Here is a 219,858-nt window from a genome sequence, read left to right on the forward strand (position 1 = left end):
AGTGTCCCTTCTGAACCGATCATCAGTCGTGTTAGATCATAGCCTGCGGCAGATTTTTTGGCTCGCGTGCCTGTTCGTACGATATCGCCACTTGCGGTCACTACTTCTAGTGCGAGTACCACATCTTTCATAGTGCCATAGCGCACCGCATTAGTACCTGAGGCGCGAGTGGCGACCATGCCACCGATACTGGCATTAGCGCCGGGGTCTATCGGAAAAAACAGCCCTGTATCGCGCAGATAATGGTTCAGTTGCTCACGCGTCACGCCAGGCTGCACGGTAACGGTCAAATCTTCATTATGAACCTGCAAAATGGCATCCATTGCGTGCATGTCTATGCATAACCCGCCATAAGGTGCATTGAGTTGGCCTTCCAAAGACGAACCAATGCCAAATGCGATTACTGGCATCTCATACTGATTGCAAATTTTGACCGCCGCTGCTACTTCCTGTTTATCCTGTACCGTTAATACTGCATCTGGTGGCTGATTGGTGAGCCACGTCATCGTATGGCCATGTTGCTCACGCACTGTTGAATTCACACTTAATTGTTTGCCAAAACGTTCCTGCAAAGCTGTAATGGCCAAGCTATGGTCTGGCTTGATAGTGTTATCAGTCTGTGACAATGGTAGTGATGACATGATGAATCCTATAGATAATGCGACTATTTGGCATTAAGTTAGCATATTCAATATCCATTTGATATACTTTAATGACAGGCATTTGTTCTATATTAATTAAGCTAGAATACGCCACACAACGGCTAAAACAGCTAACAAATAAAACAATGGCGCAAACCAGCCCACTTGAGTAGCGATAGCAATAAAAATAGCAAATCCTGCTAATGCCAACCAGTCGCGGCGACGGTCGTTGAGCATATCGGCGCGTATTTGTTGTATTTCACGCAGTTGGCTGTCCTGCCGTGATCCTTGTGAGGCAAGGCTTTGTAGCCCTTGATCCAGCAACTTTGGGATATCAGTGGTAGACAGTAGCATTTCAGGCAATTGTTGACGTAGTTGCTGCAGATTACGCATCGGGTCTAACTGTTCTTTAATCCAGCTACTCAAGATTGGTTTGGCAAGTGACCAGATATCAAGATCAGGATATAGGTCACGACCGAGACCTTCTACATGTACCAAGGTTTTGAGCAATAGCATCAGCTGCGGCGGGATACTCATATGATGGCGACGAGCAATGTCTAAAATCTGCATCAGCACACCAGCAAAATCGATATCGTTGATTGATTTTTGTAGCATGGGGCCTACGGTACGCTTCATATCACGCATCAGCGCATGTTTATCAGCATTTGGTGGTATCCAACCTGCACGGCTAACGATATCAACGACCGCGGTAAAGTTGTTATTCATGACTGCTAGTAGCATACGTGCCACGATAAGCTGATCGTCTTTTGACAGGGTACCCATGATGGCGCAATCAAGCCCGATATAGCGTGGCTGATGACCCAAATCAACCGCTGCCATATCTGCATGCAATGTTTTGACAGGCGGTGTTTCTACGAAGACATTACCTGGATGCATATCGGCATGAAAAAAGTTATCACGGAAGACTTGGGTAAAAAATATTGTTAAGCCTTTCTCTGCAAGCGCGGCACGGTCATAACCCAGCTGATCAAATACCTCAATTTGTGAGATTGGAACCCCTTGGATACGCTCCATAACTATCACATTTTTGGTAGCATCATACACTTCGGGTACATACATCAGTGCTGAACCCAAAAAGTTGTTGCGCATCTGGATAGTGTTGTCCGCCTCAAGGGTCAAATCCAGCTCATTGAGCATTACTTGTCGATAGTCTTCAACAATATCGATGATATGCACAGCACGCGCCGCTTCGATACGAGCTGATGCCCAACTTGCCAGTTCTCGCAATAATTCAAAATCAGAGACAATCACAGTACGAATATCAGGACGCACGACTTTAACCACCACTTCACGCCCATCATGCAGAGCTGCAGTATGGACTTGGGCGATAGAGGCTGCTGCCAATGGTTTGATATCGAAACGAGCAAACAATGTATCGATGGACTGACCGAGGCCATGTTTTGGATGCTCAATTTGAGCGACAGCAATATCAGCATCGAAAGGTTTAACTTTATCCTGTAGCTGTACTAATTGAGCGATGATCTCAGGCGGTACCAAGTCGCGACGCGTTGAGAGTAGCTGGCCTAATTTGAGAAACAACGTACCCATATCTTCAAGAGCGTACTTGATCCCATTTGGCTGATGCTTTTTACCCCATGCTGCTGGATGCGTACGAATTAATCGTGCTAAAGGTTGCAGCTGTGGCGCTTCTTCGACAGATAAATGGGTATCAAGGCGATAAGTTGCGGCGATACGCCAAAGCTCAAGTAGACGGGCGCGGTGAGATAGTAGCATGGGATTGGGTACTCTGGACAAAAACGAAAATAGGGTAGGCGCTATGCGTCATTATAGACAATGCTATAAATAATAGCGTGTGCTCATCATTGATAAGATGAGCTATTAATAAAACAAACTACTGATGAAAAGAATTGTTGAGAAAACGTGCTTGCTCTTCTTTGATAGCCGCAAGCTTGGCCTCTTCACGTTCGACATCAGCACGCAACTTTAGAATCTGCTGTTTGAGATCGTTGACTTCAGCGACCTCGACAGGGTCAGGCGCGCTATTGCCTGCCACATCATTGGCCCAATCGCTGACATCGTCAAATGCGCGTTTGGCACTATGACGCCAGCTGCCTTTGAGCTGAGAGATAAGAAGATGTAATTGGCTGGCCATTGGTTTGCCGATTAATGGCTCAAGCTGCCCAGCCAAATCAGGATCAAAGCCAGCCACCAACTGTTTGAGCTGCATCAGTACTTTGTAATCGCCAGCGATTGGTAAGTTACCCTCCGCGCCGCGCATCAGGTTGAGTAGCTGCGCTGGATTATCGACCGTGATGGTACAGTCCGGACGGCTATGACCCAAACGGGCACGCTCCATACTGGCTTTTTGGCGCTCATTCATCTGACCACTTGGCTCAAATACACTGTCTGTCGTGACTGGCTCAAAACGTAAACGTTCATGAGTGAACAATACGTCCAAATGAATGTCAGGCATGCCCATATTGAGACGCAATACTTTACCAGCAAGCGGCGCTAACCCTGCCTTGGTAATCTCGTCACTCGCAATAGCAATGTTAATCAGCTTCTCGGCACCAGCCAATAGTAAAACAGTCAGCATAAGGCTCTCGCATCATTAATTGAGCGCCTTTGAGTCAGCGCGTCGTATGTTGAGTTCAATATAGTATTGTTAATTGTATTTTATACTTTAAAACCACGATGTACAGCGACAATGCCAGCAGTCAGGTTATGATAATCACAATTCTCAAATCCTGCTTGTTGCATCATCTGTTTCAGCGTTTGCTGATCAGGATGCATACGGATTGATTCCGCCAAGTATTGATAGCTTTCAGAATCATTAGCAATCAGTTTGCCCATCATTGGCAGCGCTGTGAATGAATACAAGTCATATGCTTTAGATAATGGCTCAAATACGGGCTTTGAGAATTCTAAAATCAATAAGCGACCACCTGGCTTTAGGACACGGTACATCGCACGCAGTGCTGCATCTTTGTCGGTGACATTACGTAAACCAAAGCTGATGGTGACTAGATCAAAGCTGTTGTCATCAAATGGTGCCAAGGTTTCAGCATTTGCCAATACAAAATCAACGTTATTGCAGCCGGCATTGATTAATCGCTCGCGGCCCACTTCTAGCATGGCGGCATTGATATCAGATAATACAACATGGCCATTTCTACCGACTTCACGGCTGAATACTTTGGCTAAATCACCTGTACCGCCCGCGATATCGAGTACATGCTGACCAGCACGAACGCCTGATAGGCTAATGGCGTAACGCTTCCATAGACGATGAATACCAAATGACATGAGATCATTCATGATGTCGTATTTTTTGGCGACAGAGGTGAATACATCAGCCACACGTGCTTGTTTTTCGGCCTTATTGACTGTCTTATAACCAAAGTGGGTTTGCTCGTTACCATCAGTTTCAGGCGTATGTGGGTTATTGATATCATCACGCTGATTGAAAAGCGCTTGCCTTTCTGTGCGTACTGAAGTATCTGTGCTGGTTAGTTTTTCGGTATTTGGCATAGTCGTTTGTTGGCCTTGTGGCGTTCCAGTTGGTAGGTCTTGGACTTTAGTAAAGTCATTATTGCTGTTATCTCTAGTAGATGCAGCTGTCTGCGCGCGTAATATTTGCGCGCTGATCTTTTGGTTATGATCGATACTGTCTTTTACCAATTTGTCTTGCAAATGAGCGTTGTTATTACTTGATGTGTCGGTCATTACATTATCCTAAGGTTTGTTTTTATTAGGCTATGTACAGCCTGAGATATGCCAAGAATTAATTAGCTATTTAGCGTATTTATTCTATGATACACCAAACCCTACTGGCTTACTGCCATTATGTACTTCATCAACAATTAGCAGTTCACGTTCACAAAACGGTTCAATAAAACTGCTTACACTACTTAAAGGTTTCATAGCTTTGAAGCCTGCGTCGATGAAATCATAAAGTGGCTGGTAATTGCTGCGATAAGCAGCACCCTTTGCCAAAGCAAAAGCCTTTTTGAGCATAAAGGTATTTAAGTGTTTGTCAGTTCGGTAACAAACGTCTTTTAGGTTGGCAATCTGTACTCGGCGTTCAGCTTCTTCATCAACTGCACGGTAGGCAGCTAGCATATTGTCTGCGTTCACTGGTAAGTTTCGATCGAGTAGCCACTCAGCCAAATGTAGATCGAGCTCAATGGCCAAAATTGCTGCTTGAATACCCATACTACCAGCTTCTAATGCAGACTCTTTGGCAAGACGTTCTAGTTTTTTGGCTTTTGGCAGGATACGGGCCAGTTGTTTTGCTAGTATCTCGAACTCATCACCACCATATAACTTCGTTAAAAAATAATCTGCCATTAGCTGGTTTTTGGGTTGTTCAAACAGTGCACGATGGGTGTGACGGATACGTACTTGTTGCCATGTTTGTACTTCGTTGAGCTTGGCTCTCAATACGTCATTTTCATGGTGAGGCAGAGCCCAAAAATGTGTCAAATGCTGTTGCAAGTCGGCTAAAGCGGTCATGGCAGTAAATCCTATAATAAAAATAGATAATATTGAAAATTTGAGGCAGCGTTATTGTGGTTATTTAACCGCACAAGCTTTTGAATGGCTATTTTAGCAAGTATTAAAAATTGTGTTCACCATAAAAGAAAATAAATGAGAATACAAATGCCAAACTGTTACATAGCAATATTATTTACTCGATTGGCGCAATGCTATGATGAAATAGCGTCAAGACTTCTGATGAAATCACTCTAGTATAAAATGCGATGTCAAAAAGAGTCTGCCAAGCCAGAGTATCTAATATCGTTCAATGGCAAAGCAGTGTAATAACAATATCATTCAATAACAATAAAAGTGAGTCCAATCATGTCCCAGAAAAATGATACTACTGAACCAGAGGCACCACAAGCGGTCAGTTCGCAGTTTAGTGAGCAAGTCGTCGAGGAGCGCCTAACGCCCAATCCTTTGAGTCAGTTTTCTATGGACAAGGATGCACTTAGGCTCGCCTTGGTTACGGCGCAGTACGCACTGAGAGCTACTCGGCAACAGACACCGCCAACGCTTAATAAACCAACAGGGCTGCTGGTACTCGTCAATGGGATGGAGCAGGCAGGCAAGGGTACTGCCGTTAAGCAATTGAGGCAATGGGTCGATCCAAGATTACTTAAAGTTGAGGCGACCGTTGGTCATGCGCCGCTAAGCTATCAGCCTATTTGGCAAGTTCATACTGGCGCGATGCCGCGCCATGGCGATGTGATGGTTTATTTTGGTAATTGGTATGCTGACTTGTTATACAACGTCATGCGCATAGCAACATCGAATACTGAAAATAAAAAGAAGCAATCGAAACATCGAAAGCATATCGATACAAATACGCTGCCTATTGCGAAATGGCAAGCTTATTTACAGCAGCAGTTAGCTGAGCTCAAAGCATTTGAGCAGGATCTTATAGCCAATCACACTAGGCTACTGAAATGCTGGTTCCATGTGGATATAGAAACGCTGCATAGCCGCCTACAAGATAGTGAGGCTGATCCACAGTTTTTATATCAAATTAACTGGAACAGCAAAAAAGTGATCGAAAAATTTAATGAGGTTGCAGCCACTCTTTTACGGCAACAAGATGACTGGATCATCATCGATGGTGATGATAAATCGGCAGCGGCAGATAATTTTTGTCATGAAGTCCTACATGCGATGCAAATGGCGCTCGTTAGTAGTCGTACCAGTACAACCGAATCTACAGAAAAAAAACCACCGTCCAAGACAAAAAAATCCAAACTAAAAGTTGAACAGGCGCCGTTCGAACCGGTAAAGATACCGAAAAGCTTGACCAATATTGATGATTCAAAGATCAGTAAGTCTGAATATAATGATGCTTTGACAAAGAAACAAACACATCTCGCTGAATTACTACGGGCGCGTCAAGGTCGTCATGTTGTCTTTGCCTTTGAAGGCATGGATGCGGCTGGGAAAGGAGGCGCAATTAAAAGGCTAGTTGCCGCACTCGATCCACGTGAATATCAAATTTACAATATCGGCGCACCGATGTTATACGAGAATCAGCACCCTTATTTGTGGCGCTTTTGGACGAAATTACCTAATGAGCAAACAAACCATGTTAGCCGTATCGCTATCTTCGATCGCACTTGGTATGGGCGCGTGCTGGTTGAACGTATTGAAGGGTTTACTACCGATGAGGAGTGGCAGCGTGCCTATGATGAAATCAATCGTTTTGAATCGGACTTAGTGGAGGCTGGGACACTGGTCATCAAATACTGGTTAGCTATTGATAAAAAAGAGCAGCTAAAACGCTTCGAAGCCCGACAAGATACACCGCACAAGCAATTCAAACTCACTGATGATGACTGGCGCAATCGTGATAAATGGTCAGATTACGTGCAATCTGCAGCAGATATGCTGGCACGCACCAATACAAAAACAGCGCCATGGTGTATTATCGCGACCAATGAGAAGCGACAAGCGCGTTTAGACGTTTTAGATCATGCTATACAGCAGCTATCGGAAGCCTCTGACAGCAAATAGCTATCAAAAAATAACTAAGATTTACAGGTTGTTTATACTTTTAAAAACCATTTTTTCCCAATTTTGCTTAGGGAAACATACGAAATTTAATCTGTCATTGATAAAGGATGAATTCTGTGGACACGCTCACAGTTACAAATCTTGCAATATCATTATGCATTATGTGATTATATTTAATATAATAGGGCCGCAATTGTCTTTACCCTGTCGTAAAATGTGCTGACAGATGCATATCTTATGATGGGTACAAATGTTTAAAAGACATTATCGCCGTATCTAAGTATTGATAAACACTTTATTGATAAAAAATGTACTGATAAAAACCGTAACATCACCAGAAAGATAAGCCGCAAGATGCTGTAATCAAATGATTGGGCAATATACTTTGCGGCTTTTTGATATGTAATGCGTTTTTACAGAGAAGCGTATCAGCACTCTGAATCAAGCATAGATAAATGATTTTAAGGTACGGCAGCAGAATCCGTTAAACATTATTGTTTAGCGTTCATTGTTTAAAAAGCACGTTGCGCATTTATCATCATGCTACTTTAGTGCGTGGTTTTAAAACTCACATGTATGGCTGCGCAATGTTACTAATCGCATATAATTTCAATCAGCTTACGCAGGACGTATCAACGTATGGGTATTAGCAACAGTTCTACAGGGCCAACCCAATCAGTCGGCTCTATGAAAGTAAATCTATTTTTTGCCATTTTATTGATTGCGATGACCATCTACTTTTTGTGGTGGGGTTTAGATTACACCATGCGTCAGCAAACGACGCTATTTATTGTAGCGACCGCGTTTGGTGTCTTTATGGCATTCAATATCGGTGGTAACGATGTCGCCAACTCCTTTGGTACTTCAGTGGGTGCAGGGACGCTGACTATCCCGCAAGCATTGGGTATCGCAGCGATATTTGAGGTGTCGGGCGCCGTACTGGCAGGTGGTGAAGTAACCGATACCATCCGAAGCGGTATTGTCGATTTAGATGGCCTCTCAGTCGATCCCAACCAGTTTATTTATGTCATGCTCTCAGCGCTGTTTGCTGCTGCGTTTTGGTTGTTATTTGCTACCAAAAAAGGTCTGCCAGTGTCGACCACTCACGCAATTATTGGCGGCGTGGTGGGTAGCTCCATCGTATTGGGTATCACGTTAGGTGGTACTGAAATGGCGTTATCAACGGTAAATTGGAGCAAGATTGGCACTATCGCTATCTCTTGGGTTCTATCACCGTTACTAGGCGGCGTTTTGTCTTATCTACTATACGGCCAAATCAAGAAAAATATCATTGAGTATAATGATAGAACAGAAGCGCATATTGGTGAGCTAAAAGCTAATAAAAAAGTATTAAAGCAAAACCATAAAGAGTTTTTGGATGGTCTAACCGAGTCAGAGCAGTTGGCTTATACGTCAGCGATGCTACGTGATCAAGAAATCTATAAAGATGATGATTGCTTGGTTGAAGATTTAGAGACGGATTATTACAAAGAACTTTATAAGCTTGAAAACGAGCGCAGCAACCTCGATACCTTAAAAGCATTGAAGCAATGGGTGCCTATTATTGCGGCTGCGGGCGGTGCAGTTATGGCCTCCTTGGTTATCTTTAAAGGTTTGAAAAACGTCAATAACGGTATGACGACGTTGCAAGGCTTTTTAATCATGGGGATGATAGCAGCGTTAGTATGGCTTGCGACTTATATTTATACTAAGAGTATCCGAGGTAAGCACAAAGAAGATCTGACCAAAGCCACCTTTATTATGTTTAGCTGGATGCAGGTCTTTACCGCGTCAGCATTTGCTTTTAGTCACGGCTCAAACGATATTGCCAATGCAGTTGGTCCTTTTGCTGCGATTATGGATGTCATTCGTACCAATAGCATTGCGACCGAAGCGGCCGTACCCCCTGCTGTTATGCTAACTTTTGGTGTGGCGCTAATCGTTGGTCTTTGGTTTATTGGTAAAGAAGTTATTCAAACTGTCGGTACCAATCTAGCTAAGATGCATCCAGCTTCTGGATTTTCAGCTGAGCTGGCTGCTGCTGCGGTCGTTATGGGCGCATCAACGATGGGTCTACCTGTATCGAGCACGCATACCTTAGTTGGGGCGGTACTGGGTATTGGTATGGTTAATAAAGACACTAATTGGGCGCTCATGAAGCCAATCGGTTTGGCATGGGTCATCACTTTGCCAGTTGCTGCTGGTCTATCGGCAATCAGCTATATTGTATTGAGCAATATTTTTTAATCTTAGGGCGATAGAGTTCTGCACTAAAGCTTATTTTAGAGCCATAAAAAACGCTTATCAGCATAATGCCGATAAGCGTTTTTTAATGCAATATGAGGATTTACTCAGTGCCAAACTGCTGGCGTTTTTTTGCAAAAAATCGGTCCAATCTATCCATCGCATTTTCTAAGTCAAGCAAGTTGGGTAAAAAGACCAAGCGGAAATGATCGGGTTTGTCCCAATTAAAGCCTGTGCCTTGTACCATCAATACGTTTTCTTCAACGAGCAAGTCCATCATAAAGTCCATATCATCGGTGATAGGGTAAACCTCTGGATCCATCTTTGGAAAACAGTAAAACGCGCCTTGAGGCATGGTACAAGAAATACCTTTAATAGCATTAAGACGCGAGACTGCCATTTCGCGCTGTTTATATAGACGACCCTTTTCAGAGGTTAGGTCTTGCATGCTCTGATGCCCACCCATCGCGGTTTGAATAGCATATTGTCCTTGCACGTTAGAGCATAGACGCATAGACGCTAGCATATCCAAGCCTTCAATAAAGTCAGCTGCGTGCTGTTTGCGGCCTGATACCATCATCCAACCTGAGCGAAATCCTGCAATACGGTGCGATTTTGACAAACCATTATACGAGAGTACCAATACTTCATCGGTCAAGGTGCTCATCGGTGTATGTACATTGTCATCATAGAGGATACGATCGTAAATCTCGTCCGCCATGATGATTAGGTTGTGCTCTTTCGCGACTTCGATAATTTGTTTTAATAACTCATCGCTATAAAGGGAGCCTGTCGGGTTATTGGGGTTAATAACCACGATACCCTTTGTTTTGCTAGTGATTTTAGATTTGATGTCCTCAATATCAGGATGCCAGTTGTCTTCTTCATTACAGCGATAGTGCACAGCGGTGCCGCCAGCGAGGTTAGCCGCTGCTGTCCAAAGCGGGTAGTCTGGCATCGGAATCAGGACTTCATCACCATCGTTCATCAATGCCTGCATGGTCATGACGATAAGCTCAGAAACCCCATTGCCCAAATACACATCACGTACGTCAACTGCCGATAACAAGCCTTTTGACTGGTAATATTGCAAAATGGCTTTGCGCGCTGAAAAAATCCCTTGCGAGTCTGAATAACCCGTTGCCTCAGATAAATTCATCGCCACGTCACGTAAGATCTCATGAGGTGCTTCTAAACCAAACGGGGCTGGATTGCCCACGTTTAGTTTTAATATACGCTTGCCCTCTGCTTCCATTTTATTGGCAGTTTGTAGTAGGGGGCCGCGAATGTCATAGCAGACGTTTTGTAATTTATCGGATTTTTTTATGGTGTTCATAGCGTGACCATTTATCGAGTGGTTGTGTGAAGTTTTATCATGATTAAAAGATATCGTACTAGGAGATAAAATCGGTTGAGCCGTAGTTGCTTTAGGGCTCGTCGAACTGAACTCGCTTTGCTTTGTAGATGATGCTGGATCATCGGTATCAGCAGCTTCATCCTTAAGATCACCACGCAATAGGTAGCCTTCGCTACAACCCAAAATACGTGCGAGTGTGGGCAGCTTTGATGATACGATACCGTTAGTGCCGCGCTCCCAGTTGGAGATAGCACCGCGACTCACTTTTGCACCAGCTGTTGTCATTGCCTGTGCTAGCTGCTCAGCAGTAAATCCTTTGTCACGGCGCAACTGTACCAGTCGCTGCGCTTGTGTGCTTTTACTATCGTCATCAGACATTGTTATTTGAGCCTTTGTTAATCAGTAACTATTCAGTGTAGAGATATATTAAACGTTTTAGTTAAATACTAATGCAAGATATTATTGCATTGATAGTTAATTTGCAAATGATTTTACAATCAGCTTTATGAGTAATTGCAAGTATATCTTGCAATTGACATTTATCTTATATTTGTATTCTCTAAATACCTTCTATAAAGCAGAAAATGCATAGGTATCAAAATTACATCTTTACCCATTATTATCTAAAATTAGTTTGGTATATTTAACTCAGTTAATCTCGTCAATCATGCTTTCTATCTCACGATATAGAGAGTGCTTTTATTATATATGCCTTGAATAGTGTACCGATAACCAACAGATAGAGCACGTCGTTCTCATAATCATATGGCGATAAAATAGTTATTATTAATAATAAATAATCGAATAAGGGTAAATTATGCAAGACAATCAATTAAGCAAAGAAGAAATCAGCCAATTGACCGAAGCTGACTGGAAAGAGCGTTTGAGCGCTGATGAGTATCATGTGATGCGTGAAAAGGGCACAGAGCGTCCATTTACAGGCGTTTATAACGATGCAACTGATGATGGAGTCTATCGCTGCAAAGGCTGTGGTGCCAGTTTGTTTGATTCAAGCAATAAGTTTGACGCGGGCTGTGGTTGGCCAAGTTTCGATCAAGGGGTTGATAACAGCGCGATAGACGAGCATGTTGACAACTCATTGGGTATGATTCGTACCGAAGTGACCTGTAGCAACTGCGGTGCACATTTAGGGCACGTGTTCCCTGATGGTCCACGTGAGACGACAGGTATGCGCTATTGTATCAACTCAGTATCTATTGATTTAGATAAATCTGAGAAGTAAGTCCTTTATCTGATTTTAGAAGTGTGAGAGGGGAAGTACAGAGTGCTTCCTTTTCAAGGGTTTCTAATATTCATGTGATAAAGAAAACAGCGTTATTGAAACAAATAATCAAAATAATAAAATTCTCAATTTAAGGATAGATGATGAGTACTATTTATGACTTCACCGCTGAGCGTATGGACGGCAGCTCGCAAGCGTTTTCTGAGTATAAAGATAAAGTATTGCTAATCGTTAATACGGCAAGCAAATGTGGATTCACTCCGCAGTTCGAAGGGTTAGAATCGTTATATCAACAATACAAAGATCAAGGGCTAGTCGTTATCGGCTTTCCTTGTAATCAATTTGGCAGCCAAGATCCCGGTAGCAATGATGAGATCGGCGCGTTTTGTCAAAAAAACTATGGTGTCAGCTTTCCTATGATGGCGAAAATTGATGTCAATGGCGCAGACGCTCATCCTATCTATGACTGGCTTAAAGACCAAAAAGGCGGCCTACTGACAGATGGCATCAAATGGAATTTCACCAAGTTTTTAATCGATAGCAAAGGGCAGGTCATCGATCGTTATGCGCCAACGACCAAGCCAGATGCCATCAAAAAAGACATTGAGCAAGCATTAACCAATAAGTAAGTATCGAGTCTGAAAAAAATTGATTTTTTATGAAAATATAAAATCAATAAAAACATATGCTTGCTAAAAATTTCGATATAAAAGCGAAAAATATTTAAAAAAGTGAAAAATAGCGTTTGACAGCCAAGTGTAAATCTATATAATACACACCCACAGCAAGGGGACTTAAACAAACCCAGCTGGTTAAGTTAACATTGAGTGTGACAGCTGATGTTAATGAAGCAATATAGAAATTCTATTTAAAGAATTTCTCTTGTAGTAGAAGTTATACCTTATATTGGGTACTGAGCTTTTAGAATTTACGAAAATGTAAATTGTAAAATTCGGTTCCTATGCATAGTTTTTAGAATTTTCCCTTTAAGGAAAATTCTCTTGCAGAGCTAAAAAAGCAGTGCTTTTTTTATACGCTCTTCAGGGTGATTAGCTCAGTTGGTAGAGCGTCTGCCTTACACGCAGAATGTCGGCGGTTCGAATCCGTCATCACCCACCACTTCTTAGCAGGTGGGCTCTTTAAATAAGAGCAAGAAGCTAAGACGACCTAAGCAGCGGTAGTTCAGTTGGTTAGAATACCGGCCTGTCACGCCGGGGGTCGCGGGTTCGAGTCCCGTCCGCTGCGCCATATTTAAAACGAATTTAAACGGTTAAGTTTAAGCAAGTTTCGCCTCAAACATTAGATTGTTTGAGGTTTTTTTGTGTTTGGGTGTTTTTGCTTAGTGTCATCATATTTTGGTATATTGCAGATGAGCCCGCCACGTTAGCACGATCATCAATCGAAAATCGTTTTTGCCACTATTTTCAGTAATATGAAATATAAGTAAAAATTAGCCTTAAAATTATTGGATAAATAAGCCATAGCAGGTATTAATCTCTTTATTTTCGTACGCCTTACAGCGCCTTCTGTTGACAGCGGCATTTGCAGCCTGATATATCTGTTTGCCTAATAAATATAGATATATAAGGGATGCATTTTGAGTGATAGTAAAAAGCTAGATTTAGGGGTTGGACAAGACCATATTGTGATACAGCGACGTTACGATGCGTTGGACGCAGTCAATGATTTACTTATCGCTATTTAGTTTTTGATTGGTAGCTCTTTCTTTTTAAAAGAGTCGCTCACCACAGATGGGACGTGGCTGTTTATTCTTGGTAGTGCACAGCTACTTATAAAGCTACTGATCAAGCTGATCAGCTTGATTCATGTAGGTCGAGTATACAACCGATCAAATCAGCGGTAAGTTATAGCGTTAGGTAATACCGCGCTTGTTATAACCCATAAGCTCTAACTATAAATACAATCAATTTATCCAGTGTTACTCCCAAGAACAATAACTATTAGTGCTAGAAGTAGTTTGGCTCATTGAACTATGGTGAGTGATTCCTGATACTCTCCAAAGAGCAAAGTTTCATCAAAAAACCATTGAATTATTTTAATATGTCTATATTATTGGACATATGGAAATAATTACTGCTACTGCAAGCTTTGCTGCACTCTCTCAAGACACTCGTTTAAAGGCTTTCAGGTTGCTGGTCAGCCACGAGCCTGACGGTCTTCCTGCGGGTGAAATAGCCCGTCAGCTTGGTGTACCGCACAATACGATGTCAGCGCATCTAGCGGTGCTGGCACGAGCAGGGTGGGTAGTCTCACAACGACAAAGCCGGCAAATTATCTATCGGGCGTCGCTCTCACATATGGATAGCGTCATTCAGTTTTTACTACAAGACTGCTGCGCAGGACATCCAGAACTGTGTGCCTCACTCATCGACAGCTTAAGTGGATGCAGGGTAAATGAATCTGCTGAGCAAGAGAGTCATTAACCAATGATTGATTCAATAAACATACTTATAAAATAGGTAAGATCACGATGAAACCTTTAATTTTTCATAACCCTAATTGTGGAACCTCTCGCAACACCCTTGCCATTATTAAAGCATCAGGAGAAGCGCCAGAAGTGGTGGAATATCTAAAAACTCCACCAACGCGAGCGCGCTTAGTTGAATTGTTAGCCCAAATGCAAATCTCTCCAAGAGAGTTGCTAAGAAGTAAAGAGACGATTAATGATGAGCTTGGCCTAGACAATCCTGAGCTCTCTGATGATCACATCATCGATGCCATGATCGCGCATCCTATTTTGATCAATCGTCCGATCGTGGTGACTGATAAAGGTGCGGCCTTATGTCGTCCTTCAGAGCGCGTGTTTGAACTGCTAGCAAACCCAGTCAGTAGCTTCACCAAAGAAGATGGAGAGGTCATTTATCATGGCAAACACTAAGGCCGAACCAGCATCAATAATAGAGTCTACTGCTTCAGCAAATTCTAGCTTTGACGATTTACCCAATATCGATGTCGACAATATTCAACCAATCGATATTGAGTCGTTAATCGCGCCCAATGACCCACGTCATGCGCCCAAAATACTGGTGCTATACGGCTCTGTCCGCGCGCGCTCATTCTCCAGATTGGCCGCGGAAGAATCGAGCCGACTGTTACGTTGGTATGGTTGTGAGGTGCGGATGTTTGACCCTTCAGGCTTGCCATTGCCTGACGATGTAGACTCAGACCATCCCAAAGTACAAGAGCTACGAGAGTTGGCGCAGTGGTCAGAAGGGATGCTTTGGGTGAGTCCAGAGCGTCATGGTAGTATCACCAGTATTATGAAAGCGCAAATCGATTGGATTCCGCTGTCTCTAGGTGGCGTGCGTCCGACACAGGGTAAAACCTTGGCACTAATGCAAGTCAGTGGCGGCAGTCAGAGCTTTAATACGGTCAATCAGATGCGTATTCTTGGACGTTGGATGCGGATGATCACTATCCCCAATCAGTCCTCTATACCCAAAGCCTTTTTAGAGTTCAACGAGAACAATCGCATGGATATGTCGCCGTTATATCTGCGCCTGGTCGATGTCTGCGAAGAGTTGGTGAAATTTACTTGGCTTACCCGCGGACGCTCAGCGTATCTTACCGATCGCTATTCAGAACGCGTCGAGAGCGCTGAAGAACTATCAAAACGCGTTAATCAAAAGTCGCTTTGATACGGATATGCTAAGACTGTCTCCCTAATATAATTACATGAACATAACTATCTAGGTAAGGCTGTGCCATGCTTGCGTTTGCTATTTTTGTTGTCACTCTGGTGCTGGTCATATGGCAACCGAAAGGATTGGGTATCGGCTGGAGTGCGATGGGCGGCGCATTGGTCGCGTTGGTGCTTGGTGTGGTGCAGCTATCAGATGTCGGTATCGTTTGGGATATTGTTTGGGATGCGACCTTTACTTTTGTGGCACTGATCATCATCTCACTTATCTTAGATAGAGCAGGATTTTTTGGTTGGGCAGCGCTGCATGTGGCAAGGCTTGGCAATGGGCAAGGGCGACTACTGTTTCCGATGGTTGTTATATTGGGTGCGTTTATTTCTGCGTTTTTTGCCAATGATGGGGCGGCGCTATTACTGACGCCGATTGTGATTGCTATCTTGTTGCGCCTCAATTTCGCACCGCCATCCGCTTTAGCTTTTATCATCGCGACGGGTTTTATCGCTGATACGGCAAGTCTACCCTTGGTCACCTCAAACTTAGTCAACATCGTTAGTGCCAATTATTTTGATATTGGTTTTGGGCGTTATGCGGCGGTCATGGTGCCTGTGAATATCGTGTCCGTATTGGCGACGCTACTGGTATTGTGGATGGTCTATGCCCGTCATATTCCCAAGCATTACCCAGTCGATAATCTAAGCGCCCCTGCATCTGCTATTACCGACCCATTGGTGTTTCGTGCCGCTTTTCCATTGCTGGGTTTGCTACTGGTTGCTTATTTTGCGACGGAGCCGTTAGGGTTACCTATTTCCCTTGTCACTGGTGCTGCAGCTCTCGTACTGATGGTCATCGCTGGACGCGGTGCGGTAATATCTGTCAGTGAGGTCGTACGCAAAGCCCCTTGGCAAATCGTGCTATTTTCGATCGGTATGTATCTGGTGGTATATGGTTTGGGAAATGCAGGTCTTACTGCATATGGCGCGCAAGTTCTCAATTGGTTAGGAGGGCAGGGCGCAGTCATTGCTACAGTGGGGACTGGGTTTTTATCTGCCATTGTCGCGTCTATTATGAACAATATGCCAGCCACCTTAGTCGGCGCGCTCGCGATTGATCAGGCGCACGTGCCCGCCGCGACGCGAGAGCTGATGATTTATGCCAATGTGATCGGTAATGATTTGGGCCCCAAGTTTACACCGATTGGCAGTCTTGCCACTTTATTATGGTTGCATGTACTGGCAGAAAAAGACTATAAAATCAGCTGGGGACAATATATAAAAATAGGTCTGCTGATTACGCCTCCTGTGCTATTAGTGACGCTTTTGGCCTTGGTGGTTTGGCTGCCTATGCTGCCAAGCTGATTAAAGCATTAGCAAGCTTTCTTTGCGAGTACAGCAATTTGATAATAGTATGGATGTTCAGCTTTATTCTGACATGATAAGGTCTAAATGTAATCAGTGTTTTACCAAAAATGAGGCCATAAAATGACAATGCTTATTGTAAAACCTACCGGTAGACCTCGTCATCATTTACTCATGCCAACACGAGAGGCAGCCGTATTGGTGGCTGTGCTTTTATTGTCAGCATGCGCACAGTCTGATAATACTGATGACTTAAGTGTCAACACTAACGCTAAAGATGCAAACGTTGAAGCGGTGTCAGGATCTATAGCCCAAACGCAATCGAGCCAGACTGGTATTTTGAAAAATGTATCCGCAACCGTCTACAAAGTTGCCAATTGTGGTTGCTGCGAAGAATGGATAGGTCATGCACAGACACATGGCCTAAGCGTGACAGTACAGCACCCAGCTGATTTGTCATTGATTAAAGACCGTCATAGTCTGCCTGATGAGCTACGCTCTTGTCACACGGCAGTCACGACCGATGGCTACGTGTTTGAAGGTCATGTCCCTGCTAAGTATGTGGCAGAGTTTTTGCAGAATCCACCAGAGCAAGCCATTGGCCTCGCTGTACCGGGCATGCCAGTTGGTAGTCCAGGCATGGAGTATCAAGACCAGTTCATGCCGTATCAAATTATGCAAATAAACAAAGACAGGACAAACCAAGTATATGCGGAGATTGAGTCTATGGCTCAGCAGCTATAATTTGCCGATGATATTATTGAAGCACAAAAACGCGAGATAAAAGAAATGCAGACGCTTATCAAAGAATTAGAGTAAATGTAGAATTGCCTTCAAATCTAAGCCATAAAAAAACCCCCATCAAACTGATGAGGGTTTTGGCAAATGCCATAATTGAATCTATAGTGACTCAAAAGGTTTACTACTAAAATGTGGCTCTCCAACCTGGGCTCGAACCAGGGACACACGGATTAACAGTCCGTTGCTCTACCAACTGAGCTATTGGAGAATAAGCTGTAAGTAACTAATCGCTTACAACGAGCCTTAGAAGTCTCTAACGAGTTCTTGCTAAGTGGGGCGTATTCTAGCAAAGATAAAAAATACGTCAAGCGTTTTTTTTCATAATTCGTAAAAAATATCACTTTAATGATGAGAGAGAGGGCTTTTACGGATAAATAGCAAAAAAAAGACGCCGCATAGAAACTATGCGGCGTCTTTTTTGTTAAAGCAATTATAAAACTAACGATGCTTTGTGACTTATTCAGCAACGTCCAAGTCAGCAACGGCTTTTTCGATACGTGACAAGGCATCTTTCAATGTGGCTTCATCAGTCGCATAAGAAATACGCATATAACCCCCAAGGCCGAAAGCATCACCAGGTACTACCGCGACACCGACTTTTTCTAGCAGCCATGCTGAAAACTCAGTACATGATGATAGGCCAGCGGCTTTGATGAGTGGCACGATATTCGGATACACATAAAACGCACCGTCAGGGCGCAAGCAAGTGATACCTTTGATGGCGTTTAGACCATCAACAACTAGGTCGCAACGCTTCTCAAATGCCGCTACCATTGGCTCAAGTACGCTCTGATCGCCACTGATGGCTGCTTCTGCAGCCACTTGGCTGATAGAGGTTGGGCATGAAGTAGATTGTGACTGTACTTTTTTCATCGCGCCGATGAGTTTGGCAGGGCCACCAGCATAGCCAATACGCCAGCCTGTCATCGCATAGGCTTTAGACACACCGTTTAGGATAATGGCACGGTCTTTTAGCTCAGGCGCTGCATTTAGAATATTGTAGAACTTATCACCCGTCCAGCGGATATGCTCGTACATGTCGTCTGATGCCACATAAACGTGTGGATGCTTTTTCAATACTTCAGCGATGGCTTTTAGCTCGTCCAACGTATAAATCATACCAGTCGGGTTGGACGGGCTATTCAATACCAACATTTTGGTTTTTTCAGTGATGGCGTCTTCTAGCTGCTCAGCGGTGATTTTGAAGTCTTGTTCAGCTGGGCATTTTACGATGACTGGTACGCCTTCTGCGATGATAACCATGTCAGGATAGCTGACCCAGTATGGTGCTGGTATGATGACTTCGTCGCCAGGGTTAATGAATGCTTGGGCAAGGTTAAAGAATGATTGCTTACCACCGACCGATACTAGGATTTCGTTTGGCTCGTAGCTGATGTCATTGTCACGTTTGAATTTCTCTATGATAGCCTTTTTGAGTTCTGGCGTACCATCAACAGCGGTATATTTGGTGAAACCGTCATTAATGGCATCGATTGCAGCTTTTTTGATGTGGTCAGGGGTATCAAAATCAGGTTCGCCTGCGCCCAAACCGATAATATCTTTGCCAGCTGCTTTTAGTTCTTTTGCTTTATTGGTAATCGCTAGCGTAGGAGAGGGTTTGATGCTATTGACGCGGTCAGACAGTTGCAACTCGCTCATGAGAGATCCTTTTTTATATGGGAGTGGGATTGGTGAAAATCTGATATCAATTGTATAAGGTTGTGATTGCGGTCACGACAAAACATCAAGCCACTTGAAAAACAGCCTGAGTTTCTCGCAACGATAGCCAGGATCTGGTCATAAATAACACAGTCATCTACATCTGCATGGCTACACAGATATTGTAGCATGCTCATATGGAGCTGTCTTATCACACTGATAACAAAACATTGCAGACTGTCTTTTAGCATGACTCACTGTATAAATATGAAGGCCACAGCAAAGATAAGATGCTTTTGTTGTAGCAATTGCGAAGACACAACAATAAACCTATAGCCGACCACTATAATTATTTAGGTTTGTTAAATAAGATGGCTTATAGGTTAATAAAAACAGGCAATATATCAGAGCACAAATACGCTCAGCTAAAAGCTTGCATCCAAATTTAAAGACAGAGCTATTCAACTCTTTGTTGAGCGATACGCTTTTTATATTATAAGAACATTTAAAAAGGATATTTACGATGACAGACTCTACTAAAAAACTACATATTCTTATTACTGGTGCGACCTCTGGTATTGGCAATCAATTGACCAAGGATTATCTGCTAGAGGGTCACACAGTTTATGCTGTTGGACGTGATGATGACGCGCTGGCTGAGCTCAAGTCGCTCGGCGCAGAAACGATTGATTTGGACCTGATGGATCGTGACAAAGTCATTGAAGCGTTTGAAGAAGTCGAACATGTTGATTTGGCGATTTGCGGTGCTGGTATGTGTGAATACCTAGATATGCCAAACTTTGATAGCGAAGTATTTATGAAAGTGATGTCAGTCAATATGGGAACATTATCTCATGCCATCGAAGGCGTATTGCCAAAGCTCATTGCATCTAAAGGTCGCCTAGTCGGTATCGGCTCAGCGTCTGCTTATGTGCCGTTTGCCCGTGCTGAAGCTTATGGTAGTTCAAAAGCTGCTATCCATTACCTCATGAAAACACTACAGATTAGCTTAGCGCCACACGATGTGTCGGTCAGTTTGGTCGTACCGGGTTTTGTCGAGACGCCGATGACTGAGCAAAATGATTTTCCTATGCCGTTTATCCAGACGCCAAAGCAGGCCAGTCAAGCCATCCGTGATGGCATAGAAAGCGGTCATGAGGTTATTGAGTTTCCCAAAAAATTAACGATGCCACTAAAAGCATTGGGCACACTACCTGATTTGGTCTGGCAGCAAGTGAGTGACAAGCTCAACAAAAAATAACTTATTCATACTCTGCTCATAAAAATACCAGTGGCCATCAACATATAAAAGGGAATGCCTTTATGCCGTTTATTCGTTTCAAGCGTGCAACCAAGAAAAAAGCTGATACCAGTAATAATACAAATAACTTTGACTCTCAATCAGCGCAAAAACGGATCGCTATTATCGGCTCGGGTGTGTCAGGACTGACTTGTGCGCATTACTTAGGCGCGCAACATGAGGTGACGGTATTTGAAGCCAATGATTATATCGGCGGGCATGTAAATACCATTGATGTGGCACTACAGGACGGCAAAAAAGCAAAGAGTAGTAACGTAGAGAGCAGCGCCATAGACACCGGTTTTATTGTTTTTAATGAGCGTACTTACCCCAATTTTTTCCGTTTGCTCTATGATCTAAAAGTGCCATTTCAGGCGACGGATATGAGTTTTTCTGTCAAAAATATGGCACGTCATTTTGAATATAATGGGCATACTCTCAACACCTTATTATCGCAGCGCAAAAACGTACTTAATCCGAAGTTCTGGCAATTTATCAAAGATGTCTTGCAGTTTAATAAGCACATCAAGCAGCTCCGTCAAGAGTATGATAGTGCGCGTGCTGCAGAACAAGACATTAGCGGATTTACTGAGCAGACACTCGGTGGTTATCTAGCACAAAAAAGCTATGGTCAGCTGTTTACCGATAACTATCTACTGCCGATGGTCTCAGCCATTTGGTCAACCAGTCTGGATGAAGTGCAAGATTTCCCATTGGTATTTTTTGCGCAATTCTTTGACAATCATGGCTTACTTGATGTGGTCAATCGTCCGCAATGGTTTACGATCAAAGGTGGTTCAAAGCAATACGTTAATAAGTTGATTCCACGCTTTATCAAAGCAGGCGGCAAAGTGCGAGTCAACAGCCCGGTACAGTCTGTGACGCGTGATGGTGAGCAAGTGACTTTGACAGTACAGAATGCTTTGACGGTGCAGAGCAAAGGTGATGCTAACAGTAGCGAAAACCTTGTATTCGATGAAGTCATTTTTGCCTGCCATGCAGATACCGCATTGAAGATTCTAAAAGATGCCAGTACCGATGAGTCCGAGGTGCTGAGTCACTTCCGCTTTACCAAAAACACGGCAGTATTGCACACCGATACGAGCGTCTTACCTAAGAAGCCACTGGCATGGGCAAGCTGGAATTATCTTATTGATGAAAAAACTTCAGACAATGTGCCAGATAAGAATCAAGCTGGCGTAAATACACAACCACCTGAAAAACCAGTGCTAACGTATCATATGAACATCTTGCAGCGTCTGACCAAGAAGCATAATTATTTGGTTACACTTAACCATGAAGTCGATGATAAGCAAATCGTCAAAAGCATTGATTATAGCCATCCAGTGTTTGATCTAAAGATGATTGAGGCGCAAACCAAATGGTCAAGCATCTCTGGCGCTGGGTTGCACACGCATTTTTGCGGAGCATATTGGTTTAATGGCTTTCATGAAGATGGCGTACGCAGCGGTCTACGTGTGTGTCAGGCGCTCGGCCATGATATCGATATAAAAGACGAAGTTGATCCAGCGCATTTGCCTAATGCGGATAGTGCACATACGCCATTTCGTTATAGAGACTTGCCGATAAAGGCTGACACAAAGGTACGCAAACTTGATAAGCGTCAGATTATCACTGCGACTACTAATCAGGAGTTGGTTGAGTATGCTGAGCGCTTACAGGGTGCGGCTGATAATAGTCACCAAAATAAAAAACGTGGCTTATTTGCTCGCCGTAAAGTCAAATAACTATGCGATTAATATCGCAATCAATATATCAAACCGTTCTATATCAATAAGCCGCTACAAAAGAGACTGTCTATGACCATGTCCACGCAATCCGCTAATGCTATGCCAACTGATGAGGCGACTGCATTACCGCATCAGTTGTTTGAAGGCATAACATGGCATAGTCGGCTGCTTCCTAGTGTGAATAAATTTGTCTATCCGTATCGCTATTGGGGTATCAATATTAGTGCATTGGCCGCCGGACAAGATCTTCCAGAAATAGATACGGCAGCTTTTGGGGAGCACAAGGTTTTAGTCGTATCACACCTGAGCAAGATATTACCAAAGAAGTTATTAGCAAAAGGGTTGCCTTTATTTTCAGCCAAGACAAAGGCGCTGCAACGATTTTGCTCTGATGATTATTTAGAAAGCTTCAATAGCCTAAGTAGTAATGAAAGACTAAGTATCAATGAAGATATTGATAGCAACTTACAATCTAATCAATCACTAAAGCAGCGTCTGAGCCAAGCATTTATTAAACATGTAGGTAGCGCACCTGAAGGCAATATGTTGGGATTACTTGTCTGCCGTAATGCGGGCATGTATTTTAGCCCAGTTAATTTTTACTTAGGGTTTGATGAGCAGCAGACGCCTACGCACTTATTGGCTGAAGTGTCCAATACACCTTGGGATAAGCGTCATTACTATGGGTTTTTGCTAGAAGGGGAAGAGACTGAGTTTTGTCATGATAAAGATTTTCATGTGTCACCTTTTAACCCGATTGATCAGCTGTATCGCTGGCAGGTGACGGTGAAACGTACACAACAGCATAAGATAGATAATCAATCAAATACGGGCTTACAAGTCCGTATTGCGATCGATATCAGTGATGAGCGTGGGGAGGTCCTAAAAACGGGTATAAAGATATCAGGAGTGCCGCTGACAGAAACGACCGTTCGCAATAGCTTACGAAAAAACCCGCTCATGAACATAACATCGTTAGCGCGTATTTATGGGCAAGCTTTTAAACTCTATGCGATCAAAAAGGTGCCTTATATCAATTATGATGAAAAGCTAGCCGACAGCAATCAGAAAACATCTGCCTCTTTAAAAAGTGAAGCTTTAAACGATTGATAATCTAGAAATGCAAAAACCAGCAAAACATTTTATATAGTCAATTTCAAAATAAAAGAACTTAAACAAGGACAACCATACGATGTCAGTACGACCGACCGACCGAGCACCAGTGACAAAATTAGAGAAGTTAACCGCTCGCATGAGTAAAGTGGTTAACGAAAGTGCCGTACTACAACCAGTAAGTGACGGCGTGAATCATTTAGCCAGAAAGCTTATATTTCGCGCATTACAGCATATCCAGTTTGGCAGTCTTACTTTGATTGAGACATTTGGTAAACAAGAACCTAAGACAACTAGCTTTGGTATTGTCGCCCCTAGCGTGGCAAGTAGTTCGGCGGTTGGTCGTCATCCTCTGCATGTCACGCTGCGTATTCATGATAATGCTGTCTATCGTCAACTGCTGCTGGGTGGCTCTATCGCTTTAGCAGACAGTTATATCGATGGCGAATGGGAGACGGATGATTTGACAGGCCTGATTCGCTTGGCGGCGCGTAACTTAGAAGTGCTTAATAAATTAGAAAACCGTTTTGCGGGCGTTAGTAAAGCATTTGAGAAAGCAAAGCATCAGCTGCGTGGTAATGATAAATCTGGTTCTAAATCCAATATCCTAGCGCATTATGACTTGGGCAATGATATGTATCAGCGATTTTTGGATGATACGATGATGTACTCGTCAGCCGTATATTCGACGCCTGATGTGACGCTTAGCGATGCTCAGCAGCACAAGCTATCGCTCATATGTCAGCGATTACAGCTGAGTGCTGATGATAATGTTATTGAGATTGGTACAGGGTGGGGCGGTTTTGCTATCTATGCTGCCACCCATTATGGTTGCCATGTGACTACCACGACGATATCTGATGCGCAATATGACGAGGCGCAGAGACGAGTCGAAGCGGCAGGATTGTCTGATAAGGTTACGCTTCTTAAGCAAGACTATCGTGAGCTGACGGGAAAGTACGACAAGCTAGTCAGTATCGAGATGATTGAAGCGGTGGGGCATGAATATTTACCGACTTTCTTTGCCAAGTGTAATAGCTTGCTCAAACCGACAGGTCTCATGGTGCTGCAAGCGATTACCTTTAATGATCAAAACTATCAAGACTACATAGATTCAGTCGATTTTATCCAAACGCACATTTTCCCAGGGGGTTGTCTGCTTTCCAACCAGGAGCTGACGACACAGTTTACTGAGCAGACGGATATGGTCGTCAAGCAATTACATGATTATGGCTTTGATTATGCGTACACGTTGCGTGATTGGCGTGCTGCGTTTATGGCACAGCGTGCAGAGATTCAAGCGCTTGGCTATGACGATGCCTTTATCCGCCTATGGGAGTTTTATTTCTGTTACTGCGAAGGGGGATTCTTGGAGCGTACCATCGGTGTGGTCCAAGTCACTGCGGTGAAGCCTAACAATATCGACACGCTGCATTTTTCTGATTTGCCAAGTGCGGTCTTGAAGAACGAAACCGTTTCGAACGATGAGACGGCCTTTCATGACGCAGATATGGCAGACACAGCATCGGTATAAGTCTGATGATATAGATATGGTTTGTTCATAACACTTATAGGGTCTCATACTGCATAAACAGTTTGAGACCCTATGTATTGAAAAATTCTATATTGAAAAGTTCTATGATACTTGCAGGGCACGCTTATCACGCAGACCGGAGTAGCGTGTTACCGCTAATGCCATTAGAGAGATGACAGCACCGATCCAAGCCGTGTCTTGCAGTGACATGTTTTCGACCACGCTACCACCGATGATGGAGCCCAGTGCAATACCGATATTGAATGCAGCAATGTTCAATCCAGAAGCGACATCGACGGCGTTTGGCGTATACTTTTCAGCTTGCTTGACCACGTAGATTTGTAGGCCTGGTACATTACCAAAGGCGAAAGCACCCCATACTAAAATAGTTAGAACCGCAGTAATCTTGGATTGCATAGTAAAGGTGAACAGTAAAAGAATGACACTTAAGGCGCTAAATATAATGCTAAGCGCACTAATAGGACCGCGTTTATCTGCAAGTTTTCCGCCCCAGATATTACCGATCGCAACGGACACGCCATATACGAGCATGATGAGACCAATGGCTGATGGCGCAAATTTGGTCTGCTGCTCTAAGATAGGGGCTAGATAAGTAAATGCCGTAAACGTACCGCCATAGCCAAGGATAGTCATGAGATAAACCAGTAGTAATTGTGGTTTTACAATGACTTGTAATTGCTCTTTGAAGGTTGCAGGAACAGATTTTTTTAGGTTTTTTGGTACTAATATTGCGCTACCAATTAGAGCGATTAAGCCCAGTGCTGAGACGACCAAAAACGTAGCACGCCAACCGAAATGCTGTCCAATCCATGTACCAAGGGGTACACCAGTGACCAGCGCTACAGTGAGTCCGGTAAACATAATGGCAATTGCGCTGGCTTCTTTTTCTTTACTGACAAGGCTAGTAGCAATCATGGAACCAATAGAGAAAAACACACCATGCGCCAGACCGGTCAAGATACGGGCAAGTATTAAGGTTTCATAACTGGGTGCCTGCCAAGCCAGCAAGTTGCCGATGACAAATAGACCCATTAGGCTCATCAGTACGATTTTACGATTCCAGCGACCAGTGAGTGCGGTAAGTATAGGAGCACCGATGGCAACACCGACAGCATATAGGCTGACGAGCAACCCTGCTGAAGGTAAGCTCACGCCTAGATCTGCGGCAATAGTTGGTACTAGTCCAACAATGACAAATTCGGTTGTCCCAATTGCAAATGCGCTTAGAGTAAGCGCCCATAAAGCGAGTGGCATAACGACATCCTAATAATTAAACGATGTGCGTAGTTTGACGGATTTATAGTTTGCAAAAAACAGCATAAATGACAAAATACCTTTGTCAATTTTGTAAAGGTCATCATGATGATGGGACATGCTAAAACAGAAGATATAGAGATATTTCTGACGGTAGTGGATACGGCCAGTTTTACTGGCGCTGCCAATGTGCTGAATCAGCAAGTCGCTAAAGTATCTCGTGCGGTGTCCAGACTCGAAGATACGCTGCAATGTACGCTGTTAAATAGAACGACACGGCGCTTGGAGCTGACGGAGGAAGGGCATGTCTTTATTAAATATGCGCGTGAAAGTTTAAATACGTTATATACCGGTGAAGAGGCGATTAAGCTGTTAAAACAAGCGCCAAGTGGGCATCTACGAATCGACGCTGCAAGTCCGTTTGTATTGCATCAGCTGACGCCTTTGGTTGGTGAGTTTGTGCAGCAGTATCCGCATATCACGCTTGATTTGACATCACATGACAATATCATCGACTTGCTTGAGCATAAGACGGATTTGGCTATCAGAATTGGCGATTTAAAAGACTCAAACTTGCATGCGCGTCTATTGGGTAAAAGTCAGCTGCGGCTAGTAGTCAGTCCTGAATATTTATACCAGCATAATGAAGTAGCTCATATTGATGACTTGAGCACTCATAAATTAATTGGCTTTAACGATGCATCAAAACTAAATAACTGGCCACTAAAAACACCAGTGAAACTGAACTTTCATATGACTGGCAGTAGCGGTGAGACTTTGCGTCAGCTGTGTTTAAATCATCAAGGTATCGCTTTACTGTCACATTTTATGATTGGTGACGATTTGAAATCTGGAAGATTGGTTGAGGTGTTGCCTGAAGCGATAGTTAGGCCAAACAATCGCGAAGCCATACAGGCGGTCTATTACAAAAACAGCGCGGTATCATCGCGTATTTTAGCATTTTTAGATTTTATTCAGCCACGACTGACATTATAAGTTTTATTCGTCTTTATTCATTTTATAAGGGGTATTATCATGGGTTATGTTTTTATTTATCTTGCCGCTGTGGTCATTTTTTTGGGCGTAGACGCTGTTTGGCTAACGACCATGAAAGGGGCTTTTTATGAGTCGCGTATCGGTCATCTATTGGCGGATGAGCCAAATATGATGGCTGCTGGCGTGTTTTATATGTTTTATGTCTTGGCACTCTGCATATTGATTCTATATCCACAAATCAAAGCAGGTGCATCGGTTGGTCATATTTTCTTACTTGGTGGTTTGATTGGCTTGATGGCTTACGGTACATATGACTTTACTAACTTGGCTCTATACAAGGGCTTTACGCTAGATACAGCGCTCGTTGACTTTGTATGGGGCGGTGTTTTAACAGGTTCGGTTAGCGCGATTGTCGCGTGGTTGGCTTATCGTTTTCATTGGTTGAGCTAATCAAGATCGCCCTTGTTCATAAAAGCTGGCCTTATATAGCTTTGATTTACATAACCTAGACCGATTAGAGACACAGGGCTGTTTGCGCTATTTGGTGTCCTGCTGTATAAATGGTAGGCACAACAAATAAGTGTCAAACCATGTAAGGAACGTTATGCCGCAATACAATACCAGCTCGACTGCCAAAAAAGCCCCATTAAACCATGAGCTGTACATGTCGATTCTGATGACGCCTGATATGGCAAACTTCATTGGTAACGTACATGGTGGCGATTTGCTCAAGATGCTCGATCAGGTCGCTTACGCTTGTGCCAGTCGCTATAGTGGTAATTATGTGGTGACATTATCGGTGGATCAGGTCATGTTCCGTGAGCCAATATATGTGGGTGAGCTGGTTACCTTTGCGGCTAGTGTCAACTATGTCGGCACCACGTCAATGGAGATAGGTATTCGCGTCGAAGCAGAGGACGTACGTGCTCGAAAGGTTCGCCATACCAATAGCTGTTACTTTACGATGGTTGCTATTGACGATAATGGTAAACCAACCGCTGCGCCGCCGCTTGATATAAAAAGTAACCTACAGCAGTGCCGCGCTGATGCTGCAAAAGAGCGAAAAAAACTGCGAATGGACAGCTCACATCGTCCCAGTTGTGATCTTGAAACAATGAATAGTAAATTTAATGAAGCTGAAGATAATGCTAAATAAGCTATCAATTTTTAGCTGGTTAATAACCAGCACCTTATACAACGACTCACTAAAAAGACACTGATATTGTAAAGCGCTTACTTTAAGCTGATGGGTATTTCAAGCCATTCGTCTATGGTGAATATATCCACTATCAACGTATTATTCCAGTGAGTTTAGTATGAGTCTAAAGCCATCCGTTGGTAATCCCCAACATCATTCGTCAGCTGCTTCTAAAGTGCCAAGTCATCGTGCGCGCGGAGCTGGCAATTTGACAGCCCTCAATGATTCTGAATTAAAGCATACCCTTAACCAAAGTCCTGAAACCAACGATGAGCATTCAGGCTCGCTCATTACGGTGTTGATTGCCGTTGGTGCCAATCTCATTATCGCCATTGCAAAAACAGTTGCCGCCTTTATGACAGGATCTGCCTCCATGATTGCTGAAGCAGCTCACTCATGGGCAGATGCGGGCAATGGTACGTTGCTGATTGTCGCAGAAAAAAAATCCGTCAAACCTGCTGATAAGAGCCATCCATTAGGCTATGGCAAAGAATCCTATGTCTGGTCAATGATTGCTGCTTTTGGTGTATTTACGGCAGGCTCGATTGTGTCTATTTATACGGGTATTAAAGAGTGGAATGCTACTGAATCTGAGACCAACTATACAATTGCTTTTATCGTTTTAGCAGTAGCGTTTGTACTTGAAGGGTTTTCGCTAGTTCAGGCCTATAGACAAAGTAAGAAGCATGGTGAGGCGCTCGATATTAGTGCGCTTGGCTATGTAGTAGATACCTCTAATCCTACCTTGCGCGGTGTGTTCTTTGAGGATTTAGCTGCCGTTATTGGCTTGGTGGTTGCTGCCGCCGCTATGGGCATGCATGCCTATACTGGAGAGCCTTATTGGGATGCGCTTGGTTCTATCATTGTAGGCTTACTACTGGGTGTGGTCGCGATATTTTTGATTAGCCGTAATCGTGATTTTTTGGTCGGGCATAGAGTTACCGATCGCATGCATGAGTATGTCTTAGGGGAGCTACTTAATCATCCAGATATCGATAGTGTGTCTTATCTACATTTAGAGTGGGTTGGTCCTAAGAAGATCTTTATGGTCGCCGCAGTGGATATCGCAGGCAATCAAAAAGAAGAGCATATCGCTCAAAAGTTTGAAGAGATTGAAAATCTGTTCCGAGATAACCCTGTATTCCAAGAGGCAATTTTGACACTATCGGCACCCAATGCTGATATTCTGAAATTAGAAGATATTTGATCTATACAGCAAGTCAATAAAAGAAAATATAGTAGGCGGATTCATTGACAGCAAGTAAATTGTTAAATATTCGATACGTCATTCATTGTGTAAGACACAAAAAAGCCGTCAATAATGACGGCTTTTTCTATCGATAATTATGAATCTAAAAATCCATTAATTCACGGATACTTATTTCTTTGGTGCATTCGCACCGATGAACCAAGCATCTTTATCAATGATACGGCTAGCTTCAGTGAATAGGTCAGCGGTATCTTCATCGCCAGCATCACCAGCAGTAGCAATAGCTTCTCTTAATGCCTCTGCTACTTTTTTGTAGCGGCTAGTTAGTTCGCGTACATGCTGATCTACTTCAGTGATGTCGGTTGGGTAGTCATCTAGAATAGACTCTTTGACTACTCGACTTGCCAAACCGTTTGGTTGACCGCCCAAAATCACAATACGCTCAGCGATAGTATCTGATACTTCAAGGATACGATCTGACGTTTCGTCTAATAGCTGATGTACACCGATGAAACCAGTACCTTGTAGGTTCCAATGGCACTGTTTGCCATCTAAGGTTAGATCAATAACGTTTGCTAGGTTAGCATTTAGCAAATCAATCATTTTTTTGGCGGTATCGTCTGAAATTCCACTTGCGTAACGTTCTCTCATATTTTACTCCGTTATTTATTTAAAATTATTATATTGAATGAAAAGTTCAATGTATTGTTATTAGTCTTTTACTCTTACTCAGTGACAATCAATCCAAAATAAATGATATAAGAAATATCTCTATCAGTCGGCTGAAGGTCACCTGCTTGTTAATTCATGATCGATAATAGCAGCTTAAATCGATGTTGGAACCCCTGAGTGTTAGGCTTTATTAGGTGGTCGTGTAACGGGTTTGTTAACCGTGAAAATCTTTGTAAATTTATCAAAGTCTGTGTGCGTTTTTTATAACAACGGCAGGTTTATTTATCGATAAATAGTATCTTTACAGACTTATATTTTGCGTAGCGCGATATGGCAATATGTATAAGATAAGACTCGTCATTATCCGTTAAAAAGCCTTTAAAAACCGCTGCTCAGACCCCATATTGTTATAAACTTTAATAAGAAGAAAATTACTATGAGAATGCCTGAACCGCGCTCATCGCGTCAGTTAAACCAATTGGCCACTCAGCTCCAAGGCGAAGCTGAAATCAGTGGTGTTAATGCATCGGGGACGCAAATCTCGAGCCGTGCCTTTGAGATGGTCACAGATTTTGAGCCAGCAGGCGATCAGCCGCAAGCCATCGAAAAGCTGGTCAAAGGTATTGACTCTGGTATGGATGAACAGCTATTGCTAGGTGTGACTGGCTCTGGTAAGACTTATACCATGGCTAAGGTCATCTCTGAATGTCAGCGCCCAACTATCATTATGGCACACAACAAAACACTGGCGGCTCAGCTATATGGTGAGTTCAAGTCGTTTTTTCCGAACAATGCGGTTGAGTATTTCGTTAGCTATTACGATTATTATCAGCCAGAAGCGTATGTCGCTGCCAGTGATACCTTTATCGAAAAAGACAGCGCCATTAATGATCACATTGATCAGATGCGTCTGTCCGCCACACGTGCTTTGTTAGAGCGTCGTGATGCCATTATCGTCGCATCGGTATCGTGTATTTATGGTTTGGGTGATCCAGAAAGCTATCTAAAAATGCTGCTGCACGTCGTCGTTGGTGATCAGATAGACCGTACCGCAACCATTAAGCGTTTGGTTGAGATGCAATACACCCGTAATGAGTTAGATTTTGGCCGTGGTACCTATCGTTTGCGTGGTGAGCTGCTAGATATCTATCCTGCTGAATCTGAGCAGCTGGCGGTACGCGTGCATTTGTTTGACAATGAAGTGGAGAAAATCACGTGGTTTGATCCTTTGACAGGCAAAACTGTACGCAGCGTGCCACGTATTACCATTTATCCAAAATCACATTATGTGACACCGCGCAATAAGTTAGAAGCAGCCAGTGAAACCATACGCGCTGAGCTGGAGCCGCGTTTGGAGTATTTTCGTGAAAACAATAAACTGATTGAAGCACAGCGCCTCAAAGAGCGTACCCAGTATGATCTTGAGATGATTCAACAGCTTGGCTACTGTAACGGTATCGAAAACTACTCACAGCATCTCTCTGGTCGTCCATCAGGGGAAGCGCCGCCGACGTTGTTTGATTATATTCCAGAAGATGCATTATTGTTCCTCGATGAATCGCATGTTACGGTCTCTCAGATTGGCGCGATGTATAAAGGGGATAGATCACGCAAAGAAAACTTGGTCAACTATGGCTTTCGTCTGCCAAGTGCGATGAACAATCGGCCCATGAAGTTTGAAGAGTGGGAGCGCATCAAGCCTAAGACGATTTACGTCAGTGCCACGCCAGCGCTGTATGAGCTTGAACATAGTGAGCAGGTGGTTGAGCAGGTCGTACGTCCAACGGGTTTGATTGACCCTGAGATCGAGATACGCCCTGTCTTAACGCAGGTCGATGATGTGCTGTCTGAGATTACCAAACGCCGTGAAAAAGACGAGCGTGTATTGATTACCACATTGACTAAGCGTATGTCAGAAGATTTGACCAGCTATTTGAAAGAATATGGTGTCAAGGTCGCCTATCTGCATTCGGATATCGACACGGTAGAGCGCATGGAAATCATTCATGAGCTACGTACTGGTGTGCATGATGTGCTAGTCGGTATCAACCTGCTGCGTGAAGGTTTGGATATGCCTGAGGTCTCATTAGTGGCGATATTTGACGCTGATAAAGAGGGTTTCTTGCGCTCTGAGCGTTCACTTATTCAGACCATTGGTCGTGCAGCACGTCATTTGAACGGTAAAGCCATTCTCTATGCCGATCGTATTACACCAAGTATGCAAAAGGCGATAGACGAGACAGATCGACGCCGTGATAAGCAAATTGCCTTTAACCTTGAGCATAATATTACGCCAAAAGGCGCACGCCGTAGTATCACTGATAAAATTGATACAGGTGATGACCATGATGCCAATGACAATCAAGTGATTCCAATCAAGAGCAATTTGCCTGATGTGGATATCAATATCTTGCGTAGTCCTGATTTATTGGCCAAAGAAATCAAACGCCTTGAGAAACAAATGCAGCAAATGTCTCGTGATCTGAAGTTTGAGGAGGCAGCAAAAACACGTGATAAGGTGCTGGAGTTAAAAGCGCATTTAATTTAGTCTCTGAGTTTCTATGTCGTTTATAAGTGAAAAGGTGAGTTCCCTAGTTTGTGACTCACCTTTTTTATTAAGAAGCAAGTATTTATACAGGTAGTATAAATACATATTTCAATTTTATTTGAAAGATTTTTTTCAAACATGATAGATTGATGAGTATTCTTAACATTAACTGCAATAGTTGAGGTAGTATTTGAAACCTTTTTTAAATTGGGCTGCAGCTTTAGCATCCATTATAGGACTGTTCTTTACACTTAAACCAAATTTCAGTGAGTTTTCAGCTTGGCAAATTGTGGGCTTGACTATAGCTATTCTTATGTTTATTGGTGCTGCGCTATCAGATTTGAAAGATACTTATCGGTTATCTAAAAAAAAGTACCCAAATAAGAAAAAGATAAATAATTATATGCATAGTATGTTGAAAACAGCTGGTGCCTGTGAAATATGCTCAAGAGATGCAAGTTGGATCTTAGAAGATCGGATTATGAAATTATTAGAGGACAAAGCTAGAAAAGGCGAACTAACTTTTTTAGTGCATCAAAAAACCGAAGAGTTAAAAAAATTAGAAAAACTAGGTGCTAAAGTTATTGATTATGGAAAGCTTGGATTTGATCCTTTGACTCGTTTTACAATAGTGAACGCAAATAATAAAAACTCCTCCTATGTAGCAATAGGACAGCAGAGACCTAACGAATCGCACATTATAGAAGAGTTAGATTCTTCAAATCCCACTTTTTCTATTGCTGTCGATCTTATAAATTCAATCAAGGCTGCATATGACAAACATAATTAGCGGTAAAGAAGAGTCTAAGATAGTTGAAGAGTGGGATAGTATTGCAGCTATCAGAGAATATCAAATAAGTTCTGGATTAGATCACAGTGCAATTGAGGTTTTAGCACCTGCCATTCTTAAAGAGATTTCTAAGACTAGTGGTTTGATAGATATTGGATGTGGTACGGGTTGGTTAACTGCGCAAGCACATCTTTTGCATCAGAATTGTTTAGGGATAGACCCAAGTAAAAAATCGATTGAAATTGCGAATGAAAAGTATGGTAGTGCAAGTCTAAAATTTTTTGTCTCAAGCATCGAGAAACTCTCACTCAACGGTATGAAATTTGATACAGCGATATCAAATATGGTTGCAAGCAATGTACTTGACCTCAATAGCTTTATTAAGTCGTCAAGACAGATATTAGAGCCGAATGGCACCCTTATTATGACTGTTCCTCATCCATGTTTTTGGCCACAATATTGGGGATATGTGAATGATAAAGAATTCTTATATTCAGAAACATGCATGGTAGAAGGTAATTTTAAAATACAGAATGGTATAACAAGTCACATCACTACCCATTTTCACCATTCTCTTGAAAATTACTTTAATATATTGACCTCTCAAAGTTTTATAGTGGAAAAGCTAGTTGAATTGAAAGGTAGAGGATTCAAACTACCTAGATTTCTTCTTATTAGAGCTAAAGCTATATAGTCAACAGAGCATATATAACTCACGGCTGATATCGCTAGGTATGGGTCACGTTCTTACCAACATCAAACGCAGTTTTACATATCGCACCTTAAAAAATCGCTCTCTATCTTATAAGATAACGGTGTAAAGCATGACCCACTAAGCATCTATGTAAATGCTGTGCAATAACTATAAAGTTAGGCATGCTCACGTATCTGATAATTATAAAGTTAGGGATGTACTTATGTTTGATATCAAGTCGTTTTTTAAAAGAGAAGTAGAAAAAAAGCTCATCAACGTAGATGATTATATTTTTATGCCTGAGCGGGTAGAGATGGAGCTCGAAGGTGGTCAACTGAACTGTGTATTGAATAGTGATGGCCGCGTAGATATTTTTTATAGTAAAGAAGGCGTGACTGAGGTCGGTTCAGCATCGCGTAAGCATCCGTTTACTGCATTCGAAAAAGAGCTATATCACGGTATCTATGACGACGTTATCAGTGATTTGGTTAAGGAAGTGGATAAAATCATCGATGGTTCTTCTAAGTACTTCCGCCGTGGCCAGTTACTGCCTTTTACCGCCGCTCTATCACAGAACCCAACGGACTCCAATAAGTTCTAGGCTGCTGTATTGAATTGCGTATATGATAAAAAAGCAAGCTAATAAAAAAGGTGCGTTGTTTATAACGCACCTTTTTTATTAGCTTGCTTTGATGTGTAACGATAGAGTGATGCACATCGTTATATAGGTTACGGCTTATTTGACAAAACTGGCATAGCAGCTTTGTAGAGATTTCGCGACAACTCTAGTGACCAGTTGAGTGCGATACTGTGAGTCGATGGCGGCATTGCCCAATTCAACGATGGTCACTTGCTGCGGTGCTTGCTCACTCACGCAACCACAAACGTTACTTTTGACAGACTCTTGCTGCGCTTCTGTCATGGCGACGCTTGCAACACGCCAAGCGGTTTGTTTTTCAATTTGGCTACGGCATTGGTTGTCGATCGCAGTTCTAAAGACATTCATGCCAATTTCATTTGCGGTACCGATTGCTGTGCCTGTGCCGTTATTTGCAGCACCTGTCGTGGTGCAGCCTGCTAGGGCGACAGTAGCCAGCATAACTGTCGAAGCCAAAAGTTTTTTCATAAGTGAATCCTTTAAGGTATTTGATAATCTTTAAAGCTGTATATTATCAGTAAAACATAGTAATGGCATCATTAACCAGTCGCTTGAGGCAGTCTGCAATGCTGTCACTCACAAAAAAGCCAGCTAAAAAATTTCATAGCTGGCTCTATAGATATGGCGTAGCCTAATTTTTATTAGACATTTTTGCCATGTTCTTTTTGCTGAATATCTTTTGCTAGCTTATAGCATTCGTTGATATGATCAGTGGCGATTTTCTTAAAAATCGTATAACCCATCGTTGCTGCAACCAATTGACCGCCTAATGGGATAAATTTGGTGACTTGTTTTGCCGCGATACGACCACCAAAGCCTTGAATGGTTTTCTTAACGATACCACGTGTCGCCATCAGCCCTGCAAAATCGACGGTGCGATCTTTGACAGCGCTCCAATGGACTTCGCGTGATTCTAGGTTAATGGCTGATTGACGGTCTTCGATCAAACCAAAACGTTCGCTAATCTCAGGAATCAATTGCGTCAGCATACCAGCATCAACCGCCACATCAAAGAACGGTACAGGAACGATGGCGACACCAGCAGATACTCTGGCGCGTTTTTTTACCATGCCAAGGCATTCTTTTTTAACTTGATCAAGATCTAGGCTAGGATCAATTGTATTTGGTAGTTTTTCAGCAGCTGGTGTGGTTTTCATAAAGTATCCTTATAAATAATTAAAATATTAATGATGTAAAATTCAATAATTAGCAAGTCTCTCAGTTGTTTACTATTCTATGGATTTATAGGCGCCATACAATCATTGCTTTGTAGCAAAATGCAGAAAAGTACGGTCACTATGCATCCTTTTTGTAAATAAAGAGCCACATACGATACGTGTTCACTGAATAAACCCTTTCTCCAAACTACCATTTAAGCCAACATCTTTGGTAAATAAATGCAATATTAGCTAGTGTACAGAGACGCTATAAATTGTCGTTGTGACCCTGCCTTAAAGACAGTAAAATATGCTCATGCTAAATTTAACCCCCCGTAATACCAGCACTCGCATTGACGAGTTGCCCGCCGCGTTGCAACCACTGGCCGCCCAATCATTGACGCTCGCTCGCTTATATGCAGGTCGAGGTATCACTGCGCCTGATGAGCTGGAGACTGGCTTGTCTGGCCTGTTGCCTGCTGACATGCTGCATGGTATCACTGAAGCCGTGCGTCTATTGGATATCGCTATCGATGACGGTCAGCGTATCCTGATCGTTGGTGACTTTGACTGTGATGGCGCAACCAGTACCGCGCTGATGATGCGCGCACTCACGAAGATGGGGGCAGTCGTCGATTTTTTGGTGCCCGATCGTTTTAAATATGGTTATGGGCTAACGCCAGAGATTGTCGAATTGGGCATCGCAACCTTTCAGCCGGACATGATCGTGACAGTTGATAACGGTATCTCCAGTCATGAAGGTGTGGCGCGCGCCCAAGCAGATGGTATTACGGTGATTATCACTGACCATCATCTCACGACCAAAGAGACACCACCCGCTGAAGCCGTCGTAAATCCCAATCAGCTTGCTTGCAATTTCATGAGCAAAGCACTGGTCGGGGTAGGGGTCGCGTTTTATGTGCTCGGACGATTGGCAAAGCTGCGCCGCGACGCTGGCAAGTCTACGGTACAGGTTAGTCAGTATTTAGATTTGGTAGCGCTTGGAACGATTGCAGATGTCGGCGTACTCGATAAAAACAATCGTATATTAGTGCATCATGGGCTATCTGCTATTCGTCAAGGTCGCTGCTGTATGGGTATTTTGGCGTTACTTGAGCAAGCAGGCCGTGATCCCAAGCAATTACACGCGCAGGATTTTGGCTTTGTCTTAGGGCCACGTATCAATGCGGCTGGACGTATGGATAATATGCGTATCGGGATTGAGTGCTTATTGACTGAAGATTGGAGCACCGCCCAGCGTCTGGCGCAAGAGCTTGAGCAGCTAAACCGTACACGCCGTCATGTAGAAGGCGAGATGCGTGCGCAAGCAGATAAGATTGTACAGGCATTGGCTGCTGAAACTGATATTGAGATCGATGAAAGTACAAGTGACAGTGGCGATGACCTCATTACTCAGGAAGTTAATACTCAATTCGTCACTACTCATAAGACAAGCCATACAGACACTCGTAGTATCGTTCTGTATCAGGATGATTGGCATCAAGGCGTGATTGGTATTGTTGCTGGACGTTTAAAGGAAAGCCACTATCTGCCTAGCATTGTCTTTGCGCCGGCAGATACGGAGCAGACTGGTGAAGACGATGCGATCAAAGGATCAGCCCGGTCGATCGCTGGCGTGCATATTCGTGATGCGATTGAGCAAGTCGCCGAGCGTCAGCCTGATTTAATCAGTCATTTTGGTGGTCATGCGATGGCGGCAGGTCTCACCCTAAAGCGTCGTAATTTTGAGCCATTTGTCGCCGCGTTTAACGAAGTTATGGCACAAATGGATGATGACGTGTTTGCAGAGCAGAAATTCACTGATGGACCTTTGCATGCGGGAGATTTCAGCTTGTGGTTTGCTGAACATTTAGCAGATGCTAGCATTTGGGGTCATGGATTTGCACCGCCGATATTTGACGGTGTGTTTGAGGTATTGAGTTTTAAGATATTGAAAGACAAGCACCTTAAACTATCATTGCGTTATCCAGACGTTCAATATCCGATTGAGGCAATCTGTTTTAACTTTGATAATGACGCTTGGGATTATCGTGCCAAAAAAGTGCATTTACTATTTCAGCTAGATATCAATGAATGGAATGGTAAACAAAGCTTGCAGCTGATGGTAAAAGACTTGGCTGTGGTAGAGCAGGGTTAAGGCTAGAGTGTTAAGTGCGGTCAGATTGGAGCGCACTTATACCATTTATTCCCAGTAGCTTTTTTATTTAGGCTCAGTACTTCCACTCAAGAGTGGGGAACTGCCAATCATAACGAATAGCCAGCATACGCAAGGTAAAAATCGTACTCATTGCAGAAACATCAGCAACCCAATCGGCAACGCCTAAGTTTTTTAGAGCAAAATATAGAATACCCCCAGTTAGCGCCGCAGTGATATAAATCTCTTGCTGCAATACCAGTGGAATCTCATTACAAATCATATCGCGAATAATGCCACCAACGATGATGGTGATCACGCCCAATAACAGTGCCACTGACACATTGGTACCCATGCTATCAGCGACCTTAATACCTATAAGCGTAAAGGCGGATAGACCGATGGTATCGGACAGTTTTAGGAACTTATCGACTCGTCTTGAGTTCGGATGAAAAAATATTTGCATGGCTAGGGAAGAGATCGTAATGAGCGTCAGATAGCTCATATCTACCATCCAAAACAGCGGATGACGATCCAAAATGACATCGCGTACGGTGCCGCCGCCGATGGCTGTGACGATAGAGACTAGTAGACAACCAAAGACATCAAAGTTCTTATGCTTCGCCAGTATCGTCCCTGAAACGCTACAGGCGATAATCCCAATCATGTCAAAGAAATAGATCAAAGAGCGCGGATCAAAAGTAGTGATTAGAGCTGCAGGATCCAACGCGATAGCCAACATAAGCCATTCTCACTATTTTTAATTATCGTTTGTCATGTCTAGAGCCATCAATCTACTAAGTAGCTGATTAAGCAACCAGACGAATAGAGGGCAGATGCCAGTCGAATCTAAGCGCCAGCATGCGTACCGCAAAGATAACAAACAGCATAATAAACTCATTGATGCCAGCGCTGACACCGACGTACTGTAGGCATAAATACGTCACAGATCCTGCGATACTAGCCGTGATATAAATCTCACGCTGTAATACGAGCGGTATCTCATTACAGATAATATCACGTAGCATCCCACCAATAATGGCTGTCCAGACGCCCATCATAATAGCGACAAGAGGTGACATACCTTGGGTCAATGCGACCTTAAAACCAATCACGCTAAATGCCGAGAGACCAATGGCATCAAAAAGCTTAAGTGCATTATCAATCTTGTGATAGAGATGAAAGAATATTTGTAAGATAAGGGATGTCACGGTAATGACGATCACATAGTTGAGATCCGTCATCCAAAATAGTGGATGACGATCTAGTGCCATGTCACGTAGCGTACCGCCGCCGATGGCATTGACCATCGAAACCAAGATGCAGCCAGCAATATCAAAGCCTTTGTGCTGAGCGAGCAACGTCCCTGCAATTGCGCAAGCGATGATACCCACCATGTCCAATAAATATAATAGAATATCAGGAAAAATTAAATCATTAACCATGGTTATATTGCCAAATCTTGAACATCAAAATGATGGGTATTCTCGTTTTAAATGGGTGTTTTGTAGATAATTAAGACAAATCAGACCATTGTTAAATTGCCGTCTAGCCGTCTTTTGCAAACAGTATCAAGCCGATGATAATCAGTACAATACCGACCAGACCTAAGGCTGACGGTAGTGGATTTCCCAGCAGGATCATACCACCAATCAAGGCAAAAATGATTTCACTGGCTTGGGTCGAGTCAACGCCAGCGACCTCGCTTGAGGTCACCGCTTGCTCACGCGCATATAAAAACAGACTGGTCGCGGCCACCCCTGATAACAAGGCGACCAGCAGCGTGTTAAACACCTGCGCGCTGCCCGGTAACTCAGGGCGCACCATGATGCCTAAAACGAGCCAAAATGGCAAACTCCCTACGGTCATCAACCACACTTTGTTAAAGGCGTTTTGTAACAGATCCGTCTCGATAACGGGAATACGTCCGATCAAAGTTTGCAGTGTGGAGCGGTTCGCAGTGTCACGGTCAGCGCTATGCGTATCAGCAGCATCGTGGGCACTGGCTAATAGTGCTGTCTCGGCACGCATCGGCTGCGAATGGTGCTCACTATCTTGATGCCTATCTTGATGCTTGGCTTTATGCTGTTTCGCATTGTAAGATGCCTGCCAAACCAATTGATTACCAATAGGGTAACTAAATGCGGCGATCAATGCTGGTAGTGCGCCATACAGCAGCATCTGTGTCAGCGGTATCGTATTAGCGTCGCTAGGCGCATGCAAACCTTCACTGACGTTGACCAGTACGACGCCTACAAAGACAATCAGGGCATAAACGATGAATTTTTTATCAAAGCGCTGTCCGAATGCCAGTAAGACAAGTAAACTGGTCACGACAGTAAACATAAAGGTCGCTGCTACGACCCAACCACTGGCGTGATCACCTGCGTAACAGATGCCAGTATAAAACACGCCGAAGCCAATGCTACCAGTAATGCACCAGAACCCTATATGCTGCCGAAAAATCGCCCATAGCTCACCGATCCGACCCACGCCATGCTGAACACCAATCATCGCTGTCAATAGCAATAGCATAAAGACATAGCGCAGACTTGCTGACCAAAACCAATGCCCACCAGCAGCGCTCATCAACTCATTCAATACAAAGGTTGAGCTAAAAAACGCACCTGACAGTAGCCCCAGTAAGATCAGCCGAATCATGTTTCCTCCTTGAGAATATGTGCCTGTATATGGATTTGTATTTATTGTTCTAAATGGATGCTCTATCAGTGATTAGAGTGTGATCTGTCAGAGATTAGCATATGGTTTGTCTTTTTATTTGCCCTTGGCATCTGCCCAAATGATTTTATGCAATTGCAATTGGAAGCGAACGGGCAAGGCATCTGCCAGCATCCATTCAGCAAGCTCTCTTGCCAATACAGGCACCTCAGGGCTAAGCGCTTCATCAACATCGTCTGCCACGTTAAACATCGGAGAAAACCAAACGGTGCCGACCAGTTTATCTAGCTGATGCTGGTTCAACTTTTCTTTTGCCCAGTCATAATCTGTACGGTTCATAATGACAAACTTGATTTGATCGTGCTCGGTGAGATGATCGAGATTTGACCATAAGTTTTTATCGACTTCGCCCGAGCTTGGTGTTTTGAGATCCATCACTTTGCTGACGGCTGATGGTACATTTGCTACCGAGAGCGCGCCTGCGGTTTCAAGGGATATCTCATAGCCATCGCTGAGCAAGCGTTTCATCAACTCAATCGCGTTGGGCTGTGCTAATGGCTCACCGCCAGTCAGGCAAATGCGCTTACATGGGTAGCTTTTGATCATGTCTATGATGGTTTCTAATGACTGACGCTCGCCGCCTGTAAAGGCATATTCGGTATCACAGTAGACGCAGCGCAGCGGACAGCCGGTTAGACGTACAAATATCGTCGGCAAGCCAGACGTCAGTGCCTCACCCTGTAGGGAATAAAAAATCTCAGTCAAACGCAACCCTGCTTCAGGGTCGGTGACGGGGATAGCGGCGGTGCGCAATAGTGATTCACTCATAATATGTCAAATACAGTTAAAGGTTGATAAGGCGATGAAGCGGTTATCAATCGTAATAAAGAAGAAGGCAGGTTGTGGTATTTGTCGTTTTATGTTTGGATAAAACAAAACCAAAAAACGGATTATAACGCAACGCTCTGCATTAAGGTGCAAAAAAGACGCTGAAGTTTTCTTCAGCGTCTTTGGTAAAGATAGTTTATCGCCATCCGTACCATTCGGGTACGAGGCCATAAGTATTAAAAATACTAGGCTAAACGTAATAGCTCATTTACTGATGTTTTAGCACGAGTTTGCGCGTCTACTTTTTTCACGATGATTGCAGCGTACAAGCTGTGAGTGCCGTCTTCTGATGGCAAGCTACCTGGTACGACAACAGAGCCTGCTGGTACACGGCCGCGATGAATCTCGCCAGTCTCACGGTCATAGATGCGTGTAGATTGACCGATATAGACGCCCATAGAAATAACAGCGCCTTCTTCGACGATCACGCCTTCAACGATTTCAGAGCGCGCGCCGATAAAGCAATTGTCTTCGATGATGGTTGGGTTGGCTTGTAATGGCTCTAAAACACCGCCGATGCCAACGCCACCTGATAGATGCACGTTTTTACCGATTTGCGCACATGAGCCAACGGTTGCCCACGTATCAACCATCGCGCCTTGATCGACATACGCACCAATGTTGACATAAGAAGGCATCAATACCGCACCCGCTGCGATGTATGAACCTTTGCGAGCAACGGCTGGCGGTACCACACGGACGCCTGCTTCTTTGAACTGTGCTTCAGTCCAGTTAGCAAATTTCGTTGGCACTTTGTCATAAAACTGTACGTGCTCGCCCGCTGCTTGAACGTAGTTGTCGTTCAAACGGAACGATAGCAGTACCGCTTTTTTGGCCCACTGGTTGACGACCCATTCGCCATCCTTCTTTTCGGCCACGCGTAGGCTGCCATTATCTAGCTGCTCGAGTACTTGCTCAATCGCGTCGCGCACGTCTTGTGGCATGTTGCTTGGGCTGTATTCGTTGCGGTTTTCAAAAGCTTGTTCGATGGTTTGTTGTAATGACATAAAGGTTCCTAAAATGAATGAAAGGGAGGGTGATCTTAATGTTATGGTTAAAGACTTATATGACCCGGCCTAAAGAAAATTCAAGGTATGGCTTGGTTCAAAAACTTGCTTGCCATATTGTCGCTAATTTGACCACTTTTAGCAAACAAGTTCAGTATTTCATTATGGCAATGCTCGAGAAAAAGCGCTCAAAAGACTGCTCAAGATGAATTGTTTATCGTGCTTTAAGCGTCTGGTGCAGTGTTTTTTATCCACGCCAAAATATCTTGATAAACCGTTTGATGATCTGTTTCGTGCAATACCTCATGGCGCATATTGGGATAAAGCTGAATATCAACATGGCTAAATTTTTGTTTATGTAGGCGTTTGACCACGCGGCGAATACCGCGTCCCATGTTACCAATAGGATCATCTTCACCACTGATAAACAGCATTGGGAAGTTTTTGGCAATGGTAGTGGCCCAGCCTTTATTTAATCCAGTATCCATCAAAGTAAACAATGTTATAAAGCCATTATTGGTAAAGTCAAAACCAGTCTTTGGATCAGCTTCATAGGCTTCGATATTTGCAGTATTTTCACTCAACCAAGCAAACTGTGATGATGCAGTGCGATCTTTTAGTTGACTGTTCAATACCTTATTCATGGTATTGGCAAGGACGGTGTTTGGCTGTTTTGGCGCCACTTTTGCCAGCACTTTATTGATAGGCAGCAAAACTTTGGTCAATGGATTGACGTCTGCTGAACCCATCAATATCGCTCCAGTAAAATTATGCGCATGATGCTTAAGTACGTTACGCACGATAAATGAGCCCATGGAGTGGCCCATCACAAAATGCGGTACATCAGGGTGACGTGCCTTTAGGCTATCTGCCATGACAATCACATCTTTTAGCAGCGATTGTACTGGATGCTCTTCACCAAAAAACCCTAAATCCGCTTCGGTTTTGATGGTCTGGCCATGCCCAAGATGATCATAGGTTGCGACAGCGATGCCATTGTTCGCCAAGAACTGTGCAAAATCTGCATAGCGACCACTGTGCTCTGCCATCCCATGCACAATCAATAGCGTCGCACTGATGGCAACATTGTTGTCACTTGGCTCAAAAAAGTCATGGTGTAAGTAGTGAGTGTTGTCGGAAGAGAGAATGTTATCATTACTGGTATCGAGAGTGTTACTCATATAAGCTTCCTTGACAGGTTTTAATGGTCTATATTTTTCATGGATCGTTATTTCATAAATACCGATCAGTTAGGTGGCGTCGTTATGATTTTATTTTACTAGGCGCTGATTGGTCGACCATTTTACCTTATTTTTTTGTGTTACGTGACAGGGTAATGAAATCTATACTTGGTAGCACCATTTAATGACAAAAATGAGTATGGTCAATATTATCTAAATTATCTAAGCCACTTATACCATCCACCCGATCATCAGGGTCGTCTATCAGACATATCTTATTTATAAACTGCTTTTGTGCTACTTATATGACAAGCACTACAATTCGCTTATCAACACCTATCCATCACTTTGATTAGAATGCCAATGAAACAGCTGTCGCCAAAGAAACTATTGTTAGCAGGGGCAGGTCATGCTCATATTGGACTGTTACGTCGGCTTGTTGCTGGGCAGCTAGAGAGTACGGGTTTCAAGGGAACGGCTATAGACATCGCTCTAATTAGCGAGCAACCGCAGACTATATATTCAGGAATGCTACCTGGTTGGATGGCAGGACATTACTCGCTTGACGATATCAGTATCGATATAAAAACACTTTGTATGCGAGCAAGTGTGCGCTTTATTGAGCAGTCGATCGTGCAGGTTGATGCGGCATCCAACATGGTCGCGACAACGGGCGATGAGCGATTGGTACTTGATTATGATTTGCTGTCTTTAAATACGGGTGCAGAGACAGATATGCGTTGGTTAGATAAACGAGACAGCTATGCTAAGACGGATACTCACGCTAGTACAGACGTAATCGCTATTCGTCCCTTGTCAGAGTTTATCACGCATTGGCAGCAGATTTTGGCTGAGGCGCGGCAAGCCAGTCAATATCAATTGGCAATCGTTGGTGCTGGGGCCGCCGCGACCGAATTGGTCATGGCAGCTCAAGTCGCGCTACAGCATATCAATCTAAATCATCAAGTGACACTGGTGTGCGGTGAGCATCTGTTGTCAGGGTTTAATCCGCGTTTTCAGCAACGCGTTATTAGGCAGCTGCATCGCCATGATATTAAGATAGTCCATGAGCGAGCGACTGGTTATCATGATGGTCATTTATTGACCGCACATGACACGCTGCCAATGGATGCTGTGATCGCCGCGACGGGAGTGGTAGGATCAGCATGGACCGCTGCCACTGATTTACAGACAGTAAATAATGGTTTTATCGCCGTTAATGCCAAGCAGCAGAGTGTCTCTCATTCTAATGTATTCGCCGTTGGTGATGTTGCCACGCGAGTGGACAAAGACGTCGCGCATTCAGGCGTTCATGCGGTACATGGCGGCGCGATAGAGGCAGATAACCTATTGGCCTATCTCAAAGACGAACCCATGCAAGACTATAAACCCAAAAAAAACACGCTATATTTATTGTCTTGCGGGGACAAGTACGCCATTGCCAGTTGGGGAGCGCTCAGTCTACAAGGTCGCGGGATTTGGTATCTAAAACGGTATATCGATCAGCGCTTTGTGAAGGCTAAGTAGAGCAGCACTGGTTGGCATAAATAACAAAATCGATCTTACAAAACTGATGCTACCAGTGATTCACAATCAGGTATGATTGATTAAACAAAATGTAAAATGAAAGGTCAATAAATAAGGTATGATGTTTATAAAATAGCAAATAAAAGCAATTACTTATATGTAAACATATCTTTTTTGAGTTGTGTTATTAACGGGGTCTATACGATTATGAAATCGACTATCGAACTACTTGAGCACACCGACTTTCCGGCGATCAAACGTCGCGAACTAACGATACTGCAAGTCAACATGGGCTACTTATGCAATATGTCTTGCGTCCATTGCCATGTGGCGGCCAGTCCTTATCGCACGGAGATGATGTCACGCGAGTTGGTTGAGCTGATTCCCAAAGTATTGCAAGCGCAAAATATTGATACGCTCGATTTGACGGGCGGTGCCCCTGAGATGCATGAGGACTTTAAGTATTTGGTCAAAGCGGCGCGTGCGCTGGGCGTCAAAGTAATAGACCGCTGTAACCTGACCATTCTTATGGAAGATGGCTATGAGGACATGGCGCAGTTTCTAGCAGATAACCAAGTCGAAGTCGTGGCTTCCCTGCCGTGTTACTCCTTAGAAAACGTGGATAAGCAGCGCGGCAAAGGTGCGTTTGACGATAGTATATTAGGACTGCAGAAACTGAACCAGTTAGGCTATGGTAGGGCTGATTCAGGTTTGACCTTGAACTTGGTCTATAATCCGCAAGGCGCGAGCTTACCGCCCAATCAGCAGCAGCTTGAAGCGGACTATAAGCGCGAGCTAAAGGAACATTTTGATATAGAGTTCAATCATCTGTTTGCCCTTACCAATATGCCGATTCAGCGTTTTGGTGCAGTACTATTGGCCAAAAATGAATTCCATCCGTACATGGGCTTACTCAAGGAAAACTACGTGGCGGACAACTTGAGTGAAGTGATGTGTCGCTCGACTATCAGTGTTAATTGGCTGGGCGAATTGTTCGACTGTGATTTTAATCAGCAATTAGAGATGCCTGTGCCCAATAAATCGCGACGTCATCTCAGCGATCTGCTTACCCAAAATCCCTCTGGTGATGCCATTGCTATTGCGGACCACTGCTACGGCTGTACGGCAGGACAGGGAAGCAGCTGCGGTGGTGCGTTAGAAGAAGAGACCGTAGAGCAGACGATAGTAGACACGACTGTTTAGACGCCCATATTTACCATTAAGGGTCGTTGATCATAAATAGTTGTTAGGCTATCGAGCTGGACAGCTGCGACAGACAAACATCACCAATTCAAGTGGAGTGAATCTTATGTCAAGATTGAATGTTTCAACAAAGACCTTGGTCGTGCAACCAATTATTGCGCTCGCGATTTTATCATCAAGCGCGGCTGTCTATGCAGGTTTCAACCATCAAAGTTGGGATAACTTATTAAATAAGCATGTGACCATGACCAATGGCGGTAAGGCTTCCGTGGTGAATTATGCGGGCATGCAAGCGGATAAGAGCAAGCTGGCAAGTTATCTTGAAGCGACGAGTAAAGTCTCTCAAGCAGAATTTAATCGCTGGAGCAAAAACGAGCAGTTGGCATTTTTGATTAATGTCTACAATGCTGGCACGGTCGATTTGGTACTCACGAAATATCCTAATATTAAATCCATTAAAGACATTGGCGGTCTGTTTGGCTCGCCGTGGAAGCAGGAGTTTATTCCACTATTGGGTAAAACACGCTCGCTTGATGATATCGAGCACAACCTCATTCGTGGCTCCAAGCGCTACAACGATCCGCGTATTCACTTCGCGGTTAATTGTGCGAGTATTGGTTGTCCTGCACTGCAAGATGACGCCTTTACTGGCAGGGGTTTGGACAGTCAATTAGAGCAGGCAACTGCTAAATTTTTGTCAGATGGTAGTCGCAACAATTTCAAGGGCAATACACTAAGGGTGTCGCCGATTTTTAAATGGTATAAGTCAGACTTTGAGAGCAATTGGCGTGGTACAAAAAACTTAGAAGGGTTTTTAGGTCGCTATAGCTCATCACTAGGAATGAACAAAGCCCAGACAGCAGATCTAAATCAAGGAAAAATAAAAATCAGCTACACCGACTACAATTGGAATTTGAACAAAAAATAAGTCAATGCTCGCGAGTTTATTCTTATTAAAACGGGACGTACCTTGAACCTCTCTATCATTATTCCATTGTTAAATGAAGTGGATAATCTGCCAAACCTTATTGCTCATATCAATGCGCTCAGCCCAGCGCCGCAGCAAGTGATATTGGTCGATGGTGGGTCAACGGATGGCTCGATTACCGCCGTCCATGATTTGCTAAAAGCGTTGCCAAAGATGACCCTGTCGTCAATTGACTGGCATATTATTGAGTCTGTTGCTGGACGCGCTTGTCAGATGAATGCTGGCGCTAAGCGAGCAACTGGTGACGTATTTCTGTTTCTACATGCTGATACTCGGTTGCCGACTGATGCGATAGATGACATTCAACGTGCAATGACCACGTATGACTGGGGACGCTTTAATGTGCGCTTAGATAGTCATCATCCGCTTCTTAAAGTCGTTGGGATAATGATTAATAAGCGCTCACGTCTAGTCAGTATCGCAACGGGCGATCAAGCTATTTTTATTAAAAATTCTCTATTTGAACGACTGGGTGGCTATACCGATCAGCCATTGATGGAAGATGTCGAGCTATGTAAGCGCCTAAAACCGATTAGCAGGCCCGCTTGCTTAAAAAGCACAGTGACGACGTCAGCACGGCGTTGGCAGCAACATGGATATTTCCGTACCATATTTTTGATGTGGCATTTGCGCTTTGACTATTGGCGCGGGGTATCGCCAGATACTTTACAACAGCGTTATTACAAGTAGAAATGATCCAGCCATATTGCACTAATAACAATAATAAAAAGGGCTTCGTATTGATGCATGCGACCAGCAACCGAACCACTACTATAGATGTCAACTCACAGATAAAAGAGCAACCTACCTGCGTCATTTTATTTGCCAAATATCCAGCCCGTGATAAGGCAAAGACTCGTCTACAGCCTGCATTGGGTGTGGATGGTGCTGCGCTTATGGCAAGGCAGCTGCTATTACACAGTGTCGAGCAAGCTGTGGCGAGCGATTTTGCGGTAGAGCTATGCGTGAGTCCAGCGCCAACGGATCCCTGCTGGCAAGCGCTTGATTTACCCAAGTCACTGCAATGGTCTGCTCAGGCAGAGGGGGACTTGGGTAGGCGCATGTTGATAGCCAGTCAGAGCGCATTAGAAAAATATGAAAAAGTTGTCCTAATTGGAACAGATTGTCCTAGCCTTACGGTAGAGCGTATACAGACCGCCGTACAGCAGCTAGATAAAGATGACGCGGTGACGATTCCTGCAACCGATGGGGGATATGTGTTGCTCGGATTCAAACAAGTTGATAGCAGCCTTTTTTCAAACATCAGCTGGAGTACGTCGAGCGTCGCTGAAGTGACTAAGCGACGTATCGCGGCATTAGGTTGGACACTAGCGCTATTGCCAGCGTTGCATGATATTGATGAGCCTGATGATTTGGAGCATCTACCGTCGGATTGGCGTAATACACTCAACAAAATCTAAAAATTAAACATCATTTTTTACCGTTATTCATTTATGTTTTAAATAGATATTACTATTAATAAGGATATTGTTATGCATGACGTTGTGCAAAATTACTATGGCAAAGAGCTGCAAGGGACTGACGATCTAAAAACCTCAGCGTGTTGTGATATTAGCAATATGCCTGAGTGGCTCAAGCCGTTATTGGCAAATATTCATGATGAGGTATTGAGCCGTTATTATGGCTGCGGATTGGTGTGTCCGGCATTGCTTGAGGGTTGCCGAATTCTAGACTTGGGCAGTGGTTCAGGTCGCGATGTTTATGCACTCGCGCAACTGGTTGGTGAGAGCGGTCATGTGGTCGGTGTCGATATGACTGACGAGCAACTAGCCGTTGCAAAGGCACATCAAGCCTATCATATCGAGAAGTTTGGCTACGACAATGTGACGTTTTTGCATGGTTATATCGAAAAGCTCGATGAGCTAGATCTTGCTGATGGTAGCTTTGATATTATTGTCTCAAACTGTGTTATTAATTTATCACCAGATAAAGCCGCCGTGATGGCGAGCGTGCAGAGACTGCTGAAACCGGGCGGCGAGTTTTATTTTTCTGATGTCTACGCTGATCGCCGTATCCCGCAACACTTGATCGATGATCCTGTCTTATATGGCGAGTGTTTGAGTGGCGCGTTGTACTGGAAAGATTTTATCCGTTTATCAAGAGGAGCAGGGTTTTTAGACCCACGTTTAGTTGAGGATCGTCCGCTTGAGATTACAGATCCTGTATTGGCTGCCAAAATTGGTGATATACGGTTTTTTTCGGCCACTTATCGCTTGTTCAAAATTGCAACGCTAGAAGATGCCTGCGAAGATCATGGACAAGCGGTGATATACAAAGGGTCTATCGAGCAATCCCCGCATCGGTTTGATCTAGACAAGCATCACGCGATTGAAGCGGGCCGAGTATTTCCTGTCTGCGGCAATACCTTTCGGATGCTACAAGAATCTCGCTTTGCGCCGCATTTTGAATTTATCGGTGATGACAGTCGCCACTATGGTATTTTTGCAGGGTGCGGTGAGCTGATGCCATTTGATCAGACGATGACGTCATTATCTGGTGTGGGCGGTTGCTGTTAAGAGTAAAGGCATCTGGTTAGCTCACATCCTAAACGTACTGATTGAAATTATAAAAAGGCCATTAAGTATGTTAATGGCCTTTTTGCATGTGCGTAGGATTTGGGTTGTTGCCTTTGTCTCAAACAAGCATTTATTCAAATATGTTTAAACATTTAGTATAACAATGCAGCCAGTCTGATTTTGGTATGTTCGTCCATCATGTCTATAGGCGTGACCAAGGCCTGTGCAAGAGCATTATGGGCGATGGATTCAGGTAATTCAGCGGCAATCAAAGCAACGGCTTCTTGAATCACTTTTTGAGCGTTTTCAGCATTTTTCATCAGGTTCTTTATTGCATAGTCTGCACTGACGGCTTCTTCGCTAGGATGCCAACAATCAAAATCGGTTACTAAAGCTAATGTCGCATAAGCCATGCTGGCTTCACGTGCCAATTTGGCTTCTGGCATATTGGTCATGCCAATGATATCTGCCTGCATTTGACGATACCACTCTGACTCTGCACGAGTTGAGAACTGCGGCCCTTCGATACAGACATAGGTCGCCTTCTTATGACAGCTGCCCTCAGCTATATCTGCCTGATTGTAGGCACGCGTTAAGATATCTGATAGGGCAGGACAGAGTGGGTCTGCCATTGATACATGAGCGACGGCCCCCTCACCAAAAAACGTACTTACCCGCTGCTTGGTCATATCAATCATTTGATTTGGCACGACCATATCTAGCGGTTTGAGGTGTGCTTGCAACGAGCCGACCGCCGATACTGAGACGATATAGCGTACGCCTAGGGTTTTTAGCGCATAGATATTGGCGCGATAAGGTACTTCAGATGGAGTCAGTTTATGACCTTGACCATGCCGCGTCAGAAAAGCAACCGTTACTCCTTCTAGTTCACCAAGAACGATGTCATCAGATGGACTGCCATAAGGGGTCTGTATCGTCACGCTGCGTACATTAGTCAGTGCTTGAATCTGATACAAGCCACTACCACCAATGATGGCAATGTCAGCAGACAACGATTCCAGCGCTTCTGTTGTAGATATTGTCATAAAAATTATCCAAGTTGAGTCATAAAAAATAATGGTTTCGGTTCATATAATGAAGCATTTGTCAGCTTACGTAAAACGTGCTCTAGACAAAGCCAGTGAATAAATGTTTAGTTAAAATATAACAGAATCAGAATGGCAATGAAAATGAATCGTAATATGCAGCGCAACACATGCACACAAGTTACGATAAAGGTTTACAACATCATTAAAATTTGTTTAAATAAAGATGAAACATTGTTTCACATAGCGGAACAATGTAGGTTTTGGCTATTACATACAATGAAAATGTTTTCTCAAAGAGCCCTTAATATAAGGCATTAAAAGCAAAAGAGAAAACAGTCTTTAGTTTATTTATAGCAAAAATTGCTATATCATTACTCAAGTGTAACGGATTAATACTCATGTATTAATGTCGTTTGTTGCATTAACTCGATTATTTCAAGGACGAACTCAATGCTCAATTCTCTAAAATCTCCCTTACTTTTGTCAGCGATATTAAGCGCCATGCTAGGCCTAACGGCATGTTCATCTCCAAGCTCAGAAGGCAATGAGACGGCTGCTGCAGATAGCTCGGCGACAGATGCGGCTGCCGACACACTCGATACTAAGTTCCTAACCATTGCCACAGGCGGTGCGTCTGGCCCTTATAACATCATCGGCACTGCATTGTCCGAAGTCTATGTAAAAAACTTTGGGGTCAACTCAAAGACACAAACCACGGGCGCATCGGTCGAAAACGTCAATCTACTGACGCAAGGCAAAGTCGATATGGTGTTGGCGCTCAGTGATGTGGTCACGGACGCGGTTGAAGGCAAAAACAACTTTGACAAGCCCATTACCAATATTCAGCAGATTGCAGTCTTGTACCCGAACGTGGTGCAAATCGTGACGACAAAAGACTCTGGTATCAAAAATATTGAAGATTTGAGAGGCAAGCGTATTGCCGTTGGCGATCAAGGTTCTGGTACGGAAGTCAATGCTCGAACGCTACTAGAAGGCTTCGGTATCACCTATGATGATATCACTGTTGATTACTTGGGCTTTGCTGAAGCAGCTGATGGTATGAAAGCAGGTAAGATTGAAGCGGCATTCTTTAGTAGTGGTCTACCAAACTCATCGCTCATGGAGCTAGAGCAAGGTTTAGATTTGCAGTTGGTTACTATCGACCAAGATAAGCTAAAAGAAATCATTGCGACCAAGCCTTACTTTAAAACCTTTGAAATCCCTGCTGGCACGTATGGCAATGACGCTGCAATTCCAACTGCCGCAATCATGAATGCGCTATTGGTGAGCTCTGATCTGTCTGAATCTGATGGCTATAAACTGACCAAGGCGTTATTTGATAATCTGGACGGTCTAAAAACAGCACACCAAGCAGCCAACGATATCAGTCTAGAGACGGCTAGTGAAGGTATGGTCGCTCCAATTCACCCCGGCGCTAAAAAGTACTATGACGAACAAGCAGCCAAATAATTTATTATGGTTATCGACTGGCGCAGCATGTATTGCCGCGCTGGTTTTTTTGACCCTATGGATAGGCTTCGCTCGTCAGTTTGTGGTTGAGGTTCGCGTTGCGATAGAGGGTAGTGACGACAAGGTGTGTTATTTCACTGACCCTGACTTTCAGCTGCGCTGGATACATTCTGTAGAAAGGCAGTGGTGGGAAGAGCAGTATCAGCGTCTAGAAAAAAGTAGTATAGAAGATGCTATGTTACTCCTCACCACCACATACTTTGAAGCATTTGGTGCTGGTACGCCTTCGACCGAACCCCTTGCACCCATACAAAAACCTGGCTATCTGGGTTATCAAATCAATGAAAAGCTGCCTAGCCTCAATTGGGTAGTCTCTAGACTGACCAAAGGCGAGATCGATTACGCTGGTCATCGTTTTTTGATTCATCAGTGGGTGCCAGATTATTCTGAAGTGGTGATCATGCCTAAGACGTATGGTTTAATTGATAGATTTAAAAAGGACTTGTGTCATGAACTCCCAAGTGACGGATCACGGTAGCGTGAATACCACACCAGATGATAGCGTTGACAAAGACGCTGAGGCTGTCAACAGAGCGGTATTGGAAAAATATGACCGAGAGTCAATCACACGTCATATCACCCAAGGGCCAGTCAAGTATTTTATCGCTGGTATATGTATCCTCTATTCATTGTTTCACTTATATATCACCTTCAACCCCATGCCAGCGTTGCTACAGCGTGCGGTACACGTAGGTGTTGGTTTTTCCCTGATTTTTTTAATTTTTCCTGCAAGCAAAAAGAGCAGCCGCAAAAAAGTTGCTTGGTATGACTGGATTTGGTTTTTGTTGTCGTTGTCTGGTATGGGCTATCTCATCTACGAATACCAAGATATCGTGACCTCGCGTGGCGGTATGGCCAACTCGGCGGACGTGATATTTTCACTGATTACGGTCATCTGCGTGTTAGAGGGCAGTCGCCGTATCACAGGCTGGATTTTGCCGATATTGGCAGGGATATTTTTGGCCTATCCGTTTGTCAGTCATATGGATTTTATGCCTGATAGATTGCTGACTCGTCCTTATGATATGGGGGATATTTTTGGTCAATTATTTCTAAAAACCGAAGGTTTATATTCTGTTGCGATTGGCGCGTCAGTGACTTTTATCTTTTTGTTCATTCTCTTTGGTGCGTTCTTAGCACGTTCTGGAATGGGACAGCTGTTTAATGATTTGGCATTAGCCATCGCCGGTCACAAAAAAGGAGGACCTGCAAAAGTAGCGGTTATCTCTAGCGGCTTTATGGGTAGTATCAATGGCTCTGCATTATCAAATGTGGTGAGTACCGGTGCCTTTACCATTCCGCTGATGAAAAAGGTCGGTTATCACAAAGATTTTGCAGGTGCGGTTGAGGCGAGTGCCTCGGTTGGCGGACAGATTTTGCCACCGATCATGGGAGCCAGTGCGTTTATCATGGCGGAGACCACTGGTCTGCCGTATAGCACGATCGCGCTTGCCGCTTTGTTGCCTGCGATATTGTACTATTTAGGCGTGATTGCGCAGGTACATTTCCGCGCTGGACGTCGTGACCTAAAAGGTATCGCCAAAGAGAGCTTACCCGCAGTAAAAGAAGTGTTAAAAGCTCGCGGTCACATGCTATTACCGATTGTCTTTTTGATTTTCTTATTAATCAGAAATGTACCTGTGGGATATGCCGCGGCTTATACGATTGGTTTTACCGTGGTAATCAGCATGCTACGCGCTGAGACGCGTATGAGCTTTTCTGATATTTTGGGTGCTTTAGAAGATGGCGCGCGCCAGTCGCTTGCGGTTATGGCGGCTTGTGCGGTCGTGGGTATTATCATCGGCGTGGTCAGTCTGACCAGCTTTGGTACAGTAATGACCTCATCTATCGTCACGCTAGGCGCAGGGTCGTTATTTTTCACACTCATCTTAACCATGCTAGCGTCTATGGTCTTGGGTATGGGGTTACCGTCTATTCCTGCCTATATTATTACTGCGACCATGGCTGCTCCAGCATTGGCAGGGTTTGATATTCCAATCTTGTCAGCGCATATGTTTGTATTCTACTTTGGTATCTTTGCTAATATTACCCCGCCTGTGTGTCTAGCAGCCTTTGCTGGCGCTGGTATATCCGGTGGGGATCCGATGAAAACAGGGTTCTTGTCGCTTAAACTGGCACTTGCCGGATTCATAGTACCGTTTATGTTTATCTACAATCCCACGATGCTGATGATAGATCCAACCGGTCTGGCAGTTACAGCAAAAGACTTCCCGCTACCGCCTATTTTGGACATTATCACAGTCGTTGTGACCTCAGTGACAGGTGTGATTGCATTAAGTTCAGCACTTGAAGGGTACTTCAAAGGCGATATGAACACCGTGACGCGTGTCTTCTTAGCTATTGGTGCTTTATTGCTTATTTATCCTGAAATTACGACTGGTATCGCAGGTGGCGTTATTGTACTTGGTATTGCTGTATTTAATATAAAAACAGCTGGAAAGCCAACGCCAACTTTGACTGTATAAAGCGTTAGGTTTAATTATTCGTAAATCTAATAAAGCTCAAAAAAAGGGTGAATAACAAAATATGTTATTCACCCTTTTATATTTTTAGCTACTATCTTTAGTACTTTGATATCGGTTTAACAATAATCAAATCAGCAATTAGCAGCCAAGTTTGCCTTCAGCTTCTAATGCTTTTTTGCTACGGATAGGTGCTGGGCAATCTTCACCGTAGTATTGACGATCGGCAAAGTAGCTTGAGCGTACCATTGGGCCTGCCCAAATGCTAAAGAAGCCAATCTTTTTGCCGTAGTCCATATAGCGTTGGAACTCATCTGGATGGACATAACGATCAACAGGAGCATGGTTCTTACTAGGCTGTAGATACTGACCAATCGTGATCATATCCACGTCATGCGCTTTTAGATCATCGAGTAGGGCATAAATCTCTTCTTCTGTTTCGCCAAGACCAACCATAAAGCCGCATTTGGTTGCGATATCAGGACGACGCTTTTTATAGAGCTTGAGCAAGTCGAGCGAATGCTGATAGTCAGAACCTGGACGGAAGGCTTTGTATAGACGAGGTACGGTTTCGATGTTGTGGTTAAACACATCTGGCGCGGTCTCTGTCAATAAATCCAACGCAATATCCATACGGCCACGGAAATCTGGTACAAGGATTTCAATCAAGCAATTTGGGCTAAGTGCTCTTGACTCGTTGAGCACTTCTACAAAGTGTCCAGCTCCGCCATCTTTTAGATCATCGCGATCGACAGAGGTAATGACCGCATATTTAAGCTGTAGACCTTGAATCGTTTCAGCGGTATGACGTGGCTCATCCTTGTCTAACTCATTAGGACGACCATGACCAACATCACAGAACGGGCAGCGGCGAGTACAGATATCACCCATGATCATAAAGGTGGCCGTCCCATCGGCGAAGCACTGTGGGAGGTTGGGGCAGGCTGCTTCTTCACAGACGGTATAAAGTTTCTGCTCGCGCAAAGTCGCTTTGATACGCGCCACTTCAGCCGGCGATGACATTTTCACCCGAATCCAGTCAGGCTTTTTCTTGGCCTCAACGGTTGGGATTACTTTAATTGGGATACGGGCAACTTTATCGTAACCACGTAGTTTTTCGCCTTGTATGGCTTTTTTGGGTTTGACCTTAGCAGCAGGTACATGGGTTTGTACGGCAGTTGTCATAATAGAATTATCTCTTAACCCTTTATAGTATAAGGGTTTATGGAATGATCAGAATGTTTTATGAGTGGTGATATTATAGCAGAAATTTATTAGGCAGTTTTTGTACAATATCATTAAGATTACTATGATTAACCTAGCGACCATGGTTTTAAATATCTATATCGACTTCCATCTCATTTAGGGTATCTATGGCGGCGCGAAACGCTTCTTGCGTGGCAGGCGCACCGCAGTATGGCAAGCTATGCATCAGCACTTCGCGAATCTCAGCGACACTAGCGCCATTATTGATGGCACCGCGGATATGTCCTTTTAACTCGTTTGGGCTTTTTTGCGCAACCAAAAAGGCAATGGTAATCAGTGAGCGATATTTGCGCGGTAATACTGAGTCGTCTTGCCAAGTACTGCCCCAAGCGTGTTCGATAATCCAGTCTTGCAGCGGTTGGGTAAATCCTGTGGCTGCATCAAGCGAGCGTTTGACATGCGCTTCACCCATCACTTCTGTACGTACCTTGAGGCCATTATCATAGTTGGTGTTGCTATCCATATTGGCTCGTCCTTTGATGTCTTATAGAAATGTCTTATAAAAGCGTATAACAGTCATATGGTGTCTATTGCTTCATAAAGCAAGTTTTTATCGATCAGTATAGGTACGTAAATACGAGCGATTAGATTATAAGGCGTGCAATCATATTATTGATGGGACTATTTTTATAATAAATGTTGGATATGGCCTTACTATGAGCCTTTTCAGGGCTGAGCCATTAACATTTAGAGCGTTTTAAGCTATGATTGCACGGATAATTATTCCCTATAGTATATAGACGCAGGCGGTCATGCTGACTACCCACGTAATGTGCTAAACCCCAACTGACGAGGACGACTATTGTGTTAGAAGCTTATCGTAAACATGTCGAAGAACGTGCTGAGCTAGGAACGGTTCCGCTACCATTGAACGAAAAACAAGTAGCAGAGTTGGTTGAATTACTAAAGAACCCGCCAGCAGGCGAAGATGCATTTTTGATGAACTTGTTAGAAAACCGTATCCCTGCTGGTGTTGACCAAGCAGCCTACGTAAAAGCGGCATTTTTGGCAGCGATCTTAAAAGGTGAGACGTCATCACCATTGATCAGCAAGCAAAAAGCGGTTCAAATTTTAGGTACCATGCAAGGTGGTTACAACGTTCAGCCATTGGTTGCGGCACTAGATGACAGCGAAGTGGCTCAAGACGCTGCTGAAGCATTAAAGAAAACTTTGCTAGTATTTGACGCATTCAACGACGTGACTGAAAAAGCTGAAGCGGGCAATACCATTGCCAAAGAAGTCGTTCAATCTTGGGCTGACGCAGAATGGTTCTTGAGCCGCCCTGAAGTACCAAAGAAAACCACTTACACGACGTTTAAAGTCACTGGTGAAACCAACACGGATGACTTGTCACCTGCGCAAGACGCATGGAGCCGTCCTGATATTCCACTGCATTCACTAGCCATGCATAAAAACTCTCGCGACGGCATCAATGCTGACGAAGAGGGCGTTGTTGGCCCAATGAAGCAAATCGAAGCGTTAAAAGAAAAAGGCCATCCGCTAGCCTATGTTGGTGATGTGGTTGGTACGGGTTCTAGCCGTAAGTCGGCCACCAACTCAGTATTGTGGCTCATGGGTGAAGACATTCCTAACGTGCCAAACAAACGTGGTGGCGGTCTAGTACTAGGTAACAACATCGCTCCGATTTTCTTCAACACGATGGAAGATTCTGGCGCATTGCCAATCGAAAAAGTCGCCGTTGATAACCTAAATATGGGTGATGTGTTTGACATCTATCCACATGACGGCAAAATCACCAAGCATGACTCTGATGAAGTGCTCTCAACGTTTACGTTAAGCTCACCTACTTTGCTTGACGAAGTGCGTGCTGGCGGCCGTATCCCATTAATCGTTGGTCGTGGTTTGACCAACCGTGCGCGTGAGTACATGGGTCTTGGTCACTCAGACGTGTTTGCTAAGCCAGAAGAGCCAGCCGATACTGGTAAAGGCTTTACGCTAGCGCAAAAAATGGTTGGTAAAGCGTGTGGCCTAGAAGGCGTACGTCCAGGTATGTACTGTGAGCCTAAAATGACGACTGTCGGCTCTCAAGATACCACTGGCCCAATGACGCGTGACGAGCTAAAAGACTTGGCATGTTTGGGTTTCCAAGCGGATCTCGTCATGCAGTCATTCTGTCATACGGCGGCTTATCCAAAGCCAGTTGACGTTGAGACTCAGCACACACTACCTGACTTTATCATGAACCGTGGCGGCGTCAGCTTACGTCCAGGTGATGGTATCATTCACTCATGGTTGAACCGTATGCTACTTCCAGATACCGTTGGTACTGGTGGCGACTCGCATACTCGTTTCCCAATGGGTATCTCGTTCCCAGCGGGTTCTGGTCTAGTTGCTTTCGCAGCGGCAACTGGTGTGATGCCACTTGATATGCCTGAATCTGTCCGTGTTCGTTTTGTTGGTGAGCGTCAGCCTGGTATCACCCTACGTGATCTAGTACATGCGATCCCTTATCAAGCGATCAAAGAAGGCTACTTGACCGTTGATAAGAAAGGTAAAATCAACGAGTTCAACGGCCGTATTCTTGAAATCGAAGGCCTAGAAGATTTGACCGCTGAGCAGGCGTTTGAATTGTCTGATGCCTCAGCTGAGCGTAGTGCTGCTGGTTGTACCATTACCTTATCTGAAGCGTCAGTGACTGAGTACCTAAACTCAAACATCACACTGCTTAAGTGGATGATCTCAGAAGGCTATGGCGATGCACGTACGATCAGTCGCCGTGTTGAGCAAATGCAAGAGTGGTTGGCTAACCCAAGCCTCATGCGTGCTGACGACGATGCTGAATATGCGATCGACATTACTATCGATATGAGCGAAATTAAAGAGCCCATCCTTTGCTGCCCGAACGATCCAGATGATGCCAAGACTTTGGCAGACGTGGCTGGCGATACCATTGATGAAGTATTCATTGGTTCATGTATGACTAACATCGGTCATTTCCGTGCCGCTGGCAAATTGCTACAAGACGTACCAGCAGGTAGCCTCAAGACTCGTCTATGGATTGCACCACCGACTAAGATGGATGCACGCCAGTTGATGGAAGAAGGTTACTACAACATCTATGCACAAGCCGGCGCTCGTACTGAAATGCCAGGTTGTTCACTATGTATGGGTAACCAAGCACGTATCGCACCGAAATCGACTGCGGTATCGACCTCAACTCGTAACTTCCCGAACCGTCTAGGTCAGGGCGCTAACGTATACCTAGCGTCTGCAGAGCTTGCAGCAGTCGCAGCGGTACTTGGTAAACTGCCAACTAACGACGAATATCAGCAGTATGCTGGCATGCTAAACAGCATGGGTGATGAAGTCTATCAGTACATGAACTTCGATCGTATGGAAGACTATACTGAAGAAGCAGACAAGATCAACGTTGCTCAGTTGAGCTAGTCTTGGTTGACGCTTAAGTTAAACGTTTTTAAGTTTTAATAATAGAATAACCCCGTATCATGATGATGCGGGGTTTTTTGCATGGTCATTACATGGGCTGATTTTTTGTGCCATCTTATGTATAATATAGGTGCAGGCGGAAACCGTGGCTCTGCACTCAATCTATCTTTTCTATCTCGGGACGGACCGATACTTTGATACGCACTTTTTTCTTAAGAATAGGTGCTTTGGAGTCTTGGTTAATGATCACCTTATCCCCGCTCAAACGTCGTATTATCTATGTGATTATTTTTGAGATTGTCGCAATTATTTCTTCTACCTTTGTATTAATGAAACTCAGCAACAGCGATGCGTCAGAATCGTTGCCTGTCGCGATGATGGTATCGCTGGCCGCCATCATTTGGAACTTTGTATACAACACCGCTTTTGAGACTTGGGAGGATCGCAGGCAAATAGCAGAGCGTACGCTGCTTATTCGTAGTGTTCATGCCTTGATATTTGAAGTCGGTTTGGTTTTGATTTGCTTACCGCTATATATGATTTGGTATCAAGTTGGCTTGCTCCAAGCGTTTATGATGGAAGCTGCCTTACTGGTGTTTTTCTTGATTTATAATTTCGTATTTACCTTTATTTTTGACAAAATATTTACCTTACCGTATCAGTATAAGTCAGCGTCTGCTTCTTAACCGCAGACATAAACGAAAAAAGGGCTACCATATTGGCAGCCCTTTTTTTGATACTATAAATAGCGAATTATCTGGTTAGAAATACATTTAGCTATCAAATTAACCAGCCTACTACCCAATTATTTACCTTGATAAACAGGCTTACGCTTTTCGATAAAGGCGCTAACACCTTCGATAAAGTCATCGGTTTTTGCCATAACCGTTTGCTGTTCTACTTCCGTATCTAGCGCATCGCTTAACCCAGAAAACGCATGTACATTGAAGCTCTCTTTCATAGCGGCTAGGGCTTTACCTGGTAATTGGCTCAATCGTAGCGCCAATGCTTGTACGGTGGCATCTAGCTCGTCAGCACTGACTACGTTGTTTACCAGATTTAAGCGAGCCATATCTTCTGCTTTTAGCTTATCACCCAGCATCACAAGCTCAGTAGCTTTTGCTGTACCAACCAATTGATTCAATAAATAAATACCGCCTGCATCTGGCACTAAACCGATATTAACAAATGCTTGGACAAATTTTGCATTGTCTGCTGCGATACGAAAATCACAAGTAAGCGCTAAGTTCATACCAGCCCCTGCCACGGCACCTTCTAGTTTGGCAATGATTGGTTTATGGACATCACGTAGCTTTAGGCTGACTTCGCCAGCGCCTTCTACCATACCTCTCAACTTGGTTGAGATAACGTCTTTGTCCAGTCCTTCAGATAGCATCTCTTTAATATCGCCGCCACTTGAAAAATTACCACCAGCGCCTTGCAAGATAATGACTCGTACTTGATCGTCTTCTGCCGCTTTATCTAGCGCTATTAATACGTTGTTTTTTAGTGGCGTGCCAAACGCATTTAGGCTCTTTGGATCATTAAACGTAATGGTGGCAATGTGATTGTTCACTTGATAATCAACGATAGGCTGTGACATCTGAGATTTCCTTATTTTCAATGACTGTTTTAAATGGCGATTTTGGGTGCCCGTATAAGAGACAGCAGGACAAATTAATGGTAAAAAATAACGCAATGTTGATTACTATAGCAGTTTGCGTACATTATAAAAGTGGGTTTTGTGGGCGCTTAAGACACATCTACATGGTGGTTAGCTCTTTGAGTTACTCGTATAAAATGTCATGTCTGTATGAGCAAAAAGAGTGTATGAATAAGATGTAGATAAGACGCATGGTTCATAAAAAGGTGACTTCCTGACTTATTAATAGATTATGCTACTATGCAGGTAGCGTGTGAGCGCACCAGGTCATACGCAGCTTAAATGATTAATCAAAGTTTTCACTAAACAAGGAAGTGATTATGCCAACAATAAAAGTCAACGATGTCGATATCTATTATGAAGACAGTGCGCCAAATGACATGCAAAAACCCGTTATCGTGTTTGCCCATGGTCTGCTGTGGAGCTCGCAGATGTATGACAAGCAGGTAGAATATTTTCAAACGGATTATCGATGCATTGCGTTTGATTTTCGTGGGCAGGGTCAGTCACAGATTACTAAATCTGGCTATGATATGGAGACGTTAACCGAAGATACGCTAGGCTTACTTGACGCACTCGCTATCGTTAAATGTCATTTTGTAGGGTTATCAATGGGAGGATTTGTCGCTCAACGTATTGCGCTTAAGCGACCAGATTTACTGCTATCATTAACACTGCTTGAGACGTCAGCCGACCCTGAAGATCCAAAAAACGTCCCGCAGTATCGTAAGTTAGTCAAAGCCATTCGCTGGCTTGGTATGAAGCGCGTGAGTAATAAAGTCATGCCGATTATGTTTGGCAGTACTTTTCTGGCCGACAAGCTGCGCAAATCTGATCGCAAACAGTGGCTGACGATGCTACAAAGCAATCGCAAGGACGGTGTCGTTAAGGCAACAACGGGTGTCATCGATCGCACTGGCACTTATGAGCAATTGGGTAATATCACGACACCGACACTTATCGTCGTGGGTGATGAGGATGCGGCAACGCCTTACGCAAAGTCTGAGCGCATGCATTTTGCTATCGCTGGGTCGAAGCTTGCTATTATCAAAGGCGCTGGCCATACGTCGACAGTGGAAGAGCCTGATCAAGTGAACCGAGTGCTCAGTCAGTTTTTGGAAAAATGCGTGTAACGCTCAGCTGTTGATGAGAGGTTTTGTATTGTTAGGTTGTTTAAGCAGTAGTCTATAAAGATGCATAAAAAAAGCCGCTATTAATAAAAGGTAGCGGCTTTTTGTATTGCATTGAAGTATCACATAGTTAACGATTACATTCGTGAGCTGTATTGGCTGTGACCATCATCAATGGTGCCAAAAGCTTCTGCACGATTGACGATTTCGGTTGCCCATGCACGATGGGTGGCAGGTTCTAGCATGGTGTTGTTGTACTTAAACACAGCCTTAGCCTCAGAGTGCAGGATCGCTTGCGCTTCATCCAATTTGCTTAACGGTACACAATAGGCTTGCTGCACTAATGCAATTTGGCTTGGGTGAATGACGGTTTTGCCCACCAGTCCCAAACTGACATCGCGGTTTAGCTCCTGCATAAAGAGAGTTGGCTGGTCCAAGTACTCAAATACTGGCGCTGTTAGATAAAAACCATGCGGTACAAAGCAGCCAAGCATTTGATAGGCAAGGGTGCCGATAGGCGTATCATAGACAATGCTATTCTTTGGACGACGCAAGCGCAGCGCGGCAAATAAGTCATTACCACCGATACGTAGCGCAAACACCGGCTGACTAAAGGCTTCTTTAAAAGCGATGGCTAGCTCTTGATTATGATGCGGATTAAATAATGCGGCCGTTTCAAGCGTCGGCATCAGCAGATGGTCAACGCTAAGATTCTGACAAGCCATGCGCCAATTGGACAAGCTATACATATCGACCTTTGGCATGACAAAACCATCAATGAGATCAATATGCGCATAGTCAGCCAGTTGCTGTAGCATCATCGGGCTACGCGGACGTATAAAGACCAGTGGGCGCGTTGGGTGCTGTGCATGAATCGCAGCAGCTCGAGATGGATCATTGATGCTATTGACGTGCTCAGCCCAAGTACCCAGCAGCGTGCGCAAACGCTCAAGCGCCAACTCCACATCCTCATGACTGACGGCATCTTCTAAACAAATAATAATACTATTGATTGTTGGTAGCTTGTCGCGCTTAATCACTTGCCAGATGTCTTGGCGAGTGGCAGGCATATATAGGCTAGCACCCAGCTGGTATGGGTGATGTGTGTGCGGTCTGACCATCGCATGACGCTCAGTAATCAGATGCGCATAAGACTGAGTATCGTGATAAATCTCTGATTCGTTGTGTTGTATATCTGACATAATTGGCATCATAAATAGAGTGTAAAGGGCAAGCGTTCAATCGCGCTAGTGGTACTCAAGCCAAAAGCATTAACTGTCTTTGGCTCGTTGCTTGATAAGGGTGATGGCTTGATAAGGCAGTATTTTATCACCTAATACATCAATAGTGATGCCTCGTTGCGCACATAAATGACGCAGTAGTACGGTATCGGGATGCGCCGCGGTCGCGAGCAATATACGCTCGGGATCACGGCGCAATATAGCGCGCGTCGCCTCGGCGATAGTTGGCTTTATACGGTTGCGATTGGTGATGCCATAGTCTGCTGCGAGCGTATCTATTAATGCTGCCGTCTGGTAGCGCGGCTGTTGATGGGTTGGCAAACACTCTAATGGCGTGGTCAGTGAGCGTCTTGCTGCATCAATATGATCGATAAATGCCACGCTATGATCTGCTTCAATCAAATCCTCATAAAATACACTGCGATGAAGACCTGATTGCGGCTCGGTATATAAGCTGCGTGAAATCAGTCCTGACACCGTGCTATTTAACAAACCCGATGGAATTAACCAATCTTCCTCACTGGCGGCGAGCCAAGCAACGCCAGCCGGATCAGCAAGAGTCAGTAGCGGAATGACATTCGCGCCTTGATGAAAAATATTGGCAAAGTTGGCGTGAGTGGGATCGCTAAATGTCTCTAAGCTACGAGCCAGCTCCTTATAAATCGCGCCTTTACCTGTCCAACCATCGACGAATACGACTGGACTGTTTGGATAAGCCTCCAGCAGCATTTGCAGCGCCACAGTATCCAGCCCGCGATCACGAATGATGCTGATGCCATAATGCTTGCTTGGTAAGTGATAGCTACTATCTGCGTCTGACAGTGCGCGCTGCAATAGCACGCCAATTGGTAGCCCTGCCCGTACCAAACTGACCAAGACTAGCGGATGCTCGTCACTGACATCATGCTGAAATACATTATGTAGGGTATGCGCTAAGCGTGCGATATCAGTTGCGGCTCTCTCACCACCTTGCTCTAGCGCTTGACGGTATAGTTGCTCATGCATGGCAGTGGGTGCTTTCTCCAAGGTCAACATATCAGAGTAGTGACGTTGCCCACTTTGAATAAGTGCTTCTTTTTGACTGACAGGCACATCGGCAACAGCGTCTTTATCGACAATATCGAGTAGGACCGTCACATCACTGGCAAGGTAGCTACCTGAGCCGTAATTGTTTAGATTGGCTCTATGGGCCTGTATGTTAGGTAAAGTCATAATATGAATAGTGGTACTCGTAATGATAATGAGGTTATGTGTCTATTTTTGGGCTGATTTTCTGGACTAACTTTTTAGGCTGATGGTTTAAACGGATAGTTTGGCCTGACGCTTTAGTCCGAATAATTAGACGAATGGCTAAGACTGATACTGCTCATGCATCTGACCGCGGCTTGGCATACCGTACCAGTCAAGCAGTTGCAGAAAAGGCAAATCTGCCAAACTATCACCAAAGCCAAAACTGGGACGCTGGCGATCTAAATGATGGTTTAATAAAAACTGTACCGCATGGCGCTTATGTACCGCGTGCGGTAATATCGCTAGGTTATTGGCATTCACATGCACATAAAAATCTTGCTCAAAATCACGTATTAACGTTGGCAGTTTTTCTGCCAGATCTACTAACGCTTGATGGTCTTTTTGCGCATGTTTGATGGCCAGATAAATCGTTAATTCTTCATCCACAGACCCATTGTCAAAGCTATCGACATGCGGCGTAAATACCAACTGGCTTTGCTCACTTTTGCTATGATTGGCAAACAAACGACTTAACTTATTAAGCTTATCTTGCAACGGTGCAAGCTTGCTAGTCATATGCTGCTGCCATGCACTTAGTAGCTGCCCATCAGATGTCAAAATAATGGCGCCATGGGTCAATACTTGCCAACTGTCGAATGGCAGTTTTACACGCTTAATTTCACTACGGTCACGTGCTGTTACTACTATTAGTTCAGTACTATTAAGTAGCCAATTAAAGAAGGTCGCTTGGCGCTGACTCATAAAGCTGAGCGGTTCATCTTGTTTGTTGACCGTCGCACAAACTAAGTGTTCTGGCTCTGCAGTCGGCACTTGCCAAGCATCAATCTTGCGCTGAGTTTGAAAAAGGGTATCGTCCAAATCCATTAAGGCGTATGGTTTGATAATATCGGAGCTGGGCTTAAAAAATGAGGTAGTCATAACGTCTTTCATCAGTGAATCCATAAATAAGAAGTGTGAGAGTGACAGTAACGTTTAAATCGTCGGACCTACCACCAACACATTATTCAAACCTCGCCACATCGCATCCACGCTATCAGCTGACGTTTCCACACATAACACAATCAAGTCCCACTCAGTCGGATCAACATTATAAGCAAAATTAGTCATGCCCAGCCCATAATTATCATGAAAGCTCAGCATGGTAGTGATGGCGCCGCCAAGCGCAATTGGTGAGCGGGTTAACGCACTAAATTTAACGATAGCATTTGTATCAGCGTTGAGGTTTTGAGACGTTGTCTGAAGCCACTCTGCCAATAAAAATGGCAACCAAACAAACTCATTACTGCCCAACACCAAGATTTTTTTGGGTAATTGAGTGATATCAAAGCTTTCTTGGCTATTAAAGGATGCAAATGTGGCCTGAAAGTTTGATAGGTAATTGTCAAACCCATCTGTGCTATTTAATGTGGGAAAACGTCCCCAGTTGCCCGTAAACCCAAGCGCCTGACTGCCCGCTGCAGTAGTATCAACCGATGGCATGGTGATAGGCTCTGGGTTGGGGGCGTCTGTCCATTGCCAAGCGCCTGACAATAGATGATGACGGTGAAATTCAATACCAGTCAAGCGATCTGCCATACGCGCAGGCTGCGCGCCATCTGTATACTGGTTTGTATTTTCTTGATCCAATGACCAATCAACCAGAGTCGTTAGATGTACTTGCTCTAACTGAGTGAGCCCTGCATCACGTAAGGCAGTGACGACATTGACACAAGTATTGCCGGTTGATGCTTCATCATCGACCATAATCAGCGTTTTGCTGGCAAGCAGCTGCTCTTGCGTGATGGTATCTGTGCTTTGATAAATCAAATGCTGACTGGCATGACTGTGATCTTCGTTAAACGTTGTTAGTAACGCTTCGGCGTTATTGTCACTATGCTGCGCGTGACGCGTAGAGTTTAGCAATAACGCGTTTGGATAACGTGTTTGTAGCGCTTGATGCACGCCTGCCGATAGACCAACCGCGGTCTCTGCCATACCAATGACCAGAACGGGTGCAGGCAAATCGCTAGGAACTAAATTGGCCAAGTCAGTAAACGCATCTCGCATGGTGCTGGGTGCTACGGGAATATGACGACCTAATACTTTTGAGACAAACAAAAACGCCCGTTTTGGGTTAATGCGCTGAGCAAAACCAAGCAGATCTTCTAATTGGTAACTTTCGTTTTGTCCCAAGTTATTTTTTTTGTTAGTTGCTGAATTGGTCTGATAGGTCAGATCAAGGGTGCCGCGAGGTAGGGTGATGCTCGTACGGTGTTGCTTATTTAACATTCATATTCCTTTGCGCTTTTCATTTTATATAGGTATAGATTTCTTAACCCTGACAGCCAACCAGCCATAATGCACTGCGACTTTGTTTGCTCAGTTGCGGTGTCGTCAACGGCATGTCGCTTGATGAATCAGCCTTACTCTCCAGACTGATGCCAGCGCTCGCAACAAGAGCAGATAATAACTGAAATTTCACCGCATAGTTCATGTTTTGTGCGTGTTCATGAACGAGACTGGCGGTCACCATACCAACAACCTCGCCAGTTGGTAGTAGTAAAGGACTACCACTAGAGCCAGGCTGAATGGGCGCGGTAAACTGAAGATAACGAATATCATCGTTTAAGCCCGTTAGCCCTGAGATACAACCTTGTGTGACTTGTAGTTGACTGCTAAGCCCCGATAGCGGAAATCCCAGCGTGGTAATGGTCTCACCCAATATATCACTGCATTGCTGTGCCAATGGGATATGGCTGGGCAGTGGGTCGCTGACTCTGATAATAGCGGAGTCGCTACCGATATCACTGAGCACAACTTGTGCTTCGCGATCAGGCTGACCTTGCTGACGTATGCCAATCATTTGAGCGGACTCAATCACATGATAGCAGGTGAGCAAGTGGTACGGATCAATGGCAAAGGCTGTTCCTGTCCATGTCTCACCTGCCTGCACTTGACGAGGGGGACGCACTTCATTGTGAGGGCAGGCTTGCTGTTGCTGTGCTGCTTGGATACGTGCATGTGTGTTGGGTGGACGAACATCAAGACTGACTTGTACTCGCTGCTCAAGACTCGCCAAACCTTGGGTTGAGGCTTCGCCAAGCGCCCGACATTTAAACTGTCCATTCCGCTGATATATCTCTAATATAATGGCGGCTTTGACGTGGCGTTCGCGCGCTGTAAAGTCGTAGCGAAGTGCACCATCATTCAGTGTTAAGCAAACATTGCTTAGCTCAACCACAGGCAAGTTCAGGCTAGGCTCATAGTAAGCATAAGCAATCAGCTGCAAAAAATGCACACCTTGTTGCTCAAACAATTTGAGTAGATCAAGCTGCCATTTGCTTGGGTTATTGGCATCATCTATCGTTGCCCAGTTTTTGGGCTCATGTAGATAAGCAGGGCTACAAACGGCCTGACGATTGGCATCTAATGGCAACCAAAGTAGCCCAAGCTGCTGTCCAAATCTAAGTGGGGAAGCGCTAGAAAATGCGACCGAGCAGCGCACGTCTGCGATAACAGCATTGGCGCCTAACACGAGTGTGGTCTGTACTGTCATCGTCTACCTCTTATTAGATATATACTCGGTTGTCAGTCGTTCTTTATGTTCCTTGCTTATTTTTACTTATTCAGCAGTATCTTCAATTTTTACACCCACCATAATAGAGCGTACTTGACAGGGTGTTATTTGTTGCGTGATATCGGTCAGTGTTGGCTTATCAGTTAGACCAAGCCAATAGCCAAATCCAACCTGTGTCAAATCCACACCGCTATGCGTCGTGTAACCAATACCACCAGACGGGCGGCTATTGATCTCAAGCACACGGTGCTGACCGTCATCATCAGCTTTGGTTTGCACACTGACGATACCGTCACAGCCAAAAGCTCTAATCAATGGAATCACCACATCCATGACGGATTGCTCATAGCCAATATGCTGGATTTTACCTGTTTTATAGCGAGTAACGGCCGCCAAGACCTCACCGTATTCACAGACCACATCGATAGAGTATTCTTGTCCTGATAAATACGGCATGAGCAGCATGGGAATAGGACGTTCACGCACCATCAGGCTGTTGGTATAGGCATTGATAAACTGCGCGGTATTGATTTTTTTCTCTTCGGTAAAGTATAAGTGCTCAAAGCTATCGTAGTGCTCATCAGGTTCTTTGCCTAAATCTAATCGCCAAAATCCTTGGGCAAAAATACCAACAACTGGTTTGACACATAAGGGCTGATGACCGTGCTCGGCGAGTAAAGCCTCAAGCTCGGCTACATTGTCAAAACGCCAAGCATCAGCGACAGGTATATTATGCTGGTAACACTGTTGCATAAAGGCAAATTTATCTTCGATCGACTCTAGTGCTGGTACGCTAGTTGCGCCTGTAAGCAAACGAATACCAGCGGCATCAAACGCCGCACGATGCGCTTCATAATCAACTCCATTGCGCCCCGTCAATAATACTTTAACGTTGTTCTCTTTGGCGTGTTCTAAGACAAATTGCCAGCGAGGTATAACAGGCTCAGTTGTCTCTTGTGCCTCATCCTCTATAGCTGCTTTTTCTGGATATGGTTCGCGATAGACCATATCAGCAAATTCAAAAATTTCAGGTCGGTTATGACGATGTGAGGCAATAATATTGAAAGGGGCGCTAGATTTGCTTTTTAAGTTCTGCAAACTCTCTAACATATCGCGCTGGCTGGATTGACCCTCAGCTAACCAAGCAGCTATTGATGTGGAGTGGAAGCTATCGTTAGCAAGGTTAGTCATAATTTTCTCAGCGTTATTATCATATGTAGGAGGTTAAATGAGTGGATACGGTTATTGAAAACTGGTGGCAGTATAGTCAAAATTTGATCATTCAGCAGCATATATTATATACAAATGGCACAGGTTATAAATGCCCCTGATGAAATAGGTAAAAGGATTTGTAATAGTGATTTTGTAGCTAGTAGCGCGATTGCTCGGTTTAAAATGTTCATAATATTCATGCTACTATATGACGATAGTGAGCATACCAATTACAACGACGACAACATAATAAAGAATCTAAAGGACGTATGATGAATCAACCTCAACAACTGATCGCAGGTGCCAATGCGCTATTACCAACTGATAATATTAGTGTCCGCATCTTAAGCCAAAACGCCATTGATTGCGCCGCTTATCGTCTGACGACTGATGGCAAAGTGCGCGGCGATGGCGACATGATATTTTATGGTCAGAAACGTAGCAATGACGGCAATGTTAGTTTTCGTGGTCACGACAGCGACGGGTTCTTTGATATTAATCTGCCTGCGCAGCCTGCGAGTATTGAAAAAATTGCCTTGGCATTCTCTAGCGCGCAGACGCTGGCACAAGTTGGCGATGTGGATATTCAAGTACTACAAGGCAGTCAGGTATTGATGACTTGTCAGCTGAGCAGTGCTGGACGTAACGAAAAAGCCATTATCTTGGCGGAGTGCTATCGTCGGCAGGGCAGCTGGAAGTTTCGTTTTATTGCGCAGGGATTTGAGGGAGGTTTAAAACCGTTATCTGAACACTTCGGTGTTGAAATCGCAGATGAAGCGCCAGCGCAACATCAGAACGCATCGCAGAATCAGGCTCAGCCTATTAATACACAGCGACCCATCAATACGCAAAAAGCAGGCAGTACCTCTCAAGCGAGCACCCCGCCACCGATTCCTGCTACTCCTTCGATTAATCTTAGCAAAATCACCTTAACCAAGAACCAATCGAGCATCAATCTGAAAAAGCGTGACAACTTTGGCAAAATCTCAGTGAACTTAGATTGGAACCAACGTCCAGAGAGTAATAAGTCAGCACCCAAAAAAGGCCTATTAGGCGATCTATTTAAGCAGCATCAATCAAGCGGTATTGATTTGGATGTTGGCGCGATGATTCATCTTAAAAATGGCGAAAAGACCCTCATTCAAGCATTGGGTGACCGTTTTGGTAGTATGCAATCAGCGCCGTATGTGTGCTTGCGAGCGGATGATAGAACGGGGCAGGTGAGTGGCGGTGAGTGGCTCGATATCAATGGTCAGCAGTGGTCACAGATTGAAGAAGTATTTATCTTTGCTTTTATTTATGAGGGCGCGCCAAACTGGGAAAAAACCGATGGTGTCGTGACCATTCATGTACCCGAGCAGTCACCGATTGAGACTCGCCTAACAGAAGGGGCGGGTAACTTGCCGATGTGTGCTATCGCACGCTTGGTCAATCAGCAAGGCAGTATCAATGTTGAACGTATCAATCAGTATTTTAAAGGACATCAAGAAATGGATAAGGCCTTTAATTGGGGATTTAGTTGGAAGCGTGGACGTAAATAATATGTTTGGTCTATAAATGATAAACAAAAAAGAGCGGCCCATCTATCAATAGATGGGCCGCTCTTTTTCGAAATAAACTATTTAACTAGATGATTAATACTCCAGTTAAAGGCTCAACTCGATTAAGCATGTGGCGTAATTGCAGGCATCAAATCATGGAAGGTGCGACCAGATGCAGTCTCGCCAATAGCGTGCATTTTCCATTCGTTGTTATGGCGATAGACTTTTGCCATTACCATGGCAGTGTGTCCACCTTGTGCCGATAAGTTGTAGCGAGCTACTTCACTGTTGTTATTGGCATTAACGATACGGCAAAATGCGTTTTCTACCGTCTCGAACGTCTGACCCGTAAAGCTATTGACCGTAAATACTAGTGAAGTCACGTTGGCTGGGACTTTTGAGAGATCAACGTTGATGACTTCATCGTCGCCATCGCCGTCGCCAGTACGGTTGTCGCCAGTATGAACGATACTGCCATCCTTTGACTTGAGCTGACTGAACCAGATAGCATCGACCGCTTGTTTGTTTGCGTCAAACATGATGCATGAAGCATCTAAATCGATAGAATCGCCGCCGCTACCACCGCCGAATAATTTACCTAAAAAGCCACCTTTTTTATCTTGTGGACCTTGAGCGACATCCCAACCTAGACCCAATTTAACTTGAGTCAGCTCGCCGCCTGCTTCTTTGCTTAGGGAGATTTTCTGCCCTTTTTGTAGACTAACTACCATGTGAGTATCCTTATAATAATTGTGAGTAAAACTGTTTAAACATAGTTCTAAAAGACGCTATAAGATATTATCTAAAAAACTACCATTACCGCCGCGTCCACCTGAGCTCGTTCCCAAGACACTTTGCAGCCATCCTTGATAACTGTCACGATTGCGCGAGCAAATAATGACTTTGCCACTGCCCGAAAAGTTCAGAACCATACCCTCGCCACTGGTGACGGAATTAATGATATTGCTCATGATGCCTTTTTTCTTGCTGGTCGAGACGGACAGTTTATAATCGAGGTTCGAATCCCAGCAAACCACATGACCATTATCAATAATGACATCTTTGTCTGGTGTGACCTCAATCTCAAACAATGAGCCAAAACCAGATACCACAACCTGACCTTTTCCTTGCGTCTGCATGACCATAAAGCCACCAGTATCACCAAATACCGCGCCTCCTAAATTACGTTGGATATTGGCTCTGATATCAACGCCTGTTTGCGCCGCGACAAAAGCACCATCACTCAAAGTATATTGCTGTGACCCCACCTCGATGATTTGCATATCGCCATCTAGTGTGGGGGCAAGTAAGCAATCACCTTCACCATTAACTGCTTCAATTTGCTGTTGAAACAACGATTCATCATTGGCAAAACGGCGCATAAGCGATTGCATCAGTCCACCTTGTAGCTTACCTTTTAGCTCAAGGTTAGACTCCATCATTACCATTGCATTGGCTTCGCAATAAATTGAATCACCTTTTTTGAGATTACAATGCAAAAAAGGCTCAATAGTACCGATTAAACTGAATGTTGCGGCCATGGGGTGCAAATCCTTATTCTAATATCTTTGATAGGTGCTGTTAATGTGCGGGTATAGACCTATGTGTTTTAGCGTTTTTATATTGATGAGCCTATTAAATTTAAAGCCATCAAATGCGTTAAAAGGGCACACTTGATGGCTTATAGGCGTTGCTATCAGAAAACTGATAGCAACGCTTGGCTCGCTAGATATTTACGTCAATTTAACGTTATACATTCACGCCGTAAGACGCTGCTAATGGTCCAAGACCACCGCTGAAACCTTGACCGACGGCACGGAATTTCCAGTCGCCGTTATGACGATATAGCTCACCAAAGATCATAGCCGTTTCAGTGCTGCCATCTTCTGATAGGTCGTAACGGGCAATTTCGGCTGCGCCATTATCGTTTACAACACGAATATAAGCATCGCCAACTTGACCGAAGTTTTGGTTACGTGCTTGGCCTTCATAGATAATCGCACAAATGGCAACTTTGTTCACGTCAGCTGGGATGCTCGCAAGATTGATTTTGATTTTTTCGTCATCGCCATCGCCTTCGCCAGTACGGTTGTCACCAGTGTGCTCAACGGCGCCATTGTCTGACTTTAGGTTATTAAAAAAGATAAAATCTTGGTCGTTACGGACTTTGCCTGCTTCGTTGATCAAGAAGCCAATAGCATCCAAGTCAAACTCTTGACCGTCAGTTGCGCGTGGATCCCAGCCTAGACCAACTGTGATGTTGGTTAAACCTGGTGCTTCTTTTGATAAGTTTACGTTGCCGCCTTTTGTTAAGCTAATAGCCATACAAATATCCTTTGGATTAATAATTAAGTGGATTGGGTTTAAAAAATAAACTAAAAGTTGTGCAGTGACTGATATGAAAGGACAACTGATAAAGAACCTACCTGTAAACCACGTCCTGCATATCATTACGTTTTACTATACTAAGCGTTTGCTCACTAAGCAAGGCGTATTTTGTGCGCTTACTATATGCTTACTAAGCGACATAATAACCCTGCATTTTTGATACTTTTTAATCATCTTAGCAATAGTGGTTAACGCATTGTTATGCAAAGGTAAATTATTCTATGGCTGTTTCCTTCGGATCAAGCCATAGAATGAAGAGAAACATACGTTAGGTTGCAAAGACATAACCAAAAAAAGCGGGTCGTACCAGATATGTTGGTACGACCCGCTGTGAGCTTGACAACCTAATACAATTTAGACGTAATATTGTGCTGAATAATCCATTAATAAAAGTATTTAGATAAAGCTTTTATTCGGCAAAAACCGACCAGCCCGTTTCTTGTACAAACAGCTCTAATGCTTTTAACCCAAGCTTGGAGTTTCCTATATGGTCCAGCCCTGGCGACCAGACAGCGATAGAACCCTTGCCGGGAGCTATGGTCAAAATACCGCCACCAACCCCACTTTTACCGGGCAAACCGACGCGATAGGCAAACTCACCAGACCCATCATAATGACCGCACATCATCATTAGCGAGTTAATCCTTCTGGCGCGGTGCTCGTTGATTACACGTACCCCTGAGTGCTTATCAACCCCGTTAGAGACCAAGTACAGACCGGCGCTGGCTAATTGCTGGCAATTCATCTCAATCGAGCATTGATGAAAGTAAGTACCCAACACCTTGTCCACATCGTGCTTGAGCCGACCAAAGGATTTCATAAAGTGCGCAAGCGAGGCGTTGCGGTCTTTGTGCTCCATCTCAGACGCTGCCACTTTGTGGTCAAAACGGATGGACTCATCGTCCGTAATAAAATGCACAAACTGTAGAATCTCAGCCAATATTTCTCTAGGTTCGTGACCCATCATGATCGCGTCTACCACCGCAATGGCACCAGCATTGATAAATGGATTGCGTGGTCGACCAGTTTCATGTTCTAGCATGACGATTGAGTTGAAAGGGTCACCTGAGGGTTCACGACCAACGTGTGTCCAAAGTCCATCGCCCAACTTGCCAAGTGCAATGGTTAGAGTGAAGATCTTAGAGATACTTTGGATCGAAAAAAGAGTGCTCGCATTGCCTGCTGTATACATCTTTCCGTCAGGTGTCGCGACTGCAATACCAAACTGGTTTGGGTCTATATGGGCCAGTTGCGGGATATAGTCCGCTACTTTTCCACGATCGGTTTCAAGTGCCATCTGTGCGGCAATATCATCAAGAATCTGTTGCATAGTGGTTGAAGGGTCTCATTTTTGGTGAGTGATTAAAGGACGAGGATTCTAACCGAATAACGTATAGTAGTGATGAGAAAATTGTATGTGAAGCAAAATATACACATATTTTGGCGATAGGTAAGGATTTGCCGTGTGACTAACGCCTGCCATTATAACGCAAAAAAGCAGGCCATATCTGATGATACGACCTGCTTAAGCTACACAGCATCATGCGGACAACAGGTACTAATTGAGCCTTGCTGCTTCCGCTTTACGATGTTTCAGCGATGCCCATAATGCAAAACCAATAAAGGCGATACCGATAAGACCAGTAATGATTTCTGGTACATGGAACTTCACTGACAACAGCATAATGATGGCCAAGGCACCGATGGCGTAATGTGCGCCATGCTCAAGATAAATAAACTCATCAAGCGTGCCTTTGTCTACCAAGAAGATAGTCATCGAACGTACGAACATCGCACCAATGGCAAGACCAAGCATGATAACGATGACATCATTGGTAATGGCAAATGCGCCAATCACACCATCGAAACTGAATGACGCATCGAGGATTTCTAAGTATAAGAAACCGATGATACCGCCTTTCATGATAGCGCTGGTCGCGGCTGCGCCACTTCCTTCGTTCTCTAAGTCTTCTTCAAGATCACCTTCTAGCATACCAGATACGACCTGTACACCAAGGTATACTAGAATACCCCAAACGCCAGCAATGAGCACAGCACTTGATTGCTCTGCGCTGGCCCATGATACGGCAATCATTAAGACGATAAGAGCAACAAATACGCTCATTGCATCGACTTTGCCTAGCTTGACCAAACGGCTCTCAAGCCATTCAAACCAATGGACATCTTTGTCATCAAAAATAAAGTTCAAGAAAACCAATAGTAAGAAAATACCACCAAATGCTGAAATTTCAGCGTGATGTGCCATCAATCTGGCTGAGTATTCTTGAGGATTGTTCAATGCCAAATCGATCACTTGCATCATACCAAGGTCAGCGGTAACCGCAACGATGACAATAGGGAAGACCAAGCGCATACCGAATACCGCGATTAAAATACCCACGGTTAAAAATATCTTTTTCCAAAATTCGTCCCAGCCTTTGAGGACTGAAGCGTTGACCACCGCGTTATCAAAAGATAACGAAATCTCCATGACGGCCAAAATAGCGGTAATCGATAGCGTGGTTATCATTCCACCCATACCGCCATGTGAATATCCCCACCATGCCGCTATTGCTAAGGCAATGATTGTGAAGATAATGTCTAAATAAAAATGTCTCATGACACATCCTGTCTGGTTGCGTAAAGCTGGTCTAGTATAGACACAAGCCGCAAAAAAGTGGTTATTGCTAACCACTTTTTATGCATAATTTTAAACGAAACGTAAAGCATTACTAGTCATTGGGGCATTAAAAATTGTGACTATTTGCAACGATGGTCGCTTGATATTTTGGACGTGCTAATCGGAATGGCTGATAGCCCAAATGCCAATAAAAATAAGGCTTTAGATATCAACGCCGTACTGATGACACATCGCCTGTAAGCCACCTGAATAACCTTGACCTACCGCGCGGAATTTCCATTCGCCATTGTGACGATATACTTCACCGAATACCATGGCGGTCTCAACAGAGTAATCTTCTGCTAGATCAAAACGTACCACTTCAGTGCCGGTCTCTTCATTGACAACGCGGATAAAGGCATTGGCTACCTGACCGAAGTTTTGGTTGCGAGTAGCAGCGTCATGGATAGTCACCGTCACGACTACTTTATCAACGTCAGCAGGTACTTGGGTTAAGTTTACTTTGATCACTTCATCATCACCATCGCCTTCGCCAGTACGGTTGTCACCTGTGTGCTCGACCGCGCCATTATCAGATTTGAGCTGATTATAGAAGATAAAGTCATGGTCGCCGCGCACTTTACCTGCACCATTTAGCAAAAATACACTGGCATCAAGATCGAACTCAGCACCAGAGGTGGCGCGCTCATCCCAGCCTAGACCGATTAGTAGCTTGGTCAAATTTGGATCAGTTTTCGTTAGCGATAAATTACCGCCTTTATTAAGTGATAAAGCCATGGTGTTATCCTTTTTATTAGATGTTAGTGGTTTTATGAGGTCATCGAAAAAAGGCGATGCTTACGCAATAACTGCGCAAATCCATCGCCTAGTAACGCTCTATCATAGCAACAAAAAATGACCCAATCAAAGCTGATTGGGCCATTGTTATATTTCATATACATTCGGCAAAAAACAGAAGTTTCAGGTACTTATATTGCCCTTATAAATCTATAGTCTTATTTATCAAAATTCCGTTTACGGACTTTAGATTCTAAACTATAAATCTAAAACTTCGAATTATAGACTTTGACGATGGCGAATCTCAAAGCTTTGATGAATAGGCTTTTTGATATTGAAATCAAAACCAATCGTCTTTTGCGTGATATTAACGATATCGTAGCGCTCAACTAACTGCTCATCTAGCTCAAAGCGCGTGAAGTTATTAGAAAAATACAAAACACCATCGGATGTTAAGCGGTTCATCGCACGATTGATGAGGGCAGCATGGTCACGCTGCACATCAAAGGTTCCTTGGAACTTTTTCGAGTTTGAGAAAGTCGGTGGATCAATAAAGATAATATCAAACTGCTCGGTATTGTCTTTGATCCACTCAAAGATATCGGCGGCAACGAATTGATATTTACTGCGGCTGACGTCTAGACCATTGAGCACAAAGTTCTGTTTGCCCCAATCTAAATAGTTCTGTGACAAGTCAACGCTCGTGACTTTTTTGGCACCAGCAAGCGCTGCATGCACACTGGCGGTACAAGTATAAGCAAACAGGTTTAAGACAGATTTGCCGCGACTGTTGTCCTTAATACGAGCACGCATATTACGGTGATCGATGAACAGACCCGTGTCTAGATAGTCGGTAAAGTTAACATAAAAATAAGCACCATCTTCGCGGGCGACATGAAACTTGCCGCGTTTTTCTGTGGTGTTCTGTTTACTGTACTGATCGTTACCAGACTGACGGGCACGTGTTTTGATAAAGATTTGCTCACGATTAATATCAAACACTTCACGGATACCCATTAGTGCTAGATTAAAGCGTTTTTTAGCCGTTTCAGGTGGAATGGTCTTAGGCGGTGCATACTCTTGCACATGTGCATAATCGCCGTATAAATCGATAGCAACTTTAAAGTCAGGCAAGTCGGCGTCATAGACACGAATGTTGCTAACATTGTCTTTTTTAGCCAGTTTCTTAAGCTTGGTCAGGTTTTTTTGTAGACGATTAATAAAGTCCTGTCCGTCTTCTACTTCGATCTCACGCTTTTCAAAACGGCTGACAAGATTGCCTGTCTGTCCAGCGATAAGCGTTCCGTAGCGGAAGTACACAGTGATAGCGCCATTATGACAGCGTAACGTTTTTGGTTCTTTAATCGGTAGGATATCTACTTGTTCGACACGAGCAGCTAGTATGCCAAGCATTGGATCGATACCGCTACCCGCAAAGCTGTCTTGTACAATCAGGCCAATGGCTTGATACAGTGGCTTAATCATTTCTTCATCACCCAAACGCTCACCATAAGGCGGGTTGGTAATGATTAAAGGATTACTCAATCGACCATCATCCACGAGCGGTTTTAGGGCGCTACCAAGTTGATCAAGCGCACGCTGTTCGATGTCGAGTAGCGGGAGTAAATCTTGAAGTCCTGCCGCGATGAGGTTTTTTTCGGTTGCGATAATCGCGCCATTATCAGCATCAAAACCCAACATCAGCGGCAGCGTATCTGGTTGCTCATTGGCAATCTCTAATGCTTCGCGAAAACGTGTCTGTGCATCCTCAATCATCTCCTGCCATAGCGTCTCATCATGATGCTGCCACTCATAGAAACCAAATTGATTGGCAGCTTTGTCGATACCTACGGCATAATCACAGTGCATGAGTAGCGCTTCGATAAGGAAGGTACCAGAGCCACACATTGGGTCTATTAACGCATTGTAGTAAGGCGCATCGCCTGCGTCGTTTTTCTTGTGCCAACCAGCGCTATAGAGTAAGGCAGCTGCCAAGTTTTCTTTTAATGGGGCTTCTGTCATAGCCACACGATAACCACGGCGATGCAAACTGGTCCCTGATAAATCTAAATACAGCTCGGCTTGTTTGTCATTGACGGTCGCAAAGATAGAAAAATCTGGGTTTTTGCTATCGACATTCGGACGGCTGTCGTACACTTCGTTGAATGTATCCGCAATGGCGTCTTTGACACGTAGCATGGCAAACTGCTGACTGACGGCAACGCGTTTATCAACAGATAGACGAATGGCAAAAGTTTGCTCTAAGCTAAACTGCTCAGTCCAGTTGACGGATTTTGCCAAACCATATAGCTGCTCTGCAACATCGTATTCTGCATTGATGTTTTTGCGTTTGATGAGCATTAATACCCGCGAAGCCACACGTGACCAAAGGCAGATGGTATACAAGTCGCGTAAATCACCCGTGACGGCAAGACGACCAGTACTTTTGATTTCGCTATCAATACCGAAACTTGTCAGCTCAGTCTGCAGCGGTGCCTCAAGCCCATCGGCACAAGTAATGATAAGATCAAGCGACAATGTAGAAGAGCGTGCAGCTGCGGTTTGTTCGGTCATACGGGTACCTGTGGGCTAAATTGACAAAAGAGGCAAATAATAAAATAGATGTTTTAACCAGTAATTTTACCATAATTCACGGTAGGATGGTTCAAAGTGGCAATGTTTAAGGTGCAATAGGTGCGACAAGTTTGAGGTGCGATAGCTAAATACATGAAAATAAGTCAGCTACTCACCTTTCGCCAATGATGACTTTCCTGATACAACTTGAGTGGTGGTTGCAAAAGGCTTAGTAGCGATAGGATAGTCGACGTCTTTTGGCATGAGCAGGCGCATATGCGGATAGGGCGTCGAGATATTGGCCGCATCAAAAGCAATTTTTATCTCTTCTTGTAGCACTTCTTTGATTTTGGGTATACGTGCCACGGCTGCTGGCTTGACCCAAAAACGCACGATAAAAAATACGCCATATTCCCCAATTTCGGCCACGGTCGCTGAAGTCTCAGGACGATTGAGTACTGCATCGGTATTGCTGAGTACTTGCAAAATCTCTTTGCGTGCCAGCTCAATGTCATCTTCGAAGGCAATACGCACGCGAATATCAAAACGTATAAAATTTTTGGAGGTTAAGTTAATCACTTCTGAGGAGGCGACATTAGAGTTTGGAATAATAACAGTAATATTGTCTCGAGTTAGGATATGGGTAGTGCGCAAGGCAATAAGCACCACGCGCCCCTCATTATCATTGATATGAATCCAGTCCCCAACTTGAAAGGACTGCTCCAGCAAAATAGTGATACCGGCGATAAAGTTGGCAAGCGTCGATTGAGCAGCGAAACCGACAGCTAAGCCGACAATACCCAAACCTGCAACTAACGATACGATATCAAAACCAAATTGTGCCATCACGCTGGCAAGCCCAAGTACCAATAGGAGTACTGACAAGATATTTTTGAGTAGCTGCTCTATTGAGGCATTGAGTCCATAATGCTGTAGGACTTTATGAATAATCTGACCAGACGACGCCCATAGTACGTAGTAGATACCAGCCCACGTACTTGCTTTTGCTGTCGCCTTGATGGTTTCTGGTTCAAAATTTATCTGACTCATGATCGCTATCAGACTGGCGACAATCCAAACGTAACGTAGCGTTGAGCGGGCAATCTTGGTGCGGCGATCATTTAAACGGATTTTGGCTCTGCTTTGCTTGAGAATATAATTGGCCAACCAATAAAAAAATCCCAACACCGCAAGCAGTATCAGGATCTTTATGCCAGTGCTGGCAAGCTCTACTGCTTGAGAAGACCAATTGAGCGACTCTTCGTCTATAGATCCGCCAAGCGCAAGGTAGAGGCTAGTATGCAGGTCACGAATGATTTCTTTAAAAAAGTCGGTAACACTAGCGATTGGCATTTTCTCGTCCATGCAGGGTGTGTGTATACAAGGTTTGATAAATGAGGTGTCTGGTTATATGTCACCTCAAGTTGTCTAGTCAATCAAATATAGCATGAGTGATGCCTAAGCCTAACTCTATTTTTTAGAGCAAGGCTTGGCTGTAAATTAAAAATTGTCTTCTTGCGCGTCCTGAGATTGATAGGGTATCTCCATTTTGTCCTGCACATCACGTAATGCCGTACGCAGTCCTTCTAATATCGTAGGGTGATAAAAAGGCGTATCGAGCATGTCTTTAATGCTCAAGTCATTGGTAATCGCTGTGGCCAATATATGACCGATGTATTCAGCATCAGGGCCCACCATGCTCGCGCCTAATATTCTGTCGGTTTTTTTGCAGCCATAGATATGTAGCAGACCACAATTCACGCCCATCACACGGCTACGCCCTTGGTTGTCAAAACTTACGCTACCAATCACAAACTCTAACTCAGGATCTTCTTGGATCTCAGGCAGAGACATACCGACATTGACGATTTGCGGCGAGCAAAATACGATAGAAAAAGGAGTAGACGGTGGACGGATATAGGCATCTTCTGTATTTTCACAGACCATATTGCCAGCACTATAGCCCTCATCACTGGCTACGTGCAGTAGAGGAATGTGAGCATTGGCATCACCAACGATATAGATGTCTAAATCACCAATTTGCCCCGTCTTTTTACTTAAGTTTTTCGGACGGTTCTTGTCATCGAGTTCAACGCCTAGATTTTCGATGCCAAGCTGTTTGATATTGTTGCGGCGGCCAGTAGCGACTAACACACACTCACCTTGCCACTGCTGCGATGCACCAGCACTATCTTCGTATTCAATAAACGCACTATCGCTACCTGCATCAGCCTTTGTGCCGACATCAGTAATTTTACTGCCCAAATGCATGGTCAGCTCACTACTTAAGCAGTCGATTGCTTTGTCGTTGATGTCATCATCTTTTAGACCAGCCACTCGTTTGACTCGGTTAAATAGCGTCACCTCTACGCCCAAACGCGTAAATGCTTGCGCAAGTTCTAGACCAATGGCGCCAGCGCCTACCACTGCCATAGAGTTGGGTAAATCTGTAAGCTCAAACACACTATCAGAGGTGAGTAGGGTGTCACCAAGCTTATCCGCCCAACCATCCGGTATAGACGGTGAGCTACCTGTCGCTACAATGATTTGCTCAGCTGCAATGCGCTCATCATTGACCTCGATTAGCCCTTGCTCGTTAATATGAGCACGCCCATCGATTTTTTTGTGATCGGGCCAGCTATCTACTTGTTTTTTGATGTAGCTAGCAAAATGACTGCGCTCATCACGTACACGCTGCATCACCTGTTTGCCATCTATTTGCGCAGTTGCATGAATACCAAACTCAGCCGAATGATTGGCATCATGTGCACGATCTGCCGCTGCAATCAGTAGTTTGCTAGGCATACAGCCGACAGCGATACAAGTTGTTGTCCAAAACCCTTCGTTGATAATGACGACATCGTCTTTGATTTTACTTGCTTGGCGAAAGGCATTTTGACCTGCAGTACCTGCGCCAATAATGGCAACAGATACTTTGCGTGTGACTTCATGCGGTGTATTATCAGCAGTAGTACCAGACTGTTTATTCATATTATTCTCTAGTAAGGAAGGGTGTTAGTGGTATTTCCAGTTATCAGCTCAGACTTGTGTATGCGCTCTTTTAGCATTTTTATGGCGAATACTCGACCTAGTCTATTGTGTAGATTATGGTGCCAATATGGTGAGTAAGCGACTGGTGTAATCTTTGGCACGTAGGTTACGCTGTGCGTGAGTCAGCTCGCCCTCTTTATCAAACACAAATGCCGAGCGTACTAGCCCCAAAGTAATGTTGCCGTACATGTTTTTCTCTTTAATGACTTCAAAATACTGGCATAGCTTTTCATCGGCATCACTGACAAGTGGAATTTGTAGGTCATATTTATCGATGAATTTTTCGTGGGATTCAACGCCATCACGAGAGACGCCAACGATGTCATAGCCTAAGTCATCAAAGTCGTGGATATGCGCCGTGAACTCCGTCGCTTGCGTGGTGCAGCCTGGTGTGTTGTCTTTGGGATAAAAATAGAGAATAAGACCTTTATCGGTATTGGCAACCATCTCTTTGAGACTGATCTCATCATGGATAAAGTTTCCGGCAAGTTTGCGTACGATGGTAACTGGAAAGTCGGGTAGGTTGATGGTTTCTGTTGTTGGCTTTGCCATGGTAAAATCCTTATTAATTTTGGTTATGTATATTGGTTTTTTTGATGGTTGAGATAGGGTTCTATTTATCGTCTTCTTATTATAGGCAGATTGGTAGCAATAAATAATCAGTTTTACACTTTGCTCATTCATTGGCAACAAAAAAGACTGGCAATGGCCAGTCTTTTGTATATCAAACGAATAGTAATTAAGCAGGTTTTTGCGGCTGCTTCAAGTCTAAACCGACTGTGCACTGCTGCAAGTCTTTTTGCATGGTCTTGACGTATGGCAAGCTTGAAGGGTCTTTTTTGTCTTTTGCGTAGCTTTCGATTTCCCACATTTGGCCAATCGTCATATTGCTACGGACACCGATGGTACAATTACATAATTTGGTAGCGTCGCCCTTGTCAGCAACTTTATATTTGACTGCGCCATTGACACATGAGTTGATATTACTTTGCTTAATATCAGTAGCATTCGCTTGGGGCATTGCAAATACGGCCGCTAAGGCTAGGGGTAATAATGGCAATAACTTCATAAATTTCCTCTTACAGGTAGTGTCAATTTTGTAGATCTTGTAACCAATGCACAGTCAGCTTATTAATATATAGGTGACTGTTACGATTATTGATATCTAATGAAAAATATATCTGGTGGCAGAGATAATTGTCCATACCATAGCAAGTATATTGATTAAAATACAATGTCGACGTGCTGTGTTAATGCAAGCGAATGTTTCGCTAATGTTGATTGATGCCGCTGTTTTATAAAAAGTTAGTATGTCTATCCAGCTTGGTAATGAGTAGGGTCAGTGACGCCAGCTTGAGCAAAGCCCTGACGACGTAATGCACAGCTATCACAAACGCCGCAAGCTAGACCGTTTGCATCGGCACGATAACAAGAAATCGTCTGTCCATAGTCAACGCCTAATGACAGGCCAAGCTCAATAGTCTGTGCTTTAGACAGCTGTTGCAATGGTGTTTGGATTGATAAGCGGTGGCCGGTAACGCCCGCTTTTGTGGCAAGGTTGGCCATGTGCTCAAATGCTGTTATGTACTCTGGACGGCAATCAGGATAGCCAGAGTAGTCAACTGAGCTGACCCCGATGACGATATGATTGGCATCGGCCACTTCTGCAACGGCTAGTGCATAAGACAAAAAGATCGTATTGCGTGCAGGCACATAAGTATTCGGAATGGCATCGTTATCGATCTCATCACGCTTCTTGCTAGGGAATTTGTCCGAATCACCGTCTGGTACAATCATGCTGTGGTCTGTCAATGAAGAGCCACCAAGTTGAGCGATATCAATATCAATGATTCTATGATTGACGCCTGCTGTCTCAGCGATAGTCTTTGCTGCGACAAGCTCACTGTTGTGACGCTGACCATAGTTGAAGCTAACCGCTGTCACAGAGGCATAGCGCGCTTTTGCCCAATACAAACACGTCACCGAATCGAGGCCACCTGATAAAAGTACAACGGCGTTTTGATTTTTATTGAGAGTATCTAATTCAGTATCGGACGCTTGGTTGGCCGAGTTATTCTGCAAAGTAACGTTAGTCATAGTGGTATCTATTATTGGTTTACGAAAACGGCTATTTTAGCAAAAATACGGCTATTACAGAACCACGAAGCGACCAATCGTGCGTCACTAAGGTGACAAAGCCATGCTAAGTAGCATTGCAATAAAAATAAAGTGCGTATTACTGTCATCTTTTCAATCTGTTAGCAATATTTGTTATAATTGCCGCTTTTAAAGCATCGATAACCCTACCTCATTGATCGTGCTTTATCGCAAACCGCTTTATAGTAAAATCATCCTTATAAAGATATTGAGTAACTTATGACCGCAGCAACCTTATTTACGCCAAACATCCCTTTTCACTCTGACGATATATCTAATGAAGCGGACTTTAATCGTTATGTTTTAGAGGCCGATGCTGAAGAGGGCAGCAATGAGGATATCGTTGCTGAGCAATCTACTGACTCACAGTCACCTACTGAATCTGCGGCTTTTCGTAAGCTACAAAAGAAGCTTCGTCGCCAAGTCTCTTGGGCCATTCGTGATTTTAATATGATCGAAGACGGCGATGTGGTGATGGTCTGTGTCTCAGGCGGTAAAGACAGCTATACCTTGCTGGATATTTTGCTCCTACTAAAACGTATCGCTCCCATTCATTTCGATATCGTCGCAGTCAATCTTGACCAAAAGCAGCCCGGTTACCCTGAAGATATTTTGCCTGCTTATCTTAATGAGCAAGGCATTGCGCATTATATCTTGGAAAAAGATACGTATAGTATTGTCAAAAGTGTGGTGCCAGAAGGTAAGACCTATTGCTCAGCGTGCTCACGTCTGCGCCGCGGCTCATTATATGGTTTTGCTAAGCAGATTGGTGCGACCAAAATCGCCTTGGGTCATCATCGCGATGACATGCTTGCGACCTTCTTTTTGAATTTATTTCATGGGGGCGCACTCAAATCAATGCCGCCTAAACTGCTGAGTGATGACAAGCAAAACCTGCTGATTCGTCCATTGGCGTATGTCGAAGAAAAAGACATCATCGAATACGCCAAGTTAAAAGAATTTCCGATTATTCCTTGCAACTTATGTGGCAGTCAGACCAATCTACAGCGTGCTATCATCAATGACATGTTACGTGAATGGGATGACGCTCATCCGCAGCGTTTGGCGTCTATCTTTAAGGCAATGCAAAACGTTGCACCATCACAGTTAGCGGATCGTGAGTTGTTTGACTTTGAGACACTCAGTCTTGATCGTGATAATGACGAGCGTTTATTTGAAGGGGACAATATTCAATCAGGGCAGACCGATAGTCTGGCTGAGATTGGTTTGCCGGTATCACCAAAGACGCAAACGTTCAATCCTAAGTTTGCTAGCGATAAGCCGTATGCAACAGAATCAGACAATGATGTAACAAGTAGAACTACACCACAGAAAATTCCAACAATTAACCCAATTATTTAGCGTCTCATGAGCGAATACTGATCGAGTAACCCATAAAAAACCAGCCATTCATAAAGAAGAGGCTGGTTTTTTTGAATTTAGGTGTTAATGAAACTAACTTTTAGAAAAAACAGGTAAAGGTTTAAAGGTAACCTCTGAGCGCGGAAGCTTGGCAACATCTTGCATACGCCAATCGTCTTTACCGTCGTTATTCACTTGCAGGTAATATTTGGCTTTTACCGAATCAAGATCTACTTGGGCGCTGTATTTATTGCCCTCAACATGTTTTAGCACAACGTCACGGTCTTTTTTGATGTCGGTGGCATGCGAGATTGAAAGATCAAGCGTATCAGGATAAGTAAGTGGCTGACCGTTTAATAGCTTGCCTGACTGCACACTTTGCTTAGGATAATTGAGATAAAACACAACATCGCCATTATCCGCAAATTGCATTTTGCCATGCAAGTCCAAATCATAAGCAAGCTTGTCACGTGATACGTCGTGATAGAGCGTTTTGCCATCCATATACCAGTCGTCACGTACCACGCTGTCGCGGATCTGGTAAGAGTAGTAGACAAACCAGATACAAGCGATCACGACCGCAGCTGGCATGCCAATCACAAAAATCATAACCATGTAATTCTTGTACCATGGCTGAGTATCTTGATGTTTAAAGTTCGGTGCTGGATTAGACATAAAATACCTATTCATCAGATACTTATTTATCAAAGATCTGCTTATCAGATATCGACAAATGGTATCAACGGACAATTTGACGGCTAAGTGCTGCCAGTTTAATCATAAATCATTCACCCGATAGCCTTTGACTTTCAAATTTTCTGGCTACCGAATGACATAAAGGAAACTAAATAATCAGTTCAGTGATGAATTACTGTCCTTGAGTCGTAAAGACGTTTTGCTTACTGACCTTATATTTACCGTCTTCACTGGTCACATTTAACGTCACTGGCGTTTGACCAAATTCAATCACATCAGGATCACCATAAATACTGACAGGCATATCGAAGCTTTCGCCTGCTTCTAAGGGTACATCGTTGAAGCGTAACTCTAAACTCAAACCCTCTTGCGGTGCGAGCGTTATTTTATAATTGTGAGGCTCTTGGGTTTTGTTGGTCAGCTTGACGATATAGCTGTTCTCAATCATGCCTTGGGTATTGATAGATGATAATTGGTTACGGTCACGACGTATATCAATCTCTAGCGGCACGCGGTCTGTCAACGCATAGATAACCCCGCCACATAGCACAGCTAACAAAGCCAAATAAGCAAATAGTCGCGGTCGCAGCACACGGCTTGGTTCTTTTTCGACCAGCTGACGTTCGGTTGTATAACGAATCAGCCCGCGTGGATAACCAACTTTATCCATGATTTCGTTGCAAGCATCAATACAGGCCGCACACTGAATACAGGCTACTTGCAAGCCATCACGAATATCGATACCAGTAGGGCAGACCTGCACGCACATCGTACATTCAATACAATCACCCAGATCTTCAGGATGTGTGCCTTTTTTACGGGCACCGCGCGGCTCACCACGCTCATAGTCGTACGATACGATTAGCGTATCTTTATCAAACATCACGCTCTGAAAACGGCCATAAGGGCAAATTTGTACACACATTTGCTCACGCATGTAACCTGCATTGGCATAAGTGGCAAAAGTAAAGATAAACATCGATACCCATACCCACGTTGGCCAATCAGGAATAGGAATCAATCCTATGGTCTGCCAGCTATGATATAGCGAGTCCGTACCTGCCACGTAGCTGACAAAAGTCGCTGCTGTAACCACTGAAAGCAAAAACCAAATCGCATAGACGACCGTGCGTTTGAAGACTTTGCTCGCACTCATCGGCGATTTATCAAACTTCATACGCTTATTGCGATCACCGATGACCCATTTTTCAACGTATTGGTATAAATGCGTCCAAATCGTCTGTGGGCATGCATACCCGCACCAAACACGACCAGCATACACGGTCACCATAAATAAGGTAAACGCTGCAATAATGGCAAATGCCGCAATAAAATAAAAATCTTGGGTCAAAAAAGTCATGCCAAAAATATAGTAATGCTGTGAAGGCACATCAAACCATATTGCTTGTCTATCATTATAGCGCAGCCATGGCAAAATTAAAAAAGCAGCCAAAAGGGCATACATCGTGATAACACGAATATTTTGATAAAAACCCGTGACAAACCTTGGATGGACGCGTTGCTTGGTCGCGTCAAGATCGACCTGCTGTACAGGGATTTTATTAGATTGTTGTTGTGCTGACATAAACGTGCCTCTTTAAAAAAAGAATCAGTCTGCTGGCATGATGAACAAACACCTCTCGTGTTGAGGTATATGAGTGTACGATGTTATCAATGTCAGTAAATAGTGGATAGAGAATTGAACAAAAAAAACTCTAATCCACCTACTAAATAATCGATTGCAAGTAGCTTATTAGATCAAGCTAGGACGTTATAACGTCATGACTCGTCAGCTATTTTGAAAACAGCTATTCTAACATTCTCCCTACTAATAATGGGGTAATAATCATGAAAAGCAATCGATATGTCTCAATGATTTCTAGCGCTTATATGCGCTTTTGATAGCAGCCGTTGAGTACAAATCTGTAAAAACATATTAAAAAGGGAGAACTGCAATGACAGTTCTCCCTTTATTAAATCTCGTCCATATAAAATACAGTAACAGCGTTTTAGTTAGCAGTTTCTTCTTCAGTCGCAGCAGGCTGAGTAGCTGTAGCAGCCATTGCTACTTCAGGCGATTTACCGGTCTTATCTGACAGTGAGTAGATATAAGCAGCAAGCAGCATAATACGCTCATTACCTAGCTTCGTTTCCCACTGAGGCATTACGCCTGCACGGCCATAACGTAGCGTATTACGTACAGTTTCACGCTCACCGCCATATAACCAGATATTATCAGTCAAATTTGGTGCACCCGCTGAAATCATACCTTTAGCATCTGGTCCATGACACAACACGCATTGCTGCTTGAAGATAGCTTCACCTTGGTTAACCAACGTCTGATCAAGCTTGCCATTGCTCTTGCTACCATGATCGCTAGATAGTGAAAGCACATATTCTGATGCTGCACGTACGCCATCTTCACCGATCTGATCACGCCATGCTGGCATACCGCCAACACGACCGTTGTGCAAGGTAGTTAAAATATTACTGGCTTCACCACCATACAACCAATCATTATCAGTTAGGTTAGGGTAGCCTGTCGCACCTTTAGCGTTAGAGCCATGACATACCGCACAGTTCTGTAAGAACAAACGGCTACCAACTTTCAAAGCATTTGGATTTTCAGACAGTTTTTCAACGTAAGGGGCAAGTTCTGCAACTTTTTCGTCGATTTGAGTCTGCAAATCTGCTGGTGGGTTTTCGCTACGGCGCATGGTTGCTTGTAATTCGTTTAGCGTACCAAGTGTCGAGGTCGCGCCCGCTGCATTCGCTTTGACCAAGATACTTTTTTCAAAGTTATCTGTAAATACTTTATTATTGCTTTCAAGCTCACTGAACAGCTCGTTTTTAGAGGTCCATGGCACATCTTCACCATCGACTTTTACGGTTGCAAGACCATTCCAGTTTCCCGGAAGCATCGCTGGGAAAAATACCCAGTAAACCACACCCCAGACGATTGAGCCAAAAAATATCACCAACCACCATTTAGGGAGTGGTTTGTCGTATTCTCGGATGCCATCGTATTCATGACCAGTGGTACCGTCTTCTTCAACCTCTGGCTTGTATTTTAATACAAACAGCAGAACGCCAAGAATGAACGCCCAACAACCAAAACTGATTAGCGTAATCCAAGAACTCCAAAAAAATGTCATCGTTTATCCTTATTGCGCTGCTCTTCAGACAGAGATCTAATATCCTCGTCATCAAGCGCAAGTTGTGCATCTTCTTCGAAGCGTTTTTTGTTTTTTGGCGAATACGCCCACCATGCAACGCCTACAAAGGCAATAAAGGCAGAAACGGTCGCAATTGTTTGTAATTCACCAATACCCATTAGCGCTGTCCTTCCATTGCGGTACCTAACTGCTGTAGATAGGCAACCAAAGCATCAAGCTCAGTGGCGCCAAGTACAGCATCTGGTGCACCTTCGATATCTTCTTCAGTATAAGGCACACCGAAGCGATCACGGAATAGACGCATTTTAGCTTGAATATTCTCACCATCGACTTCGTTCTCGGCCAACCAAGGGAAGCCAGGCATAACTGACTCAGGCACTAGCGAACGTGGGTTGATTAGATGCTGCTTTTGCCAATCTTCAGAATAACGGCCACCAACACGTGCTAAATCTGGTCCAGTACGTTTCGATCCCCATAAGAATGGGTGATCCCACGTCGACTCAGCGGCACGTGAGTATGGTCCATAACGTTCAACTTCTGCACGCAGTGGGCGAACCATTTGCGTATGACAAACGTGACATCCTTCACGGATATAAATATCACGACCTTCAAATTCAAGCGCAGTCCAAGGCTCCATAGCAGGAAGGGGTTTGTTCAAACCACCCTCTTCAGGACTATCGTTGTTATAAATCAAAGGCACGATTTCAACTAGCGTTGCAAAACTAATGGCAATAACGATACCAATGACTAACAAGCCTGTATTTTTTTCAATAATTTCATGCGGTGTACCAGCCATGATCGCTCCTTATACGTTAGCTGTCGAAGGTTTTTCGACACTAGGTTCATGATCCGTTGGATCAGCGACATCTACAGGCTTACCTTCTGGCATCTTGAGTGTTTTATAGCAGTTATAAGCCATAACAAACATACCCGATACATATAAGAAGCCACCAAACGCACGACCGATATATGGGAAATGCGAGAATTCAACAGTATCAACGAAGCTATATACCAAAGTACCGTCTGGGTTAGTAGCAAGCCACATCATGCCTTGGCCAATACCTGAGATCCACATAGACACGATATAGAAAATCGTCCCTGCAGTCGCCAGCCAGAAATGCGTGGTGATTAAGCTGATAGAGTACATCTTTGGTTTGTTATAAACACGTGGTAACAGCACATATAGCGAACCAATCGTAATCATACCAACCCAGCCAAGTGCGCCTGAGTGTACGTGACCAACTGTCCAGTCAGTATTATGCGATAGCGCATTCACTGTTTTGATCGACATCATTGGGCCTTCGAACGTCGACATCGCGTAGAACGACAACGCCACAATCATAAAGCGAATGATCGGATCGGTACGTAGCTTATCCCAGCTGCCTGATAGCGTGAGTACACCATTAATCATACCACCCCAAGATGGAGCAAAGAGGATGATTGAGAATACCATTGCTAGTGACTGCGTCCAATCTGGAAGCGCTGAATAATGCAAATGGTGACCACCAGCCCACATATATGAAGCAATCAATGCCCAAAAGTGAACGATAGACAAACGATAAGAATAGATAGGACGACCAATCTGTACCGGAACGAAGTAATACATCATTCCAAGGAAAGCTGCCGTTAAGTAAAAACCTACCGCGTTATGCCCGTACCACCACTGCACCATGGCATCAGTTGCACCGCCAAATAGCGAGTAAGATTTGAACGCACTAACAGGGATAGCCATGCTGTTTACGATGTGTAGTAGTGCAATCGTAATAATGAAGGCGGCAAAGAACCAGTTAGCCACATAAATATGTGAGGTTTTACGTTTGATGAGTGTGCCAAAAAATACAATGGCATAAGAGATCCATACCAAAGCAATTAAGATATCGATAGGCCACTCAAGCTCAGCGTATTCTTTACTTGACGTCAAACCTAGCGGTAAGGTGATAATGGCAGAAACAATCACTGCCTGCCAACCCCAAAAGGTGAACCAAGCCAAGTATGGCGCAAATAAGCGCGTTTTACAGGTACGCTGAACGATATAATAAGACGTTGCGAACAAGGCACAGCCACCGAACGCAAAAATCACCGCATTAGTATGCAGTGGTCTTAAATGACTAAAGGTCAGCCATGGAATGTCAAAGTTGAGTGCTGGCCATGCTAACTGTGAAGCAATGAACACACCAAGACTCATGCCGACGATGCCCCAAACGACAGCCATGATCGTAAAAAATCTTACGATAGTAATTTCGTACTCACGGTCAACTGGGGCGACTGCTGTGTTTTGTAAACTCATTGGATGATTCCTTTACAGCCCGAATTATCAACAGAATTAACCAACAATCCGCACTATAGATATTATAAAAACTTATAAACCTGCAATAGCTACGGTACATACTGTTTTTTGACTCTTTTATCACCATAATCTTATTAACTATCAATTTAGGCTTTGACTTTATATCAGTTGATACTGATGGATAAAATGAGGCGCTTCGTGCACCTTGCTTATAGCCAATCGATAGTAGGATTGTTAATAGATCATCAAGATAAATAAAAAGACGCGCCGTTTTTGAACATCAAACATCTTATGAGGCTAAATATGTATCTTAATTATTACGAAAAACTCTGTACTAATGAAGATAGATACCCATATCTATAGGGCTATAAAAATGCACTGACCATAGATGTATGCTAGCGGCGGCTGACAAAAAACATGTTTATGTAATGTTTGGTTAAAACTCCCGACTCTGTTTAAGGGTATTGTAACGCAATCCTAATTAAATATCATCAGAACTATGCGGCAAAATACAAACTCTTTGGTATAAATGTTAGCGAGCAACTTATTATTATTGCGCTACTTGCTTATTTTATACACAATTTTGTCACTATTCTAGATGCATGTTTGCATCAAACTAAGACGAACGTTGCCAAATACAAGCGTGAGTTTCGAAAGGAATTTTGTAACAATTGCATCACTAGCGGCACAAATAGGTTTTACTTCTTATCAAGTCGCCCCTTATAATGAGCCTGAACATATCTAATGGTCGCATATTTGTGGTCTATTAATAACAAGCATTTTAATAATTTGCTAGTCAGGCTAATGCGTCAAATAGTAGCGTTAACCCAACAAAACACCCATTAAGGATAATAATATGGCAGTTTTTTTGACAGATGAATGGTTTGAGCAAGTGGAGAAAATGGGTAGTGAAGCAGGTGAGTTAAACCTACCACCAGCGCTTGCTAACATGATTGTTAACCTAAAAGTATCTGATACTGAGAAAGACATCGAAGCCAACTTTGCCGATGGCTTATTACATCGTGGCCTAAATAGTAACGGCACGACGACTTTGTTATTAGATCGTAGCATTCTACAGTCTATCATCACTGATTTTGACACCAACCAAATTATGGGTGCTTTCATGAGCGGTAAAATTCGCGTTGAAGGGGATATGTCACAATTGATGGCAGTACAGACTGCTCGTCCAAGCGCCGAGCAAAAAGAGTTGTACAAGCGTATCAAATCAATGACGACGATGGCTTAATCGTTTTTATCGAAGATTTGTAGATCATAAGCAAGAGTAAGTTGTAAAAAGCCCCTAATTCATATTAGGGGCTTTTTATTGTGTAAAAAACTAGGCATAACAGGTAATACAATAGGCTGTTGTATTCAATAATTAGCTGGCTTTTGACTGCTGTGCTGCACCTGTCTGATTTTCTTTATATATCGCTGCCTGCAACCAGACATTGGCTTGTACATAGTCATGCACTTTAATGCTGGTGGTCTCTGGCGTATTAAGCGCACCAATACGTACGACAAATGGATCTGCGTCCTGCTCACGCAATGTCACTACGTCAAACAAAATGATAGACTTGCCATTAAATACCGTTTCTTGTTTGCCAAGGACTTGACCTTGACACCAAGCCTCATCTTCTTGCCCCAAAGTATCCCCAAACAAATAAGCACACATGTGACCTAAGTTGATTTCGACCGGCGCCATTTGTTCTTTGGTTTCAGGTTTCCATTCACTGATTTGCTCTTGCAGATCGTCTGGAATTTTTCCGTCATTAGCCGCGACGATATCATTAAACGCACGATGATAGCGGATAGATTCTTGGTCTTCTACCATGATGACTTCGTTTTGCTCACTGAGCTTAATCTCGTGCGCCCATGCGCTAAAGTTGACGAAGTAAGACGTGTCACGCTGATATAAATGACGATTGGTTGTATAGAGCTGATCAAAAGCATAAATAATGCTGCCATCAGCGGTACGCAAGCGTAGCACTGCATCATGTGAGTTGTCATTGGCGATGACGCGCTCGATTTTACAGTCAAGCCCATAAGGACTATCAACACAAGGATAAGCGTTGATGAATCGCTCAGGCTTGCCATCTTTCATCGCCAGCACTTGATTGATATGGCATGGCTTGTCTTCTGATAACAACAAACAGCTGTCTTTTGCACTGACGTTGTTGTTCAGTCCTTTAGGCATTGCCGCCACTTCGATCATTTTTTGTAGCCACTCTGGCACATCATTGCTCATATCATCGGTCAAAATACGCCAATGATCGCCATGACCTGCAGACTGTTCATCGGTCAGTGTGATCTTGGTAGGAGTTTGAATGTTTTTATATTGATAATTTATGGTCATGAAAATACTCAAAATTAAGTCAGCGTGGGGTTTGTGTCTTACTGTGGTACGACGGTTACTTACCTACCATTCAGTATTTCAAATAACTGGTTTATGATGTCAGCGACATTGCCAGCAAAGAGTGAACAAACCACAATGAGGGTTAATGACAATTGTCTTTAGCATATAATATATAGGTATTGATACATCTAATAGCAAGGCCTCTATAAAAAATAATAACAAAACCCAGTTTTTTGGTAAAAAATACTCTCAGTATCGGCTAATGACTGGCATATATTGGCTAAATTGTGTCAAACTAGCTCCCTTTTGACGGCTGTCCTCGGCTCGTCTGAACCCCTGTTTTTGTGTTCGATTTATATGTGAGTATGGCAAATGTCAGTTTATGATGCATTTGCCACTGCTCGTTTTGTAGCCTATATAAAGTCGCACGTAGATAAGATAAAGAGTTTGAATATGTTTCGTCCTTTAGCGTTATTTATCGGCTTACGATACACCCGAGCAGAGCGCAGTAATGGCTTTATTTCCTTTATATCACTCATCTCAATGATTGGTCTGACGCTTGGGGTTGCCGTATTGATTACGGTGCTATCGGTCATGAATGGTTTTGATCGAGAGCTAAAAACCCGTATTTTGGGCATGGTGCCGCAAGCCACCGTGGTCTCCACGGAGATTATTGGTGATTGGGAGCAGCTGGCTGATAAGATTAAAGAAGATCCAGAAGTATCAGCTGTCGCACCCTTTATTCAATTGCAAGGGATGCTGACATCAAACGGTCAGGTCGCAGGGATTATGGTGACTGGCGTTGAGCCTGAATACGAAAAAAACGTCTCTATCATTAATGATCATATGGTCGAGGGCAGTATTGATACCTTGCAAAGTGGTGACTTTAGCATTGTATTGGGTGAGGAGATGGTTCAGTCTCTGGGCTTGCAGATAGGGGACAAAGTGACGCTAGTGCTACCAGAAGCATCGCCATCGCCAGCCGGTGTGATACCACGATTTAAGCGCTTTACCTTGACAGGTATTTTTACCATCAGCCCAGAGGTAGACAGTCTGATGGCGTTCATCCCGATGGGTGATGCAGCAAAACTGCTGCGTCTGCCAGAAGGGGCGCAAGGCGTGCGTATGAAGCTCAATGATATCTTTACTGCGCCGATCGCGTCGCAAAAAGCGGCAGCCATCGCACCTGAACAGTTATATCCTAATGATTGGACTCAAACTCATGGCAATCTGTTTGGTGCGATTCAAATGGAAAAAGCCATGGTTGGTTTGCTACTATTTTTGATCATCTTAGTTGCCGCTTTCAATATTGTCTCAAGTCTCGTGATGCTCGTCACTGACAAAAAAGCAGATATTGCCATTCTAAAAACCTTTGGTGCGTCTCCTCGTTTGATTACCCAAGTCTTTATGGTGCAAGGCGTGGTCATCGGTGTGATCGGTACCGTTGCTGGTACGATACTGGGTGTGATATTCGCACTCACCGTCAGTGATATTTTAGGCTTTATCAATCAAGTCTTTAATTTGAATCTGTTTGATGCTTATTTTGTGAATTATTTGCCGTCAGAGCTGCGTTTGCTCGACGTGGTACTCATAACAGGTGCCTCATTTATATTGAGCTTTTTGGCAACCATTTATCCAGCACGCCGAGCGGCTAAAATTCAGCCTGCCCAGACACTACGTTATGAGTAATCCAATCGCATAAATATCGACATAAATAAAATAAAGGAAGCGCTATGTCTGCCATTTTAAAGGCGACCAATATCAATAAAATATATGATGAGGGAGCCGTTAGTACGCAAGTATTGACTGGCCTTGATCTGACGGTTCATGCTGGTGAGCGCATTGCTATTGTTGGGACCAGTGGTTCAGGAAAAAGTACCTTGCTACATTTGCTTGGCGGTCTAGACACGCCCACAAGTGGTGAAGTCTGGTTACATGGTCAGTTACTAAACAGCATGAATGAGACCGAACGCGGCGCGATGCGCAATAAGCATTTGGGTTTTATTTATCAGTTTCACCATTTGCTAGCAGAGTTTACCGCAGTCGAGAACGTTGCGATGCCTTTACTGATGCGTCCAGAAGTATCAACGACTGACGCTCGCAAGCAAGCGATTGAGATTCTCGAAAACGTCGGTCTGGATCATCGATTGATGCACAGACCAGGTGAGCTATCAGGTGGTGAACGTCAGCGTGTGGCGATTGCGCGTGCGTTAGTTACCAAGCCTTCGCTTATCTTGGCGGATGAGCCGACTGGTAACTTGGATTATGACAATGCGCAAAGTGTCTTTGGATTGCTATCAGAGCTACAAAGTACCATGCAAACAGCACTTTTGATGGTGACGCATGACCGCAACTTGGCGGCGCTTGCTGATCGTCAATTATTGCTACGTAATGGTCATTGGGAACAGTATTAACGTCTATATGTGTTGAGATTTTCAGATAAATATAGGTGTCATGAATTGGCACTTATAAGGGTTGTTCTGACGAAATATATTGTTGTATTATCAAGTAAATATTTCATAGCAAAAGATATAAAAGCTTGATTAACTAGCTGCTATATCTATTTTATAGGACTCCGTACAATGAACGCAGATGACAATCCAATCGCCGCTTTTGGCAGTGCTGAAGAAGGTGATGAGCCCTTGAAGCCCTATATCGATCCAACCTTGTTTGACACCATCGATAGACAAGAACAAAAGGATCTTATCACCCCCGTGTTTGATGCGATCACTTTGGCTGGAGTTGACTATGATTTAAAGGTTCAAGACAGCGCGACAGGTAAGCGTTATACGCTCTGTAAAAACGACGAGGTTATTGAGATCGTCTCTATGGATAAAGATTTTACGGACAAGCTTATAGATGCCATAGAAAGAACCAAAGAAGAGTAATAGCTATTGCTTAAAACGTTGACGTTGATACCGTTTAATATTAATACCGTTTAATGATGTTAAACGGTATTAATATTTAGGCGATTTATCATCAGGATTTTGCTGACGCTTTTGCCAACTCACCACCGTCTTGTAACGCCAAATCGCTTTAAAGGCAAGTCCACAAACGATGCTGGTTATAACCGCTAAAATCGTTAACCCTATACAAAATGCTGTAAGCGATACAGTGCCCTTATAAGTAATAAAAGGATTGGCGCCATCTGATAATGCCCATAAGCTAAAATCAGCAATCATTCTGCCGATGAAGCGCAAACTGATCACTGGTGCATCAATGATTTTTGCACCGATATAATACCCAGCATAAAAGATAGGCAAGCTGGTGACTGGATTGGTAATCCACGTGAGACCAAGAGCCATAGGTACATTGGCTCGAAAAATAAGCGAACCAATCAAAGCCAGCAACATCTGTCCTGGCAGTGGAAAAAATGCGCTAAGCACGCCAATATAGACCGCTTTATTTAAGCTATGGCGGTTGAAGTGCCATAACCGAGGATCTGCCAAATGCGGGGCGAACAGTTTTAGGGTGCGACTTTCTAGGATTTTTTCCGGTGTAGGAAGCAGGTCTTTTAGACGTTTGTGGGGCACAGTATCGCCTTTAATCGTTAACGACAGTCCGCTCAATTGTATTGATGGGCTGGTATAAAGTAATATTATGGATAAAAAAATACCGATGAGAATACATAGAGTGGTGATGGTAGAAAGCCATCATTTTAATATGCCTCATCAGTATAGGGTAATATAAATATAAATGCTATTGCCTCACAGATATGATGCTTCAGTCGCTTCTAAAATGTCGATAAAAATGGCTGCTCTGGTGCTTTATTATCATCAATAACTGGCGTTAGTTGCATTATAATATTTTGCTCATCAAGCAAGGAGTGCTGGTGTATTGGTTAGTTAGTAGCCTAGTAATTATTGCGATGATGGGTGTGTTGGCAGTTGCAGATAATGTAGCGATGCCAATCGACATGCCCTTATTGGATATGGTCAGCGCCTCCGGTTTGCTTTGGTTGCTTGTCGTATTTGCTATTATGCTGCTTAGTGCTACTCAACTTAACATCCCTTCAGTAAATACTCAAAGCACCCATAAAACGCGCTCTGTCAGCTCACCTAATGATGTTGAGTTGTCACTTTTTAGCAGATACTTCTTATTTGGTCTATTAGCCATTGCGTTGGTCATGGGTAGTGCACTACAAGCGCTAGTTGCACATCGGCAAGCCGAAACGACCAAAATCACTAACTCTATACGTGTACAAGCGCTCGTTCGTATCGAAGGGATAAGTGACAGCGTATATGATGCCAGTACAGATAGCGGCTATCGACAAGTAGCAGTGGTCACACAGTTAATGCCATTAGTCGCTGAGTTGACTCCCCAAGATCTGGCAAATAGTACAAGTGATTATTCAGAGCAAGAGAAAAATAGCCTAAGTAAAATATATAGTAACAATTTTGAAAAAAATCTCGATAATAATATCGAATACCGAGTATTGCTCAATGCTTATCCAAAAAACACATCAAATGATGATTCGTTCTCAAATTTAAATGATTTGCAGCCAGGCGATGAGCTATTTATGAGCTTGGCACTGGCACCATTGTCTGCCTCCAAGCAAGCAATAAGCAACATGTCTGGTTTCGATAGTTATCGCTGGTTGCGCGGTCGACATATTGATGGTGTGGCAAATATACTGGCGGTGAGTCCGTTGACTGTCAGCAAGAGCAGTAACGATGAAGCTTTACAACAAGCATCGATGTTTGACTCTTATTTCCAGCGACTCCGTACTCGTATTGATATAGGACGTTGGCAGTTAAGGGATCATTTTTATAGAGATTGGCCAGCACAAACCACAGCAGAGCAGCAGGCAAAAGCGGTTACTTTGAGCTTGCTCACGGGTGATCGTAGCTTGATTGATCGCGACACCAAGGACTTGTATCAACTGGCGGGTATCTCGCATTTGCTTGCAATATCAGGGACACATGTACTGTTTTTAGCCATTGTATTGGGCGGCGCCGTTATGCTGCTCTTCAATCGATTGTGCCCAGTGGTTTATCGCTATATGCCACGCTGGCAAGTGCGCTGGTGGGTAATGATTGGTGCTGCTTTTATCTATGCACTATTTACAGGTTTTGATGTGCCCGCTGCACGTACGGCCTGGATGCTACTGGCTATCGGCTTGGTAAGATTGACATTGCTGCCTATCAGTACCATGCGCGTGTTATTAGCATTAGCTGTCTTGATGGCATGGCAAGATCCGTATGTGTTGTGGCAGGCAGGGTATTGGCTATCTTTCATCGCAGTAGCGCTACTACTCAAGTATGAAGACACATCATATCAGCGCAATACAGCCGCTGCGCCGCTACCATACAATGATAATGATAATAATGGGCGTGCTTATATAAGTAATGTATTATTCCATCGTGTATTGCAAATGGCTCGGCGTATATTCAAGCTGCAATTCTGGTTATTTTTTACTTTATTGCCTATTACGCTGCTCTTATTCGGTAAGGCGTCGCTATGGGGGCTTTTTGTCAATTTGTTTGCCATTGGGCTGTTTGGGTGGGTGATTGTACCGCTCAATCTGTTAGCAGGGCTTTTTTACCTGTTATCACCCACGATAGCCGACAGCATTTGGTCTTTGGTCAGTGCCATCGTCGGCAATCTACATGAGTTGATTGGTTGGCTGATATCATTACCAGCATTAACAGACGCATGGCTTTATACACCAGTGAATATGGCGATATTGCTCATGGTGTTGTTAAGTATAATACCTTGGCTTTTACCAAGAGGTCTGCTCAGTCGCTGGTTAGTACTGCCTCCACTGACGCTGTTAATGATGACGGTGTATGCCAATCAGCAGTCAATTATAACAATGCCGACGTTATATATTTTGCCAACGGGTGATCCATATATCAGTGCAGCCTTGCTACAATTCCCTTTAAATGATCAAAGCATTAGTAAAAATAAGGATTGGTCGCCATTTTCGAAAGACAGTACTAGCTGGCTGTTTTTGGCTGACCATAGACCAACCGCAACACGAACCATGCCAAGTAGTCTTACAGCGGATAAACTATCTGCGTCTTTAGAGCAGCAATTAGGCAGTTTGTCAGTCGATAAGTTAGAAGGCATCATAGTGCAGAGCAGTAGCACCGTACTGACTGAGACGTTGAGTGCTAGTGAGCAAAATATGGTCGTTAGCGCCAAAAATTCTGAGTTATTACCGCTGGCAGTTGCGCAGTTAAATCAGCAGCTGCCTGTCAGTCAATATTGGCAAGCTGGGCGCTCCGAGCGTTGGCCTGCATTTCAGCAAGCGCATAACACAGTAGCCCAATCTAAAGGTAAGACGAATATCAGTGCCCAAGGTTGCGAGCAAGGCAAAACATGGCAGGTGGCTAGTGATGATTTATCCATCCAAGCAATGACAGGCTGGAGCAAGATAGGTGATGCCAGCGTGTGGGACTGTACAATTGCGATTGACAGCAGCGTACCTATACAAGTTCTAAGATACAACGCAGCCGATCCGCTAAAGTCATTATCTGTAAACTCTCAAACGAAAATAGCAGATAACCAGTTAGATACGGATCACAAAAACTTGTCTCAATCACGGCTTGTTTTAGATACTGACACCCATCCACGCGTTTGGCAGATGTGGTCATTATTATGTTCAGCTGATTCGAATAACGACATTATGAGGTTTAAAAATATCACATGGCTGGGTCATAGTGCATCACAGATGACGACTGACGTCATAAGTCGTCAAAGCATCAATCATATTATCACCTACGATGACAAACCTTTAGAAGCGTCTTTATCGTTGAATATAATAAACAACAGTGTTGACGCAGAAGTGACGAGTCCTTAAAAATATCGCTTATACTCGCAGTGTTACAATATGGTGATATTTCACAGTTATACTATTGAACCATTATCGAAATACCACCATACTTAGCAGCCTATTAATACTGATGATTGACACGGCGAAGAGATATTTATTTTTAGCCGTATCTACTAATATCATCTTTTTATTGTTTTAGATTGTTTCTGACTTAGGAAGTTATATGCCCAACTGGCCACCAGACCCAAACAAACGTCCTGATAATTCGGCAAATCAGCCAACGCCCATGCAGCAACCAAACGCGCCGAGTGGACAAGAGTGGAAAGTACTGGAAAACACCTTATTAGCTAGTGTGGTTGAGCAGCGCCGTGCTCGTCGCTGGAGTATTTTCTTTAAATTGTTGACCTTTGGTTATATCTTATTGATATTTTTGACCATAGGTCGCGGATGTAGTGGTTCGCCAACAGGTATGGATGCTGTTGATACTAGCTCGCCGCATTTGGCAGTGGTTGAGCTGCAAGGTGTGATCAGTAACGATGACGTGGCCAACGCTTACGATGTCAATGAGGCATTGAGAGACGCTTTTGCCAACAGTAACTCTAAAGCGGTGGCGTTAGACATTAACTCACCTGGTGGCTCACCGGTACAGTCTGATGAAATTTGGCAGACCATGATGGAGCTGCGTAAGGAATATCCAGACAAAAAACTTTATGCCGTTATCGGTGATATTGGTGCTTCGGGTGCTTATTATATCGCCTCTGCCGCAGATGAGATCTACGTCAACCCATCGAGCTTGGTTGGTTCTATTGGTGTCATTATGCCAAGCTACAATGTCAAAGGTCTAATGGACAAAGTCGGCGTAGAAGATCGTACTATCACGGCGGGTGAGTACAAAGACATCTTGAGCTTGTCGCGTCCATTGACTGACTATGAAGAAAAACATGTTGAAGGTGTGCTTGCCAATACGCACAAGCACTTCATCAATGCTGTTAAAGAAGGCCGCGGTGATCGCCTGAAAAACCCTGAGCAAAACAAACTGTTTTCAGGATTGTTTTGGACCGGTGAGCAGTCTATCGAGCTAGGTTTGGCAGACAAAACAGGCAGTATCACAAGCCTTAGCAAACAATTGGATCTTGATACGATCATCAGCTATAGCCCAACCGATCCGTTCCAAATGTTTATGGATCGTTTTGCGGTACAATTGGGTGCAGGCATTGGTTCTAGCATGAGTCTTGATGGGTTTTTACCCCAAGAAGAAGGCAATGCAAAAATGCGTTAAGCGTTTAATGTTTTAGATATACTGTGTATGATTGTTGAGGCTGAGCATATAATTATGTTCAGCCTTAATTGTATATAGTGCTAAAAATTATCTTAATATGAAATACAGTTGCATTATTAAAAATAATATATAAACCATCCCACGAGAGCCTGTTATGAGTGATGAAATCAATTTGCAGACCTTTGCTGCGCTACCTGTCTCCAAGATAACAAAAAAGCCTGTGCTTCATTTTGCCCATGCCAATGGGATGCCAAGTGCTGTCTATGAGCCATTTTTTGCAGGATTGTCAGCATTTTTTACGATTGAATATATTGCCATGTTGGGTGATACGCCCGATTATCCAGTGGATAATCATTGGCACAGTCTGACACAGCAGGTGATCGATAGTGTAAAAACTGCCTGCGAGAAGCACGGCGTCACTCAGGTGGTCGGCGTGGGTCATTCACTTGGCGCCATGTGTACCTTACAGGCAGCGTACCGTGAGCCAAAGCTGTTTGCTCAAGCAGTGCTCATGGATCCGCCTTGGATTTATGGCAAAGTTAGCTTGTTGTGGCATTTGGCAAAGACAGTAGATAAATTGCCTCTCACGAATAAGCGTTTGATGGATAAATTGTCGCCAGCGGGTATCTCTAAGCATCGCCGTGATGTGTGGGATAGCCGAGCAGAAGCGTATGAAAAAATGCGGCATAAAGGATTTTTCAAAAACTTTAATGAGCGCAGCTTCCAAGGCTATATCGATCATGGTTTGCATGAGCGCGCGGATGGTAAGGTCACATTGGCCATTCCTAAAGCTAATGAAGTGGAAGTATTCCGTACCAATCCTTCTTGGTATTGGTTGGCACCGAATCGCGGCCCCAAAGTGCCTGTTACCTTGATTATCGGTCAAGACAGTATTTTTTTAAAACGTCGGTTTCCCCAACAGATAAAGTCGCGCTTAGGTATCCCTTATGAGACTCATGAGGGTGGCCATATGTTCCCACTTGAGTACCCAGAGTCTGTAGCGCAGCAGGTACTCGAACTGATTAAGCAGCAGCTATCAAAATAAAAGCAACGTATCGTTATGCAGACTTGTGTCTAACACAAGCTGACCGTGTATTTTTTAAGTGACATATATATGCCAAAAAACGTGACAGCTTTACCGGACATCGCAACATCGCCTGAGCGTCCGCCATTATTTTCACGCGTTGGTGCATTTATGCTGACGGTAGGGATGGTGTTTGCGTTTTTTATCAGTCAATTGGTAGGCGTCTATATCGCTGGCAAGCTGGTATTACCTGCGACCAAAAATGCTTCGATGGGCGATATCTTCTTCTTTGGCAGTAACGATGGAACAGTCGTGAGCTTATCAATACTTATAGGCTGCGTGCTGCTGATGACAACCAGTGTTCTCATTATTCGTATAAGAGGCGGTGAATGGCGGCAGTATTTAGCATTAAAGCCGTTTTCATTTGCCGTAGGTATGGGCATGCTAGGATTGCTGTTGATATTTATGATAGTCAGTCAGGCGCTGACCTATATGCTGGATATGACGCCGCTGGTATTTGTAGATCCGTTGTACCAGTCTGTTAGTTCAGTATGGCTGCTGGTATTTGCAATGGTCGTGGTTGCACCTATTTACGAAGAAGTGGTCTTTCGTGGCATATTATGGTCAGCCATCGCAGAGCAGTTCAAGGCGCCGTTGTATCCAGCGCAGCGAGGTGCAATAGTGGCGAGTATCGTGACCAGTTTGATATTCGCCATTATCCATGTGCAGTATGGCATTTATGAAATCAGTACTATTGTGGTGTTGGCATTCATATTTTGTTATGCACGTATCAAGTCAGGGTCGCTATTACTGCCAATCGTACTGCATATCGTTAATAATGGCGCAGCGATGTGGCAGTATCTTGCGCATTATATCAGCATTTAGCTATGCGTCAGGATTTAACGATAACACTTCATCGGCTGCTCGTTTAATGTCATCGAGCGTTAGCTGAGGTTTACCGCTCAATGCTTGCCGCCATTTGCGTGCCCCCATCAACCCTTGAAATAATCCTAGATAATGTCGTGTCATCGTGGGTAGCGCTTCGCCTTTGGCGATTTGTGCTTGTAGATAAGGGTAGAGCTGCTCTAGGATCTCTGAGCGCTTAGGTATCGCTTCGGGTGCTGCCTCGTTCCATAAGCTATTCGCTTCTGCTAGTAAATACGGGTTATGATAAAACGCCCGACCAATCATCACGCCATCGATATGTTGCAGGTGCATTTTGATGTCTTCAATGGTATCGATACCACCATTGATCTCAATGTCGAGTTCAGGAAAGTCTTGTTTTAGACGATAAACATCCTCGTAGCGTAGCGGTGGTATCTCGCGGTTTTGCTTGGGACTCAGCCCTTGTAGCCATGCGGTACGTGCATGAACGATAAAACGCGTACAGCCGGCTGCTGCAACTGTCTGCACAAAATCCACCATAAACTCGTAACTGTCAAAATCATCGATGCCGATACGGTGTTTGACCGTCACAGGAATATCGACTGCAGCTTGCATGTGCTTGACCAAGTCAGCAACAGTCTGAGGCTCTGCCATCAAACAGGCACCTATCTTATTATGCTGTACGCGATCAGAAGGACAACCAACATTGATATTGACTTCATCATAGCCGTATTGCTGAGCAAATTCGGCGCATTGTGTCATCTCACTGATATCTGCCCCGCCAAGCTGCAACACCAGTGGATGCTCAAGTGTGTCAAAGCGTAGGTGCCGTGCGCGGTTACCGTGTATCAACGCACCAGTGCTAATCATTTCGGTATACAGGTACGTGTGCGGGTTAAATAGTCGCGCAAAGTAACGATAGTCTGTCGTTGTCCAATCGATCATTGGCGCAACTGAGAGGCGTTTGTTGGTCATATCAACCATGATTGTTAAGCCTTAATATTTGTGTCTGAAATAAATGGATAAGGTGCAATGGACGAGACGACCCATTGCACCTTAATTGTTAATCTTTATGAGAATATTGATCAGTTGATTACAAGATTACGTGGTCAATTTTTTTGATTTCAGGCAGATTGTAAAAATATAGCCCCATAATGATACCGATAAAGCCAATAAATGCAATGTATAACGCTGGCGAGAAACTGATGAGTGTCGTCGCATAACCAAGTCCAAAAGGTATTAGCACACCAGTCATGACTTGCGTGACATTATTGCAAATAGCAACGCCTGTGAGACGAACGTTGGTCGGAAACAACTCTATGAGGATGCCAGGTATTATACCGACGACGCCTGCACAGAAGCCCAAAAGTGCATACATGATTAAGATATAGTCACCACCTGCTTGCAAATGGTAAAAGAAGGCCAACATTTGAGCGATAAGTAAAATAGAACCAGTCACTAGAATTTTGCCAAAGTTGTCATGATTAGAAATAAGGCCGTAGAATATACAACCAAAAATCATAAAGATAATGCCCAGACTATGAGAAAAATTAAACAAGTCAGTATCTATAGCAAAGTTTATTTCTATTAAATCAGGCAACATCAGAATAACGACAGAGGTGATACTAGAGATGATTAATGTCAGTACCATACCGACAAATATAGAATGCTTGCAGTGTTTGAATAGTATAGTGAGCGGTTTGCGTACATCAGTGCCAATTTGGGGCTTGTCCAACGCCAGAAAAAAGGGTGTCTCTCCAACGAGTCGCCACACCAATAACGGTAAAAAGCTTAATACAGCGGCAACCAAAAATGGCAAACGCCAGCCGTAGTCGGTCAATTGATCCGTCGTCATAATACTAGAAAGCCACATAAAAAACGCGTTAGAAAACAGCACCCCTACTAAAAAGCTGGCAGTCACATAGCTACAGGCGACTGACAGATACTGCCGAGGGACATGCTCTGCTACAAATACCCAGGATAAAGGAACATAGAGACCGTATGCCATACCCTGTATTATTCTTAACACAATAAACAAAGCAGGAGCAAGCGCACCCCACTGTGCATAAGTGGGCAAAAAGGCCATTGCCAGCAGACTGAGTGCAGTGACAACTATCGCAATCAATAGGACTGGTTTTCGACCGTTTATATCGCCGTAACGCCCAAAGAGAATACCTCCGATTGGCCGTGCCAAATAACCGATAACAAACAATCCCATTCCTTGCAGCTTAGCAACCGTAGGATCGGTGTTAGCAGGGAAGATGGCAGCTGAGACAATATCTGCAATGTACAAATAAATCAAAAAATCAAAAAAGATTACAGCGCTGATAAAGCTGATAAACATCACGACGTTTTTGTCTTTAGCAGACATCAAGTCATATTTAGAACGAGTCGGCATAATAGATCACGCATCCACGGAGTAAAGTGGTCATTAAGACGATCATCGTTTAGACAACCGCACACAATAAAAACAGGCAAATCAATGCATAGAGATAATGATTTGCCGAAAAAATAAACTTAGAGATTTATACTAAAGACTTCGATGACAAGATGCTGATCTAACAGTGATTAGACGGTGTATCCTGAATGTTTAAGCATTGATAAGTAACAGGTTTCACACGTTATAGCAGCCAATCAATGGGTAACCATGACATGATGGTCAGCCAAACATGGTCACTCATGTCAACGCGTGGCTCTGAGTCATAGACAACTTCTTTACCGTCTTCCATGGTATGCCACTCCAAGCTACCGTTGTCTAGCAGCTTAACTTCATAGGCTTGGTTTAACAGATCATCACTCAGTGCCCCGTGCAGCTGTCTTGCCAACTCATCATCATTGATGATGACACCCATTTCAGTATTGATATTGGCAGAGCGAGGGTCAACATTATAGGAGCCGATAAACACTTGGTAATCGTCTACCGCAAACGTTTTTGCATGTAAGCTGGTTGATGACTGACTACGCGCTCGCCAGAGCTTATTATCACGTTTTTCTTCAGCTGCTGTTGATTTTAGCTCATATATTTTTACGCCTGACCGCAGCAGACTAGGACGCCATTGGCTATAACCAGAATGAACAGCGGTCACGTCGGTCGCATCAAATGAGTTGGTCAATATTTTGATATCAACGCCAGATTCGGCTAGCTTGACCAAAGTATCGACCCCATCTTTGGTCGGGACAAAATAAGACGAGATGATGGTCAGTTTTTTGGTTGGGCTACCGAGTAACGTACGCAGTTGATGCACCAAGTTGGTCTCAGATGAGACGCTTTTGGACAGCTTGCCAACATCGTCACTCAAAAATTGCATGTCTGTCCAACGAAAAGGCACGCGTTTGTTGATCAGATCAGTGTCTATCGTCGAGTCTTTGATGGCGGCTTTATAGACCGTCAAGCTACTGCCTTCGTTGTTTTCCTCATCTATACCCAGCTTGTCTAATGCCTTTAAGAAATCAGGCGTGACATCGTCATCAAATTTGGCTAAAGTTTCGATGTCAAACGACAGCGGCGATGACCAATAACTGGCAAAGCTATTATCAATGTCTGCGACGACTTTACCAATCAGCAAAACATCCAAATCCGCAAACTGGCTGCTTTGATCGTTACTTAGGTACTCATTACCGATATTACGTCCACCGATAATGGTAATCTGTTTATCAAACGTCATGCTTTTATTGTGCATACGGCGATTGATACGCGGTAAACCAGTGACGTAATTCAATGTTGAAAACTTACGATGCATCAACGGATTGATGATACGCACCGCGATATTAGGGTGGCTCGCAAAACGTAATAGGTGCTGATCAAACTTTGCACTGTTATTGAAATCATCCAACAACAAACGCACGATCACACCGCGCTCAGCGGCTTCCCACAAGTCTTTTAGTAGCAGTTGGCCAGCCTGATCATTGTGCCAAATATAATATTGCGCATCGATATTGCGCGTGGCCATACCCGTTAAAATACTACGGGCGGCAAACGCATTTGCCCCAGTGACGATCGGATGATAGCCTGACAAATCAGGGTGAATTTCATTTTGTGCACTAACAGCGGCCACTAGGTCGGTGTTGCTGACTCCAGCCGCTGTTTCTTGTTCAATCTTTGGTATGTCTTCTTGTTGGTATAAAGCATTGACTCGCGCTGATAGCGCTTGGCTCTCAGGTAGATGCGGCTGTTTGGGTAGGCTCTGGCAAGCGCTCAGACCTAAAGTCAGCCCAAGTGTCAGACTGAGCGATAAGCTGCTTGGTTCTATACTGAACATCGACATAACGAATTTACCTTAATGAGCCTAAATATACTGATAAATAAAATGCATGGATAAGTAATTTGCTGAAATCGTTCATCTATTTTTAAGGATGATAGCATTGATTGGACGGTCTATAAAAATATCACCAATGGCAAAATCTAAATCGTCGCTAAGCTTAGCAGCTGTTGCGATATCTGCCTATTATAAATACGTTATTTTTGTTAGATTTAGCGCATGAAATCATTGTTTTTTAAGTAGTGTTTAATTATATATGTGGCATATTTTAAGCAGTAGAATTGCCACATCTTTGGTATTCGAAAATAATATTTAGTGGCCATTTGAAACCAGATGTGCGGAATAAGTCGACATGATATGATAACGCTGATGAATTCGATCGATAATCAGAAGAATAAGCAGTCATTTTATTTCAATTAAAAGATCAACCAATAACATATTAACCAAAGTAACGGAACGTTTATGAGTCAGTCGCAAAACCATGATGAGAGCAGTTTGAACAAGTTAGATCCAAACTGGCGCAACGATGCCTTAGATTTAGGGCTTGATTATGGCATGCAGACCATCGCAGTGCGGGCAGGTCAACACCGTACAGACGAAGGCGAGCATTCAGAGCCTATTTTTACCACCAGCTCTTACGTTTATCGTTCAGCCGCTGATGCTGCTGCTCATTTTGACGGTACAAAAACAGGAAACGTTTACTCTCGTCATACCAACCCAAGTGTACGTACTTTTGAGCGTCGTCTCGCCGCGCTAGAAAACGGTGAACGCGCGGTTGCAACGGCCTCTGGTATGGGCGCTATTTTGACCATGTGCTTGGCATATCTAAAAGCGGGCGACCATTTGCTCGCGGCCAACCAGTTATTCGGCTCATCTATTGGTCTGTTTAACAACTATATGGCCAAATTTGGCGTTGAAGTCAGCTACGTTGATTGCTTCGACAATGAGGCATGGGCCAATGCAGTTCAACCAAATACCAAGGTGATCTATTGCGAAAGCCCAAGTAATCCACTTGCGCAGATTTGCGATATCGGTTATTTGAGCGAGCTGTGCAAAGCCAATGATATATTACTTGTCGTCGATAATTGCTTTGCCACGCCAGCATTGCAGCGCCCTCTAGATTTGGGTGCCGATGTCGTTATTCATTCTGCGACCAAATATTTGGATGGTCAGGGTCGTGTACTCGGTGGGGCGTTGGTTGGTAGTGACAAACTCATGCAAGAAGCGTTTACGGTAGTACGTTCAGGCGGTATCAGCATGAGTCCGTTTAATGCTTGGGTATTTACCAAGGGGCTTGAAACGCTCAAATTACGTATGCAAGCGCATTGCCAAAATGCCAATCAAGTCGCAGAATTTTTGGCCAATCACCCTAACGTTAGTACGGTGCATTTCTCCGGCCTAAGTGATCATCCTGCGCACGAACTTGCCACCCGCCAACATCATATGAAAGACGGTTACGGTGCGATCATGGGCTTTGAAGTCAAAGCATCTGATAGCCTTAATACCAAAGAAGCGGCTTGGCATGTGATTGACTCGACTCAAATGGTCTCTATCACCAATAATTTGGGCGATGCTAAAACCACGATTACGCATCCTGCGACGACCACACATTTCCGTCTCACCCCTGAGGCTCGTGCTGAAGCTGGCGTTAAAGACGGTCTGATTCGTCTATCAGTTGGTTTGGAAGATGTCGAAGATATTATCAAAGATTTGGCGCGTGGTTTAGACAGTTTGTAAAGATAGCGGTATAATGCCGTCAGTATTTTATTTTAAACTTTAAATTATCCCATCTATTATTATAAGACAAAGAGGTAACTATGAATATTCAAGCATTGATGCAACAAGCACAAACCATGCAAAAGAAAGTAGAAGCAAACGTTGAAAATGCTAAGAAAGAGCTTGCGAACAAAGAAGTGCAAGCAGAAGCGGGCAGTGGTCTGGTTAAAGTCACCATGACTGGTCGCCATGTGGTCAAGCGTTTGACCATTGATCCAAGCTTGCTAGAAGATGAGCCAGATATGATCGAAGATCTTATCGCTGCGGCTATCAATGATGCGGTGCGTCAAGCGGATGAGCTATACGAAGAAACCATGGCTGGCGCGACCTCAGGCATGGGTCTGCCACCAGGCATGCAAGGCATGTTCTAAGCATTAAATACTTTAGACTGAAGACAAAAATGGGGTTGTTATCGACACGATACGACCCCATTTTTATAGCTACGATTTATAAATTCAGTTAATTAAAGGAAGCTACTTTGCTTACAGCCAAATTTGATCAGCTGGTCAAACAGCTGCGTATATTGCCAGGCGTCGGTCAAAAAAGTGCCCAACGAATGGCGCTACATTTGCTTAGTAAAAAACGTCCGCAGGGCATGGCGCTTGCCCAAGCACTAGATGAAGCCATGCGCGATATTGTTGAATGTCAGCGCTGTCATAGCTATAGTGATGAAGCGGTGTGTCCTCTATGCCAAGACCCTAGGCGTGATGATGGGTTGTTGTGTGTGGTCGAGACAGCGGCAGATGTGATGGCTATCGAGCAAACCGCAGGATATCGTGGTCGCTATTTTGTGCTTGGCGGACATTTATCCCCGATTGATGGAATCAGTGCAGATGACTTAAATATTGATCAGCTGGTATGGCGAGTCAAGCAAGAGCCTGTTGAAGAGATTATACTGGCAACAGGTACGACGGTTGAAGGACAGACCACCGCACATTTTATTAGCGAGGCCGTCAGTCGTCATGTCAATAAAGTCACACGTTTGGCACAAGGGGTACCGATGGGCGGCGAGCTTGAGTATCTAGATAGTATGACGCTGGGTCAAGCCATGCAAAATCGCTCTTTTTTATAAGGTTTTGATTGCATCAAAGTCTTGCTCCTTTCATTCTATGAAATTGTTATAATTGCTTTATTATTGTTCTCCTTTTTAATTTTATTAAGACGCAGTATCGCGTTTTATTTTCTCCTATTTATGCAGGTATCTGCCCGTGTCCAACAACGTTTCGAACGCTTCAGTCAAATCAAACCCTTCCGAGATTACTGATAACTCATCACAAAAAGCAGCTAATACTGAGATGACATCAGTGGCGACACCTTCGGAACCAAATGACGATGCACTGGATGTTGATGCAATTGATATCGATGCACTGTTGGATATCGCTGATGCCGTCGATGTCACATGGGTGCGCGAGCAGCACCAACTGACTGAGGTCATCAGTGCCTTGGCAACTTGTGGCCGCGTCGCACTGGATACTGAGTTTATCAAGCGCGACACTTACTACCCTCGTCTGGCACTCGTACAGTTAAACACGGGTAATCACGTATATTTACTGGATGCGCCTGAGTTGCAATTATCTGAGTTGTGGGAAGTATTACGTAAAGTCGATGTGGCTATCTGGCATGCTTGCGGCGAAGATTTAGGCATTTTTTATCTGCTATCTGGTTGTCCGCCATTGACCAATATCTTTGATACGCAAATTGCGTTGTCTTATTTAACCGGGCAATTACAAATGGGCTATCAGCAGGCATTGGCAGATCAGCTAGATATGCATATCGATAAAGAGCACAGTCAGTCTGATTGGCTCCAGCGCCCGTTGACAGACGAACAGGAGCAGTATGCCATCGATGATGTGCGTTATTTGCCAGCGCTGTATCTCAGTATCGAACATGCGCTTAAGGCACAAGGGTTATATGATTACGTCTGGGCTGACTGTCAGCTTTATGCCAGTGATTTGTATGACTTGCAACACGTCGAAGATGAAGCGATGTATTTAACGATGGCTGATTATCGCTATAACTCACAGCAAATGGCGATACTCAAAGGAATTGCGACGTGGCGAGAAGAGCTGGCACGTGCGACCAACCAGCCGCGTACGTTTATCATCAAAAAGCAAGCGGTACGCGAGATCGTCACTGAAAAACCAAACAGCATGCGTGAGCTGGCGCACAAAACGACGATGCATCGTAGCATGCTGCGCTTATATGGTGAAGAGCTGCTTAAGATAATAAGAGAAGCCAAAAGCCTATCACCTGCTGAGCATCCAGCTTGTCTAGTGCCGCCATATCGCTCAAAAAACAAAATCTTGTCAAAAGCAGTGCAGCAAGCGATTGATGATCACGCTAAGGCTATTGGCGTGCCTAGCAGCGTTTTAATGCGCAAAAAATGGCTAGGACAGCTATATGAAGTCATTGCCCTTGATAAAGATCTCAGCGAATTACCACAAGGGTTAAAAGGCTGGCGCAATGATTGGGTCATCCAGACGTTGATTCCTGTGATCAGCAAGCATAAAACTGAATTGCAGCAAGGGATGGGTATTAGATAGCAAATACAGCCAACTCAACAAATTGATGTCTAATTTCACATTGCTTGTTTTTAAATCAATCAATGGCAGCATCAATTTTTTATCTATCGATAAATGGTCGTTTTGACAATCTTACTTATACTTTTGCTCAGTCATATCTATTCAATTATTCGCTGTCATCTAGGGTATTTTACGTATTAAAAAATATGCCCTAGTGTTCAAACTCACCGTTTTCCAAGAACAAAATGACTTGCCGAGCTACTTCTTTATTGACCAGCATGCCTGTATGGGTAACGGGAAGGATGATATGGTCGTTGGCGCATTCCAGTCGTGTTTCGCTGACATAGACAGTGCCATCATGAGCACAGTTTTCTGTAGCCGCTGATACGCCTTTTTTATTCAGTTTGCGATTATGATATTGCAAAAAAGGTTGTCCTAAGCCGCGCGGTTTATCGCCTGCAATCACGCCTAGATGGATATGTTCAGGACAGGACGTCGCTGTACCATCGAGCGCATCAACATAAGATCGTCCTACAATCAAAGGACTCAGACGCCATACGTAATCGGCGCAAACACTACCCACGTGCGGCGTACCCAGCGTGACGCAGCGTCCAATTTGCCATTTGGGATAATTGGCCAAAAAATCACGAATAATCAATCCACCCAAGCTATGACCGACCAAATCTATTGGCTGATCAGGGTTGTGGTTGGCGCTCAGCCAATCATGTAGTCGCTGGCTGTTGGTTTTGATGCTGTCGCGCATGCTGCGATAGCGGTATTGATGGGTGGCAAAGCCTTGCGCTTGTAGACGCTTTGCTAAGGGACGCATCATCCAAGTCGTTTGATGCAAACCATGTATCAAAATCACAAGGTTTTTTCGTGTAGGCGCTTTTTTTGCCAAGTCTTTTTGTTGCATAACAATATCCAAATGAGTAGCATTATAAGACTTTTATCGACGCTTGTTTATAAAAATGAGCAGATAGACATCTTATATTAGCGCTTTAGGGGTAAGGGTTGTCAAATTATCTGAGTTTTTTAATTTCAATGTTAGCCATTGTTGCGCTGTCAGGTTGTACTACTTATAGAGCGAAGAGACCACCAGTTATTCAGGTAGAGATGCCAAAAATGATAGTGGTAAGCGAACCTGTGCCAGCTAAGACACCTCTGCAAATTGCTACTTGGTCCCCAACTAAATATAACGGTCGATTTACAGCGATGACAGCGGGTTATTTGACAGTTATTAATAACTGCCTTGCTTTGACTAGGGATAGTTACGAGGTGTCGACAAAAGATAATAGTCTTCTGCTAGTATTAGCGGATACGTCTTTTTCATGGGATACCGCTCAGGAAGTATTACTATTTGAAGGAAAGCCTTATAAGATTGGCGATACGCTTTATCTTGTTGGTGCGGCGTTTACTTATTCCAATGCTAATATTACAGATCAGATAAAAGTGAACTGGATAGAATGTGGCTTGAATAAAGGTTGGTTGGGCGGTTAAGTCTCATTGACAGTGTAAAAATTTAACAATGCACGCATAAAACAAAACCGCCAAATCAGTCGCTGATTTGGCGGTTTTTTATAAAATAAACGGCTAGTTATCGAAAGTGATAATTACATATAGTTTTCGATACTTGGGCAAGAGCACATAAGGTTCTTGTCACCGTACGCATCATCGACGCGTGCCACACTTGGCCAGAACTTGTTTGCACGGATGTAAGGCAGTGGGAACGCAGCAGTCTCACGGCTGTATGGATGCGTCCATTCTTCACCAGTAATCATAGCAGCCGTATGCGGTGCATTGACCAATGGGTTGTCTTCTAGCGTCCAGTTGTCTTCACCCGCTTTGGCTTTCATCGCTTCAGCTTTGATAGATTTCAGCGCACTGATAAAACGATCCAACTCTTCTTTTGACTCAGACTCTGTCGGCTCAATCATCAGCGTACCTGCGACTGGGAAGCTCATCGTTGGTGAATGGAAACCATAATCCATCAAGCGCTTAGCAATATCACTTTCCGTGATGCCAGTCTCTTCTTTTAACGGACGAATATCGATGATACATTCGTGAGCCACGCGGCCGTTTTTACCTGTATATAATACAGGGTAGTGGTCTTTTAGCTGGGCGGCTACGTAGTTGGCATTTAGCAGGGCAAGCTCGGTCGCTTTTAGCAAACCATCACGGCCCATCATGGCAATGTACATCCATGAGATAGGCAAGATGCTCGCTGAACCATAAGGCGCAGCCGATACCGCTGAGCAGTCTTTTTGCGCGTTATGAACAGGGCTTAGCGTATGGTTGGCCATGAAGGGTGCCAAATGCGCCTGCATACCGATAGGACCCATACCTGGACCGCCGCCGCCATGTGGGATACAGAAGGTTTTGTGCAAGTTCATATGTAATACATCAGCGCCCACGTCTGCAGGTTGCATCATGCCTACCTGAGCATTCATGTTGGCGCCATCCATATAGACCTGACCACCATGCTTGTGAGTCAAATCACAGATATGACGGATGCCTTCTTCAAACACGCCATGAGTTGATGGGTAGGTGATCATTAAAGCGCCCAAACGCTCGCTGTGCTCTTCACACTTGGCGGTTAAATCATCAATATCAACATTGCCGTTTTCATCGGTTTTGACCACAACCACTTTCATACCCATCATCATGGCAGTAGCAGGGTTGGTACCGTGCGCTGACATTGGAATGAGGCAAACATCGCGATTGGTTTCGCCCAATGACTCATGATAACGGCGAATCGCGAGCAGACCAGCATATTCACCAGAAGCACCAGAGTTTGGCTGCATAGAAACGTCATCAAAACCAGTGATGGCTTTTAATTGATCTTGCAAGCTATCAATCATCGCAATATAGCCTGTGACTTGGTCACGCGGTGCAAAAGGATGCACATTAGCAAACTCAGGCCAAGTAATCGGTAGCATTTCACTGGTAGCGTTTAGCTTCATAGTACAGCTGCCTAGTGAAATCATGCTGCGATTCATCGCTAAATCTTTGTCTTCAAGCGACTTTAGATAGCGTAGCATTTCGTGCTCGGTATGATGCGAGTTGAATACTGGATGAGTCAAGATGTCATCCGTACGTAGATGCGCGCTGTCAAGTGAGATGCGAGCCGTTTCAGGTAGATCATGTGACTTGTTGACAAACAACTGAGTCAAGATGTTGAAGTCTTGCTGATCGCTGGTTTCACTAAATGCAACGCTTAATTTGGTGTCGCTTAAGCGCCATAAGTTGTAGCCAACGTTGTCTGCATTTTTGAAGATTTGCGTAGCCAATTTCTCTGAACCACAATCAACCACGACTGTATCGAAGAATTGATCGTGTACTACATTTAGGCTACTGTCATTGGCTTCTTTGATAGCATCAGCGAAAGCAGTCGCAAAGGCATGAATACGAGTGGCGATGCGTTTGACGCCGCCTGGTCCATGATATACCGCATACATACCAGCGAGATTGGCGAGCAATACTTGTGAGGTACAGATGTTTGAGTTGGCTTTTTCGCGGCGGATATGCTGCTCACGCGTTTGTAGAGCCATACGTAGTGCTGTATTGCCTTGTGCGTCTTTTGATACGCCAATGATACGACCAGGCGCTGAACGCTTGGCTTTATCAGAGAATGCAAAATAAGCGGCATGTGGGCCACCAAAGCCCATTGGAATACCAAAACGCTGCGTGCTACCTAGCGCTACGTCAGCACCCATATCGGCTGGTGATTTCAATAGTACCAAGCTCATGATGTCACTGACGACACTGACGTAAGTCTTATTTTCTTTTACGGCACTGATGACGTCTGTTAAGTCTTTAACGTCGCCTTCAGCACCGACATACTGGAATAGCGCACCAAAATAATCGCCTGATTTAGCCGTTTCAAAATCACCAACGACCACATCCCAACCGAAGTATTTGGCACGGGTATTGATAACATCTAGCGTTTGTGGATAGACACGCTCATCGACGAAATACTGTGTTGATTTACTTTTGCTTACGCGCTTTGACATCGCCATCGCTTCTGCTGCTGCCGTTGCTTCATCAAGTAATGACGCACCAGCCAGCTCAAGACCAGTCAAATCGATACAGACTTGTTGGAAGTTCAGCAATGCCTCCAAACGACCTTGAGCGATTTCCGCCTGGTAAGGCGTATAAGCGGTATACCAGCCTGGATTTTCAAGGACGTTGCGCTGAATGACAGCCGGCATACGAACTGGAGAGTAGCCTTGACCGATATAGCTTTTATTAACAGTGATGTCGTCTGCCATCGTGCGCAGTTTGGCAAGTGCAGCGTGCTCACTCATCGCCACTGGCAAATCCAATTCTTTGTGCAAGCGTACTGGCTCAGGAACAGTGTCATTGATAAAGCTTTGCATATCTTTATAACCAACAGCGCTAAGTAGGTCAGCTTGCTTGGTCTCGTTCGAACCTAAGTGGCGATAGACAAATTCAGCTTCGTTGAACAATCCTTGGAAGGTATCAAACGATGGGTTTTGAGAGGTAGTCATGACAATCCTTGGTTAAGGGAGTAATAAACAAAATAGCAATTAAGGGAATAATGTGAGCGGTACGTTATACGTAATGCACAAACTGTTTTTGATCAAATCGGAACTGGGTGTTGTAAACGCCATTGTCAGCACGCTCGCCTGCGCCAAGCATCATAACGATATGATGGTCGTCGCTAAGATTGAGCAACGCTTTCATGGCAGGCTCATCAAAGCCGCCCATAGGACAGCTATCAAACCCATAAGCACGTAATGCTAGCATGAGGTTTTCGGCGGCAAGTGCAGTGTTATTGGTTGCCCAGTTTTTGGTGTCTTCAAACGTATAATAAGGCGATTTGATTGGGCCTTTTACGCGTCTGACCACTTGCGTTGCGCCCCATTTCGCAGCTGAAACCACGTTGGCTGGGCCACGCAAGAAGTCCATCGTGACGACTTTGTTGTAATAGTCTTTCACTTTTTTAGGAACTGGCTGATCAGGGTATTCGCGCAATACTTGCTTAGCGTGATCGTGCCAAACATCAGTACGAGCAACGATGGCTATCAAACGGGCTGATGTTTTTGCTGCGTTTTGATTCATGCAGTTTTTGACAGCGCGTTTGCGATTGTCAGCATCATCGATAACATAAAATTCCCACGGCTGTAGGTTGCTAGAGTTTGGTGCTAGCATGGCCAAACGCAGACAGTCTGCCAATACATCGTCAGGGATAGGTGTGTCAGTAAAACGGCGCACGGAACGGCGTGACTCTACGATATCGCGGAAGGCTTGTAGCTGCGGCGTATGGTTTGGTGCGGCAATGGGGTCTTTATTATCGGTGTTGGCATTCATATTAGGATCCATGCTGAGAATTGGGTTATCAGTTTGCGTCGTTGTTGATAGCACGTATTCATTGGGATTCGAATAGGTGATCAATACGAGTCAATGAGATAACGCTTGAGAGCAATAACATCGGACGATAATGATTGTTGGAGATCTACATATAAAGCTACTTTCAAATAGCAAGCATGGTCAGTGAGCCAATACTTTTCACGAGAAAGGTTGTTCAATCGTTTAAATAGAAAGTATAGATACCAGCTGTTGCCAGTATCTATGATGTTTAGGGCTAGTGCTTTGTAAGAGCTAAAGTCCTACAAATGCTAATGTATTGTGAGAGCATGCTTAGCTTATAATTCGCTTTCGTACTCGTCAGCAGTCATTAGGGCTTCGTAGTCAGCGATGTTGTCAGGCTTCATTCTGAAGAACCAACCTTCGCCATATGGGTCAGAGTTGATGATTTCAGGATCATCTTCTAGTGCTTCGTTGATAGCGATAACTTCACCTGAAATAGGGGCATAAACGTCAGAAGCGGCTTTTACTGATTCAACGACTGAAACTTCGTCATCAACAGCGATGATATCGCCTACATCTGGTAGTTCAACGAATACCACATCACCCAATAGATCTTGAGCATGGTCAGTGATACCAACAGTGATCGTACCGTCGTCTTCTAGGCGTAGCCACTCGTGACTTGCAATATATTTTAGCTCTGCTGGGATGTTGCTCATGGTCTCTCTCCTAAGTGATAGAGGTTAATTAACAAAAATAATGGAGGCTGGGCGCGTCGTCATTTTTATAATTATGTCTAAAACGACAACGCGCTCTAATAATAAGATTTATAAGACCTAAGAGTCAAACTGCTGCTTGCCATTACGGACAAAAGGCAGCTTCAATACGCGTACATCGACGAATTTACCTTTGCCGCGCAGATCGACCTGTACGTGATCATCTTCTGATAAACTGGCAGGCACACGGGCAATTGCGATGGAGTTTTTTAGGCTAGGGGAGAATGTACCGCTGGTGATAATGCCAGTTTGCTCATTGTCAGTGCCTTGATTGATAGTCACCGTCATGCCTTCACGCAATACGCCGCGCGTGGTCAATAGCAGACCTACTTGCTTCATAGCGGTGTTGTCTTCTTTTGACTGCTTACGTTTGCTGACCAATACTTCACGGCCAACAAAGGCGCGGTCGTCTTTGAGCGCTAGCGTCCAGCCCATGTTGCACTCGTAAGGGCTAATGGTCTCGTCCATGTCATGGCCATAGAGGTTCATGCCCGCTTCCATACGCAAGGTATCACGTGCGCCAAGACCAGCAGGTTTGATGTCATTTGCTTTTAGCTGCTCAAAGAAAGCAGGGGCATCATCAGCATGCATAATGACTTCGACGCCATCTTCACCAGTATAGCCAGTACGAGCCACAAACCAATCGGTGCCTTCGATATCGGTCAAGTCAGCACCAACGAAAGGTTTTAGTGCTGCTAAAGTATCTGCCCAATTTGGTTTGGCTTGAGCCAGTTTTGCAATAGCATTTGGACCTTGAACGGCAAGCATGGCAAGCTCAGGACGCTCGGTGATAGTAATATCAAAGCCTTCAGCGACTTTATTAAATTGTGCCAAATCCTTGTCACGAGTGGCCGCGTTAGAGACGATACGGTACTCAGTTTCTTCTGCATTCATCAGGTAGACGATTAAATCATCGATGACGCCGCCTTGCTCATTGAGCATGCCAGAGTACAGCGCTTTACCAGCGGTGGTGAGTTTGTTGACATCGTTTGCGAGTAGTTTTTGGAGCCATGCTTTGGTATCAGCGCCTTTGATATCAGTCACAACCATATGTGAGACATCAAACATACCTGCATCTGTACGTACCGCTTCGTGCTCTTCGATTTGTGAACCGTAATGAATGGGCAATTCCCAACCCGAAAAATCGACCAGTTTGCCCTCACTATCAAGATGAGACTGGTAAAAAGGGGTGCGCTTTGGGGTTTGGGTGCTGCTAGAGTCTTGAGAATGGGTATCAGTCATAACAAATCCTTATGTGTACATCAGTCGTACTCGGCAGAGTAGAGTGATGTGCAACGTAAAAGTAGCGAGAAGCAATATTGCGAGGCGCAAATATCACATCAAAGGGTGACACAGAAAGCAAAGATAAAGACACAAGCCAAACAGACGCTGAACGTCGGTTTAAGCTAAAGCCCTATCTGTCCTGTGACCTGAGATTTTCAACACGAACCATCGTTTACGAGCAGTTATTTAAAACCTGCGGTTGATGATAGCGTATTTTCTCCCCTTCGGTGGGTAAGACGTCGTCCGTTCTTACCACTCTCCAGATTTGTTATGCCTTTTGTTTGTTCGCGATGCGTGATTGATGGCATCAACGTAAACAATAATGACATACGTTTTTCAGTCCTTTTACCTGAGCGATTGGCAGGGTGGATGCGCCTTCGGTGGTTATCTAGCAATTGCGATAGTTGTATAACCAATAGGGTTTAATACAAAAATGATGCTGATAAACTCTCTCCTGAAAAACGCTTTTATTATGAAAGGTTCAAAGCGCTTTTACAAGTCATCAACGCCATTAAAGTAAATAAATTTGGCAAAAATGATGTTTTACTACGATAGTTTATTCAAGAGAGGCGAGTACTAAGAGGAGATTTTTCATGTCTCCCAGCAGTTTTTAGACTGCTCAAAACAGCATAGGACAGCAAAAATTACGATAGCAAAACGCAAAGCGACTACTGGTATTTGCCTGAAATATGCTAACCTACGCCCATAGTTACTGATAGGTGGTTTTTATGCATTGCGACATTTATAAATTTCCCAAACATGATGACATGTATGTGTATATTGCGCGCCCTGATTATCCCGATGATACCGATGAGATCAAAGATTGGCTTGGCGTACTGCCAAAGGATTTTCGTGCAGGTTTAGGCCGCAGCAAGTTTGTCATGCATCTTGATTTGGCGACGACGCCCACTCTGGCGCGTGTTGATAAAGAAGAAGTATTGGCAAAGCTAGAGTCCCAAGGCTATTTTGTGCAGATGCCACCACAAGATGTCATGCGCCGCCAAGCAGAGCTACGCGCTCGTGAAGCGCAAGACAATATCTACGACTAGATACATTTTACGACTAGATAGCATTGACGATTGGTATGCTTATTGGCAAGACGGTTGTGGCAAGGTGATTGAGAGAATTGTCTCTACAATGCCACGGATAAAACACTCACGACACATTTGGTCACATGCATTTGGGTAGAAAGTCGTGATAAACTGACATCCCATGACATCTACATAAAAAAATACAGATAGAAACGCACATGATGTGTGCATCGATTATGTATTTGATCTTATTTTGGTACGACAGAACGCACCATACACTGCTAGACACACAACGTGTCATCGGTGATAAACGCAGGTAATGAAACACGCATGGACTGGTTAAAAAACATCTTACATAGCTTACCATTAGAATCTATCAGTGACATTCTCGGTGAGATTGCCATTTGGTGGGGTCAAATGGTAAAAAACGTACCGCCCGCCGATTTGCCAATGTACGCGTATCTTGGCGGTTCCATTTTGGTATTGGTGTTATGGTTGCTAGTCGCTCGCATATTGCCCAAACCATTAGGTGGTATGAGCTGGATGATACTGTTTGCAGTGTTATTGGCGCCAGGCACAGCGCTTGGTGACTCTAGTGAGATTGCACCAGCCAGTATCAGCGTCGTCTACGCTGTTATGATGAAGGACTTCGCAGGCGCGATTGCCAATATGTTGCCAATATTGGTAGTACTTGTCATCGGTTTGTTTATCGGTTTTATGTGGCAGCTGATACGCGGCGCATTCGCATCGAGCTTGGACAAAGCTCGTAGCCGTACGGCCGAGGATACGCAGGCGACGATGCAACTGACGACCGGCAGTTATTTGGCAGAAGGTGCTACCGTCACCGAACAGTCCGATAATAACGTAAACCTAGAAAAAGACAGTACATTAAATAAGAAAGCCAATAGCGATATGTCCGATAAATGATAAAAGTAGACTAGGCATTAATATAAAATTATTGTCTTAAAAAATGACTGCATACCTGAATGAAAAGACACCAATGCGTGTCTTTTTTTATGCCAGAGTGTTTACCAATTATATGAATAGTTAGAGGTATATAACCATGGTTAATAAAGGCGAACGCATGAGTATTTTGGCAATGTATCAGGCTGTGCTAATCTAATTTATTCTTTACTAATTTATCCTTTATTAGTCATTTATGTTTTAGACCTATCCATTTATAACAACTTATCTATAACAACAATCGAGATCTGATTATGACCACAGCTGACAATACTAAGAAAAACTTTACTGGTACCAGTAGTTATATTGCTACCGATGATTTGCAACTGGCCGTAAATGCCGCTATGACATTACAAAAGCCATTGCTGATCAAAGGTGAGCCTGGCACAGGTAAGACGTTGCTTGCCGAAGAAGTCGCTGAAAGCTTGGGTATGCCACTGATTACTTGGCACGTCAAATCGACGACTAAGGCTGAGCAAGGACTGTATGAGTATGATGCGGTATCACGCCTGCGGGATTCGCAGTTGGGTGATGATAAGGTCTATGACATTGCCAACTATATCAAGCCGGGCAAGCTGTGGGATGCTTTTACCAGTACAGAGCGTAGCGTGCTGCTGATTGATGAGATCGACAAAGCCGATATCGAGTTCCCAAATGATTTGCTACATGAGCTTGATAAGATGTCTTTTTATGTTTATGAGACTGGCGAAACTATAACAGCGGCGCAGCGTCCCGTGGTTATTATTACCTCAAACAATGAAAAAGAGCTACCAGATGCATTTTTGCGTCGTTGTTTCTTTCATTATATTGACTTCCCAGAAGAAGAAACCATGCGCCAAATCATCGAAGTGCATTTTCCAGATATTCAAGAAAAACTGGTCAATGATGCATTGGATATTTTCTATAAACTGCGTGGTATTCAGGGGCTTAAAAAGCCACCATCAACGTCTGAGTTGGTCGATTGGTTAACCTTGTTACTCGCTGATGATATGGCTCAGGACGAGTTAGAAGAAAATCTGCGCGGCGAAAAGTCTATTCCACCTCTATATGGTGCGTTGCTGAAAAACGAAGCCGACGTGAATTTACTGCAGCGTTTTGCCAATATGATGCGTCGTTAAGCGTATCTAGGTGTTCAGTGCTTTTTCCGTTTTACGTCAATCAGTGGTGCGTCTCTTATGTTCATAAAACTATTCTATACCTTGCGGACTTATGGCGTACCAGTCAGTACGCGTGAGCTGCTTGATCTTAATGCTGCGTTAGACAAGGGTTTGATGATGCAGCCGCATCCTGAAGATCCAGCACTGGCGACTTTTGCGAGCCGTGAGGACATGTATCGGCTGATTCGGCTGTGCATGGTTAAAGATGAGCGCCATTTTGACAAGTTTGATCGGGCAATGGCGGACTATTTTGAAGGGGTCGATAGCCTTGATATGGATGCGCTGTTGGCTAAGCTGACGGATGTGCCTAAAGAATGGCTCGATCTAAAGCTTGATCCAAAGAACTTGACCGAAGAGCAAAGACGTTTGCTAAAAAAATACGGTTCATTAGAGGAGTTAATGAAGGCGTTAGAAGAACGGTTAAAAGAGCAAAAAGAACGTCATCAAGGTGGTAGTAAATGGGTAGGGACAGGTGGCACCTCACCATTTGGGGCGTATGGCGACCATCCAGAAGGGGTACGTGTCGGCGGTGAATCGCGTAAACGTAGCGCGGCGAAAGTCTGGGAGCAGCGTAAATATCGTAATCTTGATGATGACAATCAGCTTGGTACGCGCCAAATCCAAATGGCACTACGCAACCTACGTCAGTTCGCGCGCACAGGCAGTGCGGATGAGCTCGATATTCATGAGACCATTAAACGTACTGCCAAAAAAGGAGTGCTTGATATACATATGCAAGCCGAGCGTCGCAACCGTGTCAAAGTATTGATGCTATTTGATGTGGGCGGCAGTATGGACATCCATGTTGAAGCACTTGAGAAACTGTTCTCTGCGGCAAAAAATGAATTTAAAACATTAGAGTTCTTTTATTTTCATAACTGCTTATATGACTATGTATGGAAGGACAATAATCGTCGCCACAGCGCACCGATGCCAACGTTTGAGCTACTCAATAAATATGGGCGCGAGTATCGCGTCATCTTCGTCGGTGACGCATCGATGTCGCCCTATGAGCTGATGACCGTGGGCGGTAGCGTCGAGTATATGAACAATGAAGCCGGTATTGTATGGCTAAGGCGTGTACTTGAACACTTTGACAAAGTGGCGTGGCTCAATCCTGAAACCCCAAGCTATTGGCAGTACACGCAAACCATCGTTGAAATCAAAAAGCTATTCGAAAACAAGATGTATCCGATGACCTTACATGGTGTTGAGGAGATGACCCAGTATATGGCGCGGTAGTATCAGTCTACCTTTAGACGAGTAATATAAAAAAGCACTTAAAGCGACGTTAGCGTTTTAAGTGCTTTTTTATTAAATGTGTTGCTAATTTTTAGAAAAAATATTAGCGATAAGCGCTATGGTAAAGATTGATATTAGTCTTCGTTCTCAACTAGTCCGATCATAACGCCCATCTCTTTTTTGTCTTGCTTATCGATAGTAGGTGCATACAGTGCTGAGGCAATGCCGCCATCCAAAAACAGCGCATTTGAACAACCTAGCTCGTCTTTGAATAGAGTAGCAAACTGATAAAACGTCACAGGCTCATTTGTATTGACGAATTGTATGCTGCCATCACCACAAACCCCAGCACCGTTACGCAGTTTGATGGAGGTGCTATCAGGATTAAACTGCGGATGTATCTCGTCATTGATGACTAGCATAGGACCAGATTGCGTCGCATACCAAGGCTGTGCGTTGCCATTACTTATCTGCTCATCTAAGGCGTGGCTTTCAGTGATTTGTACGTGACCAGCTTTGTCCCACCACATAACGCCATTGGGTAGTAAATGAAAATTACCACCACCTTCTTTTAGATTGAGCGATTTGACTTCTTCGCCTTTGATAACGGTATAGCCAATCGGTGCATAGTTTTCGTTATACATTCCTGCATTCATGGCAAAGTTTAAAGTTTCAGACTTTGGTAAAGTGGACAACAACGTATCAAAGGTCAGCAGTGGTCGGTCATTAGAGGACTGCCAAAATAGCTGGAGTGAATAACGATCGTTTGTTAATTCACTTGCATCCACACGGCAGACGCTATAAGTAAATGGCGAGTCTTTTGCCTGACACGACCAACTGTCTGTATCGAGGTTAGTCGTGTCAGTGTCTGTCTGCTGGCAAGCGCTAAGGCCTAGCGCAAGCACTATCAATGATAACGATAAGGTCAAAATGGAGGTTGGCATCAATCACACGTCTTTTAACATAGGGGTATTTGTGGTTTGCTACTGCTTCATGAATAACGCTTGCGTACTACCTTTTAGTCGCTACTGGACGGATAGTCACGGAAGGTATTATTCACATTGCCGATGAGTTGTCCACCATCGGTCATGATCGAGTGGTCAGTATCATACATAGAGCGGTGTCCAGTGGGTGCGCTGGTCTCTTTGCCTCTATCACGGGAGTCTTTATTATAAGCAATGAGCGCATCGTTATTGGCTAAGAAACTATCAGGATTAGCCATCACCCACATTTGATTGAAAATATCCGCACGCGCGCTATTATCAAGTAATGCGCCCTTATCCGTAAAGTAAAAAAACTTAGATAGCAGCTTAATCTGTCCGTCATCTAGACGGCGAGCGATATGATAAGGTTGTAGCTGACTTGGATGCTGTAAGCCTACCGCGCCGACGATGCTGGCCAATGATTTGAGTGTGTTTTTATGGAAACTTGCCACGCGCTCCGCTTTACTAGGGACATCGAGCGCCTTTTGACGGTAAGGGTCTTGGGTAGCCACGCCTGTTGGGCAAGTATTGGTGTGACAAGAGCGCGACTGAATACAGCCTACCGCAAACATAAAGCCGCGTGCCGAGTTACACCAATCAGCACCTAGCGCAATCATACGTGCGATATCAAACCCTGAGACAATCTTGCCACTGACGCCAAGTCTGATCTTGTCACGAATGCCTGCACCGACCAAAGTGTTGTGAACAAGCAAAAACCCTTCGACCATCGGCATGCCGACATTGTCCATAAACTCAACAGGAGCTGCACCTGTACCGCCTTCGGCACCATCAATAACAATAAAATCAGGATAATTGTCCGTCTCTATCATTGCTTTGACAATCGCCATAAACTGCCAAGGCTGACCCACGCACAGCTTAAAGCCAACAGGCTTGCCGCCAGATAGTTCACGTAGCTGCTGCCAAAAGGCGACAAGCTCACGCGGTGTACTAAATGCAGTATGCGAGGAGGGCGAAATACAGTCTTGACCCGTCGGCACTTGGCGGGTATCGGCAATCTCTTGAGTGATTTTGCTCGATGGCAACACGCCGCCTTTACCCGGTTTGGCACCTTGAGAAAGCTTAATCTCGATCATTTTAACTTGCGGATCAACAGCTTTTTCGGCAAAAGACTGTGGGTCAAAATTGCCTTCGGCATCACGACAGCCAAAATACCCAGTACCCAACTCCCAAATCAAATCGCCACCAAACTTGCGATGATAAGGGCTGATAGCACCTTCACCAGTATCATGGGTAAAGCCGCCAATCTTGGCACCTTGATTAAGCGCCATAATAGCGTTTGCTGATAGACTGCCAAAACTCATCGCCGAGATATTGAATACCGACATATCGTGTGGTTGCTGGCAACGCTCGCCGCCAACAGTGATACGAAAGTCTTTGTTTTCTAACGGCTGGCTAATGGCGGATTGCAAAAACCATTCTTTACCATGAGTATAAAGATTGTCTAGCGTACCAAACGCATTGGTATCACTGACGTTCTTTGCCCGCTGATACACTAGCGCGCGCTGCTGTCGTGAAAACGGCACTTGCTCTTTGTCATCCTCAAGCAAATATTGACGGATCTCAGGGCGAAAGTCTTCCAACACGTAGCGTATATGTCCTGCTATCGGGTAGTTTTTTAGCACTGAATGCTTGGACTGAATCAAATCATAAATACCGAGGCCTACGCCAAAACCGCCAATCACAATCAGCCAACCGTGCATCAGTAGCAATCCTGCTAATAATAGACAAATGGCTGCACCCAGCGTGCTATAGCGCAGCAACAACCCAACAAAATATGGCGAGCTGGTTTTGGGTTCAGGGTGTAGATTGGTACGAGATTCAGGCATAACGAGGCTCAATAGTTTTTCTTCGGATAGATAAGATGCTTACATTTGTCGCGTACATCATACACGCATGACGTCATTACGTCGGTATCAATGGGTAACAGCTTGCCAAAATCACTTTCGTTAGGAGCTGCGTTAGTTCGGTTGCACAAACAAGTAATGACAGTATATGCAATAAAGTGATTAAAAATAGCTCATATGCTACTTTAGATAGCGAAAACCATCGAGCAGGGTAGCTATAATATTTTAAGAAAATATCTCAATGAAGACATGCTGACAACTCTTGATCCATTTGATGCGGTGCAATCGGCATATGTGATTGAGGTTTGTATTCACCATAAAAACCAAGCGCCAGCAGGGCGCTATCTGTATGCCAACTCCAGAAATCAGCTAAAAAGCAATAACGACAGCGACCGAAATATTAAAAAGGAGAGGATATGAATAATACAGGATTTGTCGCGGGAACGCTCTTTCATACGGATAAAGGCTTAGTACCGATTCAGGATGTCAAAGTGGGCGACTTAATTTTATCAAAGCCTTTACTCTCCAAGCCTGAAGATGGTAGCGGTGATATAGAGTATAAGCCGGTGGTCAAGACCTTTGTGCATGAAGACAAAGAGATGTGGATCGTGCGTCTAGAAAAAAATACTGAAAAGTTCAATAAAGATCGTGAGATGGTTGATTATCAAACATACAAGTCAGCTAGCCGCTTTAGTAGTTTTCTAGCGACGCCCAATCACCCTGTTTGGGTAGTCGGTGCTATGGAGAATCCACAGGCGGACATTGAGTTCTATGATCAGCCTTACTTTAAACGTGTGGACGAACTACAGCAGTATGAAATTGCTGTGAATACCGATGGCGTAATGTATACCGTTGAGCGTGTGCAACCTACCTATCAAGTCGCTAATGATAATTTAGAATTCAATCCAAATTATTACTGGTATCAAAAACATTATCATGAAGACTACTACGATGATTATGTGCAAGATGCCGAAGCGCACATGCTCGACTACAGCGAAGTAGAATATAAGGGTATGGGATATGTTGATGACATTAGCTTTTATCAGGCGAAAGGCTATTTGGGCCAACATATTGAAGATAATGGAGGCACCATGCGGATGTTCAATCAATTGACCAACGCGCAAGGTGAGCACATTTTATATCAGGCAACCGTCTATAACTTTGAGGTGGTAGACAACCATACCTACTTCATTGGTCGAGCAGGACTATGGGTACATGACACCAATGCTATCAATTAACGGTATTAGTAAAAAATGGCAAATAGTAGAAACCATTACTGCCATTCCAAGTCATGAAAAATGACAGTAATGATTGAAAAGTTAAACTGGAAAAGATTTAACAATTCAATTTCTGTGCCTTAAACCCCACTCCCAATCCGCTCTGCCAACGTTTGCAACTTAGGCACTATCATCGCAGCATAATCATCTGCTTTCCAATTAGCGCTTGGCACACTAGCATTCAGAGAATAAGCGTATTGTCCTGTTGCGACATCATAGACCCCAACCGCGACTGCCAATATGTCAGTAGAAAATTCTCCATCAGACACGGTATAGCCGTATTTTTCATAATGCTCTGCTGCGCTAGCTAGGGCAGTTTGCGCATGGCTATAATCTTCAACAGACAAATTCTCTTGTAAATTGCTAATGATAACTGCCTGTCTCGCTTGCGAGCTTACTGCATAAAAAGCACGTCCAATGGCAGTGCGTGCGACGGGTACAGCGGAGCCAACCTGCAAGTTGACCGATAGACGAGCAGGACTACGGCAACAGGCGTGATAGCGCATTTCTCCTTCGACTTCGGTTGCTAAATTCACCGATACTTCATTTTCACTAGCGAACTGACGTAATAGTGGCTCAGCTGCTGCCACCATATCGTGACGACTCCATGCGGTCGCACTGAGGCGTACCGCACTACTCCCCAATTGATACTGTCCGTATTTATTCGTACGCAAAAATCCAAGCGTGATTAAAGTATGGATAAGGCGAGTAATGGTCGCTTTTGGCAAATCTGTCATCTGACACAATTGCTGATGGGTGAGCTGCTCATCATGTTCAAAGGCCGCCAATATGATCAGTCCTCGTCCCAGTGCCGTCACGAACTGTCGGTCATTCTCTTCCTTGTTTTGACTCATTGTCGCATGCATGCGTTCGAGTAACGGGGTAGCTGTTGATAAGGGTTTCGTCATTTTATACTCATCTTTTTTGGATAAAGGTTTACAGCGCAGCGAAAGTTTGGTTAAATAGTTTTAAATTATGAAACTAAGTTTCGCATAGCGGAATAACGAAGTCAATGACTTGTTAGATCAAATGATGTATCAAACACTATTCGTCAGTCAGGATGACTGATACCAAGGAGATCCACATGGCAACATCTACCAGCCCACGTTTTGATTGGGAAGATCCTTTTTTACTACGTGACCAGCTCACTGAAGAAGAGCGCATGGTCACCGACAGCGCGCGTCAGTTTTTTCAAAAAGAGTTGATGCCTGGCATTATCGAGGCCAATCGTAACGAGAATTTTGACCGTAATATCATGCGTCAAATGGGTGAAATGGGTCTGCTAGGCGTCACGATTGAAGGTTATGGCTGTGCAGGTCTATCGAGTGTCGCTTACGGTCTGATTGCCAAGGAAGTGGAAGCAGTAGACTCGGGTTATCGTTCAGCGATGAGTGTACAGTCAAGCCTAGTGATGCATCCTATTTGGGCGTATGGCACAGAAGAGCAAAGAGAGCGTTATTTGCCTAAGCTTGCCACAGGTGAGTATGTAGGCTGCTTCGGTCTGACGGAGCCAGACTCAGGATCTGATCCTGCATCGATGTCTACTCGTGCGCGCGCTGTGGATGGTGGTTATGAGCTGACGGGTAACAAAATGTGGATCACCAATAGTCCTATCGCGGATGTGTTCGTCGTGTGGGCAAAAGATGATGCTGGCGAGATTCGCGGTTTTGTTTTAGACAAAGGCATGAAAGGATTGTCTGCACCGAAGATTGAGGGTAAGTTCTCACTACGTGCTTCGGTCACCGGTGAGATCGTCATGGACAAAGTGTTCGTCCCTGAAGCCAATGCTTTCCCTGATATCCGTGGCCTAAAAGGACCCTTTGGCTGCTTAAATAAAGCCCGTTATGGTATCGCTTGGGGTTCGATGGGAGCGGCTGAATTCTGCTGGAAAGCGGCGCGTCAGTATACGCTAGATCGTAAGCAGTTTGGTCGTCCGCTAGCGGCAACGCAGCTCGTGCAGTTGAAGCTCGCCAATATGCAGACAGAAATCAGTCTAGGTCTACAAGCCGCGCTGCGTGTCGGTCGTTTGATGGATGAAGATAACGCTGCACCAGAGATGATTTCACTCATTAAGCGTAATAACTGCGGTAAAGCGCTTGATATCGCTCGTATTGCCCGCGATATGCATGGTGGTAATGGTATCTCTGATGAGTTCCACATCATCCGTCATGTACTGAACCTAGAAGCCGTCAATACTTACGAGGGTACGCATGATATTCACGCGCTGATCTTAGGCCGTGCGCAGACGGGTATTCAAGCGTTCTTCTAATTACTTTTAGCTAAGAATATTTAACAAAGTTGTACTTCATTACGTACGTTGCTGCTTGGCTTTTTGTAAAGAAGAGCATTAACAGTGGCGTACGTTTTTCAGTTGTTATTCACCATTCATTTATCAGTGTGTCATTAAATAACGCAAAAAACTAAATGGTAAATAGCAATTTTCTAATCAGAAAATCAAAGAATACGCCAAAGAGTAAGGGAGTCTCATGACGGATATGACGGATATGGCCGATATACCAAGGGGTGCATTGCAGGGTGTTAAGGTGCTCGATTTATCAAGAGTGTTGGCAGGTCCTTCTTGTACGCAAGTGCTCGCTGATCTGGGCGCAGAAGTCATCAAAGTTGAGCGCCCTCATATCGGTGATGAAACGCGCCACTGGGCACCGCCAACATTCAGCGATGACACCTCCGCTTATTACGCTACCATCAATCGCAACAAAAAATCGCTCACGGTAGACATCACCACGCCAGCAGGGCAGAACATTATTAAGCAGCTTATTGCTGACAGTGATATTTTGGTCGAAAACTTCAAAGTCGGTGGTCTGAAAAAATACGGTTTGGATTACGACAGTCTAAAGCAAGACCATCCGCGCTTAATTTATGCGTCATTGACAGGGTTTGGGCAGACAGGGCCAGATGCCAAACGTCCCGGTTATGATTATATTATCCAAGGGTTGTCAGGGTTGATGAGTATCACAGGGCCAAGTGATGGTGAACCGCACAAAGTCGGCGTGGCCGTGGTGGATTTATTCGCAGGGTTGCAACTGACCATTGGTATCCAAGCGGCGCTATTGGCGCGTCAAAATACTGGCGTTGGTCAACATGTGGATGTGGCACTCTTAGATAGTGCGCTATCTATGCTGGCCAATGTCGGTATGAATCATCTAGCTTCAGACAATATTCCACCAAGACTGGGCAATCAGCATCCTAACATTGTGCCTTATCAAGTGTTTGCTGCTGAAGGGGAGGTGCACTTTATTTTAGCTTGCGGCAATGACCATCAGTTTGCCAAACTGTGCGACGTATTAGCAGTCGACTGGCATCTTGATGCGCGTTTTGCGACCAATCCTAACCGCGTTGCCAATCGCGAATCTCTGTGTGCTGAATTGACTAAAATATTTGCCAAGCAGCCTCGTGCTTACTGGCTTGAGGCTTTAGATCAGGTGGGCGTACCTTGCGGTGCGATTCATAATGTGGCTGAAGCCTTGGCCATGCCGCAAGCGCAAGCAAGGAATATGATTGTTAATTTCGCGAAAAAAGGCAGTCCAGTACGCGCGCTTGGTAACCCTATCAAGTTATCCGCATCACCTGTCAGCTATCGCACGCCGCCACCGCAGTTGAGTGAGCATACTGATAGTACGCTGACTGAATTGGGTTATGGCAATGAGATGATCGCTAAGCTCAAAGCCGATGGGATTGTTTAGCAGAATTTTTTGGATTATATTTTTTAGACCTGCACCGATATTTAATCCTAACGCTACCTTTCAGCGTTAGGATTAAAACCTAAATGCTGCTCGATTTGTTCGGCCAATTTAATCAATACCGCACTGACCTCAGCCCGTTTAGACTCATACTCTCCTTGCAAAAAACTCACTGCCATGCCAGCGACCGCCGTGCCTGAAGCATTACGAATATAAGTACCCAAGCAGTACATCCCATCACGCAACTGTCCATCATCGAGTGACAATCTACTTTTCTGAGTCACTGCAAGCTCAGCGGATAAATCCGTGAAATTCTTGACCCCATGCTGGGTCATAGGGGTCGGAAACTCATCTTTATATAACGATTTGATGTTATCCATAGATAAAGTGGATAGCATAGCCTTGCCAGTTGCAGAAAATACCGCAGGCACACGAACACCTGCACGAAAAGTAAAGCCAAGCGGCGCAGGCGACTCATGACAAGCCAAAAATACCACTTCTCCCAAATCCAGTTTTGACAACGTCACGGTATGTTGAAGTAGTACTGGATATTGCACAATCAAATCTTTAAATAACCGTACCACGCCTTGCTGCTGCTCATACTTACCCGCCCAATACATCAAATACGAACCCAAATAAAAACGGCTTTCAGGATCTTTATAAATAACGTGCTTGGTCAGCAAGCTCTGCAAAATATTATGTGTAGAGCTGCGAGGAAGACCCAATTCTTTGGCAATATGAGCGGCTGTTAGCGGCTGTGCGCTATCGGTAATCAAGTCCAAAATCTGAAAAGTTTTGTCTAGCGCAGGCACGGCAGTCGAGCTCATAAGTAACCTATAAATGTGAAATAAAATAAAGGAGTATAAGATAATTATCAAAATAATGCGATTAAGGCTTGCAAATCGCGTCGTATCGTTCTTATAATGATGTCTCGTATATAGAATACACGTTCAGTATATTGAACAAAAAAACGATTATCAATCATTATTTAATGGTTGCTGCTATATCCATTCTCATACACATACCTCTATATGACAAGGAGCGTCAACATGTCAAATACGCTACAGTTATCAAATCCAGATTTACTCAAACAATCTTGTTTTATCACAGACGGCTGGCATGTCTCCAGTGACAATGAAGCCCTCGATGTAGATAACCCTTTTAACGGCGAGCTCATTGGTACTGTACCAAGTCTCACGACGGAAGATGTCAATAAAGCCGTCACCTTCGCTCATGAAGCTCAAGTTACTTGGGCAGCCAAAACAGCAAAAGAGCGTGCAGAGCTGTTGCAAAAGTGGGCCGATCTTATCGATGCCAATAAAGAGGATCTGGCTATTATCATGACGGCTGAGCAAGGCAAGCCACTCACTGAGTCACGCGGCGAGATCGGTTATGCTAACAGCTTTATCCGTTGGTTCGCCGAAGAAGGCAAGCGCGTTTACGGTGACGTGATTCCTGCTAACAGTACGCAATTACGTCATGTTGTGCTGAAGCAGCCAGTCGGTGTTTGTGCCGCCATCACGCCTTGGAACTTCCCAGCCGCGATGATTACGCGCAAAGTCGCACCGGCGATGGCAGCAGGCTGTACGATTATCGTTAAACCTGCCACCGAAACGCCATTTTCAGCACTGGCACTAGGCGCTTTGGCAGAGCAAGCGGGTATTCCTGCAGGCGTGCTTCAGATTGTGACGGGTAAATCATCAACTATCGGTGAAATCCTAACGGGTGATTCACGTATTCATAAGCTGTCGTTCACAGGCTCTACAGAAGTCGGTCGTACGCTAATGGCACAATGCGCGCCGACTATTAAGAAGCTATCGTTAGAGCTGGGTGGCAACGCGCCATTTATCGTTTTTGATGATGCGGATTTAGAGAAAGCCGCGGCGGGCCTTATCGCCTCTAAATATCGTAATGCGGGTCAGACCTGTGTGTGCGCTAACCGTGTGTACGTGCAAGATAGCATCAAAGATGAATTCTTAGACGTCTTTGTCAAAAAAGTCGCTGAATTAAAAGTCGGCAACGGTTTGGAAGAGGGCGTAGATATTGGCCCGCTTATCAACAAAAAAGCGTTAGATAAAGTTCAAGCACTCCTCAAAGACGCAATTGATAAAGGTGCGAAACTGGTCACGGGCGGTAGTGTCAATGACGCTTCAGAGCTGACGTATAACCCGACTGTTATTACAGATATTAGCAGTGATATGGATATCGCCTCTGAAGAAATTTTTGGCCCGATTGCGACCATATTTACTTTCAAAGACGAAGCAGACGTGATTCGTGCTGCCAACGATACTATCTATGGCTTGGCCGCTTACTTCTATAGTAGCGACTATGCACGCTCATGGCGCGTAACTGAAGGATTAGAGTACGGCATCATCGGTCACAACACGGGTTTGATTTCTACAGAAGTTGCCCCATTTGGCGGCGTGAAGCAATCTGGCTTTGGCCGCGAAGGCTCAAAATATGGTATCGAAGACTATATTACGACCAAATACTGGTGCTCTGACATCAGCTAATAAATGGCTCGGCCAGTACTTAATAGAACGTTTAACAAAACATTTCAGATATCGAACGGTGTTTTATCTCAGACAAGCACCGTTTGATATTACTAAGTCTCAAATGAACCGCCAATCATTAGATGGCATTTATGTTACGAACACAGAAAAGGACATTCCCATGACTACCAATCAATCATTACTTGAGCGCCGCAAAGCTGTTTTACCAACAGGACTTGGGGTCGCCTTTCCTATCTTTGCAGAAAAAGCAAAGAACTCAGAAATCTGGGACATCGAAGGCAAGCGTTATATCGACTTTGTCGGCGGTATCTCAGTATTGAACACCGGTCACAGCCATCCAAAAATTACCCAGCGTGTCCATGAGCAGCTCGACAAATTCACGCACACTGCGGCGCAAATGATCAACTATGAGTGCTACGTGGATTTGGCAGAAAAGCTGTGTGAAAAAGCTCCAATCAGCGGCGATACCAAGGCGTTCTTTTTGACCACTGGCGCAGAAGCGGTCGAAAACTGTATCAAGATTGCGCGTGCTAAAACCCGTCGTCCAGGTGTGATCTCTTTTGTTGGTGGCTGGCATGGTCGCACCATGATGTGCATGAGCCTGACAGGTAAAGTACTGCCATACAAAAAGAACTTCGGCCCTATGCCAGGACCTGTGTTCCATGCATTGTTCCCTGCAGAAGAGTTGAACGTAACAGAAGCGCAAGCGCTACATAGCCTTGACATGATCTTCCAGGCAGATATCGATCCGAGTGAAGTGGCGGCGATGATTGTTGAGCCAGTCCAAGGCGAGGGCGGTTTCCATCAGGTGACGCCATCATTTGCCAAAGCACTACGCGAGATCTGTGATGAGCATGGCATCGTACTTATTTTTGATGAAGTACAGTGTGGTTTTGCTCGTACAGGTACGTTGTTCGCCACTGAACAGCTAGGCGTTGAGCCTGATTTGATGACTGCTGCGAAAAGCTTAGCGGGTGGTTATCCTATCTCTGCGGTTATTGGCCGTGCTGATATCATGGATGCCCCGCAAGTAGGCGGCTTAGGTGGTACTTATTCTGGCAACCCACTGGCTTGTGTGGCTGCGCTTGCTGTCATGGAAGTGATCGAAGAAGAAAACTTACTGGAGCGTAGTATCGAGATTGGCGATACCATTGCTTCATTTTTAAAAGGCTTAAACCTAAGCAGCATTGGTCATATCCGTCATAAAGGTGCGATGCTAGCGTTTGAGCTAATCGATAGCGAAGGCAAACCTGATGCCGCCGCCGCCGCAAATCTAAAAGCAAAAGCATTTGAGCAAGGTTTGCTACTAGCGTCTTGTGGCATGTATGGCAATGCTATCCGTGTGATGGTGCCATTGACGGTCGAAGATGAAGTATTACAAGAAGGTCTTGATATTATCAAAGGTATTCTAACTGTTTAATCAATATTGAGTGTCATTTACTGTAGCGATGGACCACTTTTAATCAAGCAATGATTTTGGTTAAAAGGTTGTATTTAAGATAACGGCAAGGCTGCCACCATGGCACTCATTTTGAGTGAGCTTTTGAACGGCGCCTTGCAAGTCAAGACGCCGTTTTTTTATTTGTATTATTTGAATAATATACAAATGGTACAAAAGACCAAACGGCATACACAGTAAATATAATGGGTGCTATCCCACTAAACAAAATTAGTGTAACTGTGAAAGGTCTACACGGATGACACACAGACAAGGAGTAGGTTATGTCTGAATTAAAGAAAACATTAGGTGTTTTTGATATTATTGCGCTGGCATTCGGTGCAATGGTTGGTTGGGGCTGGGTTGTACTAGCAGGTAGTTGGATCATCTCAGCAGGTATATGGGGCGCAATCAGTGCATTCTTAATTGGCGGTCTTGTGGTGGTTTTGATTGGTGTGACGTATGCTGAATTGGCGGCATCCATGCCTATCACGGGGGGCGAGCACACGTATACACACCGTGCACTGGGGGTAAATATATCCTTTATCTGCTCATGGAGTATTTTATTTGGTTACTTTTCCGTCGTCGCTTTTGAAGCGGTGGCATTACCAACCGTTGTTGAATATATTATTCCCAATTACAGCCAAGGTTATCTTTGGAATGTCGCTGGTTGGGATGTTTATGCCACGTGGGTAGCTGTCGGTATGCTCGGCTCAATCATTGTCACATGGCTCAATATACGCGGTATGGAAGTGAGTGCTTGGTTCCAAAAGCTAGCAGTTGTCGGTATTTTCTGCGTCGGTATCTTACTATTCGTTGGTGCGCTGTTGTTCAATCCTGAAACGTCCAACTCAGTACAAGCACCAAACTTTATCGGTGGTATGGGCGGCATCATGACGGTGATGGTGATGGTACCGTTTTTGTTCGTGGGCTTCGATGTGATTCCACAAGCCGCAGAAGAAATCAATCTGACTCGTCCAAATATCGGCAAGTTTTTGATTGTCTCTATTATCATCGCCGTACTTTGGTACGTGGCTGTCGCTTGGAGTGTGGGCAAGACTTTACCACTATTACAAGCACAAGATTCAACATTGGCAACTGCGGATGCGATGACCAATGCTTGGAATGGTAAATGGGCGGGTACGTTACTTGTTATTGGCGGTGTATTAGGTATTTTATCAAGCTGGAATGCGTTTCTTATCGGTGGTAGTCGTTTATTGTATGCTATGGGTAAAACGCACATGTTGCCACAGTTTCTGTGCAAGCTACATCCTAAGTACAACACCCCAGTCAATGCGATCTTGTTGATCGGTGGCCTTGCGACACTAGCGCCACTCTTCGGTCGTAAAATGCTTGTGTGGATTGTTGATGCGGGTGGCTTTGGTATCGTTATCGCTTATACTTGTGTTGCATTATCATTCTTAGTGCTACGTTACCGTGAGCCTGATATGGTACGTCCATTTAGAGTACCAGCAGGTAAACTGGTTGGTATCGTCACTATTATCTTAAGTCTTGGTATGTTGGCGCTGTACTTACCAGGTATGCCATCAGCCCTTGTTCCTATCGAGTGGTGGATATTCCTAGGTTGGACGGTTCTTGGCGGTGCAATGTATGGCTATGCGTCAATGAAAAACCCTGGTAAGAGTAAAGAGATTATGGATCATGAACTACATGAGCTCAAAATCATCAATCAACAGTGGTTAAAAGAAAATCCATATAAATAATAGTCTCATTTTAGTCGGTTAACTACCTTAAAAAGCCTAACGTCAAACGTTAGGCTTTTTTATGGCTTTTATACTGCTTGAAAATGAGTCAATGCATTTAGAATGTCAGAATAGAACCTAAAGTAACGTGCTGATTCTTTATTAAAGGGGTAATGGCGAGCTAGTTTTCCCATATAGGAGCATTTGAGATTTTAAGTAGAACTATATCTGCTTTTACTGTCATTGAAAGATGAATGGTTAGATCTTATAAAAAGCTCTTTTAAACAATATCTAATACTTGTACATTTTCTCTTCAGAATATATGCATGTGTTTTTTTGTAATTAGTGAGTAAGTCTTATATTCACTTATTGACATTTGTAAATTAAAAAGTAAAATTACGTACTGTTGTTTACTTTTTTAATTTCGTGGACGATAAGGATATGATTAAAAGTGGAGATAAACTGAAATGCACCTGCGGCAATGATTTTTTTGTAGAAGGCTCGGTTTATACTGTAGGTAGTATAATAAGCGATAAGTTTTTCCAAATAAATGTTGGTGCGAATGACGAGCATTGGTATGCAACAAAAGATAGCGAAGGGATATATGTTCGCTTTAATGCAGAAGACCATCTAGTAAATGATGCTTTTTTCGCTTTATTAAAACGCCAGTGCTAGATTTTTTAAGAAAATTTTAAAACTTAAGTGTGCGTTTGAGATTCAGATGAAGATATGGAGCACTATTTATTATATGGTTATCAATAAATGGATTGGTCATTTGTTCTAGTTTCATGGAGTAAGATTATTCTGCAAGCTTCCTGAACCAGTAAGTCTTCTGAACCAATAGTCATCTACAACATATCTATCATTTCCGGCGGTTGCTTGAGCAGCCTTACTTGAGTACTTTTATCAGCAGATTTAGATATCAAGTGATTGATTAAAGTATCGTTGCTGACCGATAGCATAAGTAAATTTCACGAAAAAGCCTAACGTCAAACGTTAGGCTTTTTTAGTGCATACAATCAAGTGCTTATACGATTAAGATTTATCACGAATCAGCTTATAGTTTAAGAATTCAGTGATACCCAGTGTACCAAGCTCACGACCAAATCCTGAACGTTTAACACCGCCAAATGGCGTGTTTGCTTCCGTACCAGAGGGTGCATTGATTGTGACCATGCCCACTTCCAATTTGTCAGCAATGTCAGCAGCTAGGGCAGCATCTTGCGTTTGAATAGAAGCACCAAGACCGAAAGGCACATCATTGGCAATCTTGATAGCGTGATCGATATCATTCGCCTTGTAGATTACAGCGACAGGACCAAACAGCTCCTCACGGTAAACGTCCATTGATTCCGTGACGTCCGTTAGTACGGCAGGTTTGAACCATGCACCAGGCTTATCTTTGACCAATCCGCCTTCTACTAGGACCGTCGCGCCTGCTTCAATGGCACTATCTAACTGCGCTTGCAGATTGACTGCGGCAGCCTTTGAAGACATCGGACCGATAAAGGTTTTTGCATCAAGAGGATCGGCCAATGTCATACCACGTACAGCGTCGGTAAAGCCCTCAACGAACTGGTCATAGACAGATTCAAGAACGATTAGGCGTTTGGCGGCGTTACAGGCTTGACCAACATTACCAAAACGACCAGAAATCGCGCCTTTTATCGCTTGTTTGATGTCGGCATCAGCTGTGACGATAAAGGCATCAGAGCCACCCAGTTCTAATACGACTTTTTTGAGTGCGCCACCTGCTTCTTTGGCAACGGCTTGTCCAGCACGCTCAGAGCCAGTTAATGAGATACCTTGTACACGCTTGTCATGAATAATAGTCGCTGCCTGCTCGTTGGTGGCAAAGATATTGTTATAAACACCTTCAGGTACGCCGACCTCTTTAAACATATCAGCGATAACTTCTGCAGTCTTAGGGCATTGAGGCGCGTGCTTTAAGATAATAGTATTACCTGCCATAAAGTTTGGCGCGACAAAACGTGCCACTTGATAATGCGGATAATTCCACGGCATGATACCGAGTAGGACGCCAACAGGTCGTTTTTCTACCGAAGCTGATCCTGAGTCAACATCAATGGTGTTCGGCGCGAGTAATTGCTCAGCGTTGTCTGCATAGTAACGATAGATCTCAGCGACCAGACCGATTTCCCCCTTGGCTTGTGCAACGGGTTTACCCATCTCACCCGCCACGATGCGAGCCAGCTCGTCTTGACGCTCAAGATAGCTATCGGCAATTTTATGTAGTAGTGCACTGCGCTCGCTTAGTGGAACGTGACGCCAGTCTTGATAGGCATTGTCAGCCTGCTCGATGACTTGCTGAACGTCTTGATCAGTGGCGGTAGGGTAAGTGGCTTCTAGTTCGCCGGTAGCTGGGTTGTTGATTTGATAATCACTCATAGTTATGTCCTTTAGTTTAAAATATTCTTGGGTTCAAAATCCATCTGGGTCTATATTTTTATGCGGGTGCTCTTGCTTAATGACTTTGGTTGTTGCTGGGTAATACAATGAATATTACCGCCACCATAGACAATCTCTTTTGTGCGTACTCCCACTACTTGATGCTGCGGAAAGACTTTTTCAAGCTGTGCGATGGCTAAAACATCATTTATATCATCATATTGCGGTACGATGACAGCATCATTACAAATGAGAAAATTGGCATAAGAGGCAATACAAACATCACCTGTCAAGCGCGGTTTGGCTTCATCAGATTGGATAATGTCATAGTCATCAGGCAAGGTCACTGGGTGCTGAGTGCAACAAAGTTTGTGAATTGTTAAGCGTCTGCCTTTTGCATCAATCATATTTGAGAGCTGCTCAAAAGCTTTTTGTGTTGCTTCATAGAAAGGATGCTCAGGATCATCAGTGTATAAACACACCACTTCACCAGGCCGCGCAAAACAGGCAATATCATCGACATGACCAGTGGTTTCGTCAGGATCAATCCCATCATCAATCCACAGCACTTTTTGTACATTGAGATAGGCTTTTAGTTTGTCTTCGATTTGTGCTTCAGTCAGGTGTGGATTGCGTCCAGGGCTCAGTAGACACATACGTGTGGTCAGCACCGTACCCTCACCATCGACATGAAACGCGCCACCTTCCATCACAAAGTCATCTGTGCGGTAGCGGCTAATATCTAGCTGCTCACATAGTCGTTCTGCGAGTTTGTCGTCATCATCCCAAGGCGAGTAAAGGCCATCATAGTCGCCGCCCCATGCATTGAACGTCCAGTCGCAAGCGCGCAGCTCACCGGCATCATTGACCAAAAATGTCGGAACCGTATCTCGCGCCCACGCATCATTGCTGGGCATAGAAATAACGTCGATGTCGGCTGGCAAGCTATCGCGGCACTGCTCATAGTTATCAGGATTGACCAGCACGCCAACCTCACAAAATCTGTTGATGGCCAGTGCAACATCAGCATACGCTTTTTTGGCAGGAGCTGCTTGCTGTCGCCAGTTATCCATACGGTATGGCCATACCATCCATACTTTTTCTATCGGCTCAAACTCTGCTGGCATGTAAAAACCGTCTTGTTGGGGCGTTGTATCGGTCAGTAATAGAGACATAAAATCACCTTATCGCATTCATGCGACGATAAAAGTAGTAAGAGACAATTAAAAATAGCGTATCTATTAGCCATGAGTCAGCAGCGCACCATACATTGACGGACGACGATCACGGAACACGCCCCATTGACGACGTTCGATAGCAAGTTTGTCTAAATCAAAGGTCATACTAATGACTTCGTTTTTATCCGCCGAGGCTTCTTGTATGATGTCGCCGCGACCATCGGTAATGAATGAGCCGCCGTAGAACTGCATGACGCTGTCTTGATCGTTTTGGCTGATGGTCTCCGTGCCGATACGGTTGGATGCGATGACAGGCATGAGGTTGGCGGCGGCATGACCTTGCATACAGCGTTGCCAATGACCTTTTGAGTCGATACCGAGGGTTGGTTCATCGCCAATCGCCGTCGGATAAAACAATATCTCAGCGCCCATCAATGCCATGCTACGAGCGCACTCTGGGAACCACTGATCCCAGCAGATACCCACGCCAATTTTGGCGTATTTGGTTTCCCAAACCTTAAAACCTGTATCACCAGGGGTAAAGTAAAACTTTTCGGCATAAGGAATACCATCTGGGATATGAGTCTTGCGATAGGTGCCGAGTATCTCGCCATCGGCGTCAATCACGGTCACACTATTGAAAAAGGTATTGCCCGATTTTTCATAAAAGCTGATCGGTAATACCACGTCTAACTCTTTAGCCAACTGTTTGAAATGATTGATAGCCGCATTATCAGTAACACTCGTTGCCAGTTTAAAATAGTCAAATTCATGAACTTGGCAGAAGTACGGCGTTTCAAACAACTCTTGCAGTAAGATGATGTTGGCACCAGATTTGGCGGCTTTGGTAACCAAATCAGTGGCAATGGCAATATTTTGTTGGATATCCCAACTACAGGCCATTTGCGTGGCGGCAACGGTAACGTTTCGCATGATTTAAATCCTTTTAATAACAAACAGTAAATAGGGTATAAAAATAATGATTTTGTGGTCTAACCAACCATTAAATAGTACCGGTTAGACCCTAATGACAATACTAACGTTCTAGCACTGGGTTTGGCTTACGCCATCATGTAACCCAATCCTAAGAAAGCAAAAACGGATAGCACGGCACCTAACATAGCATAGGGAAACTGGGTAAAGGCGTGCTGCATGGGTGAGCAACCAGCGCCTTGCGCGGCTAGTAATGATGAGTCACTGAAGAAACATGCATGACTACCAAATGAGGACGCGGATAACAACGCACCAATCATCAGCGGCGTACTCACACCAAGAGCAAGTGATATCGGGAAGACAATCGGCATGGCCAATACATATAGACCCCAACTCGATGACGTGGCGAAGGTTAAGAACGCCATGACCGCAAAGATGACCGCAGGGAAGATAATAATCGTCATATAAGGCGTAATGGCTTCAATCACATAAGTAGTCATGCCAAGATCATCATTGATCGCTTTTAAGAAAAAGCCGCCAATAACCGTTGAGAGTGGATAAAGCATGACTTTAAAGCCTTTAAAGATAGACTCTACTTGCGTCTCAAAGCTCAAAATACCTTGCATCCAATAGATAATGACGGTGACAAAACAGGTGAGCAACGCACCGCGCAACAGATCGACTTCGAAGTAGATGGTTGAGACAATGAGCAAGATCATCGGAAAGGCAAAGTTGGCGATATTGGCTTTGAACGATAATTTGCGTTTGGCTTGGACATTTGAGACCAGCTGCTCTTCGATAAAGGCTTCAGGGACAGGGTGGCCTGATTTGGCACGTTTTTCAGCTTTTTTCATCGGTCCCCAGTCACCTAATATGCCGTACGCCACCAAAAATACGATTAGGAGAGCGAACCACGCATAAGCCATATAAGGAATGGCGCTGATATAAAGGCCAAGACCAGCACCATCTGCGGCCACACCGTTTTCTTCTAACAGACCTGCAAAGTACACCGCCCATGTAGAGATAGGCACGATTACACACATCGGCGCTGCGGTGGAGTCGACGATATAGGCGAGTTTTTCGCGAGAGACGCCATATACATCAGTAAGTTTTTTGACAGACGTGGAGACAGCAAGGCAGTTTAAATAATCATCAATAAAAACCACGATACCCAAGGCGAACGTTGCAAGCAATGACTGACGGCGCGATTTGATGATTTTTTGTAGCCATTCGCTAAAACCATCTAGGCAACCACTAATTTCAAGCAATTGGATGAGTCCGCCCATCAGACCACATACGAGCACAATCCAAATAATGGTTTCATTGCCCAATACCATTGACATATTGTCTGCAAAAGGGGAGACCAGATCAAAAGGATTGAGCATCACAAGGCCCGCGACACAGCCTGCCATCATAGATTCGAACGGTCGCCTAGAGATAATGGCGGTGACGAGCACCAATAACGTCGGTAATAAGGATAGGGCACCCCACGATTCGTCTGGGCCACGAGTCGTTGATAGCCACGCAAACGCTAAATAGATAGCGAGTGCGCCTAACACGGTGAGAAATACTCGCTTATTGTGATACTGCCCCTCGACAGCATCATTGAGTTTCATGTTCATACTTACGCTCCCTGTAAAACTCTATTTTTAGGACAAATTCTACTCTGTGGTTGATGTCAGGTAGAAAGTAGCGAATTGGCTTTCTATCTAACCCTGCCACAGCACTCCATTGCTATGACAGGTCGATCTAATAACAGTCATTAAGAGCGTTGTATTTGTTCAGTGCTCAGTATTTAAGGCTCAGTGTTAGTGGGTTTATAGGCCAGTCGTATCTTTTAGTGCATACCACCATGAGCCCATCACTGAATAGGGCACGCGCAGTGCTCGACCACCCGGGAACGGAATCCATGGGATTTGAGCAAAAGTATCAAATTCTTTGGTTTTACCATTAATAGCATCGGCCAAGATTTGTCCAAATAAATGCGAGCCTGTCACACCATGACCACTATAACCATGAGCGAAATATACCCGATCGTGTAGCTTGCCCATTTGCGGGACGCGAGAGAACGACAAGGCAAAATTGCCACTCCATGCGTAGTCGATTTTGACATCGCGTAGCTCTGGAAAGATTTTGTTCATATTTGGTCTGATTTTGGCGGTGATATCAGCGGGGTCTTGTCCGCCATATACTGTGCCGCCACCGAACAACATACGCTTGTCTGCCGAGAGACGATAGTAATCGAGAATATAGCGTACATCTTCGACACAGACATCGGTCGGTAGCAGTTGATCGGCTAAATCACCTAACGGCTCGGTCGCGATGATTTGTGTCGATACAGGCATGACACGGTCAGTCAACTTAGGAATCACTTTATTAAGATAAGCATTACCGCACAGAATCGCTTGTTTACAAGTGACAGAGCCAAACTCAGTGATGACTTTGATAGAATCATCGGCATACTCAATATCTACCACCAAGGTGTTTTCATAAATAGTGCCGCCACCTTGTTCGATAGCCGCCGCTTCACCTAGTGCAAGATTGAGTGGGTGAATATGTCCGCCTGAATGGTCAATGACGCCGCCCACATAAGCATCTGATTTAATATGTTCTTGAATGCCATTTTTATCTAGCATTTCCCGATCATGCATACCGTGGCTTTCCCACAGCGCATGCGTTTCTTGTAAGTCTTTTAGCTGTCCGTTGTTTAATGCGGCAAAGATATTTTTTTCTTTGAGATCACAATTGATATCGTAGTCGTTGACAAAACGACGAATGATTTTGCCACCGCGAGTCACCAGTTGACCGACGAAGTCTGCATTTTGTTGACCATAAGACTTTTTGATTTTTTGTAGGCTAGCGTTTAAGCCGTTGACGATCTGACCGCCATTACGACCTGATGCACCCCAACCAATCTGCGCGCCTTCAAGCACAACGACTTCGTGATCGGTTTCAATCAGATGCAGGGCAGTGGATAGGCCGCTAAAGCCGCCACCGACCACACAGATTTCTACTTGGATGTCATTTTCTAGTGTCGGTCTATCAGGCTTGGGGTTGCGACTGGCAGCGTAATAGCTGTCAGGATATTGACCTTTGTCTGAATAGTGCGGGATATTGCGCGTGTTGTTAGACGGCTTGTTGGTCGTCGGTGTCGCGTTGCTATTTGACATATTACACATCCTGTAAATAGGTGAGGTATTCAAGGTTGGTGACTTGCTGGGCAAAGCGTTTGGCTTCTTGCTTTTTGACGGCAATCAACAGCTCAATCATCTCGCTTGGGAATAGCGAATCAATGATATCGCTGCTTTCAAATTTACGAATGGCCGAGAGCCAATCTAACGGCAAGGTCTTCAGTTCCGCTTCGTTATAAGTAATGCTATTAACGGGTTCTGGTGCCTCTAGCTTGTTTTCAATGCCATGTAGTATGCCTGCTAACACGGCACTACAAACCAAGTAAGGGTTGGCATCAGCGCCAGAAACACGGTGCTCGATACGACGTGCTTTGGTATCGCCACCAGGGATACGTACGGCCGCTGTGCGGTTTTCATAACCCCATGACACATTGTTCGGTGCAAGCGTACCGGGGGTAAAACGGCGATAAGAGTTAACGTGCGGTGCAAATAATAATGTACAGTCCGACATGGTTTTTAGCAGACCCGCAACCGCATGGCGCAAAATCTCTGAACCTTCATCTGTGCCGTTATCAAAGACGTTGTTGCCGTCTTTATCTAACAAGCTGCAATGGACATGAAAACCGTTGCCAGATTGTAGACCAAAAGGTTTTGCCATAAAAGTGGCGGTGAGCTTACGGCGAGCTGCTACTGCTTTGACGACTTGTTTGAACAAAATAGCATCGTCCGCCGCTTTGAGCGGATCGTTGACGTGTAATAAATTAATCTCAAACTGACCACAACCATTTTCAGCCAAAGCGGCATCAACAGGGATATCGAGCTTTTCGCACTGCGCATAAACCTCATCTAAAAACTCATCGAACTGCAATAAATCATTGATGCTCAAAATCGAGGTCTTATTCAGTCTCAATCCGCTTTTAGGGCGGATAGGCGGTCTTGGCGTTTCCCCTTCGGTATAGTCAACCAGATAAAACTCCAGCTCTGTTGCCATCACAGGAGTGAGACCAAGCGCTTGGAATTTGTTGCTGATGTAATCTAAGACATGACGAGCATCGCCGTAGTAAGGCTCATTGTCTTCGGTATAGAGCCAGACGGGCAGTAACGATGAAGGCGCGCTGGTGTTAAGAAGAGGATAAGCGGCGCGGCCAGTCGGTTTGGCAATCGCATCGATATCGCCGTTGCACTGAGAAGATTCAATGACATCCGCACCCCAAATATCGACCCCTAAAATCGACATCGGTAGTCGTATCGCACCTTTTTCTGCTTTTTTCATTTGATCGAAGGGGATGCGCTTACCACGAAGTAAGCCATTAATATCACCTGCTGCAACATAGACGTATTCTGTGTTATTTGCAGATTCGACCATTCCATTGGTTGTCATCATATCTATTCTTCCTATGAATTTTAGAGCTATTGGGATTGTGGGTAAGACGGTTATTGCACCTAAGTACGTATGAATCTGTGATGAAAGTGACGATAAATGTTTGATAAAACAGTAATTTATAAGAAATTTATTATTTACTGTTTATATTAATTAAGAGGTACTTATCAATCTAATATAAGTATGAAAACTATAGTTGTCAATTTTTATTTAAAATTATCGTTAAATCACCCATTTTTCTTTAATTTATGCAAATAAGACTAATTTATATAAAAAAACTATTGATATTGAAGTTTATAGTTTACATTCAATCAAATGCTATGGTAAATTTTAGCTAAACAAGGAATCAAACAATATCGCCTGCTAGGCTTCATTGTTATCAATAGGGAAAACGACATGAAAAATTCTAGACCTATCATCGCGATTGTTGCTTGTCACAAGATGGTCGATGGTCAGCCCTCTCAAGCGGTGTATCAAAAATATATCGATGCGGTGAATTTTTATGGCGGTAATCCTATATTGCTACCAAGTACAGCCGCTGATGACGGAAATTTTGATGCGCTATTGGCGATCGCAGACGGTATTTTACTAACAGGCAGCTACAGCAATGTGGCACCAGCACGTTACGGCGCAACGCACAGCGAAGCAAAACAAGATTTGGGCCGTGATGAGTTAAGCTTTAAATTACTGGCTTATGCAGACAGAACGGGTACGCCGCTGCTGGCCGTTTGCCGGGGTCTGCAAGAGATGAATGTTTACTTTGATGGCACGTTACACCCTGATTGGCGCGAGGTAGAAGGGTTTTATGAGCCGCACTTAGAGGACAGCACGCAACCACTTGAGGTCCAATATCAGCCCGTACATGATGTCATTATCCAGCCTGATGGCAGACTTGCGGTGTTCGGTGAAAAATGGCACGTCAACTCCTTACATAAGCAAGCCATCAATAAAGTAGGTGAACGTTTATTTCTCGAAGCACTAGCCCCTGATGGCTTGGTAGAAGCCATTAGCTTGTTACAACATCCTTTTATGATTGGTGTACAATGGCATCCTGAGTTAAATTATGCACAAGATAACTTGTCCAAATTTCTATTCACGGAATTCATTCACTATGCCAGCACACCCCAAATCGAGTAGCACCACTAAAGATCCGGTAGATATTGACAGCGCTAACACTGATATAGATAAAAGTGTTGATAGCGAAATTGGCAACAGCATCGACGCTGATGTTACCAGTGACAAAGATATTGATATCGAGGAAGATGATGACATCAGTAGTGATGACGAAGATGAGTTGACAGACTCTGAAACAGACACATCTAGCGACACTGATGAATCGATAGAAGAAGACATCGGTAAAAAAATCAATCAGCTGCGCCTTGCAAAAGGCTACTCGCAGCGTAAATTGGCGAAATTATCAGGACTGACAAACACTTCTATTAGCTCTATTGAGCGCAATAAGGTGAGTCCCGCCGTAAATACCTTGAAGGCGATTTTGGAAGTATTAGGTTCTGATTTGACCACGTTTTTTAGTGATGAGTGGAAGGAGCCAAAGGCGAGAGTGATTGTAACGCCAAAGGATTTGCTAGAGCTTAGTGAGCCCAGTAGCAGAGTATCGTTAAAGCAAGTATATAACTGTAGCGCGACCAGAAACTTAGGATTTTTGATCGAAACGTATCAGCCAAATAGCTCAACAGAAGAAAGAATTGCTCATGAAGGTGAGGAGATTGGGACAGTCATCGAGGGCAAAATTATTATTCGTATCAATGAGACCACGTATTTGTTAAATGAAGGGGATAGCTATGTGATTGATACCAATCAACCGCATACTTTTATTAATCCTACGGATGGTGTGTCTCGTATTGTCAGTGCACATACACCAATGACCTATTAGGATTGTGTTCTGTAACTTTAAACTGAATACTCATCTTAATATAGATTGAAAATGCCACTTCCATTGTTGGGAATAGCATTTTTTTTGCTCAATATATATCATCGTAACTGAGATGGGCTTCTGCACAGGTAAAGGTAGGCAGTCAGCTTATGAGTTTTGATCAGCGTCAGGTACCTCTGATTTGATATCTGTTCTAGTTGTCTCTTCTATTTTTGCTTCATCTTCTATTTCTGGCGATTCCGCTTTTTTTACTTTTTCTTTGATCAATTTGACTTTTGGGCGCTTGGGGATGGGTTCAACATGTTTGACCGCCGCACCAAAGGCAGGTTTAGAGGTTTTTTTAAGGCTTCTTTTGATTCTTCGTACGGCGAGTGCATCGGCCTCAGCTTGTTCTTCTGCCAGTGCAGTATCGTATAGTCCTTGGTACACCGCGAGGGTCTTTTCGATCATCTCACGCATGGTGAATTTGTTGGTCATCTCAGGCCGTGTCACGCTTTCCAATTGATTGCGCACTGCTTTACACAACGAGTTGGCATTGTGTTTTTTGACCAGTCCTTGCGGATAGAGCGGTTGTAGGATTTCGCTAAAGGCCGCTTGATCCCAGCCAATGACAGGGGTGCCCAAATGAATCGCTTGCAGGGCATTGATGCCGATTGACTCTGGCTCATTGGCAAGTGCCATAACGATATTAGCTGCTGATAGCCATTCACGCATGTCATTACGTTTGCTACCCACATAAGTAATACGCTCAGCCAACCCCAGACTGTGAGTACGTTGACGAAAGTCCTCATGAGCGACATCACCATCTTTATAATCATCGTCCATAATGATGACATGAATATTGGGAAATTGCTCTTGTAGATTGCCCAAGATATCAATCAGCCACTCTTGACCATACTCATTGCCAATGACTGTTGGAAATACGAGCCACTTCTTATGCTCAAGCTCAGGATATTCCGCAAAGGTATGACGCAACCAATAGACCGACGGATTGTGCCGATAAGGATAGCGCCGAGTATCGATGCCACGGTAGATACGCGTGATGACTTTCGGATCGACTTCTTCACGGCGTAAACCTTTTTTGAGGTATTGGGTGACGCTATCAGATACAGTGATAATCGTATCGACATTGAGCAGGGCTTGGGAGTATTTATTAATGGGATAAAACCCATACATGGTTGAGACCAGCTTTGGGAAACGTTTGACGCGCGCACGGCGCAATGCTAAATGCAATATCCATGCAGGCGTGCGCGAGTGTACATGAATGACATCAGGCTCATACTTCTCAATCAAATGCCGTAGTGCTGAGACTTGCAGTAATGCTAGCCACGATTTTTTGTTCATGTATAGCTGATGATAAATATTACCGTCACGCTTGAGGCGTCTGACCAAGTCATTGTTTTCACTGGCACTAGCGACAATGATGGAGGTGTGCTCGTTTTTGACCAGTGCGCGCCCAAGATGAAAAATGCCGCGCTCGGATTCATCATGCTTCAAAGACGATAGTAAGCGCATAACTTTCATAATAGCGTGGGTCACCGGTTAGTAATATCAAGCTGCTATTGTCAGTTAAAAGCGCTTAAAACTCAACCATCAAGACAAAAAGATAGCGTCAGATATTTGGCTTTCTAGCAGATATGAGCATGATTTTTTGGCTTAAAACTGCCCAAACGTATTTAGCGGCGTTTTTGTAGATGCTCAGCGTTGGGCAGTACTTGTTTTTCACTTAAGTATTTCCAATAACGCTGCGGTAGATACTGCCTATGCAGCTTGGGGTTTTTACGCTCTTTGATATTGACGTTGGTAAAGTAACCCTGCCAAAACTTTTGATAACGCTGCTCATCGGGACTGTGGATACTGGCAGGGTTACGTAGGACAGCATCATCGAGGTCGGTGATGGTTTGTAGCTCTGCGGGGCGAGCGGGCGTACTGTGACTTTTATCATAATAAATGCCATAGCCACGAGTCAGATCGTAGATCGCCCAGTGCTGGTCCTGATAGCGCTGACGAAAATGCTCCCCAATCAATGGCAGTACATTAAAATCAGGCTCGACCCGTGCAAAATAAATATCATCAGTGGTGTGCTCAAAACGCACGAACGCCTCCATGCGATGTTTTTCGCGACCAACGGATTTGACCGTTTGTACTAGCTCAAGCACCTCTAAATGACCAAGGTCTTGCATGATATTTCGGCAAGGGTAGTCGATGGCGTATTTGACCACGCGGAATAAAGTTGTGCCGATGTCGCCCTTTTCTGATAAAAACCCCCACAAAATATTACGCATACCTGAGCGACCAAGCAAGCTATTTAGCTTAACCAATACGCGCTCTGCGTTGTCTGCATCCGTGGTGACGCTAGTCGCTTGCGCGATTAAGGAAGGCACATAACAGTCTTGAGCGGTGAGCTTGAGTGAGGCATCTTCTTGCAATCGATTGGCATAAACATAAAACACCGCGCTGAGCCAGCCCTCAAAGCTTGGCTCATACAGCACAATGCTAGGCGTCAACTGACCGATAGCGTAAGCGTCGTTTTGCACAAGTGCTGACATGGTTTATCCTAAATTTCTATCATAAATACAGTAGCGAGATGGCAACCTTTTCTAGCATATACTATCTAAAGCCATTCTAAAATAAAGCTAACTGACCACTGCGCTGATCTTTAAACTTGGTCTGCGTTTGCGCCAGTACATACTGACGGAAGTTATCGCGCGTCAAATGGGCAAGGTGCTCGTTTTTGCCAGTGGTTGCGATAAAATACTTGGCACGGTTGACCGCGGCTCCCATCTTTTTTAGATGATAGAGCGTCAGCTGATTGAATTTGCGTGCTTTGACGATTTTTTTGGCAGTCTTGGTACCGATACCAGGGATACGTACGATCATCTCATAAGTCGCTGTCTGAATATTGACGGGAAAATGTTCACGATGGCGTATCGCCCACGCCAGTTTTGGGTCACAATCTAGGTCCAAAAATGGCGACTCTGGCTCGACAATCTCGTGCGCGCCAAACCCATAAAAACGCATTAACCAATCTGCTTGATAAAGACGGTTCTCGCGCACCATCGGCACAGGGGTCCCAATCGCTGGCAAGCGATTATCAGAGAGCATCGGTACATAGCCTGAGTAATAGACGCGTTTTAGATCGTAGGTTTTATAAAAGTGACTCGATAGCTGAATCACCTGCAAGTCAGTCTCGTTACTTGCACCAACGATCATTTGGCTGGTTTGACCGGCGGGCGTAAATTTAGGTGCTTTTTTATGAGTTTTGCGGCTCTCACGGATGGTGATGATTTCCTCTTTTACTGTTTCCATCGGCGCTTTTAATTGATCGTGTGATTTTTCTGGCGCGAGCAAAGCCAATCCTGATTTGGTTGGAATTTCGATGTTGACGCTCAGACGGTCTGCATATAGTCCTGCCTCTAACAATAGCTCTTTTGAAGCGCCAGGAATGGTTTTTAGATGAATATACCCGTTAAAGCGCTCGCGAGTACGCAGTATCTTTGCCACTTCGACCAGTCGCTCCATCGTATAGTCGCCATTTTTGAAGATACCAGAGCTGAGAAATAGCCCCTCAATATAGTTACGGCGGTAGAATTGCATGGTCAAATCGACGACTTCTTCAACACTAAAAGCAGCGCGCGGCGTGTCGTTGCTTTTACGTGAAGTACAATACGCGCAGTCATAGATGCAATGGTTGGTCAAAAGAATCTTTAGCAGACTGACACAGCGACCATCTTCAGTATAGCTGTGACAGATACCAGTGGCTGAGGCATCGCCTAAACCGCCGCCTTGATTTTTGCGCGTACCAGCCGAGGATGAGCAAGAGACATCATACTTGGCAGCATCGGCCAAGATATTGAGTTTTCCCTGTAATCTTTCATAATTGATGTTTGCCATAAGTCGGTTATTACCAATTAATTAATGAACGACTATTTTACCAAAATATGTATTAAGTCATTGTATTAATAGGAAAATTAATAAAATAACACGACAGATAGTGTCGTATCCATCAAGAGGTTGTGAGCGAGCATACGTGCTACTCGATATGACACACATTAAAAAAGGCCTTGAATATTCAAGACCCTTTGCAACATGATACTGTTAAAGACGTGTATTTGTAGTGAACGAGTCATTTATTGAACCTTGGCACGTATCACGACGGTTTGATTGCCATTGGCATTAAGATTTGCTAAGTTCCATTTTAGGCCAGAGTAATTTTCTTGTATGGTGACCGTATTGCCAACTTGCTGGATGGTTTGATAGGTGTCGCCGCCAGTGGTGGCGAATGTCGGTAGCGGGCTATTTAACGATACCAACTGCACGCCGCTAGGGAGTGAGATCATAGCATTGATATCATTAACTGGTTGTGCCGTGGTGTTGGTGTAGGTGGTGTGATATTCAATGACATCACCAGGGGCGATATGGTTGGCAGGCACCGCAACTTCACGTCCAGCACTATTCTTCATGATTTTCATGACCTTAGTGTTTGCATTGACGACACCCGGCGTGCTAAAAGTCGGGGTCAATTGCAAGGTATCTAACGTGGTCGTCGTGATTTGATTGCTCACAGATGGATGGATAGATGGCTGGTTAGTGATGACGGTTGCCGCTGGGGCATTCATCACAGGTAACGGAGTAGCAGTGGCAACAGGCAGGACTTGTGTTACGGTGCTAACTGGCGTAGTGATGACATCCACTTTAGTGACATTGTTGGTCACTCGATTGGTGACCGGTACGCTAGTGACGGTTGCGCTTCCTTGAACCATAGGAGACTGGCGAACGACATAACGTGGCACGTTCGTGACCTGCGTCACCGCATAAGGCATGCCATCTTGCATGGTGATACCGTTAGGTGTCGCAGTAATAGTGGCTGTTTGTCCATTAGAATATTGTTCAACTACCGTCGTGCTACCACCAGCAGATGAGCTAATCGCAATCTCAGGAGCGGCATGGGTTGAGGATGCAAGCACCATACCTGCGAGTATTGCAGATACCGTGGTGGTTAGTGCTGATGGTGCATAAGATTTCATGGTCATAATAGACTCCTTAACAGTATCAATAAAAAAAAGCAGCAATAAGTAAAACAGCAATAATTAACGTCTAAACAAGCAAAACCCCCGCTAAATGACACCAAAAAGTATGCCAAATAACGAGGGTATCAGTACTGACGATAGTCGGTGTCTATAATCAGACCATCATTATTTTGAGTAGAAGCGCTTCAGTATAAATTTACATCGATATTACGGGGTAACATCACCTAATATAAAAATTACGATGCACTAAAAACTCAAATAATTATGCGCCAAAACAAATCGTGTATAAAAGCTGCATTATGTAACCGAAACGGTATAAATGCTATCAATACGTAATGTTGCTTATATCCATGTTATTGGGTAGCGAATAGCCAGCCGTATCTGTCACTGTCAAACATGTTTGCTATTTAAGAGAACTAGTATTTAAAGAGCTGTTATTCAAAGAGCTTCTCATCCAACCTTGAAAGCATCAAGCCTATGGATGATCAGAAATAGTGAGTCTTATTAGTCGTAGATGACTTTCATCACTTCGTATTCCACCACGCCCTTTGGCGTTTCGATACGTACTTCATCGCCTTCAAACTTACCGATGAGGCCACGCGCGATCGGTGAGTTAACTGAGATTTTGCCAGCCTTGAAATCGGCTTCATCATCGCCGACGATTTTGTACTGTTTTTCTTCTTCAGTGTCCATGTTTTCGATTATGACGCTGACGCCAAACACGACACGACCTTCTTTTGGCAATGTTGAAGGATCAATGACTTGTGCGCCGCCAAGTTTCGCTTCGATATCACGAATACGCGCTTCGCAAAAGCCTTGTTGCTCACGGGCAGCGTGGTATTCAGCGTTTTCTTTTAAATCGCCGTGCTCGCGGGCTTCAGCAATCGATGCGGTGATGCGTGGACGGTCGACACTTTTTAACTGTTTTAATTCAGCTTCTAAAGCTGCATGTCCTTGCGGAGTCATGGGATAACGTTGCATGTTTTTTCCTTAAACCAATAACACCACACCATCTCATAAGGAGATGGTGTCAATGTTGTTGCAATGAGTATGAAATATAAAAAGAGCGGGGTTCAGATGGTGTCGTCAGTAAATAGGCTGTTGTGTGTTAGCACCTCTACTTTTAGCACCAAGCGCACTGAACCTTACGTAATAAAAAGCATAGTCGCAATTTAGCCACTATGCTTTTGTAGGTTTGTCTCTTTCAAGATATTGTTTTTTTAACGTATGATTATCACAAAATAATCAATAACAAGTCTTGGCTAAGCTTTTATATAAGCTTAGCGGTTATGCTTAATCTACTGAAATTATTCAGCCGCGTCAATAGACTTTGCTTGCTCATGCAAATCTTGTAACTTATAGACATCAAACGGTAAGTCAATGGCATAAGATTTACAAACCGCATCGGCTGCACCTAACGTCGTGACATAGAAGACTTTGCCCTGTAGCGCACTGCGGCGGATAGAGAACGAGTCCTCTTGAGCCTGCTTGCCTTCAGTCGTATTGATAATCAGGTCAATTTTGCCGTTCTTTAGGGCGTCAACGATGTGCGGGCGACCTTCAGTGACCTTGTTGATTTGCTGACTTTCAATACCAGCGTCGCTCAGTACTTTTTGCGTGCCAGTGGTTGATACGATATTAAAACCGAAATCTGCAAGCTGACGGGCGATTGGGGCGATTTGTCCTTTGTCGCTATCACGAACTGAGATAAAGACCGTCTTGGTCTCGCCTTCAGTCGGTAGACCTGGCAGACGCTCATTACTACCGATAATGGCTTTGTAAAATGCTTCGCCAAAAGTCTTACCTACGCCCATGACTTCACCCGTTGATTTCATCTCAGGACTCAAGATTGGATCGACACCAGGGAACTTAGCAAATGGGAATACCGCTTCTTTAACCGCGTAAAATGAAGGAACGATTTCAGTGGTAAAGCCTTGGTCTTTCAGTGACGTACCAGCCATACAGCGAGCGGCGATTTGTGCTAATGACGTACCAATACACTTAGAGACAAACGGGACAGTACGGGCAGCACGAGGGTTCACTTCTAAGATATAAACCGTTTCACCTTTGACCGCGAACTGAACGTTCATGAGGCCAACCACGCCAAGCTCCTTTGCCATAGCCACGGTTTGTGCACGCATGACATCACACAGCTCATCTGATAGTGAGTATGGCGGTAGTGAGCAAGCTGAGTCACCAGAGTGGACACCTGCCTGTTCGATATGCTGCATGATACCGCCAATCACGACATCTGTACCGTCACATACACAGTCCACATCGACTTCGATGGCATCGTCCAAGAAGCGATCTAACAATACGGGCGCTTCGTTTGACGCTTGTACGGCGGTACGTAGATAGTGTCTTAGTTCATCTTCGTTATAGACAATTTCCATCGCGCGACCACCAAGGACATACGATGGACGTACAACCAGTGGATAGCCCACATCTTTTGCTTTAACCAAGCCATCTTCTAAGCTGGTGGCTAGAGCGTTTGAGGGTTGCACTAAGTTCAATTGCTGAATCATGTGCTGGAAGCGCTCACGGTCTTCAGCGCGATCAATCGCATCAGGGCTAGTGCCGATGATTTTTACGCCCGCAGATTCTAAAGCGCGGGCAAGTTTCAATGGCGTTTGACCACCGAACTGCACAATCACACCATCTGGGTTTTCGATACGGACGATCTCTAGCACGTCTTCTAATGTGATTGGCTCAAAATACAGACGGTCGGAGGTGTCATAATCGGTTGAAACCGTTTCAGGGTTACAGTTGACCATGATGGTCTCATAGCCGTCTTCACGCATGGCAAGCGCTGCATGTACACAGCAATAATCAAACTCGATACCTTGACCGATACGGTTAGGGCCGCCACCGATAACCATGATTTTTTTCTTGTCAGTTGGGTTGGCTTCACATTCGCTATCGTAGGTTGAGTACATATAAGCGGTGCTGGTCGCAAACTCTGCAGCACAGGTATCGACACGCTTATACACGGGATAGACGCCTAAATCCCAACGCTTTTTGCGTAGCTGCTTTTGTGAGATACCAAGCAATTTAGCCAAACGCAAATCTGACAAGCCTTTACGCTTAAAGCGACGTAGGTTGTTTTCGTTTAAGCCACCAAAACCCAGTGATTTTACGATTGCTTCAGTTTTCACGATGTCTTCAATCTGTACCAAGAACCATGGATCAATCTTGGTGTAATTAAATACCTCGTCAACACTCATACCAACGCGGAACGCATCAGCGATATAGTAGATACGATCAGGAGTTGGAATGGTTAAGCGATTGATAATCTCGCTACGAGCCTTTTCAGCACTTACTTTGGATAAATCAACTTGCTCATCAAAACCGTCCGCGCCTGTTTCCATACCGCGTAGTGCTTTTTGCATAGACTCTTGGAAATTACGACCGATCGCCATGACTTCGCCGACCGATTTCATCTGAGTCGATAGGATGTTGTCCGCTTGTGGGAATTTTTCAAAGTTAAAGCGAGGTATCTTGGTGACGACATAATCAAGCGCAGGCTCAAAGCTCGCTGGCGTTTTGCCACCCGTGATGTCGTTTTGCAATTCATCTAGCGTATAACCAATCGCTAGTTTTGCTGCAATTTTGGCAATTGGGAAACCAGTTGCTTTTGAGGCTAGGGCAGACGAGCGCGATACACGTGGGTTCATCTCGATGACGACCATGCGGCCCGTATCAGGGTTGATACCGAACTGGACGTTTGAGCCGCCTGTTTCCACACCGATCTCACGCAGTACCGCGAGTGATGCGTTACGCATGATTTGATATTCTTTATCCGTCAATGTCTGCGCTGGCGCGACAGTGATTGAGTCGCCTGTATGCACACCCATTGGATCAAAGTTTTCGATGGCACAAATGATGATGCAGTTGTCGTTTTTGTCACGAACCACTTCCATTTCGTACTCTTTCCAACCAATCAATGACTCATCTATAAGCAGCTGATGGTTTGGTGATAGATCAAAACCGCGCTCACAGATTTCAATGAACTCATCGCGGTTATACGCGATACCGCCACCTGAACCGCCCATAGTGAATGAAGGGCGAATGATACAGGGATAACCCATTTTTTCTTGGGTTGCGAAGGCTTCTTCCATCGTTTCAGCGGTTTCAGCGCGTGGGCACTCAAGGCCGATGCGCTTCATCGCTTTGTCAAATAAGTCGCGATCTTCTGCCATCTCGATTGAGTCTTTGGTCGCGCCAATTAGCTCGCAGTCATATTTGGTTAATACGCCGTGCTTGTCTAGGTCTAGTGCGCAGTTTAGGGCAGTCTGTCCGCCCATAGTTGGTAGAATTGCATCAGGGCGCTCTTTGGCAATGATTTGCTCAACCGTCTGCCACGTGATCGGCTCGATATAGGTGGCATCCGCCATGACAGGATCGGTCATGATGGTCGCAGGGTTTGAGTTGACCAAGATGACACGGTAGCCTTCTTCTTTTAGTGCTTTACACGCCTGTGCGCCTGAGTAGTCAAACTCACATGCTTGGCCGATGACGATAGGGCCTGCGCCAATGATAAGAATGCTTTTTATGTCGGTACGTTTTGGCATAGTTAGAGCTACCTTCGTTTGATGATATTTTAAGTAATCTTTATTTTTGATAACGCTTATGGCGTTTTATACTTACAATGCGTTGTTACAGTACTACTCAAACCGCTTTTAGCGATTCAAGCATTGACTTATTATCAAGTTATAATGAATCGTTAAGCTTGAGCAGTTTTAGCCGCTTCCATCATCTCAGCAAACTTATCAAATAGCGGACCACAATCATGTGGGCCAGGGCTGGCTTCTGGGTGACCTTGGAAGCTAAAGACTGGCTTGTTGGTCAGCTCGATGCCTTGGTTAGTACCATCGAATAATGAGCGATGCGTTGACTTAACGTTTTCTGGTAGCGTGTCTTCATCAACCGCAAAGCCATGGTTTTGACTGGTAATCATCACTGTGCCAGTCGCTAGATCTTGCACCGGATGGTTGGCACCATGGTGGCCCGTTTTCATTTTGATGGTATTGGCGCCGCTGGCAAGACCGATTAGCTGATGGCCTAAGCAGATGCCAAACGTTGGTAGGTCTGTTTCTTCAATAATGTGACGTACGGCGTCGATTGCATAATCACAAGCGGCAGGATCACCAGGGCCATTTGATAAGAAGATACCGTCTGGGTTCATCGCGAGCACGTCTGCAATAGGCGTTTGTGCTGGGACCACCGTCACGTGACAGCCGCGGTCGACGAGCATACGCAGGATGTTAGTTTTGCTGCCAAAGTCATAAGCAACGACGTTGAATTTGGCATCGATATGAGTGCCGAGCTGCTTAAAGAAGCCGCCAGTACCACTGTCATGGCTACCCGCCACGTCACGGTTGAGTAAGGTGTCTGATAGATCCCATGTGCCTGCTGTCCACTCAAAACTGTCTGTCGTGCAGCATTCTTTTGCCAGATCCATGCCCTTTAGACCTGCAAAGCCTTGTGCCAGCTCAATCGCTTTTTGCTCGTCGTCGCTTGTGATCGTCTCACCGTTTGAGGCAGTCATGATACAACCGTTTTGTGCGCCTTTATCACGTAATAGGCGGGTCAATTGACGCGTATCAATTTCAGCGATAGCGACGGTATTGTTACGTTGTAGATAGTCGCTTAGTGATTCTGAGTTGCGGAAGTTAGAGGTTGCCATAGTGGCGTCACGGATGATCAGACCGTCTGCCCATACTTTGTGACCGTTACCAGACTCGGTATCCTCGGCATTGGTGCCTGTATTACCGATATGCGGATAAGTTAGGGTCACCAGCTGTCGCGCATAACTTGGATCGGTTAGAATTTCTTGATACCCTGTCATGGCGGTATTAAATACCACTTCACCAACACGATGACCTAGGCTGCCGATACTGACACCGCGAAAAATTGTACCGTCTGCTAGTGCCAAAATTGCTTGTGTTTCTACCGATGAATTCAAGGATTGCCTCCGCTATTATTGGTGAGTGCCATCATGTTTTGTGGGTTAGGGTTTTGCTCTGTATCCTTTTATTTACCGCACCTGACTGCTATCAGATAAAATAAATCAAAGGGCGACACACAAAAATTTTCCACAAAAAAGCGAGAAGACATTATTGATGAAAACTACAAAACTCACTCGATAGTGAATAGGTAACTTGCATCATGTCCGCTCGCTTAGGCACAGATTTTGCGTATTATATACAAAATAGTAACTTATGGCTAGTATCAAGGGCAAACTGAGTGATTAAAACTGGTAGTGGACAGACAGCCCGTAATAGTCAGGTGCAAGATTGGTTGTGATGAGAAGCTGATCGTTATAGCTTTTGGTCAAATACATACTACTGGCAACCCCTAGTGCTGCACCAGCAAATACATCAGCCACATCATGTTTTTCCGCTTTAACACGGCTATAACCCACAAAAGTTGCGCCAACATAAGCTGGAATACTATATTCTAATCCATAGCGTTTATGAATGAAGCTTGCGCCCTGAAATGCCAAAGAAGTATGTCCTGATGGGAAGGAGTCATTGTCGCTATGGTCAGGGCGCTCTTTATTAATGGTTGACTTCACAGCATAGGTCACGGCAAGATTGGTAGCAAATGATTGATAAAATTGCTGACGTCCCTCTTTATCATTCATATAATGCGTGCTGCCATAAGCAATGGCAGGTATGGCAACCGCAACAATGTCACCGGCTCTCTCCAAACTTGAGGTATCTTCAGCATAACTGGGCGCGGTGATGATCACACTACTTGCCAACAAGATAATAGGTACGTGTGTTTCGCGAAGCATGGATGCGTCCTTAGTAGGGTAGCGGTACTTGTTAGGGCAGGCGCTACGATAGCAAAATGAGAATATTGGCCTTGCTAATTGTACTATAAAGTGGACACACGATAAGGTATTAAATGGGATTGTATACTGTAAAATATATTTTTTATGGCTATGGTCCAAAGTGAGATGGTTCTTTGACATGCGAATCAAATAAGCATAAAAATGATTGTGGTATAACCAATGACTTACTCCAAAATAACATTATCCTTACTAAGGAAAAACGATGATATTTAAATATTTAGACAAAACCCCTGAGTTTGCCGTACCTTTCAACGGTTGGATTGCTGACTCGGCACAAGTAATCGGTGATGTGTATTTGGGTTATCAGGCCAATGTTTGGTTTGGTGCGGTGATACGCGGCGATAACGATCGTATTCATATCGGCGACTATAGTAATGTGCAAGAAAATAGTGTGATTCACACTGATGCAGGTATCAAAGTGACTATCGGTGATTACGTGACTATTGGCCATCTAGCGATGCTGCATGGCTGTGAGATCGGTGATAACAGTCTGGTTGGTATCGGTGCGGTGGTACTCAATAATGTCAAAATAGGTAAAAACTGCCTGATAGGGGCGAAAGCCTTAATTACTGAAGGTCAGGTTATTCCTGACAATTCCCTGGTGATGGGCGCGCCTGCAAAAGTGGTCAAGACGTTAACAGATGAGCAAGTAGCGATGCTAAAAATGTCAGCGCTGCATTATGCTGAGCGTTGTCAAAAATTCAAAACAGGTTTAACAGAAATAGCGATGCCTGACTAAAGGTAAATGGTTAAAGCAATTATAAGTGGACAGATCACAAGGTACGAGCTTTATCTAATTGATGTACTATTTAATTAATGTACTCCTCCTTAGTCGATAATCGTACCTAATTTTATTAAAAGATTCATATTTTTTCGCAACCAACGATAAGGTCTCACCATGCAGGCAGTTCCAGCACAAACACAACAAAAACAACTGGCGTTATTTGATTTAGATCATACCTTACTGGATGTCGATAGCGACTATCTGTGGGGTGAGTATATCGTCAAGCACGACCTTGTCGATGAGGCTGAGTATCGTACTGCCAACCAGAAGTTTTATAATGACTATATCGAAGGGACGTTAGATGCGACAGAGTATAATGAATTCGTCGCGCAGTTTTTGAGTAGTCTGCCGCTTGATAGACTTGATGAGCTAAGAGAAGATTACATCAAAAGCGAAATCGAGCCACATATTCGCCCAAAAGCAATGGAAGCATTGTGCCAGCATATTGAGCAAGGGCACGATGTGGTGATTATTTCTGCAACCAATGATTTTGTGGTGTCCGCTATTGCCAAGCGCTTTGGCATTGAGTCAGCCAATGTATTGGCTACGCCGCTTGAGATAAAAGATGAGCGTTATACGGGCAAGCTGACTGATAAACCAAACTTTCAGGCAGGCAAGATCTACCATTTAGATAAATGGCTCAATAAGCAGCAAGCCGCGGGCATCACCTTTGAAAAAACCTATGCCTATTCAGACTCCAAAAACGATATTCCATTGCTAGAATGGGCGGATGTGGCGATCTGTGTGTCACCTGATGAGGCGCTACATGCTCATGCCTTGGCGCATCGTTGGGCAGTAGAAGACTGGTCAATCTAGATTGCTTAATCTAGTAATAGTAGGAACAAGAATAATTAGACAACCATTTATGATCAATCTCATTTAAAATAGCGCCAAATGCGTTATTTATTTTTTAGAAAAACAGGAACACTTATGGAAATCAATCCGTATCAAGAACAAATTAAAGACTTATCAGAGCGTGGACAGGACTTGCGGAGGTATCTTTGACTTCGATGGCAAGCAAGAACGCTTAGAGGAAGTCAATTTAGAGTTAGAAAACCCAGAGCTGTGGAATGATCCAGAGCGAGCAACCAAGATTAATAAGGAAAAAAGCCACCTTGATGGTGTTATCGATGTCGTGGTCTCTCTTGAAACCACGCTAGAAGATGCGTCTGCCATGCTAGAGTTGGCAGTAGAAGCAGAGGATGAGTCCTTGCTTGCCGATGTACAGAGCGAGCTAGATGATGCCGAGCAGCGCGTAGCCGATTTGGAGTTCCGCCGTATGTTTAGTGGCGAGATGGATCCAAACAACTGCTACTTGGATATCCAATCAGGTAGTGGTGGCACCGAAGCACAAGACTGGGCGGAGATGCTATTGCGTATGTATACACGCTGGGCAGAAGCTCACGGCTTTAAGGTAGACGTGATTGAAGTGTCTGCTGGCAGTGTCGCGGGTATCAAGTCGGCCACGATTGAGATCAAAGGCGACTACGCGTTTGGTTGGCTGCGTACTGAGATTGGCGTCCATCGTTTGGTACGTAAATCACCATTTGATAGCAACAATGGTCGCCATACGTCGTTTGCGGCGGTGTTTGTCTCGCCTGAGATTGATGATAATGTCGAGATTGACATCAACCCTGCTGACTTGCGTATCGATACCTATCGCTCATCTGGGGCGGGCGGTCAGCACGTCAACACGACAGATTCTGCAGTACGTATTACTCATGAGCCAAGTGGCGTGGTGGTGACTTGTCAGAACGAACGTAGTCAGCACGGCAACAAAGCCACGGCGATGAAGATGTTACGTGCCAAGCTCTATGAGCTTGAAATGCAAAAACGTATGGAAAAACAACAGGCGGTTGAAGACAATAAGTCTGATGTCGGCTGGGGCAGCCAGATTCGCTCATACGTGCTCGATGATTCTCGTATCAAGGATCTGCGTACCGGTGTTGAAACCTTTAACACGGGCGCGGTACTAGATGGCGATCTCGATCAGTTTATCGAAGCCAGTCTAAAAGCAGGACTGTAAAATAGAATTTAAATATCAACCAACATGTAATTAAGGAAGATTATGCCAAGCGTAAATAATTATTTTGATGACAAAGTGACATCCATTGCTTTTCAAACAGCAGCCAAGCCTGCAACGGTAGGTGTTATGGAAATCGGTGAGTATGAATTTGGCACTAGTGAGTTTGAGACTATGAGTGTGGTGAGCGGTGCATTGACGGTTAAGCTACCAGAGAGTGATGAGTGGCAAACGTTTAATGCTGGCGAGCAATTTACCGTTGAAGCCAATCAAAAATTCCAAGTAAAAGTTGACGTAGAAACCGCTTATTTATGTGTATACGGTAAATAATGACTTTTATTGTAAAGTAGTATCAAAATAAAAAAAGCCAAGCATTTGATGCTTGGCTTTTTTTGTGGGCATGTCATTCTCTAGCTCACTCTTTATAAGTCTTTACGGTACTGCACCATGTCTGTCTGAGTGGCAATGGCATCATAGAGTTTGCGAGCGGCGGTGTTACTTTCTTGTGTCGTCCAGTAGACGCGGTTACAGTCTTGGTCCTTAGCAAAGGAGTAGACATGTTCAATCAATGCGCGTCCTACGCCTTGACCACGGACATTATCCGCGACGTATAAATCTTCTAAGTAACAACACGCGTTAGTATTCCATGTGTTGGGATGCAGTACCACATGGGTAATGCCTACCAAAACATCATCCCTCCACGCCCCAAATCCATAAACAGGGATGTCGTCATCAAGCAGATTGCGCCACGTCGTCTCCGTCGTGCTTGATGGCAAATTGGTCTCATAAAATGTCAGATAGTTTTGCCATAAGTGCGCCCAAAGATCATGATCGGCGAGAGTTAGTGGCTTTATTTTTACAGGTGAATGGTTCATTTTTTATAAACTTAAGTCGTGATTAGTGCTGAATTATGCCTCAAAAATGCAGCACTTAGAACCCTTATCACTGCTATATTTTACACAGGATTACACTTTGTCCGTGGCAAACAAACAGCAAAAATAACCGCAGTTTATTATGCTAAAACCATAAAATTATTAGATGAGTGTTTTTATGTGCAAAACAAACGAGCAGTCGACAACGCAGGATGTACGCCATGACTATGAGCGTCTCGCACGCCGTGCCAATCTGCGCTATGTGAGTGACGACGAACCAGGTTATGAGCGTAGACGTTGGGGCCGCGGCTTTACCTATCGCGATGCCACGGGCAAGACAGTCAAAGACAAAGCATTGCGTCAGCGTTTTGACGCATTAGTGATACCGCCCATGTGGTCGGAGGTGTGGATATGCCAAGACGAAAAAGGCCATTTGCAATCGACAGGACGCGACGAAAAATCTCGTAAGCAGTACTTGTATCATCCCTCGTGGAATAATATTCGTGACCAAGCCAAGTTTGATGCAATGATAGGCTTTGCAGAGGCGCTGCCCAATTTACGCGCGCAGGTCGAGACAGATTTGGAAGCAGAGTCATTGTCACGCACCAATGTACTCGCTGCCGTTGTGAAGTTGCTTGAAACCACGTTGATTCGTATTGGCAACAGCCGCTATGCCAAGCAAAATAAAAGCTATGGTCTGAGTACGTTACGTAGTAAGCATGTCAGCGAAACGGATAATGGACTTGCGTTTGATTTTGTCGGAAAAAGTGCAAAAGAGCATCATATTGAATTGCAGGATGAGCGTTTGATTGACATCGTGCAGGCGTGTTCTGAGCTGCCGGGCTATCAAATATTTAAATACTTAGATGACAATGGACATAAACAAGTCGTCGACAGTAGCGATATCAACGACTACTTGCGGATGCATACATGTGGCACAGACTGCGAAAGTAAATTATATAGTGCGAAAGATTTTCGTACATGGATGGCAAGCGTGCTCGCGGCAAGCTATCTATACGACGAGCTGCAAACGGCGGCAGGCGCTAGCATACTTGCCAGCGCACCAGAAAGCGCTGAGCGTCAGCAGCTGGTCACCGATATGGTAAAAAGCGTGGCGGCAGAGCTGGGCAATACGCCAACCGTATGCCGCGCGTCGTACATTCACCCCATCATTATTGAGCGTTTTTTGGCAGGGCAATTTTATGATGATTATAAACAAGCACGCCGCGGTCGTACTAAAAAATATCAAAGCTGTGAGGAGAAAGCCTTACTAGGTTTCCTCAGTGCTGATCGTTAAATATCGCTGCTTTGGAAAGTACTTCGAAAATAACTTAAACATATGATCCTACAAGTTTTTTAAGTCTAATAATGGCTATTTGATGATAAATAGTTATGGGTCATGCTTATTTACATAAAATAAAAATGATACGTTATGTATTGAAATAAGTATAAAAATGCGTTACTAATAGAGCATGTTAAATACAAAGATACTAGACGGTCTATAGGATATGACCGTTTTATAATATGAATATCATTTTATCTGCTATTGCTAAAGGATTAGCTTATGAACACCGCCTCTCAAACTCCTACAATCAGTCACACAGATGCTTCAGCGACACCAAAAAACTATACCGATTATTATAATAATTTTGATATGGATACATTGTTGTCAGAAATCTTTGGCGAGCATGTCGACGATCGTTTAAATGCCTATATGGCGTGCTGTGGTCGCCATGTTCGTGACGGCCGCGCTGATACTGCTGCACTGGTACACGAAGATACGGCAGGCAATGTCACGCGCATGAGCTTTGGTGAGCTTGATAAAGCAAGTGCGCAGATTGCCAACTTACTACAGTCGTATGGCGTAAAAGCGGGGGACAAGGTCGCAACCATGCTACCACGTACGCCCGAGCTGCTGACCGTTGTATTGGCGACATGGCGCATCGGCGCGGTATATCAGCCGCTGTTTACTGCTTTTGGCTATGACTCAATCAAATATCGCATGGACAAAGCCGATACCAAAGTTGTCTTTACCAATGTAGAAAATCGCCACAAGTTTGATGATTTGGCCACGCGAACCAAAATGGTATTGGTCGGCAGTACTGAGGAAGCTCAGACGTGGGGTGACGACCACTATCGTCAGTCCATGGAATCACAGGCGCAAACGATAGTACCCGTTATGCTTGATACGGAGGCGCCATTTTTGCAGATGTTTACCTCTGGGACAGTCGGTAAGTCAAAAGGCGTGAGTGTGCCATTATCAGCCTTACCTGCATTTTACCTCTATATGCGTTATGCCATTGACCTGCGCGCAGACGATCAATATTGGAACATGGCCGATCCTGGTTGGGCGTATGGCTTATATTATGCCATCACAGGGCCGCTGCTATTAGGTATCACGACTTATTTTAATGAAGCAGGATTTGACGCGACTAATACACGTGACTTTATGGTGCGCCACCAGATTACCAATTTGGCGTCGTCACCAACGGCATTTCGTATGATGAAATCCAGCGGCGTATTTGACAGTGTTAATGAAGACAATAACGCCAAACTCGCTTTGCGCTGCGCCAACTCGGCAGGAGAGACACTGAACACCGAGGTCGTCAACTGGGTCGAGACTTACCTGGGCTGTCAGGTAAAAGATCAATACGGGCAAACAGAAACCGGCATGACTTGCTGTGCTCATCATGCGCTAAAACACGAATCGCCAGTCGGCTCGATGGGAATGGCGTTACCAGGTCATACGCTCGTGGTACTAGATGATGGTATGAATGTACTACCAGATGGTGAACAAGGGCAGCTCGCAGTCGTGGTCAGTCAGTCACCTGCCTTTTATTTCCGAGGTTATAGCTGGAACGAAAAACAAGCCTTTGCAAATGACTACTATCTGACAGGCGATGTGGTTGAGCGTCATAGCGATGGCAGTTACTGGTTCTCAGGCCGTGATGATGACATCATTATTACCGCAGGCTACCGCGTAGGGCCCACGGATGTCGAAAATACCGTGTTAGAGCACAAAGCAGTCGCAGAGTCTGCGGCGGTAGGAGTGCCAGATGAAGTGCGTGGACATACGATCAAATCTTATGTGGTATTAAAAGATGGCGTCGAAGGCAGTGAGCAGATTGCCAAAGAAATCCAAGAGCTGGTACGCAAACGTCTATCCACTCATGCCTATCCACGTGAGGTCGAGTTTGTGACCGAATTACCAAAAACACCAAGTGGCAAAATTCAACGCTTCTTGCTGCGTAGTTTATCTGCTGCGTAACTACCCAATAGAGCGTTTATAGACGATTCATAGAAAACAGCTAATAAAAAGTGAAGATTTAAAGGAATAATCATGCAAATTAAAGAAAACAGCTTTTTGGTCACAGGCGGTGCATCAGGTTTGGGAGAGTCAGTAGCTCGTGTGATTGTAGAGCAGGGTGGTAACGTCGTTATCGCTGATCTAAATGAATCAGCAGGGCAAACACTAGTTGCTGAGCTGGGTGATAGTGCGCGCTTTGTGCGCTGTGACATCACTAACGGCGATGAAGTGAAATCAGCGGTTGAGATGGCTGAAAACGCTTTCGGCAGCTTACAAGGTTCAATCAACTGTGCGGGTATTGTAGTGGTACAAAAGCTGCTAGATCGTGATAACAATCCGGCAGACCTTGAGTCATTTAGCCGCGGAGTCAATATCAATCTGGTCGGTTCATTTAACGTAGCTCGTTTGGTTGCTGCTAGCATTGCCAAGCGCATAGCGAATGACAATAGTGCAGGCGACCATGTAGAAAAAAATGCAGATCAAGGCATTATTATTAATACAGCCTCTATCGCCGCCTTTGATGGTCAAGTAGGTCAAGCCAGCTATTCTTCGTCCAAGGCAGGCGTGGTTGGTCTGACCTTGCCACTTGCTCGTGAGCTGGCACGGCATGGCATCCGCGTTATGACTATCGCACCGGGCGTTTTTGCTACGCCGATGATGGAATCTATCCCAGAAAAAGCCCGCGAACAGTTAGAGGCAGGCGTGCCTTATCCTAAGCGTTTAGGCGCTCCCAATGAGTTTGCTAAATTGGTCACTCATATCATTGACAATGCTTATCTAAATGGCGAGGTGATCCGCTTAGATGGTGCGATTCGTATGGTATAACATTTGAGTCATTCATTCTTTTTGCACAAAACTTATCTAAATAGTCTGACATAGTACTTTGATACATATGATTAATGACGAAAAATTCATTATGAGGATCAAAGCACTATGTTATTTTTTTGCAAAAACACACATTCATCTGATAAGTTACGCCCATACAGCTGGCTTATCAGTATTTGCGTTACTGTCGTTATCAGCGCCAGTGTTATTGCGTATCTCAAAAGCTTCTCAAGCCATCACAAGCCAATACCGTCCTCAATAGTTATTGATAAAATCGTTGTCGATAAATCAGATCGCATTTTACAGTTAATCAGTCAAAGCACCGTCATCAGGTCGTATCGCATTGCACTAGGCGGCAATCCAGTGGGTCATAAGCAGCAAGAAGGGGATCAGCGTACGCCGACAGGTATTTATACTTTGGATTATAAAAATGAAAACTCTATTGCGCATCGTTCTATCCATATTAGCTATCCTAATGATGAAGACAAGGTACGAGCGAAGTCATTAGGGGTCAATCCGGGCGGCGATATTATGATTCATGGGCAAATGAATGGCTTTGGACATTTGGGCTGGTTGAATCAACAACGCGATTGGACCGATGGTTGTATCGCAGTTACCAATGATGAGATGGATGAAATTATGGCAGCGGTGATACTTGGTACTCCTATCAAAATTGTGGAGTAGCATAATCGGATTATGATTTGGTCTATGGTCAATAAGTGCAGTGCATTGCTCATTACCATATTCAACGGCGATTTCTCTTTAACTTATATCAATAAGATGACGTTTCCTATATCCAAACTTGCTTTAATTATTATTAATAATTTATTTAAATATTATTAATAATAAATATCATTGTCTTAAGTAAGGTTTTATTTGGTAATTGTCTTGAAATAGGTGTGTATATACCTTATATAAGTGACAGATAACAGTGGGCACTAAACTAAGAGGGTCCCTAGAAGGCCTACTGATAATACCAATTATAAAAGGATATAAACATGAGATTTGAGAAGTTTACTCAAAAACTGCAATCCGCCATTCAAGAAGCTCAGAGCCTAGCATTAGGTCGCGATCATACGGGTATTGATCCTGTGCATTTGCTTGCGGTATTGCTACAAGATGAGTCTAATTTATCTATTTGCCAACAAGCAGGTGCTTCTATTCCAGCGCTAAAAAATGGCGTTGCCAAAGCACTAGATAACCAAGCGACCATTTCGGAGCCGACAGGTGACGTCAACCTAAACCCAAACTCGGTAAAAATCTTGAACTTGGCAGATCGTCAGGCGCAAAAAGAAGGCGATGATTTTATCGCGACTGAATGGGTCATGTTGGCACTTGCTGAGCAGGGTGAAACCAAAAAGATATTTGAAAGTGCAGGCGTAACGGCTAGCAAACTAAAAGCGGTGATTGAGCAGCTGCGTGGCGATGATACGGTGAATAACCAAAACGCAGAAGATCAGCGTGATGCACTCAACAAATATACGATCAACCTGACTGAACAAGCGGAGCTTGGCAAGCTAGATCCAGTGATTGGCCGTGACGAAGAGATTCGCCGTACCATTCAGGTGCTGTCACGCCGTACCAAGAATAACCCTGTGCTCATCGGTGAGCCGGGTGTCGGTAAGACGGCTATCGTTGAAGGCTTGGCACAAAAAATCATTAATGGTGACGTGCCAGAAGGTCTGCGCCGTAAAGAAGTGTTGTCGTTAGATTTAGGTGCGCTCATTGCAGGCGCAAAATTCCGCGGTGAGTTCGAAGAGCGTCTCAAAAGCGTATTGAGCGACTTGGCTAAGCAAGAAGGCAACGTCATCTTGTTTATTGATGAGCTGCATACCATGGTTGGTGCGGGTAAATCTGAAGGCGCGATGGATGCGGGTAATATGCTAAAACCTGCATTGGCACGCGGTGAGCTGCATTGTGTCGGTGCAACGACGCTGGACGAGTACCGCAAGTACATCGAAAAAGATGCTGCGCTTGAGCGGCGTTTCCAAAAAGTGTTGGTCGATGAGCCAACGGTTGAAGACACCATCGCGATATTACGTGGCCTAAAAGAGCGTTACGAGCTACATCACGGCGTCGACATTCAAGACAGTGCCATTATCGCTGCTGCGCGTATGAGTCATCGCTACATCACTGATCGTAAGCTACCAGATAAGGCGATTGATTTAATTGATGAAGCGGCCAGTCGTCTGCGCATGGAGATGGACAGTAAACCTGAATCATTAGGTAAGCTTGATAGCCGCCTCATTCAGCTAAAAATGCAGCGCGAAGTACTCAAAAACGAAGAGGATGCTGGCGCGCAAGCCGAGCGTAAAATGCTCGATGCGCAAATAGCAGAGTTAGAAAAAGAGTACGCTGATCTCAACGAGGTTTGGCAGGCAGAGAAAGCACTGGTCAAAGGCAGTCAACAGCTAAAAGACGAGCTAGATAAGGCCCGTATTGCCTATGACAAAGCCAGCCGCGAAGGCGATTATGAGACCATGAGTAAGCTGCAATACGAAACCATTCCGCAGTTAGAACGTCGTATTCATGAGTCTGATTTGGCTGAGCAAAAAGAGCAAACAGGTGAAGGTAACGGTGTCAAACTGCTACGGAACAAAGTCACCGACAATGAAATTGCAGAAGTGGTGGCAGCCGCAACTGGTATTCCAGTCAGCAAAATGATGCAAGGCGAGCGTGATAAGATGATCGCAATGGAAGAAAAGCTCCATGAGCGTGTTATCGGTCAAAACGAAGCGGTCGAATCGGTGGCCAATGCGGTACGTCGTAGCCGTGCAGGATTGTCTGATCCCAATCGTCCTTCAGGCTCGTTTTTGTTCTTAGGACCTACTGGTGTTGGTAAGACAGAGCTGACCAAATCACTAGCGAACTTCTTGTTTGACTCTAAAGATGCGATCGTACGTATCGACATGAGTGAATATATGGAAAAACACAGCGTTAGCCGCTTAGTGGGCGCGCCTCCAGGTTATGTCGGTTATGAAGAAGGCGGTACATTAACGGAAGCGGTACGCCGTAAGCCATACAGCGTCATATTGTTCGATGAAGTAGAAAAAGCGCATCCTGATGTGTTCAACATCTTGCTGCAAGTATTGGATGATGGTCGCTTAACCGATTCGCAAGGTCGGGTGGTAGATTTCAAAAATACCGTCATTATTATGACCAGTAACTTGGGTTCGCATAAGATCCAAGAAATGGTTGGCGAGAGCTACGAGGATATCAAAGCGGAAGTGATGGATTCGGTTGGGCAGCATTTCCGTCCAGAGTTCGTCAACCGTATTGACGAGATTGTGGTCTTCCATCCGCTTGGTATGTCGCAGATGGCAGGTATTGCTGATATTCAATTGAATCGCTTACGTCAGCGTATCCAAGAGCGTGAGATGGATATTGAGCTATCAGCCGATGCGATGAATAAATTGGTTGCCGTCGGTTATGATCCAGTTTATGGCGCTCGTCCTTTGAAGCGTGCCATTCAGCAAGAGATCGAAAACCCATTGTCATTGAAACTATTAGCAGGTGATTTTGTCGCTGGTGACATTATCAAAGTCGATGTTGGTGCTGACGACAAGCTAACTTTTGATAAGCTTAGAATGAGCTAATCACTTTAGCTTTGACGTCTTTATAACCCAACTGTACGTTTAAAACAAACCCCTCATCTACAATCGTAGGTAAGGGGTTTTTCGTTTACGGTGGTATTTTACGTTACTGTTTTTTTACCATTTAAATATCAAGACTATGCTATAAATAAATGGATGACCAAAAATGCCAATCGGATAGAAAGGACAAAACAGTGACAACCCCTATTGAACGTGTAAGTCTGCCCTTAACATCGCCGTTACTCATTGCGGCTTTATTGTTTAGTACATCAGCTTGCTCCAATCCTGCAACCGTCAATACCAGCAACAACGTGCCAGAACAGAAAGAGAGCCAAACCTCCAAAGCAGATGTGCAGACAAGTGATGCTCAAGTTAGCGCAGACAAGCCTGAGTTTACAACCAAAGCGGTTGCAACTTTTGATGAGCCTTGGGCCATGACAGCACTACCCAGTACAGATGGCAAAGCGCCCAAACTACTGGTGACGCAAAAAACAGGGGAGCTGTTCATTGTAGATACCGCGACGGGTAGCAAAACACAAGTAGCAGGTATTCCTAAAGTGGCCTACGGTGGTCAAGGTGGTTTGGGAGATATTATATTAGCGCCAGATTATGCGACTTCGAATGCTGTATATATCAGCTACGTAGAAGCAGGAAAGGGAAGTGATAGTAATAAGTTTGGGGCAAAAGTAATCAAAGCGACGCTTGCAGGATTAGGTACGAATGCGCCCACACTACAGGCCATCACGCCTATTTGGGAGCAATCTCCAAAAGTCACGGGGCAAGGTCACTACAGCCATCGCTTATTGTTTTCACCTGACGGACAGTATCTATATATCAGCTCAGGAGAACGCCAGAAAAAAGAACCTGCACAAGATATGAGCATGAATCTAGGTAAGATTATTAGATTGTATGCTGACGGCTCGGTGCCAAAAGACAATCCATTTGTCAATGATAGCAATGACATTGCCTCTCAGTTTTGGACAATGGGTAATCGCAATGTGCTTGGCATAAGATTTGATGAAAGCGGCAGGCTTTGGGCAAACGAGATGGGGCCAAAGGGTGGTGATGAATTTAATCTGATTGAAAAAGGCAAAAACTACGGCTGGCCGATTGTATCAAATGGTCGTAATTATTCAGGCACACCAATCCCAGATCACGACACTCGCCCTGAGTTTGAAAGGCCTAAAATCACATGGACACCCGTTATTTCACCGTCATCACTGAGTCTATATACGGCTGGTAGCCACAATGACTTTCCAGCATTACAAGGCGATTTTTTAATCAGTGGTTTATCATCAAAAGCGCTTATTGTCGTAAGTGTCGATGAAGATGATAGTGCTACTGAACGATATCGTTATGACATGGGTGAGCGTGTTCGTAGCGTGCTGGCAGTTGATGGACAAGTGTGGGCATTGGAAGATGGTGACGGTGGACGATTACTCAGATTATTGCCTAAATAACATCATGATAAAGCTGCTTTTCGATCTGTATTTATGTAGACATTTTAAAAAAACTATCAATCTTATTAGAATAAGTTAAAGGTTTTATCAAGTTTTATTTTGTAATTGATTGATAGTTAAAGCCTATTTTGTTAAGGTAATATTCCTTAAATTTTGAGACTTGCACATGGAAGAAGTAAAAGTAGGCAGATTAGGACCTTTTCCACGGGTGAGTAAACCTGTGTTTATTACCTCGTCACTGTTGATCGTTGGATTTATTATTTTCGGTGCGCTTTTCACTGAAACAGCAGGGGCCGTTTTTAGTTTTTTACAGAATTTCATTACCGATAAGTTCGGTTGGTTATTTATTATCTTAGTGAATACAGCGCTCGGGCTTTGCATTTACTTAGGAATGAGTCGCTATGGTGATATTCGTTTAGGCAACCAAACGGAGCGACCGCAGTACAATCTGTTTTCTTGGATTGGTATGTTGTTCTCTGCTGGTATTGGTATTGGTCTCGTCTATTGGGGTACAGCGGAGCCGTTGTATCACTTTATGGCGCCACCAATGGGCGAGGCCGAAACGGTTGAAGCTGCAAAGCAAGCGATGAATATCTCATTTATGCATTGGGGTCTACACGCTTGGGGCATTTATACGATTGTGGCACTGTCGTTAGCGTATTTTCATTTTCGCCGCGGTTTGCCTTTATCGATTCGCTCAACCTTGTATCCTTTACTCGGCAAAAGAATCTATGGTCGCTGGGGGCATACGGTCGATATCTTGGCTGTGTTCGGTACGATGTTTGGTGTGGTCACCTCACTTGGGCTTGGAGTGATGCAGATCAATGCTGGACTTGAGAAACTATTTGGCACGCCGAATAGTCTCACTGTACAGTTCGGTTTGATAGCTTTCATCACAGCACTTGCAGCCGCTTCTGTTATGATGGGTCTGGACAAAGGTATTAAGCGCCTTAGTGATATCAATATCGGTTTTACAATCATTTTATTGGTATTTATGGTGGCTTTAGGGCCGACGCTCTTTATCTTTGATAGCTTTATCGAAAATATCGGTAACTATCTGACCGTGATCGTACCTTTGGGTACGTGGGGCGAGTCTTATAGTGGAACAGATTGGCAAAGTGCTTGGACGATATTTTATTGGGCATGGTGGGTGAGCTGGGCACCATTCGTTGGTATCTTTATTGCCCGTATCTCTCGTGGTCGTACCATCCGTGAGTTTACATTTGGGGTGCTATTAATCCCTATGCTTATTTTGTTTTTCTGGTTCACAACTTTTGGTGGCGTAGCTATTCACATGGAGCTGGCCTCTGCTGTGACAGGTATTAGCCCAGGATTGGTTGAAGCAGTACAAGCAGATACGGGTAGTGCAATCTTTAAGCTGGTTGAATACTACCCATTAGCTAAACCGATTACGTTAATGATTGTTGTCATGATTATGCTTTGGTTTGTGACTTCATCAGATTCGGCCAGTTTTGTTATTGACATGCTGACTGCTGGTGGTGATACCAATCCACCAAAGGTCCAGCGTTTGTTTTGGGCAACCACAGAAGGCATTATCGCTGCTATATTGTTAGCGGCTGGTGGATTGTCTGCTTTGCAGGCAGCTGCCATCGTAGCAGGATTGCCATTTGCTTTAGTGGTTTTTGTCATAATGTATGCGTTGTTGCGGGGCCTTAGCCGTGACCGTTTGATTCTATATCGAGCGCAGCAAAGCTTTATTACAGATGAATCAGCAGATCATAACTCTGCAGATGAGTTTGTTGATGAGCATTTACTCAAAGGCCCACCCAAGATTGTTAAGGGTGACTAAGCAGTAAAATCATTATTTTAACCGTTGTTCTAATCGTTAATAAAAGCCCCAATTTATTGTTAAATTGGGGCTTTTTTGTGGAAAATTATCATTCAGATTTATTTAGAAAAAGTGTAGTTTGACTAAAACAATCTTCAAAATGCCGTTACTATTTCTATACATTAGCTACTATTTTTTAAGGGCTATATTTGATAAATATCTTATATATTGGTATGGTGGCGCACTTTTTTTGGGGATATACCTATGGAACATGTAAAAGTTGGCCGATTAGGCCCTTTTCCGCGGGTAAGTAAACCTGTATTTTTGACGTCAGCAATTTTGATACTGGCGTTCATTATTTTTGGTGCTTTATTCAACGAACAAGCAGAAGTAGTATTTAACCAAGCAAAAGCATTTGTCTCTTTGCGCTTTGGGTGGTTCTTTATTGTCGTGGTCAATTTAACACTGGTCATGAGTATATATATGATATTTAGCCGCTATGGCGATATCAGACTTGGTCATCAGAATGAGAGGCCAGAGTACAATCTGATCTCTTGGGTTGGTATGTTGTTTTCGGCAGGTATCGGTATTGGGCTGCTTTATTGGGGCACCGCTGAGCCGTTGTATCATTTCATGGCACCACCATTAGGCGAGGCGGAGACAGTTGCCGCTGCCAAGCAAGCGATGAATATCTCGTTCCTACATTATGGTCTACATGTATGGGCGCTATATGGCATGGTTGCGCTATCGCTTGCATATTTTCATTATCGAGTAGGTTTACCACTGGCTATTCGTTCGACACTTTATCCAATATTGGGTAAAAAGATCTACGGCGGTTGGGGACATACGGTAGATACGCTCGCCGTATTTGGTACAATGTTTGGGGTAGTGACCACGTTAGGTCTTGGTGTCTTGCAGATTAACTCAGGTCTTGAGACGTTATTTGGTATACCCAATAATATTACGGTGCAGATTATTTTGATTGGTCTTATTACCATGCTGGCAGGGTTATCTCTGTTTATGGGGTTGGATAAAGGTATCAAGCGTCTAAGTGATACCAATATATTGTTCACTGTGATATTGCTAAGTTTCGTGATTATCTTTGGGCCTACGCAGTTTATTTTTAACAGCTTCGTAGAAAACATCGGTAACTATTTGCATCAAATCGTACCATTAGGTCTATGGACAGAGTCTTATAGAGGAGAAGAAAACTGGCAAGCGTCTTGGACGATTTTCTACTGGGCATGGTGGATTAGCTGGTCGCCATTCGTTGGGGTATTCGTTGCACGTATCTCTCGTGGCCGTACCATCCGTGAGTTTATATTAGGAGTGCTATTAATTCCTATCACGATACTGTTCTTGTGGTTTACTGCTTTTGGTGGTGCTGCGGTAAATATGGAGCTGGTGGCAGCAGCAGATCCTAATCTGGTTAGTCCAGGTCTGATAGAAGCTGTCCAAGCGGATACAGGTAGTGCTATTTTTAAGTTGATGGAGTCTTATCCATTGACGGGTGCAGTCAATTTGCTCATCGTGGTGATGATTGTCCTATGGTTTGTTACCTCATCAGATTCAGCCAGTTTTGTCATCGATATGCTGACATCAGGTGGTGATACCAATCCGCCAAAGATCCAGCGCTTATTTTGGGCAGGTTCTGAAGGTGTTATCGCAGCTGTATTACTAGCAGCAGGTGGTTTAAGTGCATTACAAGCGGCATCGATCGTTTCTGGCTTTCCTTTTGCTATTGTGATCGTCGTGATGATGTACTCTCTACTGCGCGGTCTCAGTCGAGATCGCTTAATACTATATCGCAATCAGCAATGGTTCACCACAGAAGAGTCAGCAGAGCATAACTCGGCCAATGAATTCCGTGATGAAGAATTGCTAAAAGGCCCACCAGCAGTTGAGAAAGATGCTTAAGCTTTAGAGTTTATTTTCTAGCTACAAAAACACCCAGCTTGTCATAAGCTGGGTGTTTTTTATGAATACTCAAAATATGTTTGGTAGTAAAAAAGCTTTATAGGTTAACTACATTCGCCTTTTGTATAACCGATGGCCTCAGGTATATTGCAGGCTGAACAAGCATTACCAGCAGTACGGTAGCTTATTACTGAGCCAACTGTCGTTTTTACACAGACAGGGTCATATTGCATGGTACACATGGTGCTCTCAGAGTGAGAGGTTGGACATTGGGTCAGCGTGTTTTCAAGCATTTGGCTATTATTGTTCGTGCTTGATTGAGCATGCACAGTAGTGGGCGTAGCTGTATTAAGTGTAGAGCTACAAGCTGTCAATGCAAGTACCAATGACAATATAAGTGATGATGGTTTCAGTACCGAAAGTCGTTTGGATAGATTTTTTTGCATGATTACATTTCCTTAATAATGGCGTTCGATAGCGTCCTGCTATCGCTCGTGAGCGTTATTGTGATATTGGTAAAGCGCTTAAAACATTATAATATTTAATCGATGGCTGTCTACTCAATCATTTTGCACAAAAAACCCAAGCTTAATTTAGCTTGGGTTTTTTGTGTACTTTATTTGCTACTCTCTTAATAAGAGAGCATCTAAACGGGCGAGATTGGCTTATTCAGCTGGTTTGTCGTCTTGGTTTAGCTGCACGTATTTATCAAAGTTCTGTGCATAATCTGTCAAGTTGTCGCTTAACATCTGGCGATACTGTTTGACATAAAACTCGACGATATCGTCTTTTTCTTTGGCAAAATCATCGCCTTTCACGAAGCCAATCGAGGCAACAGAGGCGCTATAGCGTGCGGCAGCATACAACAAAGAAGCACCTACTTGTCCTGAATGGGCATCAGGGCCTAGCTGACTATTGGCGACACCGATGATAGCATCAGCACGTTGGTAAAATGCCTGCATTTCAGGGGTGATTTCAATGCTTGCATCCACATTGTTGTCTTGAGTGTTGCTGTCTTGAGACATAAGCTGCTCCTAATAATAAGTGTCGATAATTTTAGTATATAAAGACGGTTTGTAAATGATTCAACGTAATGACTCTTATAAACCAGCGTCTGCTTTTAAGATATCAGCTTTGTCTGTTTTTTCCCACGTAAAGGCAGTTTCTGAGCCTTGACGACCAAAATGTCCAAAGGTAGCCGTCTGCTGATACATTGGTTGCAACAGGTTCAGCATACGAGTGATGCCATAAGGACGCAAATCAAAGTGAGTACGAATCAGGCGAATGATCTCATCGTTACTGATTTTGCTCGTACCAAAGGTGTTGACAGAGATAGACGTTGGCTCAGCGACACCAATTGCGTAGCTCACTTGTACTTCACAGCGATCAGCAAGACCTGCTGCGACGATGTTTTTGGCCACATAACGTACGGCATAAGCAGCACTGCGATCTACTTTTGAAGGATCTTTACCACTGAATGCGCCGCCACCATGACGCGCCATACCGCCGTAAGTATCAACGATGATTTTACGACCCGTCAAACCTGCATCACCAACTGGACCGCCAATGACGAACTTACCTGTTGGATTGATATGGTAGCGTGTACCAGCATGTAATAGGTCAGCCGGTAGCACTTGCTTGATGATAGACTCCATGATCGCTTCTTGCAGATCTGACTGCGAGATGCTTGGATCATGCTGCGTCGATAGGACAACGGCATCAATTGCAGATGGTGTATTACCTTCATATTTTAGAGTTACTTGCGCTTTGGCATCAGGACGGAGCCAAGGCAGCTCGCCTGCACGGCGCAGCTCAGACTGACGCTCCATCAAACGATGGGCATATTCAATAGGGGCTGGCATCAATACATCAGTTTCATTGCTGGCGTAACCAAACATTAAACCTTGATCGCCTGCACCTTGCTCCTCAGGGTCATGACGATCGACACCTTGAGCAATTTCAGGAGACTGCTTACCCAGCATATTGATAACGGCACAAGTCTCGCCATCAAAACCCAAATCTGAGTGGTGATAACCAATGCCATTGACCGTATCGCGTACCAGACGCTCTAAATCGATATTGGCGGTAGTGGTAATTTCACCTGCAAGTATGACCGCGCCTGTTTTCACCAAGGTTTCGCAGGCCACACGTGCATGCAAATCTTCACGTAAGATAGCATCAAGGATAGCGTCTGATATTTGATCAGCCATTTTATCGGGATGGCCTTCGCTCACAGATTCTGAGGTAAATAAGTTGTATTCACGCATAATGGGGTCGCTTAATTGCAGGGACTGTAGTTGACAAACTCAGTCATTATTAAATGTATAAAAAATAAAAGACGAAAACGAATCAAAAAATTAGCATATTTTACCGTGTATCGAGGCAAAACTCTAGCAATGGATGGTGTTATGAGGTAACTGGTTATGGATTAAGGGCGGTAGAAGTCATCAATATGACTATTTTTTTGCCAACGGAATTCAGTGTGTTGTGCAACTTGATGGGCTGTATCGACGCCATGTCTATCAGCGATAAAACCAAGTGCCATATCCATGCCTGCACTAACCCCCGATGAGGTATAAAACTTACCATCGACCACCCAGCGTGCTTGCTTGACCCAATCAACTTGATTCGACTGAGAAACCACCCATTGCCATGCCAGTTTATTAGAAGTGGCCTGGTTGCCATCTAATACACCACTTTTTGCCAACAAAGCGCTACCAGTACAGACGCTCAGTACCCAATCAGCCTGATCAGCGAGGATTGTGAGCGTTTGCAAAAAAGAGAGGTCATAGACTAGCTGGCGCGTACCAAATCCACCTGGCACTAAGACAATATTCGTTTCATACGCTAACGCTGCGGTTGCAGTCGTTTGCATCGCCACGCCATGCTTGCTGTGAATAACACCACCAACCATCGAGGCAAACTGAATGCGATAATGCTCAGGCAAGCTCCCAAACATCTCAACTGGTCCGAATAAATCTAAGGTTTCAAAATCGTCAAACACTAGCGCAGTAATCGTATGCATGTGGCATCCTTATTTGAAAGTATTTTTTATAAAGACAAGCCATCACGTTAAGGTCGCCTTGTCATTACAGCATCAACGCTCTATCTGTTCATAAAACCAAAACACACATTACTCAAATGCTAAGCAGTCAATACTCAAACAGCAAATCGCCTGTGCTTATTATAATTCTAAAAACGTCGCCTTGTCTTTAAACATACATTCTTCATAAACGGGGCAAGCGCCGCATTGTGGCGTACGTGCTTGGCAGGTATAACGCCCGTGCAAAATAAGGTAATGATGCGCATCAACGATAAAGTCATCGGGTATACGCTCGACCAGTTTGTTTTCGACGATAAGTACGTTTTTACCAGTGGCGAGCCCAGTACGATTGCCCACGCGGAAAATATGGGTGTCGACCGCCATGGTTGGCTGACCAAAGGCAGTATTCAACACTACGTTGGCGGTTTTACGCCCCACACCAGCCAATGATTCTAGGTCTTTGCGGTTGTCAGGGACGGTACTATCAAATTTCTCAATCAAATCGCGGCAGGTTTTGATGACATTTTTGGCTTTTGCATTATATAAGCCAATATTTTTGATATACGATTTGAGGCCTTCTTCACCCAGTGCCAGTATGGCTTCAGGCGTGTTCGCCACGGGGTACAACTGCTGGGTAGCAATATTGACGCTCACATCAGTCGCTTGTGCAGATAAGATAACCGCGATGAGTAGCTCAAAATTACTACCATAATTGAGCTCGGTGACAGGCTCATCAATCGTCGCTGCCAACTTTTCGAAAAATGGACGTACATCGCGATTGGGCATTCTTCTAGAGGGCGGTGTATCGGCTGTTTTATGTTTGACCGTTTTACTCATGGTGTTTTAACTATTATTTTAGTGAGTGATGTTGCAAAATTATATGCTAGCGATGGCATTTATATGAGTTATTAAAGTATCAATCACGTAATCAAAGCGTTACTTGTAATGATTCGAGCTCTGCTTGCAAGCCTTCAAGCTCCATTTGTTTTTTATCATTGGCGCGCACGCTGAGCTGCTTTTCTAGTTTTTTGATTTTGGTACGTAGTTTAGCCGCTGCAATGGTATTCTTTGCTTGTGCTTCGCTGATATTTAGCGATTGGCTCGCTGCATTGTTGAGCTTGGCCTCTACCATGCTGACCACAGGTTTGCTATTGCTGGTATCAGCCAATTGTTCTGTCACGCGTTTAAGATGCGTGTGGTAGCGCTGTCTTAAATCTTCTTGTTCAGCTACTCGCTCAGGAGGAGAAAGCTCGCGCTCAACGACGACCAAGTCGATACAATCAACAGGGCAGGGTGCGATACATAGCTCACAGCCTGTGCACAAATCGGTAAAAATCGTATGCATGTGTTTGCCAGTACCGACGATAGCATCCACTGGACAAGCCGGAATACATTTGGTGCAGCCGATACAGTCGTCTTCACGAATTACAGCACGAACCTCTGTTGGACGTCCTGATGTCATGTCTATCGGCCATTGTGATGGCGCGGCTGTTAGATGAGTATCTATCCCAATTGTTTGAGCAATCGCATCAGTCACGGGTTGACCGCCAGGCACACATTTATTGTATGGCTCACCCTCTAATACGATAGCAGCTGCATATGGCAAGCAACCATCTGGATGCTCACAAAGTCCGCATTGCGTTTGCGGTAGACAAGCATCAACGCGTGCAATTTTTTCTTGTACATCATTTGCCAGAGTGTCAATGTGCAGCGACTTAAACAATATCGGTAAGTCTGCCAAGCGTGTCTGTTCACTACTTTGAGGATGGGTGTCGGTTTGGGACATGGTATTACTGGCCTTAGTATCGGTCATCATTAGCGATTGTCACTTATGTCTGTAAGTGGCTAGGTAGATAAGTGACTATTCATTGCATGTTTTATAGGCAAATTATGGGTCTTTATACTGACGTTCTATGTCAAATGGTCAATGACCCAGACGTGTTGATCGCTGTTGCGCTGCGAAGATTAACACATTTAAAGCCGTAAAACATCAGGGTCAAAAACCTAGTTAAAACGTTAAAGTATAAGTATAAGAGCAATGATATCGTGATGCATTTATTCTGGAAACAATGAGCGCTTTCGGAATGTCTACTTACCAAAACGCTTAAGGATAAAATCAATCAATAGATGCATGCGATGCGGCATGTTATCACGGTCGCGATAAAGCATCTGGCAGCCTCTAGGTTGGTTATTCCAATCAGGCAATACTTGTTGCAAACCACCTAATGTGATCAAAGGCTGTGCATCATAATCGGGGATGAAACCCAGACCGATACCATCCGCAATAGCCCTCGTTAGTAAACTAATATTATCAACTTTTAGACGTATATTGTTTGTTGGCTGATGCGTCTGTACCTCGCCCGTTGTACGATGCTGTAGATGCCAAGTAGACATAGGGGTGCACAATACCGTAGGGTAGCCTGCTAAATCATTGGGCGCTTGGATACCAGAGACATCGATATCGCTGGCTGCACAAATGATAAAGCGAATATTGGTCAGCTGCCGCCCAATCCAGTGATCGGCACTGTGTTCACCAATGCGAAAAGCGATATCAATAGCTTGCGCGTCGATATCAATGGTTTGGTTGGACAGACGCAAATCTAAATGGATATCTGGATATTGCTTTAAAAAAGCATTGAAATGCGGCGCTAAAATATCACTACCAAAATTGACAGGGGCGCTGATTCTGATTGTACCTTTGGCCTCATTTTTATCTTGTAGTAAGCAAAACGCAATGTTTTCTAATTCATCAAACAGATGGGCGCTGCTTTTATAATACTGTTGCCCTGCATGGGTCAATTGTACACGGTGCGCGTCGCGATTAAGCAACCTAAGTGCCAGATCTGCTTCTAGTTTGGCAACGCGGCGACTCAATGTCGATAGGGGCATATCAAGCATTATAGAGGCTTGGCGAAAGCTGCCGTAGCGGACAACCGCGCAAAAACTGCGCATGTCATCGAGGGAGTAGTTAAATTTCATATTCGGAATCTATGCTCTCGTTATTGCTTGTTTATACCGTATTTAAAATATATACACTGGTGGTTATCTTTTCGCAAGTTTTTTGGATGTAATATGAGCCGTTCAGCGAACACCACCGCCGTCCTATATTTATTACTGTGTACGTTTCTCTGGGGCGCAAGTTTTCCTGTTGGCAAGCATGCCTTGAGTGAAGTAAATGCATTAACCTTAGTCATGTGGCGCTTTAGCATTGCCTCGGTGTGTCTGTATCTTTATACAAAATATAAGCACATGCCAATCCCTAATCTCACACCCAAACAATGGGCGTGGGCGATTGGTGTATCCATCATTGGTGTTGGCGGCTTGAACTTGGGCTTGTTTACGGGGCTTGAACAGACCAATGCTAACAACGGTGCGTTGATTATGGCGCTTAGCCCGCTAGTGACCTCTTTGATTGGCTCTATAGCGCAGCGACAGTTTCCTACCAAAGGCGCGCTGTTTAGTTTGGTGGTTTGTCTCTCTGGCGTACTGCTGGTACTGACCGATGGCGCATTTGCCAAACTGCTAGGGTTTGAATTTAACCACGGCGATCAAATGATCTTTTTAGGTATGCTGTGCTGGAGTCTCTATACTTATCTGACTCAAGGAATCAGCCGCTGGATGCCGATGATTCCTTATACCTTGGTCGGTATGCTGTCCGGTCTTGGGGTGATCTCGCTTATGGTGTTATTTAGTGCAGAGGTACATCCACTGCAAGAAAGCTTAGCCATCAGTGGCAGTGTCTTTGGTGACCTGATATTTATTGGCGTCTTAGGTACGGTTGGCGGTTATCTACTATGGATATCAGGCGTTAAGCAATTAGGCGCTGCTAATGCGTCATTATTCTTTAATTTTGTGCCCGTGTTTGCTGCGCTTACGGCCTTTGCTTACGGTCAGCAAGTGACTGCTTTACAATTATTAGGCATGGCGATTGTGATTGCAGGGCTATTGATACCCAGACTCGTAAAATGGCAACATCAACGCCTGACTGTCCATAATGTCTAAAGTAAGACGCAGTAGGCACTGACATTAGTCGCTAAAACGAATTATCAGTGTCAGTGTCAGTGTCAGTGTCACTTAATTTTACAACAAGATACCTTGTTCTTTGGCAATCTGATCGATCAATTCTCGAGCGATACTGCCCTTTGGCGGAATCTTGGGCAGATTTGAGAGATCAAAAAAATCAGCATGCGACAGCTCATCTTCTTGAATGATGATATCGCCACTGGCATAAGAGGCACGGAACCCAAGCATTAAATTGGAGGGAAAAGGCCAAGGCTGACTGCTTACATAGCGAATATCTGCCACGCTGATATTGACCTCTTCTGCCACTTCACGTACCACTGCATGCTCTAGGCTTTCACCGACCTCAACAAACCCTGCGATCAAACCATACATGGGCGGCAGTTTTTGCTGTCCATGTCGATGGTGGTGCGCGAGTAAGATTTGCATTTCACCTGTCACTGGGTTTGGGCGAGTGATAGCGGTAATCACGCACGGCTGCACGCGAGGATACTGGCGCAGCTGGCATACTGGACAAACCATGGCGCGCTCGCCTTGGTCAGCATGTACGGTAGGACTGGCACAGCGACTACAGAACTGCGTATCTGCTTGCCACCTTAGTAACTGTATCGCTTGGCTGATCTGATCTGATAGGGCGACAGGCAGATGGGGCATTAGCTGTCGATAAGGAACAAACGTATCAGTACTGCTTTCGGCGATGATAGGCAGCGTCACGTTATGAGCGACTGCGTAATCATAAGTCATGGCAGTAGTGGACGGCGCAGTGAAAGTTTGGTCATTGTTGTGACTGATCAAATCAGCTGAAAGGCTACTAATATCATTATCATCAGATTGCCAATGATTTGGCGATAGACCCTCATGTAGCGTCACGTGACCGAGCCGATAAGCTTGCTCGTCTGAACCAGTACTACTCTGTGGTAGTTGGATTTGTAATGGCCACCAACCATCTGGCATTTGACGGCATAAAACGGTGTCATCACTCAATATAAAAGCATGGGCCATAAAAAATTCCAAACAATTTGAAGCAAGTCCGTATCGATTTAGATACAGACCTATTTAATGTAAAGTATTCCGATTAAATTTCATCGCCGCAAAATAACGACGATAAAACTTGTCCAAAGCGTGTTAAGCCGCAAGTAGATGACTCAAGCTCTGCTGGCCAACATCAAGCGCTTGTTTACTGACAGGGCGATTATTTTCAAAACCATCCAGATGATGATCGACCGCCATAATAACATCAGCAATATAAGCCAGTGTATCGTCTTCGATACGTTGTCCACTCTCTATGCGTTTTTCAATATAAATGGCTAGCTGACCAAGCATGCTGGCGGGTGTTGGTAATTGTAAAAAACGCAATGCGCCTGCCACTTGGCGCATCATTCCCGGTATATTCTGGATATTAAGCATATCGCGTTCAGGCTCTGCCAAATAGTCATTGATGGCTTGTTCGGTACTGGCAATGGCGGTACGGCTTTCTTGTATGAGAGTATCATATGCTGTATTGAGCTGATGCAATGAGATATGTTGGTTATTTAATGGTAAATAAATCGCCCCTGGGGTATGCATCTCTGCCATGGCAATCGTAGCATTCTCTGCATGCATCAATGCCAGTAGCAAGTGATCGAAATCATCTGGCGAAGGCGCCTGCCAACGGCTGACTGCACTTGCCGCTGTGCTAAGACTGTCAGCTGCATTGGACAGTCCTAACAAGCGCAAGGCTGAGCTCAGTTCAGTCAACTCTTCAATGATCTGGGCAGTTTGCATATCAACAGGATTGATGGAGTCGCCGCGGGCGTAGCTGTCCACATTTTCTTTGATGGTATTAATTTGAGATTGAATGATGTCGTTCAACGTATCGGTCAGCGCGCGATTGGGACCAAACAAGAAACGCTTCATCTCCTCAAGCTGAGCACCTTCTAGATGGTTGCTTGCATACTGCTCACGAAGCTGCTGCGCCTCAACCGTATCACGCTGACAGGCAAAATTGACCAAGTCTGCAAAACGCGTGTCCATCACTGGTAAGTAGCTTTGAAATTGCTGCTCTAAGTAAATCAGAGTGTGCTTCTGGCTTAAGTTCAATGGCAAGACCGCTGCGATATCAGTCACGGCAGTAGTCGCTGCCTGCCAAAACAGACTGTTGGTATTTGCTGCGATCAACGCACAGGCAGCACTCATGGCATCGAGTTTTTGCTGATCGTTTGAATTGATGTTGCCGTCTTGATTGAGTAGGACAACGCCAAGACCACTACGATAGGCGTAAGTTAGCAGCTCTGTGTCTAGGTTAAGTGTGCTTAGTGGTTCGAAGTTTTTTTCAGGGTTGGCAATGATGACGCTACTGCTGCCAAAAGCAGAAAAAGATTCTACGGTGATGGGTGCTTTTTGCACATGAGCATTGAGCTTGTTAACCACTGGCAATAACAAAGTCGGCTCTACCGACTCAGTCAATAAGACAAACTCGACATAGCGATCTAGAGTCATGATGGCTTCTGATAAATCCATGATAAGCGCAGTATCATCATTGTCGCCGCTATCATAAAGGCGCTGCAAACCATCGACGATCGCATTGTTTAACACTTCCGCACCGACAAGAGAAATCAGTTTAAAAATACAAGACAGCTGCTTTAGTACGTCAATAGAATCTGCCAACAAAGGTGCTTGGCTACTATCGTCATTGAACTCGCTCAGATGAATCTCAGTATCTTTAAGCGTTGCGATAACCTCATCATGTAATAAATGAAGTGATGGCAGGTTAAAATCAGTAACACTAAGCGTTGGGGCGGTTAACTTCATTTGCGCAGACTGGTCCATAAGTATTTTTCCATAATGTACTGATGAGAATAGCAATGGTATAAAAATATCAAAAAATAGGTGTTAGTGATGTTTTAACGCTTTATATGACAATAATCAAGATTATATTGTACAAATGTCAGTGTAATGCAGGATTGATATAGCAGCTACATATTGGCTTTTAGCTCAGGGTAGTCCTCTGCAAGAGAAGCGTACCAGCTTTGATTGGTAGTCTCATCTGACGTCGATGCTAGCAATAAATTGGCCAAATTAGCAAAGCTGGCATGGGCAGTCTGCCCACCATCTGATTGCGTGTCCTCTTCAATGGCGAGCGTCACTTGTCCACCAGTCATTGCCAAATAAACTTCGGCTAAAATCTCTGAGTCAAGTAAAGCCCCGTGAAAAGTACGGTCTTGCTTACCAACATCCAGACGACGTACGAGGGCGTCCAACGTGTTCTTTTGTCCGGGGTACTGCTGCTTTGCCATGACCAATGAATCGGTCACTTGTACGCGCTCAGCAAAGTCATTTAGACCGACCTTAGCAAACTCCATGTTGAGAAAGTTCATATCAAAGGTGGCGTTGTGAGCGATAATCTCAGCACCATCCATAAAGTCGTACAATGACTGGGCAACTTGATCAAAAGTAGGCTTGTCGGCCAAAAATGCCTCAGAGATACCATGAATGCGAATGACTTCCTCATCCATGCCACGCTGCGGATTGATATAGACGTGTAGTTTTTCACCAGTAAATTTACGCCCAACCATCTCAACAATACCGACCTCGATGACACGGTCGCCCTTTAGTGCGTCAAGTCCTGTAGTCTCTGTATCCATGATGAGCTGACGATTTGTTTCATGACGATGTATCGGCTTTGGCAATAGCGGTTTGAAATGAGGGTTGGCACGGCTAGTATCCCCATCAAACTTGGGTGCATCAGTATCTATAGGTGGCATATCACTAGTCATGACGGTATCATTCATGGGTGTTTGGGCTTCTGGCATGGCTTTGTTACTCATCGTGTTGGGTGCGTTGTCTTGATATTGGGCAGTTTCTACCATGACATCATCATTTATCATACGTTTTTCATGGCTATGGTGACTGTCATTGATTAGTAACTCATCTTCTGACACATCTTCGTCAAACTCGTCATCTACCATATCTAGACCCAACGGGTCGAACTTTAGCCAATCATCATTGGTGACAGGTTTTTTATCAGTCGCTATGCGGTCTTTTTTTTTAGGTGCGTCTGATTCTTTTATCATAGAGGAGTGACCACTGTTTGACGTAACCCCTAAGTTTGCCAGTTCATCTGCTTTTTCGTTACCGGCATGTCCAGCGTGACCCTTAACCCAGTGCCAATCAACATCACGCTGTTGACATAGCATATCCAATTGTTGCCAAAGGTCTTGATTGGCAACTGGCTTTTTACTGGCTGTTTTCCAGCCTTTTTTCTTCCAGCCTTCAATCCATTCGGTGATGCCTTTTTGGACGTAGCTAGAGTCTGTCCAAATCTCAAGTTTTTGCTCATGTGAGCTATGTGTTAGGGCCTGTATCGCACCCATGAGTTCCATGCGATTATTGGTGGTTTCTGTATCACCGCCATATAAATCCTGCGTACTACCATCACTAAATATAAGGTGCGCGCCCCAACCGCCAGCACCGGGATTGCCTTTGCAGGCACCGTCAGTATACGCTACCGTTGTGTTTTTCTTGGCGGCTAACGCATCAGTTGCGTTGCTTGTATTAGAGTGTGGCATTGCGTTACGGTTGTCTGACATAGAAATGTATAAACCTAATAAATAGTAAGCATAAAAGTGGTATTAGAGCATCGCGCTCATGCTAATTGAACGATGCTAGTGCCGCTGTGAGTATAACAAATCTATCGTAAATATGGGTGGTCGTGACGCACAAAATCGCAAAACCAGCGATGGCAACGCATAACACAATAGTAACCTGATTGTTTTCTGTTAAAATAGCTTGGTTCGCTAAAAAGCGTCTATTTTTTAGCGAAAATGCTTTTAAAGAAGCCAATACCAGCGCGCTGTCTTTGTCACATTTGTCACAATAGTATCCACAGAAAATATTTGTAGATAGCTATTTGATAGTTTTTTATGACAACGCGCTCAATGCAAGTCTCCCATACATGACCGCAGGATAGCTTTATTATGTCTTTATGCTCAAATGTTTTTTATAAGCGACTGACGTATCTGATGCTCAGTGCTACGGCCAGCACAGCGCTTCTTTTGAGTGGCTGTAGTGATAACAGCAGTACTAAAGTAGATACCGAAGTTGCCGCAGATTTATCTGTCTTTGCCGGTTGTTATACGGTGAGTCAAGATGAGCCTGCGCAAATAAAGGTTAGCCAACAAGACGGTGCTTGGGTAATGCAGATGAAAGAGCCTGCAAGTGCTAAGCGTGTTTGGGATGAGCCTGAAGCGTTAGAAGTGATTAAAAATAGTGACATACCGCAGTTTTTCTCTATTGATCCAGACAATGTCGATGCGGTGATCGGGCGTCCTGATCGAGTGCTCGTGCTGGCGCATGTCAAGCCCGCCTATGCCAATATCGACCCACTCTTAGACAGTGAGTACTTGTCTTATATTTACCGAGGTGCTAACACCATTTATCGAGTAGAGTGTGACGATGTCAATACCGATATATTGGCCAATCCACACGCTAACATCATTATCGATAATGTGAATGAGAGTAGTTAGATAAGTATTGCTCATAGATATCATTGATGATCAATAGGATTTGTCTAGATCGTATTTTGCTATAAACAGTCATGCCAGTAGAGTCAAGCTATATGAATTTTTTTAGTTATGTTGTGTTAGGTGGGTTTTCTTATGCAGCGGGTTGGGCGATAAGAACGTATGTATTAGAAAAACAGCATAAGACTGACCAGCCTTATAATCTCAAGCATCCGGCCATTTTGGCGTACTTGGGTGGGTTTTTTATCGTTATGCTGATTGTTTCGTGGTTGATTGGTCGCTATGCGCTTGGTCATGCTGCGATCGATTTACCATTTATTATTGTCAACAGCCTCGTGGCAACCTTTGTGTATTCGTTTGGGCTCAATCCAGAAAAAGCAAGCTATGATGTGCCGAATTAAAATCTGATATTTAAAGGTTTAATCGTTCAGCATCAGATTGATTAAAGCAACAAAAAGCCACAACCAATGTGAATGGCTGTGGCTTTTTTAAGACTGCAATTCTTTACCTGTTAAGAAGTTAGCAGTTAACCGATAATTAGCAGTTAAGACATAATTATCGGCTAAAACATAAATAGTTACGAAGCCTTTTTGAGATCAGTACTGGTTTCATTATCATCTTCTTCATCAGTGCTGGTCTTGTCGTTACTGATGTTGTCAATATCTTTTTCATCTACTGGCTTGCTTTTGGCATCCCCTTGCTCTTGTTTCCACACTTTATATTTTTGCAAATCCTTTTGGGCTTGTTTTAAACAAAATTTGAGTACAAGTGCGTCATCGATATAGCCGATAAACGGAATAGAGTCTGGGATAAGGTCAATAGGGTTTAGTGTGTAAATTGCCCCAACCACGCCAGCTGAGATGGTTCTAAAAGGAATCTTACGATAGTCACCTTTATAGTAATCTTTGATTAGACTCATAAATAGCATCAAGTCATCGCTAAAAGGTTCAAGGTAGCTATTGTCCTCTAGCTTTTCTTTAAGTTTGTCTTCTTTTCCAATCAAGTATTTCAAATTAGAAACGAGTGTTTTTTCTTTATCATTTTTCTTGGTAAACATAATTGTTGCCTTTGTTTATTTGCGATGAATTTGTATTTACAGTAACAAATATACTCGCCCCATGTTGTGTGTCTCGGTAGCGAAAAAGTAAATATAGGTAAAGGCTTGGGTAACTTGACTGCTGGCAAGATGCGTTACAATGCTTGAGTATGACAGCGTCATTTGTGATGTGCGCTGCTGCAAAAAGATGACAATGTATAAATCATAAAAACAAAAATGTATAGGTAGTAACAACGTATGGGTTCAAAAACACCGTCCATCCAGCAGTCAATAAAAGATAAAAACCTACAATCAAACCTAGCTGATGAGCTTAGTGTTGGCCTAAACCGTCGACAGTTTTTGCGTCGAATAGGGGTTAGCGCAGGTGCTGCGGCATTGGCGACTCAAAGTATTTCTCACGTATTCGCTGCCAGTCTCATTGAGTCTAATAATAGCTCGCAGCTGACCAAAGACGATCTGCCTGCGTTGTTGGATGAGCGCTCAGCGCAAACCTCCCTAATCACAAGCTGCACCACGCCTACGATTGAAACCCGACTTTTTGCCAGCTCTAACGTGGGCGGTAGTGATGAGCGCAATCAGTTGGCATTAGATCGTATGGCTTGTGCGGGGTTTAAAATAAATAATCCTGATATTACCAATCGTCAGTATTTGCGTTTTGCGGGTACGGACTCGCAGCGTGCCAGTGATTTTCAAAACCTTGCGACCGGAGCGATAGCAGCGCCAAAGCTGCTACTGGGTGTGCGCGGTGGTTACGGAGCGATGCGAATATTACCGATGATTGATTGGACAACGCTTGGGCGTATTATGAAAGAGCGCGGCACGATACTCGCAGGCTTCAGTGATGTGACCGCTATTCAGTGTGCGCTATTGGCAAAAGGGGCGATGAGTTCGCTTGCGGCACCGATGCTATATAGTGAGTTTGGCAAAACGGCACCTGATCAAGTGACCTGTCGCCAGTTCGCTGAGGCCTTAACCAATCCTAACCTCATGATCACCATACAAGATGCCTCTCTAACCAGTCAGCAATTGCCTACCATACTCACAGCAGGCGAGCCTAAAGTGCTCACTGGTACGATTTGGGGTGGCAATCTGAGCGTGGTGTCTGCGCTGGCAGGTAGTGAGTATTTGCCGCGCATTGAGGGCGGTATTGTGTTCTTAGAGGATGTGGGCGAGCAGGCTTACCGTATTGAACGCATGCTGTATGACTTGTATTTAGCTGGTGTGTTTAAAGGTCAACAGGCGATTGTATTTGGCGCATTGTCTGGTTCAGGTGAGGACAGCTATGACAAGCGCTATGATGTCGCCACAGTCATTCGTCAATTGCATAAGCTGACCGGATTACCGATATATAGTGGCATGCGTTTCGGTCATATCGGCAAAAAACACAGCTTTCCGCTTGGGGCGACTTGTCAGCTGACTCCTAATATAGCGGGCGGCTATCAGTTAGCATTCACCGATTATCCCGCCATCAAGGCGGATGCTATCAATGTGGAAGGGTTATGGCAGACGGCTTAAACACTAAGTATCCATAAACATTAGACACGAATAATCTTAAATCGCCAGCCGTGAAAACTTGTCTTGATACTCTTTGGGCGTTAATTCTGTCGCACGTTTGAACAATCGTGTGAACGAAGAGATATCATCATAGCCGACTTGATCCGCCAGCGACTTTATCGTCACATCGCCCGATTCCAAGAGGCGTTTTGCTTGCTCAATTCTGACAGCCTGAATATACTCAACGGGTCGCATCGCCACGCTGGCTTGAAAGCGTCTATTCAAGGTACGTGGGGTAATGTTTACCATGGCAGCCAAACTACTAACTTGTATTGGCTGCTGAAAGTTTTGTTCGATAAATTCTTGGACTTGTTTGACCAACTGATCGGAATGCGGCTTGTGCAAAGTCACGTTGGTATAGCTGTTTTGATTACCTCGCTTGCTGTCAATAATCTGAGTTTTTGCTACTTGTGTCGAGATCTCCCGTCCGCAGTAGCGCTCTATTAGTAACAGTCCTAAATCATAAAAAGCACTGCCGCCTGCTGCACAAAAAATATTGCCAGACTCATTACTTGAATGAGTAACAAACTGGTTCTCTTGTAAGTCCACCAGTGGAAAATCTGTCTTAAATTTATTGGCATAGCCCCAATGTGTTGTGGCGACTTTATGATCTAATAATCCTGCCTCCGCCAAGAAAAAAGCCCCGCTACAGTTGCTGGCAATATCTGCATTGGTATTGGCCAGTCGCTTTAAATGCGGAAGCAGCTCACTGTTTTGCTTCAATACCTTATCAATAGAATCGCCAATGGTTGGCACCAGTAACAAGTCGCACTCCGTCACGTCTCGAATATCACAATGGGCATGAACCATTAAGCGATTACTACATCTGATAGCGCCGCCGCCAAGGCTTGCGATCTGTACCTTAAATCGTGGCTCTACATCCTCATCTAAAAATCGCTGCCAGCTGACCCCTGTAAATGAAAACAGATCTAAGGCGCCAGCGAGCACGCTCCCAAGCACACCATCGAAGCCAAGAATGATTACTTTAAACGGTTTGAAATAAGGCATAAGGCTCTCGCATTTTTAGGTGTGTTTGTTAAAAACAGGGTGTTTTTAATGAGTTTTTCTTAAAATTTCGTCTTATTTGACCATGATTATGTCATAAATGACAATACGGCAAAGCGCTAAATTAGCTTAATATCAATTGATAAGTATTAACCCCCTTTGTTTTGCCTTTTCAATGATGCCGTAAATATCAGAAATAAAATCATTGAACATGGTAGCCACATAAACGGACTTTCATGATTGACGCTATTTGAACTTCACTAAAAGAGACGACTATGGCCGCAGACACCCTTATCAACGACTTTGAGTTACCGTTCCAGCTGTACGATGTGCTAGGAACACAAACCCTCACCGAACACGCAAAGTTCTCAGAGCACAGCCGCGAGACCTTTGATGCGGTATTAGATACCGCGAATAAGATCGCGACGGATTTATTTCTACCGCATAATCACTTGGCAGACAAGAACGAACCGCAGTTCGATGGTAAAAAGGTCAGCATGATAAGCGATGTCAAAGTCGCTTTTGATGCGTTTCGCGAGTCGGGCTTTATCGCTGGTCGTTACAGTTTTGAAGACGGTGGTATGCAGCTACCTGAAACGGTCATGACTGCGGTGGCAGGCTATTTTATGGCAGCCAACCCGTCGACGACCGCCTATCCATTTTTGACGACAGCAGCCATCAATGTCATTTCTCACTTTGCCAGTGATGATATCAAATCCGCCTTTATGCCGCGTATGCTGACAGGTGAGTTTACTGGAACCATGGCACTGACAGAGCCGCACGCTGGCTCGTCACTTGCCGATATCAAAACCACCGCTGTCAAGCAAGAGGACGGCTCGTACCGCATCAAAGGCAGTAAAATTTATATCTCAGCAGGGGATCATGAACTGTCTGACAATATTGTCCATCTAGTATTGGCCAAGATTCCAGGTGGTCCTAGTGGGGTAAAAGGCATCTCTTTATTTGCGGTGCCAAAGTACCGTTTAAATGATGATATGTCTGTAGGCGAGCGCAACGATGTGCACCTGACAGGACTGATTCACAAACTTGGCTATCGAGGGGCAACCTCGACGGCATTGAGCTTTGGTGACGCGGGCGATTGTCACGGTTACCTGATCGGTGATGAGCATTTTGGTCTGCGTTATATGTTCAAGATGATGAACGAGGCACGTATTGCAGTTGGATTTGGCGCGGCGATGATTGGCTATCGCGGTTATCAGTATTCGCTCGATTATGCCAAAGACCGTACACAAGGTCGAATCGCACCAAAAAACAAGCCTGAAGATGATGCGACTGCCATTATTCAGCATGGTGATGTAAAGCGTATGCTATTGGCACAAAAAGCCTATTCTGAAGGTGGTATCTCCTTGTGCTTATATGGCTCAAACCTAATTGACCGTATCAACACCTGTGAAGACGAAACGTTAAAGAACGAGCTGACTGAACTATTGGATTTGCTGACGCCCGTACTGAAAGCATGGCCGTCTGAATATGGGCCAAAAGCCAATGATTTGGGTATTCAAGTATTGGGCGGTGCTGGTTATACGCGTGAATATCATGCCGAACAGTTTTGGCGTGACAATCGTCTCAATCCCATTCATGAAGGCACAAATGGCGTACAGGCACTAGATTTGTCATGCCGTAAGTTATGGCAAAAAGGTGGTCTTGGTATTCAAATATTAAAGCGTGAAATCACGCAGGATTTAGAAAATATCACCACGCCTGAGAGTGCTGCACTCGCGGGTAAATTAACGCCTTATATGGGGCATTTGCATGAAGTGTTGGTGCATTTGAGCAAAGTGTTGCAGAAAGAAGAGGCCATCACGCTAACGGGCAATGCGCAGGCGCTGATGAATATTTTTGCCTCAATTGTGCTGAGCTGGATTTGGATTCGCCAAGCAAGTAAAGCTGAACAACTACTCAGTACAACGCAAGATGTGGAAAAGCAAAATTTCTATAAAGGAAAGATACAAGCGGCGAAGTACTTCATCGATTGGGAACTACCATTAATCAACCGGGATATTGCCATTTTAAACAATAACAATTCTGTTTGCACTGATATGCAAGCAGACTGGTTCTAAGGACGACTCTAAGGAAAGAGCAATGACAACGATAAATAAACAGTGGCGATTAAAAGCAAGACCAGTGGGCGAACCAAGTGCTGAAACTTGGGATTATACCGAGAAAGAAATACCGACTATTACCGATGGTCAATTACTGATTAGAATTGATTATATCTCTATCGATCCTGCGATGCGTGGTTGGCTGAACGATGCCAAATCTTATATCGCGCCAGTACAAATTGGCGAAGTTATGCGCGCCGGTACGGTGGGTGAAGTGATTGAAAGTAAGCATGAGAAATTTGCAGTAGGTGATTATGTCGCAGGTCACGATGGCGTACAGTCATATGCGGTCAGCGATGGTACTGGTCTGCATAAAGTTGATCCAAGTCTAGCACCGCTGTCTTATTACTTAGGCGTACTCGGTATGCCGGGGATGACAGGGTATTTCGGTCTGCTGAAAACGGGTCAGCCAAAAGCAGGCGAGACGGTAGTGGTATCAGGAGCTGCTGGTGCGGTTGGTAGCTTGGTCGGTCAGATTGCCAAAATTAAAGGCTGCCGCGTCGTTGGTATCGCAGGTGGTAGCGATAAATGCAAATTCTTAGTCGATGAGCTTGGGTTTGATGCGACGATTGATTATAAAAACGAAGACGTCAAAAAAGCACTGAAGAAAACCTGTCCAAATGGCGTTGATGTCTATTTCGATAACGTTGGCGGTGATATTTTAAATGACGTGCTTACTCAGATTAATCTACGAGCTCGTATAGTCATTTGCGGTGCGATCAGTCAATACAACAACACTGAAGCCGTCAAAGGCCCATCGAACTATTTATCGCTATTGGTCAATCGTGCTCGTATGGAAGGTATTGTGGTGTTCGATAATATTAAAGAATATCCAATCGCGATGAAAGAGATTGCTGGCTGGATCCAGTCAGGTGATATCAAAGTAAAAGATCATATCGTTGAGGGTATCGAGACATTTCCTGAGACGCTTATGATGCTCTTTAACGGTGAAAACTTCGGCAAACTAGTACTTAAGGTAGAGGGATAAATCATGACACTGAATACAAACGGAATTGCATCAGATGTAACGGGTAAGCGTATTTTGATCACTGGTGGCGCATCAGGCATTGGTGCCGCAAGCGCATTGCTATTGGCCAGTCGCGGCGCAAAAGTCGTGATCGGTGACATGGCAGAAGAAATGGGTGAGTCTGTTGCCCAGCAAGGCCGAGATGCAGGTAACAGCATCACTTTTAGAAAGGTAGATGTGACTAGCGGTGATGAAGTGCGTGCATTGTTTGACTTCGCGATGGAGACATTAGGTGGTATAGATGTGGTGGTAAACAACGCAGGTATCGACCACAAGCCTTCACCCATGCATGAGCTAAGCGATGATGACTTTGATCGAAATATCGCTGTGAACCTAAAAGGGGTCTGGCACTGTATGCGTGCTGCTGTCAATTGTATGATACCGAATGGCGGTGGTCATGTGATTAATGTGGCATCTATTGCCGGTCTACGTTCCGCGCCCATGATCTCAGCCTATAGTGCAGCAAAGCATGGTGTAATGGGTCTGACTAAGTCAGCAGCCCACGAGTACGCCCGCGCCAATATTCGTTTTAACGCGGTATGTCCAAGTTTTATTGATACACCAATGGTGCGTAATACCATGGCAACCATGAACGAACGCGCGCAGCAAGCAACCGTTAAGGCCAGTCCGTTACGCCGTTTGGGCGAGGTGGATGAGGTGTCTGCCGCGATTGCATGGCTAGCTAGCGACGAGAGCAGCTTTATGAATGGTCACGCATTTACCTTAGATGGTGGCATGTTGGCATAATTTTGACGAAAATGTCATAGAATATTTAAAGATATAAGGAATAACGATGAAGGATTTATTTGATTTAACCGGTAAGGTTGCCCTAGTGACAGGTGCCAGTCGCGGTATTGGTGAGTCTATTGCCCGTTTATTGGCCTCAAGAGGGGCACACGTGATTGTCTCTAGCCGCAAGATTGATGCTTGCCAAGCAGTAGCAGATAGCATTAAAGCTGACGGTCATAAAGCCAGCGCCTTTGCCTGTCATGTGGGAGATATGGAGCAAATTGACGCGGTTTTTGAACACATCAAAAGTGAGTTTGGTCAAATTGATGTCTTGGTCAATAACGCTGCAGCCAACCCGTATTATGGTCATATTTTAGATACAGACTTAGCCGCTTTTGATAAAACGGTTGAAGTAAATATTCGTGGTTACTTCTTTATGTCAACGGCCGCTGGCAAAATGATGAAAGAACAAGGCGGCGGTGTGATTCTAAATACGGCTTCGGTCAACGGCTTAGTAGCAGGTGACAAGCAAGGTATTTACTCAATTACCAAAGCGGCGGTCATTAGTATGACCAAAGCCTTTGCTAAAGAATGTGGGCCACTGAATATCCGTGTCAACGCGCTATTGCCGGGCTTAACAGATACCAAGTTTGCCTCGGCGCTAACGACCAATGATAAAGTCTTGAAAATGGCGCTACACTCAATTCCGTTAGGGCGCGTGGCGGAGCCTGATGAAATGGCTGGTACGGTGCTGTATCTCGTGTCGGATGCATCAAGCTATACCACAGGCGCGACTATCGTGGTTGATGGTGGTATGCTGGCTTAATGAGCAAGCTAGAGAACACACGTTAAAAAAAAGCGTTACTATTAAAAACCGCATGAGAGTAAATTTCGTGCGGTTTTTTTGATTTCATTTTTAATGAATTGCATAGCTATTCTGAGTACTTTGCCATTGAATGGACTGTTAGTGCGAAGCAAAAATAGGCAACACCGTGGCATAATACCTTCAAATAATTAAAAGGAGTCAAACGTGGACTCATTGACCAATCATAAAGCAAATATTATTTCGCATAATAAGACATGGCTATTTGTGCCAGCGACTCGCATCGATAGGATAGAAAAAGCCTTTGCTAGTGGCGCAGATGCCGTCATCGTAGATTTGGAAGATACCGTTGCCAAACAAGACAAAGCTGCGGCTCGAGACGCGTTAAAAAACTACTACGACGAGCAAAATGCGAAACAAACTTATCGGCCTATTTGGCTGCGTATCAATCAAGCGGGTAGTGAGGAGTTTTTCAAAGACATCGTGCTTTGCCAGAAAATGCCTAACTTGGCTGGTGTGTTATTGGCTAAGGCCGAGCAAGTAGCTGATATTGAAAGCGTACATCAGCTGACAGGCCTATCTGTCATCGCGTTGATCGAGAGTACTGTTGGGTTATACCAAATCGATAGTATGGCAAAAGTAGTCGGACTGGCTGCATTTAGCTATGGGTTTTTGGATCTGTGTAATGATTTGCAAGTACAAGTTGGCACCACTGCTGCTGATATCATCGCCAATCAGATTCGCTATCAGCTTATTTTGACCTCAAAAGTACACCAGTTATCACCACCGATTGATACGATTTATCCTGATTTTAAAGATGAGTCAGGGTTGAGCAACCGAGTACAGCTATGGTCTCAGATGGGTATGGCAGGGATGTTATGTATTCATCCTAAGCAAGTTGCCACTGTGCAGCAACATTTGCAGCCAACAGACCGTGAATTTGCGTTTGCAACGCGGGTGATAAAAGAGTATGAGAAAAGCGGGCAGGCAGTATTTGAAATAGATGGCGAGATGGTCGATGCGCCAGTGATTGCGCGCAGCCTTCAACTATTGGACAGGTAGCGGTTATTAGCAAAGTAGCAGACAAATCTATAATGCTTTATCATGAGCCATATCTACTCGTATATAAAAGCACATTATGATTTTTATCAATAACCGTATTAGCCTCGATGATAATGAGGTAGAGATCAGCGCCATACGCGCACAAGGCGCAGGCGGGCAGAATGTCAATAAAGTCTCCTCTGCCATTCATCTACGTTTTAATATTCACACCTCAAGCCTAAGCGATGAATACAAACAGCGATTGCTAGACAGTAAAGACAGCCGAATCACCAAAGAAGGCGTGCTTATCATTAAAGCACAGCAGTTTCGTACGCAAGAGCGCAATAAAATAGATGCGCTTGAGCGACTGCAAAGCTTTATCAACAAAGCCACGCATGTTAACAAAACCAGACGGCCCACCAAACCAAGTCGGAATGCCAAACGCAAACGGGTAGATCAAAAAACCCAGCGCGGCAAAACCAAAGCTTTACGCGGTAAAGTGGATTTTTAGAGAGTTTGTGATACTAGATTTTGTCATTGAGAGGTTTTGCGACAGAACAGCTATAGAGCAAAAGCCATCGTAGGTTATGGCGGTTTTTGAATTTATAGTGGTATAGGCGAGAAATTACCACCTATACCATCATGCTAGATTAAATAGTTATTTAGAATGCGCCATTAAGTCCAATAAATAGGCTGGTTGAGTCATCGTCATCACCTTGTGAATGGGTGACACCAGCATTAGCGTTCAATAGACCAAAGCTTCTAGACACTCCAAGTGTCATGGCAACGTTATCATCATCAGTTTCAATCATAGGTGTCTCAAAACTAATGTTAGATAGCGTATTCAAGCTTGCTGTTACCGCTTCACGATTGTCACTCAGCTGCTTTTGATAATGAATATCACCAAATAAGTTGAGGTTCTCCATCAAGGTATGATTGGCTTTGAGACCAATCTTGCCGTATGTCGTAGAGTACTTCTGCTCATCGAACTGCATGGCAACGCCAGACATCTCTTTTTCTTTGAGTCCGTCAATTTTTACGCGGCTCGCCGTTGCACCGATATAAGGTGTGACGGCAATATTACTTACCTGCAATGGGTAGCCTGCCTGCAGATTGGCATAATAACGTTTACCATCAGCATTTGACTTGAACTGTTGTTGGTTGCTACCAAGTGTGACAGCACGTGTGACATCGACATCCATGTTGCCAAATCCTGCAGCACCATTTATCTGTAAACCACCAAACTTGTTGCTATGATAGACACCAAAACCAACTTCTCCCAAATCAATATCACTCAAACCTGTGCCGACATCTGAGTTTTCAAAGTCTTTTTGAGTGATGTTACCGTATAAGCCTGTCACGGCATTAACTGAATTAGGATGAGCAAAATCTACACCAAGCAATACTTGGGTATTATTATCACCATCAAAACCTGCAATGTCTTGATCGGCGACTTCACCGACAGCCCATAGTGTACGAGCAGGTTTTTGCTCACTGCTTTGGATTTGGTTGACGTGTGACTGTAAGCGCTCATTGGTTGCAAGTCCGGTTGTCGTTGCAATATGAGGTAGTACACCGATTAGGCTGGGGGCAGTGACAACAGCATTTGCATAGTCGGCGATCAGTTGGTGGGTAGTACCTGTTGGATGAATGCTATCAGCGAAAAAGTAGTTTTCGTTGGCATCTGTTTCTACAAGAGTGTCACGTCCACAAGTCAGAGAGCTATTGTTGTCACCACAAGCTTCATCGGTGACATTAGTAAAACCATATTGAGCAGGAGACGAAATAATCTCTTGCGTCAAGCTAAACATATCTAGCGGTATGATATTAGCACCAGTATTTGCTACGCCACTAAGCATAAATTGATTATATAAACTGGCGGCACCATTTGCTGCTCTTTGCGCTGCCAAAGCCTCAATAAGATCTTGACCTTCTAGGTTAGGGTCTGGGACAAACCTAGGCGTCAGACCGATATCAGGAATATTAGGTACTAAAATGTAGTTTGCGCCATTGTCTTTTAGTGTATTAATTGTTTTAGTCTGGCTCGCTACTGCGCCAAGTATCGTAGCTTGGGCATTAGCAGGATTTTCAGCGGCCGCAAGCAAGTCATTTGCACCTGCCCACACGACATAAAGTCCATTAGGATCTACTTGGTTATTATCAATATAATTATTAACTTGGCTATTGGCAGAAGCCACTGGAATACCAAAAGCAGTGACATCTACGCCTGCTCTTGCACCACCAATTGCATAATTATTACCCGTCTGACTACCATCATAAGTATTGGCGACAGCAGTAGTACCTAGTTGTTCAGCGAATGATGTTGCCCATGTATTATCAGGGTTAGTAGTAAATTGACCTGACTCTTCAAGCCCAAACGCACCTTGAGTGAGGGGGCTAAAATATCCGCCATCCGTTAAACTGTCGCCAAAAAAGGTGACACTGTCATAAGCATTTGCGTGAGAAATACCAGCCACAGCTAGGCTGATGGCAAGCATGCTTTTAGTGAAAGTTTTGAGATTAGTATGACCAACTATGGGGCGAGCGGTATTACGAGGCATAGCGACTTCCTTGTCATTAATGTAATAGATTGTCAATCGAGTGTAACTATTTTTTAGAAGGCTAGCAATCGTTTTGATTACAACATCAAAAGAATATTGTCTTATTTTTACAACTTTTGTATTTTTGAAAGAAATCTAGCAAGCCTTGTCTAGCAAGACTTGTAAGGCTGTACTATTACATGACCATTTCATTACATACATCACTACTTTCAATCATTTACAAAGCATCGGTCTCAATAGATAGATAGCACTTAGCCAAGTCGCCGACTCAACTCAGGGAAGCGTCTAATCATAAATAACATTAGGAGCAGAGCGATACTCGCAATAGCTGCGCCGACATAACCCACGCTTGATATCGAGATATGCGTCACTGCATAGCCACCAAACAAAGCGCCCGTTCCAATACCTAAATTAATAATACCTGAGAACATCGACATCAGCATGTCTTGTGCATTGACATCGACCATGATGACCTTTGCCTGCATTGAGATAATCAGCAGCATGAGTGCCGCGCCCCAAAGCAGTGCACTAACACTAAGCGCCCATACAGATGTCACGACAAACAGCAATGTCAGCATAGAGACGAGTATTAATATCGTAGATATCAGCATCAATTGGGTGTTATATCTATCACCCCAACGACTGAATATCACACTGCCCACAATGCCTGCCGCCCCAAACAGAAGTAATACAAAAGTAGCCGCATTTTCGCTAATGTTGCCGACTTGGCGCATGAATGGTTCTATGTAAGAGTAGGCCGTATAGTGTGCGGTAAAGACGAGCAAGATAAGCAAATACAGGCAGACCAGTAAGGGGTTTTTGAGTAGTTCTGGAATTTTCCTAAAAGATCCTTCAAACATACTGGGTAGCGTGGGCAACAGTCTTGCTTGCAAAATAAAGACGACAAGCGCAATCACACCAATGCCACCAAATGTCGCGCGCCAACCAAACCACTGACCAACCAAGCGTCCTAACGGCACACCTAATACCATCGCAAGCGACGTCCCAGTTGCGAGCACACTTAGCGCCATGGCTTTTTTACCTTCAGGTGCCACACGTATGGCGATTGCTGCTGTGATGGACCAAAATATCGCATGCGACAGCGCAATCCCAACTCGGCTAATGAGCAGTACGTCAAAACTCCATGCAAATACAGATAGTATATGACTGGCAATAAAGACGGCAAAAAGCCCCAAGAGCAGCCGCTTACGTTCAAATCGACTGGTCAATAGCATCAGCGGCAATGACATCGCTGCCACAATCCAAGCATAGAGCGTCAACATCCAGCCCGTTTCTGCTGTGGTGATAGAGAAATCTTGTGCGATATCACTGAGCAATGCCACAGGGACAAATTCTGTGGTGTTCATAATAAAGGCACTAACGCCCATCAAAAATACTTGAAAATACTGAGTTCGGCGAGCGTTTGCGCTCGTCTCAATGTTATGTGTCATAAAATCCAATACAAAGCAGGTGCTAGGGCGTGTCCCTAATTCAAACGTTTATCACTAAATGGGCTAAAAATGGCTAAATCTTTGACAAACGGCGTCAAATAGCTAGTCAATATCTCAATATTAACCAGCTATTTTCCTTGTTTGCCTGCGATTTGTATCATTTTCATCACCATTTTTAAAATAGGGACACGCCCTAATACAGCGGGTGATAAGTCAAAGTGGGGCAGGTATTCTTGGAATACAAGCGTCGCGAGGCAAGATAGCAAGCCAAAGTCGATTGTAAAAGATATTTTTTGATAAGGATTGTTAACTCAAAGCTCAGCATGAGAGGCTTAGAAAAAGAGATTCAATGAAAAATACGGCACAAATAAAGAGAATTAAAATTCAATATAAGGTGCTTTTAATTTAAAACCCCAACCATTTACCATTGAAAAATAAGTAAACATATCGGTATTTATTTTCTACTATCTGTTGTGCTATCATCGTTGGACGAACTATCGTGGGTTTAACAGTTTTGTTATCGCCGTCCGTGACAACCGTCTCATGGCAGCGTAATAAACCTTGCAACTTCCAGCACGATATAAAATAACCTTGGTAAAGCGCATGAGCCTGTACTCCGACAACCTCATTTGTGCCTGATTTTTTGCCTATTTGGGCGTATATCAACCTTTTTCGTCGGAGTTATAGGAGTCTAAGGTGTTCAATATCATGAGCCACATTGCCAACCAATCTCAATATACCCGTCGTTATCACCCACGCCATCTTTTAGCACAATATGCGATCAATCAGATAGCCACACTTGAGCTACGTTCCAAAGATATTGTCAGAGCCATGGGTTATCCTATCAAGCATACCATTCCTGCCTGTGACCGCTTGCGCCATGTACTGTCGCATAGATATCTTGGACTTGATAGCAGCTATATGGACAAATACTTTACCGCTGATGAGTTTTTAGCAAAACTATTTGCCGTGCTTGAGATACCGTATCAGCCATTCGCAGAAGATATTGCTCAGATCAAAAATGACTTGGCAAATTACCCTAATACGCTACCCAGCTATAGCTTACGAGCAGAAGTGGATTTCACATTTACGAGTGCCGATAATTGGATGTCTCGTGGCGCGGCTTCACGTTTTGCCCAAGTGCATTTACCTAGTGGTTTTGCCAAACTAGACGATGCTACGCGCGAATCAGTAATTCAAGACAGCATCTGTGAGCATTATCAGCAGTATGAGGGCAGTTTGCCATACGACGGTATCATCAAAGGCTATCGACTGACTATTGAACAAAACAACCATATAGTCGACCATACAGAGTATGGATTACCAAAATCTAGCAGTATCTAAATTTTTTGAGTGTATAAATAGCATGAGTCGTTCATTACATTGATTGAATAATCATATTGACTGAAAAATAAGTATAAAAAGCCTCACTTTATCGTGGGGCTTTTTGGTTTTTTACGTGATGTTTTTTCTAAGAATCAGACACTATTAAATGTCAGTTTTACAAAATTAATTTTAAGCTTTAAGCTTCAGGTCTAGAGATGGCACGCCATAAGATCACAAATAGCGCATCAAATTCTGCATTTAACGGTGTTTCCGTTTGGCGAATGGTATGCATTAAGCCTAGTCGACTGATAAACCCCATAAACACATCGAAGAGTATATGCAGTGGGACAGTGTCATTGAGCACCCCACGAGTTTGCCCATCTTCTAATACCGCTAAAAACGCGCCAATTAACTCTTTGTTTTCATAGATTGCGATATTACGTATCCGTGAGGCCGAGACAGAAGACAGCACCATCACCGCATCTGGATGCGAGTCGACAAAATCAAAGCACACCCACAGCGTTTTACGTAGACGATCTTGTACGCTATCAATCCCTTGCAGATGATCCATAATACGAGCGGCTAATCTGCCGAGTACGATATCCATAATGGTATAAAACAGCGTTTGCTTGTCCCCGAAGTATTTGTAGAGCGTTTGCAAGGAAACGTTTGCAGACTTTGCAATCTGCGCCATCGTCACCTCATTCGCATCAAATCCTGCAAAGACTTTACGAACAGCTTGCTCAATTTTATCCAAAGTTGCGGGCCGCATATCGGATAGGGGCGCTAAAGATCGAGTTTGCGTGAGGCTATCTGACTGACTAAAGGCTTTCATATTTATCGCTTCTTAAAGTATTGGCTGTTTGATATGTCCTACCAATTGAATAAATTGCTGATTAGTTCTCATTATTAAATTAATGAGTAATTCAGATTACCATTTTTATTTAATAAATTGCGAAGTGGTTTTTCGTAGCCTAGTATAAGACTCGTATATTAATAAATACAAAGAATTTATCGTATATCTATAACGGTAATATAAATTACCATAATTTGAAAAATGGTTTAGATATAGCTGTTATTCATTCAACATTGTCAAGGATAGACATCATGAGTATCGAAAAATTTACCCCAAACTGGATGACCGAAGAGCACCAGATGGTGTACGACAGTGCCTTAAAAATGTTTCAATCTTGGGATCCTAAAGATGAGCAGTGGCGCAAAAATGGCATGATTGATCGCGATGCGTGGGAAGAGGCAGGCGAGATGGGGTTTTTGTGTGCGGCAATACCAAGCGAGTATGGCGGCGGTGGTGGTGATTTTGGTCACGAAGCCGCGCTTATCTACGCACAGACTGAGGCCAATCAGTCAGGATTTGGGGGTATGGTGCATTCAGGTATTGTCGCGCCTTATATTTTAGCCCATGGTACTGAAGAACAAAAACAAACATGGCTACCAAAAATGGCAACGGGCGAATATATCGGCGCTATTGCCATGACCGAGCCTGGCACTGGCTCTGATTTACAAAACATCAAAACTTATGCTGTAAAGGATGGTGACGATTACATCATTAATGGTTCTAAGACCTTTATCACCAATGGTCAGCACGCCAATCTCATCTTGTTAGCGTGTAAAACAGACCGTGAAAAAGGCGCACAAGGCGTCTCACTTATCATTATAGAAACGGATAAAGTAGAAGGGTTTGAGCGTGGACGCAACCTCGATAAGATTGGTCTGACCTCGCAGGATACCTCAGAGCTATTCTTTAGCAATGTCCGTGTACCACAAACCAACCTGCTGGGCACGATAGAAGGTATGGGCTTTATACAGATGATGCAGGAATTGCCACGTGAGCGTTTAATCATTGCGCTATCAGGGGTTGGCTCGATGAAGTTGGCGATTAACCTAACACTAGATTATGTAAAGGGCCGTGAAGCCTTTGGCAAACCTATTTGGAAGTTTCAAAACACGCGATTTAAGATGGCAGAGTGCTATGCCGATTATCTTGCTGCCAGTACCATGTGTGATGCGGCAGTAGAGGCGATGTTAGATGGCAAACTGTCTGTACCCCATGCCTCATTGATCAAATACTGGGTCACCGAAAAACAGTGCGAAGTCATCGATGAATGCGTGCAGCTGTTTGGTGGCTATGGCTATATGACAGAGTATCCTATCGCACGTTTATATGCTGATGCGCGCGTGCAAAAAATCTATGGCGGCACCAATGAGATTATGAAAGAGCTGGCGTCACGCTTTATGTAGGCACTTATATTATAAGACTACGATAATCATTGTTTATTTAAAAGATAAAAAAAGGATTTTTTATGACTGAGACTGCTTACATTTATGATGCGATCCGTACGCCACGGGGTAAAGGCAAAAAAGATGGTTCGTTGTATCAGGCATCACCGATTTGGCTGACACGCACTTTGTTAAAAGAGATGGAGCAGCGCCACAACTTGGATACCAGTTTGGTCGATGATGTGGTGCTTGGCTGCGTGACACCGGTGGGTGAGCAAGGCTCTGATATTGCCCGCATTGCCGTGATTGACGCTGGTTGGGCACAAAGTGTGGCTGGTCTTACCTTGTCTCGATTTTGTGCCTCTGGTTTAGAATCTATCAATTTAGCTGCGGCCAAGATCATGTCAGGTATGGAAGACATGGTAGTGGCAGGCGGCGTTGAGTCTATGAGCCGTGTACCGATGGGCTCTGATGGCGGTGCTTGGTACATGGATCCACGAGTCAATGAAGCAACGCATTTCGTACCGCAAGGAGTAGGTGCGGATACCATCGCAACACTCAAAGGCTTTAGTCGTAGTGATGTCGATGCCTTTGCCACTGAGTCGCATCGCCGCGCTGCACAGGCTTGGGAGAAGGGCCATTACGACAAATCTGTCGTCCCTGTCACCGATATCAATGGCATGATGCTATTGGATAAAGATGAGACCATCCGTCCTAATACCAATGTCGAGACTTTAGCGGGTCTTAAACCTTCTTTTGTTATGCCGGGAAAAATGGGCTTTGATAGTGTGATATTAGACCGATATACCACGATCGAAAGCATCAATCACGTGCATCATGCAGGCAACTCTTCGGGCATTGTCGACGGCGCTGCCATTTGTTTGGTCGGTAGCGCGGCGGCTGGTCAAAAAGCAGGGCTAAAACCACGTGCGAAAATCACGATGGCCTCAGTCATTGGTTCAGAGCCTGCCATCATGCTGACGGGTCCAACGCCAGCTTGCCAAAAAGCCCTCGATAAAGCGGGTATGCAAGCCTCTGACATAGACCTTTGGGAGATTAATGAAGCCTTCGCTGCTGTGCCGATGAATACCGCTGATGATTTTGGAATCTCGCTTGATATCGTCAACGTCAATGGTGGCGCAATCGCTATGGGTCATCCGCTTGGCGCAACGGGCGCGATGCTCATGACGACAGTCCTTGATGAATTAGAACGACGCGACCTAAAGACCGCTATGATTACGCTATGTGTGGGCGGTGGTATGGGAATTGCCACCATTATCGAGCGTGTTTAACTTGTTTTTCAAATGAAATGAAAACAAGCAGACAAAAAATAATAGATAAAGAATCATTTAAGGGATAAAAATGATGATAAATAAACAGACAGCAGATAGCGTAACAGCCATTAACGCACTAGACAACTTCTCCGCCCAGCGTGATGACGAGGGTGTCGTCACCGTTACAATTGACCAAAGCAAACGCAAAATGAATGTCATCGGTGATGGCTTTACGGAGGCATTCGCCACGATAGTCGATAGTTTCATCAATGATGACGCAGCCACAGGCTTAATTCTCACATCGGCCAAAGAAACCTTTGTGGTTGGCGCAGATATAGACCAATTGAGCCAAATAGTGACAGCTGAGCAAGCATTTACATTGACCGAAGAACTAAAAGGGAGTTTGCGTAAGCTTGAAACATCAGGCAAACCTGTCGTCGCTGCTATGACAGGAACCGCACTAGGTGGCGGTTTGGAGTTGGCACTGGCCTGTCATTATCGTATCGCTATTGACACGCCCAAGACCAAGCTAGGTTTGCCTGAAGTTAAGTTGGGTTTGCTACCTGGTGGCGGCGGTACTCAGCGTTTGCCTCGATTGGTCGGTATTCAGGTGGCACTGGAGCTGATGACGCAAGGTAAAGAATTACGACCAGCGGCGGCAAAAGATATTGGACTTATTGATGCAACGGCCACTGATAAAGCAGACATGCTGAAGCAAGCAAAAGACTGGATTCAAAATAATCCAAGCGCTCAGCAGCCATGGGATAAGAAAGGTTTCAAAATTCCCGGTGGCGATAGTAAGCATCCAAAGGTAGTGCCTATATTTTCTATCGCACCAGCCATGGCCAATCAAAAGTCACATGGCAACTATCCAGCGATTACTCATATTATGTCTTGTGTGTTTGAAGGGTGCCTCGTAGACATTGATACAGGGCTTGAAATTGAGTCGCGTTATTTTGCTGCTTGCGTGATGTCGACTGAATCAAAGAATATGATTAACACCTTATGGACTCAGCTGAATAGCATCAAAAAAGGTCAGTCTCGGCCTCAAGGCTTTGAGCGTATGCAGACCAAAAAAGTCGGTATTTTAGGTGCTGGCATGATGGGCGCAGGCATCGCTTATGTCACTGCTAAGGCAGGGATAGATGTCGTTTTATTGGACACAGAGATTGCCAATGCTGAAAAAGGCAAAGCGTATTCTGCCAATATTTTGGATAAAGCTATCAGTCGCCAGCGTGCTACCGAAGAGAAAAAACAAGCCCTCCTAAAACGTATCACGCCAACCGTCTCTTACGATGATTTAGCTGATTGTGGTCTCATCATCGAAGCGGTATTTGAAAACCGAGAAATCAAAGCCAAATGTACCCAGCAGAGTGAAGTAGTGATTTCAAGTACGGCCGTCTATGCGTCCAATACCTCAACGCTACCGATTACTGGGCTAGCAAAAGCCAGTACACGACCAAACCAGTTTATCGGTCTGCATTTTTTCTCGCCAGTAGATAAGATGCCGCTGGTTGAGATTATCATGGGCGAGCAAACTGATGATGAAACGTTGGCCAAAGCTTTCGACTATGTTGTACAAATAGGTAAAACGCCTATCGTCGTCAATGACAGTCACGGCTTTTATACTTCCAGAGTATTTGGCACCTATGTATCAGAGGGTATCGCAATGCTAGGAGAGGGTGTGCATCCGCGTAGCATCGAAGTTGCCGGACTAAAAACAGGTATGCCGATGCCGCCCTTAGCATTGCAAGATGAGGTGTCATTGAGCTTGGCTTTGCATGTCAGCGAGCAACAGCAGGTAGATATGGCAGCCGAAGGTAAACCAATCGTAGTGCGCCCTTCTTATGACATACTAAAAACGCTGGTTAATGAGCATGGACGAGAAGGTAAGAAAAATGGCAAAGGATTCTATGAATATCCAACAGAGGGTAATAAGCATCTATGGCCTGAGCTGATAAGTTTATATCCGCCAAAATCAGAGCAACCATCGCAGCAAGATTTGGTGGATCGTTTGATGTTTATTCAAGCCAATGAATCTGCCAAATGCTATGAGGAAAATGTCGTGCGCTCAGTTGCCGATACCAATATAGGGTCTATCTTTGGTTGGGGATTTGCCCCGCAGCACGGGGGCACGCTACAGTTTATCAATGCGATGGGCGTCAATGAATTCATCAAACGTAGTCGCGAGCTTGCGGCAACATACGGCGAACGGTTTGAGCCTGCTCAGATATTGCTAGACATAACAGCCAAAGGCGAGGCGTTCTCCGATGATTGATGCGCATTTATCAAATCATGATCAAATGGGAGACTGTCTACAAGGGTTACGAGTGGTCGATCTGACTCGCAATCTACCGGGACCCTTTGCCACGCGCCTGCTTGCGGATTTGGGCGCGAATGTCATTAAAATCGAGCCCAAACAAGGTGATCCTGCTCGGGTATTCGGTGAGCTCTTCGCAGCTCTCAATCATGGTAAGACGACCGAAAAATATAATTTCCATGATCCCAAAGCGATTGAAGCTATAAAAGCACATCTTAAAGAAGCTGATGTGATGCTAGATAGCTTTCGCCCAGGTGTCTTGGTAGAAATGGGACTAGATGCTAAAACCTTGCATACCATCAATCCAAAGCTAGTAATGGTGTCTATTACTGGCTATGGCGTCGCAGGCAGTTACACAGAAGAAAATGACGACTCAAAAAACAGCTCTCAAGTAAATCATGACTGGGCCAACAAAGCAGGTCATGATATTAATTTTATGGCTATGAGCGGTGTGCTTGATCAGCTCAAAACAGCGCAAGGTGAGCAGGCTATGCCCAATATCCAGTTTGCGGATTTGGCAGGTGGTAGCGATACAGCAGTGATAGCCCTGTTGGCTGCGGTATTTGCCGCGCAGCGTACCGGCAAAGGACGACATATTGCGATTAGCATGACGCACAGTTTGTACAACCATATGGTCATGCCAAAGGTCACAGGCAAACTGATTAATAGCCTTTCAGGAAATGGCTTAAACGACACTCTACTGCCGCAGCATGATTTTTTAGGCGGTGCATTGCCATGCTATCGATTGTACCAAACCGCTGACCAGCGCTATATGGCGGTTGGTGCCTTGGAGCTGAAGTTTTGGCAAGGGCTATGTCAGGTATTGGAGCTACCGTCGCTTAAAGAAATACACTGGCAACTTGGTATTATGCCCAATAGACCTGAGAGTGAAGCTGCGACCAATACAATAGCGGAAAAATTTGCCAGTCAAACGCTTGAGCATTGGCAACGTATATTTGCAGCAACGGATGTCTGTGTGACTCCCGTGCTAAGTTTACAGGAAGCCAAGGCTCACCCTTTGTTTGCGCATCAAGATGAACATCAGGCAACCTCAGGATGGCAGCAGGTGAAGTGATAATTAGTATGTCAATAGTTATAGAGAAAAGTGAAAGTTGGATTAGCCCTTGAAGACGATACCAATCCGCTGCTAGCTAGTATCGTCTTTATAGTCTGTGTTATTTAGACTGCTTGTTTAAACTACAGTGATTGAACTTGTATATTTATAACTGTCTATCTAAAATTGCCTGAATAAGAGACAATATGTGCATAAAATCTAGAGCGCCGTGGTATTGAAAAAGTAGCACGCCTAAAGGCTCTTAAAGATTGAGCCACACAGACATCTCATAAATTTAACTCAAGCAAAAAGGCCGTTTTGAATGACCAAACATAACCCGTATAACTTCCTACCTTTGCAGCCTATCGGTCGAAACGAGAACGACACTGCCAATACCTATGCGCCTGAAGATATGATTAAAATATATGAGCAGCAGTTTCTCATTCAAGTGCCAGAAGAAAAGCTGACAGGATTTTTGCCTGCCCTAAAAGCATTTTATGATATTGATAATCATACTTTAGATGTCAGCGCCATTATTTTTGATGCAATTGCAGATTCGAGTATTATTTATAATCACAAAATCAAAGTGGGCGGCTATCAGTTGCTAGGCGAATTGGTAGAGGAGGCTATTGAATATGATGAGGATACTCAAAGTGGCGACAGTACTAAAGGCGAAGAAATTCAGGCATATACACTAGAGTGTCAGCGTACTTTCTTCATCAATGATGTAGAAATACCGTATCATTTTAATCTGTTCATTTATGGCGATGGCTATTCTACTTTGACCAAAAAAGAAACCGTGCTAGAAAAAATGTATTGGTTCGTCAGAGGTAGATTTGAAGAGGAGTTGTTGGATGACTCCAAAGATAATGATAGCTTGGACTCAATCAATGAGCAGCTAGCCAGCTTGGGCATTGCGGCCATGGATCTAACGACTGTAGATGAAATCGTAAGTTATATTGAAGGCAGCATCATAGATGACGCAATGGTTGATGAGCTGAATAAGCTATTGGATGATGTTGAATAGTATTAATGGTAAGCGTCTTTCAAAAGGACAAGGTTCTTCACGATCATAAGTTTTTAAAGTGTGACGGCTTTATTTGTTTCTAAAATGGTAGTAAGCGAAATAACTTTAATCCTAACGAGATCATATTATGTTCAAAATAAAAGTAGAACGCATTGTCAAAAAACCGATTGATGAGGTATTTGAAGCACTGAGCGACCATGCCAGTTATGGCTCATTTAAAGCGGTGGGAGTTGCTAAGTTAGTCGCTGAAGGTAATGAGGAGCGTAATGGTGTTGGCGCTTTACGTAGCATTCAAGCGGGACCTGTTAAGTTTTGGGAGCGGATTACAGCGTTTGAGCGTCCTACTCATATGCAATACCAAATCGAAAAAGCTAAACCTATCAAAATGCGACATGATAAAGGCGTCATTGATTTAAAAGACTTGGGCGATGGCACCACACACGTGACTTGGATATCCGAGGGTCGATTGATTGTACCATTGCCATTAATTGGTCGCCTATTTGATCGTCAAATGCAGAAAAAAGGAACCATAGGATTTAGTAGTATACTCAAATCTATAGAAAGCCGCTAATCTAGCGGCAATATTGTCTTCTTCGATATAATTATATAATGGTGGCTCTTTTATTTGAGCCACTATTAGTTGGTTTTAATTCGTTTTGTTCTTGGCAGCTTCAATTTCGTTAAAACGTGCTAACTGCTCTGGTGTTGCTTTTTGCTGATACTTCTCTTTCCACTCAGCGTAAGGCATACCATAAACAAGCTCGCGCGCATCCTCGTAGTCGATTTCAATACCACGCTCTTCACCAGCAGCTTTGTACCATTTAGACAAACAGTTACGACAAAAGTCAGCAAGGTTCATCAGCTCGATATTTTGTACATCTTTACGCTCGTCCAAATGAGCGAGTAAGCGACGAAATGCCGCGGCTTCTAATTCGATGTTTGATTCTAATTTTGCCATAATATTTTTCCTAATTGTCATTGAATCATCTAAAATTTAGTTAATACTAACCAGTCAACTCATTATAGTAGAGGTTCGCTAATTTAAAACCTTTTCATCATAATATTAAACCACGCTTCATTTCTATCTACTCTAAAAATAGCTAGGTTGTAATCAGTTGTATCTGTGAGGTTTTAAGGTAGCACACAGTTTGGGTACTAAAACAAAGACTATATTTTATTTGCATAGTGCCTTAGATTATGTGTCACCTTTTAAGATTGAAGAGCATTATTATGATAATCTAGGCCTGCTATAAGAAAATAACTGATGAAAATAAAATAGCCTGCAGTATAATCAGGATAGAGTAATAAGTAAAAATAAACCCTCTATTAAAATACATCCATCATATTATTCACTGAAAATGCATATGAAAAATTTGTCGAATCGAAAATATTTAACTCGTAGAGTTTTAGTCCGTCATTTTATGAGCGCCTTAGCGACTGGCATATGTTTTACAGTGACTTCCCACGCAGCAGTAGAAGATTTGCAAATCAATAATCTGGTTGCGCAAGCAATTCAGACGCATCCTTTGGTAGGGTCGGCTCGGGCGAGCCAACAAGCAACTACTGAAGGTATTACTGCGGCCAAATTAAATCTGTTGCCAACACCAAGCGTGAGCTCAGGTTACGACAGAGACAATGATTTTGTCTCACAAGTCACCCTTCGTCAGCCACTATGGACGGGTGGCAAGCTCACAGCAGATGTCAATCAAGCCATATTTGATGATAAAGCTGCCGTGGAATATATCTACGAGCAACAAAATCTAGTCGCCAAAACGACCATTGATGCTTGGCAGAGCTACATTCAAGCTGTCGCAAAACAAGCGGTCCATGTTGATAATCTAAAGGAGCTAGGTGATTTTGAAGCTATGATGCAGCGCCGTGTCGGTCAAGGGGTATCGGCTAGAATTGAGCTTGATCTTGTGACCAACCGCATCTTACAAGAGCAGACAGCTTATCAAGCTGCCGCTGAGCAGCAACGTATTGCCACTGCTCGGCTTGAGCAAATTATCGGTCAGCCGTTGTCTCAAATGAGTGCTACGAGCATACCGAATATCAAAGTACTGGTAAATCAAGCCAAGCAGCAATCTGTTGATTTTGAGAAAATGGCGTTTGATCGAGCAGGTTTTTATAACCCTACCGTTGTAAAAGAGCATTTCCAGATTGAATCTGCCAAGCAAGGTGTCGAATCGCAAAAAGCTGCTCAATATCCCACCGTTTATGCCCAGTACGAACATGCTTACTATCATGAAAATAACGAAAACGATGGCCAGTTTTCATTAGGATTGAGTTATGCACCCGGTGCTGGGTTTTCCAATTTTGCATTAGCACGTGCCTCACAAGCACAGGTCAGCAGCCTGATACAGAATCAAGAAGCAGCCCGCCGTAATGTGATAGAGAACATTCAAGTACAGTACCAGCAGTTTGTTAGTGCAAAAGATAGAGAAACGTCATTGGTCGCTGCCGTCGCCGGTGCACAGCTAGTGGTCAGCTCGTATCGTCGGCAGTTTATTGCTGGGCGTAAGTCATGGCTAGAAGTTCTCAATGCGGTTCGTGAACATAACGATTATCAAGTGCAGCTGGTGCAAACTCGGGCAGAAATGCTGGGCGCATTTTATCGATTACAGGTGGATTTTGGCCTTATGCAATGGCAGCAGTTCTCTCATAATCGCCAGCCTGTAACATTGTTTAACCCCACAAATTCGGTCAAACAGTGGCTGAATAAACAAGATGACAGCAGCAACATGAGTAACGAGTTTGGTTATGGAGCAAACACCGCAGAAGATGACTATATCGATATTCAGCTGCCCGCGACGGCAGAGCAAAGTTTGAATAATGGTGAGTATCTCATGCTAAATGATGATTACAGCATTACGCCGATAATTGAGCAAGAGAGTATGAAAAATAATTAAATAAGACAGTCATATAAAAGCGCCTAAAGTATCTTGTATACGTAACTATCTAAAATATTGAATAAGTGATTAATATGAGTGCACAACTACAAAAGACACCGTCTCAGTCTGTCGACCACCATGAGTTGCAGCACACAGAGCAGGTCGATCTGACCGAAACGCTGATCGATGCTATCAAGCACTTACTTGGGCAGCAGGGCTATCCAGTAGATAATATACGGCTCCATGATGTCATCAAACGTCATAGTGAACAATCGGACAGGCAAGGTCAAAGCATTCATGATTTAGGCGGAGTCATTGCAGTATTACAAGGCATTGGTATAACCGATATACCAGAAATACTAGAGCAACCTGATGCCGCTTTTTTGCCCTTATTAGCGTATCGAACGGATTTAGGTTGGGGCGTGATCGACAGCCAAACGCCGCAAAAAAGCTGGAACTTTAGACAAGCGAACCAACAGGTACATACGCGTGCCGAAGAATTAACTTTGGTCATGCGTATTCGTCTAAAAGAAGATCATATTAAGCAGAGAAAGGCCTCATTTTCTGATCTGTTGAAGTCTAATTTAGGCAACTATAAAGGTATTTTAGCTGAAGCCGTTATCGCCACTTTTCTGATTAACATGCTGGCATTAGCCGTTTCTCTATTTTCTATGCAAGTTTATGACCGTGTCATACCAACACGTAGTGAGTACACGCTTATCATTTTGGCAAGCGGCGTGCTGTTGGTCATTTTGTTTGAAGCGTTTATGAAGTTTTCTCGCTCAAGAATTATGGATAAAGTGGTGGTCGGTCTCGATCAATATCTGTCTCGAGAAGTGTTCCAACGTCTACTTAAGGTACGTATTGATCAGATGCCAGGGTCAGTGGGCTCCATGGCGGCACAGTTACGCGGTTATGAGCAAGTACGTAGCTTTTTTACGGCGAGTACGCTTTTTGGTTTAGTCGATTTGCCAATGACTATTATTTTTATCAGCTTAGTGGCTTTTATTGGCTCGCCTTTAGTGGCTGTTGTACCAGTAATAGCTGCAGTCATTGCAATTACGATGGGGCTAATTGCCCGCAAACGCATTGATGCTATTGCTTCAGAGGGTGCAACTGCTTCTTATTATAAGACAGGTCTGTTAGTAGAAGCTGTGGAAGGCGTCGAGACAATAAAGGCGGGGGCGGGCAGTTGGAAATTTCTCTCGCGTTGGCTAGATGTGATGGATGTCACCATCAAAAATGACTTGGACATGAAGCATGCCAATGACAATCTCACGTATTTCACGCAGATGTTGCAGCAAGTAAGCTACGTTGGTATCGTGATAGTGGGGTCGTTTGTTGTGATGCAGGGTGACATGACAATGGGCGGACTGATTGCCTGCTCGATATTAGGTGGTAGGGTACTCGCGCCCGTTATGTCGATACCAAACCTACTGGTGCAGTACGCTCATGCCAAAGCAGCTAAGATGAATATTGAGAGTCTGTTTGCATTGGAGCAAGACAACCAAGGCGTTGCGTATCCATTATCGCCTACGCATATAAAAGGGGCGTATCAGTGCGATGGGCTAACGTTCAATTATAAAGACAACGATCAACCCGCCATTAATATTCCACAGCTATCGATTAAGCCAGGAGAGCGTATAGCAATACTTGGGCCTATTGGTTCAGGTAAATCTACCTTGCTTAAAGTATTAGCAGGATTATACGCACCAACGGAAGGACGCGTGTTGTTAGACGGACTTGATATACATCAAATCAGTCGTGAGACACTTAGTGAGCGCTTGGGTTATCTACAGCAAGATCATCGATTATTCCAAGGGACCTTGCGTGAGAACCTTTTGATTGGTATGGCAGCGCCCAATGATGATGTCTTGCAAGAAACCTTACATAGAACCGGACTCATCAACTTAGTATCGAGCCATTCAAGCGGTCTTGATTTGCCGATTAGTGAAGGTGGTAAAGGGCTATCAGGTGGCCAAAAGCAACTGGTCGCATTTACACGTTTGCTGCTAACTAAGCCGGATGTGTTTTTGCTAGATGAGCCGACAGCTTCCATGGACAACCGACAAGAGCAGCGCTGCCTACAAGTGCTGCGTCAGGAGTTGACGAAAGGGCAGACATTCATTGTTTCGACCCATAAAACAGCATTGCTAGACTTGGTAGATCGGCTGATCATTATGGATAACCAGCGTATTATTATCGATGGTCCAAAACAAGCTGTACTTGATGAGCTTAGAAAGAACGATCAAGCAAAAAATAAAACTACCGTACAGCAAAAAGATAGAATCGTTCACAAAACCAATCAACCATCAAAAGAAGGTGCTGACAAAAATAAGCCTGCTACTTCTAGAGTAAGAAACATCAGCGTCAAACCCATCAGTGCTAAACATTCAACAGACGATCAAGGGAAGTAGGCATGTCAGAGTATAAGTACACACCCACCAAGCCTAAGGTTAATCGTTCAAGATTGAGTATTTGGATAGCATTAATCGGAATTGTCACTTTGATTGTCTGGGCATCATTTGCCAAGATTGATCAGGTTACCCGTGCCACCGCAACCGTGATTGCAAGTGCACGAACGCAGGAGATTCAAGCATCAGAAGGTGGCGTGCTAACTGAGTTAGCTGTCACAGAGGGTGAAGATGTTAAGGCAGGCCAGTTATTGGTCGTTTTGGAAGAAGAGCGCGCTAAGGCAGCCTTGGACAATTCCGCGTCAAAAACAGCTGCTTTGACTGCTAAGCTGGCGAGGTTAAATGCTGAGATTTTTGAGAAGCCATTAGTATTTCCTGAAGGGGTGCAACAATATCCTGAATATGTACAAAACCAAAGAGAGCTATACAACAGACGTCGTCAAGCTATCAATGAAGAAGTCTCTTCTCTTGAAAAAATGCTGGTATTAGCTCGTCAAGAGCTACGCATGAATGAGCCATTACTCGAATATGGCGATGTTAGTCAGGCCGATGTTATCAAGCTGAGTCGGCAGGTCGCTGATATCGAAGCGCAAATCAACAATAAGCGCAATAAGTACTTTGAAGAAGCACAGGCGGAAATGACGAAAGCTCAAGAGGAGCTGGATACAGAACTTGAGCAGTTACGAGATCGGGCGCAAGTGCTAGAGGAGAAGCGTTTGATGGCTCCAACAGACGGTAAAGTCAAAAATATTAACGTGACCACTATTGGCGGTGTAGTCAAACCAGGGGAGATTATCATGCAGATCTTGCCGACGAGTAGTGACTTAGTCATCGATGCTAAGATCAGTCCTGCTGATATTGCCTATG

General features: G+C 44.2%; 185 protein-coding genes, 3 tRNA genes and 2 riboswitches (1 of these 190 running past the window's edge). Of the genes, 97 read left to right on the forward strand and 91 right to left on the reverse strand.

The features are described from left to right. From I3255_RS03370 to I3255_RS03390, 5 genes are all read right to left on the reverse strand, one after another. Positions 1 to 641: the start of an FAD-linked oxidase C-terminal domain-containing protein gene (locus I3255_RS03370; RefSeq protein ID WP_238036819.1), read on the reverse strand. 787 nt of this gene lie to the left of the window's left edge; 641 of the gene's 1,428 nt are visible here — the first part of the coding sequence; it begins with the start codon at positions 639 to 641; its stop codon lies beyond the left edge, outside the window. 96 nt (positions 642 to 737) lie between these two features. Continuing rightward, complete coding sequence (locus I3255_RS03375; protein ID WP_238036822.1) at positions 738 to 2,396, reverse strand: AarF/UbiB family protein; 1,659 nt, start codon at positions 2,394 to 2,396, stop codon at positions 738 to 740. 118 nt (positions 2,397 to 2,514) lie between these two features. Then, positions 2,515 to 3,219 carry a hypothetical protein gene (locus I3255_RS03380; protein WP_238036825.1) on the reverse strand — a complete coding sequence of 235 codons (705 nt, stop codon included), beginning with the start codon at positions 3,217 to 3,219 and terminating at the stop codon, positions 2,515 to 2,517. Positions 3,220 to 3,299: 80 nt separating this feature from the next. Then, a complete protein-coding gene (ubiE, locus tag I3255_RS03385) occupies positions 3,300 to 4,349 on the reverse strand; it encodes a bifunctional demethylmenaquinone methyltransferase/2-methoxy-6-polyprenyl-1,4-benzoquinol methylase UbiE (RefSeq protein ID WP_238036828.1) in 1,050 nt (349 codons plus the stop codon). 84 nt (positions 4,350 to 4,433) lie between these two features. Next, on the reverse strand, positions 4,434 to 5,138 hold the full coding sequence (locus I3255_RS03390) for a hypothetical protein (protein WP_238036830.1): 705 nt from the start codon (positions 5,136 to 5,138) through the stop codon (positions 4,434 to 4,436). A gap of 348 nt (positions 5,139 to 5,486) precedes the next feature. Here I3255_RS03390 and I3255_RS03395 point away from each other — a divergent pair, with 348 nt between their 5' ends. Both I3255_RS03395 and I3255_RS03400 read left to right on the forward strand, forming a co-directional pair. Next, positions 5,487 to 7,166, forward strand: coding sequence for an ATPase (locus I3255_RS03395; protein WP_238036833.1), 1,680 nt, complete (start codon positions 5,487 to 5,489; stop codon positions 7,164 to 7,166). Positions 7,167 to 7,805: 639 nt separating this feature from the next. Continuing rightward, entirely contained in the window at positions 7,806 to 9,413 is a 1,608-nt protein-coding gene (locus I3255_RS03400) for an inorganic phosphate transporter (RefSeq protein WP_238036836.1), read from the forward strand. Between the two features lie 100 nt (positions 9,414 to 9,513). On the opposite strand, the gene I3255_RS03405 is transcribed toward I3255_RS03400, so the two are convergent. Further along, on the reverse strand, positions 9,514 to 11,145 hold the full coding sequence (locus I3255_RS03405; protein WP_238036839.1) for an aminotransferase class I/II-fold pyridoxal phosphate-dependent enzyme: 1,632 nt from the start codon (positions 11,143 to 11,145) through the stop codon (positions 9,514 to 9,516). Between the two features lie 439 nt (positions 11,146 to 11,584). Between I3255_RS03405 and msrB the strand changes: the two genes are divergently transcribed. The 9 genes from msrB to I3255_RS03450 all read left to right on the forward strand — a co-directional run bounded on the left by msrB (position 11,585) and on the right by I3255_RS03450 (position 17,771). Further along, positions 11,585 to 12,010: a peptide-methionine (R)-S-oxide reductase MsrB gene (msrB, locus tag I3255_RS03410; protein WP_238036842.1), complete on the forward strand. Its 426-nt coding sequence runs from the start codon at positions 11,585 to 11,587 to the stop codon at positions 12,008 to 12,010. A gap of 143 nt (positions 12,011 to 12,153) precedes the next feature. Further along, positions 12,154 to 12,639 carry a glutathione peroxidase gene (locus tag I3255_RS03415; RefSeq protein WP_071001950.1) on the forward strand — a complete coding sequence of 162 codons (486 nt, stop codon included), beginning with the start codon at positions 12,154 to 12,156 and terminating at the stop codon, positions 12,637 to 12,639. Positions 12,640 to 13,053: 414 nt separating this feature from the next. Continuing rightward, positions 13,054 to 13,129, forward strand: a tRNA-Val gene (locus I3255_RS03420). 52 nt (positions 13,130 to 13,181) lie between these two features. Continuing rightward, positions 13,182 to 13,258, forward strand: a tRNA-Asp gene (locus I3255_RS03425). Between the two features lie 833 nt (positions 13,259 to 14,091). Then, on the forward strand, positions 14,092 to 14,454 hold the full coding sequence (locus I3255_RS03430) for a winged helix-turn-helix domain-containing protein (RefSeq protein ID WP_238036845.1): 363 nt from the start codon (positions 14,092 to 14,094) through the stop codon (positions 14,452 to 14,454). A gap of 47 nt (positions 14,455 to 14,501) precedes the next feature. Then, positions 14,502 to 14,909 carry an arsenate reductase (glutaredoxin) gene (gene arsC / locus I3255_RS03435; protein WP_238036848.1) on the forward strand — a complete coding sequence of 136 codons (408 nt, stop codon included), beginning with the start codon at positions 14,502 to 14,504 and terminating at the stop codon, positions 14,907 to 14,909. Further along, positions 14,896 to 15,669: an arsenical resistance protein ArsH gene (gene arsH / locus I3255_RS03440; RefSeq protein ID WP_238036851.1), complete on the forward strand. Its 774-nt coding sequence runs from the start codon at positions 14,896 to 14,898 to the stop codon at positions 15,667 to 15,669. The genes arsC and arsH overlap by 14 nt, the downstream gene beginning before the upstream one ends. A gap of 68 nt (positions 15,670 to 15,737) precedes the next feature. Beyond that, positions 15,738 to 17,027 (forward strand): arsenic transporter, encoded by a 1,290-nt coding sequence (locus I3255_RS03445; protein ID WP_238036854.1) that lies wholly within the window; start codon positions 15,738 to 15,740, stop codon positions 17,025 to 17,027. Between the two features lie 123 nt (positions 17,028 to 17,150). Continuing rightward, a complete protein-coding gene (locus tag I3255_RS03450) occupies positions 17,151 to 17,771 on the forward strand; it encodes a DUF411 domain-containing protein (RefSeq protein ID WP_238036858.1) in 621 nt (206 codons plus the stop codon). A 189-nt stretch (positions 17,772 to 17,960) separates the two neighbouring features. Here I3255_RS03450 and I3255_RS03455 read toward each other — a convergent pair. Continuing rightward, a tRNA-Asn gene (locus I3255_RS03455) sits at positions 17,961 to 18,036 on the reverse strand. Positions 18,037 to 18,284: 248 nt separating this feature from the next. Next, positions 18,285 to 19,487 (reverse strand): pyridoxal phosphate-dependent aminotransferase, encoded by a 1,203-nt coding sequence (locus tag I3255_RS03460; protein WP_238036859.1) that lies wholly within the window; start codon positions 19,485 to 19,487, stop codon positions 18,285 to 18,287. A gap of 523 nt (positions 19,488 to 20,010) precedes the next feature. Between I3255_RS03460 and I3255_RS03465 the strand changes: the two genes are divergently transcribed. From I3255_RS03465 to I3255_RS03480, 4 genes are all read left to right on the forward strand, one after another. Continuing rightward, the gene (locus I3255_RS03465; RefSeq protein WP_238036861.1) at positions 20,011 to 20,748 is read left to right on the forward strand and encodes an SDR family NAD(P)-dependent oxidoreductase; all 738 of its coding nucleotides are present in this window, start codon (positions 20,011 to 20,013) and stop codon (positions 20,746 to 20,748) included. A gap of 62 nt (positions 20,749 to 20,810) precedes the next feature. Continuing rightward, on the forward strand, positions 20,811 to 22,535 hold the full coding sequence (locus tag I3255_RS03470; RefSeq protein WP_238036863.1) for an FAD-dependent oxidoreductase: 1,725 nt from the start codon (positions 20,811 to 20,813) through the stop codon (positions 22,533 to 22,535). Between the two features lie 72 nt (positions 22,536 to 22,607). Beyond that, a complete protein-coding gene (locus I3255_RS03475) occupies positions 22,608 to 23,648 on the forward strand; it encodes a DUF1365 family protein (protein ID WP_238036865.1) in 1,041 nt (346 codons plus the stop codon). Between the two features lie 82 nt (positions 23,649 to 23,730). Next, complete coding sequence (locus I3255_RS03480; RefSeq protein WP_238036867.1) at positions 23,731 to 25,185, forward strand: cyclopropane-fatty-acyl-phospholipid synthase family protein; 1,455 nt, start codon at positions 23,731 to 23,733, stop codon at positions 25,183 to 25,185. Positions 25,186 to 25,287: 102 nt separating this feature from the next. Here I3255_RS03480 and I3255_RS03485 read toward each other — a convergent pair whose 3' ends face one another. Next, entirely contained in the window at positions 25,288 to 26,460 is a 1,173-nt protein-coding gene (locus I3255_RS03485) for an MFS transporter (RefSeq protein ID WP_238036869.1), read from the reverse strand. Between the two features lie 105 nt (positions 26,461 to 26,565). Between I3255_RS03485 and I3255_RS03490 the strand changes: the two genes are divergently transcribed. From I3255_RS03490 to I3255_RS03505, 4 genes are all read left to right on the forward strand, one after another. Next, the gene (locus I3255_RS03490) at positions 26,566 to 27,456 is read left to right on the forward strand and encodes a LysR family transcriptional regulator (protein WP_238036871.1); all 891 of its coding nucleotides are present in this window, start codon (positions 26,566 to 26,568) and stop codon (positions 27,454 to 27,456) included. A gap of 39 nt (positions 27,457 to 27,495) precedes the next feature. Next, on the forward strand, positions 27,496 to 27,906 hold the full coding sequence (locus I3255_RS03495) for a DUF2177 family protein (protein WP_201598416.1): 411 nt from the start codon (positions 27,496 to 27,498) through the stop codon (positions 27,904 to 27,906). 154 nt (positions 27,907 to 28,060) lie between these two features. After that, on the forward strand, positions 28,061 to 28,612 hold the full coding sequence (locus I3255_RS03500; RefSeq protein WP_238036874.1) for an acyl-CoA thioesterase: 552 nt from the start codon (positions 28,061 to 28,063) through the stop codon (positions 28,610 to 28,612). Between the two features lie 160 nt (positions 28,613 to 28,772). Beyond that, positions 28,773 to 29,861 (forward strand): cation diffusion facilitator family transporter, encoded by a 1,089-nt coding sequence (locus I3255_RS03505; RefSeq protein WP_238036875.1) that lies wholly within the window; start codon positions 28,773 to 28,775, stop codon positions 29,859 to 29,861. A 171-nt stretch (positions 29,862 to 30,032) separates the two neighbouring features. Here the strand turns inward: I3255_RS03505 and dps are convergent, their stop codons facing one another. Further along, positions 30,033 to 30,515 (reverse strand): DNA starvation/stationary phase protection protein Dps, encoded by a 483-nt coding sequence (gene dps / locus I3255_RS03510; protein WP_201598413.1) that lies wholly within the window; start codon positions 30,513 to 30,515, stop codon positions 30,033 to 30,035. A gap of 457 nt (positions 30,516 to 30,972) precedes the next feature. On the opposite strand from dps, the gene uvrB reads away from it, so the two are divergent. From uvrB to I3255_RS03530, 4 genes are all read left to right on the forward strand, one after another. Continuing rightward, the gene (gene uvrB / locus I3255_RS03515; protein ID WP_238036877.1) at positions 30,973 to 33,084 is read left to right on the forward strand and encodes an excinuclease ABC subunit UvrB; all 2,112 of its coding nucleotides are present in this window, start codon (positions 30,973 to 30,975) and stop codon (positions 33,082 to 33,084) included. Between the two features lie 190 nt (positions 33,085 to 33,274). After that, complete coding sequence (locus I3255_RS03520) at positions 33,275 to 33,874, forward strand: hypothetical protein (protein ID WP_238036879.1); 600 nt, start codon at positions 33,275 to 33,277, stop codon at positions 33,872 to 33,874. Beyond that, positions 33,858 to 34,568 (forward strand): class I SAM-dependent methyltransferase, encoded by a 711-nt coding sequence (locus I3255_RS03525; RefSeq protein WP_238036881.1) that lies wholly within the window; start codon positions 33,858 to 33,860, stop codon positions 34,566 to 34,568. Before I3255_RS03520 ends, I3255_RS03525 begins: the two co-directional genes overlap by 17 nt. Before the next feature lie 223 nt (positions 34,569 to 34,791). Next, on the forward strand, positions 34,792 to 35,169 hold the full coding sequence (locus I3255_RS03530; RefSeq protein ID WP_238036883.1) for a hypothetical protein: 378 nt from the start codon (positions 34,792 to 34,794) through the stop codon (positions 35,167 to 35,169). Between the two features lie 135 nt (positions 35,170 to 35,304). On the opposite strand, the gene I3255_RS03535 is transcribed toward I3255_RS03530, so the two are convergent. After that, complete coding sequence (locus tag I3255_RS03535) at positions 35,305 to 35,694, reverse strand: hypothetical protein (protein WP_238036885.1); 390 nt, start codon at positions 35,692 to 35,694, stop codon at positions 35,305 to 35,307. A 173-nt stretch (positions 35,695 to 35,867) separates the two neighbouring features. After that, complete coding sequence (locus tag I3255_RS03540; RefSeq protein WP_238036887.1) at positions 35,868 to 36,383, reverse strand: hypothetical protein; 516 nt, start codon at positions 36,381 to 36,383, stop codon at positions 35,868 to 35,870. 316 nt (positions 36,384 to 36,699) lie between these two features. Between I3255_RS03540 and recJ the strand changes: the two genes are divergently transcribed. Continuing rightward, positions 36,700 to 38,541: a single-stranded-DNA-specific exonuclease RecJ gene (recJ, locus tag I3255_RS03545; RefSeq protein WP_238037227.1), complete on the forward strand. Its 1,842-nt coding sequence runs from the start codon at positions 36,700 to 36,702 to the stop codon at positions 38,539 to 38,541. Positions 38,542 to 38,614: 73 nt separating this feature from the next. Here recJ and I3255_RS03550 read toward each other — a convergent pair whose 3' ends face one another. From I3255_RS03550 to I3255_RS03575, 6 genes are all read right to left on the reverse strand, one after another. Beyond that, entirely contained in the window at positions 38,615 to 39,280 is a 666-nt protein-coding gene (locus I3255_RS03550; protein ID WP_238036890.1) for a trimeric intracellular cation channel family protein, read from the reverse strand. 67 nt (positions 39,281 to 39,347) lie between these two features. Beyond that, positions 39,348 to 39,983 (reverse strand): trimeric intracellular cation channel family protein, encoded by a 636-nt coding sequence (locus I3255_RS03555; protein ID WP_238036891.1) that lies wholly within the window; start codon positions 39,981 to 39,983, stop codon positions 39,348 to 39,350. 103 nt (positions 39,984 to 40,086) lie between these two features. Further along, positions 40,087 to 41,199, reverse strand: coding sequence for a multidrug resistance efflux transporter family protein (locus tag I3255_RS03560; RefSeq protein ID WP_238036894.1), 1,113 nt, complete (start codon positions 41,197 to 41,199; stop codon positions 40,087 to 40,089). A gap of 114 nt (positions 41,200 to 41,313) precedes the next feature. After that, the gene (queE, locus tag I3255_RS03565) at positions 41,314 to 42,045 is read right to left on the reverse strand and encodes a 7-carboxy-7-deazaguanine synthase QueE (protein WP_238036897.1); all 732 of its coding nucleotides are present in this window, start codon (positions 42,043 to 42,045) and stop codon (positions 41,314 to 41,316) included. A 245-nt stretch (positions 42,046 to 42,290) separates the two neighbouring features. Next, positions 42,291 to 43,112 carry a 2,3,4,5-tetrahydropyridine-2,6-dicarboxylate N-succinyltransferase gene (dapD, locus tag I3255_RS03570; RefSeq protein ID WP_238036899.1) on the reverse strand — a complete coding sequence of 274 codons (822 nt, stop codon included), beginning with the start codon at positions 43,110 to 43,112 and terminating at the stop codon, positions 42,291 to 42,293. 224 nt (positions 43,113 to 43,336) lie between these two features. Further along, on the reverse strand, positions 43,337 to 44,293 hold the full coding sequence (locus tag I3255_RS03575; protein WP_238036902.1) for an alpha/beta fold hydrolase: 957 nt from the start codon (positions 44,291 to 44,293) through the stop codon (positions 43,337 to 43,339). Between the two features lie 357 nt (positions 44,294 to 44,650). Here I3255_RS03575 and I3255_RS03580 point away from each other — a divergent pair, with 357 nt between their 5' ends. The 6 genes from I3255_RS03580 to I3255_RS03605 all read left to right on the forward strand — a co-directional run bounded on the left by I3255_RS03580 (position 44,651) and on the right by I3255_RS03605 (position 50,548). After that, entirely contained in the window at positions 44,651 to 45,820 is a 1,170-nt protein-coding gene (locus tag I3255_RS03580; RefSeq protein ID WP_238036905.1) for an FAD-dependent oxidoreductase, read from the forward strand. A 207-nt stretch (positions 45,821 to 46,027) separates the two neighbouring features. Continuing rightward, positions 46,028 to 47,023: an arsenosugar biosynthesis radical SAM (seleno)protein ArsS gene (gene arsS, locus I3255_RS03585; RefSeq protein WP_238036908.1), complete on the forward strand. Its 996-nt coding sequence runs from the start codon at positions 46,028 to 46,030 to the stop codon at positions 47,021 to 47,023. Between the two features lie 106 nt (positions 47,024 to 47,129). Continuing rightward, positions 47,130 to 47,951: a DUF547 domain-containing protein gene (locus I3255_RS03590; RefSeq protein WP_238036911.1), complete on the forward strand. Its 822-nt coding sequence runs from the start codon at positions 47,130 to 47,132 to the stop codon at positions 47,949 to 47,951. Positions 47,952 to 47,993: 42 nt separating this feature from the next. After that, a complete protein-coding gene (locus tag I3255_RS03595) occupies positions 47,994 to 48,701 on the forward strand; it encodes a TIGR04283 family arsenosugar biosynthesis glycosyltransferase (RefSeq protein ID WP_238036915.1) in 708 nt (235 codons plus the stop codon). Positions 48,702 to 48,754: 53 nt separating this feature from the next. Beyond that, positions 48,755 to 49,432, forward strand: coding sequence for a TIGR04282 family arsenosugar biosynthesis glycosyltransferase (locus I3255_RS03600; RefSeq protein ID WP_238036919.1), 678 nt, complete (start codon positions 48,755 to 48,757; stop codon positions 49,430 to 49,432). A 72-nt stretch (positions 49,433 to 49,504) separates the two neighbouring features. Next, a complete protein-coding gene (locus I3255_RS03605; RefSeq protein ID WP_238036922.1) occupies positions 49,505 to 50,548 on the forward strand; it encodes a methyltransferase domain-containing protein in 1,044 nt (347 codons plus the stop codon). A gap of 152 nt (positions 50,549 to 50,700) precedes the next feature. Here the strand turns inward: I3255_RS03605 and mtnP are convergent, their stop codons facing one another. Continuing rightward, positions 50,701 to 51,594, reverse strand: coding sequence for an S-methyl-5'-thioadenosine phosphorylase (mtnP, locus tag I3255_RS03610; RefSeq protein WP_238036925.1), 894 nt, complete (start codon positions 51,592 to 51,594; stop codon positions 50,701 to 50,703). A gap of 453 nt (positions 51,595 to 52,047) precedes the next feature. On the opposite strand from mtnP, the gene I3255_RS03615 reads away from it, so the two are divergent. The 3 genes from I3255_RS03615 to I3255_RS03625 are packed head-to-tail and all read left to right on the forward strand — an operon-like array spanning position 52,048 to position 55,613. Further along, positions 52,048 to 53,067, forward strand: a complete 1,020-nt coding sequence (locus tag I3255_RS03615) for a TAXI family TRAP transporter solute-binding subunit (RefSeq protein WP_238036928.1) — start codon at positions 52,048 to 52,050, stop codon at positions 53,065 to 53,067. Beyond that, positions 53,045 to 53,605, forward strand: a complete 561-nt coding sequence (locus I3255_RS03620) for a DUF1850 domain-containing protein (protein WP_238036931.1) — start codon at positions 53,045 to 53,047, stop codon at positions 53,603 to 53,605. Before I3255_RS03615 ends, I3255_RS03620 begins: the two co-directional genes overlap by 23 nt. Beyond that, positions 53,577 to 55,613: a TRAP transporter permease gene (locus I3255_RS03625; protein WP_238036933.1), complete on the forward strand. Its 2,037-nt coding sequence runs from the start codon at positions 53,577 to 53,579 to the stop codon at positions 55,611 to 55,613. Before I3255_RS03620 ends, I3255_RS03625 begins: the two co-directional genes overlap by 29 nt. A gap of 138 nt (positions 55,614 to 55,751) precedes the next feature. Here I3255_RS03625 and lipA read toward each other — a convergent pair whose 3' ends face one another. Continuing rightward, positions 55,752 to 56,795 carry a lipoyl synthase gene (gene lipA / locus I3255_RS03630; RefSeq protein ID WP_238036936.1) on the reverse strand — a complete coding sequence of 348 codons (1,044 nt, stop codon included), beginning with the start codon at positions 56,793 to 56,795 and terminating at the stop codon, positions 55,752 to 55,754. Between the two features lie 148 nt (positions 56,796 to 56,943). Continuing rightward, positions 56,944 to 57,339, reverse strand: a complete 396-nt coding sequence (locus I3255_RS03635; protein WP_238036938.1) for a carboxymuconolactone decarboxylase family protein — start codon at positions 57,337 to 57,339, stop codon at positions 56,944 to 56,946. 341 nt (positions 57,340 to 57,680) lie between these two features. Between I3255_RS03635 and acnB the strand changes: the two genes are divergently transcribed. Continuing rightward, positions 57,681 to 60,284, forward strand: a complete 2,604-nt coding sequence (gene acnB, locus I3255_RS03640) for a bifunctional aconitate hydratase 2/2-methylisocitrate dehydratase (protein WP_238036940.1) — start codon at positions 57,681 to 57,683, stop codon at positions 60,282 to 60,284. A gap of 242 nt (positions 60,285 to 60,526) precedes the next feature. Beyond that, a complete protein-coding gene (locus I3255_RS03645) occupies positions 60,527 to 60,970 on the forward strand; it encodes a PACE efflux transporter (protein WP_238036941.1) in 444 nt (147 codons plus the stop codon). Positions 60,971 to 61,089: 119 nt separating this feature from the next. On the opposite strand, the gene I3255_RS03650 is transcribed toward I3255_RS03645, so the two are convergent. Further along, positions 61,090 to 61,887, reverse strand: a complete 798-nt coding sequence (locus I3255_RS03650) for an enoyl-CoA hydratase-related protein (protein WP_238036943.1) — start codon at positions 61,885 to 61,887, stop codon at positions 61,090 to 61,092. A gap of 380 nt (positions 61,888 to 62,267) precedes the next feature. Between I3255_RS03650 and I3255_RS03655 the strand changes: the two genes are divergently transcribed. Beyond that, positions 62,268 to 63,080, forward strand: coding sequence for an alpha/beta fold hydrolase (locus I3255_RS03655; protein ID WP_238036944.1), 813 nt, complete (start codon positions 62,268 to 62,270; stop codon positions 63,078 to 63,080). A 134-nt stretch (positions 63,081 to 63,214) separates the two neighbouring features. Here I3255_RS03655 and I3255_RS03660 read toward each other — a convergent pair whose 3' ends face one another. The 6 genes from I3255_RS03660 to I3255_RS03685 all read right to left on the reverse strand — a co-directional run bounded on the left by I3255_RS03660 (position 63,215) and on the right by I3255_RS03685 (position 70,316). Further along, positions 63,215 to 64,279, reverse strand: a complete 1,065-nt coding sequence (locus I3255_RS03660; protein ID WP_238036946.1) for an HpcH/HpaI aldolase/citrate lyase family protein — start codon at positions 64,277 to 64,279, stop codon at positions 63,215 to 63,217. A 69-nt stretch (positions 64,280 to 64,348) separates the two neighbouring features. Continuing rightward, positions 64,349 to 65,530 carry a cysteine protease StiP domain-containing protein gene (locus I3255_RS03665; RefSeq protein ID WP_238036948.1) on the reverse strand — a complete coding sequence of 394 codons (1,182 nt, stop codon included), beginning with the start codon at positions 65,528 to 65,530 and terminating at the stop codon, positions 64,349 to 64,351. A gap of 138 nt (positions 65,531 to 65,668) precedes the next feature. After that, positions 65,669 to 66,487 carry an HAD hydrolase family protein gene (locus tag I3255_RS03670; RefSeq protein ID WP_238037230.1) on the reverse strand — a complete coding sequence of 273 codons (819 nt, stop codon included), beginning with the start codon at positions 66,485 to 66,487 and terminating at the stop codon, positions 65,669 to 65,671. A gap of 54 nt (positions 66,488 to 66,541) precedes the next feature. Beyond that, a complete protein-coding gene (locus I3255_RS03675; RefSeq protein WP_238036951.1) occupies positions 66,542 to 67,837 on the reverse strand; it encodes a phosphoribosyltransferase domain-containing protein in 1,296 nt (431 codons plus the stop codon). 43 nt (positions 67,838 to 67,880) lie between these two features. Beyond that, a complete protein-coding gene (locus I3255_RS03680) occupies positions 67,881 to 69,104 on the reverse strand; it encodes a trypsin-like peptidase domain-containing protein (protein WP_238036954.1) in 1,224 nt (407 codons plus the stop codon). 66 nt (positions 69,105 to 69,170) lie between these two features. After that, a complete protein-coding gene (locus I3255_RS03685; protein WP_238036957.1) occupies positions 69,171 to 70,316 on the reverse strand; it encodes an ATP-grasp domain-containing protein in 1,146 nt (381 codons plus the stop codon). 293 nt (positions 70,317 to 70,609) lie between these two features. On the opposite strand from I3255_RS03685, the gene I3255_RS03690 reads away from it, so the two are divergent. Next, the gene (locus I3255_RS03690; protein WP_238036959.1) at positions 70,610 to 71,878 is read left to right on the forward strand and encodes a TerD family protein; all 1,269 of its coding nucleotides are present in this window, start codon (positions 70,610 to 70,612) and stop codon (positions 71,876 to 71,878) included. A gap of 122 nt (positions 71,879 to 72,000) precedes the next feature. On the opposite strand, the gene I3255_RS03695 is transcribed toward I3255_RS03690, so the two are convergent. The 12 genes from I3255_RS03695 to queC form a co-directional block, all read right to left on the reverse strand. After that, complete coding sequence (locus tag I3255_RS03695; protein ID WP_238036961.1) at positions 72,001 to 72,609, reverse strand: TerD family protein; 609 nt, start codon at positions 72,607 to 72,609, stop codon at positions 72,001 to 72,003. A 57-nt stretch (positions 72,610 to 72,666) separates the two neighbouring features. Beyond that, positions 72,667 to 73,419 carry a TIGR00266 family protein gene (locus tag I3255_RS03700; RefSeq protein ID WP_238036963.1) on the reverse strand — a complete coding sequence of 251 codons (753 nt, stop codon included), beginning with the start codon at positions 73,417 to 73,419 and terminating at the stop codon, positions 72,667 to 72,669. Between the two features lie 208 nt (positions 73,420 to 73,627). Then, positions 73,628 to 74,203 carry a TerD family protein gene (locus I3255_RS03705; protein WP_238036964.1) on the reverse strand — a complete coding sequence of 192 codons (576 nt, stop codon included), beginning with the start codon at positions 74,201 to 74,203 and terminating at the stop codon, positions 73,628 to 73,630. A gap of 472 nt (positions 74,204 to 74,675) precedes the next feature. Further along, positions 74,676 to 75,596, reverse strand: a complete 921-nt coding sequence (locus I3255_RS03710) for a glutaminase (RefSeq protein WP_238036965.1) — start codon at positions 75,594 to 75,596, stop codon at positions 74,676 to 74,678. Between the two features lie 228 nt (positions 75,597 to 75,824). Beyond that, complete coding sequence (locus tag I3255_RS03715) at positions 75,825 to 76,886, reverse strand: DUF475 domain-containing protein (protein ID WP_238036966.1); 1,062 nt, start codon at positions 76,884 to 76,886, stop codon at positions 75,825 to 75,827. Positions 76,887 to 77,108: 222 nt separating this feature from the next. Continuing rightward, on the reverse strand, positions 77,109 to 77,684 hold the full coding sequence (locus I3255_RS03720) for a TerD family protein (RefSeq protein ID WP_058024753.1): 576 nt from the start codon (positions 77,682 to 77,684) through the stop codon (positions 77,109 to 77,111). Positions 77,685 to 77,963: 279 nt separating this feature from the next. Further along, complete coding sequence (rlmKL, locus tag I3255_RS03725) at positions 77,964 to 80,258, reverse strand: bifunctional 23S rRNA (guanine(2069)-N(7))-methyltransferase RlmK/23S rRNA (guanine(2445)-N(2))-methyltransferase RlmL (RefSeq protein ID WP_238036967.1); 2,295 nt, start codon at positions 80,256 to 80,258, stop codon at positions 77,964 to 77,966. Positions 80,259 to 80,426: 168 nt separating this feature from the next. After that, complete coding sequence (locus I3255_RS03730; RefSeq protein WP_238036969.1) at positions 80,427 to 81,611, reverse strand: mechanosensitive ion channel family protein; 1,185 nt, start codon at positions 81,609 to 81,611, stop codon at positions 80,427 to 80,429. 147 nt (positions 81,612 to 81,758) lie between these two features. Next, complete coding sequence (locus tag I3255_RS03735; RefSeq protein ID WP_238036971.1) at positions 81,759 to 83,249, reverse strand: dihydrolipoyl dehydrogenase; 1,491 nt, start codon at positions 83,247 to 83,249, stop codon at positions 81,759 to 81,761. Between the two features lie 114 nt (positions 83,250 to 83,363). Further along, positions 83,364 to 83,861: a peroxiredoxin gene (locus tag I3255_RS03740; protein WP_238036973.1), complete on the reverse strand. Its 498-nt coding sequence runs from the start codon at positions 83,859 to 83,861 to the stop codon at positions 83,364 to 83,366. Positions 83,862 to 84,048: 187 nt separating this feature from the next. Continuing rightward, positions 84,049 to 84,378 carry a hypothetical protein gene (locus tag I3255_RS03745; RefSeq protein ID WP_201598334.1) on the reverse strand — a complete coding sequence of 110 codons (330 nt, stop codon included), beginning with the start codon at positions 84,376 to 84,378 and terminating at the stop codon, positions 84,049 to 84,051. A 245-nt stretch (positions 84,379 to 84,623) separates the two neighbouring features. Further along, positions 84,624 to 85,406 (reverse strand): 7-cyano-7-deazaguanine synthase QueC, encoded by a 783-nt coding sequence (gene queC / locus I3255_RS03750; RefSeq protein WP_238036975.1) that lies wholly within the window; start codon positions 85,404 to 85,406, stop codon positions 84,624 to 84,626. A 279-nt stretch (positions 85,407 to 85,685) separates the two neighbouring features. Between queC and ttcA the strand changes: the two genes are divergently transcribed. Next, positions 85,686 to 86,828, forward strand: coding sequence for a tRNA 2-thiocytidine(32) synthetase TtcA (gene ttcA / locus I3255_RS03755; protein ID WP_238036977.1), 1,143 nt, complete (start codon positions 85,686 to 85,688; stop codon positions 86,826 to 86,828). Positions 86,829 to 86,921: 93 nt separating this feature from the next. Here the strand turns inward: ttcA and I3255_RS03760 are convergent, their stop codons facing one another. From I3255_RS03760 to ccoN, 6 genes are all read right to left on the reverse strand, one after another. Further along, on the reverse strand, positions 86,922 to 87,503 hold the full coding sequence (locus I3255_RS03760; protein WP_238036979.1) for a FixH family protein: 582 nt from the start codon (positions 87,501 to 87,503) through the stop codon (positions 86,922 to 86,924). Positions 87,504 to 87,696: 193 nt separating this feature from the next. Then, positions 87,697 to 89,109, reverse strand: coding sequence for a cytochrome c oxidase accessory protein CcoG (gene ccoG / locus I3255_RS03765; RefSeq protein ID WP_238036981.1), 1,413 nt, complete (start codon positions 89,107 to 89,109; stop codon positions 87,697 to 87,699). Between the two features lie 424 nt (positions 89,110 to 89,533). After that, the gene (gene ccoP / locus I3255_RS03770) at positions 89,534 to 90,679 is read right to left on the reverse strand and encodes a cytochrome-c oxidase, cbb3-type subunit III (protein ID WP_238036983.1); all 1,146 of its coding nucleotides are present in this window, start codon (positions 90,677 to 90,679) and stop codon (positions 89,534 to 89,536) included. Beyond that, positions 90,676 to 90,858, reverse strand: a complete 183-nt coding sequence (locus I3255_RS03775; RefSeq protein ID WP_201598314.1) for a cbb3-type cytochrome c oxidase subunit 3 — start codon at positions 90,856 to 90,858, stop codon at positions 90,676 to 90,678. Before I3255_RS03775 ends, ccoP begins: the two co-directional genes overlap by 4 nt. Further along, the gene (gene ccoO, locus I3255_RS03780; RefSeq protein ID WP_071001898.1) at positions 90,858 to 91,496 is read right to left on the reverse strand and encodes a cytochrome-c oxidase, cbb3-type subunit II; all 639 of its coding nucleotides are present in this window, start codon (positions 91,494 to 91,496) and stop codon (positions 90,858 to 90,860) included. Before ccoO ends, I3255_RS03775 begins: the two co-directional genes overlap by 1 nt. 9 nt (positions 91,497 to 91,505) lie before the next feature. Then, complete coding sequence (gene ccoN / locus I3255_RS03785; RefSeq protein ID WP_238036985.1) at positions 91,506 to 92,987, reverse strand: cytochrome-c oxidase, cbb3-type subunit I; 1,482 nt, start codon at positions 92,985 to 92,987, stop codon at positions 91,506 to 91,508. 856 nt (positions 92,988 to 93,843) lie between these two features. On the opposite strand from ccoN, the gene I3255_RS03790 reads away from it, so the two are divergent. Continuing rightward, positions 93,844 to 94,233, forward strand: a complete 390-nt coding sequence (locus I3255_RS03790; RefSeq protein WP_238036986.1) for an SCP-2 sterol transfer family protein — start codon at positions 93,844 to 93,846, stop codon at positions 94,231 to 94,233. 132 nt (positions 94,234 to 94,365) lie between these two features. Here I3255_RS03790 and I3255_RS03795 read toward each other — a convergent pair whose 3' ends face one another. Continuing rightward, complete coding sequence (locus tag I3255_RS03795; protein WP_238036989.1) at positions 94,366 to 95,340, reverse strand: hypothetical protein; 975 nt, start codon at positions 95,338 to 95,340, stop codon at positions 94,366 to 94,368. Positions 95,341 to 95,793: 453 nt separating this feature from the next. Between I3255_RS03795 and I3255_RS03800 the strand changes: the two genes are divergently transcribed. The 3 genes from I3255_RS03800 (at position 95,794) to I3255_RS03810 (ending at position 98,228) form a co-directional block, all read left to right on the forward strand. Then, a complete protein-coding gene (locus tag I3255_RS03800) occupies positions 95,794 to 97,029 on the forward strand; it encodes a lipoprotein-releasing ABC transporter permease subunit (RefSeq protein WP_201598301.1) in 1,236 nt (411 codons plus the stop codon). Between the two features lie 44 nt (positions 97,030 to 97,073). Continuing rightward, entirely contained in the window at positions 97,074 to 97,754 is a 681-nt protein-coding gene (gene lolD / locus I3255_RS03805; protein ID WP_058024770.1) for a lipoprotein-releasing ABC transporter ATP-binding protein LolD, read from the forward strand. 168 nt (positions 97,755 to 97,922) lie between these two features. Next, the gene (locus tag I3255_RS03810) at positions 97,923 to 98,228 is read left to right on the forward strand and encodes a hypothetical protein (protein WP_238036992.1); all 306 of its coding nucleotides are present in this window, start codon (positions 97,923 to 97,925) and stop codon (positions 98,226 to 98,228) included. 69 nt (positions 98,229 to 98,297) lie between these two features. On the opposite strand, the gene I3255_RS03815 is transcribed toward I3255_RS03810, so the two are convergent. Then, a complete protein-coding gene (locus I3255_RS03815) occupies positions 98,298 to 98,873 on the reverse strand; it encodes a DUF2062 domain-containing protein (RefSeq protein WP_238036995.1) in 576 nt (191 codons plus the stop codon). 299 nt (positions 98,874 to 99,172) lie between these two features. Between I3255_RS03815 and I3255_RS03820 the strand changes: the two genes are divergently transcribed. The 4 genes from I3255_RS03820 to I3255_RS03835 all read left to right on the forward strand — a co-directional run bounded on the left by I3255_RS03820 (position 99,173) and on the right by I3255_RS03835 (position 105,306). After that, positions 99,173 to 102,145 (forward strand): ComEC/Rec2 family competence protein, encoded by a 2,973-nt coding sequence (locus tag I3255_RS03820; protein ID WP_238036998.1) that lies wholly within the window; start codon positions 99,173 to 99,175, stop codon positions 102,143 to 102,145. Between the two features lie 259 nt (positions 102,146 to 102,404). Beyond that, on the forward strand, positions 102,405 to 103,397 hold the full coding sequence (gene sppA / locus I3255_RS03825; protein ID WP_238037232.1) for a signal peptide peptidase SppA: 993 nt from the start codon (positions 102,405 to 102,407) through the stop codon (positions 103,395 to 103,397). A 154-nt stretch (positions 103,398 to 103,551) separates the two neighbouring features. Then, complete coding sequence (locus I3255_RS03830) at positions 103,552 to 104,442, forward strand: alpha/beta hydrolase (RefSeq protein ID WP_238037001.1); 891 nt, start codon at positions 103,552 to 103,554, stop codon at positions 104,440 to 104,442. A gap of 69 nt (positions 104,443 to 104,511) precedes the next feature. After that, complete coding sequence (locus tag I3255_RS03835; RefSeq protein WP_238037004.1) at positions 104,512 to 105,306, forward strand: CPBP family intramembrane glutamic endopeptidase; 795 nt, start codon at positions 104,512 to 104,514, stop codon at positions 105,304 to 105,306. Here I3255_RS03835 and dusA read toward each other — a convergent pair whose 3' ends face one another. From dusA to I3255_RS03850, 3 genes are all read right to left on the reverse strand, one after another. Next, on the reverse strand, positions 105,307 to 106,290 hold the full coding sequence (dusA, locus tag I3255_RS03840) for a tRNA dihydrouridine(20/20a) synthase DusA (RefSeq protein WP_238037007.1): 984 nt from the start codon (positions 106,288 to 106,290) through the stop codon (positions 105,307 to 105,309). It lies immediately after the preceding gene. Between the two features lie 109 nt (positions 106,291 to 106,399). Further along, positions 106,400 to 107,704 carry an MFS transporter gene (locus I3255_RS03845; protein ID WP_238037010.1) on the reverse strand — a complete coding sequence of 435 codons (1,305 nt, stop codon included), beginning with the start codon at positions 107,702 to 107,704 and terminating at the stop codon, positions 106,400 to 106,402. A 223-nt stretch (positions 107,705 to 107,927) separates the two neighbouring features. Further along, positions 107,928 to 109,571, reverse strand: coding sequence for a phospholipase D family protein (locus I3255_RS03850; RefSeq protein WP_238037013.1), 1,644 nt, complete (start codon positions 109,569 to 109,571; stop codon positions 107,928 to 107,930). A 456-nt stretch (positions 109,572 to 110,027) separates the two neighbouring features. Here I3255_RS03850 and I3255_RS03855 point away from each other — a divergent pair, with 456 nt between their 5' ends. The 4 genes from I3255_RS03855 (at position 110,028) to I3255_RS03870 (ending at position 113,884) form a co-directional block, all read left to right on the forward strand. Beyond that, positions 110,028 to 111,302, forward strand: coding sequence for an O-succinylhomoserine sulfhydrylase (locus I3255_RS03855; protein ID WP_238037016.1), 1,275 nt, complete (start codon positions 110,028 to 110,030; stop codon positions 111,300 to 111,302). Positions 111,303 to 111,382: 80 nt separating this feature from the next. Continuing rightward, complete coding sequence (locus I3255_RS03860; RefSeq protein WP_025651278.1) at positions 111,383 to 111,712, forward strand: YbaB/EbfC family nucleoid-associated protein; 330 nt, start codon at positions 111,383 to 111,385, stop codon at positions 111,710 to 111,712. A 107-nt stretch (positions 111,713 to 111,819) separates the two neighbouring features. Further along, the gene (gene recR, locus I3255_RS03865; protein ID WP_238037019.1) at positions 111,820 to 112,413 is read left to right on the forward strand and encodes a recombination mediator RecR; all 594 of its coding nucleotides are present in this window, start codon (positions 111,820 to 111,822) and stop codon (positions 112,411 to 112,413) included. A 136-nt stretch (positions 112,414 to 112,549) separates the two neighbouring features. After that, the gene (locus tag I3255_RS03870; RefSeq protein WP_346268616.1) at positions 112,550 to 113,884 is read left to right on the forward strand and encodes an HRDC domain-containing protein; all 1,335 of its coding nucleotides are present in this window, start codon (positions 112,550 to 112,552) and stop codon (positions 113,882 to 113,884) included. 190 nt (positions 113,885 to 114,074) lie between these two features. Here I3255_RS03870 and I3255_RS03875 read toward each other — a convergent pair whose 3' ends face one another. Continuing rightward, positions 114,075 to 114,779 carry an alpha/beta fold hydrolase gene (locus tag I3255_RS03875; protein WP_238037022.1) on the reverse strand — a complete coding sequence of 235 codons (705 nt, stop codon included), beginning with the start codon at positions 114,777 to 114,779 and terminating at the stop codon, positions 114,075 to 114,077. Positions 114,780 to 114,877: 98 nt separating this feature from the next. Between I3255_RS03875 and I3255_RS03880 the strand changes: the two genes are divergently transcribed. Further along, the gene (locus I3255_RS03880) at positions 114,878 to 115,363 is read left to right on the forward strand and encodes a hypothetical protein (protein ID WP_238037024.1); all 486 of its coding nucleotides are present in this window, start codon (positions 114,878 to 114,880) and stop codon (positions 115,361 to 115,363) included. A 113-nt stretch (positions 115,364 to 115,476) separates the two neighbouring features. Here the strand turns inward: I3255_RS03880 and gcvP are convergent, their stop codons facing one another. The 4 genes from gcvP to gcvT form a co-directional block, all read right to left on the reverse strand. Beyond that, complete coding sequence (gene gcvP / locus I3255_RS03885) at positions 115,477 to 118,374, reverse strand: aminomethyl-transferring glycine dehydrogenase (RefSeq protein WP_238037027.1); 2,898 nt, start codon at positions 118,372 to 118,374, stop codon at positions 115,477 to 115,479. A 64-nt stretch (positions 118,375 to 118,438) separates the two neighbouring features. Next, complete coding sequence (locus I3255_RS03890) at positions 118,439 to 119,197, reverse strand: nitroreductase family protein (RefSeq protein WP_238037029.1); 759 nt, start codon at positions 119,195 to 119,197, stop codon at positions 118,439 to 118,441. A 335-nt stretch (positions 119,198 to 119,532) separates the two neighbouring features. Continuing rightward, positions 119,533 to 119,913, reverse strand: a complete 381-nt coding sequence (gene gcvH, locus I3255_RS03895; protein ID WP_238037031.1) for a glycine cleavage system protein GcvH — start codon at positions 119,911 to 119,913, stop codon at positions 119,533 to 119,535. Between the two features lie 117 nt (positions 119,914 to 120,030). Then, a complete protein-coding gene (gene gcvT / locus I3255_RS03900; protein ID WP_238037033.1) occupies positions 120,031 to 121,212 on the reverse strand; it encodes a glycine cleavage system aminomethyltransferase GcvT in 1,182 nt (393 codons plus the stop codon). A 166-nt stretch (positions 121,213 to 121,378) separates the two neighbouring features. Next, positions 121,379 to 121,527, reverse strand: a riboswitch (glycine riboswitch). A 54-nt stretch (positions 121,528 to 121,581) separates the two neighbouring features. Next, a riboswitch (glycine riboswitch) is annotated at positions 121,582 to 121,721 on the reverse strand. 261 nt (positions 121,722 to 121,982) lie between these two features. Here gcvT and I3255_RS03905 point away from each other — a divergent pair. From I3255_RS03905 to I3255_RS03920, 4 genes are all read left to right on the forward strand, one after another. Further along, positions 121,983 to 122,303, forward strand: coding sequence for a YcgL domain-containing protein (locus tag I3255_RS03905; protein WP_201598249.1), 321 nt, complete (start codon positions 121,983 to 121,985; stop codon positions 122,301 to 122,303). 312 nt (positions 122,304 to 122,615) lie between these two features. Continuing rightward, positions 122,616 to 123,212 (forward strand): hypothetical protein, encoded by a 597-nt coding sequence (locus I3255_RS03910; RefSeq protein ID WP_238037034.1) that lies wholly within the window; start codon positions 122,616 to 122,618, stop codon positions 123,210 to 123,212. Between the two features lie 290 nt (positions 123,213 to 123,502). Beyond that, a complete protein-coding gene (locus I3255_RS03915) occupies positions 123,503 to 124,366 on the forward strand; it encodes a MoxR family ATPase (RefSeq protein WP_238037035.1) in 864 nt (287 codons plus the stop codon). Between the two features lie 57 nt (positions 124,367 to 124,423). After that, entirely contained in the window at positions 124,424 to 125,647 is a 1,224-nt protein-coding gene (locus tag I3255_RS03920; protein ID WP_238037036.1) for a VWA domain-containing protein, read from the forward strand. A 134-nt stretch (positions 125,648 to 125,781) separates the two neighbouring features. On the opposite strand, the gene I3255_RS03925 is transcribed toward I3255_RS03920, so the two are convergent. Further along, positions 125,782 to 126,591 (reverse strand): phosphodiester glycosidase family protein, encoded by an 810-nt coding sequence (locus tag I3255_RS03925; RefSeq protein WP_238037037.1) that lies wholly within the window; start codon positions 126,589 to 126,591, stop codon positions 125,782 to 125,784. A 74-nt stretch (positions 126,592 to 126,665) separates the two neighbouring features. Beyond that, complete coding sequence (locus tag I3255_RS03930) at positions 126,666 to 128,477, reverse strand: FMN-binding glutamate synthase family protein (RefSeq protein ID WP_238037039.1); 1,812 nt, start codon at positions 128,475 to 128,477, stop codon at positions 126,666 to 126,668. A 267-nt stretch (positions 128,478 to 128,744) separates the two neighbouring features. Here I3255_RS03930 and I3255_RS03935 point away from each other — a divergent pair, with 267 nt between their 5' ends. After that, the gene (locus I3255_RS03935) at positions 128,745 to 128,915 is read left to right on the forward strand and encodes a hypothetical protein (protein ID WP_238037040.1); all 171 of its coding nucleotides are present in this window, start codon (positions 128,745 to 128,747) and stop codon (positions 128,913 to 128,915) included. Beyond that, the gene (locus I3255_RS03940; RefSeq protein ID WP_238037043.1) at positions 128,912 to 129,733 is read left to right on the forward strand and encodes a hypothetical protein; all 822 of its coding nucleotides are present in this window, start codon (positions 128,912 to 128,914) and stop codon (positions 129,731 to 129,733) included. The genes I3255_RS03935 and I3255_RS03940 overlap by 4 nt, the downstream gene beginning before the upstream one ends. Positions 129,734 to 129,852: 119 nt before the next feature. Here I3255_RS03940 and I3255_RS03945 read toward each other — a convergent pair whose 3' ends face one another. Then, positions 129,853 to 130,680: an IclR family transcriptional regulator C-terminal domain-containing protein gene (locus I3255_RS03945; protein ID WP_238037046.1), complete on the reverse strand. Its 828-nt coding sequence runs from the start codon at positions 130,678 to 130,680 to the stop codon at positions 129,853 to 129,855. A 176-nt stretch (positions 130,681 to 130,856) separates the two neighbouring features. Between I3255_RS03945 and I3255_RS03950 the strand changes: the two genes are divergently transcribed. Next, positions 130,857 to 132,041 carry an acyl-CoA dehydrogenase gene (locus I3255_RS03950; RefSeq protein ID WP_238037049.1) on the forward strand — a complete coding sequence of 395 codons (1,185 nt, stop codon included), beginning with the start codon at positions 130,857 to 130,859 and terminating at the stop codon, positions 132,039 to 132,041. Positions 132,042 to 132,267: 226 nt separating this feature from the next. Further along, positions 132,268 to 133,476, forward strand: coding sequence for a CaiB/BaiF CoA-transferase family protein (locus I3255_RS03955; RefSeq protein WP_238037236.1), 1,209 nt, complete (start codon positions 132,268 to 132,270; stop codon positions 133,474 to 133,476). 53 nt (positions 133,477 to 133,529) lie between these two features. On the opposite strand, the gene I3255_RS03960 is transcribed toward I3255_RS03955, so the two are convergent. Then, positions 133,530 to 134,300 (reverse strand): IclR family transcriptional regulator, encoded by a 771-nt coding sequence (locus I3255_RS03960; protein WP_238037052.1) that lies wholly within the window; start codon positions 134,298 to 134,300, stop codon positions 133,530 to 133,532. A 222-nt stretch (positions 134,301 to 134,522) separates the two neighbouring features. Between I3255_RS03960 and I3255_RS03965 the strand changes: the two genes are divergently transcribed. The 4 genes from I3255_RS03965 to I3255_RS03980 all read left to right on the forward strand — a co-directional run bounded on the left by I3255_RS03965 (position 134,523) and on the right by I3255_RS03980 (position 139,802). Then, positions 134,523 to 135,986 (forward strand): NAD-dependent succinate-semialdehyde dehydrogenase, encoded by a 1,464-nt coding sequence (locus tag I3255_RS03965; RefSeq protein ID WP_238037055.1) that lies wholly within the window; start codon positions 134,523 to 134,525, stop codon positions 135,984 to 135,986. Between the two features lie 160 nt (positions 135,987 to 136,146). Continuing rightward, entirely contained in the window at positions 136,147 to 137,406 is a 1,260-nt protein-coding gene (gene gabT, locus I3255_RS03970) for a 4-aminobutyrate--2-oxoglutarate transaminase (protein WP_238037058.1), read from the forward strand. 302 nt (positions 137,407 to 137,708) lie between these two features. Continuing rightward, positions 137,709 to 139,148 (forward strand): APC family permease, encoded by a 1,440-nt coding sequence (locus I3255_RS03975; RefSeq protein WP_238037061.1) that lies wholly within the window; start codon positions 137,709 to 137,711, stop codon positions 139,146 to 139,148. Between the two features lie 420 nt (positions 139,149 to 139,568). Continuing rightward, positions 139,569 to 139,802 (forward strand): hypothetical protein, encoded by a 234-nt coding sequence (locus tag I3255_RS03980; protein WP_238037064.1) that lies wholly within the window; start codon positions 139,569 to 139,571, stop codon positions 139,800 to 139,802. A 360-nt stretch (positions 139,803 to 140,162) separates the two neighbouring features. On the opposite strand, the gene I3255_RS03985 is transcribed toward I3255_RS03980, so the two are convergent. The 6 genes from I3255_RS03985 to I3255_RS04010 form a co-directional block, all read right to left on the reverse strand. Next, complete coding sequence (locus I3255_RS03985; RefSeq protein WP_238037067.1) at positions 140,163 to 141,536, reverse strand: NAD-dependent succinate-semialdehyde dehydrogenase; 1,374 nt, start codon at positions 141,534 to 141,536, stop codon at positions 140,163 to 140,165. Positions 141,537 to 141,586: 50 nt separating this feature from the next. Beyond that, entirely contained in the window at positions 141,587 to 142,711 is a 1,125-nt protein-coding gene (gene aguA, locus I3255_RS03990) for an agmatine deiminase (RefSeq protein ID WP_238037071.1), read from the reverse strand. A gap of 66 nt (positions 142,712 to 142,777) precedes the next feature. Then, positions 142,778 to 143,650: an N-carbamoylputrescine amidase gene (gene aguB / locus I3255_RS03995; RefSeq protein WP_346268617.1), complete on the reverse strand. Its 873-nt coding sequence runs from the start codon at positions 143,648 to 143,650 to the stop codon at positions 142,778 to 142,780. Positions 143,651 to 143,775: 125 nt separating this feature from the next. Beyond that, on the reverse strand, positions 143,776 to 145,269 hold the full coding sequence (locus tag I3255_RS04000; RefSeq protein WP_238037077.1) for a Na+/H+ antiporter NhaC family protein: 1,494 nt from the start codon (positions 145,267 to 145,269) through the stop codon (positions 143,776 to 143,778). Between the two features lie 195 nt (positions 145,270 to 145,464). Next, entirely contained in the window at positions 145,465 to 146,817 is a 1,353-nt protein-coding gene (locus I3255_RS04005; RefSeq protein WP_238037080.1) for an FAD-binding oxidoreductase, read from the reverse strand. Position 146,818: 1 nt separating this feature from the next. After that, positions 146,819 to 148,162, reverse strand: a complete 1,344-nt coding sequence (locus tag I3255_RS04010; RefSeq protein ID WP_238037083.1) for a glutamine synthetase family protein — start codon at positions 148,160 to 148,162, stop codon at positions 146,819 to 146,821. Positions 148,163 to 148,555: 393 nt separating this feature from the next. On the opposite strand from I3255_RS04010, the gene I3255_RS04015 reads away from it, so the two are divergent. Both I3255_RS04015 and I3255_RS04020 read left to right on the forward strand, forming a co-directional pair. Beyond that, positions 148,556 to 149,296 carry a gamma-glutamyl-gamma-aminobutyrate hydrolase family protein gene (locus I3255_RS04015; protein WP_238037086.1) on the forward strand — a complete coding sequence of 247 codons (741 nt, stop codon included), beginning with the start codon at positions 148,556 to 148,558 and terminating at the stop codon, positions 149,294 to 149,296. Then, the gene (locus I3255_RS04020; RefSeq protein WP_238037089.1) at positions 149,271 to 150,053 is read left to right on the forward strand and encodes a cupin domain-containing protein; all 783 of its coding nucleotides are present in this window, start codon (positions 149,271 to 149,273) and stop codon (positions 150,051 to 150,053) included. The genes I3255_RS04015 and I3255_RS04020 overlap by 26 nt, the downstream gene beginning before the upstream one ends. A gap of 147 nt (positions 150,054 to 150,200) precedes the next feature. Here I3255_RS04020 and I3255_RS04025 read toward each other — a convergent pair whose 3' ends face one another. From I3255_RS04025 to I3255_RS04060, 8 genes are all read right to left on the reverse strand, one after another. Next, a complete protein-coding gene (locus I3255_RS04025; protein WP_238037093.1) occupies positions 150,201 to 151,577 on the reverse strand; it encodes a glycosyltransferase in 1,377 nt (458 codons plus the stop codon). Positions 151,578 to 151,729: 152 nt separating this feature from the next. Then, a complete protein-coding gene (locus I3255_RS04030; protein ID WP_238037096.1) occupies positions 151,730 to 152,602 on the reverse strand; it encodes a TIGR03915 family putative DNA repair protein in 873 nt (290 codons plus the stop codon). A 76-nt stretch (positions 152,603 to 152,678) separates the two neighbouring features. After that, entirely contained in the window at positions 152,679 to 153,947 is a 1,269-nt protein-coding gene (locus I3255_RS04035; RefSeq protein ID WP_238037099.1) for a putative DNA modification/repair radical SAM protein, read from the reverse strand. Between the two features lie 236 nt (positions 153,948 to 154,183). Next, positions 154,184 to 155,086, reverse strand: coding sequence for a hypothetical protein (locus I3255_RS04040; protein ID WP_238037101.1), 903 nt, complete (start codon positions 155,084 to 155,086; stop codon positions 154,184 to 154,186). 501 nt (positions 155,087 to 155,587) lie between these two features. Further along, positions 155,588 to 156,064, reverse strand: a complete 477-nt coding sequence (gene greA, locus I3255_RS04045; RefSeq protein ID WP_058025194.1) for a transcription elongation factor GreA — start codon at positions 156,062 to 156,064, stop codon at positions 155,588 to 155,590. Between the two features lie 326 nt (positions 156,065 to 156,390). Further along, a complete protein-coding gene (gene carB, locus I3255_RS04050) occupies positions 156,391 to 159,654 on the reverse strand; it encodes a carbamoyl-phosphate synthase large subunit (RefSeq protein WP_238037104.1) in 3,264 nt (1,087 codons plus the stop codon). 152 nt (positions 159,655 to 159,806) lie between these two features. Further along, positions 159,807 to 161,048 (reverse strand): glutamine-hydrolyzing carbamoyl-phosphate synthase small subunit, encoded by a 1,242-nt coding sequence (gene carA, locus I3255_RS04055; protein WP_238037107.1) that lies wholly within the window; start codon positions 161,046 to 161,048, stop codon positions 159,807 to 159,809. Between the two features lie 285 nt (positions 161,049 to 161,333). Further along, positions 161,334 to 161,882: a phosphatase PAP2 family protein gene (locus I3255_RS04060; RefSeq protein WP_058025191.1), complete on the reverse strand. Its 549-nt coding sequence runs from the start codon at positions 161,880 to 161,882 to the stop codon at positions 161,334 to 161,336. Between the two features lie 262 nt (positions 161,883 to 162,144). On the opposite strand from I3255_RS04060, the gene I3255_RS04065 reads away from it, so the two are divergent. From I3255_RS04065 to I3255_RS04080, 4 genes are all read left to right on the forward strand, one after another. Continuing rightward, positions 162,145 to 162,681, forward strand: coding sequence for a gamma carbonic anhydrase family protein (locus I3255_RS04065; RefSeq protein WP_238037109.1), 537 nt, complete (start codon positions 162,145 to 162,147; stop codon positions 162,679 to 162,681). Positions 162,682 to 162,840: 159 nt separating this feature from the next. Next, positions 162,841 to 163,542 carry an HAD family hydrolase gene (locus I3255_RS04070; protein ID WP_238037111.1) on the forward strand — a complete coding sequence of 234 codons (702 nt, stop codon included), beginning with the start codon at positions 162,841 to 162,843 and terminating at the stop codon, positions 163,540 to 163,542. Between the two features lie 114 nt (positions 163,543 to 163,656). Beyond that, positions 163,657 to 164,752 (forward strand): peptide chain release factor 2 gene (prfB, locus tag I3255_RS04075; protein ID WP_238037113.1). Its coding sequence is split into 2 segments (ribosomal slippage): positions 163,657 to 163,728 and positions 163,730 to 164,752, totalling 1,095 coding nucleotides; the frame shifts between segments, so codons are not numbered across the junction. A gap of 42 nt (positions 164,753 to 164,794) precedes the next feature. After that, a complete protein-coding gene (locus I3255_RS04080) occupies positions 164,795 to 165,079 on the forward strand; it encodes a pyrimidine/purine nucleoside phosphorylase (RefSeq protein WP_238037115.1) in 285 nt (94 codons plus the stop codon). A gap of 92 nt (positions 165,080 to 165,171) precedes the next feature. On the opposite strand, the gene I3255_RS04085 is transcribed toward I3255_RS04080, so the two are convergent. Continuing rightward, entirely contained in the window at positions 165,172 to 165,624 is a 453-nt protein-coding gene (locus I3255_RS04085; RefSeq protein ID WP_238037117.1) for a GNAT family N-acetyltransferase, read from the reverse strand. Between the two features lie 175 nt (positions 165,625 to 165,799). Here I3255_RS04085 and I3255_RS04090 point away from each other — a divergent pair, with 175 nt between their 5' ends. From I3255_RS04090 to I3255_RS04125, 8 genes are all read left to right on the forward strand, one after another. Further along, a complete protein-coding gene (locus I3255_RS04090; protein WP_238037118.1) occupies positions 165,800 to 166,918 on the forward strand; it encodes a DNA topoisomerase IB in 1,119 nt (372 codons plus the stop codon). Positions 166,919 to 167,185: 267 nt separating this feature from the next. Then, positions 167,186 to 168,889, forward strand: coding sequence for an AMP-binding protein (locus I3255_RS04095; RefSeq protein WP_238037119.1), 1,704 nt, complete (start codon positions 167,186 to 167,188; stop codon positions 168,887 to 168,889). Between the two features lie 72 nt (positions 168,890 to 168,961). Continuing rightward, on the forward strand, positions 168,962 to 169,753 hold the full coding sequence (locus I3255_RS04100) for an SDR family NAD(P)-dependent oxidoreductase (protein ID WP_238037121.1): 792 nt from the start codon (positions 168,962 to 168,964) through the stop codon (positions 169,751 to 169,753). A gap of 108 nt (positions 169,754 to 169,861) precedes the next feature. Next, on the forward strand, positions 169,862 to 170,437 hold the full coding sequence (locus I3255_RS04105; protein WP_238037122.1) for a L,D-transpeptidase family protein: 576 nt from the start codon (positions 169,862 to 169,864) through the stop codon (positions 170,435 to 170,437). A gap of 314 nt (positions 170,438 to 170,751) precedes the next feature. Beyond that, entirely contained in the window at positions 170,752 to 173,349 is a 2,598-nt protein-coding gene (gene clpB, locus I3255_RS04110) for an ATP-dependent chaperone ClpB (protein ID WP_238037124.1), read from the forward strand. 191 nt (positions 173,350 to 173,540) lie between these two features. After that, positions 173,541 to 174,806 carry a PQQ-dependent sugar dehydrogenase gene (locus tag I3255_RS04115; RefSeq protein WP_238037127.1) on the forward strand — a complete coding sequence of 422 codons (1,266 nt, stop codon included), beginning with the start codon at positions 173,541 to 173,543 and terminating at the stop codon, positions 174,804 to 174,806. A 166-nt stretch (positions 174,807 to 174,972) separates the two neighbouring features. Continuing rightward, positions 174,973 to 176,616, forward strand: coding sequence for a BCCT family transporter (locus I3255_RS04120; protein ID WP_238037130.1), 1,644 nt, complete (start codon positions 174,973 to 174,975; stop codon positions 176,614 to 176,616). Positions 176,617 to 176,859: 243 nt separating this feature from the next. Beyond that, positions 176,860 to 178,512 (forward strand): BCCT family transporter, encoded by a 1,653-nt coding sequence (locus I3255_RS04125; RefSeq protein WP_238037133.1) that lies wholly within the window; start codon positions 176,860 to 176,862, stop codon positions 178,510 to 178,512. A gap of 104 nt (positions 178,513 to 178,616) precedes the next feature. Here I3255_RS04125 and I3255_RS04130 read toward each other — a convergent pair whose 3' ends face one another. The 7 genes from I3255_RS04130 to I3255_RS04160 form a co-directional block, all read right to left on the reverse strand. After that, a complete protein-coding gene (locus tag I3255_RS04130; protein WP_238037134.1) occupies positions 178,617 to 178,958 on the reverse strand; it encodes a hypothetical protein in 342 nt (113 codons plus the stop codon). A 219-nt stretch (positions 178,959 to 179,177) separates the two neighbouring features. Next, the gene (locus I3255_RS04135) at positions 179,178 to 179,537 is read right to left on the reverse strand and encodes a DUF3144 domain-containing protein (protein ID WP_101205642.1); all 360 of its coding nucleotides are present in this window, start codon (positions 179,535 to 179,537) and stop codon (positions 179,178 to 179,180) included. A 75-nt stretch (positions 179,538 to 179,612) separates the two neighbouring features. After that, a complete protein-coding gene (gene metK, locus I3255_RS04140; RefSeq protein WP_238037137.1) occupies positions 179,613 to 180,779 on the reverse strand; it encodes a methionine adenosyltransferase in 1,167 nt (388 codons plus the stop codon). A 161-nt stretch (positions 180,780 to 180,940) separates the two neighbouring features. Continuing rightward, on the reverse strand, positions 180,941 to 181,537 hold the full coding sequence (locus tag I3255_RS04145) for a DJ-1/PfpI family protein (protein ID WP_238037140.1): 597 nt from the start codon (positions 181,535 to 181,537) through the stop codon (positions 180,941 to 180,943). Between the two features lie 159 nt (positions 181,538 to 181,696). After that, the gene (nth, locus tag I3255_RS04150) at positions 181,697 to 182,392 is read right to left on the reverse strand and encodes an endonuclease III (protein ID WP_238037142.1); all 696 of its coding nucleotides are present in this window, start codon (positions 182,390 to 182,392) and stop codon (positions 181,697 to 181,699) included. A gap of 91 nt (positions 182,393 to 182,483) precedes the next feature. Beyond that, a complete protein-coding gene (locus I3255_RS04155; protein ID WP_238037145.1) occupies positions 182,484 to 183,341 on the reverse strand; it encodes an RnfABCDGE type electron transport complex subunit B in 858 nt (285 codons plus the stop codon). A gap of 302 nt (positions 183,342 to 183,643) precedes the next feature. Beyond that, entirely contained in the window at positions 183,644 to 184,534 is an 891-nt protein-coding gene (locus I3255_RS04160; protein WP_238037148.1) for a LysR family transcriptional regulator, read from the reverse strand. 93 nt (positions 184,535 to 184,627) lie between these two features. Here I3255_RS04160 and I3255_RS04165 point away from each other — a divergent pair, with 93 nt between their 5' ends. After that, positions 184,628 to 185,557, forward strand: a complete 930-nt coding sequence (locus I3255_RS04165; RefSeq protein ID WP_238037151.1) for a DMT family transporter — start codon at positions 184,628 to 184,630, stop codon at positions 185,555 to 185,557. 78 nt (positions 185,558 to 185,635) lie between these two features. Here the strand turns inward: I3255_RS04165 and nudC are convergent, their stop codons facing one another. The 3 genes from nudC to dnaQ all read right to left on the reverse strand — a co-directional run bounded on the left by nudC (position 185,636) and on the right by dnaQ (position 190,143). After that, a complete protein-coding gene (gene nudC / locus I3255_RS04170; protein ID WP_238037153.1) occupies positions 185,636 to 186,577 on the reverse strand; it encodes an NAD(+) diphosphatase in 942 nt (313 codons plus the stop codon). A gap of 123 nt (positions 186,578 to 186,700) precedes the next feature. Beyond that, positions 186,701 to 188,383 carry a hypothetical protein gene (locus I3255_RS04175; RefSeq protein ID WP_238037155.1) on the reverse strand — a complete coding sequence of 561 codons (1,683 nt, stop codon included), beginning with the start codon at positions 188,381 to 188,383 and terminating at the stop codon, positions 186,701 to 186,703. Between the two features lie 146 nt (positions 188,384 to 188,529). Beyond that, entirely contained in the window at positions 188,530 to 190,143 is a 1,614-nt protein-coding gene (dnaQ, locus tag I3255_RS04180) for a DNA polymerase III subunit epsilon (RefSeq protein ID WP_238037156.1), read from the reverse strand. Between the two features lie 387 nt (positions 190,144 to 190,530). On the opposite strand from dnaQ, the gene I3255_RS04185 reads away from it, so the two are divergent. Together I3255_RS04185 and I3255_RS04190 are read left to right on the forward strand one after the other, a co-directional pair. Then, the gene (locus I3255_RS04185; protein ID WP_238037158.1) at positions 190,531 to 191,079 is read left to right on the forward strand and encodes a hypothetical protein; all 549 of its coding nucleotides are present in this window, start codon (positions 190,531 to 190,533) and stop codon (positions 191,077 to 191,079) included. A gap of 92 nt (positions 191,080 to 191,171) precedes the next feature. Next, positions 191,172 to 191,477: a hypothetical protein gene (locus I3255_RS04190; protein WP_238037159.1), complete on the forward strand. Its 306-nt coding sequence runs from the start codon at positions 191,172 to 191,174 to the stop codon at positions 191,475 to 191,477. Positions 191,478 to 191,653: 176 nt separating this feature from the next. On the opposite strand, the gene I3255_RS04195 is transcribed toward I3255_RS04190, so the two are convergent. Beyond that, entirely contained in the window at positions 191,654 to 192,133 is a 480-nt protein-coding gene (locus I3255_RS04195; protein WP_238037160.1) for a DUF1232 domain-containing protein, read from the reverse strand. 237 nt (positions 192,134 to 192,370) lie between these two features. Here I3255_RS04195 and I3255_RS04200 point away from each other — a divergent pair, with 237 nt between their 5' ends. Next, entirely contained in the window at positions 192,371 to 193,648 is a 1,278-nt protein-coding gene (locus tag I3255_RS04200) for an LD-carboxypeptidase (protein WP_238037161.1), read from the forward strand. Between the two features lie 36 nt (positions 193,649 to 193,684). Here the strand turns inward: I3255_RS04200 and I3255_RS04205 are convergent, their stop codons facing one another. Further along, positions 193,685 to 194,695 carry a helix-turn-helix domain-containing protein gene (locus I3255_RS04205; RefSeq protein WP_238037163.1) on the reverse strand — a complete coding sequence of 337 codons (1,011 nt, stop codon included), beginning with the start codon at positions 194,693 to 194,695 and terminating at the stop codon, positions 193,685 to 193,687. A 272-nt stretch (positions 194,696 to 194,967) separates the two neighbouring features. On the opposite strand from I3255_RS04205, the gene I3255_RS04210 reads away from it, so the two are divergent. The 6 genes from I3255_RS04210 (at position 194,968) to arfB (ending at position 200,946) form a co-directional block, all read left to right on the forward strand. Next, entirely contained in the window at positions 194,968 to 196,773 is a 1,806-nt protein-coding gene (locus I3255_RS04210; protein ID WP_238037165.1) for an acyl-CoA dehydrogenase, read from the forward strand. Between the two features lie 22 nt (positions 196,774 to 196,795). After that, on the forward strand, positions 196,796 to 197,803 hold the full coding sequence (locus I3255_RS04215; RefSeq protein WP_238037167.1) for an NADP-dependent oxidoreductase: 1,008 nt from the start codon (positions 196,796 to 196,798) through the stop codon (positions 197,801 to 197,803). Between the two features lie 3 nt (positions 197,804 to 197,806). Continuing rightward, entirely contained in the window at positions 197,807 to 198,589 is a 783-nt protein-coding gene (locus I3255_RS04220) for an SDR family NAD(P)-dependent oxidoreductase (protein ID WP_238037170.1), read from the forward strand. 46 nt (positions 198,590 to 198,635) lie between these two features. Then, on the forward strand, positions 198,636 to 199,397 hold the full coding sequence (locus tag I3255_RS04225) for an SDR family oxidoreductase (RefSeq protein ID WP_238037173.1): 762 nt from the start codon (positions 198,636 to 198,638) through the stop codon (positions 199,395 to 199,397). A gap of 204 nt (positions 199,398 to 199,601) precedes the next feature. Further along, entirely contained in the window at positions 199,602 to 200,456 is an 855-nt protein-coding gene (locus I3255_RS04230) for a CoA ester lyase (protein ID WP_238037176.1), read from the forward strand. A gap of 76 nt (positions 200,457 to 200,532) precedes the next feature. Continuing rightward, positions 200,533 to 200,946 (forward strand): alternative ribosome rescue aminoacyl-tRNA hydrolase ArfB, encoded by a 414-nt coding sequence (arfB, locus tag I3255_RS04235; RefSeq protein ID WP_238037179.1) that lies wholly within the window; start codon positions 200,533 to 200,535, stop codon positions 200,944 to 200,946. Between the two features lie 151 nt (positions 200,947 to 201,097). Here arfB and I3255_RS04240 read toward each other — a convergent pair whose 3' ends face one another. After that, the gene (locus tag I3255_RS04240) at positions 201,098 to 202,996 is read right to left on the reverse strand and encodes an autotransporter domain-containing protein (protein ID WP_238037181.1); all 1,899 of its coding nucleotides are present in this window, start codon (positions 202,994 to 202,996) and stop codon (positions 201,098 to 201,100) included. A 251-nt stretch (positions 202,997 to 203,247) separates the two neighbouring features. Next, entirely contained in the window at positions 203,248 to 204,447 is a 1,200-nt protein-coding gene (locus tag I3255_RS04245; RefSeq protein WP_269117260.1) for a sugar transporter, read from the reverse strand. A 708-nt stretch (positions 204,448 to 205,155) separates the two neighbouring features. Here I3255_RS04245 and I3255_RS04250 point away from each other — a divergent pair. Next, on the forward strand, positions 205,156 to 205,791 hold the full coding sequence (locus I3255_RS04250) for a hypothetical protein (RefSeq protein ID WP_238037184.1): 636 nt from the start codon (positions 205,156 to 205,158) through the stop codon (positions 205,789 to 205,791). A gap of 178 nt (positions 205,792 to 205,969) precedes the next feature. Here the strand turns inward: I3255_RS04250 and I3255_RS04255 are convergent, their stop codons facing one another. Beyond that, positions 205,970 to 206,608: a TetR/AcrR family transcriptional regulator gene (locus tag I3255_RS04255; RefSeq protein ID WP_238037187.1), complete on the reverse strand. Its 639-nt coding sequence runs from the start codon at positions 206,606 to 206,608 to the stop codon at positions 205,970 to 205,972. A 272-nt stretch (positions 206,609 to 206,880) separates the two neighbouring features. Here I3255_RS04255 and I3255_RS04260 point away from each other — a divergent pair, with 272 nt between their 5' ends. The 6 genes from I3255_RS04260 (at position 206,881) to I3255_RS04285 (ending at position 214,257) form a co-directional block, all read left to right on the forward strand. Beyond that, on the forward strand, positions 206,881 to 208,032 hold the full coding sequence (locus tag I3255_RS04260) for an acyl-CoA dehydrogenase family protein (protein WP_238037189.1): 1,152 nt from the start codon (positions 206,881 to 206,883) through the stop codon (positions 208,030 to 208,032). A 62-nt stretch (positions 208,033 to 208,094) separates the two neighbouring features. Beyond that, positions 208,095 to 209,303, forward strand: a complete 1,209-nt coding sequence (locus tag I3255_RS04265; RefSeq protein ID WP_238037190.1) for an acetyl-CoA C-acetyltransferase — start codon at positions 208,095 to 208,097, stop codon at positions 209,301 to 209,303. Positions 209,304 to 209,373: 70 nt separating this feature from the next. Beyond that, entirely contained in the window at positions 209,374 to 211,563 is a 2,190-nt protein-coding gene (locus tag I3255_RS04270) for a 3-hydroxyacyl-CoA dehydrogenase NAD-binding domain-containing protein (protein WP_238037192.1), read from the forward strand. Next, a complete protein-coding gene (locus tag I3255_RS04275; protein WP_238037194.1) occupies positions 211,556 to 212,680 on the forward strand; it encodes a CaiB/BaiF CoA-transferase family protein in 1,125 nt (374 codons plus the stop codon). Before I3255_RS04270 ends, I3255_RS04275 begins: the two co-directional genes overlap by 8 nt. A 301-nt stretch (positions 212,681 to 212,981) precedes the next feature. Then, entirely contained in the window at positions 212,982 to 213,686 is a 705-nt protein-coding gene (locus I3255_RS04280; protein ID WP_238037196.1) for a hypothetical protein, read from the forward strand. Positions 213,687 to 213,813: 127 nt separating this feature from the next. Beyond that, complete coding sequence (locus I3255_RS04285) at positions 213,814 to 214,257, forward strand: SRPBCC family protein (RefSeq protein ID WP_238037199.1); 444 nt, start codon at positions 213,814 to 213,816, stop codon at positions 214,255 to 214,257. A 75-nt stretch (positions 214,258 to 214,332) separates the two neighbouring features. Here the strand turns inward: I3255_RS04285 and I3255_RS04290 are convergent, their stop codons facing one another. Further along, positions 214,333 to 214,644 carry a DUF1244 domain-containing protein gene (locus I3255_RS04290; RefSeq protein ID WP_102090353.1) on the reverse strand — a complete coding sequence of 104 codons (312 nt, stop codon included), beginning with the start codon at positions 214,642 to 214,644 and terminating at the stop codon, positions 214,333 to 214,335. A gap of 463 nt (positions 214,645 to 215,107) precedes the next feature. On the opposite strand from I3255_RS04290, the gene I3255_RS04295 reads away from it, so the two are divergent. From I3255_RS04295 to I3255_RS04305, 3 genes are all read left to right on the forward strand, one after another. Beyond that, positions 215,108 to 216,595, forward strand: coding sequence for a TolC family protein (locus tag I3255_RS04295; RefSeq protein ID WP_238037201.1), 1,488 nt, complete (start codon positions 215,108 to 215,110; stop codon positions 216,593 to 216,595). 74 nt (positions 216,596 to 216,669) lie between these two features. Continuing rightward, positions 216,670 to 218,994: a type I secretion system permease/ATPase gene (locus I3255_RS04300; protein WP_238037204.1), complete on the forward strand. Its 2,325-nt coding sequence runs from the start codon at positions 216,670 to 216,672 to the stop codon at positions 218,992 to 218,994. A gap of 2 nt (positions 218,995 to 218,996) precedes the next feature. Then, positions 218,997 to 219,858: biotin/lipoyl-binding protein (locus tag I3255_RS04305; protein ID WP_238037207.1), on the forward strand; the 862-nt coding region annotated here is incomplete at its 3' end.

The sequence above is a fragment of the Psychrobacter sp. Ps6 genome, assembly GCF_022129235.1.
GTDB lineage: Bacteria > Pseudomonadota > Gammaproteobacteria > Pseudomonadales > Moraxellaceae > Psychrobacter.

Coding starts and splice junctions, on each gene's coding strand:
- I3255_RS04145 (WP_238037140.1), bottom strand. CDS start 181,537: ATGCATACGATTACTGCGCTAGTGTTTGACGATTTTGAAACCTTAGAT.
- I3255_RS03830 (WP_238037001.1), top strand. CDS start 103,552: ATGAGTGATGAAATCAATTTGCAGACCTTTGCTGCGCTACCTGTCTCC.
- I3255_RS03550 (WP_238036890.1), bottom strand. CDS start 39,280: ATGTTGGCTATCGCGTTGGATCCTGCAGCTCTAATCACTACTTTTGAT.
- I3255_RS04190 (WP_238037159.1), top strand. CDS start 191,172: ATGAATTTTTTTAGTTATGTTGTGTTAGGTGGGTTTTCTTATGCAGCG.
- I3255_RS04060 (WP_058025191.1), bottom strand. CDS start 161,882: ATGCTTCGCGAAACACACGTACCTATTATCTTGTTGGCAAGTAGTGTG.
- I3255_RS03400 (WP_238036836.1), top strand. CDS start 7,806: ATGGGTATTAGCAACAGTTCTACAGGGCCAACCCAATCAGTCGGCTCT.
- gabT (WP_238037058.1), top strand. CDS start 136,147: ATGACTACCAATCAATCATTACTTGAGCGCCGCAAAGCTGTTTTACCA.
- I3255_RS03965 (WP_238037055.1), top strand. CDS start 134,523: ATGTCAAATACGCTACAGTTATCAAATCCAGATTTACTCAAACAATCT.
- I3255_RS04080 (WP_238037115.1), top strand. CDS start 164,795: ATGCCAAGCGTAAATAATTATTTTGATGACAAAGTGACATCCATTGCT.
- carB (WP_238037104.1), bottom strand. CDS start 159,654: ATGCCAAAACGTACCGACATAAAAAGCATTCTTATCATTGGCGCAGGC.
- I3255_RS03495 (WP_201598416.1), top strand. CDS start 27,496: ATGGGTTATGTTTTTATTTATCTTGCCGCTGTGGTCATTTTTTTGGGC.
- I3255_RS03935 (WP_238037040.1), top strand. CDS start 128,745: ATGCTGACAACTCTTGATCCATTTGATGCGGTGCAATCGGCATATGTG.
- I3255_RS03490 (WP_238036871.1), top strand. CDS start 26,566: ATGATGATGGGACATGCTAAAACAGAAGATATAGAGATATTTCTGACG.
- I3255_RS03590 (WP_238036911.1), top strand. CDS start 47,130: ATGTCAAGATTGAATGTTTCAACAAAGACCTTGGTCGTGCAACCAATT.
- ccoP (WP_238036983.1), bottom strand. CDS start 90,679: ATGACATTTTTTTGGAGTTCTTGGATTACGCTAATCAGTTTTGGTTGT.
- I3255_RS04185 (WP_238037158.1), top strand. CDS start 190,531: ATGTCTTTATGCTCAAATGTTTTTTATAAGCGACTGACGTATCTGATG.
- mtnP (WP_238036925.1), bottom strand. CDS start 51,594: ATGACAATATCTACAACAGAAGCGCTGGAATCGTTGTCTGCTGACATT.
- I3255_RS04210 (WP_238037165.1), top strand. CDS start 194,968: ATGGCCGCAGACACCCTTATCAACGACTTTGAGTTACCGTTCCAGCTG.
- I3255_RS03430 (WP_238036845.1), top strand. CDS start 14,092: ATGGAAATAATTACTGCTACTGCAAGCTTTGCTGCACTCTCTCAAGAC.
- I3255_RS03980 (WP_238037064.1), top strand. CDS start 139,569: ATGATTAAAAGTGGAGATAAACTGAAATGCACCTGCGGCAATGATTTT.
- I3255_RS03475 (WP_238036865.1), top strand. CDS start 22,608: ATGACCATGTCCACGCAATCCGCTAATGCTATGCCAACTGATGAGGCG.
- I3255_RS04160 (WP_238037148.1), bottom strand. CDS start 184,534: ATGAAATTTAACTACTCCCTCGATGACATGCGCAGTTTTTGCGCGGTT.
- I3255_RS03555 (WP_238036891.1), bottom strand. CDS start 39,983: ATGGTTAATGATTTAATTTTTCCTGATATTCTATTATATTTATTGGAC.
- I3255_RS04260 (WP_238037189.1), top strand. CDS start 206,881: ATGAGTATCGAAAAATTTACCCCAAACTGGATGACCGAAGAGCACCAG.
- I3255_RS03985 (WP_238037067.1), bottom strand. CDS start 141,536: ATGAGTGATTATCAAATCAACAACCCAGCTACCGGCGAACTAGAAGCC.
- I3255_RS04280 (WP_238037196.1), top strand. CDS start 212,982: ATGACCAAACATAACCCGTATAACTTCCTACCTTTGCAGCCTATCGGT.
- I3255_RS04205 (WP_238037163.1), bottom strand. CDS start 194,695: ATGCCTTATTTCAAACCGTTTAAAGTAATCATTCTTGGCTTCGATGGT.
- I3255_RS03835 (WP_238037004.1), top strand. CDS start 104,512: ATGCCAAAAAACGTGACAGCTTTACCGGACATCGCAACATCGCCTGAG.
- I3255_RS03975 (WP_238037061.1), top strand. CDS start 137,709: ATGTCTGAATTAAAGAAAACATTAGGTGTTTTTGATATTATTGCGCTG.
- I3255_RS03855 (WP_238037016.1), top strand. CDS start 110,028: ATGAGTCAGTCGCAAAACCATGATGAGAGCAGTTTGAACAAGTTAGAT.
- ccoN (WP_238036985.1), bottom strand. CDS start 92,987: ATGAGTTTACAAAACACAGCAGTCGCCCCAGTTGACCGTGAGTACGAA.
- I3255_RS03720 (WP_058024753.1), bottom strand. CDS start 77,684: ATGGCTTTATCACTTAATAAAGGCGGTAATTTATCGCTAACGAAAACT.
- I3255_RS03685 (WP_238036957.1), bottom strand. CDS start 70,316: ATGACTAACCTTGCTAACGATAGCTTCCACTCCACATCAATAGCTGCT.
- I3255_RS03930 (WP_238037039.1), bottom strand. CDS start 128,477: ATGCCTGAATCTCGTACCAATCTACACCCTGAACCCAAAACCAGCTCG.
- I3255_RS03745 (WP_201598334.1), bottom strand. CDS start 84,378: ATGAAGTTATTGCCATTATTACCCCTAGCCTTAGCGGCCGTATTTGCA.
- nth (WP_238037142.1), bottom strand. CDS start 182,392: ATGAGTAAAACGGTCAAACATAAAACAGCCGATACACCGCCCTCTAGA.
- I3255_RS04270 (WP_238037192.1), top strand. CDS start 209,374: ATGATGATAAATAAACAGACAGCAGATAGCGTAACAGCCATTAACGCA.
- I3255_RS04290 (WP_102090353.1), bottom strand. CDS start 214,644: ATGGCAAAATTAGAATCAAACATCGAATTAGAAGCCGCGGCATTTCGT.
- msrB (WP_238036842.1), top strand. CDS start 11,585: ATGCAAGACAATCAATTAAGCAAAGAAGAAATCAGCCAATTGACCGAA.
- I3255_RS03650 (WP_238036943.1), bottom strand. CDS start 61,887: ATGTCACAGCCTATCGTTGATTATCAAGTGAACAATCACATTGCCACC.
- I3255_RS03530 (WP_238036883.1), top strand. CDS start 34,792: ATGTTTGATATCAAGTCGTTTTTTAAAAGAGAAGTAGAAAAAAAGCTC.
- I3255_RS03620 (WP_238036931.1), top strand. CDS start 53,045: ATGACGAACAAGCAGCCAAATAATTTATTATGGTTATCGACTGGCGCA.
- I3255_RS03575 (WP_238036902.1), bottom strand. CDS start 44,293: ATGAGTAACACTCTCGATACCAGTAATGATAACATTCTCTCTTCCGAC.
- I3255_RS03925 (WP_238037037.1), bottom strand. CDS start 126,591: ATGCCAACCTCCATTTTGACCTTATCGTTATCATTGATAGTGCTTGCG.
- I3255_RS04120 (WP_238037130.1), top strand. CDS start 174,973: ATGGAAGAAGTAAAAGTAGGCAGATTAGGACCTTTTCCACGGGTGAGT.
- I3255_RS04100 (WP_238037121.1), top strand. CDS start 168,962: ATGCAAATTAAAGAAAACAGCTTTTTGGTCACAGGCGGTGCATCAGGT.
- I3255_RS04030 (WP_238037096.1), bottom strand. CDS start 152,602: ATGTCAGCACTTGTGCAAAACGACGCTTACGCTATCGGTCAGTTGACG.
- I3255_RS03670 (WP_238037230.1), bottom strand. CDS start 66,487: ATGACTACCTCATTTTTTAAGCCCAGCTCCGATATTATCAAACCATAC.
- dps (WP_201598413.1), bottom strand. CDS start 30,515: ATGAGAGAACGTTACGCAAGTGGAATTTCAGACGATACCGCCAAAAAA.
- I3255_RS03850 (WP_238037013.1), bottom strand. CDS start 109,571: ATGTCGATGTTCAGTATAGAACCAAGCAGCTTATCGCTCAGTCTGACA.
- rlmKL (WP_238036967.1), bottom strand. CDS start 80,258: ATGACCGAACAAACCGCAGCTGCACGCTCTTCTACATTGTCGCTTGAT.
- I3255_RS03525 (WP_238036881.1), top strand. CDS start 33,858: ATGACAAACATAATTAGCGGTAAAGAAGAGTCTAAGATAGTTGAAGAG.
- I3255_RS03715 (WP_238036966.1), bottom strand. CDS start 76,886: ATGAGACATTTTTATTTAGACATTATCTTCACAATCATTGCCTTAGCA.
- I3255_RS03540 (WP_238036887.1), bottom strand. CDS start 36,383: ATGAAAACCACACCAGCTGCTGAAAAACTACCAAATACAATTGATCCT.
- I3255_RS04175 (WP_238037155.1), bottom strand. CDS start 188,383: ATGGACCAGTCTGCGCAAATGAAGTTAACCGCCCCAACGCTTAGTGTT.
- I3255_RS04020 (WP_238037089.1), top strand. CDS start 149,271: ATGCCAGCACACCCCAAATCGAGTAGCACCACTAAAGATCCGGTAGAT.
- I3255_RS03470 (WP_238036863.1), top strand. CDS start 20,811: ATGCCGTTTATTCGTTTCAAGCGTGCAACCAAGAAAAAAGCTGATACC.
- sppA (WP_238037232.1), top strand. CDS start 102,405: ATGCAGCAACCAAACGCGCCGAGTGGACAAGAGTGGAAAGTACTGGAA.
- I3255_RS03730 (WP_238036969.1), bottom strand. CDS start 81,611: ATGCCAATCGCTAGTGTTACCGACTTTTTTAAAGAAATCATTCGTGAC.
- aguA (WP_238037071.1), bottom strand. CDS start 142,711: ATGTCTCTATTACTGACCGATACAACGCCCCAACAAGACGGTTTTTAC.
- I3255_RS03860 (WP_025651278.1), top strand. CDS start 111,383: ATGAATATTCAAGCATTGATGCAACAAGCACAAACCATGCAAAAGAAA.
- uvrB (WP_238036877.1), top strand. CDS start 30,973: ATGAGAATGCCTGAACCGCGCTCATCGCGTCAGTTAAACCAATTGGCC.
- gcvH (WP_238037031.1), bottom strand. CDS start 119,913: ATGAGCAACATCCCAGCAGAGCTAAAATATATTGCAAGTCACGAGTGG.
- I3255_RS03485 (WP_238036869.1), bottom strand. CDS start 26,460: ATGCCACTCGCTTTATGGGCGCTTACTCTAAGCGCATTTGCAATTGGG.
- I3255_RS03705 (WP_238036964.1), bottom strand. CDS start 74,203: ATGGCTATTAGCTTAACAAAAGGCGGCAACGTAAACTTATCAAAAGAA.
- I3255_RS03735 (WP_238036971.1), bottom strand. CDS start 83,249: ATGAATAAACAGTCTGGTACTACTGCTGATAATACACCGCATGAAGTC.
- dnaQ (WP_238037156.1), bottom strand. CDS start 190,143: ATGTCAGACAACCGTAACGCAATGCCACACTCTAATACAAGCAACGCA.
- I3255_RS03790 (WP_238036986.1), top strand. CDS start 93,844: ATGGCAGTTTTTTTGACAGATGAATGGTTTGAGCAAGTGGAGAAAATG.
- I3255_RS04215 (WP_238037167.1), top strand. CDS start 196,796: ATGACAACGATAAATAAACAGTGGCGATTAAAAGCAAGACCAGTGGGC.
- I3255_RS03380 (WP_238036825.1), bottom strand. CDS start 3,219: ATGCTGACTGTTTTACTATTGGCTGGTGCCGAGAAGCTGATTAACATT.
- I3255_RS04240 (WP_238037181.1), bottom strand. CDS start 202,996: ATGCCTCGTAATACCGCTCGCCCCATAGTTGGTCATACTAATCTCAAA.
- I3255_RS03915 (WP_238037035.1), top strand. CDS start 123,503: ATGACCACAGCTGACAATACTAAGAAAAACTTTACTGGTACCAGTAGT.
- I3255_RS03945 (WP_238037046.1), bottom strand. CDS start 130,680: ATGACGAAACCCTTATCAACAGCTACCCCGTTACTCGAACGCATGCAT.
- I3255_RS03890 (WP_238037029.1), bottom strand. CDS start 119,197: ATGAATGCCAACACCGATAATAAAGACCCCATTGCCGCACCAAACCAT.
- I3255_RS03920 (WP_238037036.1), top strand. CDS start 124,424: ATGTTCATAAAACTATTCTATACCTTGCGGACTTATGGCGTACCAGTC.
- I3255_RS03960 (WP_238037052.1), bottom strand. CDS start 134,300: ATGAGCTCGACTGCCGTGCCTGCGCTAGACAAAACTTTTCAGATTTTG.
- I3255_RS03450 (WP_238036858.1), top strand. CDS start 17,151: ATGACAATGCTTATTGTAAAACCTACCGGTAGACCTCGTCATCATTTA.
- I3255_RS03580 (WP_238036905.1), top strand. CDS start 44,651: ATGCCAATGAAACAGCTGTCGCCAAAGAAACTATTGTTAGCAGGGGCA.
- arsC (WP_238036848.1), top strand. CDS start 14,502: ATGAAACCTTTAATTTTTCATAACCCTAATTGTGGAACCTCTCGCAAC.
- I3255_RS03675 (WP_238036951.1), bottom strand. CDS start 67,837: ATGTTAAATAAGCAACACCGTACGAGCATCACCCTACCTCGCGGCACC.
- I3255_RS03460 (WP_238036859.1), bottom strand. CDS start 19,487: ATGAGCGAGTTGCAACTGTCTGACCGCGTCAATAGCATCAAACCCTCT.
- I3255_RS03625 (WP_238036933.1), top strand. CDS start 53,577: ATGAACTCCCAAGTGACGGATCACGGTAGCGTGAATACCACACCAGAT.
- I3255_RS03690 (WP_238036959.1), top strand. CDS start 70,610: ATGAATCAACCTCAACAACTGATCGCAGGTGCCAATGCGCTATTACCA.
- I3255_RS04285 (WP_238037199.1), top strand. CDS start 213,814: ATGTTCAAAATAAAAGTAGAACGCATTGTCAAAAAACCGATTGATGAG.
- I3255_RS04125 (WP_238037133.1), top strand. CDS start 176,860: ATGGAACATGTAAAAGTTGGCCGATTAGGCCCTTTTCCGCGGGTAAGT.
- I3255_RS03695 (WP_238036961.1), bottom strand. CDS start 72,609: ATGGTAGTTAGTCTACAAAAAGGGCAGAAAATCTCCCTAAGCAAAGAA.
- I3255_RS04245 (WP_269117260.1), bottom strand. CDS start 204,447: ATGACACATAACATTGAGACGAGCGCAAACGCTCGCCGAACTCAGTAT.
- I3255_RS03500 (WP_238036874.1), top strand. CDS start 28,061: ATGCCGCAATACAATACCAGCTCGACTGCCAAAAAAGCCCCATTAAAC.
- I3255_RS03375 (WP_238036822.1), bottom strand. CDS start 2,396: ATGCTACTATCTCACCGCGCCCGTCTACTTGAGCTTTGGCGTATCGCC.
- I3255_RS04200 (WP_238037161.1), top strand. CDS start 192,371: ATGGGTTCAAAAACACCGTCCATCCAGCAGTCAATAAAAGATAAAAAC.
- I3255_RS04300 (WP_238037204.1), top strand. CDS start 216,670: ATGAGTGCACAACTACAAAAGACACCGTCTCAGTCTGTCGACCACCAT.
- clpB (WP_238037124.1), top strand. CDS start 170,752: ATGAGATTTGAGAAGTTTACTCAAAAACTGCAATCCGCCATTCAAGAA.
- I3255_RS03560 (WP_238036894.1), bottom strand. CDS start 41,199: ATGATTCGGCTGATCTTACTGGGGCTACTGTCAGGTGCGTTTTTTAGC.
- ccoG (WP_238036981.1), bottom strand. CDS start 89,109: ATGTCAGCACAACAACAATCTAATAAAATCCCTGTACAGCAGGTCGAT.
- I3255_RS04025 (WP_238037093.1), bottom strand. CDS start 151,577: ATGAAAGTTATGCGCTTACTATCGTCTTTGAAGCATGATGAATCCGAG.
- I3255_RS04155 (WP_238037145.1), bottom strand. CDS start 183,341: ATGTCCCAAACCGACACCCATCCTCAAAGTAGTGAACAGACACGCTTG.
- I3255_RS03910 (WP_238037034.1), top strand. CDS start 122,616: ATGGACTGGTTAAAAAACATCTTACATAGCTTACCATTAGAATCTATC.
- I3255_RS04040 (WP_238037101.1), bottom strand. CDS start 155,086: ATGACCATGAAATCTTATGCACCATCAGCACTAACCACCACGGTATCT.
- I3255_RS03940 (WP_238037043.1), top strand. CDS start 128,912: ATGAATAATACAGGATTTGTCGCGGGAACGCTCTTTCATACGGATAAA.
- metK (WP_238037137.1), bottom strand. CDS start 180,779: ATGCGTGAATACAACTTATTTACCTCAGAATCTGTGAGCGAAGGCCAT.
- I3255_RS03760 (WP_238036979.1), bottom strand. CDS start 87,503: ATGTCTAATCCAGCACCGAACTTTAAACATCAAGATACTCAGCCATGG.
- gcvT (WP_238037033.1), bottom strand. CDS start 121,212: ATGACTGATACCCATTCTCAAGACTCTAGCAGCACCCAAACCCCAAAG.
- I3255_RS03740 (WP_238036973.1), bottom strand. CDS start 83,861: ATGGCAAAGCCAACAACAGAAACCATCAACCTACCCGACTTTCCAGTT.
- I3255_RS03905 (WP_201598249.1), top strand. CDS start 121,983: ATGCATTGCGACATTTATAAATTTCCCAAACATGATGACATGTATGTG.
- I3255_RS03535 (WP_238036885.1), bottom strand. CDS start 35,694: ATGAAAAAACTTTTGGCTTCGACAGTTATGCTGGCTACTGTCGCCCTA.
- I3255_RS04295 (WP_238037201.1), top strand. CDS start 215,108: ATGAGCGCCTTAGCGACTGGCATATGTTTTACAGTGACTTCCCACGCA.
- I3255_RS03875 (WP_238037022.1), bottom strand. CDS start 114,779: ATGCAACAAAAAGACTTGGCAAAAAAAGCGCCTACACGAAAAAACCTT.
- I3255_RS04255 (WP_238037187.1), bottom strand. CDS start 206,608: ATGAAAGCCTTTAGTCAGTCAGATAGCCTCACGCAAACTCGATCTTTA.
- I3255_RS04130 (WP_238037134.1), bottom strand. CDS start 178,958: ATGCAAAAAAATCTATCCAAACGACTTTCGGTACTGAAACCATCATCA.
- I3255_RS04105 (WP_238037122.1), top strand. CDS start 169,862: ATGTTATTTTTTTGCAAAAACACACATTCATCTGATAAGTTACGCCCA.
- I3255_RS04085 (WP_238037117.1), bottom strand. CDS start 165,624: ATGAACCATTCACCTGTAAAAATAAAGCCACTAACTCTCGCCGATCAT.
- I3255_RS03395 (WP_238036833.1), top strand. CDS start 5,487: ATGTCCCAGAAAAATGATACTACTGAACCAGAGGCACCACAAGCGGTC.
- I3255_RS03415 (WP_071001950.1), top strand. CDS start 12,154: ATGAGTACTATTTATGACTTCACCGCTGAGCGTATGGACGGCAGCTCG.
- I3255_RS04135 (WP_101205642.1), bottom strand. CDS start 179,537: ATGTCTCAAGACAGCAACACTCAAGACAACAATGTGGATGCAAGCATT.
- I3255_RS04165 (WP_238037151.1), top strand. CDS start 184,628: ATGAGCCGTTCAGCGAACACCACCGCCGTCCTATATTTATTACTGTGT.
- I3255_RS03645 (WP_238036941.1), top strand. CDS start 60,527: ATGATCACCTTATCCCCGCTCAAACGTCGTATTATCTATGTGATTATT.
- queC (WP_238036975.1), bottom strand. CDS start 85,406: ATGACTAACGTTACTTTGCAGAATAACTCGGCCAACCAAGCGTCCGAT.
- gcvP (WP_238037027.1), bottom strand. CDS start 118,374: ATGACTACCTCTCAAAACCCATCGTTTGATACCTTCCAAGGATTGTTC.
- I3255_RS03700 (WP_238036963.1), bottom strand. CDS start 73,419: ATGGCCGCAACATTCAGTTTAATCGGTACTATTGAGCCTTTTTTGCAT.
- lolD (WP_058024770.1), top strand. CDS start 97,074: ATGTCTGCCATTTTAAAGGCGACCAATATCAATAAAATATATGATGAG.
- I3255_RS04010 (WP_238037083.1), bottom strand. CDS start 148,162: ATGATGACAACCAATGGAATGGTCGAATCTGCAAATAACACAGAATAC.
- I3255_RS03445 (WP_238036854.1), top strand. CDS start 15,738: ATGCTTGCGTTTGCTATTTTTGTTGTCACTCTGGTGCTGGTCATATGG.
- ttcA (WP_238036977.1), top strand. CDS start 85,686: ATGACCGCAGCAACCTTATTTACGCCAAACATCCCTTTTCACTCTGAC.
- dusA (WP_238037007.1), bottom strand. CDS start 106,290: ATGGTTGATATGACCAACAAACGCCTCTCAGTTGCGCCAATGATCGAT.
- I3255_RS03775 (WP_201598314.1), bottom strand. CDS start 90,858: ATGGGTATTGGTGAATTACAAACAATTGCGACCGTTTCTGCCTTTATT.
- I3255_RS04000 (WP_238037077.1), bottom strand. CDS start 145,269: ATGAACATGAAACTCAATGATGCTGTCGAGGGGCAGTATCACAATAAG.
- recJ (WP_238037227.1), top strand. CDS start 36,700: ATGCTAAATTTAACCCCCCGTAATACCAGCACTCGCATTGACGAGTTG.
- I3255_RS03660 (WP_238036946.1), bottom strand. CDS start 64,279: ATGTCAGATATACAACACAACGAATCAGAGATTTATCACGATACTCAG.
- greA (WP_058025194.1), bottom strand. CDS start 156,064: ATGCAACGTTATCCCATGACTCCGCAAGGACATGCAGCTTTAGAAGCT.
- I3255_RS04220 (WP_238037170.1), top strand. CDS start 197,807: ATGACACTGAATACAAACGGAATTGCATCAGATGTAACGGGTAAGCGT.
- arsS (WP_238036908.1), top strand. CDS start 46,028: ATGAAATCGACTATCGAACTACTTGAGCACACCGACTTTCCGGCGATC.
- I3255_RS03505 (WP_238036875.1), top strand. CDS start 28,773: ATGAGTCTAAAGCCATCCGTTGGTAATCCCCAACATCATTCGTCAGCT.
- I3255_RS04065 (WP_238037109.1), top strand. CDS start 162,145: ATGATATTTAAATATTTAGACAAAACCCCTGAGTTTGCCGTACCTTTC.
- lipA (WP_238036936.1), bottom strand. CDS start 56,795: ATGACAACTGCCGTACAAACCCATGTACCTGCTGCTAAGGTCAAACCC.
- I3255_RS03710 (WP_238036965.1), bottom strand. CDS start 75,596: ATGCAACAGATTCTTGATGATATTGCCGCACAGATGGCACTTGAAACC.
- queE (WP_238036897.1), bottom strand. CDS start 42,045: ATGAGTGAATCACTATTGCGCACCGCCGCTATCCCCGTCACCGACCCT.
- I3255_RS03480 (WP_238036867.1), top strand. CDS start 23,731: ATGTCAGTACGACCGACCGACCGAGCACCAGTGACAAAATTAGAGAAG.
- I3255_RS03615 (WP_238036928.1), top strand. CDS start 52,048: ATGCTCAATTCTCTAAAATCTCCCTTACTTTTGTCAGCGATATTAAGC.
- I3255_RS03680 (WP_238036954.1), bottom strand. CDS start 69,104: ATGACAGTACAGACCACACTCGTGTTAGGCGCCAATGCTGTTATCGCA.
- I3255_RS03810 (WP_238036992.1), top strand. CDS start 97,923: ATGAACGCAGATGACAATCCAATCGCCGCTTTTGGCAGTGCTGAAGAA.
- dapD (WP_238036899.1), bottom strand. CDS start 43,112: ATGTCATTACAACAAACCATCGAACAAGCTTTTGAAAACCGCAACGAA.
- I3255_RS03665 (WP_238036948.1), bottom strand. CDS start 65,530: ATGACTTTACCTAACATACAGGCCCATAGAGCCAATCTAAACAATTAC.
- I3255_RS03950 (WP_238037049.1), top strand. CDS start 130,857: ATGGCAACATCTACCAGCCCACGTTTTGATTGGGAAGATCCTTTTTTA.
- nudC (WP_238037153.1), bottom strand. CDS start 186,577: ATGGCCCATGCTTTTATATTGAGTGATGACACCGTTTTATGCCGTCAA.
- arfB (WP_238037179.1), top strand. CDS start 200,533: ATGATTTTTATCAATAACCGTATTAGCCTCGATGATAATGAGGTAGAG.
- ubiE (WP_238036828.1), bottom strand. CDS start 4,349: ATGACCGACACATCAAGTAATAACAACGCTCATTTGCAAGACAAATTG.
- I3255_RS03955 (WP_238037236.1), top strand. CDS start 132,268: ATGACGGATATGGCCGATATACCAAGGGGTGCATTGCAGGGTGTTAAG.
- I3255_RS03390 (WP_238036830.1), bottom strand. CDS start 5,138: ATGACCGCTTTAGCCGACTTGCAACAGCATTTGACACATTTTTGGGCT.
- I3255_RS04070 (WP_238037111.1), top strand. CDS start 162,841: ATGCAGGCAGTTCCAGCACAAACACAACAAAAACAACTGGCGTTATTT.
- I3255_RS03795 (WP_238036989.1), bottom strand. CDS start 95,340: ATGACCATAAATTATCAATATAAAAACATTCAAACTCCTACCAAGATC.
- I3255_RS04035 (WP_238037099.1), bottom strand. CDS start 153,947: ATGGCAAACATCAATTATGAAAGATTACAGGGAAAACTCAATATCTTG.
- I3255_RS03635 (WP_238036938.1), bottom strand. CDS start 57,339: ATGGATAGCAACACCAACTATGATAATGGCCTCAAGGTACGTACAGAA.
- ccoO (WP_071001898.1), bottom strand. CDS start 91,496: ATGGCTGGTACACCGCATGAAATTATTGAAAAAAATACAGGCTTGTTA.
- I3255_RS03405 (WP_238036839.1), bottom strand. CDS start 11,145: ATGTCTGATGACGATAGTAAAAGCACACAAGCGCAGCGACTGGTACAG.
- I3255_RS03800 (WP_201598301.1), top strand. CDS start 95,794: ATGTTTCGTCCTTTAGCGTTATTTATCGGCTTACGATACACCCGAGCA.
- I3255_RS03600 (WP_238036919.1), top strand. CDS start 48,755: ATGCATGCGACCAGCAACCGAACCACTACTATAGATGTCAACTCACAG.
- I3255_RS04265 (WP_238037190.1), top strand. CDS start 208,095: ATGACTGAGACTGCTTACATTTATGATGCGATCCGTACGCCACGGGGT.
- I3255_RS03845 (WP_238037010.1), bottom strand. CDS start 107,704: ATGCCGACTCGTTCTAAATATGACTTGATGTCTGCTAAAGACAAAAAC.
- I3255_RS04225 (WP_238037173.1), top strand. CDS start 198,636: ATGAAGGATTTATTTGATTTAACCGGTAAGGTTGCCCTAGTGACAGGT.
- I3255_RS03465 (WP_238036861.1), top strand. CDS start 20,011: ATGACAGACTCTACTAAAAAACTACATATTCTTATTACTGGTGCGACC.
- I3255_RS04095 (WP_238037119.1), top strand. CDS start 167,186: ATGAACACCGCCTCTCAAACTCCTACAATCAGTCACACAGATGCTTCA.
- I3255_RS04195 (WP_238037160.1), bottom strand. CDS start 192,133: ATGTTTACCAAGAAAAATGATAAAGAAAAAACACTCGTTTCTAATTTG.
- I3255_RS04250 (WP_238037184.1), top strand. CDS start 205,156: ATGAGCCACATTGCCAACCAATCTCAATATACCCGTCGTTATCACCCA.
- I3255_RS04005 (WP_238037080.1), bottom strand. CDS start 146,817: ATGTCAAATAGCAACGCGACACCGACGACCAACAAGCCGTCTAACAAC.
- I3255_RS03605 (WP_238036922.1), top strand. CDS start 49,505: ATGCATGACGTTGTGCAAAATTACTATGGCAAAGAGCTGCAAGGGACT.
- arsH (WP_238036851.1), top strand. CDS start 14,896: ATGGCAAACACTAAGGCCGAACCAGCATCAATAATAGAGTCTACTGCT.
- I3255_RS03655 (WP_238036944.1), top strand. CDS start 62,268: ATGCCAACAATAAAAGTCAACGATGTCGATATCTATTATGAAGACAGT.
- I3255_RS04015 (WP_238037086.1), top strand. CDS start 148,556: ATGAAAAATTCTAGACCTATCATCGCGATTGTTGCTTGTCACAAGATG.
- I3255_RS04275 (WP_238037194.1), top strand. CDS start 211,556: ATGATTGATGCGCATTTATCAAATCATGATCAAATGGGAGACTGTCTA.
- I3255_RS04090 (WP_238037118.1), top strand. CDS start 165,800: ATGTGCAAAACAAACGAGCAGTCGACAACGCAGGATGTACGCCATGAC.